Consider the following 230,686-nt stretch of genomic DNA (forward strand, 5'->3'; position numbering starts at 1 on the left):
CGGTATGGTTGTATATGACATGATACAGTACGAACCATTTTACGAACTCTTCTACGCCTGCGGATTCTCCAAAGGCAAATATGAGCGAGTGATCGCCAAGCCAAAGCTGAAGTCCCCGCTGAATAACCATGATCGGTACAACGACAAGAATGCCTAGCACAAACATTCTTGCTACCATGTGGATAGGCTCCGCTTCATAACGATCTCTCAAATATAAATAAGTAAGCAGCGAAACGCCTGGCGCAACAGCCGCAGTCAAAACGGAAAACAACAGCATTCTTCCCCTACTTTCTTACACCCAGCCACGATAGCGTACAGCTTCAGCCATTTTGCGTACACCGGCCATATAAGCAGCAAGACGCATATCGACCTTACGGGTGCGGTGTATTTCATACACTTGGTTGAAGCCCCTTATCATCATAAGCTTCAGCTTATCATCCACTTCTTGTTCATCCCAATAATAGCCTTGATTATTTTGCACCCATTCAAAATAGGACACGATGACGCCACCGCTGCTAGCGAGCACATCCGGAATAAGCAAAATGCCTTTGTCCGACAGGATTCGCGTAGCTTCCAGCGTAGTTGGGCCATTCGCTGCTTCTACTACGATGGTTGCTTTAATGAGATGGGCATTTTGTTCCGTTATTTGATTCTCGATTGCCGCAGGCACAAGCACATCACAATCGAGCTCGAGCAGCTCAGCATTCGTTATTGTGTTCGTAAACAAGTTCGTTACATTGCCAAAGGAATCTCGACGATCGAGCAAATATTCTATATCGAGCCCTTCTTTATTATACAACGCCGCGTTCACATCGGAAATACCAATCACGCGCGCACCGGCCTCATGCATGAATTTGGCAAGATAACTTCCAGCATTACCAAAGCCTTGAATGACGATTCGCGCATCTTTAATGTCTATATTTTTCATGTTCAAAGCCTCATGGATCATCATAACGACCCCTCTGGCTGTAGCTGTCTCTCTTCCTTTGGATCCGCCAAGCACAAGCGGCTTCCCTGTTATAAAGCCTGGAGAATCAAATTCACGAATGCGGCTATACTCGTCCATCATCCAAGCCATAATCTGTGAATTAGTCATCACATCAGGCGCAGGAATATCTTTGCTTGGTCCTACGATTTGGCTGATGGCCCGCACATACCCTCGGCTTAAATTCTCAATTTCTCGGAAAGACATCGTTCTTGGATCGCAAATAACGCCGCCTTTACCACCGCCATAGGGCAGATCAGCAATTCCACATTTTAGACTCATCCAAATGGACAAAGCCTTAACCTCGTTTTCAGTGACGGCTGGATGAAAACGCACACCGCCTTTTGTAGGTCCTACCGCATCATTATGCTGTGCTCGATAACCCGTAAACACTTTTGTTTTGCCATCATCCATCCGAACTGGAATACGGACGGTCAGAAGCCTCATGGGCTCCTTCAATAAATCAATCATATCCTGATCATAGCCAAGCCTGCGCAGCGCTTCTTCAATAACAATCTGAGTAGAATGCAACACATCGTTTGCTTCTTTATCACTCATTCCATTCACCGCCTTTGTCTATATCTAATATGAGCGCCTTTTCCTTCGTATATTCCATTATTATGACATGCTACATGCAAGAAGAGCATCGTACAGACAAAATCAGCCTGCAGATGCTCTATCCGTGTACATTTGATTAAAAACTAAAATGATTACATATTTCCCTTACCGCTGTTTCGGGTATAATCACTTTTCCGTACTCTTCCAGCATGGCATAGGTTACCGATGTTGCTTCACCATACTCAGCGAGCAATGCAATAACAGCGTTATGCCTGGAAGCCTCGATAAGAGCAGGTTCCAGCGCTAATATATATTTGCCATGATAGGAGTACAATCGTCCGTCTTCCGTAAGCGTAGAGCTTAGCAATTGCTTGCAAACCGATATAACATCCTCAAAATCGCGGAAAGAGTACATCACAATATCGCTTTGCTCAAGCGTCACTTCCATCTCGTATATTTCGTCTTCCGTGTCGTCATCTTCAGTTGGCCTATCGCCTGCATGACTGTTCATTTTGCCACGGGTGACAATCACTACCATACCTTGAGCGGGGAGGGCAAACACTTCGACCGCTAATGGGCCGCTGGCATCGAATCCAAGTTCACTATATGCTTGATCCATCATTTCACTGAATAGTTCGTGTACTTTTGGAATTTCGCGCCACATGTCGTCCTTCTGGATCCCCCGTTCCAGCAGGTCGTCGAACGTCAGGAAAATTCGAATCTTATCCTGGCTCAGTCGTTCGATTTTCATGACAGGATCCTCCTCTGCAGCATCTGTTGTAATAGCGTATGAATTTCTAAGTAAGATGTGATCAAATTGACCAAATCATGCTATGTAACTACTTTATCATGTCTTTTCACTGATTGCACTAATAATGAACGAAAAAAAGAATCGTTTGATCGCATTGCATTTCTGCTTTGCGTCCCTACGATTCTGCATGCTTGCTGCTTTACTTAGTGGGAAAAGGCTGACGATTCCGCTTTGATCTTGTCCGCTTCCTTCTTCAATGAGGGATCGCTGTTTACGATAGCCTCAATTTGTCCCCAAGCGGCTTCGGATTTTACGGCGGTATCGTCTGAATGCTTTGGGGAAAGCGCAGACGCATTTTCCTTCACAGATTTACTCATCATTTTCGCAACAGAATTGCGTGCAACATTGGAACAAACGTCAGAAAACGCATGTGCTGCCCATGATACTGCTCCAGGCTTTCTGCGCGAGAGATATACCGTTGCTGCTGCGCCAATTATTCCACCGACTAAAAAGCCACTTAACCTCATGATCTCGAACACCTCTTTCCTAATTCATCTTGCGTATTCAGTTGTTAGTTTGACCGACAAGCAGAAGCGCCATTCCATATAAAATAAGGAAATCATCCTTATCCTTCGATTAGGCAAATATGATACAATGATGTCGTTTCAGCAGCATTTACATCAAAATTATGGAGGGCAAGCATCATGAAGCGTAACCTGCCTATAATCATTCTGCTTCTCGGGTCGCTTCTAACGGCCTGCAGTGCGCAGCAGCAAAACGAGAGCCTGCAGTCTTCAACTGAAGCCACTGAGACAGCAGCCGTACCCGAGACTTCACAAAGCTCAAACAATGCAATAAACGATGAGACAGCCGTAACGAGTGAGGAACCTACACCAACCGCTTCGAGTGAGCAGGAAACCAGCATAACAGCACTATATCGAATGAGCGAAGCCTATCGCTTCGTACCGATTGAGGAGAGTATATCAAGCAAGGTTGTTTTGCTTACTTTCGATGATGGGCCAAAAGATGAAACCGTCTTAACCAGCATGCTTGATACTCTTGATAAACATAAGGCTAAAGCGATTTTTTTCGTAAATGGTTATCGGGTGAAAAAAAATCCCAATTTGTTGAAGCTCATTGATGAACGCGGACAAACAATCGGCAACCACTCTTGGGATCATAACGATTTGAAAAAAGAAGCTAAAGAAGTCGTTGAACAGCAAATCGGCGATGTTCAAACAGATGTCGAAGCTTTAATAGATAAAAAACCATTGTTTTTCCGCCCTCCGTACGGATCTGGCGGTGATACGGTCAAGGAAATTGCAAAAAACCACGGCATGCTTTACATGACGTGGTCAAATGGTTCCCTTGATTGGGATAAAACAGCCAAAAACAAGCCTGAGGTTGTCATTAAAAATGTGCTGGAGCAGCTGCATCCCGGCGCCAACATACTTATGCATGAGCTTCAATGGACTGCCGATGCTCTTGATGAGTTGCTCACCTCACTTGAAAACAAAGGCTACGGATTCATCGATCCAGCCACCATTGAGGTCACTCGCTAAATTTTAAGCCATACCAAAAAAGTCCACCAACTAAACTTACAAACAACAGGAACAATAAATTATAATAAAACTTTGTAACCTTATTCATTTGTGTAGGATGTTTCTTTCGCCGAGGAGGCAGAGCTTCTCCCTGATTGGAATCCGTTCCGATGATGGACGGCTCTGCCGTCTCTTCATGCTGTGCTGAAGCTCTCGAATTTCCAAACTTTTCTTTCCTGCTCATGACTCCCTCCTGAATCTTATAATTAAACCCATGATGAAATCGATCAAAAAGTGTGCAATAATTGGTGCCCAAATCGTACCTGATTCCATATAAATCCAGCCTAAGCCATAGCTAATCGAAAATACGAGTCCGGTGGGAATCCAATGTTTTAAATACCTTACATGAATAGTAGCAAAAATTATGCTTGTCCAATAGGGACCTATGGCATGCTGAATCGCCCCGCGAAAGAGCAATTCCTCACAAATAGCCACAACTAAGGAAATAACTGCAATATGCCAAACCTTCCGCGTCCGAAAAATACGATCATTTACTCCGCCATCATCGCTTGCTTCTTCTGGAACAAAGCGCGAAATAAGCAGGTCAACTATGATAACTGCTGCTGCTAAGCCTGCACCCCAATAAACAAAAGCAAGCTCCTTTGGAGGCGTAAATAAAGCAATCACATTTTGATGCTGAAATAAAACCCATATTAAACCGATAATAAAAGTAAATGCTTGCGTAGCATATAAATTGATTAACAGCATGCGGTCATCTAGCTCATCAACGGACACCTTTCGAATGCGAATATTGCGAATATCAAATTTCTTCATAGCTTCCCGCCTGTCTGGAACGTTCATATTTTCTTTTTCGACCTTTTCACCTATACTGGTAGAACAAATCGACAGAATTATTTTTTTACATAGAAGGAGATAGAGATAGAGATGGAAAAAAAATTAACGACAACCGCAATGTTATTCAGTGTTGGATTTGTATTTCTACTTATTTGTACAGTTGGAGCCTTTTTCTATGGCATTCAAATTGGCACTGAAAAGACTAAAGCCCGCTATGTGAATGAAGCAGATGACGCAAAAACAACAACCGCTTCAGCAACCCCTTACCAGCAACAAGACTTGGTATCGTTCTATCATACTGTATTTCTGCCTTATCGTGAATTTCAAAACGAATGGTTCGCAGCTATGAACAAATTATCGCAAGGAAAGTCATTTGAAGCAACTTCTATGTTTAAAGATTTGGCAAGACTTGCTAGTGCCAAAGCAGATGAAGCAAGCTCGATTGATATGCAAAAATCTCCACTGCTCGGAGAAGCTCAGGTTAGTTACATACGAAGTCTTAAACTATTTAATGAAGCTGCTGTCAACGCAGCGGCTAGTGCAAAGAAATTATCCTTTAATGAATTGATGAAAAATGTCGAACAAGATAAAACCTATCTCTCTGCCGCTCAATTTGCACTAAACGCTCAGCAGCAATATTACTCCGCTATGCTGAAATGGTCAGCAACGGTAGATCTTGATATTCCATCAGAATACAAGGCTCCAGCTCTGCTGGAACTGTCAGCATGGAAAAACTTTAACATTACAATAAAAAACAAAGTAATGGCTGATCAGTTAATGACTCGCAAAAAACTTACTGCCTATTATCCGCAGGATTTAACAAGTCGAGTAGATGAGCTTGTCCAATCTGGACAAGCAACTAAGTTAAAATTGCATTCCGTATCTGCTGTTGTTGATTTGTTGATTAATACGGAAGCCGTTCGTTCAGGTGACTTCAATGAGAGCAAATCAAGGCTTTATCAACAGGCACTTCTACCGCAGCTGCCTTTTTTCTACCCTGAAACAAATTAAATTCCAATTCCTTTGTTAATCATATTGAAACCCTTGTAAAGAGGCTATAGCCGCCATCCCACCGGTAACGTTGTGAAGGCTGCTGTAGCCTTTTTCTTCTAAGTAATTGCAAACCGCTACACTTCGTACGCCATGTGCGCAGATGATATAAATAGGCAGCGTGTCGTCAAGCTCATTCAGACGTACAGGAATCGTGTTCATTGGAATTAATTTTGATGTCTCCAAATGATAAAACTCCCATTCAAACTCTTCTCTTACATCTATGATTTGACTTGCTTCTACTTGTCCATTCCCTAGCAGTTCAAGCAAAAATTGCGGTGTCACATCCTGCCATTTCGTCATGAATAAAGACCTCCAATGTCGTAAATTGTTGCTAATGATGCTTGAATCATAACGAAATTTTCACAATTCAGCAAGTTTGAGGATTGCTTTTGTCCACCACATTGCTTTAAAATAGAAAAGTCTAAGTTCGATGATCAAACTCTCGACCCGCTGCTGCACAACGGTGCCGGGTAGAGGGTTTTTCTGTTCATATTAAGCGAAGCCTAATAGCTTCGCCCCATTTTAGGAGGCATACTTCACATGTTTAAAGTGTTAGTTTCCGATCCAATCAGCGATTTGGGCATTCAGCAGCTTGTTGATGCGTCAGATGTCGCAGTCGACAAAAAACCTGGACTCAGCGAAGACGAATTAGTTGCAATTATTGGTGAATACGATGCGTTGCTAGTACGCAGCCAAACCCGCGTAACAGCAAAAATTATGGAAGCTGGCAAACAGCTTAAAGTAGTTGGCCGTGCAGGTGTTGGCGTCGATAATATTGACCTAGACGCAGCAACTCAGCGCGGTATCATCGTAATCAATGCACCAGATGGCAACACCATTACAACTTGTGAGCATACATTTGCTATGATGATGGCGGTAGCCCGTCATATTCCACAAGCGTACATGAAAACAGTAAATGGAACATGGGATCGCAAATCCTTCCTAGGCGTTGAGCTTCGCGGCAAAACGCTAGGCGTACTCGGTATGGGACGTATCGGCAGCGAAGTTGCCAAACGCGCAAAAGCCTTCGGCATGGATATTTTGGGTTATGACCCGTTTATGACAGAAGAAAGAGCCACAAAAATCGGCGTGAAGCTTGCTAGCGTGGATGAAATTGTTAGAGGTGCAGACTTCATGACTGTACATACACCTTTAACGCCTGAAACTCGCCATATGATCGGCAAAGCTCAATTTGAAGTGATGAAGCCCGGCATGCGTATTGTAAACTGCGCTCGCGGCGGCATCATCGATGAGATTGCTTTGGTTGATGCAGTGGATGCTGGTATTGTCGCTGGCGCCGCATTCGACGTGTTCGAAGTGGAGCCTCCTGCTAATGACCATCCTTTCTTGACACATCCAAAAATTATCGTGACTCCGCATCTTGGCGCTTCGACTGTTGAAGCACAAGAAAATGTTGCGATCGACGTTTCGGAGCAAGTTCTTCATATTCTCCGCAGCGAGCCATTTATCAATGCAGTTAACATGCCTCCGATTCCGGCAAACCTGCAAAGCATTCTTCAGCCGTACTTTACGCTTGGCGAGAAGCTTGGCAACTTTATTGCACAATCTACTGAGGGTGCTGTTACAGAAATCGTGGTTGGTTACGCAGGTGAGCTTGCAGAGGTTGATACGCAGCCACTTACTCGTTATATCGTTCGCGGCGTTCTAGCGCATCACCTTGGCGCAGAGCAGGTTAATGTGGTTAACTCCCTTCACCTTGCGAAAGTGCGCGATGTAAACATCGTCGTTCAAAAATCGCATGCTTCGAAAGACTTTACGAACTTAGTAACTGTATCCCTTCGTACGAAAAAAGAAGAACGTGTTGTTTCCGGCACATTGCTAACTGGTTACGGACCTCGTATTGTTCAAATCGACAAGTTCCCAGTTGATGTGACGCCTGAAGGAAACCTAATTCTAATCTCGCATAACGATAAGCCTGGAATTATCGGACGAGTTGGAACGCTTCTGGGCAACAACGACGTTAACATTGCAACGATGCAAGTAGGTCGTCAGCTTGTTGGCGGCTCCGCAATCATGGTTCTGCGTGTGGATAAAGCGACACCTAAGGAAGTGCTTGAGCAGCTTACAAGCATGCCTGAGCTAAACACAGCCAAAGAAATTACACTTTTTTAAATAAATTTGTTTACTATATAGGAGAAGAGCCTGCCGATTCATTCGGCAGGCTCTTCTTTTGTTTCACGAACAACAAGAATTATCTTCTGCTTTCTACAAAAAAAGCGCCCCCAGCAGGAGCGCTTTGACAACTATTGATGAGCTTCGACAGGAAGTAAGATTGTAAACGATGTGCCTGTGCCCGCACTGCTTTCGACTACAATTCGACCCTGATGAAGATCGATCAGATTTTTTACAATGGCAAGTCCAAGTCCCGTTCCACTTGATGAGCCGCGTTTACGCGCTTTATCTGCCTTATAGAAGCGTTCGAATATAAAAGGCACATCCTCGGTTGGAATCCCCTGCCCCTCGTCTCTGACGCGAAGCTCCACATACTGTCTTCCGTTTACATTTGCATGCTGACCTGAAATAGTAATCGACTTGCCCGATGGCGTATGCCGCAATGCGTTGTCGAGAAGATTAGTCAATACTTGCTCCAATCTATCCTCATCGGCTTCCTTTACAAGCAGCGACTCATTGGGCAGTTCCGCGACCAACCTCACCTCGCGCTCCTTCGCATACACCTGGAATTTCCGATGTACCCGCTTCAAGACATGGGCGAGATCTATCTCTTGGAAGTTCATATCGACATGGCCGGCTTCCATTCTAGCGATATCCAGGAAATCATTTACGAGTCTACCCATTCGCAGTGATTCATCATAAATGACTTGAACCAGCTCCTTGCGATCTTCCTCAGACACGACAATATCATCAAGCAATGCTTCACTATAGCCTTGCAGCATCGATAGCGGCGTCCTGATCTCATGTGAGATATTAGCCACAAAATCTCGTCTCAGCTTCTCAAGCTTATGCTCCTCTGTTACGTTACGGATAACGGCAACAGCCCCGCGAATAACATCCTTCGACTGCAGCGGAGCCATTACAACTGACCACACGCTACTTAGAACATGAACCTTATCGGTAACATCCCTGCCCTCTTCCATCACTCTTTGAAACAACTCGCGGAGCGGCATAGGAACCTCGGAATATGTAGTCGAGCTCTCGGACTCATCCTCTTGCCAAGCAAGCTCTACTCCTGACCACTGATTGATTAGCAAATGACCAACTGGATTCGTAAGTATGACTTTACCTTCCGCGTCGAAGGTAATGACTGAATCTCCCATGCTTCGCAAAATGCTCGCAAGATGGTTTTTCTCATGATTGATGTCATGAATCAGCTTGTTCAGCTGCTCCGTCATATGGTTAAACGTATCTGCAAGCTCGCCGATCTCATCGCTGGAGCGTATATGAACTCGGGTTGTATAATTGCCTTGAGAAATCGATACCGCTGCATCCTTTAATTGAAGCAGCGGCTGTTGAATTTTTTTGGATAAGAAGAAAGCAAAAAATGTTGATAACAAAAATCCGATAATCGCTGTTACAACAAATAGCACTTTCACCTGATGCGTATTGTTTTCTTTAAACCATATGTCAACGTATTGAAGTAAAAATACGCCAACGATGAGCAATACGACAGCAACAAGCAGCATGATTGTCGCCCAGAGCTTTCCAACTACACTGCGGTATAATTTGCCAATCGAACGATGCCACAAGCTCATTTACTTAGGTACCTCTAGCTTATAGCCGACTCCCCATACGGTAGTAATCATGGATGCCGCATCAGGAGACACTTTATTCAATTTCTCGCGCAAACGTTTTACATGGGTGTCGACAGTCCGCAAGTCACCGAAAAACTCATAGTTCCATACATCCTTCAAAAGCTCTTCACGGGAGAACACTTTATCAGGCGATACTGCCAAGTAATGCAGCAGCTCATATTCTTTAGGCGTTAAGCTTACCTCTTGTCCACCAGCTGTTACACGGTGAGCATCATGCTCAATAACCAAATGTGGGAATACGATGTTATTGCTTGAATTAATTTCTTTTGTTAAGAACGCAGTAGCCGAGGATCGTCTCAAGATAGCCTTCACTCGGTAGATAACCTCGCGTGGACTAAAAGGCTTGACGACATAATCGTCCGCTCCAACCTCAAAGCCTTGCACACGGTTCATTTCTTCACCTTTAGCCGTTAGCATAATGACAGGAGTAGCCTTCACTTGACGTAGACGAGAGCACACTTCTACGCCGTCGATTCCTGGCAGCATCACATCAAGCAGAATGAGCGCGTAATCCGTATTTGAAGCTAATCTTAGGGCAGTTTCTCCGTCTTCTGCCTCGTCGATTGTGTAGCCTTCCTTCTCTAAATACATTTTGAGCAAACGACGGATCCGTTCTTCGTCATCTACGACCAAAATACGGCTTGAATAATCAGACATAGGGCAATTCTCCTCTCAATCTAAGTTCTAAACACCAGAATAGGAATGCAAACCTGCAATGACGAGGTTAACCCCAACGAGCGTAAATAGTACAACCACGAAGCCGATTACAGCGAGCCATGCAGAAGGTTTTCCCTGCCAGCCGCGCGATAAACGGAAATGCAAATACGCACTGTAGTACAGCCATGTAATTAAAGCCCAAACCTCTTTCGGGTCCCAGCCCCAGAAACGGCCCCATGCAATATTGGCCCATATCATCGCGAATATTAATGCACCGAGTGTAAAGATCGGAAATCCAATTGCGATGGATCTGTAGCTGATTTCATCCAAATCTTCTGGATCTACGCCATCCATAACAGGATGAATAACCGCTCCGAGCGGCTTTCTGAACACTAAGCGCAGCAAGCCATAAAGCAAGGAGCCTGCAATAATCGTCCATATAACGGTATTAAACTTGCGTCCTGAATTTGCGCCTTCCATCCAAGATGGTGCTTCGAATAATGGCTTGCTCATACCGAGGAATGATTCATATTCGACCACCTGGCTGTTATAAGGTTTAACAATTGGCGGCAGTGTATAATTTACTGTCTCCGAAGTTGTCGACTCTATTCCCTTGGCATCAATAGTAGATGTTTCTTGAATAAATTTCGCTTCATAGCCCATTCCGCGGAACGCGAATACAGCAACGATAAAACCTACAATTAGAATAATCGTATATAAAGAGAACTCGACCCAGAACTGCGATCTTTTTGCTTCTTTTGTTTTGCTTTTGAAATCAACCACTCTTAGCAAATACATGAGGCCAGCAGCAAAACCAACGGCAAAAAATGCTTCGCCTAGAGCGGCAGTCGTTACATGTACTTTTAGCCAGTAGTTGTTCAGAGCCGGTATTAGCGGCTGTACCTCTTGCGGAAACACAGATGCATACGCAACAATAATTACAGTTAGCGGCAATGAGAACATGCCCAGCAGCGGTTTTCTGTAAATACTGAAGACAATCGTAAATGCAATCATGATTGCCATTCCTAGGAAAGTCATGAATTCATACATATTGCTCGTTGGAATTTGACCGCTTCCCGCCCATCTTGTAAAGAAGAAGGTCAAATGCGATGCAAGACCAAGACTCGAAGTAATGAATGCAATTCGTCCCCAACGCTTCTCATGCTGCAAAGGATCACGATTGCTCCATTTCTTACCCGCAATGGCAATGACATAAAACATAAATGCGAAGCAATACAGGAAAAATGCGACAATAAATGCGTCGCTGCTAAAATCGACTAAGCTCACGCGTTGTTCCCTCCGTTATCTAGCGACTTCGGATCTACGGTTATCCCTATTTTTTTAAGGGCTCCCGCTACATCTGAGCGCATACCGTACCAGTTTTTATTCGTATGAGCGCCCAATGAAAGCTCTCCATTGTCCACTCGCAGCCAAATTCGGCGGTGCTGCCAATAGGATCCCATCAGCAAGCCGAGCATGGAGAACACTGCACCAACCCAAACATATGGCAGCGCCCTGTCCATCCTTACGTTCAAGTAAGTGGATGCTTCAGAGAAATCTACATTTTCCATGCCGTCCACTCGAATTTCTATCTTATCCGCAATACCGTGATTAATGGCATCCTGCGAAAATTTAACTTTATCCTTTTGCATTGGGAAATACATATACGGCTCGCCTTTTGGATCAAGCCCCGGACCTTTAACCGTGTATACGAACGCCGGAGCAATCGGCTCACGTGATAAAGTCGTTGGCTCGCCATTGTCGCCGATTGCAAATTCCATGTAATTCGCATATAAATCAAGGGTGTATGGCCCGAGCTTATGCTGCAGCGCTGAATCCTTCATTGGAAGATCGAACGGACCATATTTCTCTCCCGTCGCTTTATCTATGAGAATGGGATGCACAGCGTTCAAGCGAGGCGTCGTATCATAATCAAATTGATACAGCTTTAATCCTTTGTACTTTAGCGGCTCGTTGACGATAATATTATGCCGCTCTACTTCTTTAAGCTCTGGTTTCTTTGTTTGGTCACTGCAGTTGCTAACGCATTCATAAAGAACCGCTTTTGTCTCAAAAAGCTTTGCACGGCTTATTCCTTTAAGCTTGTCCGGCAATTCTTCGTCTTTATAATACTCTACAGTAAACTTTTCGTTTTTTACAAAATAATTCGTATTCGCTATTTGGACCGTATCCCCATCAGGAACCATTATGTAGCTATCCATTTGCCAGCTCGGAATGCTTCTTGCCAATATGGCTAAAAGAAACAAGATAAGGCCGATGTGGTTGATATAGGGTCCCCAGCGGCTAAAACGGTTTTTCTCCGCAAGCAGCGCAGAGCCATCTCGATGAATGCGATAACCTTTGCGTTTCAGCTGCATGCCGAAATTTTCAACCCATTTTTCCTCATCGCCTTCAATCTGATATTTAAATACCGTCTTCTGACGATGGATAAACTGCAGATGCTTACGAATTTGCTGCTTGCTTAGCGCACGATAAAGCGGGAGCACACGATCCAAGCTGCAAATAACAAGTGAGGTGCCAATCATCACAAGCAAGCCAATGAACCACCAGGATTCGTACGTATGCGATAATCCTAGCAAATAATACATTTTGCCAAGAAATCCATAAGTTTCTTCATAATACACGGATGGATCCAAGTTATTTATGAATGTGTTTTCCTGTGGATAAATTGTTCCAAGCATCGCAGTCAAAAAGGTAATGACGATCAAATAAATCGCAATTTTGACTGACGAGAAAAAATTCCATATTTTATCGATATAATTGGGATTGCTTTTTTGCGATCGACGAGCAACACCATCGTAACGCATTTCTAACGGTAAATCGGAAACCGTTTCGTTCAAAAGCGGTTTGCCGCAGCTTTCACATAGCACGGTGCCTATCGAATTTTGATGACCGCACTCACATTTTGTGTTTTCAACCACTAACACAATAATACCTCCTACAGCTGAAGAAGCCGTTCAATCCGTTCATCAATTTCCTCTTCCGTCATGCCTCCTACTTTTATTTCCATAATCGTCCCATTTGGATTAATGAAAAAAGTAGTAGGGTATGACTTTAGACCATAGCTGCGTTCTGTTTTGCGATTTACATCGCGCAGAATCGGATAGTTCAAATCAAAGCGACGGACAAAATTGTTTACGGTCAACGTGTCCTCGCTTAAATTTATAGCCAAAATCACAAGGCCTTGATCCTTCCATTTCGCGTACTGTCGTTCAAACTCCGGCATTTCCTTCACGCACGGTGGACAGAATGTGCCCCAGAAATTAATGACGACAGCTTTCCCCTCATAATCAGACAGTTGTCTAGGATTACCCTCTAAATCAACAAGCTCAAATGCAGGCGGCTTCCCGCCTTCCTTTAAAGGACCTTTGTCATCCGCGTCAAATAAGGTAGATCCAATTGCGTACCCACCTATGATCAAGACGGCAATCAAAATGACAATTTGTACCGTCTTGCGCGATTTTCCCATAATTGTTTTTCACCACCAGCTTCTTTCTATGCAGCCACGAATATTACCATTATAACGAAAAGTCGACGGCAATTACTGCCGCCGTCGATTACTTTTTATGAACTTTATGTGTCTTGCTTTGCGCTATCGCAAGCAATTCTTTAATTTCCTGAGGCGTGAGATGACGATACTTTCCTCTGCCTAGGTTTTCAAGTCCAACCTCGCCAAAACGAATTCTCTTCAGCCTGATCACCTTATGTCCAATAGCTTCAAACATCCGGCGAACCTGGCGGTTCCGGCCTTCAAAAATCGTAATTGTAATCGTTGCTTCATTTCCGTCCGTATCTACATCATGATATTCCACTTCTGCAGGTGCGGTCATTCCATCCTCTAGCTTAATCCCTTTTTGCAATTGCTCCAATGCCGTTCCATGAGGAACGCCCTTAACGGTCGCACGGTATGTTTTGGGAACATGATGACTTGGATGTGTTAACAAATTAGCGAATTCGCCATCATTCGTTAGGATAAGAAGTCCTTCCGTATCATAATCCAATCGACCGACCGGATATACTCGCTCTTTAATACCTGGCAAAAAATCAGAAACCACTTTGCGGCCTTGTGGATCTTTGGCGCTAGTTATGACTCCCTTGGATTTGTTAAGCATGAGATAGAGCTTCTTCTCGCTCCGAATCGGCTTGCCGTTAACCGTAATTGCATCAACCGCTGGATCAGCCTTAACGCCTAGCGTTGTAACCTTCTCACCATTAACTTCAACCATTCCTGCCAAAATCATTTCTTCACATTTGCGACGGGATGCGATTCCCGCTGCTGCTAATATTTTCTGTAAACGTTCCAATGCTTTCACCTCAATCTCCATCATAACGATATGAAGGAGAAAGTACAAGCTTCACTAGCCGAATATGTATAAGCAAATGAAAATTGCTGCGAAAAAACCTACTATATCGGAAAATAAACCAACTTTTAACGCATAACGTGACTTTCTTATTCCAATCGCTCCAAAATATACAGTAAGCACATACAAGGTTGTATCCGTGCTGCCTTGAATCGTGGATGCAATTCTGCCAATCATAGAATCCGGGCCAAAGTTTTGAATGAGGTCAGTCGTGAAGGCTAACGAGCCTGCGCCAGTCAAAGGCCGCAAAATCCCGAGAGGCAGCACCTCGCTTGGAATACCAACCCAATCAAAGAGAGGTCGAACTGTAGAAAGCAGCAATTCCAAGGCTCCAGATGAGCGAAACATACTGATAGCAACCATCATGCCAACCAAATGAGGAATGATATTAATCGCTGTTCCGAAGCCATCCTTGGCCCCTTCAACAAACGTTTCATAGACAGGCACTTTGCGTCTTAAAGCTGCATAAAGCGGAATAAATACGATAATGGCAGGAATCATCCAAGCGGATAAGCTTGTAAAAATATTATACAATTGCCTCACCTCCGGAAGCTGGTAAAGCAGACTTCTTATTCTCAGGTCTAGGCGGTGATGGAGCTATGGGTGGCGGTGATTTTCTTCGATACCAGCGGTCGGCAAGTATTGCAGCCGTAGTAGCAACAAATGTCGCTGCAAGCGTTGTACCGATAATTTCAGCAGGGTTAGCTGAACCATAATTCATTCGAATGGCAATAAGCGTGGTGGGAATGATCGTAATGCTGGATGTATTTAGCGCAAGCAGCGTGCACATGGCTGGAGTTGCTGTAGCAGGATCAGGATTAAGCTTCTGAAGCTCCTGCATCGCTTTTATTCCCATTGGCGTGGCTGCATTTCCTAACCCAAAGAGATTAGCGCTTAAATTACTCATTATATAACCGAGAGCTGGGTGATTGGGAGGAACGTCAGGAAAAAGCTTGCGCACCACAGGCCCGAGCATTCTAGCAAGTGTAAGCAACAGCCCTGCATCCTCCGCTATTCGCATCATGCCAAGCCAAAACACCATGATACTAATTAATCCGAAGCTCACGGTGACACCCGACTTGGCTCCTTCAAAAGCTGCTTGCGTTACCGCATCCATCTTACCTGTTATCGCAGCCACTACAACACTCGCTACGATGAAAAACAACCAAATCCAGTTAACCATTTAGGTCGCCTCCCCCTCTACGCACCTATACTGTTTTGCAATCAATCAGCGTCTCCCGCGCGAATTAATTGCTAATGTTCAAATAATGCATCTAATACTTTGATAAAAGAGCCAAACAACGGCCCGCGCTGATCCAGCTTTTTTGTTTTCTGAAAATCAGCCAGCGATTGTAATGATTTTTGCGATGTCATTGAAAGTTGAAGCCTACTGCTGTTAGGATCATACACAGGAACAGCACCAATTTGCTGCTCGTTTAAATACCATTCCAGAAATCCGCGTTCTCCTAACAAATATCGTGTAGTTCCCGCTTCAAGCAGCACAAGACGTGATTGAACGTTTCCCATTTCCTGCTCTTCCAGCGGGTATTTAAAAGATTGTCCAACAGCATAAGGATAACCAGAAATTTGCTGCCCTTTAACAGCTATCTCTTGAAGCGGATAATGACCAAAACCCCAATCGAGCATTTTTCGGTGATCTGCCCAATCATCGCTGTCATTTATCGTCACTGCAGCAAGCTGTTGACCATTCCTAGTGGCGGAGCTAACTAAGCAGCGCAATGATTTTTTGGTATACCCCGTTTTTACTCCGTCAGCACCTTCGTACATCGTTAGCATTTTATTTTTGTTCGTATAGCTGTACTCCCATTTCTCATGCGGATTGGGCACTTTTTTTACACGCGTGCTTACGATTTCTGCAAATACATCATTTTTCAAAGCATATGCAGTCAGCTTGGCCAAATCATTAGCTGTGGAATAATGCTCATCATCATCCAGCCCATGCGGATTTTTAAATTGCGTATGTTTCAAACCTAGAAAGGTCGCTTTCTCATTCATTAAATGAACAAAACCTTCCTCCGATCCTCCAACATGCTCCGCGATTGCCGTTGCCGCATCGTTGCCGGACCTGAGCATCAGACCATACAACATATGATGCAAACTCATTTCTTCGCCAAGCTGAAGATAAATCGAAGAACCCTCTTTACCAACTGCTCGTTTGCTTGTCTTCACCATATCAGTCAGCTTCCCATGATCTATCGCAACAATAGCTGTCATGATTTTCGTTAAGCTTGCTATTCGCATCGGGGTATCGCCATCACTGCTATACAAAACTCTTCCTGACTCGACATCAATTAGAGCCGATGCTTTGGCATTCGTATACAGCTTGCTTGGATTTGCGCTTATTGGGGGCAATACGCTTGTCCCAACCAATAAAGCAGATAACATTCCAACTGCAATAAATCGTTGCAGTTTTTTGAAATTCATATTCATACTTGCCCCTCCCGCAGCGATAGTAGATAAAGCTTGTGTGTGCGTATTTCAGTATATGCCTGTACATGTGGCTCTAGACGAGAAGTAGCTAACAAAAATGAAAAACTGCCCTCTCGGGCAGTTATGTCATCAGTTGTGTTCGTTTGCTTCTACACGTCCACTGATCACAGTTTGAGACGTATCCGCATATACACCTGTACTCGAAGGTTGCTTCATCATCGATTGCAGCTTATCAAATACATGCGGAGCTGAGTCAATTACCCGCTCAAGCAGATGTGTTTGATTATCGAGCGGAACAATTTTTACCCCATGTGTTCCTACGACCAAAAAAGCAATTGGCGTAATCGACACGCCGCCACCGCTACCGCCGCCGAATGGAAGCGAAACGGAAGCATGCTGTGCATCAGATTGAGAGCCGTTCTTATGATCGGCATCATCTAATCGAATGTCACTGCCTCCTGCTACAAACCCAAAGCCTACTTTGGAGATTGGCATAATAATGCTGCCATCCGGCGTTTGGACAGGGTCGCCTACAATAGTATTGACGTCAACCATCTCTTTAATATTTTCCATTGCGGTTTGCATTAAGCCTTGAATAGGATGTTCTGCCATACCTTGACGCCTCCTTTCAATTTCCTCATCCGAACTAAAAGCTGCAGTCCGGCAAGAATAGCATAACCGAAGCGGATTTGAGCTATGCATGACCATTCCGTTGTAAAAGCAGATCGTTGATAAATAGGCTGAACCATCATTTTCGGCTCCGTTTTGAGTTTAACCATTTGGGACAATACGCCAATGATCGATGTTTTTATAGACCAAACAAATCCAGTCGCCATAGCCGTCCACATTGCGTCACCGGTTCCTACTGATGTGGACCAGTTCCATTCTAAAAGACGGACCTTCGTTAGCGATTTTCTAACCCAACCCGTTAAGTTTTTCGTCATTTGTAACAAATGTTTTGTTCTTTCCATTAGATGCGCTATTTTTTCTGCGTCAATGTCCTCGTTATATTGTTTCCAAGTGTCAACGGCCACATTCTTTTTTGAAACCTGTTCCTTAAGTTGGATGGAGGTTCCTGTGAACTGAATAATCGGCACTTTAAAGCGGTATCTGAGGATTCCAAATAAGGCCTTAATATTCAACTCAAAATCATCGTTTTGATCTATTCTCCTCAGATGGCCTCTTAATTCGACCTGCGAAGTGAGGCAGACGACCAAAATGAGCAAAAAAAAGAGACCGACCGCCGTCATCCAACCGTAGGGGTAACCGAGCATCATGATGCTTCCTCCGTTTCCCTAATATGGGTTGAATATAGTATGACCCGGCGGCCAAATCTCATTCTTTTATTTCTTCAATTGTCATCTGCGTGCCATCTAATCTCTCGAATAGCAGCTGAGTTTGTTCCTCCAAGGCATCATCGATATCAACGCTGCCTGGTTCTGGCAATTCTTTTATGGACGGCAATCCAAAATAATCTAAAAATGATTTCGTTGTTCCGTACAAAATAGGTCTGCCAATCTGCTCGGCGCGGCCAACCTCTTCGATTAAATCCTTTGATACAAGCGATTGAATCGCTCTGTCGCTCTTTACGCCGCGAATTTCTTCAATCGATATTCTTGTTATCGGCTGGCGATATGCGACGATGGACAGCGTTTCTAATGCAGCTTGTGACAGCTGCGATCTCGTAGGTGTGTATGCCATACGCTCAAAATAAGGCGCATGCTCCAAATGCGTCGTCAGCCGATAGGAGGCTGCCACCTCTGCGATTTGAATACCTCGCCCCTCGCGCTCCAAATCGCGCTGCAAATCATAAACCAAATCGGAAGCGAGCTCGGCATCCAGCTCCAAAATATCAGCTAGCTGCCGCTTCGTAAGGCCTTCATCACCTGCCATAAACAGCAGGCCCTCAATAATTGTCTTCAACTTCGGATAATCCAATTTGCGACGACTCTCCTCTCCAATGAATGACGATGTCGTCAAATAACTGATGCTGAAAACAACGAATATGTTTCATTTTCATTAATTCCAGAATGGCTAGAAAAGTAACCACGATTTCATGCCTGTCCATGTTCTCGCGAATAAGCCGTGAAAAACGAACCGTTTCGAATTGCTTGAGCACCTCGACAATGTCCCGTATTCGATCTTTAACGGAAATCTCGTCTCGATGAATGGTAGCAACGACATTACGCCTTGATGCGCGGCGCAGCGCCTTTTGAAAGGCAGTAATCAAATCCGACAAGTGAAGACCCTCCACCGGATTAACAATCTCTTCTTTCAAAAATGGCGTCATATCCTCAGGTTCCCTTGAATAGACAAGGCTGCGCTCGAATTCCTTCTCGCGCAGCTGCTCAGCTATTTGTTTGAATTTCCGGTATTCTACGAGCTTCTGGATGAGCTCATCGCGTGGATCCAATCCGTCATCCGGCCAATCCTCATAGTCTTCTTCAAATACAGGCGGCTTTGGAAGTAGCTGCTTGCTCTTTATCGCCAAAAGGGTTGCCGCCATAACTAAAAATTCACTCGTGACCTCAAGCTCGAGCTCTTTCATCGCATGAAGATAATCCATATATTGAATTGTAATCTCACTGATAGACACCTCATGGATATCGATCTCCGCCTTGTCGATCAAGTGAAGCAGCAGATCCAGCGGCCCCTCAAAAGAATCCAGCTTATAAAGCACTGACACTTACATTTCCTCCCGCCTAGCCTTATCTTCGCTGCTTAGCCTTGCAATTGTTTGGTTAGGTTCGCCATTTCAATTGCGCTTGTAGCAGCCTCATAACCTTTGTTGCCTGCTTTTGTACCTGCACGCTCAATGGCCTGTTCAATCGAATCAACAGTCAATACACCAAAAATAGTCGGAATGCCTGTTTTCAAAGCGATTGCCGCAACACCCTTTGCTGCTTCGTTGCAAACAAAATCGAAATGCGGTGTTGAACCACGAATAACAGCGCCTAGCGTAATGACAGCATCATACTTTCCGCTTTCTGCCATTTTTTGCGCGATTAAAGGAATTTCAAACGCTCCCGGCACCCATGCTACCTCAACATCTGAATCCTGTGCGCCATGACGTTTGAAAGCATCAAGTGCGCCTCCAAGCAGCTTGCTTGAAATAAACTCGTTAAAACGTCCTACTACTACTCCATATTTTAAACCTTCTGATACTAAATGTCCCTCATAAATTCGTGTCATTTGTCATCTTCCTTCCATTATTTTAAATGATGTAGTCAATATCTTCAAAGCTAAGTAAATGACCAAGCTTAGATTTTTTTGTGCGGAGATATCTTTTATTATCTTCCTTTAACTCCATTTGTATAGGAATACGTTCTACAACCTCTAGTCCGTAGCCTTCAAGACCTTTAATTTTCCGAGGATTGTTCGTCATCAACCGCATTTGGCGAACGCCAAGATCCTTCAAAATTTGTGCGCCTATACCATAATCGCGCAAATCCGCCGGAAAGCCAAGCTTTAAATTAGCATCTACCGTATCAAATCCTTCTTCTTGCAGAGCATAAGCCTTCAATTTGTTAATCAGACCAATGCCTCTGCCCTCTTGGCGCATATAAAGCAGAACGCCGCTGCCTGCTTCTTCGATCTGTTTAAGCGCCGCTTCAAGCTGCGGTCCGCAGTCGCAACGATGCGAATGAAATACATCGCCGGTTAAGCATTCAGAGTGCACCCTCACAAGCAAGGGACGTTCAGGATCGATGTCGCCTTTAACGAGTGCGATATGCTCTTTATTATCCACTAAATTTGTATAAGCAATAGCGCGGAAAGTGCCAAAATCAGTTGGCAGCTTCACATCAACTGCTCGCTCAACAAGCTTTTCTTTCTCGTTGCGATATTGAATCAGCTCTTGAATCGTGATGAGCTTCAGATTGTGCTTTTCTTTAAAGACAAGCAAATCTGGCAAACGAGACATCGTGCCGTCTTCATTAATGATTTCACAAATCGCTGCTGCTGGCGCCGAACCGCACATGACCGCCAAATCTATAGCCGCCTCAGTATGTCCAGCACGGCGAAGTACGCCACCAGGTCTTGCAATCAAGGGGAAAATATGACCTGGCCTGCGGAAATCTGCTGCTTTCGTCGTTGGATCAATGAGCGCTTTAACCGTTTCTGAGCGTTCAAATGCGGAAATCCCAGTAGTCGTTCCAATATAATCAACGGAAACGGTAAATGCCGTTCCGTGATAATCGGTATTATGCGTAACCATTGGCGGAAGGTCAAGCTGGTCTGCTCGCTCTTGCGTAATCGGAACACACACAAGACCTCTAGCCTCTGTAATCATAAAATTAATGACCTCAGGCGTCATTGTATCAGCAAGAGCAATAAGGTCGCCCTCATTTTCCCGATCCTCGTCGTCAACGACAATAATCGGCTTGCCAAGCTTAAGATCAGCCAAAGCAGCTTCAACTGAATCAAATGGTTTTTTATCTGTTTGTTCCATATGGGTTTCCCTCCTTTGTGACAACCAAACCTTTATAAGGCTTCTACCTTGCCTTCAAAGGTTATTTTAAAGTTTAATTACAGTTCAATACCAAACCTTAAAGACTTTTCGAACCCACCCAAACCCTCCCTTCCAAGGGAGGGCCCCAAGGACTGCGTCCTCTGGACACCTGCAATTGGACTTACGTAGGCATGACTCAGGTGGCTGTGTGCTAACATTGGTTAAAGATCGCTTTCGTCCCTACGGGACACGCTTACTGTTTGAGCAGCCTAGTTGTTAGTTCAATTAAATAAAAATACTGATTAAAGATCGCTTTCGTCCCTGCGGGACAAGCTTACTGTTTTAGCACTCGAGTTTTCATGACAACCAGACCAGACACTACTGATACTTGACTAACTTATTTACAAAAAACCATTTTCCATAAGAAAAGATGTAGTGAGCTTGGCTTTGGCTGGCAAGGCTTCTGGCTGCTTGAAATGAAGCAGGTGATCGACGTACTTGCCGATGACATCACATTCGATATTAACGGTATCGCCTGCACGCTTATGCTGTAAGGCCGTTTCGCCTAATGTGTGTGGAATAATCGATACGGATAACGTATGTGATGATGTATCCACTACAGTAAGGCTTATGCCATCAATCGTGATCGAGCCTTTTGGAATCACATAACGCAGCATGTCTGCGTCGTCGATATGGATTTTATAAACAACGGCATTAGCATCTGTTTCTCGTGAAGTTATTTTCCCGGTTCCATCAACATGCCCCTGAACGATATGACCGCCAAAACGTCCGCCAGCTTGCATTGCTCTCTCTAAATTCACTTGTTCGCCAGCACGAAGCTGATGAAGATTAGACTTGCGATAAGTCTCAGGCATCACGTCAGCAGCAAAAGATGCACCGTCAAACGACGTTACCGTTAAACAAACGCCATTAACCGAGATGCTATCGCCCAGCTTAACACCATCTGTTACAAGGGATGCTCCGATGACCAGCCTCATCGCTTCGCCTTGCTTCGTGATTCCTTTCATCTTTCCCACTTCTTCCACTAATCCGGTAAACATGGGTTTCCTCCTCAAGGTTCGCTAATGCAGCAAACCTACTTCAAAACAGCATAAATCCTGCGATGATGCCAGAGATTTGTTCAACGCCTTATCCTTAATAAACTGGATATCCTGAGACGCAAATGTCCTCGCCGGCCATTTCTACGCTTACTCGATCTAAGGAAATAGCATCGGCCATTTTTTCGAATCCAGCGAAAGTAAATGTACCTGGTGCATCCAAGCCGCCGATAATCTTAGTCGCATAATACAGCATGATTTTATCAATAAGACCTGCCTCTAACATTGCACCATTTAATTGACCGCCGCCTTCAAGCAAGATTGAGCCGATTTCAAGCTCCCCCAGCTTCTTCATTCCTTCACTGAGATCTACTTTTGCTCCCGTGCCGCAAATGATGACCTCAATCCCTGCTGCTTCAAGCGCTTCACGGTTTTCCGAGCTTGCTTGGCTGGAAGTTAAAACAATCGTTCTAATCGAGCGATCAGTTACAACTCTGGCATTAAGCGGCAGCCTTAGTGCTGAATCTACGATAATACGTATCGGATCAATTGCTGGGACAGATGCTCTCGTATTGAGCAGCGGATCATCTGCAAGGACAGTGCCTATGCCAACCATAATGGCTTCATGCTGATGACGCAGCGTATGAACCTGCTCGCGAGCAACTGCACCAGTAACCCAACGGCTATCGCCTGAATGGGAAGCAATCTTGCCATCAAGCGTACTCGCAGTTTTTAAAGTAACGAATGGGAGGCGGGTCGTAATGTACTTATTAAATTTTTCATTCATTTGCTGCGATCTTTGCTCGAATACGCCAACCGTAACGTCGATCCCCTCTTCACGAAGCCTTGCAATGCCTCGGCCGGACACTGCTGGATTGGGATCGCCGCTTGCGACTACAACCCTTGCAGCCTTCGCATCAATGATACGTTCACAGCATGGCGGCGTCTTTCCAAAATGGCTGCATGGCTCTAACGTTACATAAACGGTTGCTCCTTCAGCCGCATCTCCCGCCATCTGAAGCGCATGAACTTCAGCATGACCGGTTCCTCGCTTTAGATGCGTGCCAATGCCGACAATCGCACCATCCTTTACGACGACGCAGCCGACAACAGGATTAATGCCGGTTTGACCCGAAGCTTTTGCAGCCATATCTAACGCTAATCCCATATAATATTCATCATTTAAAATGTCCATATACAAAAAACACCCCCATCGGCATACGATCCGACAGGGGTGATGAAAGATAAAACGAGAACTACGACAAAACCGATCGATGTTGTCGGCTTTGAGAGCCGTCGCTATCTTACGTCGCAAAATTGCGAAATCGGTTTGTAAAGTACACTAAATAAACTAACCTAATATGTATGTGAAATAAAACACATACAAATAAGCAGTAAATTGTAGCTGTCGAAGCATCCCCTTCTCCCATCCAGACTGTACTGTCGGTCCCGGAGTTTCACCAGGTCCACCGTTTTAATCGTATTCTATCCAAATGATCTTGGATAAAATGCCGTTTAAACCGGGTCACGGACTGACGAGAGGCACAGAAATTCGGTTATCCGATATTCTGTGCCTTCCCGATCACCGCCGGTTAGGAATTTCACCTACCCCGAAGGATTGCTGCACTTACAATATTATAGTTAGTATCTTAACATTAAATCGTTTCGACTTCAACCTTTTCCATTTTGTCTCCGCCTTTGAAAGCATCAACAAACTCCATACCTTTTGAAACCTTGCCAAAAACAGTATGTCCGCCATCCAAATGCGGTTGTGGTGCATAACCGATATAGAATTGGCTGCCGCCTGTATTGCGACCAGCATGCGCCATTGCTAGTGAACCGCGCTCATGCTTATTAGGGTTGATTTCACAATCGATTTGGTATCCAGGACCGCCTGTACCTGTTCCGTTTGGACATCCGCCTTGAGCGACGAAACCTGGGATAACACGGTGGAAAGTAAGACCGTTGTAAAAACCTTCGTTAGCAAGCTTTTCAAAGTTTGCTACTGTGTTCGGCGCGTCTTGATCGAATAGATCGATAAGAACCTCTCCGCCGTTTGCTAGTGTGATTTTTGCTTGTTTAGCCATTGCTGCATCTACCTTTCTTTTATCCGAATAAGACTACGTTACCAATTTCGCTCTTATTTCGCAAGCGATGATTTTTGAAGTCTTGCCGGAATGACGTCATTGCAAACGATATTTTCAAGCGATTCACGCTTAACAGCAAGGTCTGCCTGACCATCTTTAACGAAAACGACAGCCGGACGACGAATGCGGTTATAGTTGCTCGCCATTGCATAATTATAAGCACCCGTACAGAAAACAGCAAGTAAGTCGCCATTTTTTGCTTTAGGCAATTCCAAATCCCAAATGAGCATGTCGCCACTCTCGCAGCATTTGCCCGCGATGGAAACCGTTTCTTCAGCAGCTTCATTCGCACGATTAGCGAGTACTGCTTCATATTTGGATTGGTATAGCGCTGGGCGAGGGTTGTCCGTCATACCACCGTCTACTGCAATGTATTTACGTACACCAGGGATATTTTTGCTTGTACCTACTGTATACAAAGTTGTTCCTGCATCGCCAACCATACTGCGGCCCGGCTCTACCCAAATCTCAGGCAATGGGAACTCGGCATCTGTAAACTTCGAAATGATAGCGCCAGTAATTGCCGCAACATATTCACTGATTGGCAATGGTGTGTCGCCATCAACATAACGAATACCAAAGCCGCCGCCAAGATTGATTACTTTAAACGTTAGGTTAAGCTCATTACGAATCTCAACCGCGAAATCAGCAACCTTGTCCACAGCCATACGGAAACCTTCAACTTCGAAAATTTGTGATCCAATATGGGAATGAACGCCCAAAACAATCAGGTTAGGCAAAGCAATCGCTTCTTGAATCGCTTGTTTCGCCGCGCCATTGCCAAGGTCGAAACCAAATTTCGAATCCGTTTGTCCAGTAGAAATATAGTCATGCGTATGTGCTTCAACGCCAGGCGTAATACGAAGTAGAATGTTTACTTTCTTGCCTTTATCGCCAGCAAGAGCATTCAGAAGCTGAAGCTCCATGAAATTGTCAACTACAAAGCAGCCGATACCAGCATCAAGCGCCATGTTGATTTCCTCAGGCGTTTTGTTGTTGCCGTGGAAATGGATACGTTCAGCAGGGAAGCCTGCTTGCATTGCTGTGTAAAGCTCACCGTCGGATACAACATCCAGCGACAGCCCTTCTTGCTCAGCAATCGCACACATTGCCATTACACTAAACGCTTTGCTTGCGTATGCGACTTGAAATCTAAGTCCTGATGCTTTGAAGGCTTCTACATACTCGCTTGCGCGCTTACGAACAAGAGCCTCATCCACAATATATAGTGGCGTACCAAACTGTGCAGCCAAATCAGCCACATCACAGCCGCCAATTTCCAAATGTCCTTTTTCGTTAATATTACTAGTTCCATGCAGGTACATAATTTCCCCTCAGCTTTCTTCTATCTGCATGCAGATAGAACGGATAGAATTTGCATTAATAGGTTTAGTATAACGCAATCTACCCGGACTACGAAATGGATAAATCCACATTTCATTTGCATTTTATGAATCTACTCTGTATTTGGCATCTTATCGCTCTGCTGAGGCCGCAAAATATTTGGGCGCTGCCTGTTGTACAGGACTGGCTGACGGATGATAATGCTCCAAAGCGCTCCGAGGTCAAACGGTATAATGGGCCACATATACGGACGATTGAATGAGCGCTCCACGATCAGCATTAGCAAAATAGCCGTCGTCGCAATGACGAAACCCGGCACACTGAAGGCGGCCACCGATATAATTAACACGAGCCTTACGATTCGATTCGCTAGTCCAAGCTCATAACTTGGTGTTGCGAACATCCCAATCGCTGAAATCGCCATATACAAAATAACTTCATTAACAAAGACGCCGGTCTTAACGGCAATATCACCAATGAGAATCGCAGCAACTAACGACATAGCCGTTGCGAGAGATGTAGGCGTATGAACAGAAGCCATACGCAGCAAATCCACGCCTATCTCAGCTAACAGAAATTGTACGACTAATGGCAGTTTGCCGGTCTTACTCGGCCCAATAAACTCAAGAGCAACAGGCTTCATTTCCGGATGCATGACGAACAGCAGCCATAACGGCAGCATGAACAACGATGCCAAAATACCTATAAATCTCACCCAGCGCAGATAGGTGCCAATAAATGGTGTTTGTCGATTCTCCTCTGCATGCTGCATTAGATCGGTATAAGTAGTCGGCAGCGTCATAACACTTGGCGAAGTATCAACGAATACAGCTACAGCACCCTCCAGCAGATGTGCAGCTACCGTATCGGGTCTCTCTGAATATCGAACAAGCGGGAAGGGATTCCAGCCCCTTTTTACAGTAGACTCCTCCAGTTGCTTGTCCGCAAGCGGCAAGCCGTCTATTTTAACCATAGCGATTTTGTCTTTGACGGACTTAAGCAGCTCCTTGTCCACAATATCGTCGATATAAGCGATACAAACGTCCGTTTGTGTCCGATCGCCCACCCGCACAATTTCATATCGAAGCTGGGGATCACGCAGCCGTCTGCGAACAAGTGAAATGTTGACCATCAACGTTTCTACGAAGCCATCTCTGCTGCCGCGTACAACCTTCTCAAGCGAAGGCTCCTCTGGTCCTCTTGCGGGGAAAGCCTTCGCATCGATCATAAGAACACTGGATTCACCATCAATAAACAATGCGGTTACACCGGATAACACGCACGTCAGCATGTTATTCCAATCGTCTTCCTTTATGACCTGCGCCGCAGGAACATATAAATCAAGGAAGGAATGAAAGGCATCCGCAGATAAATCCTCGGGTTGGAGATACGTTAATCGCTTGAGCACATCTGACAGCAGCGTATCCTTAACCAAACCATTCAACGACAACATTGCTGTGCGCTTCTCGCCAAACGTCATCTCTCTCACAACAACGTCAAAGCTTACTTTATAACCGATCTCATTTTCCAATCTTATCAGAACTTCATCCAAATCGCTCGGAATCGGAGTTATGTCCTTATTGCCGTTCTTATTGGAAACAGCTGTGCTGACATTGTTTTTTTTATTACCACTACCGAATGATGTTTTGTTTCGAGCAACTCCCGATTCCTCTTTCTGTTGATCCTCATTGACTTCTAAAAACGGAGGTCTTCCATTTTGATCATTATCGTTGTCATGAAAATTTTCATTGTCATTCATGTTAGCTCACCCCATCCTTACTGTATCACCATTGAAATACTAACCAATCGAATAATGAGCCCAACGTTTTGCCTAGAACCATTGCCATGACGAGACTAACCATATAAGCAGATAAATTCATTCTTTTGGCCAAAATCGGGAGCACATTCATTACCTCAGTCAAGGCTGCTGCGAGCATCCCCACAAACATGCCATCAATCAGCCCTGTCGCACTTAAAAACAGACCCGACGGCAGTGAAAGCTTCCAGCTCATAAAATCAGCAAAGGTCCAGTACAGCGAACCGGATATGACGGCGGTCTCAAACCACACTGACATCCGGTAAGCATTAGCAACTTGAGCAAGTCGCGGAATGAGATCAAGGACAATTAGCAATGCTACCAACCCACTGCCTACAGCAAGACCCCCTGCCAAGCCTAGCAGAGCAATAAAAATATTAGCAGCGGCACTAATCATGCTTGTCCCCCTGCGTTTGATCGTAATCCGATTTTTTACGCATTTCGTCGGCGATGACATAGGCATTTACATTTTCTTGATACATATAGAGCTCAACCTCAAGCGGGTTAGGCTCCTCATTGAATCGTTTACGGAATAAATGGTTGAAAAACAATACCATCCCAAGTCCAATGCCCAGAGAATAAGGGATTTGAAACCATAGGGGATGCTCCGTGCGCTTCCCCGTTATCAGCTCGACAATTCGGATATGAACCTCCTTCATACTGACATCCGTATGAAAATTCATAATCGCAAGGCCCGCTCCAAAGAACAGCAGCAGCCACGAAAAAATAAGCACTGCAATACGCGGTTTTACTGGCTTCTCCGCCACCATAACGAGCACTTGAGGGTCACCGTAGGCTTCTACAGTTAAATCCGGCTCAAGCTCTCTTATCGCTTTGACGATTTGAAGCAAGTCTATAACGACGCGATTGCCATCCGCCTTCTTGTGCTCGTAAAGAACAAGCCCCTTCAAGCGGTTCTCAAGCAAGTCATCCTTTGCGAGCAGCCTCGCTGCTTGGCCTAAGGAAATGCGTTGATTCGGTTTCATGTATATCCGTTTTTTCAGACGCAGATAGAGGACCGAATGGTTTGGTTTTGCCATTTGTCAACTTCCCTTCTGCTGATACGTTGGTGTATGTTCCCCTTTTAGTATGATAAAAGGACGATTCGGATACTCATGCAATTTGAGGTAAAAAATAGAAAAAAACCAAACCGCCTTAAAGGGCGATTTGGTCTCGGATGGACTGCAATATTTTTTTCTCAAGCCGTGATACCTGTACCTGTGATATACCAAGCCTGCTCGCTACTTCGGATTGCGTTTTGTCACGGTAATACCGCAAGTATACAATCAATCGTTCACGCTCGCTTAGACCTTCGATGGCTTCCACAAGCGCAAGCTTGTCAAACCACCGATCCTGAGATTCATCGGCTATTTGATCCATCAGCGTGATAGGGTCCCCGTCATTTTCAAACACAGTTTCGTGTATCGAAGTTGGCGGCTTATTCGCTTCTTGAGCGAATACAACATCCTCTGGGGTAATGCCCAGCCGCTCCGCAACCTCGCTAATGGTGGGCAATCGACCTAACGTTTTGGAAAGCTCATCCTTCATTTTGCGCACCTTATTGGCGGTTTCCTTAAGGGATCTGCTAACTTTCAACGTACCATCATCGCGTAAAAATCGCTGAATTTCCCCAATGATCATGGGAACTGCATAAGTTGAAAACTTAACATCATAAGACAAATCAAATTTGTCTACTGATTTAAGCAATCCTATGCAGCCGATTTGGAACAAATCATCGGGCTCATAACCACGATTGATGAACCGCTGCACGACTGACCAAACTAGCCGAATATTACACTGTACGAGTGTATCTCTTGCAAGCGTATCGCCGGACTGACTTAACGCAATAAGCCGCTTCACTTCCGCGTCATCCAAGTATGGCTGGGCCGTCTGCTTTAGATTGACATCCATGAGGTTCAACCCCTATACGCTAATTGTAGAGCGCTTTTTTCGATTCAATTCGTTTAAGCATTGCTACGCGTGTGCCGCCGTCTACCTGACTTGAAACCTCAAAACGATCCATAAAATTTTCCATAATCGTGAAGCCCATTCCAGAGCGCTCAAGCTCAGGCTTCGACGTATAAAGCGGTTGACGAGCAAGCTCCAAATCTTCAATTCCGCGACCGTTATCCGACACCGTTAAGGAAACCGAATCTCCTTCAATTCTTGCCTCTATTTTGACCTGACAAGTAGGATCGTTCTCGTAGCCATGTATAATCGCATTCGTTACAGCCTCGGACACAGCCGTTTTCAAATCATTCAGCTCCTCGAGCGTCGGATCCAGCTGTGACACAAATGCCGCTACCGCGATTCGTGCAAAGGCTTCGTTTTCCGATCGAGCGCTGAAGGAAAGCGTCATTTCATTGGAACCGTTCATGACACCACCTCCAAACTAGAAATTGCGGTACGTTCGTTTTCATGAATCGTCAGAATTTTGAACAGACCCGACATTTCGAATAGGCGATGAACATTAGGATTCACATCGCAGACGACCATTTTGCCACCCTTGCTCTTCACCTGCTTGTATCGGCCCAATATGACGCCTAGACCGGAGCTGTCCATGAACTGCAGCTCCTTCAAGCTAAGAATGACATGCTCGCTGTTACCGCGAAGTAGAGCCTCTTCCATCTTAAAGCGTACGACATCGGCAGTATGATGATCCAACTCGCCCCGAAGCCTTACGATCAGCACATTGCGGTATTGCTCCAATTCTGCTTGCAGACTCATTATGCTGTTCATCTCCTCTAGGTTTTTTCAAACACAAGCAAACGTCTTTGGCGTCTTTCGGACGCTAAAGCAGCTTTGACGGTGAACCATAAGGCAAGTATAAGAAAACGATATACCTGCTTATCTATTAAGAAAGAATAGGTCATACCTATACCTCTCCTAACCTTTCACCGTGAAACGTGGACTGATCTGCGGTGAGTCAGGTTCAGCCGTTTACACTTGCCGAGATAGAACTAGCAATTCTCCAAAATGCTTCACGATTCCTGCATGCCGACAAAACTAGAAGCATACCGCTAACAGCTGACAAAAAACGAGTCGCTTTCAGACATAAAGTTTATGTGTTTGTTACGCAAATAGACCAGAGAAGGAACGCTTCAACAATTTCCACCAGCCTGCCCGTTCAACAGACAAGGGAGCATCCACATCAAATTCTTTGAGCACTTGATCGCCTTGATAGACAACAAGCTTGCCAATCGGTTGACCGATTTGAACTGGCGCTTTGAGCGGACCCACAATTTTCAGCTCATAACGGATATCTTTTGTTGGACTGCCCTTTTTAAGCAGAACGCTGTACGCATGCTTAGCGACAAGCGGAAGTTCCGCGGCAGTGCCCTTCTCGATTTTCAGCGTCCCCATCGACTCGCCTTCTTTAATAATCGAGTGATTCATATACTGCGCGAACGTGTAATCAAACATTTGCGAAACTTCAGCATTTCTGGTTTTCGTATCCGGCTCTCCCATTACAACGGCAATGACGCGCATGTCATCCCGCCTTGCTGTAGCCGAGAGGCAATATTTGGCTTCACTCGTGAAGCCTGTCTTCAAACCATCAGCGCCACTATAAAAACGTACTAGTTTATTCGTATTTACGAGCCAGAAAGGCTTCGCGGACGTCTTTCTTAAGTAATCCTGATAAAGCCCTGTATATTTGGTTACTTCCGAATGCTTTAACAGCTCCCGAGACATCACCGCAATATCATGCGCCGATGAGAAATGATTGGCTACAGGCAGGCCGTTTGGGTTAGAAAACTGTGTATCGTTCATGCCAAGCTGCTGGGCCCGCTCATTCATCATCGTTACGAATTGCTGCTCTGTACCCGCAAGCTTCTCAGCCATAGCCACGGATGCATCATTGCCTGATGCGAGCGCTATGCCCTTAATCATATCGTCTACGGTCATTTCTTCTCCCGGCTCAAGAAAGATTTGTGAGCCGCCCATAGAAGCTGCGTATTCGCTCGTTTGTACCTTGTCTGTTAGTTTAATCTTGCCGTCATCAAGTGCCTCCATAATAAGCAGCAGCGTCATTATTTTGGTGATACTTGCAGGCGGTAGCTTATCATGGCTATTTTTTTCATAAATAACCGTCCCGCTATCCGCATCCATAAGGATGGCAGAACGTGCTGAAGGTGCTAAATTAGCGTTAGAGGCCTGACTTTGCGGCGCAGGGGTCGGACCGGGAGCTGGTGTTGGCTCCACAGCAGCAAAAGCGGCTGTCGGCAGCACAAGCGCGAATGCAAGAATGATTATACAGAGCCTCATAGTACGATTTACCAACTAAATCTCCTCCTGTTCAAGTTTTGTGAAGCAAAACTCGCTTCGTAAGTATTCGCTTAGTTTTGTGAAGCAAAACTCACTTCGTAAGCATTCGCTTAGTTTTGTGAAGCAAAACTCACTTCGTAAGCATTCGCTTAGTTTTGAAAAGCAAAACTTGCTTCGTAAGCATTCGCTTAGTTTTGTGAAGCAAAACTTACTTCGTAAGTGTTCTAAGCTGCGCAATTCGCTTATATTTCTCTTTTTAGTGTTGACTCTTAAGTTGGAAATTATTCCATCAGCTAGAGTTAATTGAAACGCAAAAAAATCCGCCCCCAAATTGCGGAGCGGATTTCATAATAAAATATTTAATTATACCTAGTAATGCCTTCTGCTGTTATTACGGATAATAGCAATGGACGAGACAGCGGCTTCTCCGAAGATATCGTATATGCTTGCTTAACTCGCTCAGCAACTGCAAGTGTGGATTCATTTGATTCACGGACATGAAGCAGGGCAAGCGTATCACCAGCATTTACTGGATCTCCAAACTTCTTGCGAAGTGTGACTCCAACGGCATAATCAATTGAAGCGTCGTATGTCGCCCTTCCTGCACCAAGCAGCATAGCGGCTATCCCCAGCTGTTCGGCTTCAATCGCGTTGACAAAACCAGAGTCCGATGCTTTCACTTCTACAATGAAAGGCGCTTGCGGAAGCTTCGTTGGATCATCAACAATTGAAGCGTCCCCACCCTGTGCAGTAATAAATGCTTTGAACTTATCTAAAGCAGCTCCGCTTGTGATCTGATCACGCAGCAGCTGCTTCGCAGGCTCCACAGAATCGGATTTCCCGCCTAAGATAACCATATGTGCCCCAAGCGTTAAACAAAGCTCTGTAAGATCCTCGGGGCCATTTCCTTTGAGCGTTTCAATTGATTCTTGTACTTCTAAAGCATTTCCAATCGCAAAGCCAAGCGGCTGATCCATATCACTTATAAAAGCAGCCGTATTCCGTCCGACCTCTGTTCCGATATCTACCATCGCTTGCGCTAATTGCTCAGAATGCTCTAGCGTTTTCATAAATGCTCCACTGCCTGTTTTGACATCAAGCACGATGGCATTAGCGCCTGCAGCAATTTTTTTGCTCATTACTGAGCTTGCGATAAGTGGAATGGACTCTACTGTAGCGGTAACATCACGAAGGGCATATAGCTTCTTATCCGCTGGCGCAAGATTTCCGCTCTGCCCTATGACGGATAAACCAATATCGTTCACCTGTGTCATAAATTTCTCGCGTGAGAGCTCCGTACGAAAGCCTTCAATGGATTCCAGCTTATCAATCGTGCCGCCAGTGTGGCCTAAGCCTCGACCGGACATTTTGGCAACAGGAATGCCTACGGATGCGACTAATGGCGCAAGGATCAAAGTTGTTTTATCCCCCACGCCTCCTGTGCTATGTTTATCGACTTTAATTCCGCTAATAGGACCAAGATCGACCTGATCGCCTGAATTAGCCATTGCAAGCGTTAAAGCTGCTGTTTCTCTAGGCGTCATCCCTTGAAAAAAAACAGCCATCGCCCATGCTGACAGCTGATAATCCGGGATATCGCCACGAGAATAACCATCAATTAAAAAAGTTAACTCCGAAGCGGTCAGCTCGCCGCCATCTCTTTTCTTCTGTATAAGATCTACCGACCGCATTTGTCCCTCTCCATTCACCATTACGTTGTTGATCCGTTATAAAGCGCGTCGCTCCCTCTGCACCTGGACAATAATCTCATCTAAAGTCTGGCTTAGTACAAGCACGTCCAAGTGCTGAAGGCTTTCATTCAATAGAGCTGCTTCTATCATTTTTTTACGCAACTGCTCCATCTGCGTGAGAACTTGCTTGTCCATGTCATTGTCCACTCCATCTTTCTTTGGTCATGGACATTATACGACGAAACGTAAAAAAAACACTGTCATATTGAGTCGACGAATATATTACAATTGTGTTACGAATTTGTTACATTTTCGCAATCAATGCATTAACTAGACCCAAAAATTGGGACTTGACACGTTCAGTCGTTTCCATAACTTCTCCATGCGACAGCGGCTGATCCAAAATACCCGCTGCCATATTGCTAATACACGATATTCCGATGACCTCAATCTCTGAATGACGCGCTGCAATAACTTCGGCAACAGTCGACATTCCGACAGCATCAGCTCCAAGAACCCGCAGCATTCGAATTTCTGCTGGTGTCTCATAAGTTGGTCCAAGCAAACCTGCATACACACCTTCACGAAGTGTAAAGCCTTGCTCTTTTGCAATATCTCTTGCAACAGCACGCAGACGCTTGCTGTATGCCTCCGACATATCTGGAAACCTTACGCCAAGCTCGTTGTCGTTTGGTCCGATTAACGGATTTTTGCCAGTCATATTCAAATGGTCTGAAATCAACATTAGGTTGCCTGCTTCATAATCCATATTGACTCCGCCAGCTGCATTGGTAACAAGCAATGTTTTCACACCTAGCGCCTTCATGACACGTACAGGAAATGCCGTTAGTTCCGGACCATAACCTTCATACATATGAAAACGACCGCGCATCAGCAATACCGTTCTGCCCGAAAGTGTACCAATGAGCAGCTCGCCCGCATGTCCTTCAACAGTGGAAATCGGGAAATGAGGAATATCATGATATTGAATCGTAATCGCATTTTCCAAATAGTCTCCAAGCACACCAAGTCCCGAACCCATAATTAAACCAATTTCCGGTCTTTGCTCTGTTTGAGCCTCGATATATTGTGCTGCTTCCTTAATGTTTGCTGCTGTTAGTCCTGCCGAAGTAATTGTTGTCATTCTATTTCCTCCTAAAAGTATGTTCATAAAACGATTTGTACCCAATTGTAAAAATAATTACTTTTGTTCCCGTGTAATAAGCTCAGACAGGAAGCTGGTTCCGTTAGGTGGTGCTGCAACACCAAAATTATCGGCTATTGTTGCTCCAAGATCAGAGAACGTAGAACGTACTTGGAGAGGCCCTGGCTCGTTAAAAGCAGGACTCACGAGCAATATTGGTACGTATTCACGAGTATGGTCTGTACCTGGATGTACGGGATCATTGCCATGGTCCGCAGTCACGATAAGCAAGTCTCGCTCGCCAAGCTGTTTCTCAAGCAAAGGAATTGCTACGTCGAACTCTTCCAAAGCTGAGGCGTAACCAATTGGATCGCGGCGATGGCCATAAAGCGAGTCGAAATCTACAAGGTTCGTGAACAGAAGGCCTTTAAAAGGCTGCTTCAGTTGTTCGATCGTTTTGTCGATGCCGTCCGCATTGCTTTTTGTCGGAGTAGAAGCTGTAATGCCTTCTCCGTCAAAAATATCATTGATTTTCCCAATTGCAATGGAATCGAAACCAGCGTCCTTCAACGCATTCAATACTGTTGGCTGTGGAGGCTTCACCGCGTAATCATGACGATTAGGCGTTCGTTTAAAAGCGCCTGGCTCGCCAATATAAGGTCTTGCGATGACGCGCCCTACTGTGAAGCGCTCGTCCATTGTCAGCTCTCTTGCTATTTCACAAGCGCGGTAGAGCTCCTCCAGCGGAATGATGTCTTCATGCGCAGCAATTTGAAATACACTATCAGCTGATGTATAAACAATCCATGCGCCAGTTTCCATTTGCTCGGCACCCAGTTCATCGAGTATGTCTGTACCGCTTGCTGGTTTGTTTCCAATGACTTTACGGCCTGTTCGCTCCTCGAATGGGGTAAGCAGCTCAGGAGGAAAACCATCCGGAAACGTTTGAAATGGCACTGTCATTTCTAGCCCCATAAGCTCCCAGTGACCAGTCATCGTATCCTTGCCAACGGACACCTCAGCCATTTTACCATAATATGCTGCGGGAGCTTCTGAAGATGGACTCCAATCATGGATGCTAGCTATTCTATCAAGCCCCCATCTTCTAAGATTCGGAAGCTGCGTTGACGGTGCTTTTTCTATGATATGGCCTAGCGTATGTGAGCCAAGATCACCGAATGCCTCAGCATCTGGCAGTTCACCTATTCCAACGCTATCCAAAACGATTACTGTTATTCGATCAAATCTCATATGTATGACTACCTCCTCTGTAATTGGGATTTATCGATGTCGACCTTTGTTAAGCACGCGGATGAGCTCGAGAATAAACTTCTTTCATTCGCTCTTTGGACACTTGGGTATACTTGAGCGTAGATGATATATCCGCATGTCCTAGCAGTTCCTGAACAGAACGAATATCCGCTCCGTTATCGAGTAAATGTGCTGCTACGGAATGTCTAAGCGTATGTGGCGTAATCTCTTCTTCAATCCCAGCTTCCTTCGCGTACTTCTTTATCGTCTTCCAAAATCCTTGTCTTGTCAAACGTGTTCCTAAATGATTTAGAAACAACGCCGATTCAGACGCTCTTTCTGTCAGCAATTCATCACGGCCATATTGCAAATAGTCTACAATTGCCTCGGAAGCTAATTTTCCGAAAGGAACAAGCCGTTCCTTTTGGCCTGTACCCATACATTGAATAAATTCTAGCTGCATATTAACATGCTCAATATTAAGCGAGACAAGCTCTGACACTCTTATTCCTGTTGCATAAATGAGCTCCAGCATGGCTTTGTCACGTTTGCCGGCTGCACTTGAGCAATTCGGCGTCTCAAGAAGCTTATTCGTCACAGAGACGCTTAATATGCTTGGCGGCTTCTTCTCCTGCTTTGGGGCCTCCATATAGATAGACGGATTACTTTGAATAACGTCCTCTGCGAGAAGGAAATGAAAAAATGCTCGTACTGACACGATGTGCCTGGATAACGTAGCGGCTTTCCTGCCCTGTTCCTTCAAGTGGAGCATATACCTCGACATGTGATGCCGCTTCACAGCTGTAAGCTCGATCAAGCCTTGCTGGTCAATATAAGCTATAAACTGATTCAAATCCCGCTCATATGAAGAAAGCGTATTTGCTGACAAACCTCGTTCTACCTGCAAATGTTGAATGTAGCGATTTAAATGAGCCTTCATTGGACTTCCTTTCACATAAGACACCATTCTAACATGCTTTTCTACAAAAATATTCAACATTCGACTCTATTAATCCTGCTTGAGATCGTTTATCTGCACAACCTTAACAATCCTTTACTCCCCATACCAATAAAACCAGCGAAGCCGATCGGCAGCATCTTTACTGTCTGGAGAATTAGGGTCCGTCACAAAAACCTTCATGGCATGCCCTTTAGGCTCACGATAAGGATGGATAGGTGAAATCGCGTCGGCAAGCCAGCGATAGCCCCCTGTGACGACAAAAAGCAAAACTACAAAAACAAAAATAAAGAAAATACGGCTCGTCCATCTCCGTATCGAGAAAACCATGTAAACCAGCCTCCTTCATTAGCCGATACGTTGTCACTTGTCCATCCGTATCACCATATGAGGAGGCAGGTTCTATTATGTCAATCATCCTTCAATTGCTCGTAAGGAACGTTATTCAACAAATTTTCTAATGGCACATAAGGCTGATTGGTCGCTGTAGCAACCGGCTTATACGTTACTTTACCTGCATGAGTATTCACGCCTTTTTGCAGCGGCAAGCTTTTTTGAACAGCGTTCATTCCATTATTCGCCAAATCAAGCGCATAGGAGCTCGTTACGTTCGTTAAAGCGATAGTCGACGTCCGCGGCACTGCGCCTGGTATATTAGCAACGGCATAATGAACGACCCCGTGCTTCATATAGATTGGATCTTTATGCGTTGTCGGCCGGTCTACCGTTGCAATCGATCCGCCTTGGTCGACTGCTACATCGACGATTACTGCACCTTTTTTCATACTTTGCACCATCGGTTCTGTTACCAAATGTGGTGCGCGTGCACCTGGAATAAGAACTGCCCCTATAAGCAAATCTGCTTTAGCAACAGCTTCTGCAATATGATACGGACTCGACATCAGCGTATGAATTCTTCCGCCAAAAATATCATCCAAATATCTCATACGGTCGGCACTTTTCTCCAAAATAACTACATTTGCACCCATTCCCAGCGCAATTTTCGCCGCATTCGTCCCTACGATTCCGCCACCAATAATGACGACCTCTGCCGGTGGAACGCCTGGAACCCCGCCGAGCAGCACCCCTCTTCCACCGTTAAACGCTTCTAAAAACTGCGCACCTACCTGCACTGACATTCTGCCTGCCACTTCACTCATCGGCGTAAGCAGCGGCAGGCTGCCGTTTGCAAGTTGTATCGTCTCATAAGCGATACCAGTCACTCCACTGTCCACGAGCGCTTTCGTTAAGTCAGGGGCTGCGGCCAAATGCAAGTACGTAAACAGCAACAAGCCTTCGCGAAAATAACCGAACTCCTCTGAAAGAGGCTCTTTCACCTTCATAATCATTTCCGCACGCATCCATACCTCTGCTGCGCTCGCAACGATCTCAGCACCTTCACGCTCGTAATCGCTGTCTTCAAAACCACTGCCGCTGCCGGCTCCTGTTTCTACAAGCACTTTATGCCCAGCTCCTGACAACATCGTAACGCCAGCGGGAGTTAAGGCAACACGGTACTCGCTTTGTTTAATTTCTTTTGGTACGCCTACAATCATGCCCATTTCCTCCTTTAAAGCTTTGTGATTGTTGATGCTTAAATAACCGCTTTCTATGTTGTATGAGAGTTCGGCAAGGAATGATCGTCCTTTCCGTGAACTTCACAGCAAAATATATGTAGAACATAAGCTTCATTTCTATACTTTGTTATATTTCGAAAAATATGTGTCAAAGTGACAAGTACCCATACCGAAATACATCCTATCCCATAGACTGAAAAAGGAATTGCTTGATTAGGGGGTTCTAGGTCCATTGTCAAAATTAAAAGGTATATTTAAAAGCTGTATTTCTTGTAAATCGTCTCAAAACACCAATCGGAAACTAATAACACTCCAATCAGCTAAATCCTATAAACGCTGTCTTCGGCACCTCAAACAACTCGGAATTACCCCGTTCAAAACCGTCTCAAGAAGCCGAATCATCGGTTGTCATTTTCATAAAAACTCGTCTTTACAGTCACTCTTGAATCTTCCGCAAGTTAAGCTTGTCGAAAAAGATTTCAAAATCCGCGCTCATGGCCTTCAGAATAATAATACTAGGAAACACAGCTATGCAATGCCCCTGCTCACGCCAGCTACAATACCCGCAATTTTGCCATGGAATGTTATTCGAGTAAAAGCACCTGAAGCATGGGCTAGAACACGGGGAAAATCCATTAATGTCGCTATCCTCGACACAGGAATCGCCAATCATCCCGACTTGAATATCGCTGGCGGGATTAACACAATCAACGGCGGTTCTTACGCTGACGATAATGGTCATGGCACCCATGTCGCAGGCATCGTCGCAGCAGCGGGTAGAGCAGGCAAATCATTGGGTACCGCTCCTGAGGTGAATTTATATGCAGTTAAAGCGCTGAATGAGGACGGAGAAGGATTTGTTTCGGATATTATTGAGGGAATCAATTGGTGTGTCAAAAATCGCATGAATGTCATAAATATGAGCTTTGGCGTGCTCGGCTCAGGAAGCAGCGATACGCTGCATAACGCGATAAAACGTGCAGCAAAGCAAGGTATCCTAATTGTTGCATCAGCCGGCAATGAAGGTCGTTCAAGCGGAGTAATCGACGAACCAGCTTCTTTTAAAGAGACAATAGCGGTAGCGGCTACGACAATAACAAATAAAATAGCTACTTTCAGCAGCAGAGGCAGCGGGATCTCCGTTTCAGCCCCCGGCGAAAACATATTATCCACATGGCTTGGCGGCAAATACGAGAAGCTCTCCGGCACTAGTATGGCTTCACCTCATGTTGCAGGCGGAGCAGCCTTGCTGCTTGCAGGAAAACCTGGAATTAGTCCCTACGCGGTAAAAACAAGGCTGCAAAAAAAAGCGCTGAAGCTGAACAATTATAGTTCGCTTGCACAAGGTGCTGGATTAATGCAGCTTGATCATATTTTTTAAGCATAATAGAATGCCAAAACGGCTTGCCGTCCAGTTATGCTGGGCAGCCAAGCCGTTTATGATTGATTCTCATTTGGGTTTGCAAGGTCGTTTTTCTCTTTGCATCGATGACATATGCCTTGAAAATCAAGGCGATGATCGAGCACAAAAAATCCGTATTCCTGCTCTAGCCTCTCTTCTAAAGGCAAAAGCCAGTCTTCCTTGATTTCATCCATAGTTCCACATTGTACACATATGAGGTGATGGTGGTGATGTTTATTGCTGTCCGTACGAAGATCGTACCGCGCTACCCCGTCGCCAAAATTCAATTTTTCGACAACATGCATTTCACTAAGCAATTCCAATGTCCGATAAACCGTTGCAAGTCCGATTTCTGGAGCTTTATCCTTAACTAGCATAAATACATCTTCAGCGCTAAGATGGTCATCTTCATTTTCAAGTAAAACTCGTACCGTTGCTTCGCGCTGCGGGGTTAATTTGTAGCCCTGCGACTGCAACTGTTGTTTAATCTTATCAATCCGGGCTTCCATGATTTCCCCCCTACCACATGACTGCGCCTTTTTCAGGAAAGGTTTCCTCTCATTATAGGGGCTAACATGCCGTAAAGTCAAACATTTTGGTGTCAGATTGTGGCGCTAACGGACGCGAGAAGGGGCGAAACCCAACTGATTAATGTTGGTGAAATATACGCCTCTAACAATGCTGCTCCTGCAAAAAGAAATAGCATCAGCACGGCTGTTGATGTAAACGAGCCCAACTCAGGCGCAAGTTCCCCCTTTTGCCGGAGGAGCCTATTTTTGATAACGAACATGGAGAAGGATATTGCAGCAGCACTCATGATAACCATTGCCGGTATTGCAATAATATTCTGAGGCGCGATGGAGACCAGCGAGAACAGTACTCCCTTCCATGCATATTGATTGATCAGCGTCCCTACCGAAAAGCCAACTAATGCCCCTTTCAAGAAATTAAGCGCGAGCACTCCCGGTATGCCAATCACCGTAATTCCGAGCAGCCATAGTACAAGCAGCCACTTGCTATGGAAAAAAAACCGATCCCAAAACGAATCCGCAGCTCCAGAACCGATGCCCTGATTGATCAGTTGAACATATTGATCTACATCTTGAGCTAGATCCTGCTGCTGCTCCAGCGTCAGTGCATTGACCATCAATGCGCCGAAGATGACACCTACGATAAAAAGAACCGACACAAAAACGTATAACGACAATTGATTTTTAGCCATGGTCACCGGACCTTTCGGAGTTGTTTGACCCCGCCCTAAAATTAGGGCCTTACTTTTAGATAAACTGCACCTATAGATAGGACACATCTTACAGTTAGTCTACAACCTTGATAAAGGACACTACCTACATTACGGACTTCTAACACACTACATAAAGGCTTTTCGAACCCACCCAAACCCTCCCTTCCAAGGGAGGGTCCCAAGGGTTGCACCCTCTGGACACCCGCAACTCAACTAACGTTGGCGACTACTCTGTGTGGATATGCTTGGCTTACTGTGGAGCGCTTTCGTCCCTGCGGGACACGCTGGAAGCTTGTGATTTCATTGCATGCTGCTCAATTCTCGTTTTGAACTATTTCAAAGCTTTTAAAGCCTTCTAACATTTTTAAATCCTTTTAAATCAAGTTAAAGAATAGCAGTAATGACTTTTTAGCATCGGCTTCTTAAGTTAAAAGCTTTTCGAACCCACCCAAACCTTCCCTTCCAAGGGAGGGCCCTAAGGGTTGCACACTCTGGACACCCGCAACTCGACTAACGTTGGCGATACTCTGTGCGGACATGCTTGGCTTACTGCGGAGCGCTTTCGTCCCTGTGGGACACGAAAGCTTGTTCTTGTGATTGCATGCTACTAAATTCTCGTTTTGAGCTACTTCAAAGCTTTTAAACCTTTAAAAAGATTAGTGGCAATGATTTGTCACTTAGTTTTTTATTTAGACTTTAGTCAGAACCCTTACAAACACACCCTTTCAGGGAGAGCCTCAAGCTGCTCCCGCAGGACACCAGTAACTCGACAAACGTTGGCGGTACTCTGTGATGGAACATATGGTTTAAGGTGGAGCGCTTTCGTCCTTACTAGACACACTTGGAGATTGTCAGTTTCATTAGTTAGTTATTTAGTTTAGTTACAAACATATAGCCATATAGTAGAAAATTTAAAGGAATTCCAAGATTATTGAAAACCAAGATTCAATTTTTGGATTTTTTTTATAATTTGCACTGATTATAACTATATAAATTTATGCTTCTAAAAATTAGATCGATCAATGAATAGATTAGTTTAAAACAATAAAAATCCACCGCTCTAGATGCTAACGGACATAAAATACCTTATTAAGCTATTTTCCACCTTTTTTCCGATCTTACGGACATAGGATCTCTTATTTAGGTTTGAAAGCTTCGATTATGCTCCTTTTCATCCAAATAACGGAACTCATGTCCGTTAGTAATCTGTTTTGGTCGATTTCTTCTCAAATAACGGCTTTCATGTCCGTTAAGAGCGCATTTCACGACGCAAAAGCTACCTTGATATGCACAATTAATCTTGTAAGGCTAAATACGAGATGTACGTCTCCAAAAGTAAGAGAACCACCGCAAACCAAAAAATTAACACTAAAAACAAATATAAGAGCTGTTAAATACAAAAAAAAACAATAAGCCAAAATTAGAAATATACAGCTTACGGTTCTAGAGTTCTGTTGTTCTATGGTTCTTGAGTTCTTGAGTTCTTGAGTTCTTGAGTTCTTGAGTTCTTGAGTTCTTGAGTTCTACAGTTTCACAGTGTTACAGAGTTACAGAGTTACAGAGTTACAGAGTTACAATTGTGCAAATTTACAGATTTAAAGATCTAAAGTTCTACAGATCTACTGTCCCAAAATTCCAGTGAATCACTGCTCTTTAGCTCTACATCTCTACAGTTACACAACTCTACATTCCTATAAATTTAAAAAAATCACTAAATTACCCAAGGGGTTGTCTTACTTTTCATTATATGAGGGGTTTGAGAGAGGTATGACGGGTATGTTGTGGGAAGACAGGGTCGGTTAGAACCGACCTGTCAAAGTGTATAGTTTCCAAGCGTAGACGGCTAGGATCGTTTTGGCGTCGCTAATACGGCCTTCTTGGATATAGGCTTCAGCTTGCTCGAGAGTGATGGCTTCAACCTTCAAGTCTTCATCGTCGTCCGGGTTTATTACGCCCTGCTCCACTTTATCAGTGAAATAAATATATAGCTTCTCATCTGCAAACCCTGGTGATGTATAGAAAGCGCTTAGGAGAGTCAAATCATCAGAGCGGTAACCCGTCTCTTCTTCAAGCTCACGAGCTGCTGCTGTCATCGGGTCTTCGCCTGGATCAAGCTTGCCAGCAGGAATCTCGATTTGGAATTTTTCCAGCGGCTTGCGAAATTGCTCCACTACAAGCAGCTTTCCATCCAAAAGCGCCATAACTGCTGCTGCTCCCGGGTGTTTGACGATTTCTCTAGTTGCGGTTCTGCCGTCTGCAAGTGTGACGGTATCAACCTGCAGCGTAATCATTTTACCTTCAAAAATAGGTTCTGTCTTAATCGTTTCCTCACGCCACAACTCAGCTCTTTGCTGCTCTTCCACTCGTATTCGCTCCTTAAAATTGAATTTGATTCTTTCGCATAACTTGTCCTGCCTCTGCATAACTATCATTATATCAAATCGACAGGGGAGATTAATATGAAACAATATGTTGCACTCAATCACTTACGCTTAGTAGGAAAAGGCTGGGAAATAAAACATCAGCTGCGCAAGCTTTCTGCTTCATCCTTATCAAGAACACCAATGTCCGAATATACAAATGTCATCAGCGTACGCCGTGTTCCTTTGGAAAAAACGAATTAATCATGTCACGGACGCATGCATTTAGACAAAAACCCTCCTTCCGCGATCAGCCAAAACTGAGCCGCAGGATCGAAGGGCTTTCTGTCATTTTACGGCAAGGCCAATCGAAGCTATCGCTTCTTAAGACCTCTGCTAATTCTATTTTGCTTCAGACGCTTGTTTAATAATTTCAACGACAAGCTCAGTCGTTTTCACCAAATCATCAACCTTGATCTGTTCTTTAGTCGTATGAATATGCTCATAGCCAACAGCTAGATTGACTGTAGGAATGCCTAAGCCGTTAAAAATATTTGCATCGCTTCCCCCGCCAGAATGGAATGTACGCGGCGTACGGCCGATTGCTGTGATTGCTTTTTTGGCGAGCTGTACTACTGGATCTTCATCATCGTATTGATAAGCAGGGTAAATGATTTCACTTTCGAGCTCTCCCCGTGCACCAAACTCTTCTGCAGCACTCTCAACCGCTTTTCGCATCGCAACAATCTGATTGTCCAGCTTATGCTGTACAATGCTTCTCGCCTCAGCATACAGCGTCACAAAATCACACACAATATTTGTAGCGCCGCCGCCTTCGAATCGGCCGATATTCGCCGTTGTTTCTTTATCTATACGTCCAAGCGGCATTCTTGCAATTGCTTTTGCAGCAACTTGAATGGCACTGATCCCATCCTCAGGATTAACGCCAGCATGTGCTGAACGACCATACATTTTGATCGTAACTTTCGCCTGTGTCGGCGCTGCTACTGCTATATCACCAACTGCGCCATTCGAATCAAGCGCATATCCAAACTTAGCTTCCAGCTTCGATGCATCAAGTGAGCGTGCGCCAAGTAGACCTGATTCTTCTCCTACCGTAATGACGAATTGAATACGCCCATGTGGAATGGACTGCTCCTTAACAACACGGATTGCTTCAAAAATGGCAGAAATGCCTGCTTTATCATCAGCGCCAAGAATCGTTGTTCCATCACTTCTTATATAACCATCAGCGTCAAGCTGCGGCTTGATGCCAACACCAGGTGTTACTGTGTCCATATGGCATGTAAAAAAAATCGTTGGTGCTGATGCTGATGATCCCTCTGCTTCCCATATTGCAAATAGATTCCCTGCGCCATGCCCGGTCTTAGCTGCTGCATCATCTTCGCTAATTTGCAAGCCAAGCGCTTCGAACTTTTGCTTTAGCACACGGCTTATTTCCTGCTCGTGTTTTGTTTCGCTATCTATCTTCACCAATTCCATAAATTCATTCACTAAACGATCTTTTGTAATCATTAACGTTTCCTCCGTCCATAACTTTCGTATACAATAGAGTAAATGACAAGCTCATAGCAAGCTATGACGTTCCAAATCAAGAAAGGGGTTTTTCATATGCGCAGACAGCGATTGATTCGAATTGTTGCCATCGTTCTCGTATCGGCATTAGTTTTATCATCCTTGCTAGCTGGTCTTGGATCACTATTTCTTTACTAGATCCAATTCACATCTGAATTCTTTCACAAAATGAGGGAGCAATTGGTTCGCCGCTTCCTCAACCGATAAATAAAGCCCTGTTAAATCATTAAAGGATGTTACGCCGAACTGCTGGATACCACAAGGAATAATCCCACTAAATCCTTCTTCGGCAATGCCAGATTTAATATTAAGAGCGAATCCATGACTCGTAATAAAGCCCCGCTGATGGCGGGCTTTATTAAATTTTACGCCTATGGCCGCTATTTTCAGATCACCGACCCATACTCCTGTATATTCCGGCTTTCTGCCCGCTTCTATACCATACTCGCTCAGCCAATTAATAATGACCTGCTCAAGGCTCCGCAAATAGGCATGCAAATTAAGACCTACTGCATCTAGATAAAGAAGTGGATAGCCGACTAGCTGGCCAGGGCCATGATAAGTAATATCCCCGCCGCGGTCGATTTGATAAAAAGCGATACCTCGTTCCTTAAGCTCTGCCTCATCTAGCAGAAGGTGCTCAGGATGTTTGTCAGAACCCATCGTATACGTAGGCGGATGCTGAAGAAGGAGCAGCGACTGATTGCGCTCCTCCTTATCAATTTGCTTTATATATGTTTTTTGCAGCTCCCACGCTTCCGCGTAATCGAGCATGCCTATATATTGGGCATCCAGCCGTCTCAAGCTTTTTGCGTTATCCGCTTCAGCCATGATCGTGCTCCCCTTTTCTAATACAATTTGCTTTCTAGATTAAAGCTCTCTAGATTATCCTTCACACGCTGTAAGAAACGACCACAAATAACGCCGTCCAAAATCCGATGATCAAGTGACAAACATAAGTTAGCCATTGAACGAACAGCGATCATATCATTTATGACAACGGGACGCTTCACAATGGATTCAAACGTTAGAATGGCAGCCTGCGGATAGTTAATAATCGGATATGACAAAATGGAACCGAAGGAACCTGTATTGTTAACAGTAAACGTTCCGCCCTGCATATCAGACAGCGTCAGTTTACCTTCTCTCGTTTTACGAGCAAGCTCTTCAATTTCTTTGGCAAGACCGGCTACGTTTTTGTGATCAGCATTCTTGATAACAGGTGTAAGGACAGAATCCTCTGTACCAACCGCCAGCGCGATGTTGATATCCCGCTTCACAATGATTTTATCAACAGCCCACATGGAATTCATGATTGGCACATCTTTTATTGCATTAACGACAGCTTTGAGCAGGAATGCCAAATACGTCAAATTAATGCCTTCGCGCTTCATGAAATCATCCTTAAGCTTATTGCGCAGAAGAACAAGATTCGTTACATCTACTTCAATCATAGTCCATGCATGCGGTATTTCACTTACGCTTTGTCTCATGTTGCGAGCAATCGTATTCCGAATTGGCGTTACATCAATGAAGCTATCACCACGACCAGCTCCCGATGCTCCTTCCACTTCGATTTTTGGAAACCTAGGCGTTTCCGTCAAATGCAGACCAGAAGAACGAACCTGCGCAGCAGCATCTACAGTTCGGGCTGCAGGAACAGCAGCATTCCCGCTAGAAGCTTGATTTCCTCCACCAGCTGCTACATAGGCAAGAACGTCTTTACGTGTGATACGTCCGCCTAAGCCGGTTCCTGGAACATCGGTAAGACGAATGGAGTGTTCAGCCGCCAGCTGCTGTACAGCCGGTGAGAAACGATTGCGCATTGGAGCGTCTTGCAAATCTATTTCACTTACTTGTGTAGCAGTTGCCTCTCTTGGTGCAGCCGTCTGGGATTCCGCAGCCCCGATTCCGGCATCCTCAGCAGAACCTTCTGTTTCAATTATGCAGATTGGAGTGCCGACTGGAACGGTCTCCCCCTTGCCAACAAGGATACGAACAAGCTTGCCGGCTACAGTGGAAGGCAGTTCTGCATTCACTTTATCTGTAATAATCTCGCAGACAGGCTCGTAAACATCAACCCAATCGCCAGGCTGCTTCAGCCATTTATCGATGGTAGCTGATACAAGTGATTCTGCTAGTTGAGGCACGACGATTTCCGTCATAGTTTTCATAATTCACATCTCCCTACTGGCCGAGGCGTAAACGGCTACCGCCGTCCTTCGGCGGCGCAGCATACGTTTCGCGGTGACATATAAGCTTAGTACTTTAGACTTCTTATATTTTAATAAAGCGCTAGCTGTCGCATTGCTTCTTTAACTTTATCTTTGTTGAGCATAAAAAACTTCTCGCCCGGCGGGTTGATAGGCATCGCTGGCACGTCTGGTCCACAAAGTCTCATAATCGGAGCATCAAGCTCATAAAGCAGCTCTTCTGCGATGATCGCTGAAACCTCAGCACCTACACCGCCAGTCTTATTGTCCTCATGGATAATAAGCACCTTGCCTGTTTTTCTCACCGCTTCAAGAATGCCTTCTTTGTCCAGAGGCTGAAGCGTCCGTAGATCGAGAATATGAGCGCTAATGCCCTCAGTCGCTAGATCTGCTGCCGCCTGCTCGACAAAATGAAGAGGCAGACTATAACCGATAACCGTAATGTCATCGCCTTCGCGAAGAACATTCGCTTTGCCAATAGGAACAATATAGTCCTCTTCTGGAACTTCATCCATAATGAGCTTGTAGCATTTTTTATTCTCAAAAAACAATACAGGGTCCGGATCACGCACAGCTGCTTTTAGAAGCCCTTTCGCATCGTATGCACGGTATGGAGCAACAATTTTCAGACCAGGTGTACCGAAAAATACCGACTCCGTACATTGTGAATGGTACAGTCCTCCAAAAACACCGCCGCCAATAGGAGCGCGAATTACGAGCGGGCAAGTCCAATCATTGTTCGAGCGATAACGGATTTTGGCCGCTTCGCTAATAATTTGATTGGTAGCCGGAAACATAAAATCTGAATACTGCATTTCAGCAATGGGCTTCATGCCATACATCGCTGCGCCGATTGCAACACCTGCAATGGCTGACTCTGCAAGCGGAGTATCAAGTACACGATCCTCGCCAAATTGCTCCAACAATCCTTTGGTCGTTGTAAAGACGCCGCCTTTGAGACCAACATCCTCACCCAGAACGAAGACATCTTCGTCTCGTTCCATTTCTTCCTTCATCCCTTGGCGAATTGCATCAATATATTCAATAACTGCCATTATTCCGTACCTCCTTGATCAGCATCATCCGCATACACGTGCAGCAATGTAGATTCCGGCGTCGGGAACGGCGCTTTATCGCCATATTCAGTAGCCTCGTCAAGCATCTTGCGAATTTTGGCTTGAAGCTCAGTTTCAAGCTCCTCGGACCATATCTCGCAATCAATCAGATATTGCTTATATTTTGGGATGCCATCTTTCGCACGGTTGGAATCAACTTCTTCCTTCGTACGATAAGCGAGATCGTTATCTGAAGTAGAGTGTGGTGAAATACGGTACATCATTGCTTCAATCAAGGTTGGACCTTCGCCTGCAATTGCGCGCTCACGCGCCTCTTTCACAACACGGTACATCTCAAGTGCATCGTTACCGTCAACCTGATATCCAGGGAAGCCATAACCAAGTGCACGATCGGCAACTGTACCTGCTAATTGCTTGTGAATCGGAACTGAGATTGCATATTGGTTATTTTCGCACATGAAAATAACAGGCAGCTTATGTACTCCAGCAAAGTTGCAGCCCTCATGGAAATCGCCTTGATTGCTCGAACCTTCACCAAATGTAACAAAGCTAACAAGAGGCTTGTTTTTCATTTTTGCCGCAAGTGCTATGCCTACTGCATGAGGAACCTGCGTTGTTACTGGACTTGAGCCCGTGACGATTCGCAGCTTCTTCGAGCCAAAGTGGCCAGGCATCTGGCGTCCGCCGCTATTTGGATCTTCCGCTTTGGCGAAAACCGACAGCAACAAATCACGCAGTGTCATACCAACAGAGAGCACGAAGCCATAGTCCCGATAATAAGGTAAAAAATAATCTGTTTCTCGATTAAGTGCATACGCCGCAGCAACCTGTGCTACCTCTTGTCCTACACCTGATACGTGAAAATTGATTTTCCCTGCACGCTGCAGCAGCAGCATACGCTCATCAAATTTGCGAGCAGTCACCATCGTTGCGTACATATCAATTGCTTGCTCATCGCTAAGCCCTAATTCCAAATGACGAACATTTTGCCCAGTAGAAGCAGATTGGGTCATAAGGTGTTCCTCCTTTTGCGCGCTATTATAACCTGGTACTAAGACTTGATCATATATATTATAACTCCAATTGAACCAAAAAGAAAACAGTCTTCATTAGAACGATATCGCTCTATCATCTACGGCGAGCATCGCTTCTCCCAGCGCCTCTGAAAGCGTCGGATGAGGATGGATCATTTGGCCAACTTCCCAAGGTGTTGCGTTCAGAATTCCAGCGAGTGCTGCTTCTGATATTAGATCCGTTGCATGAGCACCAATCATATGAACACCAACAATATCGTTGGTCTTCCGATCAGCGATTACCTTGACGAATCCTTCTTTCTCTCCTAAAACAATAGCCTTGCCAATCGCTTGAAACGGAATTTTACCCGTCTTGATGTCATGCCCTTTCGCGCGTGCTCCATCCTCTGTCAAGCCGTAAGAAGCAATTTCCGGACGGGAATAGATGCACCTTGGTATCAAATGAGCTTCAATCGCAACGGGTTTCTCACCGCAAATATGCTCGGCTGCAATTATACCCTCATGCGCAGCAGCATGAGCGAGCTGAACACCGCCAATAACATCGCCAATGGCATAAATATGCGGCTCGCTCGTTTGACCGAACGCATTGACCTCGATCACACCGCCCGATGTGCGAACATCGGTATTTTCAAGGCCCATGTTTTCCACATTCGCTTGGCGTCCTACGGATACCAATAGCTTTTCTGCAGTCAATATGACATCACCGTCTTGCGTAGCTGCAACGATAGACACTTCACCGTTTTCGCCTTTGTATTGATCGGTCTGCAGTTGAACGCCAGTCAGAACACGTACACCACGTCCACGCAGCACTCTTGTCAGCTCAGCTGAAACCTCTGTATCTTCACCAGGCAAAAGGCGAGAGCCCGCTTCTACCAAAATAACTTGTACGCCAAAATCATGCAGAAGTGAAGCCCATTCAACACCGATAACCCCGCCGCCGACAATAATAACGGATTTTGGTAGTTTGTCCATAACTAACGCTTCATCACTGGTCATTATATATTCGCCGTCTGGTGTTAAACCTGGCAATGTACGAGGACGAGATCCTGTAGCAATAATGAGATTAGTGGATACAACCGATTCCATTTCACCGTCCGGTAGCTCAACGGCTAATGAGCCACTTTTTGGAGAGAAGATTGAAGGACCGATGACTCTGCCCTTGCCTTGAATAATTTGAATGCCATTCTTTTTCATTAGGCTTTGAAGTCCACGATAGAGCTGCTCTACGGTTTGATCCTTACGTTCTTGTACTTTGCCATAGTTGAGCGATATCGCCCCATCAGCTACTTGGATGCCAAATGAGCTTGCTTCAAGCAGTGTTGAATATACCTCAGCGCTTCGAAGCAGCGATTTACTCGGAATACATCCTTTATGTAAGCATGTGCCGCCAAGCTTGTCCATTTCGATAATGGCAACCGATTTTCCTAATTGTGCAGCACGAATGGCTGCTGTATAACCGCCAGGCCCGCCTCCGAGCACTGCTACATCTACCTGTATAGCCATAAAATCATTCCCTTCTAATAACCATAACTATATACTTTTTTTGCCTATTCATATAACTCTCAAAGATGCCCATTCGCATTGTAACATGTCATCCATCCCTATTGTACCTGTTTTTAATGACGAAAACATCGTCGTTTTACGAAATAGACACTCTACACGTAAAAAGGTATGATAGAGCTAACTGTATATTTTGACCGATAAGGAGACACTGTATTTATGAAATTAGTTGCTGCTCGCTTTATTGCTATCCTCATGCTCGTTATTCCAGGCTTACTTGCTTGCTTCGGTTTTCTGAAAATGAAAGATTCGTTATTCGTGTATTTCTCTGAATTCGGAAATGAAACCATTACGCCAGATTTTGAATGGCTCAAATTTTTACTTGGATTTATAATGTTCGCTGCAGGTGCAGGTTTTATCGCGGGCTGGACTTTTTTTCGCGACCGCAAACGGAACTACGTTGCTCCTAGGTTCAAGCAGAAACGTCCTCGTCCGCCAAAGCCACAAAGCTAGTTTTATACAACAATCATAATTAAAACCGCTCATGTTCGGATCGTTTTGATCCTAGCTTGGCGGTTTTTTTGTATGATGAATTCGTAAAAAACTAGGTATAATCCACGTAATCAAGCATTTGCGCATACGCTTTTGGAACCATATACGAAGCTGCCAGCTCCGTCTTATCAGACATAAGAAACATTCTAACGAGCGAGCTGCTCGTTTGCATGTAATGCGTGTATGGAGATAAATAAATCGTATCCGCCAACGTAGTATTACGAATATATTGCTCAAGCTGCAGTTCATATTCTAGGTCAGTTGCATTTCTAATTCCCCGTATGACCACGTTAATATCATGCTCATTTATATAGTCAGCCACAATGCCTTCATAAGGAATAATATGGATTTTATCATCCTTTGGCACAGATAAAGCGACAAGCTCCGTACGCTGCTCAATCGTAAAATGATGTTTTTTTGATCGATTATTGGCGACTATAATATGAACCTCACTAAATAATTGAAAGGCTCTCTCTATAACGGACACATGCCCAAGTGTAATCGGGTCAAAACTTCCTGCGTAAACGGCTCTCATCCTGTCACCTCTCCTTGGATATTTTACATAGCGATGATGCTTTCCAAAAAAAATTACAATACTCCGCATTTCAATTTATGATCTCATCATACAACAACACTATTATGAAATTAACCAAAAGAAATGAGGTGCAATCATGAAAATTGTATTCGATGTTACCGTAGATGGAAAAGTAAAAGAGACAATCCAGCCACAAACGCAGCGCCTTAAAGAAATTCATAGCTTTATAAAAGCAGAATCGCATGGTTTAATCAAGAAATATGGCAGCAACGTTTATTTAAACCGCAGAGTTGTTTACAACTGAGGCATCCTTGATGGCCTTTTTTTTTTGAAAAAAATCCATTTTATATTCAATTTTCAACTCCTCCAACCTCGATACCTACTTAACGCACATCCATACCTGTTTTTGATTAAGCAGATCAATTGTAGGACATCCTCAGCATATAGAAAACTTTTCACCATTCGCCAATAAACATTTTGAATCAGCAAATTCGAATCATGTGCTGCATTCCCTTCCAAATAGGGCAAATTTGTTTGCACTTCTAAGGGATGGTACACTACTTGGATATGTTTAAATAAATGGAGGTTGTCACCTATGAGTCGACGGAAATTGCATGACAGACTCAAGTTAAAAAAAATCGAAACCCAGCATGGCGAGCAGTTCAACAATTTATTGCGCTATGTTTTTCAAGTGACCAATCGCGATTTACAAACCTTTGGCTGGGAAAACAGAGAGATTGCAAAGGCCAAACTTCCCGTACTTCAGTATGCCGATGTTCAAGGGTGGTTTGATGGCGATAAACTTATATCTCAGCTTGCTGTATATCCCTTTCAGGTAAACATCTACGGACATATTTATGAAATGGGTGGACTGACAGGTGTCGGAACCTATCCCGAATATGCCAATTTGGGCTTGATGAATAAGCTCATGCTGCTTGCCTTAAGTAAAATGCGTGAGCGGAAACAATCGATCTCTTACTTATACCCCTACTCAATTCCTTATTACAGACGTAAAGGCTGGGAGATCATTTCCGATAAAATTTCTTTTGAGGTTCCGGACACCCAACTGCCTAAGCTGAAAAACGTGCCTGGTCATGTAGAACGTGTAACCATTGAACATCCGGACATCAAAACAATATATGAGCAATTTGCCCGCTTGCACCATGGTGCAATGCTGCGAAACGAGCTCGCTTGGGAAGAATATTTGCGCTGGGATTTAGATGATATGACTGTAGCGATCTATTACGACAATAACGACGCACCTATGGGGTATTTGCTGTATTGGATTGCCGAAGAGATCTTTCACATGAAAGAAATGATCTATATTAACGAAGAGGCACGCACTGGATTATGGAACTTTGTCAGTGCCCATTTCTCAATGATTACGCTTGTAAAAGGGGATATCTATCAGGATGAGCCTCTTGCATTTATATTGGACGACGGGGATATTAAAGAAACCATTGCTCCTTATTACATGGCACGAATTGTAGATATCGTATTGTTCATCGAGCAATATCCATTCGAATCGCAGGAAAAGGAAAGCCGACTCGTTATCAATCTCCATGATCCTATGCTTGAATGGAATCAAGGAACCTTCACCCTAACGGTAGACACAAACGGAAAAGGCCATATGACACATGGCGGCATCGCACCATCGGTAGTTATCGACATTCCCGCTTTAACAACGATGCTAATGGGTTACAAGCGGCCAACCTATCTTGCACGAATTGGCCGTATGCAAGCCGATGACGCGTCCATTCGTAAACTGGAGCAATTGATTAATCAGGAACGTCCGTATTTCTCTGATTATTTCTGAGAACAGGATTTGTAATTTTAAATAAGCACCTATTTTCCTGAGGAAATGAGGTGCTTATTTTTTTCCTTTTACCCGTTATGATAGCTTTTTATGCGATACGACTTACGATGCACCATTACCAACCGTAACGAACCCCATAAACCTTATTTGACTTCATTTCCTCAATATCTTAATGTAACGAACTCTAGCATTCTTATTTCTTTAATTTGGTATCTTTTCTTGATCAAAAGTGACTAATAGCGTTGCTATGATTCGTTAAAATCTTTAAACATCTATTTCCGTAAACATAAGCTCTTTATGGTTCGTTAGAATCTACACAACGGGAAACCTGACAGTTTGAGCCCAACTTACACAATAAATCCTTATTAATTCGTCATTCTCTCTTACGATCACCAACAAGCCAAAAACTAGTTTACTAAAACCTTTATCAATAATTTACGTATAATCTCCTTGACTGCATAACTCACATCATGTTCTATTTAGCTTTTTAAAATAACCCCTTAATATAAGATCATTCTTTAATACTCCAAATTTTTAATATAATAACAATTTAATATTTATTATAAATTTTGTCATGTAGCCCCACAAAAAAATCCACTCCTCTTATGGGGTTTAAAGCCCAATAAAGCAGTGGATTCAAATCATATCGAACTTAAAATGACCTAGTTGAAAGGTATGATGTCACACAATAACTAGATTACGGATAGTTATTAAAAACGAGTTTTCCTTTAACGATTCTCCCTTCTACGTTCAGCTAACTTTATGCTCAATCCTCAGCTTATCAGCCACCATCGCGATAAACTCGCTATTAGTAGGCTTTGATTTGCTGATGTTGATCGTATAGCCAAACAAGTGAGAGATGCTGTCGATGTTGCCGCGAGTCCAAGCCACTTCAATGGCATGGCGGATAGCGCGTTCAACGCGAGATGGCGTTGTTTTGAATTTCTCAGCAATGGCAGGATAAAGTGTTTTTGTGATGGCACCAAGAATTTCGATATTGTTATAAACCATCGTTATCGCTTCACGCAAGTACTGGTAACCTTTAATATGAGCAGGTACTCCGATTTCATGAATGATGCTCGTAATGTTGGCATCGAGGTTTTTCCCTTTAGGGATAGGAACGACGTTGGATTTCATTGAAGAGGAGCTAGTTGTGAAGCTGCCAGTTGACGAGTAAGTTGGGTTCCCAACAAGCTGACGAATACGATTAGCTAAAATATCCATGTCAAACGGCTTCAAAATATAATAGGAAGCACCAAGCTGTACCGCTTTTTGAGTAATGTTCTCTTGGCCGAAAGCAGTCAGCATAATGATCTTGGGCATAGGAGATAGGTTAATTTCTTTCAACCGTTCAAGTACACCTAGTCCATCCAAATGAGGCATAATAATATCAAGGATAAGCACATCAGGAACTTTTCTTGCTTCCTCCAGATGTCTTAAAACCTCTTCTCCATTATACGCGACTCCACTCACACTCATATCACTTTGTTCGGATATGTATTCCGATAACAAGTTAGTAAATTCCCGGTTGTCATCTGCTAATAATACTTCGATCTTATGCAAGTTGTGGTCCTCCCTTAAATGATATTCATGATTTCGCTCACTAGTTGTCTAATCTAAAGTTTTCGACATGTGGAGTTCAATTCCTTCTGTCGAAAATTATTTTTCTTTATTTTTTTACGGGGATTCGATATAATAAAAAATTTATTACATGTACCGATGATGTTCGTTCTTCTTCGACAAATTTCATTGCTCATTTACGCATTGACGCGGTTTTTAGATAAATGAATTTAATTAAAAATAACGCCCGCCTAAGCTGCTGTTCAGCTCAAGTGGGCGTTATTTTCTAATAGCAAGCCATTATGCAGCTTCGCCGATATGTCCGTTTGCCGACTTCAGCAGTACTCCTGCATCCTGCAGCATCCATTCGATAAAGCAGCCATATCCTGAAGAGGGATCATTAACGAATACATGAGTGACAGCTCCAACTAATTTGCCATCTTGAATGATCGGACTACCCGACATCCCTTGAACGATACCCCCGGTTTTGCTTAACAATCTTTTGTCCGTTATCTTAATAACCAAACCTTTTGTTGCTGGACCAGATTGCTTTGATACATGCACGATTTCAATATCAAAGCGCTCAACCTTCTGTCCATTCACAACAGTCAAAATTTGCGCTGGCCCTTCCTTAACATCTTCAGCAAATGCGACAGGAACAGATTTATCACTGTAACTGTGAGTAGGAACTTCATTCATTTTGCCGAAAATGCCAAACGGAGTGTTACGCTCAACATTGCCTAATATTTTGCTTTCTTTCACAAAATGCGCTCTTTTTTCTCCCGGCTCGCCATTTTGGCTTTTGTTAATGGACGTAACGCTGGACTGTAAAATCTGGCCTTCGCCAACATCAATCGGAGTTTGTGTGTCCATATCCGTGATAACATGGCCTAATGCTCCATAAACACCCTGATCTGGGGCATAAAACGTTAATGTACCTACACCTGCTGCTGAATCACGGATATATAAACCTAACCGCCATGCCTTATCTTCCGCATCAAATACTGGATTTAAAAGCGTCTTGCCTAATTGCCCATCTCGCTTATAGGTTACTTCAAGCGGCTTCTTCTCATTGCCAGCCTTCTCACTTAGCTCCGCAATCCTGTTTACTTGATTAATGCTTGTACCATCAATCTTCACAATTAAATCGCCTAAACGCAGTCCTGCGGCCTCACCAGGGGATTGTTTCATGCCGTTGCTGCCAGCTACCTGATGATGTCCTACAACTAAAATGCCCGATGATTTAACTTTGACTCCAATCGTTTGACCGCCTGGAATGACACGGAGATCAGGTACAACATTAACCTTTACAGTCTTGAATGGAATTTTACCAAATAATTTCACTTTCATTTTCGTTTGACCGCTTTGACTCGACTGCAGTGACAGTGGTTCATTCAAATTTACGGATAAAGAATGACTGGTTGATCCGTTAATCTGAAGCATTTGAGGGTCGACCGTTACTTCAGCATGAACGGGCACTCCATATTGTAAACGTTTCAGTTGCCCGGAGAATAAACGAAGTTCATTCGGGATTGCGGCAAAATGTTGAAACGGGGTGGAGCTTCCGATCATGCAAATGAAGAAAACGAGAACCAGGCCAAACCATCGCTTCCTTTGACTGGAGTTCAATGATTTCACGCTCCCTGTATTTCCATCGCATGACGAAGAAGGATAAGTCGCCAATGGCGTACCTTTAAGTTACCCTCACCCGTTCGTTTTATGTCCACAAAAACATTCCCTAATTGGCTTCCATTACGCTCCTTTCTGTCTATGTGCCAAATCAAGCATTTCTTGTGCATGATTCCGTGTTTTTTCCGTTACTTCCACTCCGCCAAGCATACGTGCAAGCTCCTCGATGCGTACAGCTTCAAGCAGTTCCGATACAGATGTAGATGTACGCGAACCAATGACTTGTTTTCTTATTTCATAATGATGATCTGCCATGCAAGCAACCTGAGGCAAGTGGGTTATAGAGAATACTTGGCACTTCGATGCAAGCTGTGACATTTTCTCTGCGATAGCCTGAGCAGCACGTCCGCTGACGCCTGTATCAACCTCATCAAAAATAAGTACAGGAACTTGATCAATTTCTGCGAAAATGCTCTTAAGGGCGAGCATAATTCGCGACATTTCTCCCCCAGAAGCAATCTTGCTTAACTGCTTCAACGGCTCTCCTGGGTTTGTAGAAAGCATAAAGATCGCTTCATCCATACCATTGCTATGCAAGCGAATCTGCTTTGTTTCACCCGCTCCTCCGACTGTCGTATCGATTTGCACACGAAACTTAGCAGCTGGCATTTGAAGCTGTCCTAGCTCATTCTCAATCGCTTCAGACAGCTTTGTCGCTGCATGCTCCCGAAGCTGCGACAATTCCTGTGCCAAAATCAGCGCTTGATCATAAAGCTTCATTTCCTCTGCTTTAAGCTCTTCAAGAAGTTGATCACGGTTCTCGATCTTGTCACGATCCACAATTGTCCTCTCTAAATAAGTAAGTATATCGGGTATTGTTTCCCCGTATTTGCGCTTCATACTATTTATTAAATCAAGTCTGTCTTCAACCTGCGAGAGCTGATCAGGATCAGACTCAATGCCATCACGATAATCACGAAGCTGGAATGCAGCATCTTCAGCTTGATAAAAGGCAGATTGAAGCTGTTCAAGAAGTGGATTTAGTTTCGCTGCATCATAAGTTTGAATATCTATCAGCTTAGCTACTGCTTTGCTAACCATATCAAGCCCTTTGCCTCCATACAAAAGCGAATAGGCCTCCGATACGGCGTCCATTCTCTTCCCTGCATACAATAGCTTGCGCCTCTGCTCTGTTAGAAGCTCATCTTCCAACGGCTTAAGCTGTGCATTCGTAATTTCTTCAATTTGAAAACGATATAAATCAAGCATTTGCACATTGTGTCTAGTCGAATTTTCCAGCTCGCGCAATGATGCTCTTGCCTGCTGCAGCTGTGAAAATATGGTCCGATATATCTGCTTCCGTTCAATTAGCAAATCTCCAGCAAATAGATCTAGCCACTCTAAATGCTGTTCTGTTCGTAGAAGTGATTGATGCTCATGCTGACCATGAATATTGACAAGGCATTCGCCAATTTCCCTTAGCATCGTCATTGTAACGAGCTGCCCATTCACACGGCTGCTGCTCTTACCATTTGCAGACAGCTCTCTTCGTATTACTAACATCTCTTCACAGGATGCATGTACACCAAGTTTGTTCAGAACGATCCATACAGGATGATTTTGTGGAAGGTCAAATAAAGCTTCCATTTCAGCTTTATCACAACCATACCGTACCATGTCTGCGGAGCCTCTACCGCCGACCAGCAAGCTTAGCGCATCAATAAGAATCGATTTACCTGCTCCTGTCTCTCCTGTCAATACATGAAATCCATGATGAAATGTAACGTTTACTTCTTCAATTACCGCTAAATTCCTTATCGACAACTCACGCAGCATGGTTCTGATATCCTCCTTAGTTCAATAGCTCAAGTAATCGTTCTACTACTTCATTGCTTTGCTTCTTGGTTCTGCAAATCATCAAGATCGTATCGTCTCCGCAGATAGTACCCATTACTTCAGTCCACTCCATATTATCAACCAATGCACAAATGGTATTTGCTGTCCCTGGCAAACATTTCATAACAACAAGATTATCTGTAAAGTCAATATGTACAAAATGGTCAAGCAAAGCCCGCTTCAGCTTATGAATTGGATTTTGCTTCTGATGCTCTTGCGGAATGGAATACTTATATTTACCTTCACCTGCAGGCACTTTAATTAGCATTAATTCCTTCATATCGCGTGATACGGTCGCTTGCGTTACTTGCATACCTGTCGTACGAAGCGCTTCTACAAGCTCCTCTTGTGTTTCAATCACACTATTGCTAATAATTTCTTTGATTCGATATTGACGAAGCCCCTTCATAAAAAACCTCCATGAGTTATTGGTCTGCGATGTGAAACGTGACTTTGCGAATCAACTTCTCCCTTGCGTCCACGAATAAAATTCCGTCGCATTCGGGCAAAAGCAGCGAATACACAAGCAAACGATCTCTTACACCGCTCGGCGACCAGTCAATTGGCATCCGGTCACGAGCAGTTTTCACTATATACGTGCAATTATTCATTTCCGCAATATAATCAATGTATAACCGGCTTCCCTTTCCAAGCGGAACATCATCAAGCTTGATTGGAATCGGAACTAAATGTTTTCCTGAAGTTACTTCGTACCCAGCTTGCTCCAGCAACAATATATTTTCATCATCTACTGAAAGAGTACCGCCCTTGCCGAGCGTAAGCCGACTAACGCTTGCAGGCTCATGCAGCCAGCGGTGAAACACTCTGAACAGCCACAATACGAACAAACATCCAGCGACCAGCATGATCGCCCAATCACCATAGGTTCCCATCAGCATCCCCCATTCGCAAATGGATTGTATACTTATTCGTTCGCTATGCTGGGGGCATTTTCCTGTTTATGTCGATTGCCGAACGTTTGTTTGCTTTTCTATAGTTTAACAAATGGAGCACTATGCTGTAAAGTAAAAAAGATGCCGGCAGTTATGACTCTGCCAGGCACCTTTCTCATTTATTTATTCGTTGTAAAGGTTTCATTTGCTTGTTTCACTAGCTCCGCTAATGCGTTGTCATCGGGTACAGCTGAATTTGGTTCAGCAGACCAATGCCAATAAGCTAAAAATTCAATATTGCCTTCTCCACCCGTAATTGGAGAGAACGTAATATCCTGCAATGAAAAACCAATCTCAGCTGCTCCAGTCAAAACGGTGCGAAGTACGTCTCTGTGCACGCCAGAGTCACGTACAACTCCAGATTTACCTACTTTCTCACGCCCAGCCTCGAATTGCGGCTTAATTAAAGCTACAATACCGGAACCAACCGTTAATAACGTAGATAAAGCAGGCAATATATGTTTTAACGAAATAAAGGATACGTCAATTGTTGCAAATGTTGGCGGTGGCCCAACTAAATCAGCTGGCTGCGTATAACGAAAATTAGTTCGCTCCATAACGTGAACGCGTTCATCTTGTCTTAGCGACCAATCAAGTTGGTTATATCCAACATCAATAGCATATACATATGATGCCCCATTTTGTAATGCGCAGTCGGTAAAGCCACCGGTTGATGCACCGATATCGAGCATAACGCGTTCGCGCAAATCAATATTAAACACTCGAATCGCTTTTTCCAGCTTTAGCCCGCCTCGGCTAACATAAGGATGAAGCGCGCCCTTTACCTTAATGTCTGCCGAACGTGCCACCTTCATACCGCTTTTGTCAACAGGCTCGTCATTTACTAGCACAAGACCCGCCATCAAAGCCGCTTTTGCCTTTTCTCTACTTTCATAAAAGCCGCGCTCAACAAGCAATACGTCTATTCGTTCTTTAGCTGTTGTTGTTGTCATCTTTCACCCTCAGACGTTACTGTTTGCCAGTAACTCGTTTCATGCGCCTTGGCTGCATCGTTTTTAATTCAGTTGCAACTCTCTCAGCCGTTAAACCAATTTCTTTGCGTTGTTCTTTAATTGATCCGTGTTCAACGAATACATCAGGTACCCCAATGATCCGAATAGTTAAGCCGTAAATGCCTTTGAGTGAGAAGAACTCAAGAACTGAGCTGCCAAAACCGCCAAGCTCTGCATTTTCCTCAAGCACAATCATATGCCTTCCTTCTGCAGCAAACGATAATAGCATCTTTTCATCAAGCGGCTTAATAAACCGAGCATTTACAATTTGAACATTGATGCCTTCACGCTTGAGAAGGTCTGCAGCTTCTTCAGCAACCTGCAGCATCGGTCCAATGGCCATAATGACGGTGGAGTCGCCTTCGCGAACGGTTTCCCACTTGCCTATAGGCAAAACTTGCGGATCTGCTTCCATCTCTACGCCTAATCCTGCAATGCGCGGATAACGAACAGCTATTGGTCCATCATTATATTCTACGGCGGTCTTGAGCATTCGTCTTAGCTCATTCTCATCCTTAGGCATCATAATGACCAAATTTGGTATATGTCTTAAGAATGAAATATCATAAACACCATGATGTGTTTCACCATCCGGGCCAACGAATCCAGCACGGTCTATGGCAAATATAACATTCAGGTTCTGACGGCAAATATCATGAACGACTTGATCATATGCTCGCTGCAAGAAAGTCGAATACACTGCAAACACAGGTTTCATGCCTTCAATCGCTAAAGCAGCAGACATGGTAGCTGCATGTTGTTCTGCTATGCCCACATCGATCATTCGATTCGGAAATCTTGCTGCGAATGGCAGCAAACCAGAACCGCCCGGCATTGCTGGAGTAACAGCAACGATGCGCTCATCCTTCTCAGCAAGCTCAATTAGCATCTGACCAAAAACGTCAGTATATACTGGCGGGCCAACTGCTTTGACAACTTGGCCTGATTCAATTTTGTATGGCGTGATGCCATGCCATTTGAACGAATCTGCTTCGGCAGGAGAATAACCCTTGCCTTTCACAGTCAATACATGGACTAAAACAGGTCCTGGCATTGCATCCGCTTGACGCATAATATCAATCACTTGCTCGATATCATGTCCGTCTACTGGACCCAGGTAAGTAAATCCAAATTGCTCGAACAATATGCCACTAACGAGCAAATATTTTAAGCTGTCTTTGAAACGTTCAGCTGTCTTAGCAAGCTTCCCGCCGATTGCCGGGATTTTGTTGAGCAGCTGTTGAAGCTCATCCTTAGCTTTATGATAATGACGATCTGTACGGATTTTCCCTAAATAGTGATGCAATGCACCCACATTTGGAGCAATGGACATCTCATTATCGTTCAAGACAACGATTAAGTTCTTGTTCTCGTGTCCGATATGATTAAGCGCTTCTAAGGCCATACCGCCAGTTAAAGCACCGTCGCCTATAACTGCAACTACACGATTGCTCTCACCCTTAAGATCACGAGCAAGCGCCATACCCATAGCGGCAGACAATGATGTACTGCTATGTCCAGCTTCCCAAACATCATGTTCGCTTTCTGAACGTTTGACGAAACCGCATAAACCTTTATATTGACGCAGCGTATCAAACCGATCCATACGACCGGTTAAAATTTTATGAACGTAGGATTGATGACCTACATCAAAAATAAACTTATCTTCTGGACTATTAAATAAATAATGCATGGCTAGGGTCAGCTCAACGACTCCTAAGTTAGGAGCGAGATGACCACCCGTAACGGAAAGCTTCTCAATAAGGAACTGACGGATTTCAGCGGCCAGTTGCTCTAGCTGAGCGGTTGTCAAAGCTTTCAAATCTTGAGGTCCGTTAATCTGGTCAAGCAGCACGTTACTTTCCTCGCTTTCGCGGACAGCATTTATTGCTGTCCCATGTACATCTACATTTTTCCTATTATAGCATACCGAGCTTTTTTTCCCAACCAAAATGGAAAAAGCATCACATACTCAATGATCGCGCCCAACAAGATAATCTGCAATTTCAAGCAGTCGATCTGGAGCTATGAACTCCGCTTCCAGCACTGCAGACTTCGCTTCCTGGGTAAGCCGTTCAACTTGAGCTTTGCTTTCTTCTATTCCGATAAGGAACGGATAGGTTACTTTATTTTGCTGAACATCACTATTCGTCTTCTTACCCAGCTTTATCTCGTCCCCAATCAAATCCAAAATATCATCCTGAATTTGAAAAGCAAGACCGATGTTGCGTCCGTAAATCGCGAGCAGTTCAAGCTGCTTTTCTGTTGCTCCGCCAATACGGCCGCCAGCCATAACCGAGAAGGCAATAAGATCACTTGTTTTATGAAGATGAATATACTCTAGTTCATGAATTGACGTGATGCCTTGCTCACCTAGCATATCGGCAACTTGACCGCCTACCATCCCGGGAGCTCCTGCTAATTTAGCCAAATCTTCCACAATGGCAAGCGCAACATCTGCTGCGACACCGCCTTGACGAGCTGCTTGTGGAATTAAATGAAAGGCGTGCGTCAGAAGCGCATCCCCGGCTAATATCGCCATTGCTTCACCAAAAACCTTGTGGTTGGTTGGCTTGCCTCTTCGGAAATCATCATCATCCATAGCTGGCAAATCATCATGCACTAACGAATAGGTGTGTATAAACTCTACGGCACAAGCAACAGGCATAGCAGCATTCAATGTTTCTGGCTTATTGAAAACAGCTTCTGCGGCTGCAATAACGAGTGCTGGTCTTAAGCGTTTCCCACCTGCTTCAAGGGAATAAAGCATTGCGTCCCTCAGTCGTAGGGGAACATCCCATGAGCTTGGTAACGATTGTTTTAGCGAAGCTTCAATAAGCTCCGTGGTTTGCGATAAATATGCTTTTATTGCTGCCCTCTCGCTCAAGCTTATTCCCCTTTATTCTCGATTGCATCTGCAAACGTTTTTTTCTGGAAGCCTTGCTCTGTTTCAATCAATAGCTCGATTTTTTGCTCAACTTGCTCAAGTTTACCCCCGCAAAGCTGCGAAAGCTTCATTCCTTCTTGGAATAACTCAATCGCTGTCTCAAGAGGAACATCGCCATTCTCAAGCTTAGATACAATAGAATCTAGTCGTTCCATTGCTTGCTCAAAAGTGAGCTCACTTTGATTCGTTGCTGCCATCCATTTGATCTCCTCTCAATGAACCTACATGACAATCTAGCTGACCGTCTGCTACTTTCACCTTTACGATGTCGCCTACTTTCACATCGCGAATCGATTTGATTAATCGTTGCTCTTGCTCATCATACACAAGGCTGTAACCTCTAGACATAACTTTTAAAGGACTTAAGGCATCAAGCTGCTTCATAGAGGTATAAAGCTTGTTTTTCCTGTCTTTAACAGAATTATTCATTGCACTCTCTAGCTGCTTCGTCGCTGTCTGCCACCGTTTGGCTGCGAAAGCTACCCGCTCGCCAGGATGATGGGCAGAAAGTGTAGCTTGCTGCCTTGCCAATCTTATATGACTACGTTCTGTAATTCGTTTTGTTCGCTGAACGAGCTGCTCTGACAATCGATCGAGCCGTTCTGCCTGTTCAAGCAGATACCTGCGCGGATGCAAGAAAAAAGGTGAACGCCTTATGCGCTGCAGCTTCTCCTTCTCATCACTTACACGGTAACGAATTCCTTGTACTAGACGCTGCTGCTGGCGATTCAGCTGCTGCTTCAATTCGGAAATGCTCGGAACAGCGAGCTCTGCCGCAGCTGTAGGTGTGGCGGCACGCAAATCAGCGACAAAATCAGCAATCGTGAAATCTGTTTCATGGCCTACCGCACTAATTATCGGAATCTGCGAGTTCGATATGCTTCGAGCAACGGATTCTTCATTGAAAGCCCAGAGCTCTTCTAATGATCCGCCGCCGCGCCCTACAATTAATACGTCGGCTTCGCCGAAACGGTTCATTGCTTCGATCGCTTTTACAATAGCAGGTGCTGCCCCAGTCCCTTGAACGAGCACAGGATAAACATATATCGGTATTAATGGGTAACGGCGCTGCAAAGTAATAATAATATCACGTACAGCTGCACCCGTTGGCGATGTGATAACTCCAATAGCCTTTGGAAAAAGCGGAATCGCCAGTTTGCGCGACTCTGCGAAGAGCCCTTCATTGCTCAGCTTGCTCTTAAGCTGTTCAAACGCTAGATACAAGCTCCCAATACCGTCAGGCTGCATCGAATTAACATAAAATTGATAATTGCCGTCGCGCTCATAAACCGTTATATTCCCTCTAGCAATTACCTTTGTACCTTCCTTAGGTATAAACGGAAGCCGCTGGTTATGGGATGCGAACATTATGGATTTGATCCGGCTGTCGCTATCTTTCAGCGTAAAATACATATGTCCGCTTGAATGATGTGTAAAATTGGAAATTTCACCGCGCAGCCAAATATCGCCAAGCAGTGTATCCGACTCCATTTTCATGCGAATATACCGATTAAGCTCTTTTATGGAATAAATTCGAGGCTGATCAGCCATGCCCGCCATCACTCCTTAATTCCGTTAGCCCTTTTTGCTGCTGTAATCGTATTTTTCATTAAGAGCGTAATCGTCATCGGACCAACTCCGCCTGGTACTGGTGTAATGAAGCCGGCTGTATCCAAACAATCGTCAAAATCAACATCACCCGCGAGCTTGCCGCTCTCCAAACGGTTAATGCCGACATCAATAACAATTGCCCCTGGCTTAACAAATTTACTGTCAATAGCTTTTGCCTTCCCGATGGCAACAACAAGAATATCTGCTTGTTTAGCGATTTCCTCCATGTTTGCTGTACGAGAATGACAGATCGTAACTGTAGCATTCTCACGAAGCAGCAGCATGGCAACTGGCTTGCCCACAATATTGCTTCTTCCGATAACAACGGCATGTTTCCCCGAAATATCGACGCCGCTGCGCTTAATAAGCTCAATTACTCCTGCAGGCGTACAAGGCAGCAGGCTGTCGTCGCCAATAACCAAATTCCCAACACTTTCCGGATGAAAGCCGTCAACATCTTTTTCAACGGCAATCGCATCAATAACAGCCTTCTCGTTAATATGCTTCGGAAGAGGCAGTTGAACTAGAATCCCGTTGATCGTAGACTGATTGTTCAAACGTTCAATAACAGCAAGTAAATCCTCTTCACTTGTGTCTGCGTCTAAACGATGTACCTCTGAATAAAAACCAAGCTGCTGGCAAGCTTTTTCCTTAGAGCCAACGTAAACTTTTGAGGCAGGATCTTCGCCTACGAGTACGACTGCCAAACCTGGGATAATTCCCTTTTCTTTCAAGGCTGCAGTTTCCGTAATCATCTCCTCACGGATAAGGTCGGATATTTTCTTTCCTTCAATGATTTGTGCACACATAGCTCCAGTCTCCTTTTACATCGATGAATGTTTGATTAATTTCATATCCATTATGATTTTAATTCTTCGATTTCCAAAAGCAATTTTCCAAGTACGCCGTTTACAAACTTGCCGGATTCCTCTGTGCCAAAATGCTTGGCAAGCTCAATCGCTTCATTGATCGTTGCTTTCGGCGGAACATCATCGCGGAATACCATCTCGTACGTAGCAAGCCTTAGAACCTGGCGATCTACGCGGGATAAACGATCAATATGCCAACCTGTCAAAAATTGCTGAAGCATACCGTCAATGGCTTGCTTATGCTCCATTACGCCAGCTACAATCTCACGTGCGAACGCATCTGTGCTGCCAATCTCAGCAGGATCGGCACCCATTTCATTATCTAAACTCATTTCTTCCACAAGCATGTCCACTGCCTCTGAAGCCGTAACTTCATTCATTTCCATCTGGTATAAGCTTGAAATCGCTATTTCTCGTGCTAATCTACGTTTCATGTGACCTCCGCGGCAGTTTCATGCCGATAAAATGGTTTTATTCTTGTAAACTCAATTGTTCAAGCCAATATTTCAAAAAAAACCTATGATCTCCTCCCTGCCCCGAATAAGCGGCTTTCCGAAATCCGGAGTACGGAGGAGACCACAGGATCATTTAAACGGTCGAAATCTTTCCAACAACGAATACCAAAGCCGCTGCCATGGAAAAATAGGTCCGTCGCTTGTTTCCTTTTGTAAGCCGATCCAATAACCGATTGAGACAAGCAGCCCTACAAAAAGCATGTCCCAAAAACCGACAAACAAATATAGCAATCCGAAAAACAGCCCTATCGCTGCGCCAATCATACGCTTCTGATAGATGTTCCAGAATTCCCTCCACATGAGCAAACTCACCTCTATTCCACGCGACTCTTAAATGTCCCCGTTTGAATGATGTTCGCAACATATACCGCAACGTTCGTTACGGGTATACCGGCAATATCCTCTACATGCTCTTTCACCGTACGTTGAATCTCTTCCGTAAGCACCGGTATGGAGCTTTCTCCATCTACTACAGCGCGTATTACGATATCAAGTCCAGCATCCGTTGCCCGAATGCGCGCACGCAAGTCCTTAACGCCGCGCTGGCGCGATGCTGCTTTCAATGTCAAATTTTCAATGGTTTCAAGAGAGATGCGTATATCTCCGAAATCAGTCCTTTGATCAATTGACGGAGCAGTAGCTGATCCGCGATAAAGAGATACGACAAAAAACCTTAGGCTAAGAATGAATAGGATGACTCCGACAACTGCGAGCGTAATTTGAATGGAGTCGATACGATATAAATCGCCTATTAAATCGTTTAATAAATCTCGCGATATCCAGCCAAATCCTATGGATAGCAGAAAAACGGATAAACATCCAATCACGATGCTATACAAAAACAAAAGCAGCTTGTCCACGACCTTAATCATGCGTAGCGCCTCCTCCTGCCAAGCCGAATGAAAACCCCCTTGCGCCGAGCGGCATGCCCATTCACGAGGGGGTTGTACGGGATTTAATTAAAACATCTTTATTTATTTAACTCGGTGCAGCACTTCTTCTTCTTCCGGTTTATCAGGCGTCTTGAAATGTACATCGTGAATATGTACGTTCACTTCAACAACGTGGAGTCCCGTCATCATCTCGATAGAACGTTTCACATTACGTTGAATTTCCGAAGCGATCTCCGGAATACGGTTGCCGTACTCAACGATAATGGATACATCTACCGCAGCTTCACGCTGACCCACTTCAACTTTAACACCTTTGGATAAATTTTTGCGTCCAAGAAGCTCTACGATGCCTCCTGCAAATCCGCCGCTCATTCCAGCGACTCCATCCACTTCAATCGTAGCTAATCCAGCGATAACTTCGATGACTTCAGGTGCAATTTGAATCGTGCCAATGTCCGTTTTCTCATACTCCGCAGCTATCGTACTCATGATGGCTGTACACCTCCTTAAAGTTGCGCGTACTCGGCGTCAAGGCCAAGCAATAAACCGCATCTTGTTAATATACTATAACATTCGGTAAGAAATATGACAAACGATACTACTTGTTCACATCTTTGTCGTATCTTCATTCAGGAGCGTTAATATCGTGCTCCTCAAGAAACTTAATGTCGAAGTTTCCGCTTACGAATTTCGGGTGATTCAGCAGCTTCAAATGGAAAGGAATGGTTGTCCGAATGCCATCAATAGCGAATTCAGACAATGCCCGTTTCATTCTTGCAATGGCTTCTTCGCGGGTTGAGCCCCAAACGATAAGCTTAGCAATCATCGAATCGTAATGCGGTGAAATCGTATAGCCAGGGTAAACTGCGCTATCCACACGTACACCCGCGCCGCCTGGCGGCAAGTAAAAGGGAATCAGGCCAGGAGAAGGCATAAAGTTCCTTTCGGAATCCTCTGCGTTAATCCGGCACTCGATGGACCAGCCAGTAATTTTCAGATCACTTTGTGAGAACGAAAGTGGATTGCCTTCTGCTACAGAAATCATTTCTTTAATTAAATCCACGTTAGTGATCATCTCCGTTACGGGATGCTCAACTTGGATACGCGTATTCATTTCCATAAAGTAGAACTTCTCATCAGGGCCAAGTAGAAACTCTAATGTTCCTGCACCTGAGTAATTTACAGCTAAAGCTGCGCGAACAGCTGCTTGTCCCATCTTATCCCGCAGTTCAGGAGTAAGAACAGAACAAGGCGCCTCTTCGACGAGCTTCTGGCGTCTGCGCTGCACAGAGCAATCACGTTCGAATAAATGAACAGCATTGCCATGCTTGTCAGCCATAATTTGAATTTCAACGTGCTTCATGCCCGTCAAATATTTTTCCAGATAAACGCCCGCATTTCCGAAAGCCTTTTGAGCTTCCTGCTGTGCAGTCGTAATTTGCGCTACTAGCGTTGTCTCGTCATCCGCAATTCGGATGCCTTTGCCTCCGCCGCCCGCTGTTGCTTTAATAATAACGGGGTAGCCGATTTCGCGAGCGACACGAATAGCTTCATCCATATTCTCAACAAGACCGTCAGAACCCGGAATAATTGGCACATCAGCCGTTCTCATCGTCAGCTTTGCAACCGCTTTGTCGCCCATTTTATTAATGGCTTCCGGCGATGGCCCGATGAAGGTGATATTGCATGATTCGCATATTTCAGCAAAGTCAGCGTTTTCAGCTAGAAAACCATAACCCGGATGGATAGCATCACACTCGGTTATTGTAGCTACGCTCATAATATTCGTTAAGTTTAAATAGCTGTCTTTAGATGCCGTAGGCCCGATACAATAAGCTTCATCGGCTAACCGTACATGAAGCGAATCACGATCCGCTTCGGAATAAACGGCAACAGTGCTAATACCTAATTCGCGGCAAGCGCGAATGATACGTACAGCAATCTCACCGCGGTTTGCAATTAATATTTTGTGAAATTTCACGTAGGAACCCCTTTCAAACGACAGTTTCCCTGTTCGGACGTCAACTCACTACATTATTCAGGCTTTACAAGGAATAGTGGCTGGCCGTACTCAACGAGCTGACCATTAGAAACCAAAATTTCTACGATTTCGCCTTTAACTTCTGCTTCAAGTTCATTCATCAGCTTCATAGCTTCCAAAATACATACGACGCTCTTATCATTTACGCGATCGCCTACTTTTACGAAAGCTCCCGCTTCCGGAGTAGGAGAACTATAGAACGTTCCTACCATTGGAGATACGATTTGATGCAAATGATCCGTTGAAGGACGAGCTGGTGCCGTTTCTTGTACGGCTTGAGGCTGCGCTGCTGGTGCGGCTGGCTGAGCTTGTAAAGGTGCAGGCGCGTATGTATGCGTAATTGGGGCCGCTTGCACATTCACCACTTCTGTTTTGCCAGGCTTGCGGATGAGCAGGCGAGTCCCTTCGTTTTCAATTTCCAGCTCATGAACGGAAGTTTGATCAACCAATTTGATCAACTCTTTGATCTCGCTCAATTTGAACATGAATATTTTCACTCCTTAAATTTGCGATAGCAAGATTGCTTCCATAGCTTGTACACCTAAATGGTGTCCATGCCATTATAACCAATTCTTTCACATAACGTTTAACATTATATCATAAACAAGCCTGAACACGAATCATTTTTTGTATATTCGAGCATGACAGCCAAAAAAAAGGTCTTGCCCCTTCCAGCTAATATGCCGAAGGGACAAGGCCTTTTCTTGATGGTAGAGCTATTGAGGCTGCTTAACCGATACATATTGTACGGATACTTGATCAGCATCGACATCAAGCGTGCTCATGACCAGCTTAATAATGTCTGCTGCTTGCTTTTTCTCAAGCTTATCGCTTGAAACCACTACATTGTATTTATCGCTTTGCTCGTCGATAACTACATTTTCGTATTGTTTCAGCAGCTCTGCTTCAATGCCCGTGAGCTTCGTGTGCTTCTCCTCCAGCATGTCAAGCTCAGCTATAGCGGCTGATGCTTCCTCCGGTTTTTTAAGCGTATCATTAACTGCTGCCATCACCCGATTATCTACCTCGTTGTATTTCATTTCCCGTTTGGCTAACAATTCACTAAATACGCCGCCTGCTGCTAATCCTTGCGCATCAATCTGTTTCAAAGTTTCTTTATCAGCTTCGCTCAAAACCGCTCCATCAACTGGCTTCTCTACCTCGTTTACAACGATACCATTGCCGCTTGTTGCTGCTTCTGTCGCATTTTGCGCCGCTTGCTCTGTTTGCGAGCCATCCGTCAACACATCAGGCGTATCCACATCTTGCGTGAATAAATAATAAGCTGATAATACCACCATTAAACTGAGCATTGATACAAGCCATACCGTTTGTCTTTTCGTGTTCATGAGAACACCCTCCCCATCCATTCAATTTGGTTTTATTGTTTGCTTGGTACAACAGAAATTCGATTAACCGGTACGTTGATGCCCTTCTCCACCGCATTGGTAATGAGACGTCTGACTGTTACGTTTTCAGCACCTTTGGCAACTATGAGAATACCGCGTATGCGCGGGTTAATCGTTTTGGTGATAATTGGCTTTTGGTCTCCGGACACTTCGTACAATACGACCTGTCCGTCTTTTGTGATTGATGTAATATGCCGCTTGCCGCCATTCGGATCATTCTCATCCGTAATTTGCTGCGATTCTTGTGTATTTCGTTCTAAGATGCTTTCTTCTGTAGAATCGAGAGTTACAAGCACATCAACCGTTCCAACGCCTACAATTTTCTCTAATATTTCCTTCAGCCTTACTTCTAGGGAATTTTCGAGAGTGGCGAATACTGAACTTCCAGAGGTGACCGAATTGCCCCAAGCTGCCTCCGACTGAGGCGGCGGATTAGGTTCTTGCACAGAGGGCTCAACTCCTTTATAGGGTAAAAATGAATTTAGAATCATTAGCGCTGCACCAATCCCCCCTATGATTAGTAAAATTCGCAGTGTCCGCACTCGCTTTGGACCGCCAGGACCGCCGCCAACCGCTGATTCTATGCCATCAAGCCATTTGGCCACCGCGCCTTACCCCCTCTCCAACTTTGAACCTCTCACTTCGCCTTTTGTTGATCCGCAGGTTGCCTTACGATGATTTGATCCTCAGAAAGCCCCCACCCCTTCGAAATCAAGCTGTATATTGCAGCTGAAGTCGCTGGATCAGCTCTTGACCAATTCCCTTCCGTCTTTTCCGTTTCCGTAGATGCTTCCAGAGCAGCTTGATCATCTATACCGCTTGGAACTTTGCTCCCACCTTCAATAGGCGCTATTTCAACATCTACAACAACGGGCTGTACTGCTTCCACGGAAGCCTCTTCCTTAAACGGGCTTTTTTTGTTATCTGCTGCTTTGAGTGTCACGGTTACTTCACTAATATAGGGAGTTGCTTTGCCGGAAACGGTAGTCCATTTCAATACAGCATCAACCTCTGCTATAGGAGCTTTTGTCCGCTCGACCAGCTCATTTCGAATGGAAGCTTCCAATGTTCGTTCCGTTAATTTTGCAGCCTCCAGGCTGCGCTTATCGCTCATCGCCTGAGCATCTCGCTTAATTTGGTTTAGTCCGCTCATTTGCGATTCAACCTTCATAGCAGATTTGCTCCAATTGTCCATTCCTTCATCCAGCTTGGCTCCAATGTCGCTTTGTATAAGTTTCAATATGGGTGAGAGTATCGTCAGAAGGATGAACAAGCCGACTACTAGCCGAGCGTAGCGCTGCATTGCTTTGTTCGGGAGCAGAAGTTCGACGAACACTGCCAGAAGAATGACTGCAATAATATCTCTCAGCCAGTCGCTTAACCAAGCAACCACAGCTCTCGTCCCCTTCCTTACCTGACCATCATCGCCGCATTGCCTGCAGTCAAAATGATCGTAACCGCAAGAAAAAACATAAGACTGACAGCAGCCAAAGCCGCAAATACGTAAATCATCGTCTTGCCGATCGTCTCTAGGCAGGTGACGATCGGTGATTCTCCCAGCGGCTGCATGACAGCAGCAGCAATGTTATAAATGAGCGCTAGCGTCAAAATTTTGATTGCAGGAAATGCGCTGATGAAGAGCAGAATAATGACACCTGCTAAGCCAATTGCATTTTTCGCAAGCATGGAAGCAGAGATGACTGTATCCGCCGCATCGGAAAACATTCTCCCTACAACAGGGACGAAATTTCCTGTTACGAACTTAGCCGTTCGCAGTGTAACGCCATCTGTAACCGCTCCTGTCGCCCCTTGTACTGAGATGACACCTAGAAAAACTGTCAGCAGCACTCCCATTACGCCTACTCCAATGTTTCGCAGCAGATTAGCTAGTTGGGTAACCTTGAATTTTTCTGATAAAGCACTTGCTATATGAAGCACGGCCGAAAAGAACAATAATGGAAACACTAGCGTGTAAATGAGTGTTCCTACGGCATGAATCATGAAAATGATCAATGGATGTAAAACCGATACGGTGACTACGTTGCCCATTGAAGCAAGCAGCGTTAGCAGCAGCGGGACCATCGCAAGCATAAATTGAATCATGCTTTCAATTGCTCCTTTTGCATAACCCATTGCGACATGGAAACTATTTACCGCGATAATGATAAGCACCATGTACGTAATAGAGTAGGCTACCTTGCTGACCGCGTTTCGTTCAAAAGCATTTTGCAGCGTTTCGAGCACCATACTGAATACCGTCAGCATCACTATTGTCACAAGGAGCTTGCCATTATAAAGCACCTCATGCCACAAATACTTCAGCAGGCCGCTCAGCATATCCGTTAGCTTTAGGCCATCACCTCCTGGAAGAATCATCTCCATGAAACTTGGAATATTCTGCTCTGGGAAAAAACCGCCATATTCGCTTCGGAGATTGTTCCAGTAAGACTCAACAGCACCCGTTTCCAATCCGCCAATCTGCTGGGTTGTCAGCTCCTTTGCAAGCTCATCCGCGTTAGCTTGATTATCCAAAACCGGCGCTGCGCTCTCACCGCTAATGGCATAGGTAACTGTCGGAGCGATTGATAAAATGATCATGGATACAAAGATGAACAGCAACAGCTTGGCCCGTTCACGTGCAGGAGTCAGCTTCATCATTCGCTTCAACCCCCATCCGGCAGCAGCCCGATTACTGTCTCGACAATGACGCTGATAATAGGGACAGCCATAACAAGAATAAACACTTTGCCGGCAAATTCGATTTTTGAGGCAATTCCTTCTTGCCCTGCATCTCTGACGATCTGTGCTCCAAACTCAGCAATATATGCGATTCCGATTATTTTCAAGATCGTCTTCAAGTAAATGGAAGGGATACCTGATCGATTAGCCAGATCCTCAAGCACGGAAATGACAATTTCGATTTTGCCAATCAAATACAGGAATATAAACAATCCCGTAAACGCGGCGAGCAAAAAGGAGAACATCGGTTTTTGCTCTCGAACGACAATAATGAGTACCGAAGCCATCAGACCAAGACCAACGATTTGAATCATTTCCATTTGGCTCACCTGCTTGCAATCACTTCTAAAATGATGACGTCTACTGGAACAAAAAAATCGATTTAATTTCTTGGAATAATTCATTAAGCATTCGAACAACCATAAACAAAACGACAACAAACCCGATTAGCGTTACCCAGTGCGCCATATCTTCTTTTCCCATTTGCTTCAGCACCGAATGTATCATGGCGATAACAATTCCGATTCCAGCAATTTGGAAAATGGCGCTCACATCCATATTCATCAATGCGGCACCCCACTACACCATCAAAATGACGACCAGAACGGCGATCAAAATTCCGAGACTTTTCCACATTTTCTCGTAACGCCCCTGATCGTCTCTCGCAGCGTCCTCCTCAGCCTTCAGCTGCAATAACGCAAGATGTATATGCTTCATTTGATCTTCCTTATCGCTTATGCCAAGCGTCGTTCCTAAACGTATAAGTACGGCTTGTTCGTTTTTTCGCATCGATGTTGCATCCCATTGTGACTTTATCGCTTGCTCCCAGCTATCGCTGAAGGTAAAGCTTTCGGTTTCCCAAACCCCGTTTGCTGCCTTGCGAAATATGGTTGCTAGCGGCTCCGGAGTAGCAGAAGCTGTCCTCTCCAGTGCTTCTGGCAATGGAGTATGACCATAACCGATTTCTGTCTCCAGCCTTTGCAGTGCATGTGCCAGCTGTCTTAGCTGCCTTGGACGTTCGGCGAATTTCGCTGCTTGCTGGAAGCCTATCATCGTGCCTGCAAACAGGACCAAAACCGCACCTAACAGCTTTATCACGGGTCACCAGCTCGGAATCGACCAGAGAAGGAGGGTGCAGTATCTGCAAGCTGCCGATTAGGCGTCTTTGGCTCGCGTGCAGGAGATCGTTCGGCGACTGCCTCAGCAGGAACGACGCGGTGCATGATACCTTGATCTGTGCGCTTCAGCTCCACCACGTAGGTGAACGCTCCTTCTTCCAGCAGCTTCAGCAGCACCGGTCTGCCTCTAGCATCCTGCAAATCGTAGGCGTGCGCGGTTGCGACTACACTAATTCCCGCGTGGCTTGCTTCTCGGATGGCTTCCGCATCCTCAGGCCGTCCAATCTCATCAATAATCATAACCTCTGGCGACATTGAGCGAAGCAGCATCATCATGCCTTCTGCCTTCGGACAAGCGTCCATAACATCGGTTCTAGGGCCAACATCAAATGTTGGAATACCGCGAACACAGGCTGCAATCTCTGAACGCTCATCTACAATTCCTACCTTTCGGCCCTGCCATCCACTTGCTTCTAGGCTTGGCCATAACCCATAGCTGACTGATCTCGCAATGTCACGTACGAGTGTTGTTTTACCTTGCTGCGGTGGAGCTAGAATGAGAGTGGAATGCAGCGTTTTTCTCGTCCGATCGATTAGTTTGGGCAGGAGAAGCGCACTCGCTCCGATCACTTCTCTAGCAACTCGAATATTGAATGCGCCAATATCGCGGATACCCCTCACAACGCCGCTGTCGAGTATCGTCCTGCCCGCTAGTCCAATGCGATGTCCGCCTGAAACCGTTATAAAGCCCCTTCTCAGTTCCTCCTCCATCGCATACAAGGAATAGTTGGTAATGCGTTCGAGCAGCTTGCGACATGTGTCTGCCGAAGGCTTGTATGCTCCGTCGGCAGCCTGACGCAGCGTCCCGTCAATCATCATAAATCGAGACTGTCCGCGGAACCCTATTTCTAGCGGTCGTCCCTCTCGAATCCGAATTTCCTCCAGCTGCTCCTGCATTTGTTCAGGAAGGCGCTCCAGCAGCGTCTTCAGCTCCAAAGGCAATAAATGTGATACGCGTGCCAGCATATGATTATCACTCCCGGATGTTTGTCCTTCGTAGTTCCTATTTGTATGCTTGTATTGCGAAAATATGTCTGCCCCATTTCATAAATGCTAGAGTTGAAATCTATTATTTTTTCAAAATACCGATCATCAAGCAAATAACGCCCGCTCCTACCCAAAGAAACTTGCCTGGCGACAGCTTATCGGACATCCCGACGAGCCCCACCGTTGTTGTAGCTATCAGAATAAGCGGGCCTACTAAAGCAAGTGATGAGTTTACTACTAGCGCCTTGTCAATTTGGTTTAAACGAAGCATAAGCAGTGCTGCGCAAATCTCAATTGTTCCAGACGTCAGCCGCAGTGAAGCCATCGTTAATACAATTTTATTTAGCATGAATGGATAACCTCCCTTCAATGAACCGACTATTCCTTAATCATATGCTGGCTTGTCTGTCTTTCATGCCGGGCACAGGCACGTTGTTAGGCGCATATCATAAAGAATTGAGTTTGAGAAAGGCGGAATAACAACGATGCAAGTGCAGGTTATATCCAGTGTGAACGAAGCGAGCTCGGCAAGATTTCATCATAAAACGGCAATTATTATCGATGTTTTGCGAGCTACAAGCACAATTGTTACCGCTATTGCTGCGGGAGCTTCATGCATCATTCCTGCTGAAACGGTAATGGAAGCGCGAGCACTTCAGCGACCGGGAGATTTGCTTGGAGGAGAACGCTTTTGCCGGAAAATCGCGGGTTTTGATGTTGGCAATTCGCCAGAGGAATACACCGAGCAGGCCGTCGCTGGCAAACGAATTATTTTGACGACTACGAACGGAACAAGGGCAATCCATAAATCAATGAGGGCGGATCATGTGTTGACCGCATCGCTTCTAAATGCGGAGGCTTGCGCTCGAGCAGCGATCGAGCTGCGGAGAGATGTCGTTATTTTGTGCGCCGGGAGTCACGATGAATTTGCTATTGAGGATGGCTTGTGTGCCGGCCTTGTACTTGATAGACTTCAAGGCTTAAGCCACTTCGCTATAGAGATGGATGACTTTGGCTGTGCGATGCTCGCTTTGTACCGAAATCGCTCCACTCAAGTGAAAGAAACGATCATGAACGGAATGACCGGAAAAAAACTGATAAAGCTAGGAATGAAAAAAGACATAGAGGCATGCTCCGCTATCGATATCTATCAAGAAGTACCTAGACTGAACGGTGATCAATTAACGAGGAATGGTTGAAATTCCAAGTTAATAAAAACAAGAAAAAGCGTGCTCCCTAACAAGGAAGCACGCTTTTGTTATTTCTATTAGATTAACGGCGATCCTGAGGGCCGCCTACAAATGCCTGCTCTTCTGTATCAAGACCATACGCTGTATGAAGTGCACGTACAACTTCGCTGAGCGGCTCTGCATTAATAACGCAAGAACATTTAATTTCAGATGTGCTTACCATCTTAATGCTTACACCTAGTGAAGATATGGTTGCGAACATTTTCGCTGCTACGCCTGGATTGCTGACCATGCCAGCACCTACGATCGATATTTTAACTAGATCGGATTCCGATGTCGTTTCACGGAAAGGGACAGTTCCGCGAATTCCCTCGATAACGGAAATCGCTTTATCTTTATCATCGCCTGAAAGCGTGAAGGAGAAATCGGCTTTGCCGTCCTGAACACCGCTTTGTACGATAATGTCCACATCGATGCCGTTGTTTGCTAATGCGCCGAACACATTTGCAAGCACGCCAGGAACATCCTCAACTCCCATAATGCTGATTCTTGCTACATTTTTGTCAAACGCGATGCCGCGAACGACCACGCCTTGCTCCATGACCGCTTCCTCCTTCACACTTGTACCTTCGTTTTGAGTAAAGCTTGAACGCACAACTAGCTTTACATTGTTATGCTTAGCGTATTCCACCGCACGCGGATGCAATACAGCAGCGCCTAAATTAGCTAGCTCTAGCATCTCATCATAAGAGATTTCATTTAGCTTGCGCGCATTTTTGACTACACGAGGATCCGTTGAGTAAATTCCGTCAACATCGGTATAAATCTCGCAAACGTCTGCTTTCATCGCAGCAGCCATTGCAACTGCAGTCGTATCAGAACCGCCGCGGCCGAGTGTTGTAATTTCTCCCTCTTCCGTCATCCCCTGAAAACCTGCAATAATAGCTACATTACCCTCTTCAAGCGCTTTGAACACGCGCTCTGGATGGATATTAGTCATCTTCGCTTTACCATGCACCGCTTCTGTACGAATGCCTGCTTGCCAGCCCGTGAAGGAAACGGCCTTTGCACCAAGCTGATGTACGGTCATCGATAACAAGGCTATCGAAATTTGCTCTCCAACTGTTAAAAGCATATCCATTTCCCGCGCCGGCGGATTTGGATTTAGCTGTTTCGACTGATCGATTAAATCGTCTGTCGTATCTCCCATGGCAGAAACAACAACAACGATATCGTTGCCTTCTTGCTGCCTCTCAATAATACGTTTTGCTACACGCTGCATCCGCTCCGGCGTTCCAACGGAGCTGCCGCCAAACTTCATCACGATTAACGACAAAGCCGATTCACTCCTAAACCTGACATATACATACAAGTCAATATTATATCACATTGCGCTTACCTATGGGTATATTCTCTTACAAAAAAACCGTCCGAAATCCTTCGGACGGTTTTAAATATAAGAATTTATAAGCTAGCACTCTTATAAACGGCTTATATTTCTCCGCTAAACGAAAGCTAAGCCTCCAAGGATGGCTTTAGCCGTTTACACTTGTCAAGCTGCTTACTAAGCGCGCGAGATGTATTTGCCTTCACGAGTATCGATCAGCAAAACGTCGCCTTCGTTAATGAACAGTGGAACTTGAACGTTAAGGCCAGTTTCAACCTTAGCTGTTTTTGTTGCGCCTTGCGCTGTGTTGCCCTTCACGCCCGGCTCTGTTTCAATAACTTTCAGCTCTACGCTGTTTTGCATTTGAATACCAAGGATTTCACCTTGATAGCTCGAAATGTTAACGTTCATGTTTTCTTTCAGGAAGTTAAGCTCCCACTCAAGCTGTTTCTTGTCCAAGTTAAATTGGTCAAACGTCTCGTTATCCATGAATGTATACTCCGAACCGGAGTTATACAAATATTGCACTTCACGGTTTTCGATGATCGCGCGGCCAATGCTCTCGCCTGCACGGAACGTTTTCTCAACAACGTTGCCGTTGCGAAGGTTTTTCAGCTTAGAGCGTACGAATGCAGCGCCTTTACCAGGTTTTACGTGCTGAAAGTCTAGAACTGTAAAAATATCGGAGTCTACTTGCACGGTCAAGCCTGTTTTAAAATCGTTTACTGAAATCATTGCTGATTCCCTCCTGAATGAATAGTCCTTAACCCAGAGTGATTAAATCCTTCGGGGATGAGGTTAATATTTTAATACCGGTTTCCGTAATAACGATGTCATCCTCAATGCGTACGCCGCCGAAGCTTGGTACGTAAATGCCGGGTTCTACCGTAACCGTCATGCCGGGGGTTAAAATCGTTTCACTGAATTTGGACAACCTAGGGGCCTCATGAATTTCCATGCCCAGACCGTGTCCGGTACCATGTCCAAATAGATCGCCATAACCGTATTTCGTAATGATGTCGCGAGTTAGCGCATCCGCTTCACGACCGGTCATGCCTGGCTTAATATGCTCAAGTGCATGCAACTGCGCTTCAAGCACGATATTGTAAATCTCGAGATGCTTAGCTGTCGGAGTGCCGACCACGACTGTCCGTGTCAAATCGGAGCAATAACCGTTGTAATAAGCGCCGAAATCAAGCTTTACAAACTCATTATTCCCAATAATGCGATCGCTAGCTACTCCATGCGGCAACGCAGAGCGCTCGCCTGAGGCTACGATCGTATCGAAGGAAGAAGAAGTCGCGCCATGGCTGCGCATATAAACTTCCATTTCAAGTGCGATATCCGTTTCACGAACTCCTGGGCGAATGAGCTTCAAAATGTGATTGAATGTGCTGTCCGCAAGATCGGCAGCTTCCTGCATAATTTGAAGTTCTGCCTCGTCCTTAATGTAACGAAGCTGTTCCACTAATCCTGAGGCAGGCTCAAGCGTGATACCGTCTAATGTTTTCGACCAAGCAGTAAATTCACTGTATACGACATGGTCTTGTTCAAAAGCCAGCTTCGACAGCTTATGTTGTCTTAGCAGCTCAAGCACATCCGCAAGCGGATTCGAACCATGCTCAACAATTTGAAAATTGACCGCCTGCTGCGGTGCTTGTGTGCGGTAGCGGAAATCCGTCAGCAAATAGCTTTCGCTTAGCGTAATCAACACCATGCCTGACGAACCAGTGAATCCGCTTATGTAGCGACGGTTATACTCGCTTCCAATTAGTATCGCTTCAAAGCGATGTTCTTCCATCAGCTGCCGAAGTCGTTTTACTCTATCGTTTGCCATAACCGCTTCACCCTCTCTTAACTTATTACTGTTTGTTCAAGTGACGCACGAGCGCAGTTAGACCAAGCTCATAGCTATCAGACCCGAAGCCGGCAATTTGACCGACTGCAATCGCAGCAACGACGGACGTATGACGGAACGCTTCTCTCTTGTGAATGTTCGACATATGCACCTCGATAATCGGCAAATCAACGGTGCTAAGCGCATCGCGAAGCGCGTAGCTGTAATGGGTCCAAGCACCAGGATTGATGACAATGCCGTCTGCCTTGCCGTACGCACTATGTATTCGATCAATCATATCGCCCTCATGATTCGTTTGGAAAAATTCAACGGAGACGCCAAGCGCCTCAGCTTTATCCTTCAAGAGCGATTCGATGTCTGCAAGTGTTTCTGTCCCGTATACGCCAGGCTCACGAATGCCGAGCATATTTAAGTTCGGTCCGTTTAAAACAACAATTTTGTGCATGAATGCACCTCCCAAGCAACCGAATCCATCATAGGTTCAAAGATCATTAGCCATTTTACCACAAATGTCTGCCGCTTGAGAAGTAGAACTCGCTACTGTGCTTTCGCAGGCTCCCTCGATGCTTCATCCGTGAACTCAAAAGCAATCGAATAACCAATGAATACACCCCATAAAAGAAAGACACACAACTCTGTGTAAAGCGTATTCCAGCCCGCTTTCGTGATGCCTGGCATAACGCCAAGCAGTGGTCCCGCCGCAATAAACAAAATCGCCCACCAAACCAATCCGTACACGATACCTGGCCAAGGTCCTCGCAGCTTCCCAAGTATAACTATATATAGAAAGGCAGCCACTATAGAAAAAATAATAAACGCTCCAACACTTACGACTTCTCCCCATCCCGTTTTTAGAAAAGAAGCTTTAAAAAAAGGATCTGCCACAAATCCGGGAAGCACCTTCGTAAAATTCATCTCAAAGAACATCCAGCGTACAACGCCCCATATTAAGCCAGCAAAAAAACCGATTTTGATTGCGTAAAGCCACGGGTTTGTTACATGATCCTGTTTATCATATTGGTTTCGTTGTTTACTGTTAGCCATTACGCTAAGCCTCCACTCTGATTTCCATAGTTGTCCGAATTAGTATGTGAAATAATAGCGATGGATAACCATACTTTACCGTCAACTTGCCTATCCCTTCCTTTATGTATGCTGGCGTTGGCAATTGACTGATAGATCAAGTACAATAGACATACAAAGATAAGGTACATTCGTCGCAACAGCTAAGACGATATTCCAATCAAGGAAGGTGACACGCACTTGCCGCAAGACTCCCGAAGCATATATGGCGGACAAGCGGTTATTGAAGGCGTTATGTTTGCTGGCAAACACGTTAACGTAACAGCTGTCCGACGCAAAAATGATGAAATCGTATTTTATGAAGTACCTCGCACAACGAAGAATTGGATTCAAGCATTGAAAAAAATCCCTCTCGTTCGAGGCGTTGTCGGTATTCTTGAATCAAGCGCCAAAGGCTCCCAGCATTTGAACTTTTCTATGGAAGCCTACGCTGAGGATGAAGCCGGTGAGGGTAAAGAAACAGACAGCAATCAACAACCTGCTGCAGTAAAGGAAGAAAAAAAGCAAGGCTGGAGTCTCAGCATGATTGTTGGCGTAGCTGTCGCTGGCGTGCTTTCCTTTATTTTCGGCAAACTTATTTTCACTGCTGCACCCGCAGCGCTCGAGGAACTTCTTTTCTCAGGGGTATTTGAAAATAAGATCGGTCATAACTTATTAGAAGGACTTATCAAAATTATTTTGCTGCTTTCTTATTTGTATTTCATTTCCATGACACCGTTAATTAAGCGGTTGTTCCAATATCATGGAGCTGAGCATAAAGTAATTAGTACTTATGAAGCTGGTGAAGAGCTTACGGTTCAAAATGTACAGAAGTACAGCCGCCTTCACTACCGCTGCGGTTCAAGCTTTATCGTGTTCACCGTTATTGTAGGTGTTGTTGTCTACTCGTTGCCGTTCTTTACTTGGGACACAATATGGGAACGCGTCTACATCCGTATCTTACTGCTTCCACTCGTTCTTGGCCTCTCCTACGAGGTGCTTCGCTGGACAAATGCTTTGCGTGAAATTCCAGTGCTGCGCTACCTCGGATATCCGGGACTATGGCTGCAGCTTCTAACGACTAAAGAACCGCGTGATGAGCAAGTTGCAGTATCCATTGCATCCTTCAAACGCATGCTTGAACTAGACAAACAAATGAAATAATTTCTATTGAAAAAGGAAAGGCGGAATTACAATGAGCAGAATACCAAGCAAATGGAATGTTTGGTCCATATCGTTTTTGGCGCTGCTGTTGATCGGTCTCGTTTACAGCGTTATCCAAAGCCCAATAACCTTTCTTATTCCCATTGTGGTGCTTGGCGGCATTTTCTTGCTATATAAATATCCGCCTTCTTTCTTAAGAGGTTACAATACGCGGCAAGGAGGAGTACATGTCACACAAAGACGTGCTCCTGCAAGCAAAACGAGAACGAACAAAAACCGCTCCAAGACCGTGCCGTTTCGTGTCATTGAAGGCGGCAAGGAAGATGACGATACACCTAAATATCATTAAATCAAACAAAAGGCCCGAGGCATAATTGCCTCGGGCCTTTTTGCTTTCTCGTTCGTATCGATATGTATTACTCGCTGTCCATTTCCGCACGCACGGCGCGAAGCTCGTCCATACGCTGAGAATCTCTTCGGAAATATTCAACTAAAGTTTCAATACAGGTTATAGAGTCCCAGCTAAGATGATGCTCGATTCCTTCAACATCCTGATAAATATTCTCGTCCTGTACGCCAATCGTCGTTAGGAATGACTCTAACAATTGATGCCGATCAACAAGCCTTTTGCCCATTTTTTTCCCTTTATTGGTCAGGACCAGTCCGCGATACTTCTCATAGATCAAATAATTATCTTTATCAAGCTTTTGAATCATCTTGGTGACCGATGAAGGATGCACCTCTAGTCCTTCTGCAATGTCCGAGACACGCGCATAACCTTTTTCATCAATCAACTTATAAATTCTTTCCAAGTAGTCTTCCATGCTCGGTGTCGGCACTGAAGAACCCCCTAACCATACTTCTTCACCTATTTCACAGGCGTTACTTATTGTATCATACACTGTTCATTGTGTTCACTGCAACCCAAGCCCATCTCCAAAATAGATAAAGAAGCTCAAATAACACTTGAACTTACCAGTTTCAGCTTCGCTCATCCTTCACACAATAAGATGATGTTGACTGTGATGAATCTACAGGAGGAATGAGCTATGAGCACTGCAATTATTGATCGTCCTAAACCAGATCGCTCCACCCTCTCCTTTGTTCCCGAGCTTGTTTATTTTGAACCATCTGCGCTCGATTATCCTAAAGGGCAGCGTATTTTTGAATGGGTTAAAAAAGAAGGCATTCCTTACCGGATGACAACCTCACATAACCGGATTACAAATTTACCTGGCGATACCGAGCTTGAACAGTACAAAATCGCCAAAAGAACGCTTGTCGTTGGCATACGCAAAACCTTGAAATTTGATACTTCGAAGCCTTCAGCGGAATACGCCATTCCGATAGCAACCGGTTGTATGGCTCATTGTCATTATTGTTATTTGCAAACAACCTTAGGAGCAAAACCTTATATTCGTGTATATGTCAATATAGACGATATTCTAGAGGCAGCTGAGGGGTACATCGACGAGAGAAAACCGGAAATTACCCGCTTTGAAGCCGCATGTACATCCGATCCCGTCGGACTGGAGCCCATTACAGGCAGCCTTCGCGAGCTTATTGATTTTATGGGGGAACAAGAACATGGACGGCTTCGGTTTGTGACCAAGTTTCACCATGTGGATTCCCTTCTTGATGCAAAGCACAATGGACATACCCGTATCCGATTTAGCGTAAATGCCAAATATGTAATCAAGCATTTCGAGCCCGCTACATCAAGTTTTGATCAACGCATTGAGGCAGCCGCAAAGGTCGCTAGAGCAGGTTATCCAATGGGCTTTATAATTGCCCCTATTATTTGGCATGAAGGCTGGGAGGAAGGCTATGGCGAGCTTATAGCCTCACTTGCAGACAAACTCCCGCAGGATGTGACCAAAGACCTTACATTTGAACTCATTCAGCATCGTTTTACAAAAACGGCAAAAGCAGTTATTGAAAAGCGGTATCCGCGGACGAAGCTTGAGATGGATATTGAAAAACGCAAATATAAATGGGGTCGCTGGGGACAAGGAAAATACGTCTATCCCGATGAACAAGCAAATGCGCTCCGCATGTATTTATCGGAGCGCATCTTTGAACATTTTCCTGAAGCAAAAATTGAATATTTTACGTAAGAGATCAGTATCTGCTTAAAATTTCAACCATTCCGGCGTAATCATGTTAAGCCAGATCGTGATTTTGGTCATTTGATCGGTAAACAATAATACACCCATCAAAATCATAACAGCTCCGCCAACCTTCATTACGCTAGCTGAATATTTCAGTATCCATCTTGCCGTACCAAGGAAAAAGGCAAGTACAAAAAAAGGAATCGCAAAGCCTAATGAGTAAGCAGTCGTTAGCTGAAACCATGTGCCAGGTTCCGATGCTGCAAGACCTAAAATCGCAGTAAGCGCGGGACCTGTACATGGGGTCCAGCCTGCGGAGAAGCCAATTCCAAAAATAAAGGAGCTGACATAGTTCGCTTTTTTCGGAATAAGATTCATTCTTCGTTCCTTCATCAGGAGCTGCGGCTGAAATAATCCGATTAAGAATAGTCCCATCAAAATAATCAATATCGCTGATAATTGCCTAATCAGATCTCGATATTCGCTAAAAAATTCAGCAAATACATTCGTTCCATAGCCTAATGCATAATACACGGTGCAGAAACCCAAAATGAAAAACAGCGTGTGTGACATCGTTCGCATGCGTTTTTGTTTGGCATGTGAATTGCCCTTCAAATCCGCTACCGATATTCCCGTTATGTATGATAAATACGAAGGATAAAGCGGTAAGCAGCAAGGTGATATGAACGATGCAAAGCCAGCCCCTAAGGCCAGCCAAATGTTAATGTCGGACAAACCCTCTCACTCCAATCCTCATTAACTGCCTGGTCGCATGCCACGGCGGAAAACGAGCAGCAACAGCAGCACAGCAATTAGCAATAATACAATGGTACCGCCTGGTGCCAAATTCCATACACCCGCGATTAGTAAGCCTAATACAACGGCAATCTCGCCAATAATGACGACCGTTATAACGCTTTGACGGAAACTGCGGGCAATAATCAAGCTGCATGCGGCTGGTATAGTCAGCAAGGCCGATACAAGCAGCGCACCTACAATTTTGATAGAAACACTAATAACTAGAGCAGTAAGCACGCTAATCATAACATTATAAAATTTGACGGGCAAGCCGCTCACTGCTGCCGCGTCCTCATCAAACGTAAGAAGGAATAGCTCCTTTACTTGAAGCCTGATCGCAACAAGAACAATCAGTGTAACGACGCCTATTACGTAAAGATCAGTGGTGCTCAAAGTATAAATGCTTCCAAATAAGTAACTATTCACATTGCTGTTGAATCCTTTGCCCATCGTGAATAATAATGATGCGAGCGCGACTCCGCCTGACATGATAATGGCAATGGACAGCTCTGCATATGATTTATATGCTTTCCGAAGCTTCTCAATAGCAAATGAGGCAATAATCGCAAACACAAATCCCATAGCAATTGGATACACGCCAATCAAGAAACCTAGCGCTACTCCAGCAATAGATACATGCGATAAAGTATCTCCAATCATTGAAAGCCTTCGCAGCACAAGAAATAAGCCGATTAGCGGAGCCGTTACCCCGATTAGAAGTCCGCCAATAAGAGCCCTTTGAAAAAATTCACTAGTTACGATCTCCAACCAAAACAACCTCTTTCCTGCTCTCCATTTGTTCCCTTAGCCCTTTCAGGCTGTGTGCAAGATCATTTTCTACACAATCCTGCGTTTCGTGCGAATGTTTAATATGAAACTTGAGCTTCCCGTTTCCACTGGCTGGCTCTTGTCCTAAATACGAGCGAATCATGTCAAGGTCATGAGAAACCATTAGAAATGTAATGTTATGATGTTGATGCATATGCTTGATCATGTGAAAGAAGCTTTCCTGTGTCTCCGTATCTATCCCCACAGTCGGCTCATCTAGAATAAGCAGCGATGGGTTGTTAATGAGCGCTCTGGCAAGAAATACACGCTGCTGCTGTCCGCCCGACAACTGCCCGATACGTTTATCCTTTATATCCTCAATCCCCATTGCTTGCAAAGCATCATCACATTTTTGATAATCCATTTTGCTTAGTTTCTTAAACAGCTTGCTTCGCCCATAAAGGCCTGACAAGACGACCTCCCGAACAGTAGCTGGGAACAACGGATTTAATGTGTTTTTCTGCGGGACATATCCGATGCGCTCCCACTGCTTAAATTTGTCTACTTTCTCACCAAACAAACGGATCGTTCCGCTCGTTGGCTTTATCAATCCAACGATCATTCGCAGCAGCGTCGTTTTTCCAGCGCCATTCGTGCCGATTAATCCGATAAAGTCCCGTTCTTTCACCGCGAAGCTTAGCTTTGATATAACTGTCTGCTGTTGATAAGAGAAGGAGACGTCCTCCAATGAAATAACCTCTTGGTGACAGCTTGCATCCGCATTTGTCATTCGATTTGATTGCGCCATAATTTATCTCCTCACAGCAATGCGGAGCATAAATCAGCTCCGCAGGTTTGCCTTTTGCTCTATTGTAATGCTTGCACAAGATTTTGCAAGTTTCGTTCCATTAGGGTTAAGTACGTGTCTCCCGCTTTTTCTTGATCCGGCGTTAGGCCTTCGAGCGGATTAAGCACCATTGTCTCAACGTCCGCTTCGCCTGCAAGCGTTTTGGCAAGTTGATCTGAAACTAATTCTTCGAAAAAGATATATTTTACATCGTTTGCTTTAACAAACTTCGCAATTTTGAGCAAATCCTGTGCACGCGGCTCAGCGTCAGGGCTAAGTCCCATGATTGAAATTTGCTTCAATCCGTAATCACGAGCTAAGTAACCAAACGCTTGATGCGAGGTAACGATGTTTTTGTTCGATGTTTGTGCAAGCTTTGCCGTGTAATCCGCATCGATTGCTTCGAGCTTTCCTTTTAGTACCTCGTAGTTTTTCTCATAATCTGCTTGGTTTGCGCTATCGGCTTCAATTAAGCTATTTTTCACATTCTCGGCTAATGTAAGGGCTGATTTTGGACTAACCCAAGTGTGCGGGTCCAAGCCGCCATGTTCATGCGCTTCTTCATCAGCATGTTCTTCTTCATGTTCATGATCATGCTCATCTTCATTACCCTCAATTAATGGAATGCCTTTGCTGATTTCTTTGGTCACGACTTTACTGTCTTTGGACAGGCCTTTCAGAAATCCGTCAACCCAGCCTTCTAGTCCCGCTCCATGGTACAGAAACAGCTGCGCCTTCGACGCTGTATCAAGATCGCGGCTCTTTGGTGTCCAATCATGCGGCTCTACTCCTGATGCTACTAGATTAACCGCTTTGACATGATCTCCGCCAATTTCCGATGCTAGAAAATATAATGGATAGAAGCTGGTAACGACACTAACTTGTTTCCCCTCTGCTTGACCAGTTCCCGTGCTGCCGTTCGCTGGTTGGTTTGATGAGCCTGAATTATTCGTATTATTGCCGCAAGCCGCTGCAAAAAGCAGCATTGCTGATAAAAGAAAACTAAGCGCCATAGGTCTTGTCAATGATTTCAGTCTATTCATTTTGATTTCTCTCCATTCATCTTTCTCTCTTGTTCGTAATCGTTATGATTACGTTTTGTATTATACGATGACCTGAAATAGACTGTCAACCTAATTTCTTAGCAAAAGCTAGTAGAAGTTTCCTACCGATCATGACTCACAGCTGCAATTTAATCATATAGATTATCTTTATTGACCAAAATGATATGAATTATGATTGATGCTAATTTTTGAAGAGCAGCAAAACATAAAGGCACCCCAGAAGTTAAACAACCTCAGGGGTGCCTCCGTATATGAACAAATGAACTTACTTCACAACAGCGCCGTTTGGCATATTGTCAGGAACCGTTGCAAGTGTAAGCTGATCGCCATGTGATGCTGCAAGAATCATTCCTTGCGACATTTCGCCGCGCAGCTTAACCGGCTTCAAGTTTGTAACGCAAATAACTTTGCGTCCAACCATTTGCTCCGGTGTGTAAAACTTAGCAATGCCGGAAACAACCTGGCGCTGCTCATACCCAAGATCCAATTGAAGCTTCAGCAGTTTATCTGCTTTGAGAACTGGCTCTGCAGAAATAACCTGAGCAACGCGAAGCTCTACCTTTGCAAAGTCATCAATTGCAATTTCATCCTTGCTCTCAGGCGCAGCCTGTGGTGCTTCATCCGCTGCCTTCGCCGCATTCGGCTGCTCAGCTGACTGCTCTGACTGTGTACCGCCGCTCATTGCTGCTGCGATAAAAGCAGACTCCTCTGACGTATCGAGGCGTGGGAACAATGGTGTACCCTTGTTTACTTTCGTTCCGCCCGGCAGCGAACCGAATTGCTTCGTGCTCTCCCATGAAGTTAGTTCACCTTGCTCAAGTCCAAGCTGCTTCCACATTTCCCTTGGAGAATGCGTCAAGAACGGCTGCAGCAGAATCGATACGATTCGCAGCGATTCCGCCAAATGATGCATGACCGATGCTAGCTGTCCATTTTTGGACTCATCTTTAGCAAGCGTCCACGGCTGTGTCTCATCGATATATTTGTTCGTGCGGCTTACAAGCTGCCAAAGGGATGACAACGCCACGGAAAACTCCATATTTTCAAGCGCTGACTCTACCTGAACGATCGTTTCACTCGCAAGCTTCTGCAACGATTCATCAAATTCGGTTACACTGCCTGCAAATGGCGGGATCACACCGTCAAAGTATTTATCGATCATCGCTATCGTTCGGTTAAGCAGATTACCAAGATCGTTCGCCAAATCGAAGTTGATTCGTTCAACGAAATTTTCTGGCGTAAATGTTCCGTCTGCGCCAAACGGCACTTCTCGGAGCAAATAATAACGAAGCGCATCAAGTCCGTAACGATCGATTAGCATTACTGGATCGACAACATTGCCTTTGGATTTTGACATTTTGCCATCCTTCATCAGAAGCCAGCCATGTGCAAACACCTTCTTAGGCAGCGGCAAATCGAGCGCCATCAACATGATTGGCCAATAAATCGTGTGGAATCGAACAATTTCCTTTCCGACCAAATGTACGTCAGCCGGCCAGAAATCACGATATTTCTGATCATCGCCTTCATTTCCGTAGCCTAATGCCGTGATATAGTTGGAAAGCGCATCAATCCACACGTAAATGACATGTTTAGCGTCTCCAGGCACTTTAATACCCCAATCAAACGTTGTACGCGATACAGCCAAATCCTCAAGGCCCGGCTTAATGAAGTTGTTGATCATCTCATTCTTGCGTGATTCCGGTTGAATGAAATCTGGATTGTCTTCATAATATTTGAGCAAACGATCAGCATAATTGCTCATGCGGAAGAAGTAGCTTTCTTCTTTTACAAGCTCAACCGCACGTCCGCAGTCTGGGCATTTGCCGTCAACCAACTGACGCTCGAGGAAAAACGACTCACAAGGCGTACAGTACCAGCCTTCATACGTGCCTTTATAAATATCGTCCTGTTTAAGCAGCTGAGCAAAAATTTTCTCAACAACAACCTTATGACGATCCTCCGTCGTACGAATGAAATCATCATTGGAGATTTCCAGCTTCGCCCACAGATCTTTAATGCCTACAACGATATCATCAACAAATTGCTGCGGGGTTTGGTCCTTTTCCTTTGCTTTGCGTTCAATTTTCTGTCCATGCTCATCTGTACCCGTCAAATACCATACATCATAGCCGCGCAGACGTTTATAACGTGCCATTGCGTCACCAGCCACCGTCGTGTAGGCATGTCCAATGTGAAGCTTATCGCTCGGATAATAAATCGGCGTTGTAATATAAAACGTATTTTTTTTCGTCATTTTTACTCCTCCTATTGCATTAGTCTAAAAAAACGCAAAAAACTCCCGTCCATCATGGGACGAGAGTTTGAACTCACGCGGTACCACCCAAATTTCAATCCGGAAATGAGCGGTTAAACCGCCACTTCAAGAAAGCTTCGTGTGCCGCCTGCATGGCGGCTTGCGCCGTTAACGCCAGCTTCGCGTCGCTCCCTTACCCAGCGCTGCCGCTGAAGCTCGAAAGCGAATCCTCCCGGACCATTTTCCAATGGAGTCCCTTACCGGCTTGCACCATGTTTCCCGGCTCTCTGAAAAGGTTCTGCTATTGTACTTATCCATTCCTCGGACATATAAATAAAACCAAAACTTATTTTACCACTTATAAATCAAAATATACCCAAATAGAGCCCTCTCTGTCAAGGAGCATCTATGTTGCTGTCTTTTGCAGGCGGAACGGGATCATAACCACCAGCATTAAAGGGATGGCACCTGGCAATTCGCTTCATAGCAAGCCACGAGCCCTTAGCCGCTCCATGCTTCTCGATCGCTTCGAGCGCATACATCGAACAGGTCGGATAGAAACGGCAAGATGGCGGGGTCAAAGGTGAAATCACTTTGCGATAAAAGAGGATCGGAGCTTGAGTCACTCTTTTCATTACCCGTTTCTCTGACATTAGGCCTCGCTAACTGCTGACTCGTCTTGTATGCAGTCTTTGCAATATCCGAACACCTCGAATTTGTGTTTCACAACTCGGAAATCATCAGGAACATTCGTTTGCTCCATTGGGCAGAAGGTAATGGGATAAGTCATCCCGCACTGCAGGCAAATCATATGATGATGATGTTCATTCTCTCTGCAATGCAGCTTGAACTTACCGCCATCCTCAAAAATAACCTGCTCCAGCACACCGAGTTCTTCCATCACTCGCAAATTGCGATATACGGTATCAAAGCTTAATCCCGTATACGATTTCCCCATATATTCATAGACTTCCTTCGGAGCCAAATAACCCTGTGTCTCAGAAAAAAGCTTTGCGAGCGTTTTCCTTTGATCCGTTATTCTCAATCCTTGACTAGACATGCGTCGTATAATGTCTTCCATCGTATGCATATGTCGAACCTCCGGACTAAAAATTGTATATCTCCATAATGACGAACAAACTTAAAACGGCTAAAGCCGCCTATGGAGGCTTAGCATTCGTTTCGCGGAGAATTATATAAGTCCATTATAAGCAATAAAACTTATAAAGTCTTATATTTAAAAAAAGCTCTCGTCAATGAGAGCCTCCATTTAACCATTTAATCTCATGTTGATCATAAAGCTAGCTGACATCGCTACAAATAACAAGATACTAATAATGCCGACGAGCTTCCGCCTAGTATTGAGCTTATTAATTAACGCGGAATCATTGGAGAGCCGTTTCGATTCCGAGTACGAGCGATGCATAAACATATAACTGATAATGGAAACGACGAACAGCATGTTAATAAAAAACCATATAATTGTCCAGGTCAAGCCCTTACCTCCGGTCGTGATCAGCTATAAAAAATTATAGATACCACTTATTTAATATGTACATGAAGACTACAAAACTCACGACCGCTCCTGCAAAACTAAACCAGCCTGTACGAAATTTTTGCTGAAACATCCGCAGGATACCAAAGCTCAGCAAACCGAAAATAAGCATTAAAAAAACGATTCCAAGTATGAATAACGAAGCAGAAACACTGCTTACATCGACTAAGGACACTGAACACACTCCCTTTTTACTAATATGTACATGTTCATTAGACATTATAAGGGATAGCGAAGCCTTTAGCCAGCTGTAATACCTGTCGATTTCGTGACAAAAAGAGCACATCTCATCTAGATTTGTGCCCTTCCTGTTCCTCCATACGTTAACTACCAGCGAATAATCGCTTCATGATAGGTACGATTGGTTGGCCTCTTCTGAAGCTTCACGTGCATAAAATTGTCTTTCACTAATGTTTTGCACACCTTTGGCTTCACAAACTTAGGCAGCTTGATCGTCTCCGGCTTACCGCTCGGCAGTCCATCCAGGCGCAGTCGATCTTCCCTTACGAACAACCGCAGCTGCTCTTTATCAAAGCCTTCCGGCAATGTAATCTTCACATTCAAAAAATGACGTGTTTCAGAAAAGGCGGCTGAGCCTCCTCCAATCATAACACCAGCCGCTTCGGGCAGTGCTTTGGTCATCATTTTACGCACATATTGCTCTACCCAAGCCGGTTCGCGCAGCAGCTCAAAGCCTTTCGGCATCTGCTGCTTCTCCATCCACCGTTCCATATCATCCCATTTAGATGCCACAGCAAACACCCGCCTTCCAGCACTTCTACCAGCATATGCGCCTTGAGCGTTTCAGGATACTTTCTGGATAGTAACCTCTGGGCGAATGCCGCATAAGCTATACCATAAACAATCCATTTATCAAAAATCATCTATACAAAGGGAGGATGCTCATGCCAGCTGTCGTAGGTTTTGTCAAAATTGTTAGCGTTGGCTCCGGCTCCATTATTCAATTTGGAGACGCCCTGGAAGTGTCGCCAAATAGCACTTCCAAGACGTATGCGGGATCAGGATCATTCCTAACAGGAAGCTTAACGAACTCAAATAACGCTGTCAGCGCAACAAACACCCTTGATCCGGATGTGCAAGATAGCTCGAATAATGATGTGAGTGCAATATGAGCCTGACCATTCATCAGCAAATTACAATTCATCAGCTACGTGTCGACAGCATATCGAACAGCTCCGTCCTGCAGGTCGGCAGTGCCGGATCCATACGTTCATTGTCACAACTCTATAATTCGGGCGGGTTCACTGAGCCTGCTCCAGAGTTATCCTCAGATAATCCGCTTTCCTTCGTCCCACTGCCTAACCCTACTTAAGCGGAAATTAGAACTCATTACGAGTAGGAGGTGCAAGTATCATGCAGCAAAACAATCCACTTTCCCCGTGGCAAATATGGTCACTTGATGTACAAAATAAGCTTAACGAGCATTGTGAGCGGCTGGATGCACTTGAAGCAAAGGTCAACGCTTTATGTGAACAAGTAAAGCAGCTCGAAGCGCGCCCTACTTACCATATAGACGGCATACAATATCATTTTGATCAATTGAAAGTTGAGAAGCTGGACGGCACACTGAATATCGGGATGACCGCGCCAGGCATCGGAGATGATTCTATCCCTGGAAGCATTGAACAGATGACCGTATCAAATACGCCCGCTTTCCCAACTGCAGCCTCACCTACACCGCCGCAAAATGGGCTATACAATGATATTTATGCTGGGATGACTCGCTATTTGGATATGGAAGCTCAGCAAAAGCTGCTTTCCTACGAAAACGAGCTTCAAATTCCACTAGATCCTTATCATCGGCAAATTATTATAAATGATGTCCGCAAACAAGTGCCTGCTCGCATTCAGTACTATATGCAAAAAACAGATCGAGGCAGCGATACTCAACCAGCCGCGATTGATAACAATGCAGTCACAGCTACCGTTCTGTCCAAAACAAAAAGGGATGCCGACGCTGCATTGCTCGCATATATGCGAGAGCTGCAAAACAACTCCCCATCTACCGGAGGAATGTCATAATGCTGTATTTTAAAGTCGTTAATCATCTGCTTAGTGTTGGTCAAATTGAAGTGCTCGGCGTATCCAGTGCATCGATGCTGCAAGTTGGAGACACCGATAACGTAAACTTATATTCGATGTTCGATACACCGCCTGAATCTGTCATCGTTGGACCGATTGCTCCGTTTCCGCTTCCGGAAGAAGAATCTAGCGGCACTTTCGGGGGAAGCTAGGTGGGATCATGAATCGAATCAATGATCAATCTATCAATACCTTTCATGTTCGAACCGCAACTGTTGGGTTCTTGCGTATAATATCCGTTGGTCAGGCAGGTATTGTACAGCTTGGTGATCGCGCTGTGACGAGCGCCAAGCTTCGAGCACTAGCAGTGCAGCGGAAAGAAGATCATCTGATTTCAGGTGAAGTTTTTTTTGAATCCTATGAGATTTTTTCACGCCCGCTGCCCGTTATCAGTGATCCGGAATTTGATAATGCTGGTGGTATTGAGCTGTTTCGAACCAATTGTGCGCCGAATATTACAGTCGGATACATACAAGTCATTGCATCCGGCTCAGCAGCGAGCATTCAGATCGGCAACGGAGTGACTCTGAACGGAGAATCACGAATCAAGCATATTCGGCAGTACCCCCGTCAAAATTCCGCTCTCTCTCAAGGTTGAGCAAATAAAGTCCGCTATGGCACTGTATCCCTGCGGACTTTTTCTTGTCTTTTTTTATGCCAATTGAAAAATATGCACAAGCAGCAATCCGAGCCCGGCTAGCAGCACAGAACCAATGAATCCCGCAATAAATGGTTTTTTTCCAAGCTTCTTAAATACGACAAAATCGACGCCGAGACCAAGTCCTGCCATTGCCATTGCAATAAGAAAATAAGCGGCGACAATCAGATTCGCAGTAGCTGCGGCAGGAATTATGCCTAACGTATTAACTCCGCTCATGGCAAGAAATCCAACGATAAACCATGGAATCGGCAATTGCTTTAAGCTCATTTTTTGTGCTTTATTGGCTTTGCGGCCATTCCAAATTCCAATAATAATCGCAACTGGGACAAGCAGCGCTACGCGAGTCATCTTTACAATAACAGCCAAATCAATCGCTTCTTGTCCTCCAGGTGCCGCGGCAGCAATAACATGCGCAATTTCATGCAATGTTGCACCCGAGAAGATGCCATAACCTGCGTTGCTTAAATCAAGCACGGGGTACAATACGGTATAGGCTAGAGTAAAGAGCGTTCCTAAAATAGCAACCGTTGTCGCACTCACTGCTGTTTCATTTGGACTTGCCTTCAATTGTGGAGCTATCGCTACAACAGCTGCTGCACCGCAAATAGCTGTACCGCAGGCTGTGAGAAGGCCTAAATTTTTATCTATTTTCATCCATTTGCTTATTCCATAAACAACAAATATCGTAAATACAATGTTAATAACGGCAAGCACAAATACCTTTGGCCCTGCATGTAAAATATCAAGTAGATTCAGGCGAAGCCCCAGCAAAATAATTCCGAATCGCAGCAGCTTTTTGCTTGAAAACGTTATGCCGCTCATCGCTTGCACTGGCAAGCCTATCCATGCACGACAGGCTATCCCTAATAAAATAGCGACAACCAGCTGACCCATAACGTTAAAAAAAGGAAGCATCGCGATTCCTTTCGCTGCTATTGCAATACCCATCGTATACGCTAATCCTTGTATAAAACCAAAACCATTATTCGAATGACGAATTAAAACATTTTTTATAATCATCGATTTCACCTCTGCATCTTGTGTTTAGCAAGTGTTCCTGTTGCATTCACTATAAGGCTCGGAGCAGACAAAGTGAAATACCTATTCCCTATCTTTATCATCAGGAATCCTAATGATTAAATTGCCATTCATTCGTTTTTTCCTTATAGTTACGTTATATTCAAGAAAATCGTAATCAATAATGAGGGATAATGATGATCATTGAGGCACTTCGAGTATTCGTTACCGTAACCGAGCAAAGTCATTTTTCAAGAGCTGCAGATCTATTGAATATTTCTCAGCCGGGGGTAAGCCTGCATATTCGAAATTTAGAAAATGAACTTGGAGCGAAGCTGCTGCATCGCTCTCCTAAGCAGGTTCGGCTTACCGAAGCTGGTGACATTATGTACCAACGGGCGAAGCAAATTTTATCTTTATATGAGGAAGCGAAGCAGGACATACAGCTTTTACAGGATAAAGTGACGGGCAGCTTGCAGATTGGAGCCAGCTTTACGATTGGTGAATATGTTCTCCCAAGCAGGCTTGCTGAATTTGCTGTTCAATATCCGCTCGTTACTATCCAAACAACAATCGGGAATACGGAGGAAATAGTTCAAGCAGTGAGATCCAATGAACTGGATATTGGTCTCATTGAAGGCGATGCAAGCGCGACAGATTTAGTCGTTACGCCTTACATGAAAGATGAAATGATTTTGATCGCTCCTTCTACACATCCGCTCGCAGCGGAGCGCTTCATTGATGCCGAAATGCTGCAAAACCAAGTATGGGTACTGAGAGAAGTCGGCTCTGGCACTCGCGCTTTTAGCGACCAGTTCATACGTGATGCGCAATTAACCCAAAAACGCTCTTACATTTTTAATAGCAGCCAAAGTGTCAAACAATCTGTTGTATCCGGTTTAGGAATAGCTATGCTGTCACGCTGGGTCGTAAAGAAGGAATTAGAATCGGGAGAATTGATCCAGCTTCGGTTGAGCAAACAGCGTTTCGAACGTGATTTTTCTATTATCCGACATAAAGAAGGAGCAGCTACAATGGCTGTATCCATGCTGCTGCAACGGCTTCTAACCCTTAATGAATAAACAGTTTGAACAAGCCGTCTATTCCTATTAGGCGATCCTCGACTGTGCATGCTGATTAGCGCATATATATTAAGCAACGACAGTTGCAAAGGATGATTGCGCCACATGGATATGAAACGAATCCGCGCAAGGATAGATGCAATGACGGAAGAGCTTATTCACCAGCAGTCGCAGGACGGCGCATGGCGGATGTGCTTCGATTCTGGGACGATGACGGATAGTTATTTAATCATTTTACTGCGCCTGCTAGGCAGAGCAGATGAGCGTTTGATTCACATGCTTGCAGCTCGAATCGCCTCAAAACAAGAGGAAAACGGTGCTTGGAAGGTTTATCCTGACGAATCCGAGGGCAATTTGGACGCAACGTCTGAGGCTTATTTTGCACTGCTTTATGCAGGTTACTACTATGAAGCTGATCCGCGTATGGTAAGGGCTAAGCAATTTATTCTGAAGCGCGGCGGTTTATCCGAGGTTAGATCCTTGCTCACGCAGGTTATGTTTTCCGCAACAGGTCAAGCGGAATGGCCGCGTATGCTGCGCATTCCGCTTGAAGCTTTTTTCTCCGATCTCGGAATCGGCCTTGATCTATTCTCCCTCTCTGGTCACGCGCGTGTCCACCTTGTACCGACTATCATTATGGCGAACAAACAATTTGTACGCAAAACGAGCACAATGCCCGAGCTTTATCAGCTATTTGTTAACGACTCGCGCAAATTTTCAAATGATACGACCTGGATATCTGCGTTGAATGAATTTATATCCAGCTTGCCTTTATCCAGTCTGCTTCCACCCAGCTCCTCAACGTCGTATGAGAAGGCTGAAGCCTTTATGTTCGATAGACTTGAGCCAAACGGAACACTTCTAACCTTCTCTACTGCAACAATATTGATGATTTTATCTTTGCTTTCGCTGGGCTACTCCACGGATTCAACCGCCGTAAATCGATTATTGGCAGGTATTCTTTCAGTCATGTGCGTTGACAGGCCTCATCTTCAAGTCGCATCTGCTGAAGTTTGGGACACCTCCATGCTGACTTACGCGCTGCGTGAAGCAGGAGCCTCTCCAAGCATGCCTGCCCTCGAGAAAGCTGGGGTTTATTTGTTAGCAAGACAGCAGGTTCGTTTAGGAGATTGGACTAGACGTTTGCCGAACACACCTGCAGGAGGCTGGGGATTCTCCAACGTAAATACGCTGTATCCAGACGTTGATGACAGCGCTGCTGTTCTGCGGGCTATTCGGCCTTACACGACCGAAGCAAATGGCTTACACGCCAACTGGCAACGAGGTTTAAACTGGGTGCTGGCGATGCGGAACGAAGATGGCGGCTGGCCTGCGTTCGAACGCGAAGGCAACCAGCTGCCAGCCAGCTTCTTTACTTTTGAAGGCTCCTCTGACATTTCTACCGATCCTTCTACTGTCGACTTAACCGGCCGTGTTCTTGGTTTTCTAGGGGATGAGCTGGACATGACAATCGGCCATCGCTGGCTGGATGATAGTGTGCAATGGGTGCTCTCCCAGCAAATGAGGGATGGCAGCTGGTACGGTCGCTGGGGTATTGCCTATACGCATGGGACAGGTGCTGCAATAAAAGGAATGACAGCAGTTGGGGTGCCAGACGACCATCCCGCCATTCAGAAGGGAATCAAGTGGCTGTTATCTATTCAAAATGACGACGGCGGCTGGGGCGAGTCCTGCTTGAGCGACAAAGTAAAGCATTATGTCCCGCTCCATGCTAGCACCCCCTCTCAAACCGCATGGGCGCTCGACGCATTAATCGCCGTTTATGCTAAACCTAATGCCGCAATGGAAAGAGGCGTAGAAGCATTGCTCCAATCGCTTGAGCGGCGAGATTGGACCTACACCTATCCAACAGGAGCAGCTCTTCCAGGCAGCGTTTATGTTCATTATCCGAGCAACAACTATATATGGCCGCTGCTTACGCTGTCGTCGATTTTGAAGAAATATGGCACGTAATACAAAATACAAATACGACTTTCAAATAAAAACAGCCGGCATGCTGCTCGGCTGTTTTTGCGATATGAATTAAACATATTTTTGTTGAAAAGCTGCAATATTTGCGTATTCCTCGGTTAATAAACGAGAAACTCGGATGTAGATCCGCATGAGCTCGGCATAAATTTCAGCGTTTTGTTTATTGGGCAAATGAAAATGCGAACCTCCTACCATATCCGCAACAACGTCCAGCGAATCCACCTCGCCCAAGCTGTATAACCCCAGAATAACCGCGCCAAGACAAGAGCTTTCAATACTCTCAGGCACATGCAATTCTTGATCAAATATGTCAGCCATCATCTGGCGCCAAAGCTCTGACCTCGCAAACCCTCCTGTTGCTTGAATTTGAGTAGGTTTGCCTGTCAATTCTTCAAGTGCCATGAGTACGCTATATAAATTATAAATGACTCCTTCTAACGCTGCGCGAACTAAATGCTCTTTCTTATGATGCAGTCCCAGCCCAAAATATGAACCACGCGCATTCGCATCCCAGAGCGGAGCACGTTCACCAGACAAATAAGGATGGAAAATAAGACCCTCAGAACCCGGTTTCGCCTTCGCGGCGAGCTCCGTTAGCAGCTCATAGGGATCGATACCTCTTTCTTTAGCCGTAATTACTTCTTCCGTACCGATCTGATCGCGAACCCAGCGAAAAATCATTCCCCCGTTATTCACTGGTCCTCCGATAACCCAGTGCTTCTCAGTTAAAGCATAGCAAAAAATACGGCCCTTCGGATCAGTTACAGGCTTGTCCGTTACCGCTCGTATAGCACCGCTCGTACCGATTGTAACGGCAACTACGCCAGGCTTAATCGCATTGACACCCAAATTGGAGAGTACGCCATCACTTGCGCCTACTATAAACGGTGTGTTTGGCTGCAAATTCATCAGCTTCGCATAATGCTCTTCCAACCCCTCCAGCTTATAAGTCGTCGGCACAAGCTCCGAAAGCCGGTCTGCCGTAACGCCAGCAACACGAAGCGCTTCCTCATCCCATTGCAAATTGTTCAAATGGAACAGGCCTGTTGCTGATGCAATCGAATAATCAATGACATAACGTCCGAACAGCTTGAAGAACACGTACTCTTTTATCGAAATAAATTTGTATGTACGATCGAATAACTCCTTATGATCATGACGCAGCCAGGTAAGCTTGGATAACGGAGACATCGGATGAATGGGAGTGCCAGTCCGCAAATAGATTTCATGGCCATTCCATTCATTTTTAATTTTATTCGTCCATTCGATACTCCGATTGTCTGCCCAAGTTATGCATCTTGATATTGGCATCCCTTGTTGATCCACAGCGATCACGCTATGCATGGCCGAACTGAATGAAACACATAAAATATCTTCTTGCTGCACGTTGCTTTTCGCAACAGCTTGACCAATAGTGCCTAACACAGCATTAAAAATTTCATCCGGGTCCTGCTCCGCAATAGCTGGCGAAGGTGAATGCAGCGGATATTCAATACCATGGCTTGCGACTATGACACCTTTGGCTGTAAAGAGTACTGCTTTCGTGCTTGTCGTTCCTATATCAACACCGATAACATATTTTGTACTCATCCTTGTACCTCCGCATACAATTGCCAAATCAAGATCTGGCTTTATAATCGTTTACCCTGTAATTGCTACAATATCGTTATTCAGGCATTTATTCAACTAGTTCCATTATGAGCTAATTACACTGTGTCCGCCAAACTCATTGCGTAGAGCGGCAACGACTTTCCCAGAGAACGTATTCTCCTCAAGGGATCGGTATCTCATCAAAAGCGACATCGCAATAACTGGTGTTGCTGTTTGTAAATCCAGTGCCGTTTCGAGTGTCCATTTGCCTTCTCCCGAAGAGTGCATGATGCCCTTTAAGCCGTCCAATCGCGCATCTTTTGCAAATGCATTTTCCGTTAGCTCCATCAGCCAAGATCTGATAACAGATCCATTGTTCCAAACGCGTGCAACCTTCTCAAAATCAAAGTCATAAGCGCTTTTTTCTAGCAACTCAAACCCTTCTGCAATTGCCTGCATCATTCCATATTCAACACCATTATGGACCATCTTCAGAAAGTGACCGCTGCCGCTTTCCCCTGCATGTAAATATCCGTCCTCGACGCAAATATCACGAAATAGCTGTTCGACTGATTCAAATGCTGCCTTATTGCCACCGATCATCGTACATGCGCCTGATCTTGCACCGGAAGTTCCACCGCTTGTTCCAACATCAAGGAAGTGAATGTTCTTTTCTGCAAGCTGAGCCGCACGTTTAATCGTATCCTTGTAGTTAGAGTTACCGCCATCGATCAAAATATCGCCAGCAGCAAGGAAGGTACTAACCTCCTTGATGACCGCCTCAGTCAGCTCTCCTGCTGGAACCATCAGCCAAATGACACGTGGAGCAGCTAATGATTGTACCAATTCCTCAATCGATTTCTCCCCCTTCGCCCCTTCCTCTTCTGCTTTATGAACCACATCTATATTTACATCATAGACAACCGTCTTATGATTGTGCTCCATTCCATTCAGCATCAAGTTGTAGCCCATTTTACCCAATCCAATAATACCAATTTGCATCTTTATTCATCTCCTAATGGTTTAATAAACATAACTGCTTTGCTAAGGCTGAAAGATCTGGAATGTAGGATCAACTATTCATTTATGTTATACTTTTCATGAAATATGCTGCAACGCGAGGAGAAGCAACGATCATGGTGCAAAACATGTTTGGAAAAATTCGTTCATATTATGCAAGATTCACGGATAAGGAAAAGAAAATCGCGAACTATATTTTAGATAATCCTGGAAAAATCATTCATAGTACCATTAATGAGGTTGCCTTCGATTTGAATGTCGCGGAAGCAACTGTGTTTCGCTTCTGCAAACATATAGGCTATAAAGGGTACCAAGCAATGAAAATTGCACTCGCCTCTGAAATTATGGCACCAACCCAAGCTATTTATGAAGAAATTAATGAGCATGACGATGAGAAAACAATAGCTGAAAAAGTGTTTAAGTCCAATATTCAAACATTGGAAAATACGTATCATATTTTAGACGGCGATGACTTTGCCGAAGCTGTATCCATCATTGCTGCCGCAAACCGTGTTCACTTCTACGGTATTGGCGGTTCCGGCGTCATCGCAATGGATGCGTTCCATAAATTCATTCGATCTGGAAAGCAAGCATTTGCTTATACGGATGCACATTTCCAACTCATGTCAGCAGCCCAGTTGACTAAAGACGATGTCGCAGTCGTCATCTCCCACTCCGGCACGAACAAAGATACGATTCGTATTTTGCACACTGCAAACGCAAATGGCGCAAAAACAATCGCTATTACGGGCTTTCCGAAATCTCCGATCAGCCAGCAGGCTGATGTGTCACTACATACTAGCTCCGATGAAACGGCGTATCGTTCCGAAGCGCTCGCGTCGCGAATCGGCCAGCTTAGCTTAATCGATGCTCTTTATGTCAATGTCATCATTTTAAACAAGGAAAAGGCAAAGACATCGCTTGAGAAAGTACGAGAAGCCATCTCCGATACGCGAATTTAAAAGCATTTCATTTCAAGGAAGAAAGGTGGGCCATTGACTGCAGAGTCATTTGTTCACCTTTCTTTTTGATTCTAAACGAAAATATCTACGACCAGAATTAGACCAAGCGCCACAACGGAAATAATCGTTTCGAGCGCTGTCCATGTGAGAAGCGTTTCTTTTACCGACATTCCGAAGTATTCCTTGATCATCCAAAACCCAGAATCATTGACATGAGACAGGATGAGCGATCCTGCTCCTGTTGCGAGAACAAGTAACTCGAGATTTGCTCCAGGCACGATCGCTGCGATTGGTGCAACAATACCTGCTGCTGTCATCATAGAAACAGTTGCTGATCCAGTCGCGACGCGAATGAGAGCCGCAATCCCCCATCCAAGTAAAATCGGGGATACGTTGGATGATGTCGCTAATTCCGCGATGTACTCACCAATCCCAGAATCAAGTAAAACCCGGTTGAACGCCCCGCCTGCCCCAATAACAAGCAAAATCGTCGCTGTAGGCGCCAAGCAGTCATTTGAAAATTTAAGTACTTTTTCCCTGCTAAGACCACGAAAGAAACCTAAGCTGAAAAAAGAATATACCGTAGCGATCAGCAATGCCGTAACCGGGTCCCCGATGAAGCGCAGTGCTTGGTACAAGGAGCTTTCTTTCGCAAGAAACAGCTCAGCAATTGACGCCGTGAGCATAAGAATGACCGGCACAAGAACGGTAAACACCGTATTGATGAAGCCAGGCAGCTTCTTGTCTAAATCCGCTTCTGAAAGTTGTTCTCCAATTTCCTTCGGTACTGATTTATGAATTCGATTGCCGATCCATTGCCCATACAATGGACCCGCAACGATAGCCGTTGGAAGTCCCACGATGATCGCGTACAAGATCGTTAAACCAACATCAGCGTTAAAAATGCCTACTGCTGCCATTGCTGCTGGATGCGGCGGCACTAGGCCATGAACGACCGAAAGACCAGCGACTAGAGGTACCCCGATTTTGACAAGTGACACACCTGTCTGCCTTGCGATTGTAAATACCAGTGGAATCAATAGCACGAAGCCAACTTGGAAAAATACCGGAATACCAACGATGAAGGCAACAAACATCATCGCCCAATGAACATTTTTTTCACCAAAACGTTTAATTAACGTTTGTGCAATTTTCTCGGCGCCACCAGACTCCGCCATCATTTTGCCAAGCATCGTACCGAGTGCAAGTACGATAGCCAAGAAACCAAGCGTATTGCCCATGCCAGTCTTGATAGAATCAATAATGCCTGTCCCGCCTGTTTCGGTTGTGAACAATGGCATTCCTGTTGCAAGTCCAACACCAATCGCAGTAACGATTAGCGAGACGAACGGATTGAGCTTAGCTACTGTAATAAGAAGCAAAAGCACTACAATAGCAGCTAAAACGATAAGTAATAACATGGTACGCCCTCCTAGGTTGAATTCATATTATGCTGAGCAGCTTTTCAATTATATGAAAAAAAATTTCTCAAATCAATATATAAAAATGAAAAATATTTTATTATTCATTTTGAATATAACGTTATTTATTATGAGTCATATTTGTTATTTCATTCAGTCATTCTTTTTGAACAAAAGTACAACAAAAAAGAACCTGTATGCGGTAATCGCACACAGGTTCTTTTTTTTTAAAATTAACTTCGTGATAAGAAAGTACTATAGCAAACCGTTAGCCTCCGCTTCCAAACGAAGACGTTTATATTTCTCTGCATATTTACTCACGCTGTGTACGACGGTTGCATGCGACCAAGTTAGCGGCGCTACTGATAGAGGCGTTCCGTCGTAAGGATTAAGCTGCTCCGGCAGCAATCCGCTTTGCAGTGCATGATCAGATACCCATTGCAGCGTACTTCGCGGGCTTTCCAGCTCTTGAAGCGTTTTGGCGGAATCAATCTCAAAGTTAGCTACCCATAGCGTACAAATAATCCAAGGGTTTCCAGGAACCTTGTCAATTTCACCTGTTTGCTGGAAATAATAATCGTTCGTGTAACGGGCGATTCCTCCGATATGGGTTTTGACCTGCAGCCCTTCCTTGATGGCATGCATCGTCTGCACGACACGATAATCATCAACGGGAAGAACGCCAAATTCCAGAACGCCAAACAAGCTGCTCTCGAGCGTCATATCCTTCACCCAGCGATTATCCTTCTGAATAAGTCCTCTGGCGAATCGGCCGGTTTCTTCATCCCACAAATTAGTTACAATGCCGTGTTTAATTGTTTCTGCTGTGCTTTTGTAAAGATCGCTGCGCTCGTAATCGCCAAATAGATCTGTGAAAAACGATGCAGCCATTAATCCGCCATATACAGATGCGGCGGTGTACGTCCAGATGCCGTAGCGCTCCTCCCACAAGTCATAGCTCGGTTTCGGCAGTGACAAGGAAGGCTCCATGTATGAGGTCAAAAAAGTAGCAGCCTTGCGAATCAGGTTGCTATATAAGGACTGCGGCAGCTCAATCACTTGATTCCGCGAGTAGTCCTTCCACAATGCGAATAACACGAGTGCGGTTTCATCCTCTTGAATAGGCAATCTTCTGCTGCCCTGCACGATATACGGATGCCAGCTTGAGCCGACTGTTCCATCTGGATTGTATTTGTGATACAAATACCCTTCAGGCGACAAAGCCTGTGCGCAAAAATGGAAAAAAGGAGCTATTACACTCTGATACCCTGCCATAGACATCGCATCTGCAATAAGAGCACCGTCACGCGGCCACATATAGCTGTAATGGTCTCGATTGTATTGCAGGATATCCGTATCATTGGCAGCTAATATAGCGCCTCTCTCATCCACCTGTGTTCTTACGAGAAGCAAGCTTTGTTTGAACATCTTAACCACATCATGCGGCAGATCGCCAAGGTCTGATTCTGCTCGGCGAAGCCAGTGCTTCCAGTAAATAACCATCCGGCTAAGCAGCTTCTCCGGGTGATTCTCCTGAACATACTGGTTCAGCTCTTTGACTTCCTCAAGATTTTGGCCGATTGACATCCAATAATAAATGGTTTTTTCGCTGTTTGGAGCAACGACTGTTCGGAAGCTGATCGTGCTGTCAACGGAACCCTGGGCAATCGAATTGCCCATAAGCACGCCGTCCTCCGCGTCACGCCATGTTCCTTCAGCGGACTGGAACCTCTTGATTCCTGTGGAATACTGCGTCATGCCGCCTTCATCTGAGAAACCGTTGAACATAAAGTAATTATTGCGTTTGTAGTGATACAGCGTGTGATTTTCAGGATAATAAACAGCGGTATCACCAACCTCTGTCCCGTCTATCATCAAGTCCTGATGGAAAAACAATCGTACTTCTTTTGTATCATTCGTTTTATTACGAATGACTACCCGTTTGATATAAATGCATTCCCGCTGATGAATCCCGTCGTTCATATAAAGCTCGATGCCTAAACCATCGTGCTTAGCCGTAATATTCGTAACCAAAGAATCCTCAATATAATCTAGATCAAACTTCCATCCCGGCTCATCCAGCCAGCTAAAGGCACCTTCTACCCATACGCCTAAGCGGCAATATTGTCCGCCTACGTGATTTAACTGCCCTACGAATGGATAATAAATATCCCGAATAAAACAATGTTGATCCAAATTAAGGAGCATCTTTCCGTTGCCGATTACAAGATGACGGGCCATGATTCTTCGTTCTCCTTTCGATGCGCTAAAAGTTGTGAGTAAACGGATATATAGGCTTTGGCAGATCGATTCCAGCTGTAATCCTCGTTGCTGCCATTACTCACGATTTGCTTCCAGACTTCCTGATTACGATAAAGCGCCAGCGCTCTGCGTACGGTATTCATATAGTCGTGCGCATTGTAATTCGTAAAGCTGAAGCCGTTACCTTCGCCAGTATATTCGTTATAGGCTTGTACCGTGTCCTTTAGTCCTCCTGTCTCACGGACAATCGGGACGGAACGATAGCGCAGGGCAAGAAGTTGACTCAAGCCGCAGGGCTCGAATTGCGAAGGCATGGCGAACATGTCCGAGCCTGCATAAATTCGGCGTGCTAGTCTATCATCATAACCGATCCATACAGCAACCTTACCCGGATGACGAGAAGCGGCATCATTGAAAAATTGCTCATATTGCCAATCGCCCGCACCTAATATTACAAATTGCACGTCTTCTTGGAGCAGTTCTTCAAATGTTGCCGTGATTAAATCAAAGCCCTTTTGCTCCACCAATCTTGAAACGATTCCGATAAGCGGTATATCTTCGGACTGCGTAAGCCCTAGCTCACGCTGGAGCTCCACTTTATTTTTTCTTTTGCGATTCAAGGCATTTCGGAAAGGAATGGCAATGGCTTCGTCATTCATCGGATCAAACAGTTCATCATCAATGCCATTCACAATCCCAATTAAATCGCCTGAACGATACCTGAGCAATGAATCCAGCCTCTCGCCGAAATAATCGGTTTGAATTTCTTGAGCATACGTACCGCTCACAGTCGTCAACTTGTCGGCATACACGAGGCCGCCTTTCATACAGCTGCCTGCTCCATGAAATTCCAAGCTGTCCTCCAGAAACATATCATCACCGGCTCCAAGCAAATCTTTCAGGAGATCAATTCCAAATAAACCTTGATATTTTAAGTTGTGAATCGTAAATACGGATTTGGTATACGCCCAGGCCGGATCATAATAATATCTTGTCTTTAGGAGAAACGGAATGAGTCCCGTTTGCCAATCGTGACAATGAACGATATCCGGATGGAATTCCATATACCGTACCGCTTCCATCACAGCAAAGCAGAAGAATACAAACCTTTCCGCATCATCCCCGTAACCATAAAGCCCATCTCTTTTAAAATAAAACTCGTTATCGATTAAATAATAAGTAATGCCGTCAAACTCCGCTCTAAGCAAACCGCAATATTGATTGCGCCAGCCAAACGACACGTTAAAATGAGTAATAAGCTCAAACTGCAAGGTAAGTGCAGCAGGAATTTGTGCATACTTCGGCAATACGACTCTGGTATCAACGCCCCGCTTATTCAGCGCCTTGGGGAGCGCCCCTGCAACGTCGGCGAGACCGCCAGTCTTCGCAAGCGGTACAGCTTCTGAGGTTGCGAACAAAATGTTCATAGGATTCTCCTTTCTCATGGACGCCGCATCAGCAATGCATGAACCCAACTGGAATCTGATTTTATTTTCCGATCGTGGTAAATTGCATTTTTTCGCGGCAAATAAAAGCTTGAATTGGATGACCGTAACGATTGCTTATATTAAATAATTTTCCGTTTTCCTGCTAAGAATGGCGAGCTTGCCGCTCCCCTAATATCACGATCCGCTTCAACGCGAACGTCTTTGTCCAAAATACTGTGCTGTAAAAAGCTATTTTCTCCGATTACGCCATTTTGCATAACGATGCTATTGCTTACGATAGCGCCCTTCTGAACATGTACGCCGCGGAAAATAATGCTGTTCACTACGGTACCTTCAATACGGCAGCCGTTTGCAATTAACGAATTCGTAACTTTGGAATTACCCAAATAACGGGCAGGCGGCTCATCCTTAACCTTCGTAAATATGGAACCCGGCTGATAAAATAGTTCCTTCCAAACATCCGGATCTAATAAATTCATATTATTGCGATAATAGCTGCTAAGCGTATTAACTACACCCAAATATCCCTCATACATGTACCCATATACATTAAGCTGATTCAGCCTAGAGAATATCGCGTGGCGAACCAGATGATCCTGGCCTTGTGCAAGCGAGGTCTCAACTAATTCCATCAGCAGCTCTTTACGCATAACGTACATTTCCATAGAATTGATGTCACTAGACATCCGGCCATAGTGATCTTGAATAGCAGTGATTCTGCCTTCGTCATTCAACTTCACTTTACGAGCTTTGCCCATTAATATATCAGCCTGCTGCTTGCACACAACGGTGATGTCAGCTTCCCGCTCCAAATGAAAATCGATAACCTTCTCGAAATCGATATTGCAAACCATGTGGCTGCGTGTAATGACAACATAGTCGAGTGATGACCGATTAAAATAATCACGCTGTTGATAGAAATGATACAAATCACCACGGCTAATTTCTTGAATGTCGTCAGTTGCTGGCGGGAGCACAAACAATCCGCTTTGACGATGCTGCAAATCCCAATGTTTTCCTGAACCCAAATGATCCATAAGTGAGCGGTATTTCGTATGCGCAAAAACGGCAACCTTGGAGATTCCGGAGTTAACCATACTCGACAGTACAAAATCAATCAATCGATATCTCGCGCCAAAGGGGACAGTAGCAAGGCAGCGGCTTTGTGTTAAATGCTCCAGCTCGTCAGTTTCATGAATTAAATTGATGACGCCCATGACTTTATGCTTCATGAGTGCTCCACCTCCTGCAGCAAATGTTCGTTCGTCACATATTGATCCACTGCTATAACGGTAATGGCATCATCATCTGGGCTTCCAATCGTTACACCCGCTTGAATGACGGCTCCTTCGCCAATAATCGCTCTATAAATGCGTGCGCCTTCACCTATTCTTACATTAGGCATGACGACTGATTCTGTAATAACTGTGTTTTTGGCTGCTTTGACGCCGTAGAACAATACCGAGCGATCAACAACCCCTTCAATCATGCACCCTTCTGTTATTAAAGAAGAAGAAACCTGTGCACTTGCGCCAATATGTTGTGCTGGCTGATTTGGACTTACCGAATAAATGCGCCAATCGGCATCGGCAAGCTCAAGCGGAGGCTCATCAGCAAGTAAATCCATATTCGCTTCCCATAAACTCTCGATTGTACCAACATCTTTCCAATAGCCCTTGAACGGATATGAATGCAGCCGTTTCCCGTCTCTCATCATGGCTGGAATAAGATCCTTGCCAAAATCATGACTGGAGCTGCGGCTTGCTTCGTCATATATCAAATACTTTTGGAGCTCGGACCATGTGAAAATATATACGCCCATGGAAGCGATGTTGCTAGTCGGGTTTTTCGGTTTTTCCTCAAAAGCCGTAATCCGATCCTCATCATCAATGTGCATAACGCCAAAACGGCTTGCTTCTTTCCAATCTACCTCAATCCCGGCAATCGTCACATCTGCTCCTGAACGCTTATGATGCTGAAGCATTAAGTCATAATCCATTTTGTAAATGTGGTCTCCTGAAATGATAAGTACATACTCAGGATTGTAAGGTTCAATAAAGGACATATTTTGATAAATTGCATTTGCCGTGCCTTTATACCATACGCCGCCTTTTTGTTTCATAAATGGCGGCAAAATGGTCATGCCGCCATCGCGGCGGTCAAGTCCCCATGGACTGCCAATGCCAAGATAACGATTGAGCTCCAGCGGTTGATATTGCGTTAGTACGCCCACAGTGTCAATTCCCGAGTGTGCGCAATTGCTTAACGTAAAATCAATTATTCTGTATTTACCGCCAAAATAGACTGCAGGCTTTGCTAAATCCTTTGTTAGCACGCCCAGCCTTTTCCCTTCGCCTCCTGCAAGCAGCATAGCGATCATTTCTTTTCGGCCCATGGACACCAACTCCCTCTCAAATTGTGTTCCCCGGATCTAAGCTGAAGATCTGGAATGTCAGGGGGGGTAAGTGAAGCGTAATGCTTTGATTGTGACCGTGCCAAGCGACGTTTTCACTGGTGTAGCCTTGTTGTGCTTGTGTTACCGTTCCGCCAAATGGCTTCTCATTGCTATTTATTAAAGAGCTGTAGAAACCTGGCTCTGGAACACCAATACGGAACTGTTTATAATCGTTCCTAGAAAAATTAGCAATAACAACGGAGAAATCAGTATTTCCGCGGCGGATAAAGGATATGACAGATTGTGCTGCATTATGAACATCAATCCATTCGAAGCAATCCGCCTGGCTGTCTCTCTCCCATAATGAAGGCTGATCAGTATAGATATGATTAAGAGCTTTCACATAATGGTGCATGCTGCGATGCATATCATATTCGAGCAGCATCCAATCCAGCATGTCGGCGTCCTTCCATTCATCGAACTGCCCCCATTCACTGCCCATAAACAACAGCTTCTTACCAGGATGCGTAATCCAATAGCCGTAGAACAAACGTAATTGTGCGAATTTCTCTTCGTAGCTTCCAGGCATTTTGTTTAACAGAGAACGTTTGCCGTGGACAACTTCATCGTGCGATAGAGGCAATACATAGTTTTCCGAAAAAGCATAAAGGAGTGAAAATGTAATGAGATGGTGATGATGCGAACGTTCAGCCGGATCCAGTGCCATATAACGCAGCATATCGTTCATCCAGCCCATATTCCATTTAAAATTAAATCCGAGGCCGCCTTTGTAGGTTGGTGATGTAACAGCTGGCCATGCGGAAGAATCTTCTGCGAGCATCAAGGTATCGGGGTAATAATGAAACACAGTTTCATTAAGCTTCTTAAGGAAGCGGAGAGCATCTAGGTTGTCTGGGCCGCCTAGGTAGTTGTATGTATGCATTTCCGGCGGTTTGTCCATGTGTAAATTGATCATGCTGGCAACAGCATCAACACGCAACCCATCAATGTGAAATAAATCCATCCAGTAAATGGCATTTGAAATAAGAAAGCTGACAACTTCTTTTTTCTCGAAATCGAAGGCTAGCGTCCCCCAGAGCGGCTTCTCCGCTCGATTGGGATCTGCTCCTTCAAAAATAGGTGTACCGTCAAAAAGACGCAACCCATGATCATCTTTGCAGAAATGACCGGGAACCCAATCCAAAATAACACCGAGTCCATGTTGGTGGCATTTATCTACAAATCGCATCAGCTGCTTCGGAGATCCGTATCGACTCGTCGCTGCATAAAAGCCCGTAATCTGATAGCCCCAAGATTGATCTAGAGGATGCTCAGACAGCGGCATAAGCTCGATATGTGTATAACCCATTTCAGCTGTATACGGGATCAAGTCATCTGCTAATTCCTCGTACGTGTAATAATCCTCTTTGCCTTTAATTTTCCACGAACCTGCATGCACCTCATAAATGAGCAGCGGATTCGTGTATGGAGGAAGCTCGCGCTTCCTCTCCTGCCACTTTTCATCATCCCATTTGTAGCCGTCTAAATCCGATACAATGGATGCCGTTCCTGGCCGCCGCTCTGCAAAAAAAGCGTATGGATCAGCTTTTCTAATGATTTTGCCTTCTATGGTTACAATCTCATACTTGTATAATTCGCCTTCACCAATGCCAGGGACAAACAAGCTGTAAACGCCAGTCGTTCCGATCCTTGCCATTGCATGGCGATTGCCAATCCATTTATTGAATTTGCCAATAACCCTAACCTCAGCTGCGTTTGGTGCCCAAACCGTAAATCGAACACCTTTTTTACCATCCAATTGAACACGGTGTGCACCCATAAAACGGTAGCTGTGGTATGAACTTCCTTCATTGAATAAATAGAGATCTTCCATGGATAATCCGATAGGTGCCGTTTGAACCATTCTTGGTTTCACCCCCTGTTGGATGATTAATTACAAGTACTTTAATCATCTAAACACGAATCACTTTATCCACATTATACATGTTTTTGAAAAAAAACACAGTCGTTTTCATAGATTTCGACAATAATAATTATTCCGTGTCAGATTACGTGACATCAATCTTTTTCAGGACTCAGCGTTCGCTGTATGTAATAATGTTTAGCACAAAAACCTTTCGTTTTTGAGAGTTGAGTACATTTAATCCATTTGCAATTTGTAACTTGTTTCACTCTGCGCGGTCTTACAATGGAAGGATCACCGTGACGCAGCAAACGTTGATGGTGCATTGCACATAAATCTTTGGCTTTGATCGGCTTTGTACAGTTTTCTATGATGCAATGGTTCATATTCTGTCTCCCCTGTGTGTTAGCCTGCTGCTCTTTTTTCCATTTAGGCTGTCTGCTTTCATATTATCGGGAAACTGTATGAGAATAAAGCCTGCTGGCGGAGTGTTACAGGTGATTTTGAATCAACTTATGACTGTTTGCACCATAAAGGTATCGTTTCAGCGATCAAGTTTAATTAATTAAACTTATGAAACACTTTTGAAACATAATACGAAATGCCAAATTCATTGACTTGTTTGTTTAGAACGACTATTTTATACTTTTATTTGATTATAGGATCGTGGAATGGATTTAAGAGGAGTGTTTCGTATTGTCGGTTTACAATCATATTTTTCAAATCATGAATCAGCCTATGCTGCTAATGAGTCAAAATGAAATAGAGGTGCGCATAGAGGACGCGAACCAAGCTTTCCTTAGGTTATGCGGTTATACGTTAAAAGAGCTGCAATCCAAAAAAAGCAGCTATTTGCTTCATAAATATAAGATCAACATTTCAAGGCAAGTGATGAGAAGCGAAGTTATTATTTACACCAAATCGAAACGAAAAATTTCTGTACGCATTGACCTGCAGCCTTTGCCAAGGAGCATTGATAATAAACTCCTTTATGCCTTCATTATATTCGAAGATCTATCACCATACAATTGGATTGAACAGCAAGCAGAAAGAAATAAAGTTTTGATCAGCGGTATTATTGATAGACATCATCATGTGCGTTTTCTAAGAGACAGGCTTGCTCCCTTTCAAATTGAGCCAAACCAGCAAATGCAGGACGAAACGCTGCTGCAATTTATTGCGGAAACCGATCATGGTAAAATTTTAAAAATAATACAAGAGGCTCACCTGCAAAAAAAAGAGCGGAGTATCACGATTAAGACAAGCAAGCTAAGCGGAATCGAGTTTGAGTTGTCCGTTTCGTTTACTCCCATTATTGACGGATTTGGCGACGTGCTTGAGTTTGCATTCGTCATCTGGGATCTGCGTCCTGTCGATGATTGTATCGAAGCTTCGATGAAACTGCGCATATGGATGGCCAAAAGAGATATAACCGTCGGTTATCTATCCTCATCAACCGGTATTTCCATTCAAACCATTTCCAAGCTCCGCAACGGGAAAATATTGAAGCCCCAAAGACTTACAGCAGAGCTGATAGCTTCGGAGCTTCAAGTGGATGTTCATGATATTTGGTCAGAGATTAGAAAATAAGGTTATCTGATGAACGGTGTGAGCTCTCCCGTATGGAAAATATGGAGCTCATGCATCGCTCTCGTACACGCCGTGTAAAACAGTTTTCTTTCGCTTTCGCGTGAATAGATCTCATTGCTAGCATTGCTAATGACAACTGCGTCAAACTCGACGCCCTTGGCTAAATAAGTAGGAATCACAATAATTCCTTTTTCAAACGTAACGGTTTCCTTCTCTACAAGGCGGAGCTTAGGAAAGTATGGCTGCAAAGACGCATGCATGCGTTTGCTTTCTTCCGCCGTTTTACATATGACCGCAATCGATTGATAACCGCCCAGCATCAGCTGATTCATTCGTTCCTGCATTCCCTCTATGAGCTGCATTTCGCTATCTGCTTTAGTGATTGTTGGCTCAGCGCCATCTCGGTTAAAGGCCTCTATCTGATCACCGCCTTCAATCATCCGACTCGTGAATGACACAATCGGCTTCGTCGAGCGATAGCTTCTTGTTAAAATGATCTTCTCCGTCTCCTCCTCGCTATACAGCTCAGATAACGGCTCAAAACCATTACCTGTTACAGCGTGAGCAAATATGGACTGATTGAGATCACCCAGCACGGTCATTTTGCAGTTGGGAAAAATACGTTTTAAATAGTGATATTGAAAAGGTGAATAGTCCTGCGCTTCATCAATAAATAAATGTTTAACCAATGTATTCGTTTGAAATCCTTCAAGCTTTTCTTTTAAATATAAATACGGAGTAGCATCCTCATAATAAATCTCTTTCTGATTGAGTTTTGCAATCGTTTGCTCACTAATTTCATTCCATTTTTCAGGCAATTGATGATCGCTGTTTTTAAATCGCTCCAACATATTCGCATTATCCTCGAATAGTCTCTTATAAATCGCTGGCACATCCAAAAACAATAATTGCTTCACTCGTCTGCGCAGCTTCTTGAATTTTTTCTGCACAATCATCGCGGCTAAATAATCACGTTCGGCGTCAAAATCATCAAATGTGTTTCCTGCAAAATGTTTTTTCCGTTCTAGATCTTCAAACGCCTTCGCATACGCCTCTTGATCCAGAAGCTCGATCTGTTCCTGAACCCAGTCCTGATCCCGTTCTTCGCGGCTTAACCGCGTCAGCTCTTTCAGAATCCATTCCGCCGTAAGGCGTATCCGGTTTCCAATGGAAGACGAACGCTCCAAACTGTAAAACTGCTCCGAAATTGCTGCTGCAGAAATCAATTTTCGTCCCATAAACGTAATTGCTTTAAAAGCTAGCCCCTCTTGACCAAGCTCGGCTGCATAGTGATCAATCAAATGCATGAACGAATTGCTTGATTTATAAGTAATTCCAGCTATTCTCGCATCATAGCCTTGTTCATTAACCGCTGCGAGCGTATATTCCATTTGTGAGAATGGATCCTCTAGGGCAAACGTTTGTCCTAGCCTGTGCTCGAGATATTGCTGATAGGTCGTTTGCTGCATATTTTGCTCGCCAAGCTCAGGCAATACGGTCGCCACATAACTGTTGAACATTGGGTTTGGTGAGAATAAAACGATTTGATTCGCATTTAACCAGCCGCGATACCGATAAAGCAAATAGGCCACTCGTTGAAGCGCGGCTGACGTTTTTCCGCTGCCCGCAGCTCCTTGAACGATAAGAAGCCTTGCGCGTTCGTTGCGAATGATGCGATTTTGCTCGCGCTGAATCGTAGCTACAATGCTTTTCATTTGGGCATCAGACTGCTTGCCTAACACTTCCTGAAGCAGCTCATCCCCGATTGTGACTCCTGTGTCGAACATACTGCGAATTTCAGCATCACGTATAATAAATTGACGCTTAAGCGACATTTCGCCCTTAATCGGGCCGCTTGGCGTTTCGTACTGCACAGGGCCCGGGCCATAATCGTAATAAAGACTCGACACGGGAGCCCGCCAGTCATAGATAAGGTACTCATATCCGCTTTCATCCAGCAAGGAGCCTACACCTAAATAAATCGGCTCTGATTTGGACTGCCCCTCCTCCTGGAGATCAATTCGACCGAAGTATGGAGAATACTCAAGCTTATAAAGTGTTTTTAGCTGTTCCTCAGCATGGCGATGGCTTCGTTCACGCTCTGAGAGTACCTCTGCTTGCTGCTTCATGCTGGCATGCGACTCTGCTGATTCCGCCGCATCCTCAAAATTTAGTGTTACATCATCCCAAAAATTACGTCGGAAATCAACGATATCCTCGCGTATGCCGCCAAGCTGATTGTTGAATTGTTCTATCCGAGTGCGGATGAGATCCGTCACGTCAATGACACGCTGCTCCTCTTGTTCCAATTGTTCGTTAGAATTAGTCACTTTACCACTCCTTAACTATTAGTAAGGTTAACCAAGTCTTTGGCATACCATGTTTTAAAACGTATCATCCATTTTACCATCTTCTGCCGCCTAAATGAAACTACAATCAAAAGTTATTGCTCCGCTCCTAAGAAGCGTTTATAATGACAAAGGCAGAAAAACAACTCAGAAGTCTTATCAGTCAAGCAATTCGCGGTTCGAAAACTCCCGCGTTATCAAAACTAGGAGGTAACAAGCAACATGTTTAATTTATGGTTTGGCGCGATCTTCATGCTCGTGCATTTTTCGTTATTTCTTCTTTCGTATCGTTTTTTTGGCCGGGTAGGCATTTACGCTTGGATAGGAATGGCTACCGTGTTAGCCAACATTCAAGTCGTCAAAACAATCAATATCCATGCCTTCGGCATGATTATTGCTATAACGCTTGGCAATACGATGTACGGAACTATCTACTTGGCGTCAGACCTTCTTAATGAAAAGTATGGCGAAAAAGCGGCCAAAAGAGCCGTTTGGTTCGGATTCTTCACGCTTATTACTTCGACCATTATTATGCAGATGGCGCTTCTTTTTAATCCGTTAAATGAAGAATTTCCTCTGCAGGTTCAAGGTGCTATGGAAACGTTATTCGGACTAATGCCAAGAATTGCACTAGCAAGCTTATGCGCTTATTTTGTGAGCCAATTTTTGGACGTCAAAATTTACTCCACTTTAAAACGTTTATGTCCGGCTCCTAATCAGCTCTGGATTCGTAATAATGGGAGTACTATGGTAAGTCAGCTAGTCGATACGTTCATATTTTGCACCATTGCTTTTGCAGGCGCACCAGGCTATAGCAGCAAGCTTTGGCTCTCTATTTTCTTATCGACTTATGTCATCAAATTTATCGTATCCCTTTGTTCGACACCATTCTTATATGCTGCAAGAAACTTTACCTTTAAAGAAGAAAAGGAAAGTCTTCCGGGCTGATGCCATCTGGACAAGCTCGTAACTTATGATTCATATAAGGTTGTAAAAGCGGGATGCCAACTGCCAGGCATCCCGCTTTCCTATTTGCTCACTATGATGTAAACCCAATATCATCAATCATTACTTTTCCTGGTCCACTTACAAAACGAAACGTAATTCGGCTAATCTCATCCGCTTTTATTGCTAATTCGTCTGAGCTGAATAGCTCAAGCGGCAGCGTGTAGGTTTGAAATATGGGCTCCGAAGATTCTTTGTATTTCTCATCCTTAATGCGCTCCTCCAGCCAAGGAAAAGCCATAAAGGCTGTATACGTTGGCGGCGCCACAGGCATAACTTTATCTAAGCCTAGCTCTATACTCTCGCCTTCAGTCGTCGTAAGCTCAATCTCTATGACCGGCAGCGGCGGCGGTTCAGTGAGTTCTAATGCGTTATTTGCAGCATCTGCTTTGTCTTTATCCTCTACAGCAATCAAATCACGTTCAAGATTTGCCATCGAAAATACTAGATTGCCCTCCGTTATTTCTGCGGCTTGATCAATCGTTTTTGGCGATAATTCCAAAGCATATTCCGCCCCAGGCTCCGACCATTCCAGCTCGATTCCTTTTGTACCTTTGTTTTTGCCATCGCGGTCTTCAGCTGATGCGATGCTCCAATCGATCATTCCAGCAACACTCGCCTTGCCGCCATTCTTCAACGCTGTTTTTTGCTTGCCATCATCATACCTAGCAATCTCTGTAAAATCGGACGATTCAAACCGATTGGTATACGCTGTATTTGGGAGCCAATCAAGTCCAGACCGATAATCTTCAAAAAGCTGCTTATAGCTGTTTTCTCCTAGCAAAGTAGCTTGCAAAAATGCCGATACATACACTTTGGAAACTTGACGCTGATCCTCAGCTGCAAGCAGCTCCTTACGACTCAAAAACAGGCCTCCCGGCGGACGCTCATCCATTCTCCCCCAGTCAGAATTAAATTGACTGTGATTAGCATCCGCGATATAAAGAGCTGCCTTAAACTTATCTGTTGACTCTTGGAACTTCGTTCTGCTGTACTGTCGATCACCGTAAAAATTGTTTACATCCGCATCTCGCGCCCCTTGAAGCGTCAAGTAATTTACATCGGTCAGCTGTGCCGATTTATTATCGACTTGCTTATCTGTTGGTGCGATTGCTACAACAGACTCGATTACAACATCATTTAAGTTTTCTAATGTTTTGTCGTCTTTAAACCAGCGATCCGCATCAGAAGCCATAGCTACTGCTTGGCCGCCGCGGGAATGACCAATTAATGCAACCCTGCTTAAGTCAACTTTTCCGGTAAAAGGATTGCCGAATTCTTGGTTCAACTGTTTAATTTGCTGCAAATGCTTAAGAAGTACCCAAGCGCGTACTTTCATATCATTATTAGGTATACCAGACCAAACGGAATAGTTTAAAAAATTCTCATCTACTGAAATGGCTATTATGCCTTGGCTAGCAAGCAGCTCTCCCAAATAGCCATAACCCCCATCAGAGAAATCCTCCATCAAATGATTGCCATGTACGATAAGTGCAATTGGATATGGTCCTTCACCCTCCGGCATCCAGACACGGCCATTTAAAGGCAGAGCATGCTCGTCAAATCCCCAAAATTTTGTTTTCAGTTTTGACCATTCTGTAATATAAGCTGAAGCATCAACTGCCGTAGATCGAACATCAACCTCTTTGCCAAAAATAACTCTATGCTTATCCAGCCCGCTTCCGTAAGTGAAAGCCTGAAATGCAAACTTCCCATTCTCAGCTGGATCAGGCGCATTTATTGAATTGCGAATGGAATCGCTGTCCAGCGCGACGTCAACCGTTTGAGACATAGCTGCAGTTCCTGGCCAATAAACAAACAGATAGCTGATCGCTGCAACAGAAGCTGCTCCCACCATAACCAAAAATTTGCTCCGTCGCTTTATTTTTAACTTTAAGAGGATACCGAGCAAACAACCCGCAGCAGCCCCTATGATGGTAAAAGCTAACGCAATGATAATCGACATGAGTATACCAAGCTCGGCATAATACAAAATCAGATAAGCCTCTATCGAAGCGTATGTCCATACAGCCGCAAGTCTGCGTGGTATTGGTAAATACAACATTGAATATATAAATGATAGCAAGTTCGCTGCTAGACTCATAGCAACGATATTCAAAATTAAAAAAAGTAAAATATCAATTGTCGTACCAAGTCCAGTCGGCATGCCAAGCGCGGCTGCCGTCATCGCTAGTGACGCAAATAGAGCTGTGCTTCCTATAGCAATTCTCGCTATATAATGATCTCGTTCATTTCTAAGCTCGAATCGGTTTTTTAACCAAGCCATTAATTTTTTCCATCTTTTTGGCTCAGGAGGCTGCTGCAGCTGAAACTGCGGCTCTTGCAATACTAATTCCATAAATCCCCCTCAACAGTAATCCAGTTTCGGCTATTACGCTTCTCGATATGGACAGGCACTCCAAAAAAATCACTCATAAGTGCGGATGTCAGCACCTCAGAAGTGTCATTTGCTGCAAACACCTTCCCCTTCTTAATTAAAAGCGTTTTTGCAAAGCAAGGCAATATCTCTTCCACGTGATGGGTCACGTAAATAATGGTAGGAGCATTCTGCTCTCCTGCCACAGCAGCTATCATTTGAAGCAGCTGCTCGCGTGCAAATACATCAAGGCCTGTACACGGCTCATCCAGTATTAACAGCTTCGGAGAAGCCATCAGCGCCCTTGCGATCAACACTCGCTGCTTCTCTCCTTGTGACAGCGTATTGTATGTTCGCTCCATTAAAGCCGTACAGCCGAGTGTTCTCATTAATTCTTCTGCTTGGATCATGTCAGCAGAATCGGTTTGATCATATAGTCCAATGGTTGCAAATTTGCCGCTAAGAACAATTTTTAGAGCAGTCTCAGAGCCGTATAGCTTTTGCTGCAATGAAGTACTAACCCAGCCAATGCTTTTTCTCAGCTCGCGTAAATCAAATTCACCGAATTTTTTCCCAAGTACCTCCATACTGCCTTCAGATGGCCATATATAGCCGTTAATCATATTCAGCAATGTTGTTTTGCCAGACCCGTTCAGTCCAAGCAAACACCAATGCTCACCTTCGTTTACTTTCCAGCTTATTTGTTCCAAAATTTTATTGTTATTTTGTTCCCACGAAACGTTATGAATGTCAATGATCACGATTAACTCTCCCGTCTGTTGACTTTTAAGTATGCTATAAATTTGACTTGGCATATAATATCGACCATTATAATAATACAACGATTCTCGCTTATGTCGAAACCGTTCCAGCTAATAATCACATATATATAATTGTTATATCAGGAGTGATCTGCGTATGAAAACGAATCAACTAAAGCAATGGGCTCATTTTTTTCTGACTTATAAATTTGCGCTCGATGCTGTAGAAACAAAACTTAACATTCTAAATGAAGAATTTCAATTTATTCATGATTACAATCCGATCGAGCATATGAAGACCAGAATCAAAGCGCCAGAGAGCGTCATGCAGAAGCTTCAGCGCAAAGGACTCCCTATTACTCTTGAGGATGCCAAAGAGCATATTCGGGATATTGCTGGCGTGCGCGTAATCTGTTCCTTCTCTACCGATATTTATCAAATCGTCGACATGATTAGCAAGCAAAGCGACGTGCGCGTCGTTGAGCTCAAGGATTATGTCATCAATCCGAAGCCAAATGGTTATCAGAGCATTCATTTGCTAATTGAAATACCGGTCTTCCTTACCGATCGAACCGAAAATGTGCTTGTAGAAATTCAAATTCGAACGATTGCCATGGATTTCTGGGCAAGTCTCGAGCATAAGATCTATTATAAATTCAATGAGCAAATTCCGCTACATATACAACAGCAGCTCAAAGGCTCTGCCGATATGATTCATCTTCTGGATCGGGAGATGCTTGCTTTGAATGTGGAAGTACAAAAGCACCGTGAGCAAGCTCTAAAATAAAAAAAGCTCCATCCCGATTTACCGGGAAGGAGCTTTTTTTTATTCGGTTAGGTGATCGCGTAATAAAAAGGGACGATAATTAAATTTAACATTAATGCAATTGCTCCGATCGCCATAGACCAACCGCCTAGTCCGCGTGCGCCTTGTCGGTAAGCTATAAAGCCAAGTACAACTGATGTTGCACCAATGAGTACAGGCCATAGAAACCAAGACGCAATTGCAAACACAAGTGATACCCATCCAAGAGCATAACCTCCGGACTCGGCATCTACCCGCTCTTCTCTCTCCTCATAACGGTTTTCTCTGTGCTCTGTATGAACTGCTGGATTGCTGATTGCAAAATCAGCAGCCATTTCTTCATTTACATCAATCAAGCGATCTGTCCCCACAACTGGATGGCTTGTTCGTTCCGATCGATCTCGATCATCCAACAATTGTTTATAATCGTCTTCATATTTACCCATCGACCTTCACTCCTTTGGTTTAAAGGTAAGGCAGCATGTTGACTTTGATTGTTCAGCTTGATCTTGATGAAATAGTCCGAGGTCATCCGCAGCAAATTCTTCTTTAAAATTGGCGCTTGCATGTTGATCGATTTCGATGTTGATTTCACTAGCTCCACAATTATTGCCTTCTTTCCAGAAGTTGCAGTTAGCGACACTACAAGACACGCCTTTTGGCATAAAAAAATCACCTCCACTATCAAGTTTCCCTGACCGGAGGTGATTCATTCTGCCTTATTTTTGTCCTTGCATACGACGCTGAGTCATGTAATCATTTTCGTAATACGCTAATTCATCACGCAGTTCTTCAAAAACCTTGGAAACACTAAGTACGATACCACGAGAATCACGATTCGGTTTAAAGCGGAAACGAATCGCATCTTGGCCAGTATAAGCATAACGGCCATCTTCAGAATAACATTCGTTCTTCGGATAGAAAAACGCGCTTACGCATTGATGGTAAACCTCATACAGCACGCGTTCCGCATAATCTGTATCAAAATTGGGCCGTCTGAGCAATACTCCCAGCTTTTCAACCGAGACTTCAGAAAAGACCAATAAATGTCTCAAATCGGATAAAAGGCCTTTGTAAAAAGTATGTGCTTCTTCTCCATCATCTTCGCCGGTTAATTGGGGCAAGGAATTGTTATTCAGAAACGGTTCCAGTTGGCTTAACGCATCCTTTAGCTTTGTGCGAGTTGATTCCGTTAGTGCTTTGACGTTGGCAGTTGGCATATAGGTAGTTCCCCTTTCATAATCCAAACACACGTAAAAACTACAATCATCACTATCGTACCACAAATTACATTTAAGTGGTACTGGCGATTCACGCTTTCGTTCGCATATTTTAAGCCTTGGAATCCGAACCTATAGATTAGACTTAGCTCTAATTTAGAACGATCAATGGAGGGTTTCAGGCATGCATAGAAAATGGATTGGTGGCCTTACAATTTTAGCCTTAGCTGCTCTACTTATACCAATGACGCCGATATTTGCCCCTAAAGACGTCAAAAAACCGCCGCAAACGTCTAGTTTTTCTGCAAAACGCGAGCATACGCTCAAAATTGCTGCGCTGCAATCCGATATGAAAGCGACAGCGATGCTTTGCTCAACAGAGTGCTCCAAAGATTTTCAGAAGCTAATGAGCTCCAGTATGGGATCAAAAAACGAAGCTGATCAACAAATCAAGCATATGATGCATGAGCATGCGCACATGGCTTATATTAGCTGGATTTCGGGCAATCGCAGCGTTGATCGAGGAGCCCTTCCACAAACAGAGGATCAGAAAGTCAAATCTTATGTTTCTGAAGCAAAATCACAAGTTAGCAAAGGGGCCAAATTTGAATCCCCTTCTTTCACGGCCAAAAATGGAAGCCGTTATATGGTGCTGGGTGTGCCAGACTCCAAGCATAGTGGAATCGGTGTTGTCGGTGTCATCAAACAAGATATTTTGAAATCCGTAGAACATCATCAAATGCGCAACCTTAGACTTGTACCTTACCCGGCTGAAGGAAATTACAAAATCGAATCCGTGAAACCAAACTCAACGATCGATACGACTGTTCGTACTGGCGAGGATAACGGTAATGCCAGTCATTATCATGTTCGTGACGTCGTTGTACATTTCGTTAAGCCTCTTTCGGGCAGTGAGCTTGAACAGGTAAAACGCGATATAAATGCGGAGTGGGTTAAACAAGTCGGAGATACTTTTATTTTCCGCTCAAGAAATATTGAAACGGATCAGCTAATCCGTTATTTCAAGCAAACGTGGAATACCGAATATACAGAACCACATTATTTGTATATGACAAATGAGAGCTCAGCCGCTATCGTTCCAAATGACGCTTTGTACTCAGAGTACCAATGGAATTTGCCATCAATTGAGACGGAAAAGGGCTGGAGTTTATCTAAAGGCAGTGACAAGGTTATTATTGCTGTGCTTGATACCGGCGTGCAAAGCAATCACCCGGATTTGAAGGGAAAGCTTGCTGAAGGCAAAAATATTGTAGATGAAAATGCGGCTCCCGATGATGATGTTGGCCACGGAACCCATGTATCTGGCATCATTGGCGCTACCGTTAACAATAATGAAGGTGTTGCCGGTTTATCATGGTATAACAAAATTATGCCTGTTAAAGTATTGGACAGCAGCGGTGCAGGCTCCACTTATTCCGTCGCTCAAGGTATTATTTGGGCCGTCGATCATGGAGCCAAGGTCATTAATATGAGCTTAGGCAACTATGCGCAGGCAGATTTTCTTCATGACGCGATTAAATACGCTTATGACCATGACGTCGTCATGATTGCAGCCAGCGGCAACGATAATACGGATCGACCGGGTTATCCAGCCGCGTATCCGGAAGTATTCGCTGTTGCGGCTACCAACAGCAGCAAAGAAAAAGCTTCATTTTCCAACTATGGCGATTATATAGACGTTGCAGCACCTGGCGACAGCATTGCGAGCACCTATCCTGGCAGTCAATATGCGGCATTGTCCGGCACATCTATGGCAAGTCCCCATGTCGCGGCATTGGCAGGATTGATTCGTTCCATTAATCCTGAGCTATCCAACGTTGAAGTTATGGAAATTATGAGAAAATCAGCTATTGATTTAGGCGCCAAAGGAAAAGACGATTATTTTGGCTATGGAGAAATCGATGTTGATAAAGCGCTGCAAGCTGCTTCAAAATACGGTGGAGCGCTGCAAACTTATCCCGATCAGGTAAAAAGAAGGCTTGATCGGATTATGAATAAGTACGGGAAGTAATTCAGCAAACACAATAAAGCACCCATCGCATGCGATGGGTGCTCTTTGTTTGTAAGTGTAAGGTCGTGCGGAAAGTTTGTCGTAAGCCGGGTTCTGTACTTCTGGTGGTCCAAACGGGAACGACCCTCCCACGATGAAGCGACAATCATCTATCTAGGCCGTACATTACTATACGGCTCCAGCAACCAACCCGGACGCGCCTCAGGCTAAGGCTGCAGCTTAGGGGCTGCGGCGTCCTCTCGGTCTTGCTCCAGATGGGGTTTACCAGGAACGTAGTCACCTATGCTCCTCGTGGTCTCTTACACCACGGTTCCACCCTTACCTGTTCCGGCTAAAAGCCGGCCATCGGCGGTCCATTTCTGTGGCACTATCCTTCAGCTCGCGCTGACTGGACGTTATCCAGCATCCTGCCCTGCGGAGCCCGGACTTTCCTCTCGCGGCAACAAGGCCGCCAGCGATTGTCTGTCAAACTTTCCGTGGCATCGTTAAGTATACAAGGTATTTCACAAAAGCTCAACCCTCAATGCCATTCCAATCTAACAATAATTTAACTATATAAAAGTAAACGGTTCTGTGTTCAAGGAAGAAGCAACCGCTGTCGTTTCATATTTACTGCTCACAAGCTGTTCATTCAACCAATTTGCAACCTTCTGCTTCATCACTTTTTCAATGTTATGACCAGGGTCGATGATCGTCATTCCTGCAGCCAGCGCATCATGTGCGGTGTGATAATCAATATCTCCAGTGACAAGCACATCAGCGCCGGAAAATACAGCATGGCGTACATACTTGCCACCCGCACCTCCGAGTACAGCGGCTTTGCGAATGACTCGGTCGAGTGCTCCTACGACTCTCACCGCTGGAACATCAAATAATTGCTTCGCTTGTTCTGCAAGCTCACCCAGTGTCTTCGGCTCGGTTAGCTTGCCGACTCTGCCCAGTCCAAACGATCTGCCCTTTAAATCGACTGAATATAAATCATAAGCAACCTCTTCATACGGATGTGCTTTGAGCATAGCTTGGACCGTTTTGCGGTGGACACTGTGAGGCACGATCGTTTCAATCCGAATCTCATCAGCACGCTCCAGCTTTCCTTCCTCGCCAATGAATGGGTTCGTTCCTGGTCCGGGAATAAATGTTCCTGTCCCCTTTATATTGAAGCTGCAGTTGCTGTAGCTACCAATTTTACCTGCCCCTGCCCGCCACATAGCCTCAAGTACTTGCTCGTGATGGCTCTCTGGTACAAATACAACAAGCTTGTACAGCTTATCAGTATGCACTTCCTCCAAACACTGACGGTTATCCGGCACGATACCGATTAAATCAGCGAGCCAATCATTTATTCCGCCATCTGCCACATCAAGATTGGTATGTGAAATATATACGGCAATGTCGTTTTTGATAAGCTTCTCGTATAGGCGCCCTGCCGCAGTTGATGTATCCAGCTTGGCAAGCGGCCGATATATGATCGCATGATGAGCGATAATAAGCTCAGCACCTTGCTCGATCGCTTCATCAACAACAGCATCCGTCACATCCAATGCAACGAGGATCTTCTTAATCGGTTTATTTAATGTGCCAAGCTGCAAGCCGATTTTGTCATTTTCAACCGCATAATGCTTAGGCGCAAGCTGCTCCATTAACTGGATCATGGTTTGTCCATTGGCAAGCATTGTAAAACCTCCTCAATCACGTTCATCTCCGCCTGAAACTGCTCGCGTTTACTCGCTGATTCAGCAAGATCTGATCCACCCAGCTGATCACAAATACGCTCAAGCTTATTCAGCTCATGACGCCATTTTTTAAACAATACAGGTTGCGGCTCACGGAGCAAATACGGACCCATTTGCTTCAAAACACCAAATAGCTTGTCAGCCGCAAGCTTAACCTTCAAGAAGCTGCTATCGTAAAGCTCACTATTGCGCGCTTTAGCATCCGATACACGTATGGCGTGCATCACTTCATAAATTTTTCCGTCTTCTTCGAGAATGCTTTCTGCAGCCAAATACCAATTGTGCTTCAATAGCCATTCGCGTACGACTTCTTCACCTACATTAGGCTGCAGCACAAGCTCTACAACCCCTTCTAGCTTGCCCGCCGCATGACCTGCCTCCAATATATCGCTCATAAGGCTGCCGCCCATACCGGCGATTGTGACCGTGTCAGCCTCACCAGGCTGAAGCACGTTCAGGCCATCGCCTTGCCGGACTGTCAAACGAGCAGTCATTCCAGCAGCAGCACCTTGCTTCTTCGCTGCCTCATAGGGACCGAGGTTCAGCTCTCCTGCGATCGCTGAAGGGCACTTATCGATTTGCAGCAAATATACGGGGAGCATCGCATGATCCGAGCCTATATCAGCTACACGCGAGCCCGCGGTTACGTAATCTGCAATCTTCTGAAGACGCCTTGATAGTTTTAACATTATACAACCCACACCATCCATTGTTTTCGCATTGAAAATAATATTATGCCGCCTATCGCTATTTTGACAATGAGCTGCAGCTGCAACAAAATCGCATCATTTACGAACATGACCGAGTATAGCTCAGGCATAAACCACACGAGCGCGCAGGTTGCAAACAAAACAGCAGATACCGGCTTCGACCAGCGATGTACAAACCAACTGCTCCAACCAAATAAACAAGCGATAGGCAGCCAGTATAGCTGCACCTCATACCATTTCGAATCCAGCATAAATTGTGACAGCAGCCACGCATAAACAAGTATAGCCGCCAACCAGCCACTTAAATGAAGGGCAGGAATGCGAGCCTTTATTCCGTAAACAACCCAAAAGATCGAACAAAAGGCCAACAAGCCTGTTTTCCAGCCCCAATGATCAAAAGCATGCAGATTCAACATATACAATCCCCCGCCTAGAAGGAGGAGCATTCCCGTACTTGTTATTGCCAATCCAGCCGACTCGTTACGGCTGCGAAGTCGCTGTCCCGTAAGTAAAAAAACAGCCACCGCGCCGACCACAACAGCCATTTGCAATAACGGATGAAATTCGTTAAAATAAAGCACAACAAAGGAAATTAAGGTAAAAGTTCCAAATGTAAGTAGCCATTGCATACCTGTTGCTCGTTGTACTGCGGCGATTGCTTTTCCAACTGTATGATGCTGTTCTTTAGTTGTTTGGATCGTATCTTGATCAGCATACAAATTCAGCAGAAAGTCACAATATTGATCTGGCAGCAGCTTGCTTCGGCGCCAATGATCAATTTCTTTCACGATAATTTGCCGACGATCCTGATTCATAAATCTCGCTATCCTTTCGGTCGACTTGTCTTGCCTGCACAAGTCCGTATGTATGAGGTTGGCATTTTAGAAAAAAGACCTCGCTGCACGAGCAGAAAGGTCAATATACTAAACATCAAGTTTTTTTATTCGAGGAAATCTTTCAAACGTTTGCTGCGGCTTGGATGACGCAGTTTGCGAAGTGCTTTGGCTTCAATTTGACGAATACGCTCACGCGTAACACCAAATACTTTGCCAACTTCCTCAAGCGTTCTCGTGCGTCCATCATCAAGACCGAAGCGAAGACGAAGTACATTTTCTTCTCTTTCAGTCAATGTATCGAGCACGTCTTCCAGTTGCTCTTTAAGCAGCTCATACGCAGCAGCATCTGCTGGAGCAAGCGCTTCTTGGTCTTCAATGAAATCACCTAGGTGAGAATCATCTTCTTCCCCGATTGGAGTTTCAAGCGATACCGGTTCTTGTGCGATCTTCATAATCTCGCGTACCTTCTCGGTGCTTAGCTCCATCTCCGCAGCAATTTCCTCCGGTGTCGGTTCGCGTCCAAGTTCTTGGAGCAATTGACGTGATACTCTAATTAGCTTGTTAATCGTTTCCACCATATGAACCGGGATACGAATTGTTCGTGCTTGGTCAGCAATGGCGCGAGTAATCGCTTGACGAATCCACCATGTTGCATACGTACTGAATTTGAAGCCCTTCTGATGGTCAAACTTCTCAACTGCTTTAATAAGTCCCATATTGCCCTCTTGAATCAAATCAAGGAACAACATGCCTCTACCTACATAACGTTTCGCAATACTGACAACAAGCCGCAGGTTCGCTTCCGCAAGTCTACGTTTTGCTTCCTCGTCACCATTCTCGATACGTTGTGCAAGTTCAACCTCATCATCTGCAGAAAGAAGTGGAACCCGACCGATTTCTTTCAAATACATACGTACCGGGTCATTAATTTTTATACCCGGCGGCAAAGCTAGATCATCATCAAAGTTAAAGTCGTCCTGTTCGCGCTCTTGTTCTTCCCCTTGGGCAGCGAGTGGATTTTCTTCGTCATTTTCGTTCAGTACCTCAATCCCAAAATCATCGAGCTGTTCGAAAAATTCATCAATTTGTTCAGGGTCTTGATCGAACGGAGCCAACTTATCCATAATTTCTTTATACGTCAAAGATGACCTCTTTTTGCCTTGCTCAATCAATTGATCCTTCACATGATCCAGTTTTTGTTCGGTATCTAGTTCAGTATGTTGATCATTCGCCATATTCCGACTCCCTCCCCCCTAGAAACGATCTTCCTGTCGTCCTTTGAGCTGTCTCTCTAGGGTTATAATCTCACTTGCTATTTGTGCTGCTGCCAAAAAATCTCCGGTACGCTCAGCACGCACCATTTCTTCTTTCTTGCGTTCAATATCACGATACTGCGGTACTTTAATAATGTCCTGGATATATGCGTCCATCATTGTATCATCGAACGGAAAGTCACCGTCCATCATCAAAATCGATGCAGCTGTACGTTCTAATCGGTCATCATGCAGCGTTGCAATAAAGCGGCTTACATCCGGATCATAGCCTTGAGCAAAATAAGCGTATAAATAAGCAGCAAGAGCTGCGTGATCCTCTACATTAAACGCATCGCCGAGTCGTTCATGAACCGATTGCGCTACCTCTCGATCCCGCATCATAACGTGCAGCAACCTTCGTTCTGCATGCGTGAAAGCAGGCATAAGAGTAGGTGGTCCAGACTTTCGGGGCTTTTCATTCCTACCATTATTCCACGAATTGTCGTTATTATCCCCTTGCGGTTTCTTTTTTTGCAGCTCCTGTCTAATTTGATGACAGTCCTGTTTCAAAGCATCCAGTGAGATTTCGAACTCTCGTGAAATTTCCTTCAGGTAGACCTCGCGTTCTGTTGAAGAATCAAGCTCTGCAACAATTTGTACCGCTTCAAGCAGATAGTTCTTTCTACCTTCTTCTTTTAGCAGTATATGGTTTTTCCTTGAATATATAAGCTTAAATTTTGTCACCGATACCGGCTGATCCATTATCTCTCGCAAGAAATACTCCGGACCATATTCGCTTATATAATCATCGGGATCCTTTCCTTTCGGAAGCATCGCCACCGATACTTTGAGGCCTGCGCTTTCAAGCATCGGAATTGATTTGAATGCTGCTGCTTGTCCTGCATCATCACCGTCATAACATACAATGACTTCTTCGGCTTGTCGTTTTAGAATAGCGCAATGTTCTTCGGTCAAAGCCGTTCCCATCGTGGCAATTCCATTTTTTACGCCAGCGCTCCATGATTTAATGACGTCCATGTAACCTTCAAACAATACAACTTGCTTACTCTTTCGAATAGATGGCCGCGCATAGTGCAGATTGTAAAGTGTTCTGCTTTTCGTAAACAGCATCGTTTCCGAGGTATTCAAGTATTTCGGCTGTCCTTCGCCTATAATGCGACCCGCAAACGCGGTAGCTTTGCCGTCTCGATCCCATATCGGAAACATAATGCGATTTCGAAACCGATCCACATATCCACTCCCGTCAGATTTAGCCGAAAGCAATCCGCCTTTTTCCATCAATGCAAGATCAAACCCACGATTCGTTAAAAACCGGGCCAGCAAGTCCCATTCCTCAGGAGCGTAACCAATCATAAAATGATCAATTAGCTTATCACTAAGTCCGCGATCCCGCAAATATTGCTTTGCCGCTTGTCCTTGCTTCGTGTTATTCAGCACATGATGATATAACTTAATTGTCAGCTCATGCGCCTCAATGATCTTGGCTCGGTCTGCATCATGCGGCGTGGATTTCACTCCATCTGGTGATGCCCAGGTTACAGGCATTCCCGCATCCATCGCCAGCACTCGAACAGCTTCAGGAAACGAATAACCTTCCATTTCCTCAAAAAAACGAATAACGTTGCCGCCCTTACCGCAGCCGTAGCAATGGTAAATTTGGAGCTCCGGCGTCACTGTAAATGAGGGAGTCTTCTCCGAATGGAACGGACATAACCCCTTCATATATTTGCCGTGCTTCGTGAGATGAACATATTTCCCGACCGTCTCTACGATGTCATAATGCTTGCGAACCGCATCAATGACCTCTTCCGGTATTTTATTACCGTATGTCATCGTTCATCACCTTCATCCTAGTAACACGTAAATAATATTCGCTATACGTCATGGTTCTCCTGCTCATTTCGTAAAACTTTTGTCAACTTTTGTTGAAACCGTGCACGATCGTCGTTGTTCATCGCTTTTGGCCCTCTTGTTTTGCCTCCGGTACGGCGACGTTTCGCAAGTTCGTGTCTACGTTCCATCAAATAATCAATGTTCTCATCGGTATATTGTTCTCCGCGAGGAGACAATACGACAGCGCCTTTGCCGATTGCTATGCATGCCAGTCCAAAATCTTGAGTAACGACAATATCTCCACGCACAATATGGTTCACAATGTATAGATCGACAGATTGATTGCTTCGGTCCACCTGTACAATATCTACTCCTGGCTGAGGCTCTAGCCGATGGTCGTGAGAAGCAACCATAAGTACTGCAACAGAAAAGAGTCTTGCCGTTTCACCTATTTCCGTTTTTACCGGACATGCATCCGCATCGACCACAATGGTAGGTTTTTGTTGACGAATAGAAAATCACCGCTCGGTTTCAAATTCTTTTCCTATACTATTATATACGGCATAACTCTAAAAAATCCTTCCGCTTGACATTATGGCAAACGTACATATTCCATAATCAAACTTGCTGTCTCTTCAACGGCTCGATGTGATACGTCAATCACAACGCAGCCTAGCTGCTTCATAATAGTATCGGCATAAAGCAGTTCCTTTTCAATACGATCAGGAGTCGCATAAGATGCATTATTCGGTAAGCCAAGTGCTTTAAGGCGTTCTTTGCGTATTGTATTTAAGTATGGAACACCTATTGTAAGCCCGATTATTTTGCGTTTTGGCAGCTTAAACAATTCGTCTGGCGGCTTTAGCTCTGGGACTAGCGGCACATTAGCAACTTTGAACTTCTGATGCGCGAGGTACATCGATAAAGGCGTTTTTGACGTTCGTGATACGCCAACGAGTACAATATCTGCTTTTAGTACGCCGGATGTATCTCTCGCGTCATCATATTTTACTGCAAATTCTACAGCATCTACCTTTTTGAAATAATTGGCATCAAGCACATGATTAAGACCAGGCTCTTGACGTGATTTCCGCCCAGTCCGCTTCTCCAGCGTCTCGATAAAAGATCCCAAAAGATCGATCGCGGTAACGCTGTATGCCTCTGCAAACTTTTTCATGCTGTCGCGAAGATGCGGAATAACGAGTGTATAGATCACTATTGCATCAACTTGCTGCGCCTGCTCAATAATTCGCAGCAAGCCTGCCTCTTCCGTTACAAAAGGGGCTCTGCGGATATCGGTATGAAGTGGATGAAATTGCGCTATTGCTGCGCGTACAACAAGCTCCCCTGTATCACCAGCTGCATCGGAGACGACATATACGATTACTTCGGGATTAGAACGAGACATGATCTATCATCCTCCTTACGGACTCAATTACCAAACGAGCTTCGAGAAATCTGCGATAATCGCAATATCTTCTGCGATACCAGCAAGCGTTGACAATCGATTCGCACGAACAGCCTCATCAGGTGCCATGACCATAACATTCTCAAAATAGTTATGAATAAACGGCTTCAACGATGATAAAGATTGTACCGCTCTTGAAATATCTCCCTCATCAAGCGCTTGTTTAAACGTTGGACGCTGCGCTAGCCATGTTTGATACAGCTCTGTTTCCACCTGTTCTGCGAACAAAGCTGGATCAACCGCTGCATCAGCAGCTTTGGAACCCAAATTGCTGACACGGTTAAACTGCTCGACAGTTAGCTTAAATTCAGTACGATCGCTGCTTGCAGCAAGCGCTTGAACGACGCTCGCACGCTCGATGGTCGATTTCAGATCTGCAAAACCAGAAGCCATAACGGCGTCTACAACATCATAACGAACGCCTTGCTCGGACAATACGTTCTTAACGCGAAGCGCAAAGAAATCAGAAAGATCTTTGCGGATTTCAGCAGCGTCGCGTTTAAGGCCGCGGTTCTCATGTACAGATAGCGCAGCATCATACAAATCATTTAGCTCCAGCTTCAAGCCGTGTGCCAAAATAATTTGAACGATACCTGCTGCTTGCCTGCGAAGGGCATAAGGATCTTGCGAGCCTGTCGGAATGATGCCGATCGAGAAACAACCAACGATTGTATCGATTTTGTCCGCTAAGCTTACGATTGCTCCTGTTAATTCAGATGGAGCTAGATCTCCGGCAAAACGCGGCTGATAATGTTCATTAATGGCTTTCGCCACTGAAGCTCGCTCTCCTGCTTTAAGAGCATAATCTTCCCCCATAATGCCTTGCAGTTCAGGAAATTCATAAACCATTTGGGATACGAGATCGAATTTGCAAATATCAGCGGAGCGGCTAATGTCGCTGGACGTTTGCTCATCGATCAGCAAATGCTTGCTCAGAAGATCAGCTGTTGCACGAATGCGTCTTACTTTGTCAGCTACTGAGCCCAGTTCTTCGTGATATACGATGTTCTCAAGCTTCGATAGAGCATGTTCTATCGTCAGCTTATGATCTTCTTCATAAAAGAATTTGGCATCCGAAAGCCTTGCGCGCAGTACTTTCTCGTTACCTTTCGATACTAGCTCGATCGACTTAAGATCGCCGTTGCGAACCGTAACGAAAAACGGAAGAAGCTCACCTTCGCTGTTGAATACCGGGAAATACCGTTGATGCTCACGCATCGATGTAATAAGCACTTCCTGCGGAATGTGTAGAAATGCTGGGTCGAAGCCGCCAAACAATACGTTTGGATATTCAACTAAAAAAACAACCTCTTCAAGCAAATCTTCCTTGATTGCAATCTCCCAGCCTTTTTCTTTGGCTAGACGATCGATCTGAGCTACAATCAGCTCTTCACGTTCGCTAACATCAGCAAGAACATGCTGCTCGCGCAGGCGCTGAGCGTATTGAGCAGGTTCTTGTACAGTAGCATCATTGCCAAGGAAACGATGTCCGCGTGTTGTATTGCCAGTTTGTACCCCTGTAATTTCAAAAGGAATCACATCTTGACCAAATAGTGCAACCAACCAGCGGATCGGTCTAACAAACTTTAGCTCATGATTGCCCCAACGCATGTTTTTCGGGAAAGACATCGAAGTAATTAAGCTGAGCAAGCCATCTGGCAGTACCGCTGCTGTGTCTGTACCGATGCTGCTTTTGGTAGCATAAACATATTCAACGCCAGCTAGTTCTTGGAAATACAACTGTTCAGGCTCAACACCTTGGCTTCTAGCAAATCCAAGAGCAGCTTTGCTCCAATTGCCTTGGTCGTCTTGAGCAATTTTACGAGAAGGGCCTTTAGCTTCTTCATTCATATCCGTTTGCTTCTCAGCTACGTCGTTGATTAGAACAGCAATTCGGCGTGGTGTAGCATACACATTTACAGCGCCGTGTTCAATTCTTGAGTCCGAAAGCCACTTCACCATTTTATCCTTTAGCTGGTTCATCGCACCGCGCACGAAACGAGCAGGTACTTCCTCAAGTCCGATTTCAAGCAACAAATCTCTAGTCATGCTGCTCCACTCCTTTCTTCAGCAAAGGGAATCCAAGACGTTCTCTTTCCTCGTAGTATGTCGATGCGCAAGCACGCGCTAAATTTCTTACCCGTGTAATATAGCCCGTTCTTTCCGTTACGCTGATTGCGCCGCGCGCATCGAGCAGGTTAAAGGTGTGCGAGCATTTTAATACGTAATCGTACGCTGGAAACACAAGATGATGCTCCATCGTTTTTTGAGCTTCCTGCTCATACATGTTAAATAAAGAGAACAGCATTGCTGTATCCGATGTCTCGAATGTATATTTGGAATGCTCATACTCTGGTTGTTTGAAGACGTCACCGTATGTTACGCCTTCAACCCATTCCAAATCAAAAACATTCTCTTTTTGTTGAATATAAGAAGCCAAACGCTCCATACCATATGTGATCTCAACAGCGACAGGATTAGCATCAATGCCGCCAACCTGTTGGAAATAGGTGAATTGCGTAATTTCCATGCCGTCCAGCCATACTTCCCAGCCTAAACCCCAAGCGCCAAGAGTTGGCGATTCCCAGTTATCCTCAACGAAACGGATATCATGCTCAAGAGCATCAACGCCTAGCTGCTTCAAGCTTTCCAAATAAAGCTCCTGAATATTGTCAGGCGATGGCTTCAAAATAACTTGGAATTGATGATGCTGGTATAAACGGTTTGGGTTCTCGCCGTATCGACCGTCCGCTGGACGTCTTGATGGTTCCACATAAGCAACATTCCAAGGCTCAGGACCAATCGAGCGTAGAAACGTCATAGGGTTCATCGTTCCTGCACCCTTCTCAACGTCATAAGGCTGTACGAGAATACAATTTTGTTCAGCCCAGAACTGCTGCAAAGTCAAAATCATTTTTTGAAAATTCATAACTGACCCTCTCCTTCTTCCTCTGTTTTGTGTCCGTAAAAGCGAAGCAGGCAAAGGCGTTTATACGCAAAAAACTCCCGTCTCTACGCCTGCTCCCAGACGTAGGGACGAGAGTTGTTATCCCGCGGTTCCACCCTACTTGGTCAGCTCCTTAAGAGCAAACCCTCTTTGCTTGTATACGGCTCCGGAGTGCCTTTTCATCGTTTTGACCGTCTGGGCTTTCACTTTCCCCAGCTCGCTAACCAAGTCGGCTTAAAACGATTACTTTCTCCATCACTGCCCAATATTCATATTGCATTATTTTATGCTTCTTTATGCCAATTGTCAAACATAGTTCCTAGGTATCATAATAAAGCCGCTAATGTGCACGAATCTCATCTGTATTAGCCGTTTTTCCCTCACGTTTGCCGATAATATCTTTCATACCCGTATTCCCCATCATCAAAACACAAACTAATGCTAATCCTGCGGGCACAATAGACCAAACGAACGTGGTTGATACTGAATCTGACAAAGCGGCAACAATCTTCTCCATGACAGGAGCCGGTATATCCGCACGCTTCTCCGGTGATAACAGCTCACGTGCATTTTCCGTCATCGGAGCCGCTCCTTCTCCACCTGCAAAAGCATCAGTCATACCCTTTGTAAAGTGGTTGCGCTGAATAATGCCGAATACCGTAATCCCTACTGTCATGCCTAATGAACGAATGAAGGACATCGTAGATGTGGCGCTTCCTCTTTGCCGCATATCGAATCCATGAATGGAGGACATTCCAAGCACAGAGAATGAGAAGCCGATACCAAATCCAGTTAAGAACATATACACGGACAACATAAACCTTGTTGTTTCCGGCGTAATGGTGGATAGCAAGAAAATACCTATAATAAATATAACAGCTGAGATCATCATGACGCTGCGATAGGACATTTTGTTGACTAATAAACCACCGAGCTGCGCCGCAATAACTGATCCCAAGGTCATAGGCAGTAAAGTTAAACCTGCACTAACCGCTGTTCCGCCGAATACACCTTGGACAAACATCGGGATATATAAAGCTGCTGTAATAAACGCCGCTCCGTAGAGTAAGCCCGCTCCCGTACTTGCTGCAAACAGTCTTTGTTTGAACATATTAAACGAAATAATTGGTTCTGCTGCCTTGGTTTCCACGAAAAGAAATATGCCGAGTAAAACCGCAAAGCCAGCAAATAAACCAATAATTTGCGCTGAATCCCAAGCAAACTCAGTTCCACCGAGCTCGAGTGCAAACATGAGACAGACGATAGAGCCCACAAGTGTCGTTGCTCCCCACCAGTCGATCTTTTGCTTGGAATGAGAAAGCGACTCTTTGTAATAAATAACGATAAAAGCAAGTGCCACAAGACCAATGGGTACATTGATGTAAAAGATCCAGCGCCAATTGATATATTCCGTTAAGTATGCGCCTGCAAGCGGTCCAAACAAGCTTGAGGTACCAAATACAGCACCGAACAATCCACCCATTTTACCGCGTTTCTCTGCTGGAAAAATGTCAAATACGATTGCAAAGGCAATTGGCATCATCGCACCGCCGCCAATACCTTGAATAGCACGGTAAATGGTCAGCTGTGTTATCGATTCAGCCGTTCCGCAAAGAACAGAGCCGATTAGAAATAAAGAGATACCTAAAACGAAAAAACGTTTTCTCCCATACATGTCAGACAATTTCCCGAAAATCGGCATGCCTGCCATCTCTGTTACCAAATATGCAGATGTAACCCACACATATTTGTCCAAGCCGCCAAGATCGGATACAATCGTTGCCATTGCGGTCGATACAATCGTATTATCGATTGATGCGACCAGTATGCCAAGCAAAAGTCCGGCCACGACAAAGCCCAGTCTATTTTGTCCTGTAGACATCAGGTCAACCCCTCCAATTACTATGAATCTCAAACAACCTCATCTATCATAAATCAATTTCTTAGATGATGAAATCATGCAGAGGAATGAGCCTTCCCTCCGTCTTGAGACCGATAACAAACCAAAAGCATCCATTTCAAGAAATGAATTTCTTTACATCAATTTATCGAGCTGATCAAGAAAATTACGCGACTTCAACTGCATTCCTAAATGAGTATCTAACAGCTTACGCATAGCAATTTTAAGCTCTGCTTTTGTTTCAGGCTTCACTTGAATAGAACCAAGTCTTCTCATATCCATCCTGCGGAACAAACGAAGCAGCTTATAAGCGCCCTCCCCTAGCGAAACCGCATGAGGATCTTTGCCAGTACATCGTGAGCATAATATTCCACCCGCATAGGGAGAAAGTTTAAAAGGGCCTACAACGTTTCCGCAGCTTACACATTCATCAAGTGCAGGAGCATAACCAGACAAGTCCAAAATGCGCATTTCATAAAGATGAGAAACGATTTGCGGGTCTTTGCCTTCTTGAAGTGCTGAAAGACATGCTTTTAGCTGTTCAAAATGAAAGCCCGTTGCCTCGTCGTCCTGTATTGAACGATCCGTCAATTCTGCTACGTAAGAGGAATAAGCAGCCAAATCAAGCTTCTCACGCAAAACATGGTGAGATTCAATAATCTCACCATGATTAAGCGTGCCAAGCCCGCTGCTTCGGAAATAAACAAACTCTCCATATGTAAACGGCTGCGCGAGCGAAGAATGTTTGCTTTTCACCTTTTTCGCTCCGCGTATAAGTACACCCGCTTTTCCATTTGTCTTCGTCAGCAGTGTAACAATTTTATTGCCTTCCCCGTAATCCATGCTTCGCAGCACAATTCCCTCGACACGATACAACATAATGCAAACTCTCCCCTGAAAGCAGAAACGTATGTTTACCGTCCCATGGCGGCAAACATACGTTTAGCTGTTAAAAACACAAAAGCTCTATACTTGATCAACCGATTCAAATAATGCCATTGATACGTTAGACAGATGTGTCCTCGAGGTCCAGCTCGGCAAGCTCATCCTGATTTCCTACTAACGCATCGGAGCTGCCTTCTGCTCCGTATTGGTGTATTTCCTTGTATAACATGAAAGACTCGACATCCCCGGTCAACGTAAAATACTTCCACGAAAAATTCCGCATACGTATTCATCCCTTTCCGTCCCCTGAAATGCTGCTTCAGACGTTAATAGGATGCGATAAACTGTTCATGTCTATCCTTAACAAAATACGTCAATTATGCTTATTCGTTCCGGTAACCAAGATCCTTCAGCACACGCTCCTGATTGCGCCAATCCTTCTTCACCTTTACCCAAAGCTCAAGAAAGATGCGTGAGCCAAGGAGCGCTTCGATATCTTTTCGCGCTTGTTTGCCAACTTCCTTCAGCAGATCGCCTTTTTTGCCAATGATGATCCCCTTCTGAGAATCACGCTCTACAAAAATAACAGCGCCGATATAGACGACTCCATTTTCCTTTACGCGCATATCCTCAATGGTCACTGCGATTGAATGCGGAATCTCTTCACGCGTCATATGCAATATTTTCTCGCGAATAAGCTCCGAACAAACAAATTGCTCAGGGTGATCAGTAATTTGATCAGCTGGATAATACTGTGGTCCTTCTGGCAAATAACGAGTCAGCTGTTCAAGCAAGGTTTCCACATTATTGCCCTTAAGCGCTGAAATTGGGATAATTTCCGCAAATTCATGCAATGCATTATATTGGGTAATCATCGGCAGAAGCTGTTCAGGCTCTACTTTATCGATTTTGTTCATTACTAGGAAAACAGGTGTTTTCACTTTTTTCAGCTGTTCAATAATAAAACGGTCACCGCCGCCAAGTCCCTCTGACGCATCGATTAGAAAGAGCGCTGCTTCCACTTCACGAAGTGCGCTTTCCGCGGTTTGCATCATATAATTCCCAAGCTTGGATTGTGGTTTATGAATACCAGGTGTATCAAGAAACACGATTTGTGTGTCATTTGTCGTATAAACACCATGAATTTTATTCCGTGTCGTTTGCGGCTTATCTGACATAATCGCAATTTTTTGACCGATAAGATGGTTCATCAGCGTTGATTTACCAACATTTGGCCTGCCGATTATAGCTACGAAACCGGACCGAAATTTTTTGTTGCTGCGTTCATTTGATGTTTTTTGATTCATATTCTTGTTTAACGCTCCCTATTATCTAATGAAGCCGGCGTGAAGGCACCCGGCAATATGCCTGAAACGGTTGAGATCGTCCATTGACCTTTTAAATTCCCCATAATGACAGGCATTTCTGGCGGACATAGCTCAACTAGAACTTGGCGGCAAACGCCGCATGGCGCGATTGGAGAATCCGTATCGCCAATAACAGCTATTGCTTGGAATTGTCCTGGTCGCTTTCCATCCGCTACTGCGCGATATAATGCGGTACGCTCCGCACAGTTTGTTGGACTGTAAGCTGCGTTCTCTATGTTGCAACCATAATGGACTTGGCCCTCATCGTCAAGCAGTGCTGCTCCAACTTGGAAATTTGAATAAGGAACGTATGCTCTTGACATCGCTTCCTTAGCCGCATTCATTAGCGAAGTATAAGACTCCGACAATCCTTCAAAAACCAACATAAATATCCCGCCATTCCCCGTTTTTTAATCCATTATTAAATGCCATAAGGGCGGCCCAAGTATGAGCAGCCCTATAATTGCAGAAATTGCAGCAGCAACTAACACCGCCCCAGCAGCAACATCCTTAGCAGCTTTAGCTACTGGATGAATATTGGGGCTTGCTAGATCAACCGCCTGTTCAATTGCCGTGTTTATCATTTCAGCACTTATCACGAGGGCGATCGCCATTAAAATAATCGCCCATTCAAGCGGCTTAAGTGATAGCATAAATCCTAAACAGCACACCACTGCGGCGGCAATTGCGTGAAACCGCATATGACTTTGAGTCCGAAGAGCAAAACCTATGCCGGATATTGCAACTGCGAAACTAGATATAACTTTTCGCATTAACGAGTTAAGCCAGCCTGCTGCAAAATCGCTTCTTGCTTAGCGGTCATTTCGGCTTCGGTTTCATCATCCTGATGGTCGTAACCGATCAAATGCAAAAAACCATGTACAAACAAAAAGCCGATTTCGCGTTCCAAGGAATGACCGTACTCCTCGCTTTGAGCAAGAGCCGTATCCACGCTTATTATAATATCGCCAAGCATACCTGATATCGGGTCCTTCTCATCCTCGCTGTCCACTTCAAAAATAATATCAAGCTCATCCACGCCATCTTCTTGCATAGCAAATGACAATACATCGGTTGGACGATCAATTCCGCGATATTCACGATTCAGCTGATGAATTTCCTCATCGTTTGTGAATGTTAAAGACACCTCACCATCGGAAATGCCTTCCGCTTCACCAGCCAATTGCAGCAATTGCTCTATTTTTGTAATCCAATCCTCGGGTATTTCCAGCTTTCCCTGCTCATTGCTCCAACCGAGTTGCAAGCTCATGACAAACGCTCCTTTGTTTTCACATCATCCGGATATTCAATACGTGAATGGAAGATGCCAATTACGCTTTCCTTAAGTGAATGCGCAATTTTGTCCAGCTCCTTCAACGTTAAATCACATTCATTGTATTGATTGTCATCCAGCCTGCTTTTAATAATTTTGTTAATCATTGCTTCTACCTGCTCTACTGTCGGGTTGCGAAGGCTGCGAACCGCTGCTTCCACGCAATCAGCAATGCCAACAACAGCCGCTTCCTTTGACTGTGCCTTCGGACCAGGATACCTAAAATCATCTTCCGTAAACGCAGGTTCGACACCTTGTTCTTCTGCTTGTTTTATCGCTTTGTAATAAAAGAATTTCAGCGATGTTGTTCCATGGTGCTGCTCTGCAATATCGCGAATCGGCTTAGGGATATTATGCCCTTTAAGCATATCGACGCCGTCTCTCGCATGAGCAACAATGATTGATTTGCTTAACTTAGGATCAATCGTATCATGCGGATTTTCAATATTGGATTGGTTTTCGATAAAATAATTCGGCCGCTTCGTCTTTCCAATATCGTGGTAAAACGAGCCAACCCTACATAATAAGCCGTCTGCCCCAATTGCTTCTGCTGCCGCTTCTGACAAATTGCCCACCATTACGCTATGGTGATAGGTACCCGGCGTTTCAGTCAACAGCTTGCGAAGCAGCGGGTGATTGGGATTCGAAAGCTCTACAAGCTTAAGCGCAGATAAAATTCCGAATGTAACTTCAAAGAACGGCATCAGTCCAATGACGAGCACCGCAGTAATCAAACCGCTAGCAAACGCAAAAGCAACAGAATAGATGAAATGAGCCCGTTCCAGCTGCTCAGACAGCAGTAAAATGGATAAAACAGACAAGGAGCCGAATAAGCTCACCATTATTCCGGCCTTCAATATTGTTGATCGCTGACTCGCTCTATGAATCGAGAAGATGGCAGCAAACGAAACGACAATAATGACAAAGCCGTATTGGAAATCAAAAATTTGATGCTGGCTCGTGTTCAATATAATACTGCCCATTATTGCAAATATTATGGAGCTGATCATGGCTAGATGCATATCTAACAGCAAGGTAATCAGCATCGTCCCGAGAGCAGCAGGAGCCAAATAACCCGCATAAGGGGCAGCATCCGTCTGCGTCAACGAAGTAATCTCCATCGTTATAATATTGATCAGAAAGATGAGCCACAACATCAAAAGAGAAGAGTTGTTATATTTGGGCTTAATCCCATTAATACTTCCAGACTGATGCAAATACGCGTAAATGACGACGATAAACATCACAGACATGATTAGCAATCCGAACTGCGGCCAATAAGTCTTACGATCCTGCAGCAGGGAAGAATCAACGAGCAGCTTGTACAATTCAGGCGTAATCGTCTGACCGCGCTTCACGATCAGCTCACCTTCTTTAATTACGACAGGCGGCGTGTTTTGCTTAGCCTGCACTTTAGCCTCGTCCGTCGCTTCCTTATCCAGAAACTTGTTTGGCATGATGGCAAATCTCGCAAGCTCTTGCACAATTTCTCTGCTTGTCCGGCTGGATAGCGAGCTGGCATTAACAAGTTCCGCAACCTGTGTTCGAGCGGTTTCCGCATCACGAAGCTGTTCTACTGTCAGTTTACGCACAATATCCCGAGCTACATCGCGCATCTCGGTTAGCGTTTCTGCTGTTAGATTGGGCATCTTGTAAAAGGTTTCTTCCGGAATGGTGTATTGCTGCTCCTTCGCAATAAGCGCCATTTCCTCAAGCAGCGTGTTGTTATACGTTCCACGGCCCTTATTCAGCTTAACAAAGGTATCAATATACTCCGAATAACGGCCTGGGATTTCATTGCGATAAATATCAATCTTATTTTGCAAGGTTACTTGGTCGTCCTGATTCAGCTGCTCTATTCGAACAAAGATTTGGTCAACTAGCACCTCGTTGCGTAGCGGTACTATCGAATAGATGACATCGACTTTCTCGGCTGCATCCTCTTCCGCTTGTCTAGTCGCCTTCTCGTCTTTAATTTGGAAGGGCGCTTTGATATCCTTCTCGCTTACAGCGCCCTCCTGAATATCATAGGTTTCAGGAACGAGATGCGGAGCTAAGCTGAAATAGAATAGCAGCACAAACATCAACATCAGCACCCAGCGAACGGCTGCACTCTGCTTCCAACCCGCCGTTTTGGACGGCCGCAAGTTCCCTTGTTTTCCGGTCTGGTTTTGGTTCATGCAGCAGACATCCCTTTCTAGGCTTTGTTTTCAGCATCCCAGTTGTAGGCAACAATAATCTTTTGAACGAGCGAATGACGAACGACGTCCTGCTCTGAGAAAAGGATGATGCCAATTTCCTCTATGTCTCTCAGAATCCGCTGAGCTTCAATTAAGCCGGAGTTTTTGCCCCGCGGCAAATCGATTTGCGTAACGTCTCCCGTTATAACCATTTTAGAACTAAATCCTAGTCTTGTTAGAAACATTTTCATTTGCTCAGGCGTCGTATTTTGTGCTTCATCCAAAATAATAAACGCATCGTCAAGCGTTCTGCCGCGCATATAAGCAAGCGGAGCAATTTCAATCATACCGCGCTCAAGCGCTTTGACCGTCTGATCAGGTCCAAGCACATCATGCAGTGCATCATACAAAGGACGAAGATAAGGATCGACCTTCTCCTGCAAATCGCCTGGCAAAAAGCCGAGATTTTCTCCCGCTTCTACGGCAGGTCTCGTAAGAACAATTCTTTTTACCGAGCCTTCCTTCAAAGCAGCGACAGCGAGCACAACGGCCAAATATGTCTTACCTGTTCCGGCTGGACCTATTCCAAACACGATATCCTTCTTGCGGATCGTCTTCACATAATGGCGTTGACCGATCGTCTTTACCCGAATCGGCTTACCACGGAAGGTAGTTGTAATTTCTTTCTTAAACAAGTCCAACAGCTCTTCTGCCTGCATCGATCTGGCGAGCTCAAGTGCATATGCAACATCACGCTCTGATGGCTTATAGCCCCCGCGAACGAGCTGTAAGAGCACATTGTATAGTTGTTCTAACGAATCAACCTCTTCTACAGGACCTGATATGACAATTTCCGCTTCACGCGATGTAATCAAAGACTCTACTTGCGCTTGAATGAGACGTAAAAAATTATCCTGTGGTCCGAATACTCCAAGCCCTTCCGCTGCGTTGCCGAGCGGTATCTTTACTACTTTCGTTTCAATTTGCAACAATCCTCATTCTCCCTGCATATGGACTAGTGGCATTTCCTTAACGATAGATTGCTCGACTTCAAAAAGAACTTTCATATAAACTTTACCATTGTCCGCCTTTTCATGCAAAACAATTTCATCGCGGATGACTGCATCGCTGCCTGTTTTAAGCAGCAATTTGGCTTTAGCCTGCAGAATGCCGACGTTCTTCGCTTCTTCTTCGGTAAGCGTGCGGTCTTCCATACGGGTTTCCATTATGGTCTCCTTCATTCTACCAATTGGAAGAGACCAATTGCGCCAGGAAACCTTCTCCTCATGCTTAATCGATTCGGATTTTCCGAAAGCAGAATCACCGTACCCGCTAAGCTGAAGCGCTCTCGAGCCGATGACTGCAAACCATTTCGTCTCTTTATCTCCAGTATACACCTTAACCTGTTGAACAAGCGGTGAAGAAATTTCAAATTCGTACCAAACAAGCCCACGAACATTGCCCTTGGCAACGACAGTGCGCGAATTCATTTCTCCCCCAATCGTTCCCGAGATCAAAATTTGGTCTTTTTTTACCTTCGTATTTTTTCGAACGACGGGCCGTCCCGCCTCCGCTATAATTTCGGTAACTACAGCATCATCAGATGCGACCAAATGTCGAGGTGTATTCAAGGAAGCCTTATCCGGTATGGTTGATTCAACCACTTGAATAATAACCTTTGTCCCCTTTTTCTCCACACCAACCCAGGTTGAGCCTGGAAGCTTGCGAACAAGCTGCTTGGACAGCACATCAGCATCGGTTAAACGGAAAGACCACTGCATAGGATATAAGCCTTCCTCTTTGGCAGCAGCCCTTATTTGATCCTCCGTCAGCTTGACATTGCCTTGCACTTCGATGCTCCATACGAGCGAGGACAGCATAAAGATAATCGCAAAAAACAACACGATGCCAGCCGCAAACAGCTTTCTGCGCTCTGCTTTGACAAGCAGAAAAGGCAATCCTTTGCGCTTCGTAACATGAACACGACAGCCTGTCTCTTTTAAATACGGACGAAGGCCAAAAAAATCACTGATTGACAGCTCACATTCAAGCAAGCCGCTGCTTGTCCATCTGATGGAAGACAGCTGCAAGCCGCCAGCCAGGGCTCGGTTGACGAGCTGCTCAGGTTGTCCCCCCCGAATATGAATGGTGACCATACCCTTTAACCAATTTGAACCTTGTCCGCTCACGTCCATTCCCCTCCATTACCTCAGCTATTAATATAGAAAATCGCCTTATCTATTTCATGGAATCAATTGAATATTCGTAATTTGTCCCTCAATAAACACTTCTTCTGTCCAAATGGTGCGGATAACTAGAGAGCTTCCCGTAACCTCCAACTGGCCTTTGCTTAGCGCGAGTCTCAATCGCTCACTAGAGAAATGAACAACACCACGATGGTTCTCGATATATAATTGGCAGTCTCCAATCATGGTTAATCGCGGCAAATCAAATACGACATCATGCGGCATATCAAGCAGCTCTGCTGTCATTTTGCGAAATCTCTTTTTTATGTGGCGCATGTACGATTCTTTGCCTCCTTCAAGGTTTGCTAAAAGTAAAGCAAAGGAATGGCGATTTTCATGTACTGTACCAAAATATGCGAACCGCTCGATAATTATGGCTCCAAAATAAAAAAACCGCCTAAGCGCAGCGCTTAGGCGGTTTAAATTTATTTTCGAAAAGGTTTTTTCGAGCGCGGCGGTCCCAATACTTCGGCCCAAATAACTGCTTTCCGCAAGTCATCGGATCGAATGGATGCTGCATTGATGCCCTGGCTTCCATAATTGCGCTGTGCTGCAGCCTGTGCTGTTTCTTTGTTAGCTGCTGCTCTTTGAAGCGCACGCTGCAGAGAAGCTGTTTGCGGCGCTTCTGAGCTCTCTCTGCTAGAACGTGTCGAATTCATATCAGAAGAACGCTCAACGTCAGTTACAGAGCGATAAACCGTTCCTCCAGCTGCCTGCGGCGGTTGCGGTTGCGGGCGCTCTACCTCTCGCTCCTGTTCTCCGGACTGCGGGAACAATGAACGCGGCAGCCCTCCGCCGCCAAAGTCAGGCATTTGACCAGGCTTCTTCTTCGCGCCGGATTTGCCGAATACCGAAGCCAGCGCACCCAATATAACGACTACGATAAATATGTTATTCATCAGAAATTCTATAATCTTCAACTTGCCTTCACCTCCAAGGCTCAGTTACGTTGATCCAACTTGATCCAACCAAATAACTGGGCCATCGACTTTATCGGCCGTCTTTAATGTCTGTAGAACTGTCCTGCTTGCCGATAGAGCTGCGCATATGGGTATCCGCTTCGATGTTTTTCAAGTTCATATAGTCCATAACGCCAATTTTCCCGTTTCTAAGCGCTTCAGCCATGGCAAGTGGAACTTGTGATTCCGACTCTACTACGCGCGCTTCCATCTCAACGACTTTTGCTTTCATTTCCTGTTCGTGAGCAACGGCCATCGCACGGCGCTCCTCGGCTTTTGCTTGAGCGATTTTTTTGTCCGCTTCCGCTTGTTCCGTTTGAAGATGTGCACCAATGTTTTTGCCTACATCAACGTCCGCGATATCGATCGACAATATTTCAAACGCTGTACCTGCGTCAAGCCCTTTGCCAAGCACAGTGCGAGAGATCATGTCCGGGTTTTCCAAAACGTCTTTATGTGAGCCAGCAGAACCTACAGTCGTTACAATCCCTTCACCAACACGAGCAATAATTGTTTCTTCACCAGCACCACCGACTAGGCGTTCAATGTTGGCACGAACCGTAACACGAGCTTTTACTTTCACTTCAATACCATCCTTCGCAACCGCAGCTACGATTGGTGTTTCAATGACGCGCGGATTAACGCTCATTTGTACGGCTTGTAGTACATCACGACCAGCCAAATCGATAGCCGCCGCACGTTCGAATATAAGTGGAATGTTCGCACGTTGCGCTGCAATCAGCGCATTGACAACCCGATCGACGTTACCGCCTGCCAAGAAGTGACTCTCAAGCTGGTTTATGTTAAGTCCCAGCCCTGCTTTTGTTGCCTTAATTAACGGGTTGACGATTCTGCTTGGTACGACGCGGCGAAGACGCATGGCAACAAGCGTAATAATTCCAACTCTAACGCCCGATGCTAATGCAGATACCCACAGCATAATCGGGAAAAAGCTTAAGAATACGGACAGTACGATAATAACAACGACAGCCAAAATTAAAAAAGATACGATAGGATCCATTTGTTCCAACCTCCATTTGTATATTCGTTTTCTCTATTTTGTTACTTCTTTGACAACGACCCAAGTACCTTCCGCTTTAATGACTGTCACCGTTCGGTTCGTATCGATAAACTCACCAGAGGTAACGACATCAATTCGCTTGTCATTCATAACAATTGTTCCTGCTGGTCTAAGCGGAGTAATTGTTGTCCCTTGCAATCCGAGCAGTGAATCCTTTATATCCGCAGAAACAAAACCTTGCTCCGTTGTCAGCTTCTCGCGCAATATAAATTTGTTCCAAATACCTCTGGATTTGTTCATTCTAATAAAAATAACGATTAGAATGGTGGCAACAACTAACGCAATGACGATCGATATAAAAGCCGTCATTGGGTCTGAAGCAGCGGTAACGACTCCTGCTACCAACGCAGCACTGCCGAGCAAGCCCAAAATCCCAAAGCTTGGTACAAACACTTCGATTATGAGCAAGGCTATTCCAATTACAAACAGCACGACCGACTCCATTCCAGCAAATCCAGCAACATAGTGGCCAAAGAAATAAAGGGCAAACGATAATATTCCGACAACGCCCGGTACTCCAAAGCCTGGAATGATCATTTCAATAACGATACCTGCAATGCCAAGTATGAGCAAAATCGTCATAACGATTGGATTGAGCAGCCATCTAGCTACATTTTCCGCAAGTGACGGAACAACCTCAATTTGTGTTCTGCCTTCCAAGCCCAGCCATTTGACTGCTTCATCAACGTTCGCTGCTGTATGCTCAGAGTATCCGACTTTCTCAGCTTCACTTGCTGACAGGGTAAGAATTTCTCCCTTCAGCTTATCTCTGCCAAGCTTGTCTTTCAGCTCCACTGTTGCATTCGGATCCGCCATAGCGACAGCGATATTCTTATCGCGACCCTGTAATCCTGCAGACTCGCTCATTTCAGAGGTCCAATAGGAAATCGTTTTGGGATTATCCTCTAAAGTTCCCGAGCCATTCACCACTGCAGCTGCACCTATCGTGCTGCCTGGCTGCATAATAATATTGTCAGCATTCAAAGCAATATAAGTGCCTGCTGATACTGCTTTCCCCTCAACAAAAGCCGTAGTAGGAATAGCGCTCTCCCTTATAAGATGACCAATTTCCTCTGCGTTTACGACTTTGCCGCCAAGCGTATTAATAACGAGAATCACATGCTCAGCTTTTGCTTCCTCAGCTTCTTTAAAGGCTCTCTCCAAAAAGGATTGAAGCCCCGATTCCACCGTTTGTTTAACGGGAATCACATACACTGCTGGGCCAACTTCATTTGCTGCCTTTGCTTTCTCCCCCGGTGAACCAAATAATGCTGCAAGCGTCACCATTAACACCGCTGCGATCAATGCGATTGGAGTGGCGGACATACTTCTTCGCCATCGATTCATGTGCAAGAAGGTTCCTCCTTTTTTTCGTGTTTGCTTTCTACTACGTTTGACAAATGAAAACGTTTCAGGCAGCCTTCTCCATATCATACCATTTACACTTGAAACGTACAAAAAAACACCCCCGTTAAGGGGTGTTTTGTGAGTCCGTATGTTTAGTTAGTTGAGATGTTGCTGAACGAGCTGATTTACTAGTTTACCGTCAGCGCGTCCTTTTGTTTTAGGCAAAAGGGCACTCATAACTTTTCCCATATCGGCTTTGGAAGAAGCACCGAGTTCATGGATGGTCTGCGTTACTATCTCTTGAATCTCTTCTTCAGTCAGCTGTTCGGGAAGGTATTGACTAATAATTTCAATTTCGACCACAAGACCCGCTACTAAATCATCGCGGCTGGCTTTTTTAAATTCTTGGAGGGAATCTTTACGTTGTTTGATTTCGCGACTCAATATATCAAGCACTTCGTTATCGTCCAATGGACGCTTGAGATCGATTTCCAAGTTTTTCACTGACGCGCGCATCATACGAATAACGGAAAGTTTAAACTTGTCCTGATTCTTCATGGCTTGCTTCATATCATCGGTCAATCTTTCGCTCAGGTTCATTATGGAAGGATCCTCCTAAAACTTTCTCTTGCGCGCAGCCTCAGACTTCTTCTTGCGCTTTACACTTGGCTTTTCATAATGCTTGCGTTTTTTCACCTCAGCTAGAACACCATCTTTAGCGATGGAACGTTTAAAGCGGCGAAGCGCAGCATCAATAGTTTCGTTTTTGCGAACTTTAGTTTCAGACACCAGTTTTCCCTCCCTCCGAAACAGACCGTCCAGAGCTATAACACGGTTTATCAAATTTCATTATATGTCAAACCAAAAGGCAGTGTCAACTTTAGTTATCTACAACCCGAGAAGAAAGTTTCGTTCCCCCCAATACATGGATATGCAGATGATAAACAAGCTGTCCTCCGTCGGCATTAACATTGTTGACCAGTCGATAGCCTGACTCCGCAATTCCTTGTTCCTTTGCGATTTGACGAGCTACCGCGAACATCTCGGCTATAACCTCGTCATCTTCATCGGTAACATCATTCATCGTTGCGATATGCTTCTTAGGAATGATAAGAATATGTACAGGAGCAGCTGGCTGTATATCGTGGAATGCGAGAATTCTGTCATTCTCAAATACCTTCTTCGAAGGTATTGCACCCTCGATTAATTTACAGAAAATACAGTCCATAGGTTTCACCCCCTATTCGCTTTCCTTACCATATCATACCGAAATTTTAGCCGCTCGTCCAATCATTAAAGATAACCCGCAAAAACTTCGAAGACACCCTTCCAAAAAAGCGACAGAATCCATGCTGCTACTTCGAAATCTCAGCTGATTTTTCCTTCATAACAGCCTGCATCTGTTCAACAAGCTGAGCCCATTCAAGCCCGCTGGACAATCGAATAATTGCAATACGGCTCTCACCGATATTTGCATTAAAACCACTCATAATACCTGATATGGTTTCAAACGCACTTTTTAATCCCTGAATGTACGCGGCATCGGTTTCGTTCAGAGCACCATCATAGTGACCAATCGTTTGCAAGCCTTTGTCGACATCAGTTACATAGGCTGAGGTAAGCTCTTTATTGATTTTTTCCGGCTCTGCATTCACGCTTGCTGCTTCTGCAGTAAATTCCACCAAAGCATGGCCGCTCGCAGCTGCTTGACCTGAAAGAAATGCAATGGCATACCGTTCGTCTAAAGTTTTACTTTGAAGCAAAGCATCCAGCTGCGGAAGCATTTTTTCTATATAATCTTTAGAACCAATCGCTGCTTTAAATATTTTTTGGCCTTTTACATAATTGTTTTCTTGTTTATTTTGTAAAAATTGCGAGTACAAAAAAACATTGCCGATTAAGCTGAATACAAGAATAACGAGAGTTATCGGCAGCGCGATAGAGCGTTTGCCCGTTTGCTGTGGTTCCAACTTCACAGCCTCCTTTTAGATTTGGTTTGTTCTCTTAAGGTGAACGGATTGACCCCCGTCAAAGAAAAAGACATGGCTCTCATCCACTTTTCTCCCGAGAACAGATTCGATTGCTTCGGCATACAGCTCCAGCTGGAAACGATGCCGCTCCGCTGCTTCCACCCATTGCTCCTTATAAATTCGATCCGTCTTATAATCGAGCAGTACGACGCCAGCAGCATCCTCGAACAAACAGTCTATTACCCCTTGAATCAATATCGGCTCATCTAGATCTGAATTCGGATAAACACGTTTAGCAGGGAACATGCAGCTGAACGGAACCTCTCTTCGCACCCAGTTAGCGTTTAACAACCGCTGTCCCAGCTCGCTTCGGAAAAAAGCTGCGACGTTCGGCAAATCAATTGCCTCCGATTGCTTTACTGTTAATAAGCGCTGCTCAATCATATGATCAAGCGTTTGTTTAAGCATCGGTTCATCTATTTCTTCTGTGAGGGAGACAAGCTGCATAAGCAAATGATTAACAGAGCCCTTCTCAGCTGCTGTAAGCGACTTTTCCTCCATAAAGGCTGGACGGCGCAGTCGGAACGTATACGATGCTTCTGGAGCAGTTGCAGCTTCTTGAAGATGTGTATTCGCCTGATGCTGATTCAGCTCGTCTAATGGAACCGCATCCTCCTGCTCCTCCGAATACAGCCTCTTCATTTCCGTAACCGATGTTTTGGCAGCGAGTGCCGCCGCTTCTTGATGCGGATAATGCCATTCCAACCGCTCACGCAGCTCATCATCTGCTTCTACATGCTCAAGAAGCGATAGTGAAGTAACCGCTTGAAGCCGCTCTTCCTTGTCCTGGTCCTGCAGCTCCGTCTCTGACGCCGCTGCGGCTTCAGTGCCGAATATAGAAGCTGAAACAACACCAGCATGCCAGTTCGGAGCATTGTAGTCAGCCAGCTGACTGTCATTGATTTGCCTAGCCGCTAGCGGACCTAGCCAATCGATAAACGAGCGTGCTGCAGCAACCCGGAAATCAGACATTTTACCTGAAGCATCGACGGAAGAAAGCCATCGCTTAAGCTTGGCTTCGGCATCCGCTACAGTCGCGACGAGAAACATTTTTTCTTTTGGCCGGGTTAGCGCAACATACAAAATACGCATTTCCTCTGCTAGCATTTCTTTACGCATGGCTCTTCGGATAGCCAAATAAGGAAGTGTAGGATAACTAATGCGAAGAGCAGGATCAACAAAACGAGGCCCGAAACCGAGCTCTTTGTGTTTCAAGAACGCACTTCGCACATCCTGCTGATTGAACAGCTTGCCTAGACCTGCTACGAATACAACCGGAAATTCAAGCCCCTTGCTCTTATGAATGGACATGATGCGAACGACATCCTCTTGTTCGCCGAGCGCTCTTGCAGTACCCAAGTCGCCGCCGCTATCGCGCATACGTTCGATAAATCTTAGAAATCGAAACAAACCGCGGAACGAGGTCGCTTCATACTGCCGAGCCCGGTCATGCAGCGCACGCAAATTCGCTTGACGCTGCGTCCCTCCTGGCAAGCCGCCTACAAAATCGTAATACCCGGTCTCGCGGTAGATTTCCCATAGCAAATTAGCAAGCGAGCCCTGCCTTGCTTCCTCACGCCAGCGATCCAAGCTGTCCAAGAAAAGCGAAAGCTTCCTGCGCGTGTCCTCATCCATAAACAAATCGCCTGCTGCTTGAAGGACCGCATCATAATACGTTGATTTCGCAGATTGGATGCGTATTCTTGCAAGTTCCTCACCGTTTAATGCAAATAATGGCGATCGCAATGCAGCCGCAAGCGGAATATCCTGATACGGATTATCGATAACTCTTAACAAGGAAAGCATCGTCTCGACTTCTGTCGCTTCAAAATAGCCGCTGCTCAGCTCCGCATAAGCAGGAATACCGCTTCCTTGCAGTTCCTCTATGATAATTGGCGCCCACTGCTGAGTCGCCCTTAACAAGATAACGACATCCCGCCATTGCATAGGTCGATTCTCACGCCGTTTGCCATCATAAACCTGGAATCCGCTGTCGATAAGAGATTGCAGCTGCTGAGCGATCCAGCGCGCCTCCAACTGCGCCGCCTTTAGCTCGGAAGCTGATTCGAGGAGCGTTCCATTTTCTCCTTGCTCTCCCTCACCCTGTCCCTCTGATGACTCTGAGTTATCGGCATCAGCTGTCTCTTCGTCATCTGCATCCGCTTTATTCAACACGGCAAACTCAACTTGACAACGATCGGCTGGCACTGGATCTGGGTAGGTAGCGCCACAAACGAGTTCTGCTCGCTCATCGTAATCCATTTCAGCTACCGTCTCGCGCATGATGGCGCGGAAAACCGCATTCACGCCATCAACAACTTCCGATCGACTGCGAAAGTTGCGCGCCAAATCGATGCGCAGAGCGTGGGACTCATCTGTTTCCGATCGCTTGTTCATCTCATGACGAGACAGGTACGATTTATATTTTTGCAAAAACAGCTTCGGTTCAGCAAGGCGGAAGCCGTAAATGCTTTGCTTAACATCGCCAACCATAAACCGGTTGCCAGCACCTGGCCGTTCAATTAACGAAACGATTGCTTCCTGCACCATATTCGTATCTTGATATTCATCAAGCAATATTTCATCGAATTGCTGCTGGAATTCAATCGCTGCAATCGAAGGCAGCATTTGTTCAGGTGTAGAAGACGGATCACGCAAAATACGTAAGCAATAATGCTCCAAATCACCAAAATCGAGCATCCCTTTCGCGCGTTTAGCCGCTTCATAGCCTTGACCAAATTCGATAACAAGCTCGGATAATGCCTTCATCAGAGGAGCAAGCTCCTGAAGCTCTTCCAAAAACTGCTCCGCAGATCTGCCAAATAACTCATCAGAAAGTGAAGTGATCAGCTTCTTTGCTTGATCGCGCAGCTCCTTCGCCTGCTCCTGAAGGGACTTGTCATATTCATCGCCGCGCATCGCCTTCAGCTTGCCGAATTCGATGGACTGAAAAGGTGCTATCCAACATTCCCAGGGCATGGAATGTACCAGTTCCGAGAGACTGCTAATGATTTGCAAATCATCATCAAAGGTAGCCGCATAAGGTGCTGGGCCAGCAGGTTGTCGCGTTAGCTCTAAGGCTTGGTGCAGCAGCGAGCTCGCTCCTTCTAAAGCCATCTCAATATCGCCTATTAAACTGACAACCCACGTACTGTTTTGCAGCGCTGCGACATCCGCCATATTAAAGGCATCTGCGGTTTGCCTAAGCCAATATTCAGGCCATGGATGGCTTTGCGCAAAGTCGAACAATTGTTGAACCAGCCGATACAAAGGCTCATCGCCGCGCTCACCGCCATAACGATCGGCAAGCCTTAGAAAAGCGCCGTTATCGCCAGCCCCTTCATACTTTTGCTCAAATAGCTGATCGAGAACGTCAAGGCGCATTAGCTCACTTTCGGTCTCGTTTGCAATACGAAAGCCAGGATCAAGCCCGATTAACGGATAGTAACGCCTAATGACGTCCATACAAAACGAGTGTAGTGTCGTAATCGATGCTCTATTCATTAGGGCGAGTTGCCTTCGCAAATGCTCCGAATCGGGTTGCTTTTCCAATTCAAGCTCTAAAGCGTTTCGAATCCTATCCTTCATTTCCGCTGCAGCCGCCTTCGTAAAGGTTGCAACGAGCAGACGGTCAACATCGGCGTTCGCTGATATTTTACGGATGATTCGCTCAACGAGAACGGCTGTTTTACCAGAACCCGCTGCAGCAGCTACAAGGATGTTCGAGCCGCTTGTAACGATTGCATCCCATTGATCATCGGTCCATGTACTATTTTCCGGCTTGGGCGAATCCTTTGCAGTGTGCATCATCCATTACTCCCCCTCTAGCTGCTGCCATATATGTTCCTTAGAAGGTTTGCTCAGCTTCCTATACTCATTTCCGTCGAACTGAGCATCAAACTGACAAACCGCTTTATAATCGCAATACTGGCAAGGTGTTTTTGTTCCGATACGATAAGGCTCAATTGAAACATCACCTGACTGTATCGAGCTGCCAATTCGGCTGATTGTATTTCTAACAGAATGGCGAAGCACGTCCCATTGTTCATTCGAGACGACCGAAGAGCTGCTATAAAAGCTTCCATCCCGCTTCAAAGCAACGGGCAGCAGCTCTGAATAGCCAGTGTCCAGCTCATCGTCCATCAGTCTAACGGTTTCCGAATCAGCCGTAACCAGTCCACGCATTTTGAATCGCTTTAAGAGCTGACCGTTTGCTTCAGAAGGGCTAATGCTGTTGGTCAGCGCCAGAATTGGATTATGCACATGAAAATAAAGTACACCGGCCGGAGAAGCAGGTCGACCAAGCCATGCCGATGCATGTGTAACCAGTACATCCAAATAAGTCAGCATCTGCAGGGAAAGCCCATGGGCAACTTCTTCAAGTCTTAGATGCGTCGAGCTCGATTTGTAATCAAGCACGCGCAGCAGCAGACCTTCCTCCGTTTCTGCAGCATCAACACGGTCGATCCTGCCGATAATCTCTATCTCACCGCCCGCCTCAAGCGGAATGCGGAGTGCAGGCAGCTTCCCATCAGGGCCAAAATCGACCTCGGTGCCTACGGGATGGAATTGCGCCCTTCGCGCATGTTCACCCAGCATAAGCGCTGCTTGGCCAACAATTTCCTTCAGCTTGCGAGCGATATATTGAAAACGACTGCTGCTTAACAAGATTTGGGATTGCAACTTAGGAACCAAATCATCGACCGTTTGCGAGACGACCGCCTTAAGCTCCGCTTCCGATGTTTTTCCCCAGCGTCCTCCAAAACTCGTCGCCACCTTACTTAGAGCAGCGTGAAACAATTGACCAACATCAGGGGCATCCAGCCGGTAAAGCTTTCTTTCCCTCAGCTTTAGGCCGTGTATGGCAAAATGCTGAAATGGACACGATACGAACCGTTCCATGCGCGATACGCTAACTTGCAACCTCGCTCCATAAAGCTCTCGTGCTGTATCCTTAGAAAGGAACTGCTCTTGGTTCTCATAAGTTAAGGAGCTTGTCAGCAGCTGAAGCTTCTGCTGCCACTCCGGACGAACCGCGTACCAATTGTATAGATCCCACCAGAAAGGCGCAATAACTGCTCCCTGCTGCCATTTCCTAATAGCTCCGATCAAATAGGACATCGTTCGCTGCGGCTGCGAGACGAACTTTCTTTGCTCGGACAATGGCAAGCTTGGCGATGGCTCTGCTGCGATACTTTGAACGGCTATGCCCGGGAACAACTGACGGACATGCCTTACAATCTCTGAAGGCAGCAAGCTTTTCCCTTCCTCGTCGGCTTGTGCCCAGCTAAGCCATAAATGCTTGCTTGGCGTGGTCAATGCGTTATAGATCATAAATCGCTCATCAAGCAGGCGCCTGCGCACCCCTGGGGCCATTACGATTCCATCATCAGCCAAACGTTCCCGCTCCGATTCAGTAAGAATGCCGTCTTCTTTCACACGCATTGGCATGATGCCGTCATTTGCACCTAGCACGTAACATACATGTATATGCCCCGACCGTGTTCGGTCCATGCTGCCGATCAATACTTGATCAAGCGCTGGCGGTACCGCAGCAAGCTTCAAGCTGTCAAGCCCCGCCTCAATCATGCCGGCGAACAATTCTGGTGTTACGGTCTGTTTTCCAGCCAGTTCAACTAATTGATCCAAAAGCTGCATGACACTGTCCCAAAGCTGCTTGTGGCTTCTTGCTCTTTGTGTTTTCCCTGCTCCAGTATCTTGAATGCTCCAGCGCTCGAGCTTATCTGCTGCTTCGGATTCATCGAGCAAACGATATAAAGCCTCGCACATCCCTTGAACATTTTCGGCCTTATTCAGTGCATCAGAGAAGCGGCGAAGAGGAGGAACAACAACCTCTCTGGCTGCAAGTACGATATTGAATTCACGCTGCGCCTTTTCGCTGATTTTGGTCTCTATATCCTCGTCATCATCAAGTGAAACAGGAACTAACGGATGCCACCGCTTATGGTCAAGCCATTTCCAGCCATCAATGCCTGCAGCGAGCGCATAGTTTTCCAGCATATCGAACCAGTCTCTAGGCAGACTTCCGTCAACCTTGAACAACATCTCCGTCTTAATGCAGCGGAACACCGCATCGTATCGCCAGCCAAACAAGACGGTTTCAAGCGCAGACCGAATAAACTCAATCAATGGATGATGGACGGCCTTCTCCTTCTGATCGACAAAATAAGGAATGCCGTAATCAGCAAAGACAAGTCCGATATAGTCGGTATAATCCTCCGCATTTCGTACCATAACCGCAATTTCCCGCCAGCGCAGCCCTTCTTTACGAGCTCTGCGAACGATATCGCGTGCAACGGCCTCAACCTCGGCACGTCGATTCGCAGCAGCATGCAGCGACAAGCCGCAGCGTGCATCTTCTGCGTCCAATATCGTTTTGTCAGCAATAAGCATCGGTATTCTCTCACTATAATGCTTCTCAAGATGAGCAAGCATTGGACTGCTTTTAAACCGAACAGGAGGAATTTCATCCAGCAATATGGGAGAATCGACCACAACCTCATATTGAGCAGCCAGCTCCATCAGCTTATTGTAGGTTTCGGCTGTTGGATGAAACAGATCCAGTTCATGCGGCAGCTCGCCTATTCCATAAGTTCTATTTAGTGTAAGTGTGACCGTCACCTGAGCGGATGAACCGATCAACGTTCCTAGCGCTTCATATTCCGTTGGCGTAAATCCATAAAATCCATCCACCCATATATGAGCGCCATTCATAGCAGAGGCATTAGCAAAACCATTTTGCAAATAACGCAAATAATCCTCGGCGTCTATATACATGCCCGCGAGTTCCTGCTCCATCTGACTATAAATGAGCTGCAAATCATGCAGCTTGCGCTTTAGCAATGTTGATTGGCCTGCTTCTGCCTTAGAAGCGTCCTGCTTGTCCTGTAAGAGCTCGGAATCTATTCCGTACCTTTTCCACTCTGTTAGAAGCTCTGCAAGCCTATCGATGAATCCAGGCTGTTCCGCACCATTTTGAAACAGCTCAAGCTGCTTTCCGAGCCGATGTACGATCTTGTAGAGAAGCATATGCTTCCCCGTATCGTTAATCGGAACGAGCGCCGTTCCGCCCGTCTCCTGCATGACCCGAAAGGCAAGGCGCCGAAAGCTTAGCGCCTGCGCCCTGATCGTCCCGTTTAATTCACCGCTCTGCAGCAGCGCATATTCGGTTTGAAAAGTAGCCTGTTCCGGTACGAGCATGACGAGCGGCGGTCCGTCCGGTTGATCGCGCAGCTGCTTTCTTATTTCATTCAAGCAATAGGATGTTTTTCCGGCTCCCGAACGCCCGATGACAAAGCGAAGCGACATGTGCAACTCTCCCGTCTATTCGTTTAAATCAATTATTTGCTTCGTACTTCAAATATTGCGAATTTCAAGTAATGTCCTTCATTCACGCCGAGCAGCTGAGGATGATCCTTGCCTGCCGCGCGCCATTCAACCAAACGAAGAAGCTTGCCTGCATCTACAGCCGCTTCTTGGATCGTTTCCAGAAACAACTCAGGACGCATATGATACGAGCAGCTTGCCGTAACTAAATATCCGCCCTCATTCACAAGCTTTAAGCCTTGTAAATTGATATCTTTGTAGCCGCGGCATGCGCCTGCTACTGCGCTCTTCGTTTTTGCAAATGCCGGCGGATCAAGAATAACAACATCCCAGGTCCGCCCCGCTCCGCCTTCCATCTTCTTGGACGTATCTACGCCGCCAAGCGCGCGCTGTTTTCTCTCGTCGAGCCCTTTCACTTGAACGCGCAAATAATCGAAAGCGTCTGCGACAACAAACTCGACCCGATCGGAGTACCCGTTGCGCTCAACGTTGCGCTTTGCGGTTTCGATGGCGTGCTCCGAAACATCCAAGCATGTTACTTTCTTGGCGCCATATTTGCAAGCATGCAGTGTGAAGCTTCCTGTATGGGCAAAACATTCAAGCACCGAAGCACCATCCCAGAAAGGAAAAGTGACCACTTTGCCATTCGCGTTCACCGGCACGAAATCGGATGTACCAGATGATTTACTTACAACGCTTGCCTCGATTTGAACAGAGCCTGATTCCAGTGCTTCACGCTCTACGAGATGAATACCGCTCCGGCCTCCCCAGCCTTTCATAAGCGGAGCAATGGCAGCACGGTTTTCACGTTGATCGAAGAAATAGCCTGTTTTCTGGCCTTCAACAATATCAACCTCAAGCTTCAAGCCGTTTTCCTCAATTTCAATAATGGATGGGCAATCACCGTAAAGCACCCCCGTCCGCTCTTCCAATCCTTCAAGCACTCGAACACCCACATCACTGCGCTCATAGATGCCGACAGGCTGAAATACGTCAATCAACGCCTCAATCAGCGCTTCTCTTCTTACATCCATCCCAAGAGTCAAAAACTGAAGCACCAGCACATTGTTGAAACGGTCAACAACAAGCCCAGGAAGAAAATCCGCTTCCCCGTAAACTAAGCGGCAATCGGCATCCGCAACGAAGCGACGGCGATGCTCTTGACACTGACGAAGGCGATCACGGAAAAAGCTTGCATCCATCGCAGCGATTGGCGTATATGCAACGATTCTTACTGTAATTTGTGATTTTGGATTCCAATAGCCTGTTGCTAAATAACGTCCTTGATGGTTAACAACATCAACCAAATCACCCGGCTTCGCATCACCTTCCAAACGATCAATTTCTGTCGCATAGACCCAAGGATGTCCTTGCTCCAGCCTCTTTTTCCTTGCTTTTAGAAGAAATATTTTTGGATTGCTCACGTTTATCTCGCTTCCCCTCATTGGACTTGCTAGTCATGCTTGTCTTGCTTGCAGCATATGTATATTTACGAATCAAAACTTGAAATAAATAATAAGGAGTCCAAACCATGGTTCAGACTATACTCATTCCAATGCTGCTTGGGTTTTCTGTTTTCATGTGCGGCATGAAGCTGATGGAGCTGGCGCTGCATCGATTAGCCGGTCCGTATTTGACCGGAATCCTAAAACGATCAACCGCAACCCCGATTCACGGACTAGCAATCGGAACGGTCACGACTGCTTTTCTACAAAGCAGCACAGCCGTAACGGTTATTGCCATTGGAATGGTCAATGCCGGCTTGCTTACATTCCCGCGTACATTAGGCATAATACTCGGTACGAATATTGGCACCTGCATAACGACAGAGCTAATCGGTCTAAATTTAAATAAACTGGCCGTTCCCTTGCTCATCCTCTCGATCGGAATGTGGCTGGCAACGGCTTTACTAGGAGAATTACGTCTGTTTCCTGCTGTTCGGAATGCGCGCTGGCTTCCAGCAGTTCGTTCGACCTCTGTCGTGCTGTGCGGCTTCGCTCTGCTCCTTACTGGGATGACGATGATGCAAGGCGTAGGCTCTGCCGTCCAAGACAGCCCCATGTTCAGCTGGTTTCTTGGAAAAGCAAATGAGAGCTTATGGTGGGGGCTCGCAGCGGGTGCGCTTCTTACAGCTGCTGTTCATAGCAGCGCAGCCGTTATTGGTATCATCATGGGTTTCGTATCTATAGGCGCGATGCCTATTGAACTTGGTATCGCCGTCGTTCTCGGCGCAAACATCGGGACTTGTGCGACAGCATTGTTAGCCTCTATAGGCGGGACTAAGGCCGGGCAGTATGTGGCATGGTCGCATGTCATCTTAAACGCTGGAGGCGCATTGCTGTTTATGCCGTTCATCGGCGAGCTTGCGACGATATCGGAATGGATATCCTCGTCTGCAGCAGGGCAAATCGCTCATACGCAAACAATTTTCAATATTCTAAGCTCATTGATCGCTCTGCCATTTTGTTATCTACCCACATTTAGGCGCCTTGATCCCGTTACTTAGCACTAATCCGTTTGCAAACCCAGCAGTTGGAATGCTCCTGCAACGATGCGATGATTGTTATCGTATCCGGATTGCTTTTGACGTCTCCAAGCTTCTCCAGGTTCAAACCAATCGACGCCGCGGATCTCTTCTACTTGTGCATGCAGAGATCCTCCAACTGCCTCAACTAAATAATAATGAACCTCTTTATCGACCATCCCGAAGGCTTCATGCTCATATTTATATTTAATTTGATCAATCGGAGCGATGATCACCCCTTCAAGACCCGTTTCTTCGACGATTTCACGCAAAGCGGTTTGTTCAATCGTTTCGCCGGGCTCCATTTTTCCTTTTGGCAGCGAAACTTTTCCGTAACGATCCTGAATGAGCTGGATTTGCAGCTTTCCTTCCTCGGTGCGGCGATAAACGACACCGCCTGCTGAAATTTCCTTCATGTCCGTTTCCCCCTTGCAGCATTAAACACATTGTATATGCAGCAAAGGATTCCTCCATCTTTTCCACAAAAGGAATCGATAAGCAAAGGAATCCCCGCATTTTGTCAAGCTATAGCTAGGCTCTTATCGCTTCCGGACGCTCCAGCACGAAGGTGTGCTGCTCCATGCCGCTCGCTGCAGCAGGATGATCTTCCATCACGCGAACAAGCTTTGCGCGACATTCGTTGACGCCTGCCTCCGTGATTTTCACTCGGCAAAGCTTGCCGATCAGCGATTCTGTGCCGTCGAATACGACCTGGATATAGTTATCCGTATAGCCCATAACAAGCCCAGTACCCGGGGCACCCTTGTAATCGCGCTCTGGGATAACATCGAGAACATGGCCAACGTACTGCTCTGCGTACGCAAGCTGCATTTTCTCTGACAAATCAATTAGCTTATGCACGCGCTCATTTTTCACTTCTTCATCCACTTGCTCGTCCATTCGAGCAGCAGGCGTACCTGTGCGTTTCGAATAAGGGAACACATGCATTTCAGCAAACTTCAAATCTTCCATGAAGCGGAAGCCCTCTTCGAACATTTCTTCCGTTTCTCCAGGGAAACCGACAATAACATCCGTTGTAATGGCAACGCCAGGCATTGCCTCGTGCAATCTTTTAATTTTTGCAGCGAATTCTGCAGTCGTATATTTACGGCGCATCCGCTTTAATACGGAGTCTTCACCTGCTTGGAGTGGAATATGCAGATGGCGGCACATTTTACTGGAACGGTTCAACACATCAATCATCGCATCGTCGATTTGACTTGCTTCGATCGAACTAATTCGAATGCGCTCTAGTCCCTCTACCTTGTCCAAGTCCCACAGCAGACTTGTTAAATTGTAATTTTCCATATCATCGCCATAGCCGCCAGTGTGAATACCCGTCAGTACAATTTCCTTGTAGCCGGATGCAACGAGCTGTCTAGCTTGCTCTAGCACGCTTTCTGAAGCACGGCTGCGAGATAAACCGCGTGACCATGGAATAATACAAAACGTACAGAAGTTGTTGCAGCCCTCTTGAATTTTCAAGAACGCACGCGTCCGCTCCGAGAAGTCCGGTACATTCAGTTCCTCAAAATCACGAGTCTTCATGATATTGCGGACGGCGTTAACCGGCTGACGATCATCGTGAATTTGATTCACGAACGTCATAATTTTCTCCCGGTCCTGTGTCCCGATGACTAGATCGACGCCTTCAATAGCCATAATCTCTGCTGGAGAGGTCTGAGCGTAACAGCCCGTGACCGCAATGACAGCATCGGGGTTGCGACGAACAGCCCGTCTAATGATTTGACGGCTCTTCTTGTCTCCCGTATTGGTTACCGTACATGTATTAATTAAGTAAACATCAGCAGTCGATTCGAAATCGACCTGTTCATAACCTTCGTTTTTAAATAGCTGCCATATCGCTTCTGTATCATAGAAGTTTACTTTGCAGCCCAGCGTATAAAATGCGACTGTTGGCATAGTTGTTACGCTCCTCCCATTTCTCCGGATTCATATAATAAGCAGGTTAATCCTACGATGCCCGCTGTTTCCGTTCGTAATATTCTTCTGCCTAGTCCAACCAGCACAGCACCAGCTGCTTCTGCCTCGTCCGCTTCACGATCCGTGAAGCCGCCCTCAGAACCAATAATGAGCAGTACTTTCGGCGAGCTCACTTCGCCTGCTTGTTCGGTCCATTCGTTAATCGCTGTGCGAACGCCTCTGCCATGGGCAAGATGTCCTTCACGCTCATAACAAAATAAAACCAAATCGTAATTGGACATAGACTTTATGAGCTCACGCCAGCTATGCAGCGGCTCAATCGCCGGAACACGGTTGCGATGTGCCTGCTCTGCCGCTTCCTTCGCAATTTTACTCCATCGCTCTATGCGCTTTGCTTCCTTCTTTGCATCATATTGAACGACCATGCGCTCGGACTGAAAGGGAACAAATGCATAAGCACCAATCTCTGTTCCTTTCTGTATCACAAGCTCCATTTTGTCGCCCTTAGGCAAGCTCTGAGCTAGCGTTATTGCCCATTTCGGCTCACTATCATTGCCTAGCATCTCAACAATTTCTGCGGTTACGAGTGTTGCAGATGCTTCAAGCACAGCGACAAGCGCCGTGCGCGACTCCCCATCGCTGACAATAAACTTATCGCCTGGCTTCGTGCGCATAACCCTTGCGGCGTGATGCGCATCATCGCCGATTAGGCGGATTTCAGAGTCGCTAAATTGCTCCGCCGCTATGAAATATCGTTGCATGATCTTTTTCCAACCACCCTTAAACAAATTCCATCCTTCATAATAACATGTTTGTCTTCACTAAATCTATCAGAAACCGTTGCCAGCAGCCTGCGAGCAGCCGCCTAGCCTCTATAAGAAAATCTGGTAAACCCACGCAAATGTATTGTTCATTAGATCTGCGCCTAACCCAAGTACAGGATCAAGTGTTACTTTACGAAGCGGCGGAATAAATACGATTAATAAAAAGATAAACATTCCCCACTGCACATTTTGATCCATTTTGTAACGAAGCTTTAGCGGCAACAGATCTGCGATGATCCGGTAGCCGTCAAGCGGAGGAAGCGGAATAAGGTTAAAAATAAACAATAAATAATTATACCAAATAAAATAATCAAAAAATCGATGTACAGCAGCATCCACACCGACAGATGCTCCGCTTAAAATATCTGAAGCCAAAATCGCAACATAAATAAAAATGCTTATCGTACCCATGAGCAAATTGCTTAACGGTCCTACTGCGGTCACTACAATGCTCATCATTCTCGGACTTTTGAATTTGCTTGGATTTACCGGTACGGGCTTCGCCCATCCAAATCCGGCAATGAGAATCAACAGCGTCCCTAGTACATCCAAATGCACACGCGGGTTTAGGGTTACACGCCCAGCATTATAAGCAGTATCATCACCAAATTTATAAGCGCTGTAAGCATGAGCGAACTCATGCACGGTAAAAGCAATAATTAAAGCCAATACGATAAATGGCAAATCCTCTAGCGGAAATCGCAAAAAGCTTTGCAAGTCCATTAAATCACCTGTGGCTTTCTCGCTACGATTGCAATCCAATCCTCATCGCGGCGCTTCTCAATAATTTCAAATCCATGACGAATTAATCCTTCTTCTACATCGGTTTCTTTATTTTTGTAAATGCCGGAAGCAATATAAATTCCGTTTGGTTTTAATGCCGCATATACATCGTCCACAAACATCAGGATGATTTCTGCCAAAATATTAGCAACAACAAGATCTACAGGCACGGTAACTCTGAAAGCGCCATTCGCAGCCGCTTGTTCACCTCCTGCAGATTCTTCCTTAATTACACCAAGCAAATCGCTAAGCCGCACTTCAACTTTCTCCGAAAGATTGTTAAGCGATACGTTCTCTTTGGCACTGGAAACAGCAACGGGATCAAGGTCAACCGCAAGTACGCTCTTCGCGCCCAGCAGACAAGCTCCAATAGCGAGTATTCCTGATCCTGTGCCGACATCAATGACTTCTTCTCCGCCGCGAATGACAGACTCGAGCGTTTGCAGACACAATGAGGTCGTAGGGTGTGTCCCTGTTCCAAAAGCCATTCCTGGATCCAGCTCGATTATGCGCTCATCCGGACCTGCTTCATACTCTTCCCAAGTTGGCTTAATCGTTAACTTATCAGAAATGCGAATCGGCTTGAAATATTGCTTCCACGCAGTCGCCCAATCCTCATCATCTACAGTTGCAACGATATATTCTACAGTTCCGGGATCAATATCAAACTCACGAAGCTCTTCGACACGAGGTCTAATCGCTGCAACTAGCGCATCGGTATCGGTGTCTTCTCCAAAATAGCCCTTGATGATCGCTTGGCCTTCTGGAATATCGTTAAGCGGCGTTTCGTACCATTGTCCAAATGATGTATCACGCTGTTTGCTGAGTGTACCCGATTCTTCAATGGATACGCCTCCGGCTCCCATCTCATGCAAAAAGTTGGATATCATCTCTTGCGCCTCTTCAGTTGTTGAAATTGTAAGTTCAAACCATTTCATATGTAATATCCTCCAATGCCAATCGTAAACGGCTATCGCCGACCGCGGTCGACTAGACAAACGTTTCGCTTTAAAAACCTAACATCTATTGTACACCAGAGTAGTGCCTTTGCACAAAAAAATGACACAAGAGACCGACTGCTGTATTTATGCTACAATCGTTACGGAATCCGGAAGAGGATATTTACAATTCCAGCAAGCTTTTTATCGTCGGGAGGTTTACTGCAATTATGTCACCTAGAAATATTGAAAAAGATCAACGCTGGTAGAAAGCGGCCAAAAAGAATACAGAGAGTTCGTTGAGCAGGCGCAGCAAATGCCGGTTCCGCCCTATGATAAGCTGTTCTGGTAGTAGGATTAACCGCACATTCTTCCCTGCTTCCATTTCAACTTTTCGGTGGAATGAAGCAGCGTACCGCAATTGCACGCGCATTAGCGACAAATCGCGCTCGAAACGGGAAAAACAATCATTTTCATTACCCATGATGTTGACGAAGCTTTGCTGCTTGGCACAAGAATCATAACGATGCAAGGCGCTCCTGACAGAATTGAACTGGATTTAGCAAATCCGCTAACGAAACGAGCTGAACCATTCACTGCGGTTCGAAAGCATAGCAAGTACAGCGAATGGCGTGACATTCTCGTCCAATCGCTGCGCCCTGCACAGCTGGAGCTTCTAGAAGCAGCTCATATTTAATGGTTCAAACGAATAAAAGGGACTGAAGGCTATACTAGCCCACAGTCCCTTTTATGTTTAAGTAATAATTGTATTTGCGTTGCCGCCCATTTGTTTAATAAGATGAAGCGCGCGTTCGGCGACTTCATCATCTACGGTTGCCGTCAGCAATCCGCTGTCAATCAACCCGTTCACTTCAATTGCACGCAGCGCTTGAAGCTTCCGCATCGTCTCCTGAGCAGCACCCTCACCCTCGAAGGTCGCTTGGATTTCAATATGGCTCATTATGCCTGCTCGTTGCGCTCGTCGGCTGCAGCTGCACGCTGAGCAGCTTTGCGATCTGCTTCGTCAGCAAGCTCTTCAGAAAATTCCACATCTTCGTTTTCGCCTACAGGCAGGTTGCCAAAGTTTGTTTTCTCCAAGCTGTTATTGTTGTTGTTATTGTTTGTCATCGTATTAGTTCCCTCCGGTTGTGTGTTGATGTATGGTTTTCCTACCCGAATAGAGTATGTTAATCCACCCCATTCTATACAGCCGGGGAAAGAAAAAAAAGACGTGCCGGGTTATTCACCGCGGAACGCCTTTTTCATTTTTTCGAATATAGATTCATGATGTTCTTGATCATTCGATACGGAATCGCCGCTTAGCCCGCCAAACTGACGAAGCAGGTCCTTCTGATCATCCGTCAAGCTCGTTGGTGTTACGATAGTAACCTTCACATGCTGATCGCCTTGACCGTATCCACGAAGCTTAGGAACACCCTTGCCTTTGAGTCTGAAGTAAGTGCCTGTTTGTGTGCCAGCTGGCACCTTGAGCTTCACTTTCTCCGTTAACGTAGGAATCTCAATTTCATCGCCAAGAGCTGCTTGCACGAATGTAAGCGGAACTTCGCAATAAATATCATCGCCTTCACGTTCGAAAAACTCATGCGGCTTCACACGGATAACAATATACAAGTCGCCCGCAGGACCGCCGCGAAGACCGCCCTCACCCTCGCCAGACATACGGATTTGAGCTCCGTCATCTACGCCGGCTGGAATACGGATGTTGATTTTGCGTTGACGCTTCACTTTACCCGCGCCATGGCAAGTTGTACATTTATCTTTTATTACGCGGCCTGTGCCGCTGCAATTGGTACAAGCACGGCGGTTGACCATACGGCCAAATGGCGTATTTTGAACAACCTCCTGCTGTCCGCTGCCCTTACAAACCGAACAGCTCTCAGGTTTCGTGCCCGGCTTAGCTCCATCACCATGACAGGTATCGCAAGTTTCTGTTCTAGGAATCGTAATCTCGGTTTCTTTGCCGAATACCGCTTCCTTAAACTCAACTGTCATTGTATATTGCAGGTCGTTTCCGCGCTGCGGTGCATTCGGATCACGACGACCGCCTCCGCCGCCAAAAAACATGTCGAAAATATCGCCGAAGCCTCCGCCGAAATCAGCACCGCCTCCGCCGCCCATACCTTGGTTTGGATCAACATGGCCGAACCGGTCATACGTTGAACGTTTTCCATCGTCACTTAGTACATCGTAAGCTTCTTTAACTTCCTTGAACTTCGTTTCTGCATCTGCAGCTTTATTTACATCGGGATGATATTGACGTGCTAACTGACGGTATGATTTTTTAATATCGTCTGCTGAAGCATCCTTGCCAACACCAAGAACCTCATAATAATCGCGTTTGCTTGCCACCTGTTCTCACCTCCGCTATATATCCTATGATTCCTCTATAAGCACGAAAGGAGGTCAAAGCCAGGTAGCGCCTGTCTTTGACCTCTCGCTCGCTACACTTTATTTATTATCGTCAACCACTTCATAGTCAGCGTCTACTACATTGTCTTTGCCTTTTGCAGCGCCGCCAGCTTCTGGGCCAGCACCTTCAGCTGCTTGTGAAGCTTGCTCATAAAGCTTAACTGAAAGCTGTTGAACGATTTCAGTCAGCTCTTCAGCTGCTGCATTGATTTGCTCAAGATCGTCTGTTGCAAGTGCTGCAACTACTTTTTCTTTTGCAGCATTAGCTTTTTCGATTTCAGAAGCATCAACTTTATCGCCAAGATCTTTAATTGTTTTGTCAACGGAGTAAACCAATTGGTCAGCGCTGTTTTTTGCTTCAACAAGGTCGCGACGTTTGCGATCTTCTTCAGCGTTAAGCTCAGCATCTTTCATCATTTGGTTAATTTCATCATCGCTGAGACCGCTTGAAGATGTAATCGTAATTTTTTGGCTCTTGCCTGTTCCTTTATCAAGAGCAGACACGTTTACGATACCGTTCGCATCGATATCGAAAGTAACTTCGATTTGAGGAACGCCGCGTGGTGCAAGAGGAATATCGTTCAAAGTGAAACGACCAAGCGTTTTGTTGCCTGCCGCCATCGAGCGCTCACCTTGCAAGACGTGAATTTCAACGCCCGGTTGATTGTCCGCATATGTGGAGTACACTTGCGATTTGCTTGTAGGAATCGTAGTGTTACGATCGATCATCTTAGTGAACACGCCGCCAGCTGTTTCAATACCAAGCGACAATGGAGTAACGTCAAGCAATACAACGTCTTTCACATCGCCAGTCAATACGCCCGCTTGTACAGCTGCGCCAAGAGCTACAACCTCATCCGGGTTAACACCTTTATGCGGTTCTTTGCCGATCAATTTTTTAACTGCTTCTTGTACCGCTGGAATACGAGTCGATCCGCCCACGAGTACAACTTTATCGATATCGCTTGGGGACATTCCTGCATCGCTAAGCGCTTGACGAGTAGGTCCAAGCGTACGCTCTACAAGGGAAGCTGCAAGCTCTTCAAATTTCGCGCGAGTAAGGCTAAGCTCCAAATGCTGAGGAACGCCGTCAACCATTGTAATGAACGGAAGAGAGATAGCTGAAGTCAATACGCCGGAAAGTTCTTTTTTCGCTTTCTCAGCAGCATCTTTCAAACGTTGAACAGCTGATTTATCTTTGGAGAGATCAATGCCTTGCTCTTTCTTGAATTCAGCAACAAGGTGATCGATGACAACTTGGTCAAAGTCATCTCCGCCTAGTTTGTTGTCGCCGCTTGTTGCTTTAACTTCGAAGAAGCCATCGCCAAGCTCAAGAATGGAAACGTCAAATGTACCGCCGCCAAGGTCATAAACAAGAATCGTTTGATCTTCTGTTTTCTCAAGGCCGTATGCTAGTGCTGCAGCTGTTGGCTCGTTGACAATACGAAGAACTTCAAGACCAGCAATTTTACCAGCATCTTTAGTCGCTTGACGTTGGCTGTCATTGAAATAAGCAGGAACCGTAATAACGGCTTGCGTTACCGTTTGACCCAAGTAAGCTTCAGCATCAGCTTTCAATTTTTGCAAAATGATTGCAGAAATCTCTTGTGGTGTGTAATCTTTATCGTCAATTTTTTCTTTGTGGTTCGTACCAATGTGGCGTTTAATCGAGCTGATTGTACGATCAGGGTTTGTGATCGCTTGACGTTTTGCCGTTTCACCAACAACACGCTCGCCGTCTTTCTTGAAACCTACTACGGAAGGAGTTGTGCGGTTGCCTTCCGGGTTAGGAATAACAACTGCTTCTCCGCCCTCCATTACTGCTACGCAAGAGTTTGTTGTACCAAGGTCAATACCAATTACTTTACTCATAGCTATAGTTCCTCCTACAATTTTTATATTTTATCCTAATAACAGCTTGCTCTGTCTCATTTATTGAGAAAAAGTTTTACCGTTTAACTGCTTACTTTAACCATCGCTGGACGCAATACCTTGTCTTTCAAGATATAGCCCTTCTGAACTTCCTCAACAATGATACCCTCTTCATGCTCATCGGAATCTACAGTCATAATCGCTTGATGGAATTCAGGGTTAAAAGGCTCGCCAACTACGTTCATAGCTTTAAGGCCTTCCTGCTCAAGTGTTGACTCGAGCTGACGGAAAATCATGTCTACACCCTTCGCAAGTGATTCAAAATCACCGTTAACAGATGCGGCTGCTACAGCGCGCTCAAAATTATCTACAACCGGAAGCAGTTGACCGATCAGCTTCATCGATGCGTACTGTCCGAGTTCTTCTTTTTCTTTCATTGTACGACGGCGGAAGTTATCGAAATCCGCTTGTGCGCGCAAGAAGCGCTGCTCTTTCTCCTCAGCCAGCTTCACAAGCTCCGCATAACGCGAATCTTCTTCCACAGCCTCGTTTACAGTATCCTCGCTTGCTTGATCTGATTGCTCAGCAGATACCACTTCTTCTACAGCCTCGGCTGCCTCATTATGTTGTTCTTTCGTACTCATGCAATCACCTCCTAAAAAAGTTTACGAAGTAAACTTGGCAAAATATCATTAATTACTTATACCAGCGGCCAAGAAGAACCGCCATATCCTTGGATATAATATCCAATAAGCTAATGACTTTGCCGTATTCCATTCGCGTTGGTCCTAGAATGCCGATCGTTCCCAGCGATTGGCCATCAATGGCATAGGTTGCTGTGATAAGACTGCAATCGCTAATTGCCTTATGGTCATTTTCTGTCCCGATACGTACTTGTATACCTGACGGAAGGCCGGAAAACATTTTCATTATGGCTGGTGTCTCATCAAGCAAATCCAAAATTGTTTTTACTTTGTCTACATCCTTGAATTCAGGCTGTGTCAGCATATTGGTTGTTCCGCCTAAGAAGATTCGGTGCTCATCCTCATTCTGCAATGCATGATCCAGTACCTGCAGCAGCTGTTCATAGTGATCAACATGCCTTTCAAGCTCTTGCCCAACTTCAGTGTAAAGCTTCGACCTTAGACGAATCAGCGGAACGCCAACCAATCTTGTGTTTAAAATGTTAACGACCTTTTCCATATCGTCCATTTTCAGGCCGTCAGGAATTGAAATCGTCCGATTTTCAACATGTCCAGTGTTCGTCACAATAATAGCAACTGCTGATGTTTGATCAAGCGGCACAAGGCCAAAATGCTTAAGCGATGTGCTGAACATTTCAGGTCCAAGCAAAATAGATGTGTAATTGGTTAAATTGGAGAGAATCATCGCCGTTTGTTGAATAACCTGCTCCATTTGATTCATTTTGTCCGTTACGAACGAGCGAACCACACCAATGTCTTTCTCATCCACTTCGCTAAGCTTTATTAAATGGTCGACATAATAACGGTAACCTTTCGTTGATGGAACACGCCCTGCTGACGTGTGCGGCTGCTCTAAGAAGCCTAGTTCCTCCAAATCCGCCATTTCATTGCGAATGGTTGCCGGACTAAAGCCAACGTCGCCGCGCTTCGAAATACTGCGTGAGCCTACTGGTTCAGCCGAGCGAATATAATCATCCACAATTGCATGTAAAATCATCCGTTGTCTCTCCGTCAGCATTCGAATTCCCCCTACGTAAATGTCAAATCCGTTATTTCGATGTACCTTCGTTAGCACTCAATCCGATCGAGTGCTAATCATTACTACAAAAATACCAAACCAGCTTGTCGATTGTCAAGTCAGTTCGGCATTTTTCATGCGCCTAATTCAATTTAAACATCTTATAAACGATTTAATGACACAAGGAAACTCCGCTGTGGCTTAAAGAAAAGCCGCTGTGCCAGCAATATATGTTGGCACAACGGCTTATTCTACAAACAATTACACTTTATGAACTCTTCCTGCTTCATCTGTTGCAAACTTTTCTCTTCTCACGCGATTTTCACCTTGGTATAGCTCTACAATACGATAAGGTGAAACGGAGTCATCTATAATAACTTTCCAGCCATTTGTATTTAGCAAAGCGAACAGTTCATCGTAACCCATTGCTTTAAAACCATAAAACCCGCTAAATCCTGCCCATTTCTTCAAAAGCACTGTCGTTACATGCTTTAGCTTATCCTCTACTGCTACGATTTGATCTTTTTTTTGGCTCATTTTTATTTCTCCTCTATATGACAATAAACATCTACCTTGACTATATACCAAAACGCGCAGCATTACTATCAACGAGTTCGGACAAACTAACATATTAGTTGAATGAAACAAAAAAACCACTTTCCCAATAGTCCTAATGCAAGCACTAAAGGAGAGTGGTTATTTTCAACAAAAGAAGATGCGTTCGGAAAATGTGCTTTAATTCAGCATTCTCAGAACAGCTATTTCATCGCAAGCAAGCTGCTTTGGACAGTTGATGCAATCCTTCCAAACCTTTTCCGGGAAAATTTCCTTATCAACGACCTTGAAGCCATTTTTCTCAAAAAAGGACACGGCATAAGTTAAAGCCATCACCTTCGGAATTTGCTGCTCTCTAGCCTGCTCGATCAACGCTTCTACCAGCTTGCTGCCGATCCCTACGCCCTTGTAGCCATCCGACATGCCAAGCGAGCGAATCTCAACCAATTCTTTCCCTAGCCGCAGCAGTGAACCGCAGCCGACAACTTCTTCCCCAATTTCCGCGACGACGAATGTATCTATCATATATTCGAGCGCTTCCCGAGTGCGAGGCAGCATAATGCCTTGCTCTGCATAACCTTTAATTAATTCAAACAATGTCTCGATATCATTAGACGTTGCTTTTCGACATACGACCTGTACTGCCTGCATTTGTGCATTCGCCTCCACCCGGTGCAAGATCAAAATCAATATGAATAAATATACACCACAACGAATTTTTTCTCAAGAGTATTTTAGCCGTTATATCCGATAAAAGCACCAAAAACTTCGTTCCCGAGAAGCACACCTTTGTCAGTCAACCGGTAAATGATATCGTCTTCTGTTTGCTCAGCTTCCAGCAGGCCATCCTTCATTAATTTATGAATAACATCACCGAACTTGTCCTCCAGCTTCTGGCCTTCAAATTGGTTCGAGAAGCGTGATGCCGGAACTCCGCTTAGCAGCCTGAGCCCAACCATCATTAAATCCTCCATCGCTTCAGCTTCAGTAACTTCAAACGTTTCAAGGCGCGGAAGCTTGCTTGATGCCGCATCGATATACGGTGTAATCCCTTTTAAATTAACATGACGCATGCGATTCACATAACCATGCGCGCCCGCTCCGAGGCCGTAATACGGCTCATTGCGCCAGTAGGTGGAATTATGGCGGCTCTCATAACCTGGTTCGGCGAAATTGCTAATCTCATAGTGGCCGTATCCATTTTTTTTCAACATGTCCATTAGCAAAATAAACATATTAAACTCCTCTTCCTCTGGAGGCAAAGGCAGCTCGTTGCGCTCATAGAGCTTATGGAACAACGTATTTTCTTCTACTTTTAGACTGTAGATGGAGTAATGGGGCAATCCCAGCTCCATCGCTTTGTTCACACTGTCTCTTAACAGCTCAACCGTTTGACCTGGCAGGCCAAACATCAAATCGATGGATAAGTTGGTAAATCCAACTTTGCGTGCATTCTCGATACTGCGATATACATCATCTACGCTATGAATGCGGCCAATACGCTCCAGCAATCCATTATCAAAGGATTGAACCCCGAAGCTGATCCTGTTCACGCCGCCTTCCTTCATAGCTGTCAGCTTGTCTATGTCCGTTGTGCCTGGATTCGCTTCCATCGTAAATTCCACATCTGGAGCAAGCGGGAAATAAGTGCGTACTGCTTTTAGAAATCTTTCCATTTGCGGAGGAGTCAGTACGGTAGGCGTACCTCCACCAACAAAAACAGTATCAATTTCTACTGGCGGCCATTCAGCAACTGTACGCTGCATTTCTTGCTCAAGCGCATCGAGATACTGATCAACAGGCTGTCCCTTTAGTACATAGGAAGTGAAATCGCAATAATGACATTTATTCGTGCAAAAAGGGATGTGTATATATAAAGCACGTGGTGATTGCGTAATGTTCATCGTTAACATTCTCCTTCAAGCGTAAACGGCTGGCACTGCATTAGAGCGGCAGGCTCACGTCCCGCGTTGAAATATAAGTCGGTAAATACAGTTCACTTAAAATAGAAAAAAGGGAGAGCTGCGCCCTCCCTCATCCTCGTACGTTTTAATCCTCGCCGATTTTGAGTACCGCCATGAACGCTTCCTGCGGCACCTCTACACTACCTACTTGTTTCATCCGCTTCTTGCCTTCCTTCTGCTTCTCAAGCAGCTTCCGCTTCCGGCTAATGTCACCGCCGTAGCATTTGGCAAGAACGTTTTTACGCATTGCTTTTACTGTCTCACGCGATATGATTTTGTTGCCGATAGATGCTTGAATCGGCACCTCGAACATTTGACGCGGAATAAGTTCCTTCAACTTTTCACAAATAACCTTGCCGCGTTGGTAAGCACGATCGCGGTGGACAATGACAGACAAAGCATCAACCTGTTCATTGTTAAGCATGATGTCCATTTTGACCAGATTGGATCTGCGGTAGCCAGATATCTCGTAATCAAACGATGCATAACCCTTCGTGCTTGATTTCAACTGATCGAAGAAATCATACACAATTTCTGACAAAGGCAATTGATACGTGAGCGTTACACGATTCAAATCCAAATATTCCATATTCACGAATTCGCCCCGCTTGTTCTGGCAAAGCTCCATGATTGCGCCGACATAGTCATTTGGTACAATGATAGCAGCTTTAACGAAAGGCTCTTCTACGAAGTCAAGCTTGCCTGCTTCAGGATAGTTCGATGGATTATCAATCTCCATCGTTTCGCCATTTGTCAGTGTAATTTTGTAAATTACGCTCGGTGCTGTCGTAATAAGCGGGATGTTGAATTCCCGTTCAATCCGTTCTTGAATAATTTCCATATGAAGCAAGCCAAGAAATCCGCAGCGGTAGCCAAAGCCCAAAGCAGTTGATGATTCCGGCTCATATTTGAGTGATGCATCGTTAAGCTCCAGCTTCTCAAGCGCATCACGCAAATCATTATAGTCCTGTGTCTCGATTGGATAGAGTCCGCAGAATACCATCGGGTTAATCTGACGATAGCCTGGCAGACGTTCAGGTGCAGGTTTCTTCGCATCCGTAATTGTATCACCGACACGCGTGTCCTTCACGTTCTTGATGCCCGCAACGACAAAACCAACATCGCCAACTGCAAGCTCCTTCACGATCGCCATGTTCGGCATGAATGCCCCAACCTCGATGACCTCGAATTCTGCTCCCGTTGCCATAAACTTAATTTTATTGCCTGCTTTGATGCTTCCATCCATAACTCGTACATAAACGATTACGCCTTTGTAGGGATCATAATGGGAGTCAAAAATAAGCGCTTTAAGCGGCTGATCTGGATCTCCTACTGGTGAAGGCATTTTCGTAACAACCTGCTCCAGTATTTCCTTAATGCCGATTCCCGCTTTTGCGGAAGCAAGTACCGCGTCGCTGGCGTCTAATCCAATGACATCTTCGATTTCCTGCTTTACCCGTTCAGGCTCCGCACTTGGCAAATCGATCTTGTTAATAACAGGTACGATCTCCAAATTGTTGTCTAACGCCAAGTATACGTTAGCCAGCGTTTGCGCTTCAATGCCTTGCGCAGCATCAACAACGAGCAATGCACCTTCACAAGCAGCGAGACTGCGTGAAACCTCGTATGTAAAGTCGACGTGTCCAGGCGTGTCAATCAGATTGAGTATATACTCGATCCCGTCATCTGCCTTATATGCCAAGCGTACCGCTTGCAGCTTGATGGTAATTCCGCGTTCCCGCTCCAAATCCATTTTGTCAAGAACCTGCTCTTGCATCTCGCGAGATGTCAAAGCGCCGGTAAATTCTAAGATCCGGTCAGCAAGCGTAGACTTTCCGTGGTCTATATGCGCGATAATGGAAAAATTCCTAATTCTCTTTTGTCGGTCACGTACGTCAGTCATGCCTAACCCCCACAATTTCCAATAATGCTAATCATTCCTCCTATTATATCAGTTAAGGGGAAGACCAGCAATGTTCATTATCACTTCGTCAGCCCATCGAATATAGATACGACCATTCGAATGCCTTCACTTGACATATTTTGCAGCAAACCAGAGGTTGAATCTGCGATCTTATTTACTGCTGGCTGGTCACTCTTAAGCGGAAGACCAGGCATCCTTTCATTTTCGGCAGGAAAGGTTTCGGCCGTTTCTCCTATAGTTTCGTCATCATATGCAGCAAGTCGCTTTAGTTCTTTAAGCTCCTGCTCAAGCTGGGCAATCTTTTGCTGCTGTTCCTTCTGAAAATCATTAACTGGCTGCACATTCTGCTCTGTCTGCGGAATCTCTGTGTACCCGCTTGAGCCTTCTATAGGTCCATATATACGCTCGATGCCCGAAGAGGACATATCAATGCCATACATGATGATTATCGCCAAAGCACCACCCAGCACCGTCCATTTTAGCGCATTTCGTTTCACTTATTCTTCGCCCCCTCCTACTTTTTTGTTGATGCCTTCTCGTCTGCCCAGTAAATTTCGGAAATAACTGCTGCCAGCGCATCCGCTGTTCGATAGGACTCTTCGAGGGTGTTGTCTACGCCCCCTACTTCTATAAGCACATTATCCTCAGCTAGCGATTGATTGTATTCGGCATTGCCTGATGAGGCTGTTTTGCCCCAAATTCCGCGAGAGATGCCTGGATATTTTTTTTCGAGCGCTTCATGGATTTTTGTCGCAAAGGCTTCATTTTTTTCCCAATTGGGATTTTTATGGCCGATAATGAAATAAACCTGCGCGTAGCTTTTGCCTTCAATATCGATGGTCGTTTCTTTCCGCCTTTGCGAGTCACGGTGAAGATCAAAGAAAAACTTCAAATCCTTGCTGCTGGCAATGGCTTCTTTCACCGTCTTCATCGAATATTTATAGGAATAATTCCAATCATAACCTTTAATCGCCGTTGGATAATCAGTGTTCGAGTGCTGTGCACCTACACCCTTCTCCTCCAGCTTCTGGGCAAGTCGTTTGCCAACAAGCGTAATATTTTTTGTACTAGAATTCGGGTCTTTCTTTTTATCTGTCAGCTCAGGGTACCAGGATTCGCGATTATGCGAGTGATAGATAAAAGCCACTTTTTTTCCGCCAGTCGTAGGTTTCGCCGGCTCCCCGTTATCACCTTCGCCAGTTCCTGAAGATGGCTTGTCTGTCTGTACCGGCAGCGGCTCCTCCTCATTTCCTTCTGTCGTCCCATTATTCGATACATCTGTTCCTGCATCCTCATGCAATTCGCCAAGCGGATCATATGTAATCGGTGCATTATCTTCCGGTCCCACCGCTGTATCCGTACCGATGCCCTTGCGAATTAAGTAAGCATCATTAACCCCCATGCCAGGCAGCTCGCCTGCAAGCAGGCTTTTAGGATCGTTAGGGTTAATATCCGTTAAAGCTCTCATAAGAAACGCGCTAATTTGCTTTGATGTAAACGTATCTGTCTCCCGACTGCTTTGAAATGCAGGCATCTCCATCTCTAGCATATCCCCAAAAAAACCGCTCGATACAGCAGCAGCAAAACCTTTCATTGAATTTACAGGCGAAGCTGTCGTTTGCTGATGAGCCATACCCGCTGCTCCTAACAAAATAAAAAATACCATTGAGCAAAATGAGAGCAACGCGAATGTACGTCCCGTTACTAGCAATTGTCTCACTCGTCTACTTTCCTTCCCTATATCAAGCAGCATAATTTTTCTTTTCATTGGTTTTTTACCTCCCGCTTCATAGTGCTAGCCGCATTAGTCACTACTAAACTATGAGAGTGATAGAGTTCATAGAACCAAATCTATGTGGAATAATTAGCGTTGATAGAGTTATAGGGATACAAAATAGCGAATCGCGCAAAAAAAGAAGCTGTCCAAAGGTTATGCCTTTAGAAAGCTTCCTTCTTAATTATACTAGGAATTTAATGCGTATACGCCGCAACATTGCTTGAATCAACCGCTTCGTGCAGCGATGCATTTAGCCCGCTTGCTATAATGTTGGCGATATCCTCTATAAATTCATCAATTTCCTTTGGCGTAACCAGCAGATCATGGCCAAGCGGGCTGAGCACTTCCCTAACGAGCTGCAGCCTCTCGTTTTCTTCCATCTGATTTACCAAACCTAAAATTTGATCCGAGTTTGCGCTTTGTTTCTTAAAATGACTGCTCATCATCTCAAGTGTGTTGTTGACGATGGTCGAAGCATAAACAACGGTAGGCACTCCGATCGCAATGACCGGGACACCTAAAATTTCTTTTGTAAGCCCTTTTCGTTTATTCCCGATGCCAGAGCCCGGATGAATGCCTGTATCTGCAATTTGGATCGTTGTATTCACTCTCTCTAATGCTTTAGATGCCAATGCATCAATAGCAATGACGAGTTCCGGACTCGTCTTCTCAACGATACCTTGAACGATTTCACTGGATTCTATACCCGTTATGCCAAGCACTCCAGGCGCTACCGCACTTACCGCGCGATAACCAGGCGCCACTTGATCAGGCATTAGTTCGAAAAAATGGCGAGTGACCATTACATTCTCAACAACAATTGGACCAAGCGCATCAGGCGTAACATTCCAATTGCCTAAACCTACAATTAGAACTCGCGCTGTTTTACTTATGGATAACCGTTCAAGGAAAGCTTCAAAATGTTTGGCAAACTGTGTCGCCACCCTATCCTGCAGTCCCGTATCCCCTTTTCGCAGCTCCGGAACCTCAATCGTCACATAATGCCCTTGCATTTTGCCAATGGCCTGAGCGCCTTGTTCGTTTTGTACATGCAGCTGCGTAATCGTTATTCCTTCATCTTCAGAAGTTTCGGATTGTATGCCTGGTATAGGCCCGCCGCTTGGCGCCTCTGCCATCTCCTTCGCTTCAAGCGCCAAGTCTGTTCTAACATTATATTTTTGCAAATCAAGTTCGTTCTCCATTGCTCATTCTCCCTTCAAACACCAGTTCTGATGTTATTGTTTGCAGATGGATTATTTTCATACTCGTAGATGAGCCTTCATCCTTACGGAATACAGTTTTTATAAGGAGCTTCCTGCTATTGCTTTTTGAGGAGTGGCATGATAATATACTTTAAGTTGTGTTGTCTAGGTTTATGATGTAGATAAACCGTTGTAAACAGTTTAGGAGGTGAATTCCATGCCAAATATTAAATCCGCGATTAAACGCGTTAAAACAAGTGAAAAGCGTCGTGCTTTGAATGCATCCCAAAAATCCGCACTTCGTTCGGCCGTTAAATCTGCTGACCAAGCTATCGCTGGCACTGATGTAGATGCTGCTAAAGCAGCTCTTATCGCTGCAACGAAAAAGTTGGACAAAGCAGCAACTAAAGGCCTGATTCATAAAAATGCGGCTTCCCGCAAAAAATCTCGTCTTGCTAAACGTCTGAATGCCCTTTCGGCTCAAGCCTAAGCAAGATAACCGCTCTTACGAATGACGTTGTCCATCTGGTCAACTGAAACTCGTTTAGCACAACAAAAAAAGCTTCACTGCTCTTATCGAGCGGTGAAGCTTTTTTGTTTTTCCATGCTGCTTATCAGCTGCTCACATAAAAAAAGGCAATGGAAAGAACGCTATGCGCCCTTCTCCATGCCAAGTGAAAGCAAATACAGCTCTAAACCGAGCGTTTTATCAATTGCTCCGGTTTTCATTTTATAATCGAGATCTGCAAGTGAAGCCAACAGCCTGCCAAGTCTAGCCACTTGAAATTTCCGGCTTTTCTCCGCGGCAAGCTTGACTGCGTATGGATGCAAGCCTAATTGGCCAGCCATTTGCTGAGGGGAATAGTGATGCTGCTCCAGCTCTTTGATTTGCAGCATGATTCTTAATTGCCTAGCGATAAGAGCGGCGATCTTGATTGGTTCTTCACGACGAACCAGCAATTCTCTGTACAGTCGAATAGCCTTGTCCAAACGAAGCTCAGCGATCGCATCCACAAGCGCAAATACGTCCTCCTCAACTGTTGCTGCAGTTAGCATAGATGCCGTCTCTACATCAATGACACCGCCTGTTCCCGCGTGCAAGCACAGCTTGTCCACTTCCTGCGACAATTGCTGCATATTCGCTCCGGCTCGTGATAGGAGCAGCTCAGCCGCATCTGAAGACAAGGTTCTTTGCTGATCTGTTGCCCGCTTAATCATCCATTGCTTAAGCTGAGCCGCGTCGAGTTCAGGGAACGGAACTAAGGAATGACGATCCTTTAACGTTTTTACAAGCTTTCGACGTTCATCCAGCTTCTCTGATTGGACAGAAATAACGATAATGGATGTCTCTGAAGGATACTCCATATACTGTATCAGCTTCTCAGGACGATGCTCAAGCTTTCCGCCTTCCTTGCCCCCAGCACACAGCACAGTCGCATCTCGTATTAAAATCAGCTTCCGCTGCACAAAAAAAGGCGATGTTTCCGCTTCAAGAACCGCTTCTTCAATCGAGGTTTCCGCAGTATCAAATTTAACAATGCCAAGCTCTCGCTCCTCAGCTGTAAACATCGCCTCGGTCAATACGTTAATAAATTGCTGCAGCCGATATCGATCCTTGCCATACAGCACATAAATGGGACGGAAGCGTCCGCCCTTTATTTCTTTTAATGCTTCCTTTGCATCCATACCTTCACCTCGTCACGAGTAAGTACAATTAGACGGCAACAAAGGGATGAGCCATATAAAGCCTCATCCCTTTGCCGAACATCTATATAAACATTCGCAGGCAGGTCCATGGTACCGCCCTGCGGATGGTCATACGACGTTAAGGATTCGTCGCAGACACTATCGCTGCTAACATTATACGCATAAATCGATGTAAATGTGCGTAATAACCCTTAATTTTTGCAGTCCGCAATCTGTGCTCAAACGAGCAGTTTCCAAGTTAATGCCCTGCCTTCTGCTCCGTCAGCGTAGATAAATCGATCACATACTTCTCAATTGCTCCTTGTTCAACATGAACCTCGTAGGTCAGCTTTTTGCTGTCCTCAGACCAGATGAGATTGAGCAGCTCACCATTTTTGCGCGGTGATGTGAAGACGATAGATTTATCGGCAGCAGCAACAACTTTAATTTTAAAATTTTCAGCCGTGCCGCTATAAAGGCCATCGGGTGAAACCGTTGCCGTGCTGTTCGTATTCATACCTAAACCATTCTCGCCTTCGTTTTCAACCAATCCTTCAGAAGGATTCGAAGTTAAGCCTTTGACTGAGCCATCCTCAAATGACCCGCCATCAGGCGCTTTGTCTTCTTCATTGGTTAAAGGATTGATTGCGGTACTCTTGGACGATGGCGCTGAATCGGCATCTTTATCTTTAGTTGCCGTTTCCGTCTTCACTTCTGGGTCTTCAGCACCGTTAGCGCTCGCTCTATAAGACATTTCCACTGGCGTTTCGTTCATCATATCAGCCGCGACGTTATTCGATTGCTTGGCTGAAGATTCTGATGCATTCATATCGCCAATCGAGCCTGAATTATACGTTACGATAAACAGCCCTGCAACGATTCCGGCTGCGATCACACCACTCATAATGCGCATGGACGGCCAGCGGCGTTGACGCTTCGAAAGACGTTTTGTTGCTTCCGTTCTGCTAACCATGGATGGCGGTTCCGCTTCAGCCTGACCAAACAGTTCCATCCGCTCTAATTGAGGCATAATCGCATCGACTAAGCTATAGCTCGGCATAACTTTTGGCAAACTGGTAAGCTCGGCGGACAATAGCTGTAACCGCTCGAACATGGCTGCACAGTCCGGACACTGTCTAGTATGATTCATCAAGACTTCGATTTCGCTTTCATCGAGATCGTTGTCTAGCTGTCTTTGCATTAGTTCCATCACCTCTTGACAATTCATCCCCGGACACCACCTTTCTGATAATCATGGAGTAAAGTCTGCAGCTGTTGCCTAGCTCTGAATAAATAGGATTTCACTGTATTGAGCGGCAAATCGAGCGAATCTGCAATTTCATTGTAAGAGAAATCCTGTAAATACCGAAGGACGACGACCGCACGATGATGCTCAGGAAGCTTGTCGATAGCGGCTTGAATGTCTTTAACAGCGTAAGCAGACATTACCTCGTCCTCCACGTTTTGTTTTTCGTGGAATACCATGTCGTGCTCATCTATTGAGACGGTCGGTTTATTTCTCCGAAACTTGTCAATGCAAATGTTGGTTACAATACGTTGAATCCATGTTTTGAACTGCGCTTTTTCTTCGTACGAGCCTATTTTTGTATAGATGCGAATTAGCGCTTCTTGCGCTGCATCAAGGGCATCCTGTTCATTATTTAATATATAATAGGCTGTCCGATAAACATGCGTTTCAATCTCTCGCAATAGAGTAATTAAAGCGTCGCGATCTCCCGACTGAGCGGCTCTTATAAGCTCCGGCTCCACCACGAAGGATCCCCCTCTCTTGCAACCATTCTGACGAACTGGTTGCGGTAAAAGTTGCAGATAAATTAGAAATATTACTTTATTTTTTTTAGTAAGTTTTAACAAGCAGAGCGATTGTCCCCAAGCGGACCGTCTTGAATGCACGAAGCAGGAAAAAAACCATAAAAAATTTACAGATACTCGCTATGCTGTGAAAGAATCGAAATAAACTCCACATTAAAGGATACCAAATTTCAACTAACTCGTATATAGAAAGAAGTCGAATACCTCTGAAAACGGCTCGACTTCTTTATTCCTAAGTATGAATGATTTTCATATGATATGCGAATTTAGGTACGGAAAGATGAAGGCAGGCTTTCTATCCGCATTTTTTTGATACCCGCCTTACTTAATTTTTGTATACGTAAATAAATCTTGGCTGGTTACAATAAACCGTACCTCGCCATCACGATCTGTTCGCCACAAAGCGGTTCCCGCTTGATTTAATCGAGAAATCACATCTGGACTAGGATGGCCATAGGTGTTTGTCGCTCCAACAGAAGCTACTGCTCCAAGCGTACGCCAATAATCGAGCCACTCTGAGCTTGTTGAAAAACGACTGCCATGATGTGCAACCTTCATAACTGAGACAGTCTTTTCATTTGAATCCATTATATTTTGCTGCCGCTCATTTCGTATAATGGCGCGTTCCGTGGCTGCATTAATATCACCGGTAAACAAGAAGATCGACTGAAAAAGCTGAACACTAAGCACAACACTGGCTTCATTCTGTTCCTCAAGGTGAGCCACCGCTTCCTCTTTTTGCCCCAATGGCCACAAAACGCTTATCTTCGTATTTGCATCTACCTGCTGCTTCATGCCCGCAGACGCGCTGTACATTGGAATTCCCAGTGCAATTGCCTGCTTAATAAGCTGCTGCGCATCATCTGCTTCCTTCAGCGTTCCGTTCCACCAAATGCTGCGTATTGGAAATGTCTCCAAAACCGCTTTTAAACCACGGATATGATCGCTATCCAAATGTGAAATGACGAGGATGTCAATCTCGCGCACGCCTCTTTTCATTAGTAAAGGCACAAGCACCTTTTTCCCAATTTCAAAAGGGTCACTCCGCTCCTTCCACTCTTCTCCCGGCTTGCGGAAGCTCATCGTACCTCCACCATCGATTAAAATATGCTTGCCGCCGGGTGTTCGAATATGTACAGCATCGCCTTGACCAACATCTATAAAACTAACTTCTGCCTGACGGTTAAATAAATCCGGTTCAAAGGCATAAAAAATCATAATCAAAACTAACGCTAACAGCAAATATAGTCTAATCCTTAGCTTTTTACTGTTTTCTTTAACCACTATGTAAGGATGAACCGCTCCAATTGGCGCTGTCTCCTCTATGGTCGCTGCTGCTTCCTCATGTTTCGCAGCGATTTGCATCGTCCAACTGCGCAAAATCCGAAATATAACACCAAATATAATCAGCCAAGCTGCCACCCACCAAAGAGGCGGAGTTGCCCAAATCGTCCTTAGTGAATCCACTTCGGACAGCTGCTCGACGAAAGCAAACGTCCATTCATTCGCGAAATGCGAGAAATAGGCCAGCAGCTTGCCGCCGTCCTCCCAAGGTATCGCAAGCAGGAGCGATACTGCGCCAAGCGGCATAACAACAAAGCTGATGAACGGAACGAGCACAAAATTCGCGAGCATAGACAACACATGAAACTGATTGAAATAATAAATCGTCAGTGGAAAAGATACAATCTGCGCTACGAGCGTAACCGCTGCCAGATCAAGCAGCGATTTTCCTCTGCGCCACCTCGGCATCGCTTGCCGTACAGGCTGGACTCCGACAATTAGACCGATCGTTACAATGAACGACAGCTGAAAGCTGACATCCTCGATAAAATAGGGATCATAAATAAGCATGAGCACAGCAGCAGCAGCTAGCAGATGCAGCCCATCCTTCAGCTTGCCCATCCGGGCTGCCAATAGCCCAAGAACGGACATTAGACCCGCGCGGACTACCGATGGGGACGCGCCGGCAAGCAGCACATACATGGGAACGGATAACATGAGGATGAGCAGCATTCGTTCGCGGCTTATACGTGCGAGGCGCAGCAGTCCGCTAAGCGCATAAAGGAATACAGCAACATGGAGGCCCGAAATCGCTAAAATATGCGTTAAACCAAGCCTTGAAAATTGCTGGAACTGCTCTGGATCGAGGTCCTCGCGAATGCCGAGGACCAGCCCCTTCATGTATCCGGACTGCGAGGACGGATACAGCAGTTCCATCTGCGCGCCAAGCCATGCTCGCGCAATGTCGACGCGGCCGAGCAGCGCGGCCGCGGTCCACTTGGGGCCCGGCGCCGGCTTTACGGCGGCGGTGCCCTTCACTTTGAGCAGCCAGTGGATTCTCTGGCTGCTCAGGTAGCGGCGGTAATCAAATCCGCCGCTATTGGATGCGCCAGCCGGCCGCGTAAGCTCGCCGGCAAGGCGCACTTTGGCGCCGCGCTGCCAAGCCGCGGCGACCCCCTGCTCCGGCTGTTCCATCAGCCGGACATGCACGATCAACCGCTCGCGCAACGGCTGCGCAGCGGCTTCACCTTGAACGTGGATGCTGTGCGCCTCCACGCGAAACATCGCGCGGTCGCCGTCGACCTCCACCGCCGACACAATAACGCCCTCCGCTTCCGCCGCATACGCAGCTCGCGGTCCATCCGCCTCAGCGGCGACAAGCAGTGCTGGCAGCGCAGTCACGTTGCGGGCATCCGCCCATAACCGCTCTCCTGCGGCAAGGCACACTGCCAATGCACAAGCTGCCGCGAGCTGCCACGACGCTTGCTTGCCAAGCACTGCGGCGGTCGCGAGTAATATTCCCGCTCCCGCCGCAAGCCAAACGCCGCTGTTGTTCAATCCAGCAGCAGCCGCGCCCCCAAATACCCAACAAATCGCAAACCAAATTAAAGGACGTCGATTCACCTCTAGCTCCCTCCAATTCACAAAGCCTCATAACAAAAAAAGAACCTCTGTCGCATCAAAAGATGCAATCAGAGGTTCCTCCTCGTTTCTACTATTTCATGAACAACGCTATGATGTTACATCCATATGCGCCTGAGCAGGTGGCTCGTAATGATCCAAACAACGGAAAACAATACCTTTCTGGGCCATCATATTGCTCACCTTTTCACTGTCTTTCGGATAACTGCGATGATAGACGATTTCGATAACACCGCTGTTCGCAAGCATGTTAGCGCATGTCCAGCAAGGTTGGTCGGTTACATAAACGGTTGAGCCTTCGCGATCGGTACGATCGGTGAACAGCAGCAAATTTTGCTCCGCATGTATCGTTCGAATACAGCGTTGTTTCTTGAATGGCTGCTCCTTGCCGTCAACCAGCTTCATCTCAACTTCCTCCGAAATCATGCAGCCTGCCTCGAGACAATCCTGCACGCCCATCGGAGCACCGTTATACGCTGTGCCAAGCAGTTTTTTTCCTTGTACAAGAACAGCTCCAACATGTCTGCGCGGACAACGCGAGCGCGTCGAAACCATATAGGCAATATCCATGAAGTAGGTGTCCCAGTCCTTGCGGTCGGCATCCTTCGTTTGGGTGCTCATAACTCAACTTCCTCTCTCATGCTGCATCTGATGATCTCTGGTTGCATTTATTTATCGTATATTTCTTCGTTAAAGCTGATTCATTATCAAGTGGACACTAAAGCGTTTAGGCTTAGGCTTGGCTGGCAGCAATGGCTTGCTCAATATCCGCCAAAATATCATCAATGCCTTCTGTACCGATCGATAGACGAATCATGCCTGGAGAAACGCCCGCATTAGCTTGCTGTTCCTCAGACAATTGCAGATGTGTTGTGCTTGCTGGATGAATAATTAGCGACTTGGAATCGCCGACATTCGCCAAATGCGAGAATAGCTGAACGGAGTTGATCACTTTCTTGCCCGCTTCTACTCCGCCTTTAATGCCAAATGTCATAATTGCGCCTTTACCCTTCGGCAAATATTTTTGGGCAAGGTCATAGGATGGGTGGCTTGGAAGTCCTGGATAGCTAACCCACTCAACCGCTTCATGGCCTTCCAAATATTCAGCTACCTTTTGCGCATTTGAGCTATGGCGCTCCATACGAAGATGCAGCGTCTCAAGTCCTTGAAGCAATAGGAAGGAGTTGAAAGGTGAAATGGCAGCACCCATATCTCTTAGCAATTGGACGCGCGCTTTAATGATATAAGCGACAGGGCCAACTGCATCGGTGTAAACAACGCCATTGTAGCTTGGATCTGGCTCAGTAAGACCAGGGAATTTGCCGCTGGCTTTCCAGTCAAACTTGCCGCCGTCTACAATGATACCGCCGATTGATGTTCCATGTCCGCCGATAAATTTAGTCGCGGAATGCACTACAATGTCTGCTCCATGTTCAATCGGTCTGCACAAGTATGGGCTCGGGAATGTATTGTCCACGATAAATGGAATGCCATTCTCATGTGCAATTGCAGCAACCGCTTCAAGATCGATAACATCGCCCTTCGGATTTCCGATCGTTTCAGCATATACTGCTTTCGTACGCTCGTTGATTGCTCCGCGGAAGTTTTCCGGATTCGACGGATCAACAAATCTTACAGTGATGCCAAGCTTTGCAAGCGTCATTGAGAATAAGTTGTAAGTACCTCCGTACAGGCTTGTAGCGGAAACGATCTCATCGCCAGCTCCTGCAATATTTAGAATCGCGTATGTAATAGCCGATTGACCAGAAGCAACTGCCAATGCTGCCGGAGCACCCTCTAATTCAGCTACACGTTTCTCAAAAACATCCGATGTCGGGTTCATAATTCGGGAGTAAATATTTCCAAATTCCTGCAATGCAAATAGATTCGCTGCATGATCTGTATCTTTGAATCCGTAAGATGTCGTCTGGTAGATAGGTACTGCGCGCGACAACGTAGTCGGATCGATTTGCTGACCTCCGTGGACGGATAGTGTATCAAGGGAAAGCTTGCGTTGTTCTGACATTTTCTCGACTCCTTCAAATGAGTTAATAGATAATGGCAAACGGAAGTTGTAAATGTCCGCTTCTTTCCATTCTCTCACAATTATGGACGAGCTACAATGCTGTCTTCCAATCCTTTTAATAGTTTTTCTCCAATTCCCTTGACACGGAGTAAATCATTAACGGTCGCAAATTTGCCGTTTCTTTCTCTATCTTCAATAATTGCTTTTGCTTTGGACGGTCCGATTCCTTTCAAATCATCAAGTTCCGCCTCCGTTGCGCGGTTGATATCAAGCTTTGCTGCATCATCCATGCCCGCATTAGCAATCGGTGCTGCTGGTGCAGTGGATACAATCGTATCCTCCTTTAAAACAGCTTTCTCATCCGACTCATTTCGATGATCAACACCCGCAGCTGATGCTTCTTGCTCCTTTTCCGGGATCATTTCAGTATCCTTCTTGTTCTTTACGTCTTCTTCACCCGTATCTACTGTATCAATTGCAGCGACTGCAGATTTCACAGCATCGTTTAAAGGTACCCAATCACCTGTTTCCTTCTGCTTAGGCTCCATAAAAGCAGCGGCCAGCAATATAGCTGCAGCAAGTATTAAAATAGAAGCAAATAAAATAGCTTTGCTAGAAATCGTTCCAGTTAAAAGCTTCACTTCTTCACTCTCCTTTGAAAGCGACGAATTATTTGGTAATTAGTGACATATGAAACAAGTCCTGCGGAATAAGGTAAGAGAGCACACGAAATGAGTACGGCTATTGAAATTTTCACTCGGGATTTGTTCGCATATAACCATTCTCTACAAATTAAAGCAGGTTATGCGCGCGCCAAACCTATAGGAGGGTTCAGCATGAATGTCGGATTTATCGGGACGGGCACAATGGGAAGCCTGCTCATTGAAGCTTTGATCGCATCTGGTGCATTATCACCAAAACAAATTGCCGTCAGCAACCGCACCTTTGCAAAAGCGCAAGCCTTGGCCAACCGTTATTCCGGCATGAGAGCCGAATATACGAATGCTGCGGCTGCCTGCGGCTGCGATATTGTTTTTTTGTGCGTAAAGCCTTTGGAGTTCAAAAAAGTGGTCGATGATTTGAAGGCAACTATTCGACCAAATCAGATTGTCGTATCTATAACGAGTCCTGTCCTTATCTCTCATCTAGAAGGGGAACTCGATTGCAAGGTAGCTAAGGTTATTCCGAGCATTACAAATTATGTATGGAGCGGAGCATCGCTTTGTATTTATGGGGAAACGATTGATGAGAATGATATGGCTCAACTGGAGGACTTATTGTCCCATATTAGTCAGCCGCTGCGAATAGATGAGAATTACACACGCATCGTATCCGACATTTCAAGCTGCGGACCAGCTTTTATGTCTTTCCTGCTTGAGCAATTTGTGGATGCTGCGGTTGAAGAAACGGGTATAAGCCGTGATGAAGCGCTGCGTGTTGCAAGCGCCATGCTGCTCGGAACCGGCTTGCTGCTGACCGAAGGCGGCCTTACACCAGCAGAGGTGCAAGAGAGAGTTGCCGTCCCTGGCGGCATTACAGCCAAAGCGCTAAACCTGCTGCGCCGCGAGACAGAAGGAGTATTCAATCAACTCATCCGTACGACACATGCAAAGTTCGATGAAGATGTGGTCAAGGTTTCGACCGCCTTTATAGGCGAAGAGGTGAACGGTCAATAGCTGTTCTTCAGCTAATGCCCGCTCACCTCTTCTGTTTGTCTTAATTAGCAACGATATTGACTAGCTTGCCTTTTACCGCAATGACTTTACGGATTGTTTTGCCGGCAATCAGTTCTTGTACCTTCTCAAGTTCTTTCGCTATGCTTTCCATTTCAGCAACATCCATATCAGCTGCAATGGAGATGCGATCTGCGATTTTACCATTTACTTGTACGACGATCTCAACCTCTTGATCGACCGTCCAAGCTTCTTCGAACGTCGGGAAAGCTGCATACGTAAGCGAATCCGTGCGTCCCAGCTTCTCCCATAGCTCTTCCGCGATATGCGGCGCAATTGGAGAAATCAATTGAACGAATTGCTCCATTGCTGCTTGCGGAAGCACATCTGTTTTGTAGGCTTCGTTTACAAAAATCATGAGCTGGCTGATTACGGTGTTGAAGCGAAGTCCCTCATAATCATCCGTAATTTTTTTGATTGAACGATGCCATGTGCGCTTGAATGCATCACTCGTTTCGCCATTGCCGATTTTGGCATTCAAGCTGCCATCCTCGTTCACGAACAAACGCCATACACGGTTAAGGAAACGATATGTTCCTTCCACACCATTGGTATTCCAAGGTTTCGTTGCTTCAAGCGGACCCATAAACATTTCGTACATACGAAGCGTATCTGCGCCAAACTCGTTTACGATATCATCTGGATTGATAACATTTCCACGCGATTTGGACATTTTTTCGTTGTTGTTTCCAAGGATCATGCCTTGGTTGACAAGCTTATGGAACGGCTCCTTTGTATCTACAACGCCGATATCATAAAGCACCTTGTGCCAGAAACGAGCGTAAAGCAGATGCAGAACAGCGTGCTCAGCGCCACCGATGTAAAGGTCAACCGGCAGCCATTGCTTTTGCTTCTCTGGCGAACAAAGCTGTTTGTCGTTTTTAGGATCGATGAAGCGCAGGTAGTACCAGCAGCTGCCTGCCCATTGCGGCATCGTGTTCGTTTCACGGCGAGCCTTCATGCCCGTTTCAGGATCGATCGTGTTCACCCATTCCGTAACGCTGGCAAGCGGTGATTCCCCTGTTCCTGAAGGAGTAATAGCATCAACATCAGGCAGCAGAAGCGGAAGCTGATCCTCAGGAACAGTCTTCATCGTACCATCCTCCAAGTGAAGGATCGGAATCGGCTCACCCCAGTAGCGCTGGCGGCTGAACAACCAATCGCGCAGGCGGTAAGTGATTTTCCCTTTTCCTTTGCCCGATGCATCCAGATGCTCTATCATCTTCGCAATCGCTTCTTCATTCGTCAAACCGTTCAAGAAATCGGAATTGACATGAATGCCGTCGCCTGCATAAGCTTCCTTCGTAACATCTCCGCCTTGCACAACCTCAACGATCGGCAAATCAAATTGCTTTGCAAATTCCCAGTCGCGAGCGTCATGACCTGGAACAGCCATAATAGCACCCGTTCCATAACCAGCAAGAACATAATCTGCAATCCAGATTTGTGTTTTCACGCCATTAACGGGATTAATGGCATAAGCTCCTGTGAACACGCCTGACTTGTCTTTCGCCAAATCAGTACGCTCCAAATCACTCTTGCGCGATGCTGCCAGTTGATAAGCTTCAACTGCTTCTTTTTGCTCTGCCGTTACGATTTTTGCAACAAGCTCATGTTCAGGAGCGAGTACGCAATAAGTCGCGCCAAACAATGTATCTGGACGAGTCGTAAATACGACCAATGCGGAATCATGACCGTCAATCTCAAAGGTAACCTCAGCTCCTTTGGATTTTCCAATCCAGTTGCGCTGCATATCCTTAATGCTCTCTGTCCAGTCCAGTTCTTCCAAATCATCCAACAGACGATCCGCGTATTCCGTAATTTTCAAAATCCACTGACGCATAGGCTTGCGAACAACGGGATGATTGCCCCGCTCGCTTAGGCCGTTAATAACCTCTTCATTGGCAAGCACCGTTCCAAGAGCCTCACACCAGTTAACTGATACTTCAGCAACATAAGCGAGTCCTCTGTTGTACAATTGGATAAAAATCCATTGCGTCCATTTATAATATTCAGGATCGGTTGTACTAATCTCGCGATCCCAATCGTATGAGAAGCCAAGTGATTTTATTTGTCTGCGGAAATTATCGATGTTTACAAACGTAATATCGCGCGGATGCTTTCCTGTATCAAGCGCATGCTGCTCAGCAGGCAATCCGAACGCGTCCCAGCCCATTGGATGAAGGACATTATAACCTTTCATTCTTTTGTAGCGAGACACGATATCCGTCGCTGTATAACCTTCTGGATGTCCAACATGCAAGCCAGCTCCAGATGGATATGGAAACATATCTAATGCGTAAAACTTTGGTTTTTCAGCATCCTCTGTCGTTTGAAACGTTTTGTTTTTATCCCAAAATTGCTGCCATTTCGGCTCCACAACAAGCGGGTTATAGCCGTGAAATTGCTGTTCTTGACTCATGTGCTCATATCCTCTCTCAAATAAATGCTGCATGCATAATTGTACAAAAAAACATAAAACCTCTCGCCCCTAGCGAATTATCGCTAGGGACGAGAGGTTGTTCTCCCGTGGTACCACCCTAGTTAGCGAAAGACATGCTTTGCCGATCGCTCACTTGTCGCCCTTATCGCGGGCCAAACGGTGATTTTCGCGTAAACGATGTTTCGTAAACATCGCTTTCGTTAATCGCACAGCTCCAAGGCGAGCTTCATTTCGCTGCAGGTCCGGCTTCCACCATAAATCACCGGCTCTCTAGGCCTGACAAACGAAATTACTGTTCCTCTTCAACGCTCCATATGCATAAAATCGTTAGTTTCGATTATAAAGATCACACGGTTCGGTGTCAAGAGAACGAACTTGAACTTCAAGCGTATACTAATCAATTTGCACAACACATTTATTTTTCTTGTGCTCCTGATATGGTTTTATTCGCTCCAGCTCCGAAGCCTATATATCCAAAAATAACGGCAACGGCTACTAGCATCACTAATGAGACAGTCCAATTATTCGTCAAATCATGAATGAGTCCAAACAACAGCGGTCCGGCAGCGGCAAGCAGATAACCAAGAGACTGCGCCATCCCCGACAACTGAGCCGACTGCCTTGTGCTGCTTGTCCGCAGTACAAAAAACATAACCGCGAGACTAAAGCCGGAACCGCCGGCAATTCCGAGTAAGATCATACAAATCGGAATAAGATCCACATTCCCGCTAAGGAGCCCTAAATATCCTAGGAGCAGCAAGATCGTTGTAAGAATAACAAGCAGCCTTTGGCTTGCCTGCTTTCCCGCAATGACAGGGATAATAAAAGTCGCGGGCAAGCTGACAAATTGCAGCAGTGACAGCATCCATCCCGCATCAACGTGACTCATGCCGCGGTCAGACAAAATTTCAGGCAGCCATGATATGTTGACATAGAAACAAAATGATTGAAGACCCATAAATAATGCTACTTTCCAAGCTAAGCCAGAGCGCAGCAGACCACCGTTCTTCTCGCCATCCGTTGCTGCTTTGTTGTTGTCCTTCTTCGCAAACGAACGAAGTTGCGGTACCCAAGCAATCGTAGCAATTAGAGCGAGCAGTGCCCAGCAGGCCAGCATCCCTTGCCAGCCAAAGGAAATCTTCTCTGTAATGGGAATGCTGAATCCTGAAGCTAGAGCAGCGCCTAAATTCATCACGACCGAATATAAACCAGTCATTAGACCGACGGTGGCCGGAAAATCTCTTTTTATCATGCTCGGAAGCAGTACGTTTGCAACTGCAATCGCCATGCCCAGCAAGATCGTTCCAACAAATAAAGCGGCTATCGCCGGAAGGGATCGAATTACAATCGCGCCAGTTAGCACGACCATTGCAATAAATAATGTGTTTTCCATACTAATGCGCTGTGCAATTCGTGGCGCAAGCGGAGAAATAAGTGCAAATGCTAGCAGCGGCAAGGTCGTCAGCAGCTCAGTGAGCGCACTGGAGATGCCAAACGAACGCTGAATTTCAGATACGATTGGTCCAACCGCTGTTAGTGGCGCTCGCAAATTAGCGGCTATTAGCAATATGCCAAGAAGCAGCAGCCATGAGCTTGTTATTGCAATTGGCGCAGAAGATGTAGATGCTGATGATAAATTTGAATGGCTGATTTTCACGAAATAATCCTTCTTTCTCATGCTGATCAATCTAAGTTGTTTAGTTTCCCATATAAGCGCCTTAAACATTCAACAAAGCGCCTTATACGATTATTACAAATAACGAATAGCAGCTTTTATTTTTTTACTCGATACCAATACTCGTATTGCGGGACATACCCGATTTTATCGTACAGCCGATTAGCTGCTGCGTTATCTTTTACGACGAGCAGATAACCTTCAGTCGCTCCACGTCCCTTGCCCCATTGTAGAAGATGCAGCACTAGCTGCTCGCCAAAACCTTTATTTCGATAGTTAGGATCGGTCACAATATCATAAATACCAATCCAACCATCCTCAATCACCGCATAGCCGCATGCTACCGGTATTCCATTGTCGTGCAGGATTGCGCAGCATTTATCCAGCGGTGACTGTTCTATCATTTTGCGTGTAGTTGACCGCTGTTCATCCGTTAAACGACTAAAAACCGCAACCGCATCCAGCCAGTTCTCCGAAACTTCCTGTTCGAGCCAAATTTCAGCAGCCTTCGGGGATAGAGCGTCAGAAAGATGTATCGTCTTTACAATCGTCCGGTCGATAAGCTCATAACCGCGAGTCGCCAGTTCCTCATCAAGCGAGGTTGGCTGGACGAAGGGTGTTATTTTAAAAACAGAGCGTATTCCCTTGTGTTCATACAGTTCCTCGCAGGAGCTGATTTTTGCATCAAGCTGAAGCGTGCTGCCGTACACAGGATTAATCGAATTGGAACGTTTCGTATAACCTTCTGCAAAACGAAGCAGCCAGCCGTCGTAGACAACCGTTTGCAAAGCTGGCCAGCCATTCAAGCTCATTTCCTCTATGCGAAAATGCAACAGTCGTTTAATCTGCTCCATATGATGCTGATCATGCCATATAAAATCTTTTATATACTGACTCACTTCAAAGGCATGGCCGTCCGCATCTACATATTTAGCTTTGTATTGCTCATCTGCTAACTGTGCTATCGTGTCAATAATCCGCTCACGTATGCTTGCAGCTTCATGAACGAGCTCAGCGACCGAAGTTGACCTGCTGTATATTTTTGCTTGTTCGTTAAACTCATTATAATCCAGATGTTTAACCGTAAGCGGCAGGCCAGCTCGCACCTTTAAGATTGCTTCTTCATAAAAATAAATATCCCAACGTAAAATATGGGCTGTGACGTCTCGAACCGACCACTTTCCTGCGGCAATGCTCTGATTCCAAATACGTTCGTCGTAACGCGCCAAATCGGTTACAAACGTTATCCATTCTTTGAAGGTGTCCAGCAGCTGCATTTTCTCGACAACCATATGCAAATTCCACTCCCCTTAAACTGGCATAATCATCCAAGCTTCCATTTATCATAAAGGATGATTCATTAAGGAGAAAGATTTTTTTTCCATTTTTGAAATAAAAAAAGCCGCCTCATGAGCAGCTAATTGCGATTCTGATCCTCATAACATATCAAATCGTTCAAGCTGTTCCAGCTGATTTTCTCGCTTCAATATTTCACTCTGCATCGGTCCAAGCAAATCAAAATGCGGATACTCTGACCGCGCATGAATATAGCGAGGGTTAAGTCCGTTATCGAGGCACCAGCGCGATAGCTTCTCCATATCGGAGCAGCCTACCTTCGTTACTGTCTTCATGTCTGGAAACCTCGAATCCAGCCAGTAGTGCGTCAGAAATGCAATTTCTCCGCGGGCAACGGCTTCCTTCCATCGCTGCAACTCTTTTCTTTTTATGCCAAAGGCCACAGCACATCGCTCCTTTAACGTTGAACATTCCTTCCTGACTAGATATGGACTCTTTAAGTCAGGATGTTCTTGACTCTCCCTACTTGCCCATCAGCCAGTCTCACTTTAATGCCATGAGGGTGCTTAGGCGAATTCGTCAAAATATCTTTCACTACACCTCGTGTCAGCTTTCCAGTCCGTTGATCCTGCTTCAAAACAATGTCTACCGATAGGCCCGCTTTGATCGCGGAGCGCTCTGTTCCATTCATATTTACCATTCCTCTGCTGCTCTAATGTCGGCTTTTAGCATAGCATAAGCAAAGTAAAGATGCACATTATAAGGACAGCTGTTATACTTAACATCAAAAGATGTAAACGAAATGAGGAAATGTATTAATGTCTAACGCATTTAACGCTTTGGGTATAATTCCCAAGCTAAGCGAATTGCTTCACCATGATGGAATTATCGAGCCGACTCCGGTTCAAAAGCAAGCGATTCCACTTCTGCTCAACGGGCAGGATGTTATTGCACAAGCTCAGACGGGCACAGGCAAAACGATTGCGTTTGCTTTGCCTATTTTGCAACGTATTAATATAGAGAAAGAACAAGTCCAAGCTCTCATATTAACTCCAACGAGGGAACTTGCGATTCAAATTACGAGCGAGCTCAAAAAACTTGTTCCCGCTGTTGGCGTAAGCGTGCTTGCTGCCTATGGCGGCCAAGACGTTGATGCTCAGATTCGCAAGCTGCAGCGCTCGCCCCATATCGTGGTTGCAACACCTGGTCGTCTTATCGATCATATGAAACGTGAAACCGTCAGCCTAGGCAAACTGCAAATGCTTGTTCTCGATGAAGCGGATCAAATGCTTCACATGGGCTTCCTGCCAGATGTAGAAAGCATTATTTCACAAACGCCGAAAGCTCGTCAAACGATGTTGTTCTCAGCTACAATGCCTGATGCTATTCGCAAGCTGGCTGCTGATTATATGAAGACACCTGTCGATATTCGGGTACGCAGTACTAACGTCACACTCGACAGCATTACACAAATCGTCTATGAAACAACGGATAGAAGCAAGCAGCAAACTCTCGTGCATTTGCTTGAGCGTCATCAGCCGTATTTGGCCGTTATTTTTTGCCGGACTAAAGTTCGCGCGAAAAAATTAAACAAGGAACTCCAAGAGATCGGCATCGAATCGGATGAGCTGCACGGCGATCTTACGCAAGCGAAGCGTGAGCAAGTAATGAAGCGCTTCAGAGATGCAAGACTGCAGGTGCTCGTAGCCACTGACGTTGCTGCTCGCGGACTCGATGTTGAAGGGGTTACCCATGTTTACAACTACGACGTTCCACAAGACGGCGAGCTGTATATTCACCGTATTGGCAGAACAGGTCGCGCTGGGCAAGATGGCGCAGCCATTACACTCGCAACTCCTTATGACAAAAACCATTTGATTCTTATTGAACAAAGCATAAATGCTAAGCTTGCACGCCGTGCGATTGACAGCGAAGGCAACGAAACATCTGTACGCGCACAATCCGGCGATCGTCCAGAGAGAACACGCAGTGCAGCTGGCAAAAGCAGTACACGCGGCGGAAGCAGCAAGCCATCCGAGGGTGGACGCCGCGGCGGTCGTGACCGTTCTGCTCAAGGTGATCGCAATGCGAAGCCAGGCGGACGCAGAGGCCAACGCGAGACCGTTCGTCCTAATGCTGGCAAACGTACAGGCAGAACAGCTGAGATTCGCGGTCAAGCTTCCGAAGCAGCTGGCGAGAGCACAGGCTGGTCAGCCAACCGTGGGGACCGATTCGAATCCGCAAGCCCTGCTCGCGGTAATGACCGTTCCCAAAGCCGCAGCAGTTCCACTCGCGGCGGTGATCGTTCCGAAAGTCGCGGAAGTTCAGCTCGCGGTGGCGAACGCTCCGAGAGTCGTGGCGGCTCAGCTCGCGGTGGTGCAAGCCGCACCGGCGGCTTCGGCAGTCCTCGCGGCGCAGAGCATGTAGCAGGCCGTGCCTCGTCCAAGGTGGATAGCCCTTGGGAAGCAGCGCGCAGTGATTTCAAAGCGAAAACACTAAATGAGCACGAAAACGGCCGTGGAACAGGCAAGCGCGGCAAATCATCGTCAGGCGGACGCAGCGGCTCACCTGCCGGCGGTCGCGGCAACAGTCCGCGTGGTGGCGGAAGCTCTTCGAGCAAACCGCGCGGTGGCGGCGGACGCAATCGGTAAACAACTTTAAAAGAAAGAGCGGTCAACACAGGAACTTATTCCCAGTGCTGACCGCTCTTTCTTTTTCTATATCATTCCGTCAGGATCTTACTTCGTTAACCGTTAGATCATACTGATTATTATTGCTAGTCAATGCCGCCTCATAATATCCTCTGCCGCAGCTAGTAGAATTGCATTGGCATTTATACGCGCCGCTGCATCCGCAAACGTAAAATTTAGTTTTCGTAAATCCGGGATAAATATTAGTAAGCTTTTCATAAAAGGTATGAGCATGGTGAGTGAAAATAGCTATAACATTATTTCGCACTTTGGATGGAATCGCATTAAAAAAATGATTCGTTTCTTCCTGGCTTATAACATGTGTTGGATCTACTGTAATTCCGCTTACCTTCAGCGGCCAATGGCAATCAATAATATAATAATAGCTAGGGTCCAAATTTTTAAGCAGGCTTATGCTTGCAAAGCTGAATTTTCCAGGAACATTATCCAGCCATACATATTTCACATTACCGTTCGTACCAGGAAAATTCATCTGTCCAAAAACATTTCCTAAATACTTTACGAATATCCCAAAGAAAAAGGGCTGTTTCAAAAGTTTTCACTTTTGAAACAGCCCTCTTGTTTAATTAGCTCCAAGCGTGCTCATAAAGCGCTCTAGCCACGCCATCCTCGCTATTCGAAAGTGCAACTGCATTAGCTGCCAGCTTCACTTCCTCTGGAGAATTGCCCATTGCTATGCCCATGCCCGCAAATTGAAGCATCGTAATATCATTATGATAATTGCCGATTGCTAGAATTCGGTTGCGATCAATGCCTTTAATTGCTGCAAGCTGCTGCAACGCTTTTCCTTTATTGGCTTCATTATGATGCACATCGATAAAAAAGTCGCCGCTCCGAATCGAATGAAGCTGCTTAGGCCATCCCGACCATTCCGTTTGCACGACATCCATCTGATCCTTCGTTCCAAAAACTGTGAATTTCACAAGGCCGCTAGGCAAGCCCAGGCGGAAATCATGAATCGATGGTTTAGCTTGAAAATGACCATACATCGCTTCCACTTCCGGCGTCATGCTCTCGACCATCATTTCAAACGCAGTATTCAAATCAAAATGAATGCCATTCTCGCGGCAATATTGAATAAAACGCAATAAATGTTCAGGTACCATATCGAATTGGTGAACAACGGAATGGTCGTCCGCATTTATCGTTGCTGCGCCGTTATGAGTAATCACCGTCCCGCTAAGTCCAAGCTCTTTCAGCACAGGAAGAGCGCCTGATGGTCCTCTCCCAGTACATAATACGATTTGAGCTCCGCGATTGGCAGCCTCATGTACCGACTCACGAATAGCTTTCGTCAGCACATGATCATCTGTAAGCAGCGTCCCATCCACATCTAAAGCAATTAAGTCATAATTAAGGCTCATGTCTCCACTCCTATTCCAAGCTCTGTAAGTGCTCTCTCTATCTTTTAATTACATCAAACACCAGATACAAAGTCTAATCAGTTTTCCGTTTATGTGAGCGCAGAAGCTCTAGTTCTTCTTCCGTCAGCTCCCGATAGGAGCCCTCTTCAAGAGTTTCATCAAGCTTAAGCGGGCCCATCGATACTCTTTTCAAGTATACGACCTTTTTGCCGACAGCTTCAAACATTCTTTTCACTTGGTGGAACTTACCTTCCATAATGGTAAGGGAGATACTCGAAAATATTTCATCATCCCGTTGTTCACGACTCTTGATGTGTAACTCAGCCGGCATCGTAACATACCCGTCGTCTAATGCAACGCCAGCCAAAAAAAGCTGCTTGTCTTCTTCGCCAACATCGCCAAGAACCAATGCTTCATAGGTCTTCGCAACATGCTTGCGCGGAGACAACAGTTCATGAGCAAGCTGCCCATCATTCGTCAGCAGCAGCAAGCCAACCGTGTCTTTATCCAGTCGTCCGACTGGAAATGGATCTCGCTGCCGATCGGAGAGCTCAAGTAAATCGATTACCGTGCGTTCACGACTATCTTCTGTAGCAGAAATAACGCCCTGCGGCTTATTCAACATGAAATAAACGACATCACGATACACGACAGGTGCGCCGTCAAAATAAACCTTTGCTGTATCAGGGTCAACGATTAGTCCGCTGTCTTTCACTACTTTATCATCGACAACAACCATGCCGAGCTTCACAGCTCGTTTAATTTCGCTGCGCGTACCCAGTCCCATATGAGCGATTAGCTTGTCAATTCGAATACGTTTACTCATTCTACATCCATCTCCATCCTGCAGGCAGTTCATTTTTGATCATTCCTGCGGCATATTTCCCCCAGCCTATCGGGAAACCGTCTGTGCAAACTAATATATATCCTTTTGAGGCGGCGCCAGCATGCACCGTTAATTCCGATTCATCAACAAACAAGGTTTCCCCTTTGAGATATCGAATCGTCTGCTCATCAGACGAGCTCCAATTAACGGAGCGCACGGCTTCATCTCGCTTTAGCCCCATGGCTAGCGGGTGTGACGGTTCAAATCGACCTCGAATAGCTTCACCTACGTACCAGCCGGCTCTAACCACGCGCAAGCCATCGAGCGATGGCAGTTCGGCAGGCTGAATATATACGCGAGAACCAAAGGCTACTACACGCCCTGGCCAGCTTCGTGCATTTATTGCAAATTGTTCTGCATACTGGTTCCACAGCTCAATTGGACTTGCTTCTTCCGTGAGGTTCATCGCGGCTCCATCACGACCACTCCCTGCCCCTTTCTTGTTTGCAGGGCGCTCCAATCCAGCGCTCTCCCAATCATTTCTCGTTTGCCGTTTAGCTGCGCGGCGCTCATCCCTATGATCTTGTTTCTTTTCTTGTCTTTTCCCGCTGCTTGGCACGACTTCACGTTTTAAGCTTCCGCCAGCAGACTGGACGCTCTGGCGCTTTACAGAAGCAGCAACCGCCGGCTCTTCTTCCATGATGCTTGTCCGCTCCCCGCTGCGTCTAAGGACAGCCGCATAATGACCTTCACCCTCGATTAAATGCGGCCATAGCCTTACCGTTCCTTGAATGGATTGCAGACGCTCTTCATCAAGCTGCGCCATGCCTTCTGCTAAATCCGCTCTGCCTGCCCTCCAGCCATGCTGAGGAGAAATAGCTTCAACAAAAAAATCTTCATGCTCGGCTAAAAACTGAGCCATTTGCTGCTCGTTCTCCTCCGGCGAGAACGTGCATGTCGAATAGACCATTCTCCCCCCAGGTGCCAGCATCGCTGCGGCATGCTGCATAATATCGCGCTGCATTAAGGAGCATTTTTCAATCGAGTGCTTCTCCCATTCTGCGATCATTGAATCATCCTTGCGAAACATGCCCTCGCCGGAGCATGGTGCATCAATGAGAATACGATCGAACCATTGTGGAAAAACAGCGGCAATTGCTGCGGGCTCATCGTTAAGCACGACAGCATTGCGTACGCCGGCAAGCTCTATATTTTTGGCCAAAGCCTTTGTTCTTTCTCTAGCGTTATCATTCGTGACGAGCACTCCGCTTCCTTGCAGCTTCCCTGCAATTTGCGTCGATTTACCTCCTGGAGCCGCGCATAGATCAAGTACGCGTTGACCAGGCTGAACGTCCAGCAGTTCTACCGGAGCCATCGCACTCGGTTCTTGAATATAATAGAGCCCCGCATGATAGTGCGGATGTTTGCCTGGCCGTTCGCCCTCTTTGTAATACAAACCATCCGGTGCCCAAGGTATTTCACGCACCTCTTCGCCCATGTCAGATAGCTTTTTCCATTGCTCGACACCTAGCTTTAATCGATTGATTCGAAGACCGTATACTCTCGGTGCATCATACGAAGACATAAAGCTATCAAACTCATCACCAAGCAGCTTTTCCATTTTTTCTGTGAAATTACGCGGCAAATTGCCGTTCATGCTATTTCCTCCTGCCAAATAAATAGCCTCTCAGCATTCGCCGAGGCATTCGTACACAAAGCTTAAGGATTCATTATACAACGCACGGAATAATGAAGCGCCATTAAAATTGTTGAAAAGTTAGACAAGCTCCGAAACGCTATTCGTTATTCAAAAATTGGTCGCATTCCTTAGCCGATTAATGGAATATACTTCCTTGCGTCTTTTTGACCATCTCGCCCATCTAACCTATGTAGCCTTCATGAAGCAAACAGCAATTATCGTTTAACAATAATACACGGCGAAAAAGCCATAAGGAGATTATTCATATGAAAAAAATAGTAGTAGGTACAGTCGTAGCTTCAGTCATTGCCGGAGCAACCCTTATCGGGTTGATGACGAATTCGGTCAGCGATCGCAGCATCGTTCAAGCCAAGGAAAACGTAAACCAAATAACGCAGCAGCATGTGAAACAGCCCACTGCAAACATTAGCAACGACTCGTTCCGCAACATTGAAGCAGCCAAGCAAAGTTTAGTATTTGAAATTAATGGCGAAGCAAGCCTATTCGAAGGCACCTACCATTTCACAATCAAGCAAGGCGATAAAATCATCATGACTGATTTTGGAACTGCTTCTGTAGGTGGACCGGAATGGGGCAAAGTGAATCAGACCATTATCGTTCCGGTAAATAAGTTGTCACTCGACAACCCGCTCCATATCGAGCTATATGAAATTGATCAAGAGAGCGGCGAACAAGTTCGCAAAATCAACATGCCGCTAACGATGTACGCAAGCAGCAAAAAAGTCGATAACGAATCATTTCGCAACCTGATGATCACTCCTGTATCCGTCGATTATTCCTTAAAGGGCGAGACTTTCAGAGGCACCTATAATTATACCCTAAAACATGGCGAAAAAGTGCTTGCCTCAGGTTTTGGAACAGCCTCTATCGGCGCACCTGACTGGGGCAAGGTTCCGTATGATTGGAACCGTCTGGGAGAGCATAACCAGAGCACGACTATTACTCATAAGGAGGCCGACCGCCATTTCAATTGAAATTGAACTTGTAAAAAAAGCGATAGCCGGCGATGACGAAAGCTTCTCCAAGTTGATCGCGAGTCGGCAGGATCGGCTCTACCGAATCGCCTATACTTATGTTCGCAACAAGGACGATGCTCTCGAAATTGTACAAGAAACCATATATCGCGCCTTTATTTCTGTCAAAAAAGTGCGTGAGCCGCAATACTTTCATACGTGGCTAACAAAGATCGCCGTCAATTATGCGCTTGAATATATTCGAAAAGCGAAAAAAACAGTCTATATCGACAACGATTATGAGGCTGGTTACGCTCCTGAACGAACCGAAGAACAAATCGATCTGCATCAGGCACTCAACAGTCTTGACGAGAAGTCCAAAACGGTGATCATCCTTAGGTATTTTGAAGATTTGCCCTTAAAAGATGTTGCTGAAATTGTCGATATGCCGTTAAGCTCGGTGAAATCGATCGTCTACCGGGCTTTAGCAAAGCTGAATATTCATCTAAACGAGGGGGAAGACGATGAGTAACCGAATGGATTTATTTAAAAAAACATATAATGAAATCGATATTCCCGATCAGCTTGCTTCCATTGCCGATGCAGCTATTCAAAGAGGCAAAATCGAGCGCAAGCGCACGAAACAAGCAAACTCAATCCGCTGGGTGAAACGTGTAGTTGCTGGTGCAGCAGCCCTATTTATTCTTTTTACAATCAGCATTAATACGATACCCACTTTCGCTAGCAGCTTAGAAAAAATACCTGGACTTGGCCAACTCGTGCGTACTTTGCAATTTAACAAAGGAAGCGCAGGTGGCGGTACAATTACGGACTCCACTGCTATTAATGTCATTTCACTCGAGAAAAAAGGCGATCTTGAGCATATTGTCATTCATTTTCAGCAAAACAATAAAGATCAGCAAATGACGAATTCTTTTAGCGTAAACTATAGCCTATATCCTAATACGATGACTTTTTCAATTGGCGGTGTTAGACGCTTCTCAGCCGAGAAGGACTTAGCGGAGCTAAAGAAAAGCAGTTTAATCGCGGACGCATATCCATTAATTTCGCTCGACGACTCGCTGGTTCGCTTTAACATAACATTTAAGAACAATATAAGTTACGAGGTCAAGGAATATAAAGAACCGGCACAAGTAGTTCTTACGATAAAGCGGGACTCTGCAGAAACCGATCTTCCCACCGTTTATTCGCTTCGTACCGCTTCTTCCGCATTCGGAGAAACGCAAGGCATTTACGAAGAAATGTTAGCAGGCCTTGAAGGAGTACGAACGCTTAAAGATCAACAAGGGGGTTACTTTGTCGAAGCTGGATATTATAGCAGTGAAGAAGCCGCTATGGGAAAAATGCAGGAAATAGTTAAAACCTATGGCATCTCTGACCATTCGTTATACATTGAACAGAGAGAAGCCATGCAAGATCCCCAAGCAATTAACGCCAGATCAGACAACCAGTAATATCCAATATTTTATCCATCTATTTCCTTTCATTCTCTAAATCCGAATGTTGTATGACATTGATGTTCAAGCTCTTACATACCAATACGGATTTGTTATATAATATATTTAAGTAAGGACATGCTGTTCTTTCATAGCTTGTCCACTTAAACCTGTTTCGGAGGTAGTTGCTTACATGAAGAAGAAAAAGAAATTGAAAATGATTTACGTCTATATCGGTATCGTTGTTATTTTATTCGGTCTTATTACCGTTTTAAACAACAGTGGCAAGGTAAACGCCGTTTATGACAAGCCCCTCTCCGAGCTGAACCCAGAAACACGCAAGCTGCTTAATGATCCTAACTATCAGAATATCATTTTGCCTGCTGAATTAGACAAGAAAGTAGCCGATAAGGAAGATTTCTTCGTTTACCTATTCGCTTCTGATTGTCCGCATTGCCAAAGAACGACGCCACAGCTTATGCCGCTAGTTGATGAGCTAGGAATTGACCTTCCGCAATTCAACTTAAGAGAATTCCCAAGCTATTTCAACAAATATAATGTGGAATTTACGCCTACACTTGCTTATTTCAAAGATGGCGTTCAAATTGACAAGCTAGAGGGCGGACTTGCTGAAGAAGGAACTACCGGCTACAAACTAGATGATTTTAGAGCGTTTTTCAATAAATATTCGGGGGCTGAAACCAAATGATGAAGCGTCAGCGCCAAACGGCTGAGCAGATTACGGAGGAGCAAAAAAATTCACGCATTCGCAGCATCATGTATGCTTTGCTGCTCGCATTCGCTTTTATTACTTTGCTCACCGCATGCGGCTTAGCGAACGACGACAAGGCAGGCGCTGAGCATCAACACGGTTCAGAAACATGGCAAACAACAGCATCCTATGATGAGCTGCCTGGTTTTTTAGCGGACTATACGCCGCATACGAGCGAGCTATATAAAGGAGTCCATGCTCACGCAGACATTATGAGCGGGATCACTTGTTATTGCGGTTGCTCAGATGGGTTAGCAGTTGAAACCCCGCATGACTCGCTTCTGCGCTGCTACGTTGCCGAACATCCTGCGGACGAGGGCGCTGTCACATGGACCAATCACAGTACCAGCTGCGGCATTTGTAAGAAAGAGATGGAAGAAGTAATCGCCTTAAGCAAGCAAGGCAAGACCAAGGAAGAAATACGTGCAGCCATCGATAAGCTGTACAAACCAAAAAAATCAACAGATTAGTTAACGCTCATCTGCTGTATAAGTTGAAGAAGCTGTCCAGCTAGGTCTACTCCGACCTTTCTGGACAGCTTCTTTTTTTCAAGCATGTAATGCAACTAAGGCTTTATTTACTTATTCTTTCTTATTTGCTCCAATCAACGATTAATTTGGCCATTAATACGAGATCGAGAATATCAATGACCTTGTCGTTGTTCAAATCCCCAGATTTAACTGCATTCCAGTTGCTGTCGCCTTCCTTCGCACCATATGATTTTACGAGGATTGCTAAGTCAACGATGCTTACCTTCTCATCATTGTTGTAATCGCCAGGAATATTAATAACTTCAAGTGCATGCGAATCGCCGGCTATCGGTACTTCTTCCACACTGTCGGATAATACTGCTTTTTTCACTGTAATTTGAGTTGGGCCTGCCAAAGCTCCTGCCTTAGCTTGGAATGTGAGCTTCATCCAATCCCCATTCGCATTCGACTGTGCCTCATTCAAATGGACTGCGATTAATCTTACTTGTCCATCCTTATCCTTCGTTTCTGGGATCAAAAATTTAGTATCATCCATGGATACTGCTGAAACAAAGGTTAACTTGGAAGGATCGTACTCAATCGTAATGTCCTCTGCCATAACGGAACCCACAACGTTTTCTAGACCGTAAGTAAGCGCAATAGAACCACCTACTGTTACTTTCGTTTCACCTTTTAAGCTGGCTTTTTCCGTCTGCTTGTCCTTCACTGTACCTGTAAAATCAATTTCGCTCATGCTCGTAAAGGTGCCTGCTGCATTATAAGTGCTCTTTACAACAAATTTGATATATCTGCCGGAAATCGTTTTGTTAAGCGGTGTAAAGTCTTTATACGTACTGCCTGTCCACGATTTTCCAAAGGTGCCTGTCGCTTTATTGGCTTCATTCGCAAGGAACGCCGCGTCACTTAGATCTGACAAGCGATCAGAAGCGTATACCTCAAAGTCTTTCGGAAATTCCAGCGCAGTTTGATTCATTCTGCTTGTTCTTTGAATGCCGCTCAAGCTGTGGCTATTCTTTGAATCCATAATAACCCAGTGAGGGAAATCTGCCGCGGGAGCCTCCCATTTGGAGTGCCAAATAGTCGCCGAATCACCATCGAGAATATTTGATGCAAATGCATCTTCATTATCCGCATAAGAGCTGAATGATTCGATTGCAAATGCCGATTTCGATAGGAACTGATAAGTCACAGATTCCTTTGCCGCTTCCAAAGCGAGCATAAGATTCACATAAGCTTCATCGATTTCGTTTACTGGGCTTTCAGGAGTAAGCGCCGATGCACTACTTAAAGCAGACCGAAGCTCCATCATCTTGGCAGCGGAATAGGTGACGCCAACAACACTTTCACTGGCAGCATCAAAGGCCGAAGCATCAACCATCAACTTGTTAAGCTGCTCATACGTATAGGCTGGAATGATTTTGTAGGAATCGGATAACGCTTTGATCTCCGTTGCAGTGAGCGTCCGTTTCCAAATTTTCAAATCGTCCATCGTAACATTGGCACCGCCGTTCCCTTTGTTGCCATCCGCGCCAATAATCGTATTAAATGCTGTGTCTACACTGCTCGTGCCAAGTGCAGTCATTTCTTTAGAGGCCTTCTCCACCCCATCGACATACACTTTGCCAACTTGATTTGCTCGGTCGACGGTGACCGTGAGCAAATGCCATTCACTTCCTACACTACCCGCCGAAGTATCCATTCGGTTCGTGCCGTCTGCAATGTTTAACGTCATTGCATTGGCTACAGCAGGTCCGATATACCAACCGACGTTTTTGCCGCTGTTCCAGTTTTTATTCGAAATGACCGTCTGATCTCCAGATAAATTGCCTGTATGCCAGAACGATACCGTAAAGCTGCCACTGCCAAACTTCAGATCGCTGCGGCTGCCCAGATCAATATAATTCGCATTGCCTGCCGGAATGTAAGCTGCTTTATTCGATTTGCCCTGCACGTACGCAACGCTTCCTCGTGATACAGCCGAACCCGTCACGCCGCTCGCATCATCGTTTAAGTTGTCGTCAAACTTCATATCAACGACTAGGTCCTTCCACATCGTTTCAGGGTCAATCGGCGTAAGCTCAGGCAGCGTGCCTTCCGTACGGAATGTATGCTGGATCGCACTAGACTTGTTCCCGTAGCTGTCAACGGCATAAATGACCGCAGTATAGGTCGTTTGCGGATCAAGTCCGTCCAGTGGAATCGTCATCGCATTCGGAATCGGCGTAAAGAAATAGTCGGAGAACACATTAACCGATTTTGCGGTCGTACCCGTCCTTTTGTTCGTAAGCGTCAGCTCGTAATGATGCATGTTTTGGTCATCCTTCGCTTGATTGAAGCTCAGCTTAGGCGTGCCATCCAGACCCGTCACTTTCAGATCCGTCTCAGCAGGAAATTGTGGTGCTACTTTATTGCGATTTGCACTCGTATACTTGAAATTGCTTTTGATCTCTTGAATCGTGTTGCCTTTCAGTTCAATAACCCATTTCTCGCCAGCAATTGTACCGACGCTGTTGAATGGGGGAACCGGTGTCCAATCATCCATAATATCTGCCGGATCTGCATTAAAAGCAATTCTATCTACTTCAATCCGATCCGCATACACTTCAATAAAATCAGCCTGAGATACCGGAAATTCAAAGCGGCTGACCAGTCCTGCATTCGTTACAGCAGAGTAGCCATGCTCTGCTTCAATGTACGACATCGAGCCAAGATTCAGAGCCGTATAATCCTTCTGGAAAATAGAGCGTTCATCGCTGTTGGTCAGATGAGAGTGCCCCGACAACGTAATAACCTGCGGGTAACCCGCCAGATCACTGTTAAGGTTCGGATTGGACGCCTGCTGTCCATCCATTACCGTCCCTGTGATTGGCTGATGAATGCCTACAAAGATCGGCTTATTTTTGTTTAATGGATCAGCTGTAATTTCAGCCAGTCTGCCCTTAAGCCAATTGCGCTGGCCTGTATCCGAGTTGTAGTTGTTTCCGTTCAAGAAGAAAAAATAATAACCGCCGATTTGAGTTTCATAATAGCCGTTGGCTTGTGATGTGAACCAATCCGCTGGATAATGCTCATTCACTTTTGCAACTGTCGCGTCATGATTTCCCATTGCAACATGCATCTTTGTATTGGTCATATTTTTTCTAGCTAGATTCGCTTGGAAAATTTCCCTTACCATTTGATGATCGTTCGGTTTGTCTCCTCCGTTATCGTTGATCATATCACCCACAACCAGGATGGCATCAGGATTTGGGAAGATCGATGCGATAGTATCGAAATAGCTTTCATATCTTGGATCACCTGTCGTGCGTGAGCCTACATGAACGTCTGACATCGCTACAAATTGCAGCAGCGGCTTTTCACTTGTTTTAATCATGTAACCAAACGTTACCGCCTTGCTCGTCACGCCATCCTTTATCGCAATCGCGCTAAGGTTTGTGGTTTTGGCAATCGTGATCGGATTATTGTCAGCTTTTTTGCTTTTCTCGTTAGGCAGCGTTCCGTCAAGTGTGTAGTAAATGCCAGCATCACTTGTTTTAGAGCTTAATACAACCGCTATCGCAGCCTCGTAACGTCCTCCAGCAACAGATGCTTCAGGTGCTTGTACCGCACCATCAGCAGCGCTTGCTGATCGAATGAACCCTTGTGCATTGGAACATAAAACAGCCATAACTATGAAAACCGCTAAACTTCTCCTCCACTTAAAAAACAAATCAATCACTCCTTTTAATTTCTTGTTTCATGTGCATTATATATGTTTTGATTGGTTGCATTGTTAAACAGAAGTCATTTTCACGTTTGTTTATTGTAAATGATGGAATGGCGCCACCTCCCTTGGACAACAAAAAAAGACGACTTCTCACTCTATAATGGAGTGAAAGTCGTCTTCAATGTTCATTTTGCCTAACTATCCTAAATCCAATTCACATGGGTTTTACGCCTGCATTTATGCTAGCTTTGGTTTGCTTTCTTAGCTTTCCCAATAGCCGTTTGAATATCTAGCGAAAGCTGATTAAGCTCATGATAGTCCTCTTTTTCAAATTTCTCGTTAAATTTCATTTGAAATTGAGCAGCTTCTCGAACCCGATTATAAAAATATAAATCTTGTATGCCTTTAAGCACCTTCGAGACCACGTTGGACTGCTCCTCGAACTCGGTCTGCGCATCCAAAATCTCTTTGCGTATGCTGGTCATCTCTGTATCCAGCTGCGATGCGGCTTCAGCCGCTTTCTTCAACCGCTCACGCACATCCTCAGGCAAGCTTTCTTTAAACTTGTAGTTTAATGAATGCTCGATTGTCGCCCAAAAATTCATCGCTAACGTCCGTATTTGAATTTCAGCCAACACGATTTTGTATCCTAGTGCTGTTTGAACCGGATATTCTACAATCATATGGTAGCTTCGGTAGCCGCTGTCTTTGAAATTCGTAATATAATCCTTCTCATATACAAGGGAAAGATCTTTACGTGTACGAATCAAGCCAGCTACTCGGTGAATATCATCCACAAACTGGCACATAATGCGAATACCTGCAATGTCCTCTATACCCGTATCCAATTGATCCGAGGGGACTTTGAGACGCTTGGCCTTTTCCAAAATACTAGAAATTCGCTTAACCCGGCCGGTGACGAATTCTATCGGCGCGTAAGCTTCTCGTATCTTCAGTTCGACCCGCATCGTTTTAAATTTCACTTTAAGTTCTTCAACCGCTTGTTCATAAGGCTGTAAAAAAAGATTCCAGTCTCTACCGTCCATCCGGCCGCCTCCTGTTCTTAAACGTGATCTGCACCAACTGCTTCGGCAATATTGCGGTAGCCATCTTTGCGTAAACATTCCTTCAATCCACTCGTTAGCTCTCGCAGCACTCCAGGCCCTTTATAAATAAGCGCCGTGTAGATTTCCACAAGTGAAGCTCCCGCGCGGATTTTATCGTATGCGTCTTGTGCTGTAAAAATGCCGCCCGAGCCAATAATGGGCAGCTTGCCTCCTGTTTGGCGATATACCGCCCGAATGACCTCCGTTGAACGATCTCGCAGCGGCTTGCCGCTGAGCCCGCCCGCTTCGCCAGCATTCGAATGCTGAAGGCCTTGGCGCGATAATGTTGTGTTTGTTGCAATTATACCTGAAACTCCGCTTTCCATAATAGTCGCAACGGTAAGCTCCAGCTGTTCATCTGTCATGTCAGGCGCAATTTTGACGAGAACAGGTTTTGCTTTTGCTCCTGTTTTCGCCGCTTGCGTGTTTATTTCCTTTTTTACAGCGGCAAGCAAATTTCTCAGTTCTTCACCATGCTGCAAATCACGCAAATCCGGGGTGTTCGGAGAGCTGATATTGACGACAAAAAAGTCGCCGTATGTATACAATTCGCGTATGCAGGTCTGATAGTCCTCATGAGCAAGTTCATTTGGCGTTATCTTGTTTTTACCAATGTTAACCGCTATCGGGATTCTATTTATTTTGCGGCGTGACAGCTTCTCTGCCATTGCCGCTGTGCCATCATTGTTAAAGCCCATCCGATTAATAAGCGCTTCGTCTGATGGGAGGCGGAACAATCGCGGCTGCTCATTGCCGGCTTGTCCTTTTGGCGTTACCGTTCCTACCTCAGCAAAACCAAAACCTATGCTCGAGAAACCGTCCGCGGCTTTGCCGTTCTTATCAAGTCCAGCAGCAAGTCCGACAGGGTGCGGGAATTGCAGTCCGAATAGTTCTGTAGCAAGCTCAGGCGACTTTGCTACGCCATACATCGCATTCATCAGACCATTCAGTCCTGGAACTACACCGCCGGCTGCTAAGCCGTCAATCACAAGATGATGGGCCCTCTCAGGATCCATTCGAAAAAAAATAGGTTTTAAAATTGAAGAATAAATCAACTTACTCACTCCGATCTTAGATGTATGCTCTATCTGACAGTTTATCTTTTTTGCAGCAAAAAGAAAAGAGCCTGCACGCAAGGTGCAAGCTTCCATTGTATTGCGGCTTGTCTAGAAAACGATTACAATGAGATCATATTATTTATTACTATGAAATAGAGAGGTTGATTGACGATGAGTTCACCAAAAAGAAGACCGGCTACAATAAAAGCGAAACCAAAGGATGAAGTAAACAAAAAAGCGCTTGTATGGATTGGTTCAATCGTCGGCGTAGTTGTTGTAGCTGTCGCGCTGCTTCTTATTTTTACTTCGTAAGCGGTCTACGTCAACCATTTATAGATTTTCAAGGGATTGGTTTCGTTTTGGAGCGGCTCCAGCTGAAAACGTTCTGCTGGCTGCTGCACCTTAGACGGAAGCGTCCCATTTTTTATTTTGACAACCGTTCCTAGCGGCACCATATCAAACAACTCCTCCACATCGGCTTTGCCCATCCGGATACAGCCAAGTGATTCGTCCTTGCCAATACTGCCGGGTTCATCCGTTCCATGAATCGCGTACAGCGTATTCGATAATGTCATTCCTCGGCTTCCGAAGTTTCCATCGTCACGCCCATTCGGATTTCTAACCTTTTCACTTATGTAGAAGCTTCCCTCAGGTGTTGCATCGCCTCCGAGGCCCACCTTATAGCTGCGCACAATGATATCCCCTTGAATAACAGCAAGTCGATAACTCGCTTTATCTACCACGACCTCTAGCGGCTGGCTCCACTGTTTATCCAAAATTCCATTTGTGCCTACTATCGGACTCGTTCTTTTTTCGCTTTCCTCTTGCTGCTGATTTCCTGCTGCTTGTTCTTGTTCTTGGATTGAACGGTTTTTTTGTGCTTGCTCGGCTTTCAGCTTTCGCAATACAGCAGGAAACATAGAGCGCATACCGCTGCGTTCCCCGGAAAGAACATTGTTCGGATAAGGTTGAATAAGGTCATCCAGCTTCTCCGGCCACTTTTTATATTTTTTCTCATATTGATAGATGCCGCTTGCAAGCGTCCAGTGCGTCTCTTGCTGCACGCTCCATTCTTTATATTGTGCTGCTGCCGAGCTCGCCTCAGAAGGCTCACACTCGCAGGTAAGGCGGTCATACATCGTTACATCCAGCTTACTGCTTCCGTTTTCCTTTTCTATAGACATGAGCAGTCTAGTGTTCCCTGTCCATTTCCGCCAGCCCTCATCTTCCTCAAGGCGAGCTGCAATGGTATGAAGAGGTGCTTGCTTGCCGGCTGCAATGAGGCTGTTCCATGCGCTTCCGACTGGATTTCGTTCTTTACGCGGTATAAACACAACGCCAATTGGGTTCACTTCAACTAAGGTTATAGGCTCGGGCTGCTCTGGCCTTTCCTTGAATACGGAAGTACTAGCTGGAGCAAACACTGCAACGAGCAGGAACAATAGAGCTAATGCTCCTAATTTGCGAGCTCGTCTTTTTTTCTTTTGCTGCAAATCCCAATCTTTAAGCAGCTGCAATTGATTTTCCGATAACGGATGACTTTCATGCTCGAAGGCATCGTATACTTCACCAGCTTGCAGGAAGCAATAATTCGCTTTGCCCTCCTTGCCAGCGAGCTTGTATTGCTTGCCTAACAAATACCAACCCATTTGGTTATCAGGGTGCTGCTTTACAAATTGCTTCAAATAAAAAATATCTTCCGGAGAGTCCATCCCCCATCCTCCCGACATGTAGTATATATCCTCTATATCGGCAGGCAGGGAGTTTGATTGTAATCCGGCGTCCATTTCTGTTATTGCTGCATATACAAAAAAAGCTCCTCACCGCTGCATAGGCAAGCGAGGAGGAGCTTTTTTATCATCACTCAAAAATTAGTAATTAAAAGGAACGTCTGCAATTTTGATTGAATCTGTCGGACAGCCGTCAGCTGCATCCTGCAAATCATCGAACAAATCTTCAGGAATTTCAGTGTTGCCTGTATTACCGTCAGCTTTATAAATAACTTCTGCAAGACCTTCGTCATCATAATCATAAATGTCAGGAGCAGTCGCTCCGCAAGCTCCACAAGCGATGCACGTATCTTTTTCAACCCAAGTAAACTTACCCATGGAAATCCCCTCCCAAATAAATAAACGGAATAATCTCGTCTCTGTACAGTCAAGCTTCATTCATCAATATATAACAAACTATCGTCCTTTTGCAAGGATGTACCGCGAATTCGTTTATTCCTAATTAAGGTTGAAGGATCATCACCAAGCATTCCTGCCGTTAAAACAGCATCTTCTCCATACTTGTCGCGGAGCTGATCCATCGCTTTAGTCAACGCTTCTTTTCTCGGCTGTTTCTCGTAGCTGAACAAATCAAGCTGCAAGGCAGTTTCGGCAAGCAAAGTGAGGTTCTGGAGCGTTATGCCAAGCAGCCGAATCGGTTCGCCTTCCTTCCAATGCCGGTCATATAGCTTGCAAGCCTCCCTATAGAAATCTTCACTCGATTCCGTAGGTGCTGCAAGGGTGTGGGAGCGGGCAATCGTCGTCATATCCGGCTTGCGAATTGTGATTTGAACCGTGGTTGCGACCATCTTCTGCCTTCGCAGCCTGCGACCTGTCTGATCCGCCAAATTAAGCAGCACCCGGAAAACGTCGTCCCGCGAAGTAATATCGTTCGGAAGAGTGGTCGTATGACCGATCGATTTGTTCCGTTCCCGATTTGGGTTAACTTCAGAATAATCAAGTCCATGGGCAGCTGATTTCATCCAAGAGCCAACTACGCCAAAATGCTTATTCAGCATCGTTTCCTCCGATGCCGCCAACTGGCCAATCGTCCGAATATTCAGCTTGCTTAGCTTATCAGCCGTTTTTTTGCCGATGCCAAACAAATGATCGCACGGCTTATCCCAAAGCACCTTTTGCACATCACGAATCCGCAGCACAGTCAGCCCGTTTGGTTTTTTCATGTCGGATGCCATCTTTGCAAGCAGCTTATTTGGAGCTAAACCAATTGAACAAGGAAGAGACCACTCAGACTTGATCCGCTGCTGCAGCGAGGCCGCAATATCAAGCGGCGAGCCGAACATTTTCGAACCGGTAATGTCCATATAACATTCGTCAATCGATACAGACTCAACGAGCGGCGTATATTGTCTAGCGATTGCCATAAAGCCATGTGAATATTTGCGGTATAATGAAAAGTCCGGTTTGATTAATATAAGCTCAGGACAAAGTGTTAGTGCCTGTCTGACTGTCATTCCCGTCTTTATCCCTCTGCTCCGTGCTGCATAAGAACAAGTGACGAGGATACCCTTTCGCTGCTCAACGCTGCCGGACACTGCAGTTGGTTTGTCCTTATATTTCTCCGGCTCTTCAGCCTCATGTACGGAACAATAAAAAGCATTCATATCTAAATGAATGATTACTCGGCCCTTAGCCGGATAGAACTCATTCGTATTCGTCATAATCGCGCAAAACACCGCCTAACCTAAGCCATAAGCCTACATAAGCTTATCCACCCAAGCATACAATTCCAATAGGGTCAAGTCAACGAAGCAAGCGCGAGCTGACAAAAATTCCTTTTGCCCCCTCTACTTTCAAGGCGACAAGTGTTATAATACTAAATTATGATTTGAAAAGGCATTCAGTGAAGGAGGCGTCCCGTTAATGACAAAAAACATATCTATATTCGATACGACGCTGCGTGACGGTACTCAAGGTGAAGGGATCAGCCTGTCGGCAGATGACAAATTAAAAATTGCCCAGAAGCTCGACACGTTGGGCGTTCATTATATTGAAGGCGGAAATCCTGGAAGCAACAGTAAGGATATTGAGTTTTTTCAGCGGATCAAAGCTTTCAATTTAAGCGCCAAAATTACTGCCTTCGGCAGCACTCGTCGCAAAAACAGTTTGGCAGAGCAGGATGCCAGCCTTGTTCGCATCGTGGAGTCCGGTGTTCCGGCCGCTACGCTTGTAGGCAAGTCATGGGATTTCCATGTACATACAGCCCTGCAAACGACTTTAGAAGAAAATATGTCGATGATTTTTGATTCCATTGCTTTTCTAAAGCAAAATCAAATGGAAGCCTTGTTTGATGCCGAGCATTTTTTCGATGGCTACAAGAACAATCCAGAGTATGCCATTGCTGTTTTGAAGAAAGCACAGGAAGCTGGCGCCAACTGGCTCGTCCTATGCGACACGAACGGCGGCACATTGCCTAGTGAAATCCATGAAATCGTTTCGCGCGTGAAGCAGGAGCTAACGGCTCCTATCGGCATTCATACACATAATGACTGTGAGCTGGCTGTCGCAAACTCTTTAGCAGCAATCGAAGCCGGAGCTCGTCAAGTACAAGGCACGATTAACGGCTACGGCGAGCGCTGCGGGAACGCGAACCTATGCTCCATCATCCCTAACTTACAAATCAAAATGAATTATGACGTTTTGCCAGAGGATAAGCTTCGCACATTGACGAGTACTGCTCGATATATCAGTGAAATTGCGAATGTCCACATGCCTGTTGGTCAAGCTTATGTCGGCAATGCCGCATTCGCTCACAAAGGCGGCATTCATGTCTCCGCTATTATGAAGGATTCCAAAACTTATGAGCATATTCAACCAGAGCTTGTTGGCAACAAGCAGCGTATTCTAGTCTCTGAGCTCGCAGGACAAAGCAATATCATATCTAAGGCGAAAGAGCTTGGACTTGACGTCAACGCAAATAATGAGAAAACCAAGCTCATTATGGATCAAATTAAAGAGCTCGAGCATCAAGGCTATCAATTTGAAGGCGCCGACGCTTCTATGGAGCTGCTGCTTCGTGAAGCATTCGGCAGCGAAGTAAAAGAATTGTTCAAGGTTGAATCCTTCAAAATGCTCGTAGAAAAAACAAACGGCCAAATGATTTCAGAAGCGATTGTAAAAATCAACGTTGGCGGCCAGCAAGTTTATATGGCTGCTGAAGGCAACGGACCTGTCAACGCCCTCGATAACGCCCTGCGCAAGGCGCTGGTGCAGTTTTATCCGGAAATCGTTGATATCCATCTATCCGATTATAAAGTCCGTGTAATCGACGAGAAGGACGCTACAGCAGCTAAGGTGCGTGTTCTTATCGAGTCGACAGGACTAAACAATACGTGGAGCACAGTTGGCGTATCAAACAACGTCATCGAAGCAAGCTGGGAAGCTCTCGTAGACAGCATTCGTTATGCCCTGCTTAACATGGTGAAGGTTGACAGCACGTTAGTCGATCCTCACGATCGCATGGGCCTCGTCAATCATTAAAACAACAAAAAGAGTCGAACAGGCTGTTCACGCCTGCTCGACTCTTTTTTTGTTGTTGCTGCCTACTACATCCATTTCTCAATCATGCGTTCCCACTCCGCATAAGGAATGACGCCATTGATCCGCTCCCTAATGACACCCTCACTGTCAATAAGGAACGTTGTTGGAAACGTATCTACCTTATACTGCTTCGTCACATCGCCCACCCGATCCATTAAGATTGGAAACGTGAACTCATATTCTTTGACAAAGTCTCTAGCTGCCCGTTCTTTATCGAATTTCGTAGCATTAACGCCAACGAGTGAAATTTTTTCCCCGTATTGCTCATGCAGGCGCTGTAGATCCGGCGCTTCCAGCTCACAAGGTCCACACCAAGATGCCCAGAAATTAACGAAAGTCAGTTTATCCTGTTTACCCCCTATTTCATAGGACTTCTCATCAAGATCAGGGAGTTTAAAGGTTGTCGCTTGAAATCCCGCTTTCGGCTTAAAATCAACTGAAGTGGCTGCTATCGCTGCTGAATCAGAGTCATCATTTTTATATTGAAATACAGCTAATCCTGCAAACAGCAACGCAATCGTAAATAGTGCTGCGACACGCTTCATGAGGTTCCATCCTTTTTTTCACATTTTCAAATGCCTATATCGCTTCATGGTATCATGCACCGTATAGAAGCTCAATACACAGGACAAATTAGCCATCAAAACGTCATTTTTAAAGAAATGGTTCTTATCTATTCTCTGACGACTATTATGGGTAAGTTGAGTATTATTCATACCCAGCCTTATCGAAGTTAGCGGACTTAAGCCTATTTCGTTATACTTAATTCATTCGCATTATAAAAAAGGAGGCATTGTGTTGGAAACAAACCAAACGCGTGGCTGCATAACCAAATCGGCATTCGAGCGGCTTATTCAAATATGTGCGGATGCTCAACCTTTAGAGGCATGCGGCATTATGGCAAGCAGCCAATCCTTACATTCCATTGCCGCTGATCAAAATGAAGCCATAATAGATATCGTTATCCCCATAACTAATAATCATAACGATCCCATGCATTCGTTCTCGTTTGACCCGACCGAGTGGACCGCTGCTTATTATGACATGCAAAAAAACCGACAAACGCTTGTCGGCTTATTTCATTCGCATCCGCGTACAAAGGCTATTCCGTCTTCTAGCGACACTGACGGTTTCCTGCCCGCTTCGGAGCTTTCCTATTGGATTGTTTCACTGGAAAACACGAAATCGCCTGACGTTAAGCCCTATCGCCGCTCGGAAGGTTCATTTATTCCACTGCAGCTAGTGCTTGCTTAAGTAGGCATACAGATCGCCGAGTGTCGTAATATTTCGTTCCAAAATACGCGTCAAATAGTTCCGCCACAGCTTTGCTGTCATGATTGAATCCTGCAAAGCATGATGCCGCTCTGTAATTGGAATACAGCAGCTCTCAAGCAAATCATCGAGACTGTATCCTTCCAGATTGGGCTCGAGCCATTTGGCCACCATCATCATGTCCAGCACTCTGTGGTTCAAATTAATCTTTGACGTCCTCCACAATGCCGCGTTCAGAAATTGCTTATCGTGGCCGGAAGCATGAGCGATAAGCAGCCTTCTGCCGACAAACTCCATAAAATCATGAAGCACCTGCATCAAATCAGGAGCATCCTGAACCATTTCATTCGTAATGCCGGTTAGTTCGACTATCGCTTTCGGAATTCTTCGTTTAGGATTCACGAGACTATAAAAGGTTTCACTTTCAACAAGCTCGCCATCTCGAAACAATACAGCGCCAAATGAAATAATTTCATCCCCGTTATTCGGATAAAAGCCTGTTGTCTCCAGATCAAAAACAATGACCTCCAGCTCTCGAAGAGGCATATCGAACATCGACTGCTTGCGCTGCTCTTTGTTGACATTCCGAATAAACGCCATTTGCTGCGCATTTTGCGAGCCTAGCATAGAAGCGATGGCAGGCGTAAATCCTCCCATTTTGTATAGGTTCCACATGCGACCGACGCCTTTTTGTTCCTTCATTTCTCCACCGCCTTACGTAAACCTGCCCATTGTTTGCTTAAAAACCGTTCGTTGCAGCCTCTTGCCAAGACGCAGTCCGCTCTTAAGCTCATCCGTCATTTCCTTCGTAAGCTTATGGCTCGACAGCTTTCCATTGTTGGCATATAAGCCATCAGCATTTTTCTCAGTCGTCATTAGACGGAGCCGGAGAAAAATCCGAAAAGCTTGATCATAAATAGCCCCGTCAGCTGATGACATCTTCCCTGCCTTTACAAGCATTCTAATTCTTTCAAGCGTAGAGGTTTCACGGATGCCTTCTTGTATGGATAATAGCCGAATCGAATTAACCATAGGAATATAGGCGCCATATTTAATATCTAAGCTGCCCGCTTCCTCGCCATACTGCTCCTTTAGCAATTGGCCAAAAAAGCCTAGCAGCACCTTATGCCGAAGCGTATTATCCAGCATCCGCTGCAGGATGATCTGGTGGTTAAGCATATCAATAAAAAACAATTCTTTAAGCTGTTCAACGAGCTTATAATCACCGTAAATACAGCGGCCATCAGCGATAATAAGCAAATAGCGCACTGCCTCCCAAGCTGGCTCCTCAAACCAAGCACCGAGTTTAACGCCCCACTCCGAAATGGACAAACACCAGTCGGAGTTGCTGCTTAGCACATTGCCCTCACAAGGTGGGTAACCTACACTTTGGAGATTGTTTACAATGAGTGCACTTAAATTCAAAAAATAGTTCTTAACTTCTGTTGAATCAGCCACTGGATCCTGATAGACAACTCCGCTGTCTTGATCGCTTGACAAAGTTTGCTCTTGCCGACCGCCGCTGCCGAACAATACATATGCGTAAGGCACGGGGGGAGAACCATTCCCCCTCCGTGCCATTTCCGCTTCTGCGAGGATAATCGAGCGCTGAATCACCGCGTCGTGCACCTCATTTAATTGTTCATTAAATTGTTCGACTGGACGCGTTGGGAGAAGAGCCTCCATATGCTCGTGAACCTGATCCCGCAAGTTTCGCAGCCTATCCACATGATCAGCTGAACCAATCTGCTTAAGCAGCTGCAATCGCACCGGATCACTCATGCGACGCTCTCTCCTTTCGGTCAGTCCATCGCGTATCTTCTATTAGCCTTGAATGTTTTGACCAGCTTTTTTCATTTGCTCAGGATAACCATAAGCTCCATGCTCACTCAGGTCAAGACCGACAATTTCTTGCTCTTCTGTTACGCGGAAGCCCATCACAAGCTTCATAATACCTAGAATAAGGAATGATGCAGCGAGTACGAATGCGCCAACGACTACTACCGATTCGAATTGAACCCAAAGTTGCTTCCAGCTGCCTGTGTCGATCAAGCCGCCTGTACCTACGCCTACTTTATCAGCTAGTTCTTGTGTTGCAAAGATACCGTTGGCAAGCGTACCCCACACACCAGCCGCGCCGTGTACAGATAGAGCATAGATAGGATCATCAACTTTAACTTTCTCGAAAAATTTCACACTGTAGAACACGAGCACGCCAGCTACTAAACCGATTACGACTGCCGCCCAAGGAGCGACGTAAGCACAAGAAGCTGTAATTGCAACTAGACCTGCTAGCGTACCATTCAGCATAGCCGTAATGTCAGCTTTGCCTGTTACTGCCCAAGAGATAAGAAGTGCTGCCACGCCGCCTGCGCCTGCTCCAAGCATCGTGTTGAATGCTACATATCCAAAAAATCCATCGCCAATCGCTACCGTGCTGCCTGCGTTGAACCCAAACCAGCCCACCCATAGAAGCAATACAGAAAGTGCTGTGAATACTTGGTTATGTCCCAAAATCTCATTCGCAGAGCCGTCTTTGTTAAATTTGCCAATACGAGGTTTAAGTAATACAGTCGCTGCAAATGCTGCAAGCGCACCCGTTAAGTGAACAACCGTGGAGCCAGCAAAATCTTGCGCTCCATCTTCAGCGAGCCAGCCGCCGCCCCAGATCCAGTGAGCTACTACAGGGTAGATTATGGCAATGAAGAATACGGTAAATACGATATAAGCTGAAAGTTTAGCTCTTTCTGCAAAACCGCCCCATGCTATGGAAAGCGAAACCGCTGCAAATGCTAATTGGAACAAGAAGAATACAGTACTTGGATAGCTCTCGCCTTCACCAGCTGCTAGGGATGGATCGAAGAAGAAATTACCCCAGCCGATCAATGCGTTAATTCCGCTATCGCCGCCAAATGCGATGCCGTAGCCGAAAGCCCAATAAATAAGTGCTGCCAAACCCGTTGTGAAAATCGTTTTGCCAGCAACGTGACCAGCATTTTTCATCCGTGTTGAGCCTGTTTCAAGAAGAATAAAACCGCCTTGCATGAGAAGAACAAGAATGAATGAGAGCATAACCCATAGAGAGTTGAGACCCATGTTCAACGTTGCTGCGGAAGGATCCTCTGCAAACGCCATTACCGGGAACAATAAGGTGAAGATTCCTAAAGCTAACATCGTTTTCTTAATCATTACGACCACTCCCTAAATGTTATATTTCCTTACACGTTAAGAAAGACTTAATGTCATTATAGTCAGTAGTGCTCAATTTGACAATACGTTTTAACTATTTTTATAAAAAAAATCAAACGTTCGGCATATAATCTAACACGAACGTTAAGAAATGAGGCAAATCAACCCCAAAATCGTCAGTTGAAACTCCTTATTCTTCGCATTTTCACTCTATATAGGTATTGGTTCCTACTTTTTCTAGTTAAAAGCGAAAATCACTATGACTCACACCCGTTTCATGTCACCTAAATTGCGTTATATAGAAGAAACACATGAAAGTGCCCTGTCGAAATTAAAAAATTGACACTAAAATTGTATAGTCATGTAACACGTTTGACTGTATGGTTACTTTCCTATTATCATTAGAGGAACAATAGTTATACGTTTTCCCATAAGATGGTGATTGTGAAATTCACCTCAATAGGTAATGATGTTCTTTTAGACATGACTAGCTAAAACAACAAACCTGTTCTTTGTCGACACATCATCTCAGAATGAGATGAAACATAAGCTTAGTACGCAAGCGGAATCTAGTTTACTTATATTTTGAACGAATGGAGGATTTGAAAATGTATCGTATCGGAGAACTATCCAAGCTTGCGCAAATCAGTGCACGAACCATTGATTATTACACTTCAATCGGTCTAATAGAGCCTGCAGAGCGTTCCGCCAAAAACTATCGCCTCTATTCTGATGAAACTTTGCAGCGTCTGGAACGTATTGAACAGATGAAAAAAGATAAATATACATTAGATGAGATTAAGGCCACAATTGAAAGCTGGAGCAAGATTACACCTGAGGAGCAGGTCTCACGTAAGCTTACGGACTTGCAGTACCATCTAAGCCAGCTCGAGCGTGAAGTGAAGGAGTTAGAGCCTGTTATTAAGAAGCTCAAGCCTCGTCAAGCCAATCACCTCTACACGCGTCTTATGCCGCAAACCGCAGCTTGCATAGAGGCACTCATGCTTCTCATTAACAAAAGCTCCCTCATGTAGCTATACATTTCATCAAAAATTGGAGGAATGACTCAATGGCGTTTATCTATGTTTTAATCGTACTTGCATTTATACTAACAATTTGGGCTCAATTCCGAGTCAAAGGAACGTTTAAAAAATGGACGCAAGTTCAAGCGAACAGTGGTTTAACCGGTTACCAGGCAGCACGAAGAATGCTTGATTCTAACGGACTTCATGATGTACCGATCGAGCCAGTACGCGGTACACTGACCGATCATTACGATCCGATTCACCGAGTTGTACGTTTGTCGGAGCCTGTGTATTATGAAAATTCAATTTCAGCGATTTCAGTCGCTTGTCACGAAGTCGGCCATGCCATACAGCATGCGGAGCATTACCCAATGCTCGTGCTCAGACATCGTATATTCCCAGTCGTGAACTTTGCATCTGGCGTAGCACCATTTTTATTTATTGCCGGTATTCTATTCTCAGCACTCAACCTAATTGGGCTTGGCATCATATTTTTCTCAGTAGCAGTTGCCTTTCAGGTCATTACACTTCCGGTTGAATTTAATGCGAGCAACCGAGCTAGAGACATTATGGTTGCTGAAGGGTTCATAACGAATGATGAGGAGCGCGGGGTTGCAAAGGTGCTTAACGCAGCGGCTTTAACGTATGTAGCAGCGGCTCTCTTGTCCTTGCTGGAGCTTGTCAGATATATCTTAATCTTCGTAGGCAGCAGCCGTCAGGAATAAGCTTACGTGTCTTATAGCTAAACAAAAGAGGAGCAGTTCCCCTTCGGTCTTCATCGACCAACAGGAACTGCTCCTCTTTTATTTATTCTTTTATCTATTTTATCGTGTTCTGGAAATAACGAAGCAGAAAACCGTGAAACACCTTCGCAACTAAAGGCAATTTCTCATTTGAACGCTGGATAAGTCCGATAGTACGAGTCACCTGAGGTTCAATCACCCTAACTTTAGTCGGCTGCAATGGCCCTGTATAGTGAAGCGCCATCTCTGGAAGAAGACTTACGCCCATCCCAGCGGCTACCAAACCGCGAATCGTATCCGTCTCTTCCCCTTCAAAACCAATCTTCGGTGTAAAACCTGCCTCTTGGCAAGCTCCCCATACGATCGGCCTAAGAGAATACCCTTCGCTAAACAACACGAACGTCTCATGCTCCAGCTCTTTCAGTTCAATCGATGCTTTGTCCGATAAACGATGCCCTGGCGGCAATATCGCATATAGCTCCTCTGTCAGCAATACTTGGCCGCAAACGAATTCATGTTCATCCGGGAAAGGAGATATGAACGCCAAGTCAATCTCGCCTTTCACCATATCACGAATAAGCGAAGGATACATCCCCTGCTTAAATTTAAATTTCACATTCGGATGGAGCTTGCGGAAAGCTGCCACAACCTGTGGAATTAATGAGATCCCAAGACTATGCGGGAAGCCCAGTCTAATTTCACCCTTCTCGGGGTCAAGAAATTCATGTATTTCAATGACAGCACGTTCCAGATCAGCCAATATCACTTCAGCCCGCTTTAGAAAAAGCTGACCGACTGGTGTGAGCTGCAAATTTCTACCTTTTTGAACGAACAGTTTTACGCCAAGCTCTTCTTCAAGCTGATGAATCTGCCGGCTTACTGCAGATTGCGCCACATGCAGCTCTTCCGCTGCTTGCGTTACATGCTCTTTTTTCGCTACTTTTACAAAATAATGAAGCTGACGAAGTTCCATACCGGTTCAATTCTCTCCCGTACTTACATAGTTTTTATGAGTATCGCTTTTTCTTTTGAGTCTTTATTCGGTCAAAGAAATGGTAGAGCAAGAAGCCTGCAAGAGCGCCGCCAACATGTGCCCATAAATCCACTTTGGCTACTACAATCGAATAAATAACCCCAAATATTAATATCGTGTACACCGTTTTACGAGAGCTCTCGTCAAGCTGAGCCTTGCGGAACAACGATATGAACAGAAAGGCGCCATACACGCCGTAAATTGCCCCAGAGGCTCCTACACCTATATGACCATTAAGATCGTCTTGCAGCACATTTACGAAAGCGCTCATCGCATTTCCCGCAATTCCACAAAGCAAATAAAATATAATATATCTCGTTTGTTTAAGCAGATACTCTAGCGGCGGTGCAAACACGAGCAATGCAAACATATTGTAGAGCAAATGCTCAAATCCCGCATGCATGAACATGCTTGTTATATAACGCCATGGCTGTTCTAATCCAAATGGATCGTTCACAGGGTCAGTAGCAAAAGCACCATACTGGTATGCATGCAAGGAATCATTAGGATCGCCATTCCATAATACGACAATAAAATAAATAATATTCAATAAAATTAATATTGATGTTACGGGATACATCTTTAAGTAAGAGCGAAAGCTCTCATATCGCAAGAAGATCACGAGTACATCCCCTTTCTCAATCCAACAATTGGACAAGGTTGTTTCATAACGATTATAATAAATCTGGTATTGACCATATCTTTTAGAGGAGGAAATTTACAAATGACACAAGAACGTAATGGAGCTGCCACATTCAAAGGCAACCCGATCACATTAGTAGGTCCAGAACTTAAAGCAGGGGACAAAGCCCCAGATTTCAATCTTAACAAATCACTTGTTGAAAATGTTTCCCTCAAGGACTACTCCGGTAAAATCAAACTAATCAGCGTTGTGCCTTCAATCGACACTGGCGTTTGCGATGCACAAACTCGTCGCTTTAACGAAGCTGCTGGCGAACTAGGCGACAATGTTGTTGTCCTAACTGTCAGCGTTGATCTACCGTTCGCACAAGCACGCTGGTGCGGTGCTGCAGGTATCGACAAAGTTGTGCTGCTGTCTGACTACAAAGCGCATAGCTTTGGTGAATCATATGGCGTATATATTAAAGAACTTGGTTTGGATCAACGTTCGATCTTCGTTATCGATGCTAATGATACGATCCAATATGTTGAATATTTGCCTGAAATGACAGAGCACCCGAATTACGAGCAAGCAATCAACGCTGTAAAAGCACTCGTGTAAATTCAAAACAAAGAAGTTTTTCAGCACTATTGCAAACAAAGCGAGTGAAGGCTACCCTTCCTCGCTTTGTTTATGAATTAATTATTTACTTTAAATGCAGCTAGCTTCTTATCAAGCGTACGATATAAATCCATAATGACTCTGTAATTAGAACCAAGATCCCCTAGTGAGCCGCGGGATGCTGAATAAATATCGACAGCTGATTGGAGCGGATTTACGCTAATAACGGAAACGGTAATGTCCATCGTTCTTCCAAATGCTGTGCGCTTCTCCAGCACAATCTCCCCTACGGATTGCACCTCATGAAGCACCTTATATCCTTGCATTTTCTTAAGAGTCGATATCACTTCTTCCCAAGCCTTATCTTTCGACAGCTTGTAGAAATGAGATTTGAGCATTGGATCCTTAGCCCTGTCGCCCGTCTGTTCATGACTGCGCAGCAGCCCGATCAAGGTCCGCTTCAACAACAACGATCTCCCCCTCCGGCATCTATGTACATTACTCTATATGATACCATGATTTGTCCCATGAAAAAAGAGCTATCACTGGATTTAACCAGCAAATGCTCTTTATTTGAAAATGAGAACCCGCCTATGCCGTCCGACTCACATGTTTCTGAACCCGCTTACGCAGGTGGGTGACCGCAGAACCGCTTTTGAGATCCCCTTTCGGGGGCATGTCAGCTGCGTCTCGATGTTGGTCTCCCGTGAAACAGCCATTGGTTCAAAACAGCGTAAAGCCGTAACGAGCATCGCAGGAGGTATTGCTTATTATAGACTGAACAAAAGAAAAAGTAAACTTTGATGGGCTGTTATTTACTGGAGTCGCTCGAATCTTCTTTAACCAAATCGATACGGTCTAGCTCAGCTGCCTTCTCCGCTTCTTCTTCCTCTGCCAAACGCGCTTTCTCCGCTTGGTCTTGAAGCTTCTGGTAAATCAAGTTGAAGTTCCAGAACGCCAGGTAAGCGATGATGCTGCCCATAAAGAAAGGAATAAGAAAAGTGAATCTAGTACTGAAATACATAACCGCGCCGCTCATAATCGCTGTTGAAAGCGAACGAAAAGGTTTGCCGATCGTAATGAGAACAGCGTTTTTCAGTAATTGAAACGTTTTCATATGATAGTGGACAAGCATAGAGAAAAAATTAAATAACGATACGATTAACAGCAGCAAAAATGCAATGAAAATGTATGAAAGCAAATTCAATTGTTCACGATATACGATAAAGTCAACAACCATAATTGCAAGCAGTATCGTATAAATAATACCGCCTAGCATACTTTGCTTATAATTTTCCTTGTATCCGCGGAAGAACGTTTTGAACAGCGCAACGTCACTCTCTCCCATTACCCATTTGCGCGCAACCGCAAACATAGCTGCTGTTGCTGGAAATAAGGAGAACGGCGCGACGACTGCCATCGCAATAAGAGCGGAATAGATTTGATTGACATCCTGTGACAAAACCAATCCCCATGCAAAAAAAGCGAATGGAATCGAACAGATCAACCACAAAACATTAATAACTGCCAATCTCATGATCCATTCCGAAATTCGGTAAAACCCACCCATTAGCCCCTTTGGTTCCATCGGATCTGCCTCCAGAAAAGTAAGATTACTCCCACTAGACTACAAAGTATAGCGGAATTCGTATATCTGTTTTGTAATAAGACAACCAATAGAATAATAATAAAAAAATCGAGGTCGTCCAGATGCCCGTTAGGGATCACGGACTTCCTCGATTTTTTTGGTTATACAAGGGAAACGATTATTAGTTATTTACATAACCGTCGGAAGAGCTTTTTGGACGACGGTTTTCTGGACGCCCTTCGCTGCTTCTTTTACCAGCGTAGCCGCCGCCACTGCTGCTGCCGCCACGGGACTCATAGCCACCGCGTGAGCTGCCGCCAGTACTGCTGCCGCTGCTGCGTCTGTCATCGCGACCGCGATATCCGCCGCCACCGCTGCCGCCAGTGCTGCTGCTGCGATTGCCGCCGTATGAAGAGGACGAACCGCTGCGGTTGAATGGACGACCGTTTGAACGAATGTCCGGCTTGCGTTTTTTCGCGCGAAGCGGATCTTCCGGTGTCAATTCGATTTCTACGTTTTTCTTCTCGCCAGTCAGCAATTTAATTGCTGCTGAGAGCAAGTGAACGGAATCATATTGCTCAAGCAATTGAATCGAAATCGCTTTGTACTCAGAGAACTCTTCGTTTTGAACGACTTCAAGAAGACGTTCAGCTGTTACGCGTTGTTTGCCTTCAATCGCTTCTGCGATGCTTGGAAGCGGCTTGCGATTCATCTTCTGACGCGTTACTTTCTCGATGAAATGCAAGTGGTCCGTTTCACGAGGTGTAACGAATGACCAAGCTGTACCTTCTTTACCTGCGCGGCCTGTACGACCGATACGGTGAACATAGCTCTCAGGATCTTGCGGAAGGTCAAAGTTGATAACATGCGTTACGCCGGATACATCAAGGCCACGAGCAGCAACGTCAGTCGCTACCAATACATCGATGCTGCCATCACGGAATTTACGCATTACGCTGTCGCGTTGGTTCTGCGACAAGTCGCCGTGCAAACCGTCTGCAGTATATCCACGTTTTTGAAGCGCTTCGCTAAGCTCATCAACCCGACGTTTTGTACGACCGAAAATGATAGCTAGCTCAGGGGATTCCATATCAAGCAAGCGGCTAAGCGCTTCGAACTTCTGGCGCTCATGCACTTCAATATAAGATTGCTCAATAAGTGGAGCTGTGATTTGTTTTGGAATAACTGAAACATGCTCAGGGTTTTTCAGAAATTGCTGTGCAAGCTTCTGAATGTTTGCTGGCATTGTTGCAGAGAACAGCATGGTGTGACGCTCGTCTGGCACTTGCTTAAGGATAGATTGAATATCCTCCATGAAGCCCATATCAAGCATTTCATCTGCTTCATCCAAAATAACGGTTTGTACATCTTCAAGACGGATTGTTTTGCGGTTGATGTGATCAAGCAAACGTCCTGGTGTACCGATAATAATTTGAGGCTTCTTCTTCAATGCACGGATTTGACGACCAATTTCTTGTCCGCCATAAATCGGCAACGAGCGAAGACCTTTGTACCTTGTTAGCTTCCCGATCTCGTCAGCCACTTGAATAGCGAGTTCACGGGTTGGCGTCATTATTAATGCGACAATGCGTTCCTCGCTTGTCGGAATTTTGTTAATGAGCGGAATTCCGAATGCCGCTGTCTTTCCTGTACCCGTTTGTGCTTGGCCAATTAAATCTTGTCCCGCCATAGCAATAGGGATAGCTTTGTCTTGAATCGGGGTAGATTCCTCGAATCCAAGTTCGGTAATTGCTTGTAACACTTTTGGTTCCAAGCCAAATTCAGCAAATGTTTTCAAACTTTTCTCAAACTCCTTTTATCTGCAGCCTACTTAAGAATATCCAAATCATTATAGCACACAATCAATCATGAATACCAGCAAACCAATTTAAGCCATACTAAGCATGCCAAAATAAAGGAATTAAACAAGTCGGTTGCATTGGAGCGATTTTATTGAATCCGCATTCCCTGCGTTACCTTTTTACAATCCCAATGATGACGATAGGCGCCTTCCTTATCGCACTGGGCTTCAATTTTTTTCTAATTCCGCACCAGCTGCTTAGCGGTGGAATATCTGGTATTTCCATGATGGTCGGCTATATTACGGGCGGAAACATCGCCTTGCTTTATTTTATCCTCAATGTGCCGGTGCTATTATGGGGATGGTTTATCGTAGGTCATCGCTTTATTATATGGAGCGTCTACACCGTTGTCGCCTCTACGGTGTTCTTACAGATCATACCCGTCATGAAAATTGCGGATGACCTTATGCTTGGCGCTGTATTCGGCGGGATTATAGTCGGGTTTGGCAGCGGCTTAACACTTCGGTACGGCGGCTCATCAGGCGGTTTCGATATTATTGCCTCGATTGCAACGCGTAAACACGATTGGCCAATAGGCATGATTATATTTTTATTGAATGGCGTAGTCATTGCAGTGTTGATTTTGTTTACGAAGGACTGGAATTTAGCCTTATACTCGCTCGTCGCTATTTTTTCCGCTGGAAAAGTAGTAGATCTCATCCACGTGAGGCATATTAAACTTACGGCCTTCATCATCACGACCAAAACCGAAGAGCTGCTCGCAAAGCTGCTCTTGCACCCGCGCGGAATTACAATAATAAAAACACGCGGTGCATATTCTTCGGGTGATCGCGATATGCTGATGACTGTAAGAACGAAATATGAAATAGCAGAGCTTTGCAAAACGATTACCACCATCGACCCGCGTGCATTCATTAACATCGTAGAAACGGTTGGTGTCATCGGCGATTTTTACAAGCCAAAAGACTAAATCATATACGCAGGTATGGATTTTACACCGTATCCCTATGTTTTTGAAAATGATCCTGATATAATGTTTGTATCCCGTAGTTTGGTTTCTTGCCATATGATTTCCCCTAAACATTAGATATGAAAGGGTGAGGCTCAGGTGGATATGGAAACGGTCAAATTGTCTCAAATTGTAGAGAAGCTAGCCCCAGAGCTCAGTCCTTTTCTTACGAAACGCGAATTGGACATCAGCATTGTGCTGCGTGACGGTCTTGCAGTATTAGAGCCTGCTGACGCAATGGAAATTGTGCAGCACAGTATTTGCAATCAGCAGAGAGAAGCTTTGTTACAATGACAATGCGGGACACACACGGATTATTTATGCGCCAGTCGAGTCACACTCGGCTGGCTTTTGTTTGTTTTGCAGGAAAACGGTGTCGATAATCCCCTATTCGCAAGTCATTATTTCAGCTTTTTAGCAAATTTTCAATATGAGTTTTATGACAATTGTAAAAAAGTTAATGACCCAGACATGCCATCTGCTTTATAATTTGAACAGAATAGCTAACGGGGAGAGAGCAAAATGGACAACATCATTTCAACATTGCTGCTGCTGTACAGCTTGCTCACTGGAAGCGGAGAGCATAACACCGCAGTGAAGCAGCTAGCAATTGCATACTTAAATTCCGCAGCTGGCCAAACCATCATTGATCCGGATGCAGCTGCAAATGGAGGCGAACTCTCAGGGAAAAATCACGATGGACTCATCATAAAAGACCCGCAGCCTGAAACACCGCCGATCAAAGGAATCTATGTAACTGCTCACAGCGCAGGCGGTGCGCGCATGGAATCACTTTTAAAGCTGCTTGACGACACGGACCTCAATAGCATGGTAATCGATATTAAAGATGACAACGGCTACATTACATATCCTACTACAACACCCGAACTGCTAGAGGTTGGCGCTTCGAAGAAGTATATCCGAGATATCAATGAACTTATGCTTACTTTAAAAAAACATAATATTTATCCGATAGCCAGAATTGTAGTCTTCAAGGATACGGTGCTTGCGCGAAAGCAGCCTGAGCTGTCTTTCCTCCAGCAAGACGGAACGATATGGAAAAACAATCGCGGTGAGAGCTTCGTAAATCCTTATCGCAAAGAAGTATGGGATTATAATATTGCTGTCGCCAAGGAAGCAGCAAAGCTTGGCTTTAAGGAAATCCAATTTGACTATGTTCGGTTCCCAGAGGGCTTTGATAACAAATCAGATACACTAACCTTCAGCAAGGCTGATCAGAGCCGCGTGGACACAGTCGCTGGATTTGTCAAATATGCTAGAGAACAGCTGCAGCCGCTCGGTGTTAGGGTTTCGGTAGATATATTTGGTTATGCGGCATCCGTACCGACAGCCGAAGGCATTGGCCAAGATTTTGTGAAAATTTCAAATGATGTGCATGTCATTTCACCTATGGTTTATCCCAGTCACTATAGTACAGGATGGTTTAAACAAAAGGATCCTGACAAAAGCCCATATGAGACTATAAAAGGCGCCATGCTCGATACGCATAAGAAGCTTGATCCGGGTACGGAGGTTAAACCGATTATTCGCCCGTGGATTCAAGATTTCACTGCAAGCTGGTTAGGCGCTGGTCATTTTGTGAAGTATGGCAAAACGGAAGTCGAAGCTCAGATTAGAGCTTTGAAAGAAACTGGCATCAAGGAGTTTCTGCTATGGAATGCCGGAAACAAATACACTCCTAACGTAGATTATAATTAGCTTAAATCATATTTAAACTCAAAAAAGTCCACCTTCGCTTATTAAGCGGCGGTGGACTTTTTTTATATTTATTTTTATTGGGACAAACGAAGTGCCAGCTCGTACATATCCGTGTCAAATGGTTTCTTCGTATTGACAACAAGATCAATATCAGTCGTTACGAGCTCGCCTTTAACAACGCCGCAGCCTTTGCCTGAATCGCCAGCCATTAGCTGTCTAACGGCAAAGTCACCAAGACGGCTTGCTAGAATACGATCGATTGCCGTCGGCGTACCGCCGCGTTGAATATGTCCAAGTACAGTTACACGCGGCTCAATTCCGCTATTAGCAGTAATCTGTCTTGCTACCTCTTCACCTTTGCCCGCACCTTCTGCTACAACAATAATTGAATGACGCTTGCCTTTGGCAAAATTCGTCTTCATACGCTCTGCAACCTCAGTCAGTTCAAAAGGAACCTCTGGTACAAGAATCGTCTCCGCACCGCTTGCTAGACCAGCATGCAGAGCGATATCGCCGCAATGACGTCCCATAACTTCAACGACGGATGAACGCTCATGCGATGACATCGTGTCGCGAATTTTGTTAATCGCATCTACTACGATGCTAACCGCGGTATCAAAGCCTATT

At 45.2% G+C, this 230,686-nt stretch carries 232 protein-coding genes, 2 other RNA genes, 1 riboswitch and 1 other annotated feature (2 of these 236 only partly in view); of the genes, 44 read left to right on the plus strand and 190 right to left on the minus strand.

What is annotated here, in order from left to right; genetic code table 11:
* The 4 genes from prsW to ACIFSR_RS14035 all read right to left on the minus strand — a co-directional run.
* On the minus strand, positions 1-277 hold the beginning of the coding sequence (gene prsW / locus ACIFSR_RS14020; RefSeq protein WP_076271365.1) for a glutamic-type intramembrane protease PrsW. Its footprint begins 419 nt before the window's first position; the window shows 277 of its 696 coding nt (coding positions 1-277); the start codon lies at positions 275-277; the stop codon falls past the left edge of the window.
* A gap of 15 nt (positions 278-292) precedes the next feature.
* On the minus strand, positions 293-1,543 hold the full coding sequence (locus tag ACIFSR_RS14025; protein ID WP_076271366.1) for a Glu/Leu/Phe/Val family dehydrogenase: 1,251 nt from the start codon (positions 1,541-1,543) through the stop codon (positions 293-295).
* Between the two features lie 136 nt (positions 1,544-1,679).
* Positions 1,680-2,294, minus strand: coding sequence for a genetic competence negative regulator (locus ACIFSR_RS14030; RefSeq protein WP_339203296.1), 615 nt, complete (start codon positions 2,292-2,294; stop codon positions 1,680-1,682).
* A 203-nt stretch (positions 2,295-2,497) separates the two neighbouring features.
* A complete protein-coding gene (locus ACIFSR_RS14035; RefSeq protein WP_339203298.1) occupies positions 2,498-2,821 on the minus strand; it encodes a hypothetical protein in 324 nt (107 codons plus the stop codon).
* A gap of 177 nt (positions 2,822-2,998) precedes the next feature.
* Here ACIFSR_RS14035 and ACIFSR_RS14040 point away from each other — a divergent pair, with 177 nt between their 5' ends.
* The gene (locus tag ACIFSR_RS14040) at positions 2,999-3,856 is read left to right on the plus strand and encodes a polysaccharide deacetylase family protein (protein WP_430057896.1); all 858 of its coding nucleotides are present in this window, start codon (positions 2,999-3,001) and stop codon (positions 3,854-3,856) included.
* Here ACIFSR_RS14040 and ACIFSR_RS14045 read toward each other — a convergent pair.
* Positions 3,846-4,079 carry a hypothetical protein gene (locus tag ACIFSR_RS14045; RefSeq protein WP_076271370.1) on the minus strand — a complete coding sequence of 78 codons (234 nt, stop codon included), beginning with the start codon at positions 4,077-4,079 and terminating at the stop codon, positions 3,846-3,848. The two genes, ACIFSR_RS14040 and ACIFSR_RS14045, sit on opposite strands and share 11 nt — an antisense overlap.
* Positions 4,076-4,669 carry a CPBP family intramembrane glutamic endopeptidase gene (locus ACIFSR_RS14050; protein WP_339203301.1) on the minus strand — a complete coding sequence of 198 codons (594 nt, stop codon included), beginning with the start codon at positions 4,667-4,669 and terminating at the stop codon, positions 4,076-4,078. Before ACIFSR_RS14050 ends, ACIFSR_RS14045 begins: the two co-directional genes overlap by 4 nt.
* Positions 4,670-4,780: 111 nt before the next feature.
* Between ACIFSR_RS14050 and ACIFSR_RS14055 the strand changes: the two genes are divergently transcribed.
* The gene (locus ACIFSR_RS14055; RefSeq protein ID WP_430057898.1) at positions 4,781-5,701 is read left to right on the plus strand and encodes a hypothetical protein; all 921 of its coding nucleotides are present in this window, start codon (positions 4,781-4,783) and stop codon (positions 5,699-5,701) included.
* A 15-nt stretch (positions 5,702-5,716) separates the two neighbouring features.
* Here the strand turns inward: ACIFSR_RS14055 and ACIFSR_RS14060 are convergent, their stop codons facing one another.
* On the minus strand, positions 5,717-6,043 hold the full coding sequence (locus ACIFSR_RS14060) for a rhodanese-like domain-containing protein (RefSeq protein ID WP_339203303.1): 327 nt from the start codon (positions 6,041-6,043) through the stop codon (positions 5,717-5,719).
* Between the two features lie 240 nt (positions 6,044-6,283).
* On the opposite strand from ACIFSR_RS14060, the gene serA reads away from it, so the two are divergent.
* Positions 6,284-7,876 (plus strand): phosphoglycerate dehydrogenase, encoded by a 1,593-nt coding sequence (gene serA, locus ACIFSR_RS14065; protein WP_076271374.1) that lies wholly within the window; start codon positions 6,284-6,286, stop codon positions 7,874-7,876.
* 131 nt (positions 7,877-8,007) lie between these two features.
* Here serA and ACIFSR_RS14070 read toward each other — a convergent pair whose 3' ends face one another.
* From ACIFSR_RS14070 to ald, 33 genes are all read right to left on the minus strand, one after another.
* The gene (locus ACIFSR_RS14070) at positions 8,008-9,474 is read right to left on the minus strand and encodes an ATP-binding protein (protein ID WP_430057900.1); all 1,467 of its coding nucleotides are present in this window, start codon (positions 9,472-9,474) and stop codon (positions 8,008-8,010) included.
* Positions 9,475-10,191, minus strand: a complete 717-nt coding sequence (locus ACIFSR_RS14075) for a response regulator transcription factor (protein WP_053376699.1) — start codon at positions 10,189-10,191, stop codon at positions 9,475-9,477.
* 27 nt (positions 10,192-10,218) lie between these two features.
* Positions 10,219-11,478 carry a cytochrome c biogenesis protein CcsA gene (gene ccsA / locus ACIFSR_RS14080; RefSeq protein ID WP_339203306.1) on the minus strand — a complete coding sequence of 420 codons (1,260 nt, stop codon included), beginning with the start codon at positions 11,476-11,478 and terminating at the stop codon, positions 10,219-10,221.
* Complete coding sequence (gene resB, locus ACIFSR_RS14085; RefSeq protein ID WP_430058056.1) at positions 11,475-13,133, minus strand: cytochrome c biogenesis protein ResB; 1,659 nt, start codon at positions 13,131-13,133, stop codon at positions 11,475-11,477. Before resB ends, ccsA begins: the two co-directional genes overlap by 4 nt.
* 17 nt (positions 13,134-13,150) lie before the next feature.
* Positions 13,151-13,681 carry a redoxin domain-containing protein gene (locus tag ACIFSR_RS14090; protein ID WP_339203307.1) on the minus strand — a complete coding sequence of 177 codons (531 nt, stop codon included), beginning with the start codon at positions 13,679-13,681 and terminating at the stop codon, positions 13,151-13,153.
* Between the two features lie 88 nt (positions 13,682-13,769).
* On the minus strand, positions 13,770-14,516 hold the full coding sequence (locus tag ACIFSR_RS14095; protein WP_054026970.1) for a pseudouridine synthase: 747 nt from the start codon (positions 14,514-14,516) through the stop codon (positions 13,770-13,772).
* Positions 14,517-14,570: 54 nt separating this feature from the next.
* The gene (locus ACIFSR_RS14100) at positions 14,571-15,074 is read right to left on the minus strand and encodes a spore maturation protein (RefSeq protein ID WP_179089938.1); all 504 of its coding nucleotides are present in this window, start codon (positions 15,072-15,074) and stop codon (positions 14,571-14,573) included.
* Between the two features lie 25 nt (positions 15,075-15,099).
* Entirely contained in the window at positions 15,100-15,756 is a 657-nt protein-coding gene (locus ACIFSR_RS14105; protein WP_430057902.1) for a nucleoside recognition domain-containing protein, read from the minus strand.
* Between the two features lie 71 nt (positions 15,757-15,827).
* Entirely contained in the window at positions 15,828-17,024 is a 1,197-nt protein-coding gene (locus tag ACIFSR_RS14110) for a D-alanyl-D-alanine carboxypeptidase family protein (RefSeq protein ID WP_430057903.1), read from the minus strand.
* Positions 17,025-17,153: 129 nt separating this feature from the next.
* On the minus strand, positions 17,154-17,636 hold the full coding sequence (gene ytfJ, locus ACIFSR_RS14115) for a GerW family sporulation protein (RefSeq protein WP_339203310.1): 483 nt from the start codon (positions 17,634-17,636) through the stop codon (positions 17,154-17,156).
* Positions 17,609-18,301: a DUF2953 domain-containing protein gene (locus ACIFSR_RS14120; RefSeq protein ID WP_339203312.1), complete on the minus strand. Its 693-nt coding sequence runs from the start codon at positions 18,299-18,301 to the stop codon at positions 17,609-17,611. The genes ytfJ and ACIFSR_RS14120 overlap by 28 nt, the downstream gene beginning before the upstream one ends.
* Positions 18,302-18,359: 58 nt before the next feature.
* On the minus strand, positions 18,360-18,962 hold the full coding sequence (gene scpB, locus ACIFSR_RS14125; protein WP_076271382.1) for an SMC-Scp complex subunit ScpB: 603 nt from the start codon (positions 18,960-18,962) through the stop codon (positions 18,360-18,362).
* Complete coding sequence (locus ACIFSR_RS14130; RefSeq protein WP_339203315.1) at positions 18,931-19,710, minus strand: segregation and condensation protein A; 780 nt, start codon at positions 19,708-19,710, stop codon at positions 18,931-18,933. Before ACIFSR_RS14130 ends, scpB begins: the two co-directional genes overlap by 32 nt.
* Before the next feature lie 35 nt (positions 19,711-19,745).
* The gene (gene ribH, locus ACIFSR_RS14135; protein ID WP_053376708.1) at positions 19,746-20,216 is read right to left on the minus strand and encodes a 6,7-dimethyl-8-ribityllumazine synthase; all 471 of its coding nucleotides are present in this window, start codon (positions 20,214-20,216) and stop codon (positions 19,746-19,748) included.
* A gap of 22 nt (positions 20,217-20,238) precedes the next feature.
* Complete coding sequence (locus tag ACIFSR_RS14140) at positions 20,239-21,474, minus strand: bifunctional 3,4-dihydroxy-2-butanone-4-phosphate synthase/GTP cyclohydrolase II (protein WP_430057906.1); 1,236 nt, start codon at positions 21,472-21,474, stop codon at positions 20,239-20,241.
* Between the two features lie 401 nt (positions 21,475-21,875).
* Complete coding sequence (gene ribE / locus ACIFSR_RS14145; protein WP_430057908.1) at positions 21,876-22,535, minus strand: riboflavin synthase; 660 nt, start codon at positions 22,533-22,535, stop codon at positions 21,876-21,878.
* Positions 22,536-22,629: 94 nt separating this feature from the next.
* Positions 22,630-23,727 carry a bifunctional diaminohydroxyphosphoribosylaminopyrimidine deaminase/5-amino-6-(5-phosphoribosylamino)uracil reductase RibD gene (gene ribD, locus ACIFSR_RS14150; protein WP_339203318.1) on the minus strand — a complete coding sequence of 366 codons (1,098 nt, stop codon included), beginning with the start codon at positions 23,725-23,727 and terminating at the stop codon, positions 22,630-22,632.
* 219 nt (positions 23,728-23,946) lie between these two features.
* Positions 23,947-24,154: riboswitch (FMN riboswitch) on the minus strand.
* A gap of 33 nt (positions 24,155-24,187) precedes the next feature.
* Entirely contained in the window at positions 24,188-24,619 is a 432-nt protein-coding gene (locus tag ACIFSR_RS14155) for a peptidylprolyl isomerase (protein WP_339203319.1), read from the minus strand.
* 53 nt (positions 24,620-24,672) lie between these two features.
* On the minus strand, positions 24,673-26,004 hold the full coding sequence (gene lysA, locus ACIFSR_RS14160) for a diaminopimelate decarboxylase (protein WP_076271388.1): 1,332 nt from the start codon (positions 26,002-26,004) through the stop codon (positions 24,673-24,675).
* 131 nt (positions 26,005-26,135) lie between these two features.
* The gene (locus ACIFSR_RS14165; protein WP_430057910.1) at positions 26,136-27,782 is read right to left on the minus strand and encodes a spore germination protein; all 1,647 of its coding nucleotides are present in this window, start codon (positions 27,780-27,782) and stop codon (positions 26,136-26,138) included.
* Between the two features lie 25 nt (positions 27,783-27,807).
* Entirely contained in the window at positions 27,808-28,236 is a 429-nt protein-coding gene (locus tag ACIFSR_RS14170) for a stage V sporulation protein AB (RefSeq protein ID WP_076271390.1), read from the minus strand.
* Positions 28,229-28,879 (minus strand): stage V sporulation protein AA, encoded by a 651-nt coding sequence (locus ACIFSR_RS14175; RefSeq protein ID WP_339203322.1) that lies wholly within the window; start codon positions 28,877-28,879, stop codon positions 28,229-28,231. Before ACIFSR_RS14175 ends, ACIFSR_RS14170 begins: the two co-directional genes overlap by 8 nt.
* Positions 28,880-28,994: 115 nt before the next feature.
* Positions 28,995-29,750 carry an RNA polymerase sporulation sigma factor SigF gene (gene sigF, locus ACIFSR_RS14180; RefSeq protein WP_054024324.1) on the minus strand — a complete coding sequence of 252 codons (756 nt, stop codon included), beginning with the start codon at positions 29,748-29,750 and terminating at the stop codon, positions 28,995-28,997.
* Between the two features lie 19 nt (positions 29,751-29,769).
* Positions 29,770-30,216, minus strand: a complete 447-nt coding sequence (gene spoIIAB / locus ACIFSR_RS14185; RefSeq protein ID WP_076271392.1) for an anti-sigma F factor — start codon at positions 30,214-30,216, stop codon at positions 29,770-29,772.
* Complete coding sequence (gene spoIIAA / locus ACIFSR_RS14190) at positions 30,213-30,566, minus strand: anti-sigma F factor antagonist (protein WP_076271393.1); 354 nt, start codon at positions 30,564-30,566, stop codon at positions 30,213-30,215. Before spoIIAA ends, spoIIAB begins: the two co-directional genes overlap by 4 nt.
* Before the next feature lie 345 nt (positions 30,567-30,911).
* Positions 30,912-32,105, minus strand: coding sequence for a D-alanyl-D-alanine carboxypeptidase family protein (locus tag ACIFSR_RS14195; RefSeq protein ID WP_430058058.1), 1,194 nt, complete (start codon positions 32,103-32,105; stop codon positions 30,912-30,914).
* A gap of 359 nt (positions 32,106-32,464) precedes the next feature.
* Positions 32,465-33,796, minus strand: a complete 1,332-nt coding sequence (locus tag ACIFSR_RS14200) for a pyrimidine-nucleoside phosphorylase (RefSeq protein ID WP_430057913.1) — start codon at positions 33,794-33,796, stop codon at positions 32,465-32,467.
* Positions 33,797-33,832: 36 nt separating this feature from the next.
* Positions 33,833-33,991 (minus strand): aspartyl-phosphate phosphatase Spo0E family protein, encoded by a 159-nt coding sequence (locus tag ACIFSR_RS14205; RefSeq protein WP_083682665.1) that lies wholly within the window; start codon positions 33,989-33,991, stop codon positions 33,833-33,835.
* 109 nt (positions 33,992-34,100) lie between these two features.
* Positions 34,101-34,940 (minus strand): purine-nucleoside phosphorylase, encoded by an 840-nt coding sequence (locus tag ACIFSR_RS14210; RefSeq protein WP_076271395.1) that lies wholly within the window; start codon positions 34,938-34,940, stop codon positions 34,101-34,103.
* 57 nt (positions 34,941-34,997) lie between these two features.
* Complete coding sequence (deoB, locus tag ACIFSR_RS14215) at positions 34,998-36,191, minus strand: phosphopentomutase (protein ID WP_430057915.1); 1,194 nt, start codon at positions 36,189-36,191, stop codon at positions 34,998-35,000.
* 49 nt (positions 36,192-36,240) lie between these two features.
* A complete protein-coding gene (gene xerD, locus ACIFSR_RS14220; protein WP_430058060.1) occupies positions 36,241-37,131 on the minus strand; it encodes a site-specific tyrosine recombinase XerD in 891 nt (296 codons plus the stop codon).
* Positions 37,132-37,245: 114 nt separating this feature from the next.
* A complete protein-coding gene (locus ACIFSR_RS14225) occupies positions 37,246-37,479 on the minus strand; it encodes a DUF4227 family protein (protein ID WP_054024318.1) in 234 nt (77 codons plus the stop codon).
* 80 nt (positions 37,480-37,559) lie between these two features.
* Positions 37,560-38,705: an alanine dehydrogenase gene (gene ald / locus ACIFSR_RS14230; RefSeq protein ID WP_430057916.1), complete on the minus strand. Its 1,146-nt coding sequence runs from the start codon at positions 38,703-38,705 to the stop codon at positions 37,560-37,562.
* A gap of 556 nt (positions 38,706-39,261) precedes the next feature.
* Between ald and ACIFSR_RS14235 the strand changes: the two genes are divergently transcribed.
* A complete protein-coding gene (locus tag ACIFSR_RS14235) occupies positions 39,262-40,107 on the plus strand; it encodes a S8 family peptidase (RefSeq protein WP_430057917.1) in 846 nt (281 codons plus the stop codon).
* A gap of 56 nt (positions 40,108-40,163) precedes the next feature.
* Here ACIFSR_RS14235 and ACIFSR_RS14240 read toward each other — a convergent pair whose 3' ends face one another.
* From ACIFSR_RS14240 to ACIFSR_RS14250, 3 genes are all read right to left on the minus strand, one after another.
* Positions 40,164-40,637 (minus strand): Fur family transcriptional regulator, encoded by a 474-nt coding sequence (locus tag ACIFSR_RS14240; protein ID WP_339203330.1) that lies wholly within the window; start codon positions 40,635-40,637, stop codon positions 40,164-40,166.
* A gap of 92 nt (positions 40,638-40,729) precedes the next feature.
* The gene (spoIIM, locus tag ACIFSR_RS14245) at positions 40,730-41,350 is read right to left on the minus strand and encodes a stage II sporulation protein M (protein WP_339203331.1); all 621 of its coding nucleotides are present in this window, start codon (positions 41,348-41,350) and stop codon (positions 40,730-40,732) included.
* A gap of 1,820 nt (positions 41,351-43,170) precedes the next feature.
* Positions 43,171-43,740, minus strand: coding sequence for an NUDIX hydrolase (locus tag ACIFSR_RS14250; RefSeq protein ID WP_430058061.1), 570 nt, complete (start codon positions 43,738-43,740; stop codon positions 43,171-43,173).
* Between the two features lie 90 nt (positions 43,741-43,830).
* Here ACIFSR_RS14250 and mciZ point away from each other — a divergent pair, with 90 nt between their 5' ends.
* The gene (gene mciZ, locus ACIFSR_RS14255) at positions 43,831-43,995 is read left to right on the plus strand and encodes a Z-ring formation inhibitor MciZ (RefSeq protein WP_339203333.1); all 165 of its coding nucleotides are present in this window, start codon (positions 43,831-43,833) and stop codon (positions 43,993-43,995) included.
* Positions 43,996-44,133: 138 nt separating this feature from the next.
* Here mciZ and ACIFSR_RS14260 read toward each other — a convergent pair whose 3' ends face one another.
* On the minus strand, positions 44,134-45,267 hold the full coding sequence (locus tag ACIFSR_RS14260; RefSeq protein WP_430057918.1) for a M20/M25/M40 family metallo-hydrolase: 1,134 nt from the start codon (positions 45,265-45,267) through the stop codon (positions 44,134-44,136).
* Between the two features lie 96 nt (positions 45,268-45,363).
* Between ACIFSR_RS14260 and prli42 the strand changes: the two genes are divergently transcribed.
* Complete coding sequence (gene prli42 / locus ACIFSR_RS14265) at positions 45,364-45,465, plus strand: stressosome-associated protein Prli42 (RefSeq protein ID WP_161807522.1); 102 nt, start codon at positions 45,364-45,366, stop codon at positions 45,463-45,465.
* Here the strand turns inward: prli42 and lipB are convergent.
* From lipB to lpdA, 5 genes are all read right to left on the minus strand, one after another.
* A complete protein-coding gene (lipB, locus tag ACIFSR_RS14270) occupies positions 45,451-46,158 on the minus strand; it encodes a lipoyl(octanoyl) transferase LipB (protein ID WP_430057919.1) in 708 nt (235 codons plus the stop codon). The two genes, prli42 and lipB, sit on opposite strands and share 15 nt — an antisense overlap.
* Before the next feature lie 17 nt (positions 46,159-46,175).
* Entirely contained in the window at positions 46,176-47,501 is a 1,326-nt protein-coding gene (locus ACIFSR_RS14275; protein WP_339203339.1) for a dihydrolipoamide acetyltransferase family protein, read from the minus strand.
* 110 nt (positions 47,502-47,611) lie between these two features.
* The gene (locus tag ACIFSR_RS14280; RefSeq protein WP_076267031.1) at positions 47,612-48,595 is read right to left on the minus strand and encodes an alpha-ketoacid dehydrogenase subunit beta; all 984 of its coding nucleotides are present in this window, start codon (positions 48,593-48,595) and stop codon (positions 47,612-47,614) included.
* Positions 48,595-49,629: a thiamine pyrophosphate-dependent dehydrogenase E1 component subunit alpha gene (locus ACIFSR_RS14285; protein WP_430057921.1), complete on the minus strand. Its 1,035-nt coding sequence runs from the start codon at positions 49,627-49,629 to the stop codon at positions 48,595-48,597. The genes ACIFSR_RS14280 and ACIFSR_RS14285 overlap by 1 nt, the downstream gene beginning before the upstream one ends.
* Positions 49,630-49,725: 96 nt before the next feature.
* The gene (gene lpdA, locus ACIFSR_RS14290) at positions 49,726-51,153 is read right to left on the minus strand and encodes a dihydrolipoyl dehydrogenase (RefSeq protein ID WP_430057922.1); all 1,428 of its coding nucleotides are present in this window, start codon (positions 51,151-51,153) and stop codon (positions 49,726-49,728) included.
* 216 nt (positions 51,154-51,369) lie between these two features.
* Between lpdA and ACIFSR_RS14295 the strand changes: the two genes are divergently transcribed.
* A complete protein-coding gene (locus tag ACIFSR_RS14295; protein WP_430057924.1) occupies positions 51,370-51,663 on the plus strand; it encodes a DUF2627 domain-containing protein in 294 nt (97 codons plus the stop codon).
* Between the two features lie 91 nt (positions 51,664-51,754).
* Here the strand turns inward: ACIFSR_RS14295 and coaD are convergent, their stop codons facing one another.
* Positions 51,755-52,237 (minus strand): pantetheine-phosphate adenylyltransferase, encoded by a 483-nt coding sequence (gene coaD, locus ACIFSR_RS14300; RefSeq protein WP_076267027.1) that lies wholly within the window; start codon positions 52,235-52,237, stop codon positions 51,755-51,757.
* A 136-nt stretch (positions 52,238-52,373) separates the two neighbouring features.
* Here coaD and ACIFSR_RS14305 point away from each other — a divergent pair, with 136 nt between their 5' ends.
* Both ACIFSR_RS14305 and ACIFSR_RS14310 read left to right on the plus strand, forming a co-directional pair.
* Positions 52,374-52,541, plus strand: a complete 168-nt coding sequence (locus ACIFSR_RS14305; RefSeq protein ID WP_144376707.1) for a mechanosensitive ion channel protein MscL — start codon at positions 52,374-52,376, stop codon at positions 52,539-52,541.
* Positions 52,542-52,832: 291 nt separating this feature from the next.
* Entirely contained in the window at positions 52,833-54,053 is a 1,221-nt protein-coding gene (locus tag ACIFSR_RS14310; RefSeq protein ID WP_430057925.1) for a GNAT family N-acetyltransferase, read from the plus strand.
* Positions 54,054-54,803: 750 nt separating this feature from the next.
* Here the strand turns inward: ACIFSR_RS14310 and spo0A are convergent.
* From spo0A to ACIFSR_RS14440, 26 genes are all read right to left on the minus strand, one after another.
* The gene (spo0A, locus tag ACIFSR_RS14315; protein ID WP_076266965.1) at positions 54,804-55,616 is read right to left on the minus strand and encodes a sporulation transcription factor Spo0A; all 813 of its coding nucleotides are present in this window, start codon (positions 55,614-55,616) and stop codon (positions 54,804-54,806) included.
* A gap of 297 nt (positions 55,617-55,913) precedes the next feature.
* A complete protein-coding gene (spoIVB, locus tag ACIFSR_RS14320) occupies positions 55,914-57,242 on the minus strand; it encodes a SpoIVB peptidase (protein ID WP_076266964.1) in 1,329 nt (442 codons plus the stop codon).
* A gap of 123 nt (positions 57,243-57,365) precedes the next feature.
* Positions 57,366-59,078 (minus strand): DNA repair protein RecN, encoded by a 1,713-nt coding sequence (gene recN / locus ACIFSR_RS14325; RefSeq protein ID WP_339203349.1) that lies wholly within the window; start codon positions 59,076-59,078, stop codon positions 57,366-57,368.
* A gap of 16 nt (positions 59,079-59,094) precedes the next feature.
* A complete protein-coding gene (ahrC, locus tag ACIFSR_RS14330) occupies positions 59,095-59,547 on the minus strand; it encodes a transcriptional regulator AhrC/ArgR (RefSeq protein ID WP_076266962.1) in 453 nt (150 codons plus the stop codon).
* A gap of 16 nt (positions 59,548-59,563) precedes the next feature.
* Positions 59,564-60,031, minus strand: a complete 468-nt coding sequence (locus ACIFSR_RS14335; protein ID WP_339203351.1) for a hypothetical protein — start codon at positions 60,029-60,031, stop codon at positions 59,564-59,566.
* 179 nt (positions 60,032-60,210) lie between these two features.
* Positions 60,211-61,044, minus strand: a complete 834-nt coding sequence (locus ACIFSR_RS14340) for a TlyA family RNA methyltransferase (protein WP_339203352.1) — start codon at positions 61,042-61,044, stop codon at positions 60,211-60,213.
* Between the two features lie 16 nt (positions 61,045-61,060).
* Positions 61,061-62,959: a 1-deoxy-D-xylulose-5-phosphate synthase gene (gene dxs, locus ACIFSR_RS14345; RefSeq protein ID WP_076267073.1), complete on the minus strand. Its 1,899-nt coding sequence runs from the start codon at positions 62,957-62,959 to the stop codon at positions 61,061-61,063.
* 117 nt (positions 62,960-63,076) lie between these two features.
* Positions 63,077-63,991 (minus strand): polyprenyl synthetase family protein, encoded by a 915-nt coding sequence (locus ACIFSR_RS14350; protein ID WP_430057929.1) that lies wholly within the window; start codon positions 63,989-63,991, stop codon positions 63,077-63,079.
* 2 nt (positions 63,992-63,993) lie between these two features.
* Positions 63,994-64,248, minus strand: a complete 255-nt coding sequence (gene xseB / locus ACIFSR_RS14355) for an exodeoxyribonuclease VII small subunit (RefSeq protein WP_076266958.1) — start codon at positions 64,246-64,248, stop codon at positions 63,994-63,996.
* Entirely contained in the window at positions 64,226-65,602 is a 1,377-nt protein-coding gene (xseA, locus tag ACIFSR_RS14360; protein WP_430057930.1) for an exodeoxyribonuclease VII large subunit, read from the minus strand. The genes xseB and xseA overlap by 23 nt, the downstream gene beginning before the upstream one ends.
* A gap of 8 nt (positions 65,603-65,610) precedes the next feature.
* Positions 65,611-66,471, minus strand: a complete 861-nt coding sequence (gene folD, locus ACIFSR_RS14365) for a bifunctional methylenetetrahydrofolate dehydrogenase/methenyltetrahydrofolate cyclohydrolase FolD (protein ID WP_076266956.1) — start codon at positions 66,469-66,471, stop codon at positions 65,611-65,613.
* Between the two features lie 50 nt (positions 66,472-66,521).
* Complete coding sequence (gene nusB / locus ACIFSR_RS14370; protein ID WP_339203358.1) at positions 66,522-66,965, minus strand: transcription antitermination factor NusB; 444 nt, start codon at positions 66,963-66,965, stop codon at positions 66,522-66,524.
* Between the two features lie 150 nt (positions 66,966-67,115).
* Positions 67,116-67,346 (minus strand): DUF2273 domain-containing protein, encoded by a 231-nt coding sequence (locus ACIFSR_RS14375; protein ID WP_076266955.1) that lies wholly within the window; start codon positions 67,344-67,346, stop codon positions 67,116-67,118.
* A 14-nt stretch (positions 67,347-67,360) separates the two neighbouring features.
* Positions 67,361-67,918 (minus strand): alkaline shock response membrane anchor protein AmaP, encoded by a 558-nt coding sequence (gene amaP / locus ACIFSR_RS14380; protein WP_076266954.1) that lies wholly within the window; start codon positions 67,916-67,918, stop codon positions 67,361-67,363.
* A gap of 102 nt (positions 67,919-68,020) precedes the next feature.
* Positions 68,021-68,428, minus strand: coding sequence for an Asp23/Gls24 family envelope stress response protein (locus ACIFSR_RS14385; protein ID WP_076266953.1), 408 nt, complete (start codon positions 68,426-68,428; stop codon positions 68,021-68,023).
* A 136-nt stretch (positions 68,429-68,564) separates the two neighbouring features.
* On the minus strand, positions 68,565-69,920 hold the full coding sequence (accC, locus tag ACIFSR_RS14390; protein ID WP_076266952.1) for an acetyl-CoA carboxylase biotin carboxylase subunit: 1,356 nt from the start codon (positions 69,918-69,920) through the stop codon (positions 68,565-68,567).
* A 53-nt stretch (positions 69,921-69,973) separates the two neighbouring features.
* On the minus strand, positions 69,974-70,465 hold the full coding sequence (gene accB, locus ACIFSR_RS14395) for an acetyl-CoA carboxylase biotin carboxyl carrier protein (protein ID WP_076266951.1): 492 nt from the start codon (positions 70,463-70,465) through the stop codon (positions 69,974-69,976).
* 231 nt (positions 70,466-70,696) lie between these two features.
* Positions 70,697-71,329 carry a SpoIIIAH-like family protein gene (locus tag ACIFSR_RS14400; protein ID WP_339203361.1) on the minus strand — a complete coding sequence of 211 codons (633 nt, stop codon included), beginning with the start codon at positions 71,327-71,329 and terminating at the stop codon, positions 70,697-70,699.
* Between the two features lie 32 nt (positions 71,330-71,361).
* A complete protein-coding gene (gene spoIIIAG, locus ACIFSR_RS14405) occupies positions 71,362-71,994 on the minus strand; it encodes a stage III sporulation protein AG (protein ID WP_076266949.1) in 633 nt (210 codons plus the stop codon).
* A 32-nt stretch (positions 71,995-72,026) separates the two neighbouring features.
* Positions 72,027-72,782: a stage III sporulation protein AF gene (spoIIIAF, locus tag ACIFSR_RS14410; RefSeq protein WP_430057933.1), complete on the minus strand. Its 756-nt coding sequence runs from the start codon at positions 72,780-72,782 to the stop codon at positions 72,027-72,029.
* A gap of 17 nt (positions 72,783-72,799) precedes the next feature.
* Positions 72,800-74,044 (minus strand): stage III sporulation protein AE, encoded by a 1,245-nt coding sequence (gene spoIIIAE / locus ACIFSR_RS14415; RefSeq protein WP_430058063.1) that lies wholly within the window; start codon positions 74,042-74,044, stop codon positions 72,800-72,802.
* An 8-nt stretch (positions 74,045-74,052) separates the two neighbouring features.
* A complete protein-coding gene (gene spoIIIAD / locus ACIFSR_RS14420; protein WP_054024281.1) occupies positions 74,053-74,448 on the minus strand; it encodes a stage III sporulation protein AD in 396 nt (131 codons plus the stop codon).
* Between the two features lie 40 nt (positions 74,449-74,488).
* The gene (gene spoIIIAC, locus ACIFSR_RS14425) at positions 74,489-74,692 is read right to left on the minus strand and encodes a stage III sporulation protein AC (RefSeq protein ID WP_054024280.1); all 204 of its coding nucleotides are present in this window, start codon (positions 74,690-74,692) and stop codon (positions 74,489-74,491) included.
* Positions 74,693-74,707: 15 nt separating this feature from the next.
* A complete protein-coding gene (gene spoIIIAB, locus ACIFSR_RS14430; RefSeq protein WP_076266947.1) occupies positions 74,708-75,226 on the minus strand; it encodes a stage III sporulation protein SpoIIIAB in 519 nt (172 codons plus the stop codon).
* Entirely contained in the window at positions 75,223-76,272 is a 1,050-nt protein-coding gene (gene spoIIIAA, locus ACIFSR_RS14435; protein ID WP_430057935.1) for a stage III sporulation protein AA, read from the minus strand. Before spoIIIAA ends, spoIIIAB begins: the two co-directional genes overlap by 4 nt.
* Before the next feature lie 103 nt (positions 76,273-76,375).
* Entirely contained in the window at positions 76,376-76,642 is a 267-nt protein-coding gene (locus ACIFSR_RS14440) for a YqhV family protein (protein WP_076266945.1), read from the minus strand.
* Positions 76,643-76,778: 136 nt separating this feature from the next.
* Here ACIFSR_RS14440 and ACIFSR_RS14445 point away from each other — a divergent pair, with 136 nt between their 5' ends.
* Positions 76,779-77,492 carry a 2-phosphosulfolactate phosphatase gene (locus tag ACIFSR_RS14445; protein WP_339203367.1) on the plus strand — a complete coding sequence of 238 codons (714 nt, stop codon included), beginning with the start codon at positions 76,779-76,781 and terminating at the stop codon, positions 77,490-77,492.
* A gap of 73 nt (positions 77,493-77,565) precedes the next feature.
* On the opposite strand, the gene ACIFSR_RS14450 is transcribed toward ACIFSR_RS14445, so the two are convergent.
* The 5 genes from ACIFSR_RS14450 to ACIFSR_RS14470 form a co-directional block, all read right to left on the minus strand.
* The gene (locus ACIFSR_RS14450; RefSeq protein ID WP_430057937.1) at positions 77,566-78,819 is read right to left on the minus strand and encodes an aspartate kinase; all 1,254 of its coding nucleotides are present in this window, start codon (positions 78,817-78,819) and stop codon (positions 77,566-77,568) included.
* A gap of 228 nt (positions 78,820-79,047) precedes the next feature.
* Positions 79,048-79,605: an elongation factor P gene (gene efp / locus ACIFSR_RS14455; RefSeq protein WP_076266942.1), complete on the minus strand. Its 558-nt coding sequence runs from the start codon at positions 79,603-79,605 to the stop codon at positions 79,048-79,050.
* A 28-nt stretch (positions 79,606-79,633) separates the two neighbouring features.
* Positions 79,634-80,707 carry a M24 family metallopeptidase gene (locus ACIFSR_RS14460; RefSeq protein WP_430057938.1) on the minus strand — a complete coding sequence of 358 codons (1,074 nt, stop codon included), beginning with the start codon at positions 80,705-80,707 and terminating at the stop codon, positions 79,634-79,636.
* 25 nt (positions 80,708-80,732) lie between these two features.
* Positions 80,733-81,173 (minus strand): type II 3-dehydroquinate dehydratase, encoded by a 441-nt coding sequence (aroQ, locus tag ACIFSR_RS14465; RefSeq protein ID WP_430057940.1) that lies wholly within the window; start codon positions 81,171-81,173, stop codon positions 80,733-80,735.
* Between the two features lie 92 nt (positions 81,174-81,265).
* A complete protein-coding gene (locus tag ACIFSR_RS14470) occupies positions 81,266-81,772 on the minus strand; it encodes a YqhR family membrane protein (RefSeq protein ID WP_430057942.1) in 507 nt (168 codons plus the stop codon).
* Positions 81,773-81,991: 219 nt separating this feature from the next.
* On the opposite strand from ACIFSR_RS14470, the gene ACIFSR_RS14475 reads away from it, so the two are divergent.
* Both ACIFSR_RS14475 and ACIFSR_RS14480 read left to right on the plus strand, forming a co-directional pair.
* Positions 81,992-82,954, plus strand: a complete 963-nt coding sequence (locus tag ACIFSR_RS14475) for a DUF1385 domain-containing protein (RefSeq protein ID WP_339203375.1) — start codon at positions 81,992-81,994, stop codon at positions 82,952-82,954.
* A gap of 31 nt (positions 82,955-82,985) precedes the next feature.
* Positions 82,986-83,303: a hypothetical protein gene (locus ACIFSR_RS14480; protein ID WP_339203376.1), complete on the plus strand. Its 318-nt coding sequence runs from the start codon at positions 82,986-82,988 to the stop codon at positions 83,301-83,303.
* A gap of 67 nt (positions 83,304-83,370) precedes the next feature.
* On the opposite strand, the gene mntR is transcribed toward ACIFSR_RS14480, so the two are convergent.
* The gene (gene mntR / locus ACIFSR_RS14485) at positions 83,371-83,793 is read right to left on the minus strand and encodes a transcriptional regulator MntR (RefSeq protein WP_053376766.1); all 423 of its coding nucleotides are present in this window, start codon (positions 83,791-83,793) and stop codon (positions 83,371-83,373) included.
* Between the two features lie 210 nt (positions 83,794-84,003).
* On the opposite strand from mntR, the gene splB reads away from it, so the two are divergent.
* A complete protein-coding gene (splB, locus tag ACIFSR_RS14490; protein WP_430057944.1) occupies positions 84,004-85,071 on the plus strand; it encodes a spore photoproduct lyase in 1,068 nt (355 codons plus the stop codon).
* A gap of 15 nt (positions 85,072-85,086) precedes the next feature.
* On the opposite strand, the gene ACIFSR_RS14495 is transcribed toward splB, so the two are convergent.
* The 10 genes from ACIFSR_RS14495 to ACIFSR_RS14540 form a co-directional block, all read right to left on the minus strand.
* Complete coding sequence (locus ACIFSR_RS14495) at positions 85,087-85,800, minus strand: cytochrome c biogenesis CcdA family protein (RefSeq protein ID WP_339203380.1); 714 nt, start codon at positions 85,798-85,800, stop codon at positions 85,087-85,089.
* A gap of 21 nt (positions 85,801-85,821) precedes the next feature.
* Positions 85,822-86,631 (minus strand): metal ABC transporter permease, encoded by an 810-nt coding sequence (locus ACIFSR_RS14500; RefSeq protein WP_339203381.1) that lies wholly within the window; start codon positions 86,629-86,631, stop codon positions 85,822-85,824.
* On the minus strand, positions 86,615-87,421 hold the full coding sequence (locus tag ACIFSR_RS14505) for a metal ABC transporter ATP-binding protein (RefSeq protein ID WP_076267071.1): 807 nt from the start codon (positions 87,419-87,421) through the stop codon (positions 86,615-86,617). Before ACIFSR_RS14505 ends, ACIFSR_RS14500 begins: the two co-directional genes overlap by 17 nt.
* 77 nt (positions 87,422-87,498) lie before the next feature.
* Positions 87,499-88,521, minus strand: a complete 1,023-nt coding sequence (locus tag ACIFSR_RS14510; protein ID WP_430057946.1) for a metal ABC transporter solute-binding protein, Zn/Mn family — start codon at positions 88,519-88,521, stop codon at positions 87,499-87,501.
* A 286-nt stretch (positions 88,522-88,807) separates the two neighbouring features.
* Complete coding sequence (gene metG, locus ACIFSR_RS14515) at positions 88,808-90,799, minus strand: methionine--tRNA ligase (protein WP_339203385.1); 1,992 nt, start codon at positions 90,797-90,799, stop codon at positions 88,808-88,810.
* 113 nt (positions 90,800-90,912) lie between these two features.
* Positions 90,913-91,047 (minus strand): hypothetical protein, encoded by a 135-nt coding sequence (locus ACIFSR_RS14520; protein WP_430057948.1) that lies wholly within the window; start codon positions 91,045-91,047, stop codon positions 90,913-90,915.
* Between the two features lie 147 nt (positions 91,048-91,194).
* On the minus strand, positions 91,195-91,434 hold the full coding sequence (gene yidD / locus ACIFSR_RS14525) for a membrane protein insertion efficiency factor YidD (protein WP_339203387.1): 240 nt from the start codon (positions 91,432-91,434) through the stop codon (positions 91,195-91,197).
* Between the two features lie 17 nt (positions 91,435-91,451).
* Positions 91,452-91,889 carry a Fur family transcriptional regulator gene (locus ACIFSR_RS14530; RefSeq protein WP_076266931.1) on the minus strand — a complete coding sequence of 146 codons (438 nt, stop codon included), beginning with the start codon at positions 91,887-91,889 and terminating at the stop codon, positions 91,452-91,454.
* A gap of 180 nt (positions 91,890-92,069) precedes the next feature.
* Positions 92,070-92,294 (minus strand): hypothetical protein, encoded by a 225-nt coding sequence (locus tag ACIFSR_RS14535; protein WP_076266930.1) that lies wholly within the window; start codon positions 92,292-92,294, stop codon positions 92,070-92,072.
* A 387-nt stretch (positions 92,295-92,681) separates the two neighbouring features.
* Complete coding sequence (locus tag ACIFSR_RS14540) at positions 92,682-93,107, minus strand: Hsp20/alpha crystallin family protein (RefSeq protein WP_076266928.1); 426 nt, start codon at positions 93,105-93,107, stop codon at positions 92,682-92,684.
* A gap of 152 nt (positions 93,108-93,259) precedes the next feature.
* On the opposite strand from ACIFSR_RS14540, the gene ACIFSR_RS14545 reads away from it, so the two are divergent.
* Genes ACIFSR_RS14545 through ACIFSR_RS14565 form a run of 5 tightly spaced genes read left to right on the plus strand, consistent with a single transcriptional unit; the run spans position 93,260 to position 95,055 of the window.
* Positions 93,260-93,487: a spore germination protein gene (locus ACIFSR_RS14545; protein WP_054024261.1), complete on the plus strand. Its 228-nt coding sequence runs from the start codon at positions 93,260-93,262 to the stop codon at positions 93,485-93,487.
* Entirely contained in the window at positions 93,484-93,687 is a 204-nt protein-coding gene (locus ACIFSR_RS14550; RefSeq protein WP_339203389.1) for a spore germination protein GerPB, read from the plus strand. Before ACIFSR_RS14545 ends, ACIFSR_RS14550 begins: the two co-directional genes overlap by 4 nt.
* A gap of 41 nt (positions 93,688-93,728) precedes the next feature.
* Positions 93,729-94,397: a spore germination protein GerPC gene (gerPC, locus tag ACIFSR_RS14555; protein ID WP_430057950.1), complete on the plus strand. Its 669-nt coding sequence runs from the start codon at positions 93,729-93,731 to the stop codon at positions 94,395-94,397.
* A complete protein-coding gene (locus ACIFSR_RS14560) occupies positions 94,397-94,609 on the plus strand; it encodes a spore gernimation protein GerPD (RefSeq protein ID WP_144376705.1) in 213 nt (70 codons plus the stop codon). The genes gerPC and ACIFSR_RS14560 overlap by 1 nt, the downstream gene beginning before the upstream one ends.
* A gap of 8 nt (positions 94,610-94,617) precedes the next feature.
* Positions 94,618-95,055 (plus strand): spore germination protein GerPE, encoded by a 438-nt coding sequence (locus tag ACIFSR_RS14565; protein ID WP_430057952.1) that lies wholly within the window; start codon positions 94,618-94,620, stop codon positions 95,053-95,055.
* 54 nt (positions 95,056-95,109) lie between these two features.
* On the opposite strand, the gene ACIFSR_RS14570 is transcribed toward ACIFSR_RS14565, so the two are convergent.
* Positions 95,110-96,132, minus strand: a complete 1,023-nt coding sequence (locus ACIFSR_RS14570; RefSeq protein WP_430058065.1) for a YeiH family protein — start codon at positions 96,130-96,132, stop codon at positions 95,110-95,112.
* A 200-nt stretch (positions 96,133-96,332) separates the two neighbouring features.
* On the opposite strand from ACIFSR_RS14570, the gene ACIFSR_RS14575 reads away from it, so the two are divergent.
* Together ACIFSR_RS14575 and ACIFSR_RS14580 are read left to right on the plus strand one after the other, a co-directional pair.
* Positions 96,333-97,217, plus strand: coding sequence for a LysR substrate-binding domain-containing protein (locus tag ACIFSR_RS14575; protein ID WP_430058066.1), 885 nt, complete (start codon positions 96,333-96,335; stop codon positions 97,215-97,217).
* A 105-nt stretch (positions 97,218-97,322) separates the two neighbouring features.
* Positions 97,323-99,191, plus strand: a complete 1,869-nt coding sequence (locus ACIFSR_RS14580; RefSeq protein ID WP_430057954.1) for a squalene cyclase — start codon at positions 97,323-97,325, stop codon at positions 99,189-99,191.
* 69 nt (positions 99,192-99,260) lie between these two features.
* On the opposite strand, the gene gntK is transcribed toward ACIFSR_RS14580, so the two are convergent.
* Positions 99,261-100,799 (minus strand): gluconokinase, encoded by a 1,539-nt coding sequence (gene gntK, locus ACIFSR_RS14585; RefSeq protein ID WP_430057956.1) that lies wholly within the window; start codon positions 100,797-100,799, stop codon positions 99,261-99,263.
* 105 nt (positions 100,800-100,904) lie between these two features.
* Positions 100,905-101,801, minus strand: a complete 897-nt coding sequence (gene gnd / locus ACIFSR_RS14590) for a phosphogluconate dehydrogenase (NAD(+)-dependent, decarboxylating) (RefSeq protein ID WP_430057958.1) — start codon at positions 101,799-101,801, stop codon at positions 100,905-100,907.
* Between the two features lie 134 nt (positions 101,802-101,935).
* Between gnd and ACIFSR_RS14595 the strand changes: the two genes are divergently transcribed.
* Entirely contained in the window at positions 101,936-102,781 is an 846-nt protein-coding gene (locus tag ACIFSR_RS14595; protein ID WP_430057959.1) for a MurR/RpiR family transcriptional regulator, read from the plus strand.
* 71 nt (positions 102,782-102,852) lie between these two features.
* Here ACIFSR_RS14595 and ACIFSR_RS14600 read toward each other — a convergent pair whose 3' ends face one another.
* The 6 genes from ACIFSR_RS14600 to glgB all read right to left on the minus strand — a co-directional run bounded on the left by ACIFSR_RS14600 (position 102,853) and on the right by glgB (position 112,231).
* A complete protein-coding gene (locus ACIFSR_RS14600) occupies positions 102,853-104,202 on the minus strand; it encodes a GntP family permease (protein WP_430057961.1) in 1,350 nt (449 codons plus the stop codon).
* Positions 104,203-104,457: 255 nt separating this feature from the next.
* The gene (locus ACIFSR_RS14605; protein WP_339203406.1) at positions 104,458-106,443 is read right to left on the minus strand and encodes a glycoside hydrolase family 15 protein; all 1,986 of its coding nucleotides are present in this window, start codon (positions 106,441-106,443) and stop codon (positions 104,458-104,460) included.
* Positions 106,425-107,891: a glycogen synthase GlgA gene (glgA, locus tag ACIFSR_RS14610; protein WP_430057963.1), complete on the minus strand. Its 1,467-nt coding sequence runs from the start codon at positions 107,889-107,891 to the stop codon at positions 106,425-106,427. Before glgA ends, ACIFSR_RS14605 begins: the two co-directional genes overlap by 19 nt.
* 140 nt (positions 107,892-108,031) lie before the next feature.
* A complete protein-coding gene (glgD, locus tag ACIFSR_RS14615) occupies positions 108,032-109,144 on the minus strand; it encodes a glucose-1-phosphate adenylyltransferase subunit GlgD (protein ID WP_076266918.1) in 1,113 nt (370 codons plus the stop codon).
* Positions 109,141-110,307 (minus strand): glucose-1-phosphate adenylyltransferase, encoded by a 1,167-nt coding sequence (locus ACIFSR_RS14620; protein WP_076266917.1) that lies wholly within the window; start codon positions 110,305-110,307, stop codon positions 109,141-109,143. The genes glgD and ACIFSR_RS14620 overlap by 4 nt, the downstream gene beginning before the upstream one ends.
* 16 nt (positions 110,308-110,323) lie before the next feature.
* Positions 110,324-112,231, minus strand: coding sequence for a 1,4-alpha-glucan branching protein GlgB (gene glgB / locus ACIFSR_RS14625; RefSeq protein WP_430057965.1), 1,908 nt, complete (start codon positions 112,229-112,231; stop codon positions 110,324-110,326).
* Between the two features lie 696 nt (positions 112,232-112,927).
* Between glgB and ACIFSR_RS14630 the strand changes: the two genes are divergently transcribed.
* A complete protein-coding gene (locus ACIFSR_RS14630; RefSeq protein WP_339203412.1) occupies positions 112,928-113,821 on the plus strand; it encodes a helix-turn-helix domain-containing protein in 894 nt (297 codons plus the stop codon).
* A gap of 2 nt (positions 113,822-113,823) precedes the next feature.
* Here ACIFSR_RS14630 and helD read toward each other — a convergent pair whose 3' ends face one another.
* Positions 113,824-116,151 carry an RNA polymerase recycling motor HelD gene (helD, locus tag ACIFSR_RS14635; RefSeq protein WP_430057967.1) on the minus strand — a complete coding sequence of 776 codons (2,328 nt, stop codon included), beginning with the start codon at positions 116,149-116,151 and terminating at the stop codon, positions 113,824-113,826.
* A 240-nt stretch (positions 116,152-116,391) separates the two neighbouring features.
* Between helD and ACIFSR_RS14640 the strand changes: the two genes are divergently transcribed.
* Positions 116,392-117,117, plus strand: coding sequence for a queuosine precursor transporter (locus tag ACIFSR_RS14640; protein ID WP_430057969.1), 726 nt, complete (start codon positions 116,392-116,394; stop codon positions 117,115-117,117).
* Between the two features lie 91 nt (positions 117,118-117,208).
* Here ACIFSR_RS14640 and ACIFSR_RS14645 read toward each other — a convergent pair whose 3' ends face one another.
* Together ACIFSR_RS14645 and ACIFSR_RS14650 are read right to left on the minus strand one after the other, a co-directional pair.
* Entirely contained in the window at positions 117,209-119,533 is a 2,325-nt protein-coding gene (locus ACIFSR_RS14645; protein ID WP_430057971.1) for a chlorophyllase/cutinase-like alpha/beta fold protein, read from the minus strand.
* Complete coding sequence (locus tag ACIFSR_RS14650; protein ID WP_430057973.1) at positions 119,524-120,312, minus strand: ABC transporter ATP-binding protein; 789 nt, start codon at positions 120,310-120,312, stop codon at positions 119,524-119,526. Before ACIFSR_RS14650 ends, ACIFSR_RS14645 begins: the two co-directional genes overlap by 10 nt.
* Positions 120,313-120,469: 157 nt before the next feature.
* Here ACIFSR_RS14650 and ACIFSR_RS14655 point away from each other — a divergent pair, with 157 nt between their 5' ends.
* The gene (locus tag ACIFSR_RS14655; RefSeq protein WP_076266910.1) at positions 120,470-121,099 is read left to right on the plus strand and encodes a GTP pyrophosphokinase; all 630 of its coding nucleotides are present in this window, start codon (positions 120,470-120,472) and stop codon (positions 121,097-121,099) included.
* Positions 121,100-121,146: 47 nt separating this feature from the next.
* On the opposite strand, the gene ACIFSR_RS14660 is transcribed toward ACIFSR_RS14655, so the two are convergent.
* The 3 genes from ACIFSR_RS14660 to ACIFSR_RS14670 are packed head-to-tail and all read right to left on the minus strand — an operon-like array spanning position 121,147 to position 122,337.
* Positions 121,147-121,563, minus strand: a complete 417-nt coding sequence (locus tag ACIFSR_RS14660) for a hypothetical protein (RefSeq protein ID WP_339203421.1) — start codon at positions 121,561-121,563, stop codon at positions 121,147-121,149.
* Between the two features lie 6 nt (positions 121,564-121,569).
* Positions 121,570-121,782 (minus strand): DUF1540 domain-containing protein, encoded by a 213-nt coding sequence (locus tag ACIFSR_RS14665; protein ID WP_430057975.1) that lies wholly within the window; start codon positions 121,780-121,782, stop codon positions 121,570-121,572.
* A 54-nt stretch (positions 121,783-121,836) separates the two neighbouring features.
* Positions 121,837-122,337, minus strand: coding sequence for a YpuI family protein (locus ACIFSR_RS14670; protein ID WP_076266908.1), 501 nt, complete (start codon positions 122,335-122,337; stop codon positions 121,837-121,839).
* A gap of 184 nt (positions 122,338-122,521) precedes the next feature.
* Between ACIFSR_RS14670 and ACIFSR_RS14675 the strand changes: the two genes are divergently transcribed.
* Entirely contained in the window at positions 122,522-124,369 is a 1,848-nt protein-coding gene (locus ACIFSR_RS14675) for a S8 family peptidase (RefSeq protein ID WP_430057977.1), read from the plus strand.
* Positions 124,370-124,436: 67 nt separating this feature from the next.
* Here the strand turns inward: ACIFSR_RS14675 and rnpB are convergent.
* The 31 genes from rnpB to ACIFSR_RS14830 all read right to left on the minus strand — a co-directional run bounded on the left by rnpB (position 124,437) and on the right by ACIFSR_RS14830 (position 159,269).
* Positions 124,437-124,843: RNase P RNA component class A (gene rnpB, locus ACIFSR_RS14680), an RNA gene on the minus strand.
* A gap of 77 nt (positions 124,844-124,920) precedes the next feature.
* Entirely contained in the window at positions 124,921-126,042 is a 1,122-nt protein-coding gene (locus tag ACIFSR_RS14685; RefSeq protein WP_430057979.1) for a Nif3-like dinuclear metal center hexameric protein, read from the minus strand.
* A complete protein-coding gene (locus ACIFSR_RS14690) occupies positions 126,018-126,791 on the minus strand; it encodes a tRNA (adenine(22)-N(1))-methyltransferase (protein WP_430057981.1) in 774 nt (257 codons plus the stop codon). Before ACIFSR_RS14690 ends, ACIFSR_RS14685 begins: the two co-directional genes overlap by 25 nt.
* Positions 126,791-127,627, minus strand: coding sequence for a hypothetical protein (locus tag ACIFSR_RS14695; RefSeq protein WP_339203430.1), 837 nt, complete (start codon positions 127,625-127,627; stop codon positions 126,791-126,793). Before ACIFSR_RS14695 ends, ACIFSR_RS14690 begins: the two co-directional genes overlap by 1 nt.
* A 125-nt stretch (positions 127,628-127,752) precedes the next feature.
* Positions 127,753-128,883 carry an RNA polymerase sigma factor RpoD gene (gene rpoD, locus ACIFSR_RS14700; RefSeq protein WP_053376806.1) on the minus strand — a complete coding sequence of 377 codons (1,131 nt, stop codon included), beginning with the start codon at positions 128,881-128,883 and terminating at the stop codon, positions 127,753-127,755.
* Positions 128,884-128,901: 18 nt separating this feature from the next.
* Positions 128,902-130,755 carry a DNA primase gene (gene dnaG, locus ACIFSR_RS14705; protein WP_076266903.1) on the minus strand — a complete coding sequence of 618 codons (1,854 nt, stop codon included), beginning with the start codon at positions 130,753-130,755 and terminating at the stop codon, positions 128,902-128,904.
* 41 nt (positions 130,756-130,796) lie between these two features.
* Positions 130,797-131,246 carry a YaiI/YqxD family protein gene (locus ACIFSR_RS14710; protein WP_339209682.1) on the minus strand — a complete coding sequence of 150 codons (450 nt, stop codon included), beginning with the start codon at positions 131,244-131,246 and terminating at the stop codon, positions 130,797-130,799.
* Between the two features lie 101 nt (positions 131,247-131,347).
* Positions 131,348-132,163, minus strand: coding sequence for a pyruvate, water dikinase regulatory protein (locus tag ACIFSR_RS14715; protein ID WP_076266901.1), 816 nt, complete (start codon positions 132,161-132,163; stop codon positions 131,348-131,350).
* 27 nt (positions 132,164-132,190) lie between these two features.
* Positions 132,191-134,272 carry a glycine--tRNA ligase subunit beta gene (gene glyS / locus ACIFSR_RS14720; protein WP_430057984.1) on the minus strand — a complete coding sequence of 694 codons (2,082 nt, stop codon included), beginning with the start codon at positions 134,270-134,272 and terminating at the stop codon, positions 132,191-132,193.
* On the minus strand, positions 134,265-135,152 hold the full coding sequence (glyQ, locus tag ACIFSR_RS14725) for a glycine--tRNA ligase subunit alpha (RefSeq protein ID WP_430057986.1): 888 nt from the start codon (positions 135,150-135,152) through the stop codon (positions 134,265-134,267). The genes glyS and glyQ overlap by 8 nt, the downstream gene beginning before the upstream one ends.
* A 358-nt stretch (positions 135,153-135,510) precedes the next feature.
* Entirely contained in the window at positions 135,511-137,052 is a 1,542-nt protein-coding gene (locus ACIFSR_RS14730; protein WP_430057988.1) for an MDR family MFS transporter, read from the minus strand.
* Between the two features lie 153 nt (positions 137,053-137,205).
* Positions 137,206-137,949: a DNA repair protein RecO gene (gene recO / locus ACIFSR_RS14735; protein WP_076266897.1), complete on the minus strand. Its 744-nt coding sequence runs from the start codon at positions 137,947-137,949 to the stop codon at positions 137,206-137,208.
* 127 nt (positions 137,950-138,076) lie between these two features.
* Positions 138,077-138,238, minus strand: a complete 162-nt coding sequence (locus ACIFSR_RS14740) for a YqzL family protein (RefSeq protein ID WP_076266896.1) — start codon at positions 138,236-138,238, stop codon at positions 138,077-138,079.
* A 100-nt stretch (positions 138,239-138,338) separates the two neighbouring features.
* The gene (gene era, locus ACIFSR_RS14745) at positions 138,339-139,262 is read right to left on the minus strand and encodes a GTPase Era (RefSeq protein WP_054024225.1); all 924 of its coding nucleotides are present in this window, start codon (positions 139,260-139,262) and stop codon (positions 138,339-138,341) included.
* Positions 139,263-139,270: 8 nt separating this feature from the next.
* Complete coding sequence (cdd, locus tag ACIFSR_RS14750) at positions 139,271-139,708, minus strand: cytidine deaminase (protein WP_339203439.1); 438 nt, start codon at positions 139,706-139,708, stop codon at positions 139,271-139,273.
* A 24-nt stretch (positions 139,709-139,732) separates the two neighbouring features.
* Positions 139,733-140,095 carry a diacylglycerol kinase family protein gene (locus tag ACIFSR_RS14755; protein ID WP_076266894.1) on the minus strand — a complete coding sequence of 121 codons (363 nt, stop codon included), beginning with the start codon at positions 140,093-140,095 and terminating at the stop codon, positions 139,733-139,735.
* Positions 140,095-140,592 (minus strand): rRNA maturation RNase YbeY, encoded by a 498-nt coding sequence (ybeY, locus tag ACIFSR_RS14760; RefSeq protein WP_430057991.1) that lies wholly within the window; start codon positions 140,590-140,592, stop codon positions 140,095-140,097. Before ybeY ends, ACIFSR_RS14755 begins: the two co-directional genes overlap by 1 nt.
* A complete protein-coding gene (locus ACIFSR_RS14765) occupies positions 140,589-142,835 on the minus strand; it encodes an HD family phosphohydrolase (protein WP_339203443.1) in 2,247 nt (748 codons plus the stop codon). The genes ybeY and ACIFSR_RS14765 overlap by 4 nt, the downstream gene beginning before the upstream one ends.
* A 17-nt stretch (positions 142,836-142,852) precedes the next feature.
* A complete protein-coding gene (locus tag ACIFSR_RS14770; RefSeq protein WP_430058068.1) occupies positions 142,853-143,824 on the minus strand; it encodes a PhoH family protein in 972 nt (323 codons plus the stop codon).
* A 6-nt stretch (positions 143,825-143,830) separates the two neighbouring features.
* On the minus strand, positions 143,831-145,024 hold the full coding sequence (gene yqfD / locus ACIFSR_RS14775) for a sporulation protein YqfD (RefSeq protein WP_430057993.1): 1,194 nt from the start codon (positions 145,022-145,024) through the stop codon (positions 143,831-143,833).
* A 54-nt stretch (positions 145,025-145,078) separates the two neighbouring features.
* Positions 145,079-145,357 carry a sporulation protein YqfC gene (yqfC, locus tag ACIFSR_RS14780; protein ID WP_076266890.1) on the minus strand — a complete coding sequence of 93 codons (279 nt, stop codon included), beginning with the start codon at positions 145,355-145,357 and terminating at the stop codon, positions 145,079-145,081.
* Between the two features lie 149 nt (positions 145,358-145,506).
* Positions 145,507-146,001: a hypothetical protein gene (locus tag ACIFSR_RS14785; protein WP_339203445.1), complete on the minus strand. Its 495-nt coding sequence runs from the start codon at positions 145,999-146,001 to the stop codon at positions 145,507-145,509.
* A 70-nt stretch (positions 146,002-146,071) separates the two neighbouring features.
* Entirely contained in the window at positions 146,072-147,061 is a 990-nt protein-coding gene (floA, locus tag ACIFSR_RS14790) for a flotillin-like protein FloA (RefSeq protein ID WP_339203447.1), read from the minus strand.
* A gap of 33 nt (positions 147,062-147,094) precedes the next feature.
* Positions 147,095-148,468 carry an NfeD family protein gene (locus ACIFSR_RS14795; protein ID WP_339203449.1) on the minus strand — a complete coding sequence of 458 codons (1,374 nt, stop codon included), beginning with the start codon at positions 148,466-148,468 and terminating at the stop codon, positions 147,095-147,097.
* A gap of 156 nt (positions 148,469-148,624) precedes the next feature.
* Positions 148,625-149,068 carry a GatB/YqeY domain-containing protein gene (locus ACIFSR_RS14800; RefSeq protein WP_076266886.1) on the minus strand — a complete coding sequence of 148 codons (444 nt, stop codon included), beginning with the start codon at positions 149,066-149,068 and terminating at the stop codon, positions 148,625-148,627.
* Between the two features lie 15 nt (positions 149,069-149,083).
* Positions 149,084-149,257, minus strand: coding sequence for a 30S ribosomal protein S21 (gene rpsU, locus ACIFSR_RS14805; protein WP_005547957.1), 174 nt, complete (start codon positions 149,255-149,257; stop codon positions 149,084-149,086).
* 91 nt (positions 149,258-149,348) lie between these two features.
* The gene (locus tag ACIFSR_RS14810; protein ID WP_430057996.1) at positions 149,349-149,696 is read right to left on the minus strand and encodes a histidine triad nucleotide-binding protein; all 348 of its coding nucleotides are present in this window, start codon (positions 149,694-149,696) and stop codon (positions 149,349-149,351) included.
* A gap of 127 nt (positions 149,697-149,823) precedes the next feature.
* Positions 149,824-150,438, minus strand: coding sequence for a hypothetical protein (locus ACIFSR_RS14815; RefSeq protein WP_339203451.1), 615 nt, complete (start codon positions 150,436-150,438; stop codon positions 149,824-149,826).
* 15 nt (positions 150,439-150,453) lie between these two features.
* Complete coding sequence (gene addA / locus ACIFSR_RS14820) at positions 150,454-154,308, minus strand: helicase-exonuclease AddAB subunit AddA (RefSeq protein WP_430057997.1); 3,855 nt, start codon at positions 154,306-154,308, stop codon at positions 150,454-150,456.
* A 3-nt stretch (positions 154,309-154,311) separates the two neighbouring features.
* Complete coding sequence (gene addB, locus ACIFSR_RS14825) at positions 154,312-157,827, minus strand: helicase-exonuclease AddAB subunit AddB (RefSeq protein WP_430057999.1); 3,516 nt, start codon at positions 157,825-157,827, stop codon at positions 154,312-154,314.
* 32 nt (positions 157,828-157,859) lie between these two features.
* Positions 157,860-159,269 carry a class I SAM-dependent rRNA methyltransferase gene (locus tag ACIFSR_RS14830; RefSeq protein WP_339203457.1) on the minus strand — a complete coding sequence of 470 codons (1,410 nt, stop codon included), beginning with the start codon at positions 159,267-159,269 and terminating at the stop codon, positions 157,860-157,862.
* Between the two features lie 107 nt (positions 159,270-159,376).
* Here ACIFSR_RS14830 and ACIFSR_RS14835 point away from each other — a divergent pair, with 107 nt between their 5' ends.
* Entirely contained in the window at positions 159,377-160,351 is a 975-nt protein-coding gene (locus ACIFSR_RS14835; protein ID WP_339203459.1) for a Na/Pi cotransporter family protein, read from the plus strand.
* Positions 160,352-160,353: 2 nt separating this feature from the next.
* On the opposite strand, the gene ACIFSR_RS14840 is transcribed toward ACIFSR_RS14835, so the two are convergent.
* From ACIFSR_RS14840 to ACIFSR_RS14865, 6 genes are all read right to left on the minus strand, one after another.
* Positions 160,354-160,785 carry an NUDIX hydrolase gene (locus ACIFSR_RS14840; protein ID WP_076266880.1) on the minus strand — a complete coding sequence of 144 codons (432 nt, stop codon included), beginning with the start codon at positions 160,783-160,785 and terminating at the stop codon, positions 160,354-160,356.
* A gap of 115 nt (positions 160,786-160,900) precedes the next feature.
* Positions 160,901-162,292 (minus strand): tRNA (N(6)-L-threonylcarbamoyladenosine(37)-C(2))-methylthiotransferase MtaB, encoded by a 1,392-nt coding sequence (mtaB, locus tag ACIFSR_RS14845; protein WP_339203461.1) that lies wholly within the window; start codon positions 162,290-162,292, stop codon positions 160,901-160,903.
* A 5-nt stretch (positions 162,293-162,297) separates the two neighbouring features.
* Positions 162,298-163,074, minus strand: coding sequence for an RsmE family RNA methyltransferase (locus ACIFSR_RS14850; protein ID WP_339203463.1), 777 nt, complete (start codon positions 163,072-163,074; stop codon positions 162,298-162,300).
* A 111-nt stretch (positions 163,075-163,185) separates the two neighbouring features.
* Positions 163,186-163,860 (minus strand): site-2 protease family protein, encoded by a 675-nt coding sequence (locus tag ACIFSR_RS14855; protein WP_076266879.1) that lies wholly within the window; start codon positions 163,858-163,860, stop codon positions 163,186-163,188.
* Positions 163,860-164,858, minus strand: a complete 999-nt coding sequence (prmA, locus tag ACIFSR_RS14860) for a 50S ribosomal protein L11 methyltransferase (RefSeq protein ID WP_339203467.1) — start codon at positions 164,856-164,858, stop codon at positions 163,860-163,862. Before prmA ends, ACIFSR_RS14855 begins: the two co-directional genes overlap by 1 nt.
* Positions 164,859-165,114: 256 nt before the next feature.
* The gene (locus ACIFSR_RS14865; RefSeq protein ID WP_430058003.1) at positions 165,115-165,390 is read right to left on the minus strand and encodes a hypothetical protein; all 276 of its coding nucleotides are present in this window, start codon (positions 165,388-165,390) and stop codon (positions 165,115-165,117) included.
* On the opposite strand from ACIFSR_RS14865, the gene ACIFSR_RS14870 reads away from it, so the two are divergent.
* Positions 165,385-165,555, plus strand: a complete 171-nt coding sequence (locus ACIFSR_RS14870) for a hypothetical protein (protein ID WP_339203469.1) — start codon at positions 165,385-165,387, stop codon at positions 165,553-165,555. The two genes, ACIFSR_RS14865 and ACIFSR_RS14870, sit on opposite strands and share 6 nt — an antisense overlap.
* A 57-nt stretch (positions 165,556-165,612) precedes the next feature.
* Here the strand turns inward: ACIFSR_RS14870 and ACIFSR_RS14875 are convergent, their stop codons facing one another.
* From ACIFSR_RS14875 to gpr, 13 genes are all read right to left on the minus strand, one after another.
* Entirely contained in the window at positions 165,613-165,819 is a 207-nt protein-coding gene (locus tag ACIFSR_RS14875) for a hypothetical protein (RefSeq protein ID WP_339203471.1), read from the minus strand.
* Complete coding sequence (locus ACIFSR_RS14880; RefSeq protein ID WP_076266875.1) at positions 165,819-165,986, minus strand: YfhD family protein; 168 nt, start codon at positions 165,984-165,986, stop codon at positions 165,819-165,821. Before ACIFSR_RS14880 ends, ACIFSR_RS14875 begins: the two co-directional genes overlap by 1 nt.
* 111 nt (positions 165,987-166,097) lie before the next feature.
* Positions 166,098-167,228, minus strand: coding sequence for a molecular chaperone DnaJ (dnaJ, locus tag ACIFSR_RS14885; RefSeq protein ID WP_076266874.1), 1,131 nt, complete (start codon positions 167,226-167,228; stop codon positions 166,098-166,100).
* A gap of 99 nt (positions 167,229-167,327) precedes the next feature.
* On the minus strand, positions 167,328-169,160 hold the full coding sequence (gene dnaK / locus ACIFSR_RS14890) for a molecular chaperone DnaK (RefSeq protein ID WP_339203473.1): 1,833 nt from the start codon (positions 169,158-169,160) through the stop codon (positions 167,328-167,330).
* 83 nt (positions 169,161-169,243) lie between these two features.
* Positions 169,244-169,804, minus strand: coding sequence for a nucleotide exchange factor GrpE (gene grpE, locus ACIFSR_RS14895; RefSeq protein WP_339203475.1), 561 nt, complete (start codon positions 169,802-169,804; stop codon positions 169,244-169,246).
* Between the two features lie 52 nt (positions 169,805-169,856).
* Positions 169,857-170,882, minus strand: coding sequence for a heat-inducible transcriptional repressor HrcA (gene hrcA / locus ACIFSR_RS14900; RefSeq protein ID WP_076266871.1), 1,026 nt, complete (start codon positions 170,880-170,882; stop codon positions 169,857-169,859).
* A gap of 261 nt (positions 170,883-171,143) precedes the next feature.
* Positions 171,144-171,419, minus strand: coding sequence for a hypothetical protein (locus ACIFSR_RS14905; RefSeq protein WP_076266870.1), 276 nt, complete (start codon positions 171,417-171,419; stop codon positions 171,144-171,146).
* Positions 171,420-171,617: 198 nt separating this feature from the next.
* Complete coding sequence (locus ACIFSR_RS14910; protein WP_076266869.1) at positions 171,618-172,088, minus strand: N-acetyltransferase; 471 nt, start codon at positions 172,086-172,088, stop codon at positions 171,618-171,620.
* A gap of 83 nt (positions 172,089-172,171) precedes the next feature.
* Positions 172,172-173,341, minus strand: coding sequence for a radical SAM family heme chaperone HemW (hemW, locus tag ACIFSR_RS14915; protein ID WP_430058006.1), 1,170 nt, complete (start codon positions 173,339-173,341; stop codon positions 172,172-172,174).
* A 145-nt stretch (positions 173,342-173,486) separates the two neighbouring features.
* Positions 173,487-175,304, minus strand: a complete 1,818-nt coding sequence (gene lepA / locus ACIFSR_RS14920; protein ID WP_339203481.1) for a translation elongation factor 4 — start codon at positions 175,302-175,304, stop codon at positions 173,487-173,489.
* A gap of 80 nt (positions 175,305-175,384) precedes the next feature.
* The gene (locus ACIFSR_RS14925) at positions 175,385-175,822 is read right to left on the minus strand and encodes a hypothetical protein (protein ID WP_339203482.1); all 438 of its coding nucleotides are present in this window, start codon (positions 175,820-175,822) and stop codon (positions 175,385-175,387) included.
* A gap of 17 nt (positions 175,823-175,839) precedes the next feature.
* Positions 175,840-177,093, minus strand: coding sequence for a stage II sporulation protein P (gene spoIIP / locus ACIFSR_RS14930; RefSeq protein WP_430058008.1), 1,254 nt, complete (start codon positions 177,091-177,093; stop codon positions 175,840-175,842).
* Between the two features lie 203 nt (positions 177,094-177,296).
* Positions 177,297-178,304: a GPR endopeptidase gene (gene gpr, locus ACIFSR_RS14935; RefSeq protein WP_339203486.1), complete on the minus strand. Its 1,008-nt coding sequence runs from the start codon at positions 178,302-178,304 to the stop codon at positions 177,297-177,299.
* Between the two features lie 217 nt (positions 178,305-178,521).
* Here gpr and rpsT point away from each other — a divergent pair, with 217 nt between their 5' ends.
* Positions 178,522-178,794 carry a 30S ribosomal protein S20 gene (gene rpsT, locus ACIFSR_RS14940; RefSeq protein WP_053376847.1) on the plus strand — a complete coding sequence of 91 codons (273 nt, stop codon included), beginning with the start codon at positions 178,522-178,524 and terminating at the stop codon, positions 178,792-178,794.
* A 161-nt stretch (positions 178,795-178,955) separates the two neighbouring features.
* Here rpsT and holA read toward each other — a convergent pair whose 3' ends face one another.
* The 7 genes from holA to ACIFSR_RS14975 form a co-directional block, all read right to left on the minus strand.
* A complete protein-coding gene (gene holA, locus ACIFSR_RS14945; RefSeq protein WP_339203489.1) occupies positions 178,956-179,990 on the minus strand; it encodes a DNA polymerase III subunit delta in 1,035 nt (344 codons plus the stop codon).
* A 259-nt stretch (positions 179,991-180,249) separates the two neighbouring features.
* Positions 180,250-181,218: an anti-sigma factor family protein gene (locus ACIFSR_RS14950; RefSeq protein ID WP_430058010.1), complete on the minus strand. Its 969-nt coding sequence runs from the start codon at positions 181,216-181,218 to the stop codon at positions 180,250-180,252.
* A complete protein-coding gene (locus tag ACIFSR_RS14955; protein ID WP_053376850.1) occupies positions 181,215-181,763 on the minus strand; it encodes an RNA polymerase sigma factor in 549 nt (182 codons plus the stop codon). The genes ACIFSR_RS14950 and ACIFSR_RS14955 overlap by 4 nt, the downstream gene beginning before the upstream one ends.
* Before the next feature lie 381 nt (positions 181,764-182,144).
* The gene (locus ACIFSR_RS14960) at positions 182,145-184,730 is read right to left on the minus strand and encodes a DNA internalization-related competence protein ComEC/Rec2 (protein ID WP_430058012.1); all 2,586 of its coding nucleotides are present in this window, start codon (positions 184,728-184,730) and stop codon (positions 182,145-182,147) included.
* Positions 184,731-184,838: 108 nt separating this feature from the next.
* On the minus strand, positions 184,839-185,369 hold the full coding sequence (locus ACIFSR_RS14965) for a deoxycytidylate deaminase (protein ID WP_076266860.1): 531 nt from the start codon (positions 185,367-185,369) through the stop codon (positions 184,839-184,841).
* Positions 185,370-185,481: 112 nt separating this feature from the next.
* Entirely contained in the window at positions 185,482-186,774 is a 1,293-nt protein-coding gene (locus ACIFSR_RS14970; protein ID WP_076266859.1) for a homocysteine synthase, read from the minus strand.
* 80 nt (positions 186,775-186,854) lie between these two features.
* Entirely contained in the window at positions 186,855-187,415 is a 561-nt protein-coding gene (locus ACIFSR_RS14975; protein ID WP_430058014.1) for a ComEA family DNA-binding protein, read from the minus strand.
* A 195-nt stretch (positions 187,416-187,610) separates the two neighbouring features.
* On the opposite strand from ACIFSR_RS14975, the gene comER reads away from it, so the two are divergent.
* Complete coding sequence (gene comER / locus ACIFSR_RS14980; RefSeq protein ID WP_339209683.1) at positions 187,611-188,450, plus strand: late competence protein ComER; 840 nt, start codon at positions 187,611-187,613, stop codon at positions 188,448-188,450.
* Between the two features lie 40 nt (positions 188,451-188,490).
* Here the strand turns inward: comER and leuS are convergent, their stop codons facing one another.
* The 5 genes from leuS to ACIFSR_RS15005 all read right to left on the minus strand — a co-directional run bounded on the left by leuS (position 188,491) and on the right by ACIFSR_RS15005 (position 194,612).
* Positions 188,491-190,929 carry a leucine--tRNA ligase gene (leuS, locus tag ACIFSR_RS14985; protein WP_430058016.1) on the minus strand — a complete coding sequence of 813 codons (2,439 nt, stop codon included), beginning with the start codon at positions 190,927-190,929 and terminating at the stop codon, positions 188,491-188,493.
* An 82-nt stretch (positions 190,930-191,011) separates the two neighbouring features.
* Positions 191,012-191,265, minus strand: a binding site (T-box leader).
* A 100-nt stretch (positions 191,266-191,365) separates the two neighbouring features.
* Complete coding sequence (locus ACIFSR_RS14990; protein WP_430058070.1) at positions 191,366-192,556, minus strand: CynX/NimT family MFS transporter; 1,191 nt, start codon at positions 192,554-192,556, stop codon at positions 191,366-191,368.
* Between the two features lie 167 nt (positions 192,557-192,723).
* Entirely contained in the window at positions 192,724-193,917 is a 1,194-nt protein-coding gene (locus ACIFSR_RS14995; RefSeq protein WP_430058017.1) for a GNAT family N-acetyltransferase, read from the minus strand.
* A gap of 144 nt (positions 193,918-194,061) precedes the next feature.
* Entirely contained in the window at positions 194,062-194,364 is a 303-nt protein-coding gene (locus tag ACIFSR_RS15000; RefSeq protein ID WP_339203500.1) for a hypothetical protein, read from the minus strand.
* Positions 194,365-194,417: 53 nt separating this feature from the next.
* Entirely contained in the window at positions 194,418-194,612 is a 195-nt protein-coding gene (locus ACIFSR_RS15005; RefSeq protein ID WP_076266853.1) for a YwbE family protein, read from the minus strand.
* Positions 194,613-194,739: 127 nt separating this feature from the next.
* On the opposite strand from ACIFSR_RS15005, the gene ACIFSR_RS15010 reads away from it, so the two are divergent.
* Positions 194,740-196,572, plus strand: coding sequence for a DEAD/DEAH box helicase (locus tag ACIFSR_RS15010; protein WP_339203503.1), 1,833 nt, complete (start codon positions 194,740-194,742; stop codon positions 196,570-196,572).
* 79 nt (positions 196,573-196,651) lie between these two features.
* On the opposite strand, the gene ACIFSR_RS15015 is transcribed toward ACIFSR_RS15010, so the two are convergent.
* The 4 genes from ACIFSR_RS15015 to ACIFSR_RS15030 all read right to left on the minus strand — a co-directional run bounded on the left by ACIFSR_RS15015 (position 196,652) and on the right by ACIFSR_RS15030 (position 200,479).
* Positions 196,652-197,104, minus strand: coding sequence for a hypothetical protein (locus ACIFSR_RS15015; protein WP_339203505.1), 453 nt, complete (start codon positions 197,102-197,104; stop codon positions 196,652-196,654).
* A gap of 94 nt (positions 197,105-197,198) precedes the next feature.
* Positions 197,199-197,996, minus strand: coding sequence for a Cof-type HAD-IIB family hydrolase (locus ACIFSR_RS15020; RefSeq protein ID WP_430058019.1), 798 nt, complete (start codon positions 197,994-197,996; stop codon positions 197,199-197,201).
* Positions 197,997-198,069: 73 nt separating this feature from the next.
* Complete coding sequence (locus ACIFSR_RS15025) at positions 198,070-198,822, minus strand: 16S rRNA pseudouridine(516) synthase (RefSeq protein WP_339203509.1); 753 nt, start codon at positions 198,820-198,822, stop codon at positions 198,070-198,072.
* A 1-nt stretch (position 198,823) separates the two neighbouring features.
* Positions 198,824-200,479 carry an RsmB/NOP family class I SAM-dependent RNA methyltransferase gene (locus ACIFSR_RS15030; RefSeq protein ID WP_430058021.1) on the minus strand — a complete coding sequence of 552 codons (1,656 nt, stop codon included), beginning with the start codon at positions 200,477-200,479 and terminating at the stop codon, positions 198,824-198,826.
* Positions 200,480-200,787: 308 nt separating this feature from the next.
* Between ACIFSR_RS15030 and ACIFSR_RS15035 the strand changes: the two genes are divergently transcribed.
* From ACIFSR_RS15035 to ACIFSR_RS15055, 5 genes are all read left to right on the plus strand, one after another.
* Positions 200,788-201,516: a Gmad2 immunoglobulin-like domain-containing protein gene (locus ACIFSR_RS15035; RefSeq protein WP_430058023.1), complete on the plus strand. Its 729-nt coding sequence runs from the start codon at positions 200,788-200,790 to the stop codon at positions 201,514-201,516.
* Positions 201,440-202,027 (plus strand): sigma-70 family RNA polymerase sigma factor, encoded by a 588-nt coding sequence (locus ACIFSR_RS15040; protein WP_430058025.1) that lies wholly within the window; start codon positions 201,440-201,442, stop codon positions 202,025-202,027. The genes ACIFSR_RS15035 and ACIFSR_RS15040 overlap by 77 nt, the downstream gene beginning before the upstream one ends.
* Complete coding sequence (locus ACIFSR_RS15045) at positions 202,020-202,970, plus strand: DUF4179 domain-containing protein (protein WP_430058026.1); 951 nt, start codon at positions 202,020-202,022, stop codon at positions 202,968-202,970. The genes ACIFSR_RS15040 and ACIFSR_RS15045 overlap by 8 nt, the downstream gene beginning before the upstream one ends.
* A 175-nt stretch (positions 202,971-203,145) precedes the next feature.
* Entirely contained in the window at positions 203,146-203,661 is a 516-nt protein-coding gene (locus ACIFSR_RS15050) for a thioredoxin family protein (protein ID WP_076266845.1), read from the plus strand.
* On the plus strand, positions 203,658-204,194 hold the full coding sequence (locus ACIFSR_RS15055; protein ID WP_339203518.1) for a PCYCGC motif-containing (lipo)protein: 537 nt from the start codon (positions 203,658-203,660) through the stop codon (positions 204,192-204,194). Before ACIFSR_RS15050 ends, ACIFSR_RS15055 begins: the two co-directional genes overlap by 4 nt.
* A gap of 121 nt (positions 204,195-204,315) precedes the next feature.
* Here ACIFSR_RS15055 and ACIFSR_RS15060 read toward each other — a convergent pair whose 3' ends face one another.
* From ACIFSR_RS15060 to ACIFSR_RS15070, 3 genes are all read right to left on the minus strand, one after another.
* Complete coding sequence (locus ACIFSR_RS15060; RefSeq protein ID WP_430058028.1) at positions 204,316-207,924, minus strand: LamG-like jellyroll fold domain-containing protein; 3,609 nt, start codon at positions 207,922-207,924, stop codon at positions 204,316-204,318.
* A 239-nt stretch (positions 207,925-208,163) separates the two neighbouring features.
* Positions 208,164-208,967, minus strand: a complete 804-nt coding sequence (locus ACIFSR_RS15065) for a GTP pyrophosphokinase (protein WP_076266843.1) — start codon at positions 208,965-208,967, stop codon at positions 208,164-208,166.
* A 17-nt stretch (positions 208,968-208,984) separates the two neighbouring features.
* Positions 208,985-210,082 carry a quinone-dependent dihydroorotate dehydrogenase gene (locus ACIFSR_RS15070; RefSeq protein ID WP_339209684.1) on the minus strand — a complete coding sequence of 366 codons (1,098 nt, stop codon included), beginning with the start codon at positions 210,080-210,082 and terminating at the stop codon, positions 208,985-208,987.
* 174 nt (positions 210,083-210,256) lie between these two features.
* Here ACIFSR_RS15070 and ACIFSR_RS15075 point away from each other — a divergent pair, with 174 nt between their 5' ends.
* Entirely contained in the window at positions 210,257-210,397 is a 141-nt protein-coding gene (locus ACIFSR_RS15075; protein WP_179089760.1) for a hypothetical protein, read from the plus strand.
* A gap of 5 nt (positions 210,398-210,402) precedes the next feature.
* Here the strand turns inward: ACIFSR_RS15075 and ACIFSR_RS15080 are convergent, their stop codons facing one another.
* The 3 genes from ACIFSR_RS15080 to ACIFSR_RS15090 all read right to left on the minus strand — a co-directional run bounded on the left by ACIFSR_RS15080 (position 210,403) and on the right by ACIFSR_RS15090 (position 213,536).
* On the minus strand, positions 210,403-211,797 hold the full coding sequence (locus tag ACIFSR_RS15080; protein ID WP_430058029.1) for a L,D-transpeptidase: 1,395 nt from the start codon (positions 211,795-211,797) through the stop codon (positions 210,403-210,405).
* Between the two features lie 159 nt (positions 211,798-211,956).
* Entirely contained in the window at positions 211,957-212,193 is a 237-nt protein-coding gene (locus ACIFSR_RS15085; protein ID WP_053376893.1) for a ferredoxin, read from the minus strand.
* 56 nt (positions 212,194-212,249) lie between these two features.
* On the minus strand, positions 212,250-213,536 hold the full coding sequence (locus ACIFSR_RS15090) for a DNA polymerase IV (protein WP_430058031.1): 1,287 nt from the start codon (positions 213,534-213,536) through the stop codon (positions 212,250-212,252).
* Between the two features lie 202 nt (positions 213,537-213,738).
* On the opposite strand from ACIFSR_RS15090, the gene cimA reads away from it, so the two are divergent.
* A complete protein-coding gene (gene cimA / locus ACIFSR_RS15095) occupies positions 213,739-215,355 on the plus strand; it encodes a citramalate synthase (RefSeq protein ID WP_076266839.1) in 1,617 nt (538 codons plus the stop codon).
* A 65-nt stretch (positions 215,356-215,420) separates the two neighbouring features.
* On the opposite strand, the gene ACIFSR_RS15100 is transcribed toward cimA, so the two are convergent.
* Positions 215,421-215,960, minus strand: a complete 540-nt coding sequence (locus ACIFSR_RS15100) for a TlpA family protein disulfide reductase (RefSeq protein ID WP_076266838.1) — start codon at positions 215,958-215,960, stop codon at positions 215,421-215,423.
* A gap of 253 nt (positions 215,961-216,213) precedes the next feature.
* Here ACIFSR_RS15100 and ACIFSR_RS15105 point away from each other — a divergent pair, with 253 nt between their 5' ends.
* Positions 216,214-216,669 carry a M67 family metallopeptidase gene (locus ACIFSR_RS15105; protein ID WP_430058034.1) on the plus strand — a complete coding sequence of 152 codons (456 nt, stop codon included), beginning with the start codon at positions 216,214-216,216 and terminating at the stop codon, positions 216,667-216,669.
* On the opposite strand, the gene ACIFSR_RS15110 is transcribed toward ACIFSR_RS15105, so the two are convergent.
* The 3 genes from ACIFSR_RS15110 to ACIFSR_RS15120 are packed head-to-tail and all read right to left on the minus strand — an operon-like array spanning position 216,655 to position 219,876.
* Positions 216,655-217,389, minus strand: coding sequence for a 3'-5' exonuclease (locus ACIFSR_RS15110; RefSeq protein ID WP_076266836.1), 735 nt, complete (start codon positions 217,387-217,389; stop codon positions 216,655-216,657). The genes ACIFSR_RS15105 and ACIFSR_RS15110 overlap by 15 nt on opposite strands.
* Positions 217,390-217,401: 12 nt before the next feature.
* Positions 217,402-218,469 (minus strand): DUF294 nucleotidyltransferase-like domain-containing protein, encoded by a 1,068-nt coding sequence (locus ACIFSR_RS15115; RefSeq protein ID WP_076266835.1) that lies wholly within the window; start codon positions 218,467-218,469, stop codon positions 217,402-217,404.
* A gap of 42 nt (positions 218,470-218,511) precedes the next feature.
* Entirely contained in the window at positions 218,512-219,876 is a 1,365-nt protein-coding gene (locus tag ACIFSR_RS15120) for an ammonium transporter (RefSeq protein WP_430058036.1), read from the minus strand.
* Between the two features lie 608 nt (positions 219,877-220,484).
* On the opposite strand from ACIFSR_RS15120, the gene ACIFSR_RS15125 reads away from it, so the two are divergent.
* Together ACIFSR_RS15125 and ACIFSR_RS15130 are read left to right on the plus strand one after the other, a co-directional pair.
* Positions 220,485-220,910, plus strand: a complete 426-nt coding sequence (locus ACIFSR_RS15125) for a MerR family transcriptional regulator (protein WP_372238962.1) — start codon at positions 220,485-220,487, stop codon at positions 220,908-220,910.
* A 35-nt stretch (positions 220,911-220,945) separates the two neighbouring features.
* The gene (locus tag ACIFSR_RS15130; RefSeq protein WP_430058038.1) at positions 220,946-221,626 is read left to right on the plus strand and encodes a zinc metallopeptidase; all 681 of its coding nucleotides are present in this window, start codon (positions 220,946-220,948) and stop codon (positions 221,624-221,626) included.
* Between the two features lie 94 nt (positions 221,627-221,720).
* On the opposite strand, the gene ACIFSR_RS15135 is transcribed toward ACIFSR_RS15130, so the two are convergent.
* Positions 221,721-222,617 (minus strand): LysR family transcriptional regulator, encoded by an 897-nt coding sequence (locus tag ACIFSR_RS15135; protein WP_339203529.1) that lies wholly within the window; start codon positions 222,615-222,617, stop codon positions 221,721-221,723.
* Between the two features lie 34 nt (positions 222,618-222,651).
* On the minus strand, positions 222,652-223,299 hold the full coding sequence (locus ACIFSR_RS15140; RefSeq protein ID WP_339203530.1) for a rhomboid family intramembrane serine protease: 648 nt from the start codon (positions 223,297-223,299) through the stop codon (positions 222,652-222,654).
* Between the two features lie 102 nt (positions 223,300-223,401).
* On the opposite strand from ACIFSR_RS15140, the gene tpx reads away from it, so the two are divergent.
* A complete protein-coding gene (gene tpx / locus ACIFSR_RS15145) occupies positions 223,402-223,920 on the plus strand; it encodes a thiol peroxidase (protein WP_076266829.1) in 519 nt (172 codons plus the stop codon).
* A gap of 77 nt (positions 223,921-223,997) precedes the next feature.
* Here the strand turns inward: tpx and ACIFSR_RS15150 are convergent, their stop codons facing one another.
* The 4 genes from ACIFSR_RS15150 to ACIFSR_RS15165 all read right to left on the minus strand — a co-directional run bounded on the left by ACIFSR_RS15150 (position 223,998) and on the right by ACIFSR_RS15165 (position 227,306).
* A complete protein-coding gene (locus ACIFSR_RS15150; protein WP_083681704.1) occupies positions 223,998-224,387 on the minus strand; it encodes a DUF1499 domain-containing protein in 390 nt (129 codons plus the stop codon).
* Positions 224,388-224,500: 113 nt separating this feature from the next.
* Positions 224,501-224,683, minus strand: a non-coding RNA gene (gene ssrS / locus ACIFSR_RS15155) — 6S RNA.
* 48 nt (positions 224,684-224,731) lie between these two features.
* A complete protein-coding gene (locus ACIFSR_RS15160) occupies positions 224,732-225,508 on the minus strand; it encodes a YesL family protein (RefSeq protein WP_430058041.1) in 777 nt (258 codons plus the stop codon).
* 181 nt (positions 225,509-225,689) lie between these two features.
* Positions 225,690-227,306: a DEAD/DEAH box helicase gene (locus ACIFSR_RS15165; protein ID WP_339203532.1), complete on the minus strand. Its 1,617-nt coding sequence runs from the start codon at positions 227,304-227,306 to the stop codon at positions 225,690-225,692.
* A 194-nt stretch (positions 227,307-227,500) separates the two neighbouring features.
* Here ACIFSR_RS15165 and ACIFSR_RS15170 point away from each other — a divergent pair, with 194 nt between their 5' ends.
* The 3 genes from ACIFSR_RS15170 to ACIFSR_RS15180 all read left to right on the plus strand — a co-directional run bounded on the left by ACIFSR_RS15170 (position 227,501) and on the right by ACIFSR_RS15180 (position 230,059).
* On the plus strand, positions 227,501-228,301 hold the full coding sequence (locus ACIFSR_RS15170) for a YitT family protein (RefSeq protein WP_339209686.1): 801 nt from the start codon (positions 227,501-227,503) through the stop codon (positions 228,299-228,301).
* A 144-nt stretch (positions 228,302-228,445) separates the two neighbouring features.
* Positions 228,446-228,634: a hypothetical protein gene (locus tag ACIFSR_RS15175; RefSeq protein ID WP_076267060.1), complete on the plus strand. Its 189-nt coding sequence runs from the start codon at positions 228,446-228,448 to the stop codon at positions 228,632-228,634.
* A gap of 228 nt (positions 228,635-228,862) precedes the next feature.
* Positions 228,863-230,059, plus strand: coding sequence for a putative glycoside hydrolase (locus ACIFSR_RS15180; protein ID WP_339203534.1), 1,197 nt, complete (start codon positions 228,863-228,865; stop codon positions 230,057-230,059).
* 74 nt (positions 230,060-230,133) lie between these two features.
* On the opposite strand, the gene pfkA is transcribed toward ACIFSR_RS15180, so the two are convergent.
* Positions 230,134-230,686, minus strand: the 3' portion of a protein-coding gene (gene pfkA, locus ACIFSR_RS15185) for a 6-phosphofructokinase (protein ID WP_076266824.1). The gene runs 416 nt beyond the window's last position; only the last 553 of its 969 coding nucleotides appear in the window; the start codon falls outside the window, past its right edge; its stop codon occupies positions 230,134-230,136.

The organism is Paenibacillus sp. NRS-1760 (genome assembly GCF_050467785.1).
GTDB lineage: Bacteria > Bacillota > Bacilli > Paenibacillales > Paenibacillaceae > Pristimantibacillus.

Bases quoted from the DNA above. Each gene is read 5' to 3' on its own strand.
- spoIIIAC (WP_054024280.1), bottom strand. From the start codon at position 74,692: ATGAATATGGATGTGAGCGCCATTTTCCAAATTGCTGGAATCGGAATT.
- mtaB (WP_339203461.1), bottom strand. From the start codon at position 162,292: ATGCCAACAGTCGCATTTTATACGCTGGGCTGCAAAGTAAACTTCTAT.
- leuS (WP_430058016.1), bottom strand. From the start codon at position 190,929: ATGAGTCAAGAACAGCAATTTCACGGCTATAACCCGCTTGTTGTGGAG.
- cimA (WP_076266839.1), top strand. From the start codon at position 213,739: ATGACAAAAAACATATCTATATTCGATACGACGCTGCGTGACGGTACT.
- gpr (WP_339203486.1), bottom strand. From the start codon at position 178,304: ATGGAGAACGAACTTGATTTGCAAAAATATAATGTTAGAACAGACTTG.
- deoB (WP_430057915.1), bottom strand. From the start codon at position 36,191: ATGAGATTTGATCGAATAACAGTAATCGTTTTGGATAGCGTTGGAATA.
- folD (WP_076266956.1), bottom strand. From the start codon at position 66,471: ATGTGTGCACAAATCATTGAAGGAAAGAAAATATCCGACCTTATCCGT.
- ACIFSR_RS14655 (WP_076266910.1), top strand. From the start codon at position 120,470: ATGAAAACGAATCAACTAAAGCAATGGGCTCATTTTTTTCTGACTTAT.
- xseB (WP_076266958.1), bottom strand. From the start codon at position 64,248: ATGGCAGCAACGAATCAAAGTGAGCTCACTTTTGAGCAAGCAATGGAA.
- ACIFSR_RS14235 (WP_430057917.1), top strand. From the start codon at position 39,262: ATGCCCCTGCTCACGCCAGCTACAATACCCGCAATTTTGCCATGGAAT.
- ACIFSR_RS14905 (WP_076266870.1), bottom strand. From the start codon at position 171,419: ATGAGCCAAAAAAAAGATCAAATCGTAGCAGTAGAGGATAAGCTAAAG.
- ald (WP_430057916.1), bottom strand. From the start codon at position 38,705: ATGATTGTAGGCGTACCAAAAGAAATTAAACAAAGCGAGTACCGTGTT.
- ACIFSR_RS14470 (WP_430057942.1), bottom strand. From the start codon at position 81,772: ATGGCTAACAGTAAACAACGAAACCAATATGATAAACAGGATCATGTA.
- ACIFSR_RS14505 (WP_076267071.1), bottom strand. From the start codon at position 87,421: ATGACAAATGCGGATGCAAGCTGTCACCAAGAGGTTATTTCATTGGAG.
- ACIFSR_RS14675 (WP_430057977.1), top strand. From the start codon at position 122,522: ATGCATAGAAAATGGATTGGTGGCCTTACAATTTTAGCCTTAGCTGCT.
- ACIFSR_RS14715 (WP_076266901.1), bottom strand. From the start codon at position 132,163: ATGTCTCGTTCTAATCCCGAAGTAATCGTATATGTCGTCTCCGATGCA.
- ACIFSR_RS15020 (WP_430058019.1), bottom strand. From the start codon at position 197,996: ATGAGCCTTAATTATGACTTAATTGCTTTAGATGTGGATGGGACGCTG.
- metG (WP_339203385.1), bottom strand. From the start codon at position 90,799: ATGACGAAAAAAAATACGTTTTATATTACAACGCCGATTTATTATCCG.
- glgD (WP_076266918.1), bottom strand. From the start codon at position 109,144: ATGAAGCATAAAGTCATGGGCGTCATCAATTTAATTCATGAAACTGAC.
- glgB (WP_430057965.1), bottom strand. From the start codon at position 112,231: ATGGTTCAAACGGCACCTATCGGATTATCCATGGAAGATCTCTATTTA.
- ACIFSR_RS14605 (WP_339203406.1), bottom strand. From the start codon at position 106,443: ATGGCCCGTCATCTTGTAATCGGCAACGGAAAGATGCTCCTTAATTTG.
- ACIFSR_RS15135 (WP_339203529.1), bottom strand. From the start codon at position 222,617: ATGGAACTTCGTCAGCTTCATTATTTTGTAAAAGTAGCGAAAAAAGAG.
- ACIFSR_RS15125 (WP_372238962.1), top strand. From the start codon at position 220,485: ATGTATCGTATCGGAGAACTATCCAAGCTTGCGCAAATCAGTGCACGA.
- spoIIIAE (WP_430058063.1), bottom strand. From the start codon at position 74,044: ATGAAGCTGACTCCTGCACGTGAACGGGCCAAGCTGTTGCTGTTCATC.
- ACIFSR_RS14120 (WP_339203312.1), bottom strand. From the start codon at position 18,301: ATGATGCTCGGTTACCCCTACGGTTGGATGACGGCGGTCGGTCTCTTT.
- ACIFSR_RS14030 (WP_339203296.1), bottom strand. From the start codon at position 2,294: ATGAAAATCGAACGACTGAGCCAGGATAAGATTCGAATTTTCCTGACG.
- ACIFSR_RS14835 (WP_339203459.1), top strand. From the start codon at position 159,377: ATGGTTCAGACTATACTCATTCCAATGCTGCTTGGGTTTTCTGTTTTC.
- ACIFSR_RS14440 (WP_076266945.1), bottom strand. From the start codon at position 76,642: ATGCTAAATAAAATTGTATTAACGATGGCTTCACTGCGGCTGACGTCT.
- holA (WP_339203489.1), bottom strand. From the start codon at position 179,990: ATGGATGCAAAGGAAGCATTAAAAGAAATAAAGGGCGGACGCTTCCGT.
- ACIFSR_RS15035 (WP_430058023.1), top strand. From the start codon at position 200,788: ATGAAAAAAATAGTAGTAGGTACAGTCGTAGCTTCAGTCATTGCCGGA.
- ACIFSR_RS15090 (WP_430058031.1), bottom strand. From the start codon at position 213,536: ATGACGAATACGAATGAGTTCTATCCGGCTAAGGGCCGAGTAATCATT.
- ACIFSR_RS14595 (WP_430057959.1), top strand. From the start codon at position 101,936: ATGGTGCAAAACATGTTTGGAAAAATTCGTTCATATTATGCAAGATTC.
- grpE (WP_339203475.1), bottom strand. From the start codon at position 169,804: ATGAGTACGAAAGAACAACATAATGAGGCAGCCGAGGCTGTAGAAGAA.
- ACIFSR_RS14025 (WP_076271366.1), bottom strand. From the start codon at position 1,543: ATGAGTGATAAAGAAGCAAACGATGTGTTGCATTCTACTCAGATTGTT.
- ACIFSR_RS14045 (WP_076271370.1), bottom strand. From the start codon at position 4,079: ATGAGCAGGAAAGAAAAGTTTGGAAATTCGAGAGCTTCAGCACAGCAT.
- ACIFSR_RS14060 (WP_339203303.1), bottom strand. From the start codon at position 6,043: ATGACGAAATGGCAGGATGTGACACCGCAATTTTTGCTTGAACTGCTA.
- spoIIM (WP_339203331.1), bottom strand. From the start codon at position 41,350: ATGGCTAAAAATCAATTGTCGTTATACGTTTTTGTGTCGGTTCTTTTT.
- ACIFSR_RS15120 (WP_430058036.1), bottom strand. From the start codon at position 219,876: ATGATTAAGAAAACGATGTTAGCTTTAGGAATCTTCACCTTATTGTTC.
- ACIFSR_RS15100 (WP_076266838.1), bottom strand. From the start codon at position 215,960: ATGAAGCGTGTCGCAGCACTATTTACGATTGCGTTGCTGTTTGCAGGA.
- ACIFSR_RS14155 (WP_339203319.1), bottom strand. From the start codon at position 24,619: ATGGCTAAACAAGCAAAAATCACACTAGCAAACGGCGGAGAGGTTCTT.
- ACIFSR_RS14305 (WP_144376707.1), top strand. From the start codon at position 52,374: ATGAAAATTGTATTCGATGTTACCGTAGATGGAAAAGTAAAAGAGACA.
- dnaK (WP_339203473.1), bottom strand. From the start codon at position 169,160: ATGAGTAAAGTAATTGGTATTGACCTTGGTACAACAAACTCTTGCGTA.
- ACIFSR_RS15085 (WP_053376893.1), bottom strand. From the start codon at position 212,193: ATGGGTAAGTTTACTTGGGTTGAAAAAGATACGTGCATCGCTTGTGGA.
- ACIFSR_RS15045 (WP_430058026.1), top strand. From the start codon at position 202,020: ATGAGTAACCGAATGGATTTATTTAAAAAAACATATAATGAAATCGAT.
- ACIFSR_RS15170 (WP_339209686.1), top strand. From the start codon at position 227,501: ATGATGACGATAGGCGCCTTCCTTATCGCACTGGGCTTCAATTTTTTT.
- spoIIAB (WP_076271392.1), bottom strand. From the start codon at position 30,216: ATGAACGGTTCCAATGAAATGACGCTTTCCTTCAGCGCTCGATCGGAA.
- addB (WP_430057999.1), bottom strand. From the start codon at position 157,827: ATGTCGCTTCGCTTTGTCATCGGGCGTTCGGGAGCCGGAAAAACATCC.
- prmA (WP_339203467.1), bottom strand. From the start codon at position 164,858: ATGAAATGGTTTGAACTTACAATTTCAACAACTGAAGAGGCGCAAGAG.
- floA (WP_339203447.1), bottom strand. From the start codon at position 147,061: ATGGATCCTATCGTATCTTTTTTAATTTTGGCTGTCGTTGTTATTATC.
- ACIFSR_RS14075 (WP_053376699.1), bottom strand. From the start codon at position 10,191: ATGTCTGATTATTCAAGCCGTATTTTGGTCGTAGATGACGAAGAACGG.
- ACIFSR_RS14280 (WP_076267031.1), bottom strand. From the start codon at position 48,595: ATGGCAGTTATTGAATATATTGATGCAATTCGCCAAGGGATGAAGGAA.
- ACIFSR_RS14445 (WP_339203367.1), top strand. From the start codon at position 76,779: ATGCAAGTGCAGGTTATATCCAGTGTGAACGAAGCGAGCTCGGCAAGA.
- ACIFSR_RS14660 (WP_339203421.1), bottom strand. From the start codon at position 121,563: ATGGGTAAATATGAAGACGATTATAAACAATTGTTGGATGATCGAGAT.
- ACIFSR_RS14870 (WP_339203469.1), top strand. From the start codon at position 165,385: ATGCAAGGCGCTCCTGACAGAATTGAACTGGATTTAGCAAATCCGCTA.
- gerPC (WP_430057950.1), top strand. From the start codon at position 93,729: ATGCAGCAAAACAATCCACTTTCCCCGTGGCAAATATGGTCACTTGAT.
- ACIFSR_RS14685 (WP_430057979.1), bottom strand. From the start codon at position 126,042: ATGCTTGCCAATGGACAAACCATGATCCAGTTAATGGAGCAGCTTGCG.
- ACIFSR_RS14310 (WP_430057925.1), top strand. From the start codon at position 52,833: ATGAGTCGACGGAAATTGCATGACAGACTCAAGTTAAAAAAAATCGAA.
- ACIFSR_RS14070 (WP_430057900.1), bottom strand. From the start codon at position 9,474: ATGAGCTTGTGGCATCGTTCGATTGGCAAATTATACCGCAGTGTAGTT.
- ACIFSR_RS15130 (WP_430058038.1), top strand. From the start codon at position 220,946: ATGGCGTTTATCTATGTTTTAATCGTACTTGCATTTATACTAACAATT.
- ACIFSR_RS14210 (WP_076271395.1), bottom strand. From the start codon at position 34,940: ATGACAACAATTACTTCGGCAGGACTAACAGCAGCAAACATTAAGGAA.
- ytfJ (WP_339203310.1), bottom strand. From the start codon at position 17,636: ATGGCAGAACATCCTATTCAAGGCTTAATGCAAACCGCAATGGAAAAT.
- serA (WP_076271374.1), top strand. From the start codon at position 6,284: ATGTTTAAAGTGTTAGTTTCCGATCCAATCAGCGATTTGGGCATTCAG.
- ACIFSR_RS15025 (WP_339203509.1), bottom strand. From the start codon at position 198,822: ATGAGTAAACGTATTCGAATTGACAAGCTAATCGCTCATATGGGACTG.
- ACIFSR_RS15115 (WP_076266835.1), bottom strand. From the start codon at position 218,469: ATGAGTGATCCGGTGCGATTGCAGCTGCTTAAGCAGATTGGTTCAGCT.
- ACIFSR_RS14225 (WP_054024318.1), bottom strand. From the start codon at position 37,479: ATGGTTTTCTCGATACGGAGATGGACGAGCCGTATTTTCTTTATTTTT.
- ACIFSR_RS14810 (WP_430057996.1), bottom strand. From the start codon at position 149,696: ATGGACTGTATTTTCTGTAAATTAATCGAGGGTGCAATACCTTCGAAG.
- ACIFSR_RS14385 (WP_076266953.1), bottom strand. From the start codon at position 68,428: ATGAGTACGATAGCTGCGGAGTATGAGAAAACGGACATTGGCACGATT.
- ACIFSR_RS15175 (WP_076267060.1), top strand. From the start codon at position 228,446: ATGGAAACGGTCAAATTGTCTCAAATTGTAGAGAAGCTAGCCCCAGAG.
- ACIFSR_RS15015 (WP_339203505.1), bottom strand. From the start codon at position 197,104: ATGAATTTTCCTGGTACGAACGGTAATGTGAAATATGTATGGCTGGAT.
- lpdA (WP_430057922.1), bottom strand. From the start codon at position 51,153: ATGGCTATACAGGTAGATGTAGCAGTGCTCGGAGGCGGGCCTGGCGGT.
- accB (WP_076266951.1), bottom strand. From the start codon at position 70,465: ATGTTCAAATTGAGCGAGATCAAAGAGTTGATCAAATTGGTTGATCAA.
- gnd (WP_430057958.1), bottom strand. From the start codon at position 101,801: ATGCAAATTGGTATTATTGGATTGGGTAAAATGGGCTACAACTTGATG.
- ACIFSR_RS14260 (WP_430057918.1), bottom strand. From the start codon at position 45,267: ATGATTACAAAAGATCGTTTAGTGAATGAATTTATGGAATTGGTGAAG.
- ACIFSR_RS15055 (WP_339203518.1), top strand. From the start codon at position 203,658: ATGATGAAGCGTCAGCGCCAAACGGCTGAGCAGATTACGGAGGAGCAA.
- ACIFSR_RS14055 (WP_430057898.1), top strand. From the start codon at position 4,781: ATGGAAAAAAAATTAACGACAACCGCAATGTTATTCAGTGTTGGATTT.
- mciZ (WP_339203333.1), top strand. From the start codon at position 43,831: ATGAAACAATATGTTGCACTCAATCACTTACGCTTAGTAGGAAAAGGC.
- ACIFSR_RS15030 (WP_430058021.1), bottom strand. From the start codon at position 200,479: ATGAACGGCAATTTGCCGCGTAATTTCACAGAAAAAATGGAAAAGCTG.
- xseA (WP_430057930.1), bottom strand. From the start codon at position 65,602: ATGGCTGATCAGCCTCGAATTTATTCCATAAAAGAGCTTAATCGGTAT.
- ACIFSR_RS14035 (WP_339203298.1), bottom strand. From the start codon at position 2,821: ATGAGGTTAAGTGGCTTTTTAGTCGGTGGAATAATTGGCGCAGCAGCA.
- splB (WP_430057944.1), top strand. From the start codon at position 84,004: ATGAGCACTGCAATTATTGATCGTCCTAAACCAGATCGCTCCACCCTC.
- ACIFSR_RS14460 (WP_430057938.1), bottom strand. From the start codon at position 80,707: ATGGCAAACGATAGAGTAAAACGACTTCGGCAGCTGATGGAAGAACAT.
- ACIFSR_RS14600 (WP_430057961.1), bottom strand. From the start codon at position 104,202: ATGTTATTACTTATCGTTTTAGCTGCTATTGTAGTGCTTTTGCTTCTT.
- ACIFSR_RS14950 (WP_430058010.1), bottom strand. From the start codon at position 181,218: ATGAATTGTCAAGAGGTGATGGAACTAATGCAAAGACAGCTAGACAAC.
- spoIIP (WP_430058008.1), bottom strand. From the start codon at position 177,093: ATGAAAAGAAAAATTATGCTGCTTGATATAGGGAAGGAAAGTAGACGA.
- ACIFSR_RS14170 (WP_076271390.1), bottom strand. From the start codon at position 28,236: ATGATTAGTGCCGCTGCTAATATTTTTATTGCTCTGCTAGGCTTGGCA.
- ACIFSR_RS14340 (WP_339203352.1), bottom strand. From the start codon at position 61,044: ATGACAACAACAACAGCTAAAGAACGAATAGACGTATTGCTTGTTGAG.
- ACIFSR_RS15180 (WP_339203534.1), top strand. From the start codon at position 228,863: ATGGACAACATCATTTCAACATTGCTGCTGCTGTACAGCTTGCTCACT.
- ACIFSR_RS14995 (WP_430058017.1), bottom strand. From the start codon at position 193,917: ATGGTTGTCGAGAAAATGCAGCTGCTGGACACCTTCAAAGAATGGATA.
- rpsT (WP_053376847.1), top strand. From the start codon at position 178,522: ATGCCAAATATTAAATCCGCGATTAAACGCGTTAAAACAAGTGAAAAG.
- ACIFSR_RS14375 (WP_076266955.1), bottom strand. From the start codon at position 67,346: ATGTGGAGGGAATTCTGGAACATCTATCAGAAGCGTATGATTGGCGCA.
- ACIFSR_RS14800 (WP_076266886.1), bottom strand. From the start codon at position 149,068: ATGAACCTGAGCGAAAGATTGACCGATGATATGAAGCAAGCCATGAAG.
- gntK (WP_430057956.1), bottom strand. From the start codon at position 100,799: ATGAGTACAAAATATGTTATCGGTGTTGATATAGGAACGACAAGCACG.
- recO (WP_076266897.1), bottom strand. From the start codon at position 137,949: ATGTTGTATCGTGTCGAGGGAATTGTGCTGCGAAGCATGGATTACGGG.
- ACIFSR_RS15080 (WP_430058029.1), bottom strand. From the start codon at position 211,797: ATGGACTCTCCGGAAGATATTTTTTATTTGAAGCAATTTGTAAAGCAG.
- cdd (WP_339203439.1), bottom strand. From the start codon at position 139,708: ATGTTGGTTTTTGAAGGATTGTCGGAGTCTTATACTTCGCTAATGAAT.
- ACIFSR_RS14695 (WP_339203430.1), bottom strand. From the start codon at position 127,627: ATGAATCAGGATCGTCGGCAAATTATCGTGAAAGAAATTGATCATTGG.
- ybeY (WP_430057991.1), bottom strand. From the start codon at position 140,592: ATGAGCTTGCAACTCGGTTGGAGCAATGAGCAGGGAAAGCTGGAAATA.
- ACIFSR_RS14850 (WP_339203463.1), bottom strand. From the start codon at position 163,074: ATGCAACGATATTTCATAGCGGCGGAGCAATTTAGCGACTCTGAAATC.
- yqfC (WP_076266890.1), bottom strand. From the start codon at position 145,357: ATGCGCCACATAAAAAAGAGATTTCGCAAAATGACAGCAGAGCTGCTT.
- lipB (WP_430057919.1), bottom strand. From the start codon at position 46,158: ATGGCTGAAGCGGATAACGCAAAAAGCTTGAGACGGCTGGATGCCCAA.
- spoIIIAD (WP_054024281.1), bottom strand. From the start codon at position 74,448: ATGGAAATGATTCAAATCGTTGGTCTTGGTCTGATGGCTTCGGTACTC.
- ACIFSR_RS14965 (WP_076266860.1), bottom strand. From the start codon at position 185,369: ATGAGCACCCAAACGAAGGATGCCGACCGCAAGGACTGGGACACCTAC.
- ACIFSR_RS14795 (WP_339203449.1), bottom strand. From the start codon at position 148,468: ATGAATCGATGGCGAAGAAGTATGTCCGCCACTCCAATCGCATTGATC.
- ACIFSR_RS14645 (WP_430057971.1), bottom strand. From the start codon at position 119,533: ATGGAATTAGTATTGCAAGAGCCGCAGTTTCAGCTGCAGCAGCCTCCT.
- ACIFSR_RS14295 (WP_430057924.1), top strand. From the start codon at position 51,370: ATGAAATTAGTTGCTGCTCGCTTTATTGCTATCCTCATGCTCGTTATT.
- era (WP_054024225.1), bottom strand. From the start codon at position 139,262: ATGAATCAAAAAACATCAAATGAACGCAGCAACAAAAAATTTCGGTCC.
- ribH (WP_053376708.1), bottom strand. From the start codon at position 20,216: ATGACACGAATTTATGAGGGACATTTAGTATCAGAAGGTTTAAAATAT.
- lysA (WP_076271388.1), bottom strand. From the start codon at position 26,004: ATGTACCTGCATGGAACTAGTAATATTAACGAAAAAGGACATTTGGAA.
- ACIFSR_RS14195 (WP_430058058.1), bottom strand. From the start codon at position 32,105: ATGAGGCTCTGTATAATCATTCTTGCATTCGCGCTTGTGCTGCCGACA.
- ACIFSR_RS14640 (WP_430057969.1), top strand. From the start codon at position 116,392: ATGTTTAATTTATGGTTTGGCGCGATCTTCATGCTCGTGCATTTTTCG.
- dnaG (WP_076266903.1), bottom strand. From the start codon at position 130,755: ATGACATACGGTAATAAAATACCGGAAGAGGTCATTGATGCGGTTCGC.
- spoIIIAA (WP_430057935.1), bottom strand. From the start codon at position 76,272: ATGCTGGCACGCGTATCACATTTATTGCCTTTGGAGCTGAAGACGCTG.
- ACIFSR_RS14140 (WP_430057906.1), bottom strand. From the start codon at position 21,474: ATGGAACAAACAGATAAAAAACCATTTGATTCAGTTGAAGCTGCTTTG.
- ACIFSR_RS14665 (WP_430057975.1), bottom strand. From the start codon at position 121,782: ATGCCAAAAGGCGTGTCTTGTAGTGTCGCTAACTGCAACTTCTGGAAA.
- addA (WP_430057997.1), bottom strand. From the start codon at position 154,308: ATGATGCACACTGCAAAGGATTCGCCCAAGCCGGAAAATAGTACATGG.
- aroQ (WP_430057940.1), bottom strand. From the start codon at position 81,173: ATGCACAAAATTGTTGTTTTAAACGGACCGAACTTAAATATGCTCGGC.
- ACIFSR_RS14690 (WP_430057981.1), bottom strand. From the start codon at position 126,791: ATGTTAAAACTATCAAGGCGTCTTCAGAAGATTGCAGATTACGTAACC.
- sigF (WP_054024324.1), bottom strand. From the start codon at position 29,750: ATGGATGTCAATCTAAAGCAGACGGCCCAGCCATACTTGGATGACGCG.
- ACIFSR_RS14565 (WP_430057952.1), top strand. From the start codon at position 94,618: ATGAATCGAATCAATGATCAATCTATCAATACCTTTCATGTTCGAACC.
- ACIFSR_RS14730 (WP_430057988.1), bottom strand. From the start codon at position 137,052: ATGTCTACAGGACAAAATAGACTGGGCTTTGTCGTGGCCGGACTTTTG.
- recN (WP_339203349.1), bottom strand. From the start codon at position 59,078: ATGCTGCGTGAGTTGTCGATAAGGAATTTAGCGGTAATTGAAGAAGTA.
- prli42 (WP_161807522.1), top strand. From the start codon at position 45,364: ATGCGCAGACAGCGATTGATTCGAATTGTTGCCATCGTTCTCGTATCG.
- ACIFSR_RS14090 (WP_339203307.1), bottom strand. From the start codon at position 13,681: ATGGGAAAATCGCGCAAGACGGTACAAATTGTCATTTTGATTGCCGTC.
- ACIFSR_RS14970 (WP_076266859.1), bottom strand. From the start codon at position 186,774: ATGTCAGAACAACGCAAGCTTTCCCTTGATACACTATCCGTCCACGGA.
- coaD (WP_076267027.1), bottom strand. From the start codon at position 52,237: ATGAGAGCCGTTTACGCAGGAAGTTTTGACCCGATTACACTTGGGCAT.
- ACIFSR_RS14620 (WP_076266917.1), bottom strand. From the start codon at position 110,307: ATGGGCCGAAAAGAAATGATCGCTATGCTGCTTGCAGGAGGCGAAGGG.
- ACIFSR_RS14560 (WP_144376705.1), top strand. From the start codon at position 94,397: ATGCTGTATTTTAAAGTCGTTAATCATCTGCTTAGTGTTGGTCAAATT.
- ACIFSR_RS15160 (WP_430058041.1), bottom strand. From the start codon at position 225,508: ATGGAACCAAAGGGGCTAATGGGTGGGTTTTACCGAATTTCGGAATGG.
- ACIFSR_RS14105 (WP_430057902.1), bottom strand. From the start codon at position 15,756: ATGGTTAACTGGATTTGGTTGTTTTTCATCGTAGCGAGTGTTGTAGTG.
- ACIFSR_RS14205 (WP_083682665.1), bottom strand. From the start codon at position 33,991: ATGGACAAGCAAGTTCTCACGCAGATGGAGCAGTTGCGTAAAAAAATG.
- rpoD (WP_053376806.1), bottom strand. From the start codon at position 128,883: ATGGCGAATGATCAACATACTGAACTAGATACCGAACAAAAACTGGAT.
- ACIFSR_RS14530 (WP_076266931.1), bottom strand. From the start codon at position 91,889: ATGCATACGATGGAAGACATTATACGACGCATGTCTAGTCAAGGATTG.
- ACIFSR_RS14880 (WP_076266875.1), bottom strand. From the start codon at position 165,986: ATGACAAACAATAACAACAACAATAACAGCTTGGAGAAAACAAACTTT.
- xerD (WP_430058060.1), bottom strand. From the start codon at position 37,131: ATGAAGGCTCATTTAAATCGCTACATTCAACATTTGCAGGTAGAACGA.
- ribD (WP_339203318.1), bottom strand. From the start codon at position 23,727: ATGGACATTTTAAATGATGAATATTATATGGGATTAGCGTTAGATATG.
- hemW (WP_430058006.1), bottom strand. From the start codon at position 173,341: ATGAACATTACGCAATCACCACGTGCTTTATATATACACATCCCTTTT.
- ACIFSR_RS15065 (WP_076266843.1), bottom strand. From the start codon at position 208,967: ATGGACGGTAGAGACTGGAATCTTTTTTTACAGCCTTATGAACAAGCG.
- ACIFSR_RS15110 (WP_076266836.1), bottom strand. From the start codon at position 217,389: ATGAAGGAACAAAAAGGCGTCGGTCGCATGTGGAACCTATACAAAATG.
- glgA (WP_430057963.1), bottom strand. From the start codon at position 107,891: ATGAACATTTTGTTCGCAACCTCAGAAGCTGTACCGCTTGCGAAGACT.
- ACIFSR_RS14165 (WP_430057910.1), bottom strand. From the start codon at position 27,782: ATGAATGACAATGAAAATTTTCATGACAACGATAATGATCAAAATGGA.
- ACIFSR_RS15050 (WP_076266845.1), top strand. From the start codon at position 203,146: ATGAAGAAGAAAAAGAAATTGAAAATGATTTACGTCTATATCGGTATC.
- comER (WP_339209683.1), top strand. From the start codon at position 187,611: ATGAATGTCGGATTTATCGGGACGGGCACAATGGGAAGCCTGCTCATT.
- ACIFSR_RS14740 (WP_076266896.1), bottom strand. From the start codon at position 138,238: ATGCGGAATTTTTCGTGGAAGTATTTTACGTTGACCGGGGATGTCGAG.
- glyS (WP_430057984.1), bottom strand. From the start codon at position 134,272: ATGACTAGAGATTTGTTGCTTGAAATCGGACTTGAGGAAGTACCTGCT.
- ACIFSR_RS14480 (WP_339203376.1), top strand. From the start codon at position 82,986: ATGAGCAGAATACCAAGCAAATGGAATGTTTGGTCCATATCGTTTTTG.
- tpx (WP_076266829.1), top strand. From the start codon at position 223,402: ATGACACAAGAACGTAATGGAGCTGCCACATTCAAAGGCAACCCGATC.
- ACIFSR_RS14580 (WP_430057954.1), top strand. From the start codon at position 97,323: ATGGATATGAAACGAATCCGCGCAAGGATAGATGCAATGACGGAAGAG.
- ACIFSR_RS14855 (WP_076266879.1), bottom strand. From the start codon at position 163,860: ATGGACTTGCAAAGCTTTTTGCGATTTCCGCTAGAGGATTTGCCATTT.
- ACIFSR_RS14875 (WP_339203471.1), bottom strand. From the start codon at position 165,819: ATGAGCCATATTGAAATCCAAGCGACCTTCGAGGGTGAGGGTGCTGCT.
- efp (WP_076266942.1), bottom strand. From the start codon at position 79,605: ATGATTTCAGTAAACGATTTTAAAACAGGCTTGACCGTGCAAGTAGAC.
- ACIFSR_RS14545 (WP_054024261.1), top strand. From the start codon at position 93,260: ATGCCAGCTGTCGTAGGTTTTGTCAAAATTGTTAGCGTTGGCTCCGGC.
- ACIFSR_RS14050 (WP_339203301.1), bottom strand. From the start codon at position 4,669: ATGAAGAAATTTGATATTCGCAATATTCGCATTCGAAAGGTGTCCGTT.
- ribE (WP_430057908.1), bottom strand. From the start codon at position 22,535: ATGTTTACCGGATTAGTGGAAGAAGTGGGAAAGATGAAAGGAATCACG.
- ACIFSR_RS14110 (WP_430057903.1), bottom strand. From the start codon at position 17,024: ATGAATATGAATTTCAAAAAACTGCAACGATTTATTGCAGTTGGAATG.
- ACIFSR_RS14200 (WP_430057913.1), bottom strand. From the start codon at position 33,796: ATGCGGTCGGTAGATCTTATACAGAAGAAAAGAGATGGCGGCGAGCTG.
- ACIFSR_RS14510 (WP_430057946.1), bottom strand. From the start codon at position 88,521: ATGAATAGACTGAAATCATTGACAAGACCTATGGCGCTTAGTTTTCTT.
- ACIFSR_RS14840 (WP_076266880.1), bottom strand. From the start codon at position 160,785: ATGAAGGAAATTTCAGCAGGCGGTGTCGTTTATCGCCGCACCGAGGAA.
- spoIIAA (WP_076271393.1), bottom strand. From the start codon at position 30,566: ATGAGTCTGCAAGCAGAATTGGAGCAATACCGCAATGTGCTGATCGTA.
- ahrC (WP_076266962.1), bottom strand. From the start codon at position 59,547: ATGAAGGGGCTTCGTCAATATCGAATCAAAGAAATTATTAGCAATAGT.
- ACIFSR_RS14575 (WP_430058066.1), top strand. From the start codon at position 96,333: ATGATCATTGAGGCACTTCGAGTATTCGTTACCGTAACCGAGCAAAGT.
- amaP (WP_076266954.1), bottom strand. From the start codon at position 67,918: ATGATTAAGGTCGTGGACAAGCTGCTTTTGTTTTTGTATAGCATCGTG.
- ACIFSR_RS14175 (WP_339203322.1), bottom strand. From the start codon at position 28,879: ATGGCAAAACCAAACCATTCGGTCCTCTATCTGCGTCTGAAAAAACGG.
- nusB (WP_339203358.1), bottom strand. From the start codon at position 66,965: ATGAAACGTAGATTAGCACGAGAAATAGCGATTTCAAGCTTATACCAG.
- ACIFSR_RS14400 (WP_339203361.1), bottom strand. From the start codon at position 71,329: ATGAACACGAAAAGACAAACGGTATGGCTTGTATCAATGCTCAGTTTA.
- ACIFSR_RS14275 (WP_339203339.1), bottom strand. From the start codon at position 47,501: ATGAAAACTATGACGGAAATCGTCGTGCCTCAACTAGCAGAATCACTT.
- ACIFSR_RS14100 (WP_179089938.1), bottom strand. From the start codon at position 15,074: ATGATTCCTGCCATTATCGTATTTATTCCGCTTTATGCAGCTTTAAGA.
- ACIFSR_RS14910 (WP_076266869.1), bottom strand. From the start codon at position 172,088: ATGCAGGCAGTACAGGTCGTATGTCGAAAAGCAACGTCTAATGATATC.
- ACIFSR_RS14240 (WP_339203330.1), bottom strand. From the start codon at position 40,637: ATGGAAGCCCGGATTGATAAGATTAAACAACAGTTGCAGTCGCAGGGC.
- ACIFSR_RS14765 (WP_339203443.1), bottom strand. From the start codon at position 142,835: ATGAACCAAAACCAGACCGGAAAACAAGGGAACTTGCGGCCGTCCAAA.
- hrcA (WP_076266871.1), bottom strand. From the start codon at position 170,882: ATGCTGACGGAGAGACAACGGATGATTTTACATGCAATTGTGGATGAT.
- ACIFSR_RS15010 (WP_339203503.1), top strand. From the start codon at position 194,740: ATGTCTAACGCATTTAACGCTTTGGGTATAATTCCCAAGCTAAGCGAA.
- ACIFSR_RS14550 (WP_339203389.1), top strand. From the start codon at position 93,484: ATGAGCCTGACCATTCATCAGCAAATTACAATTCATCAGCTACGTGTC.
- ACIFSR_RS14285 (WP_430057921.1), bottom strand. From the start codon at position 49,629: ATGACCCAATCTGCTTCTACTGGGCAAAATGTTCGTCATTTGGAATTA.
- ACIFSR_RS15075 (WP_179089760.1), top strand. From the start codon at position 210,257: ATGAGTTCACCAAAAAGAAGACCGGCTACAATAAAAGCGAAACCAAAG.
- glyQ (WP_430057986.1), bottom strand. From the start codon at position 135,152: ATGAATTTTCAAAAAATGATTTTGACTTTGCAGCAGTTCTGGGCTGAA.
- ACIFSR_RS14755 (WP_076266894.1), bottom strand. From the start codon at position 140,095: ATGCGAAAAGTTATATCTAGTTTCGCAGTTGCAATATCCGGCATAGGT.
- ACIFSR_RS14040 (WP_430057896.1), top strand. From the start codon at position 2,999: ATGAAGCGTAACCTGCCTATAATCATTCTGCTTCTCGGGTCGCTTCTA.
- yidD (WP_339203387.1), bottom strand. From the start codon at position 91,434: ATGAAAAGAGTGACTCAAGCTCCGATCCTCTTTTATCGCAAAGTGATT.
- ACIFSR_RS14335 (WP_339203351.1), bottom strand. From the start codon at position 60,031: ATGGGAACCTATGGTGATTGGGCGATCATGCTGGTCGCTGGATGTTTG.
- ACIFSR_RS15040 (WP_430058025.1), top strand. From the start codon at position 201,440: ATGATTGGAACCGTCTGGGAGAGCATAACCAGAGCACGACTATTACTC.
- lepA (WP_339203481.1), bottom strand. From the start codon at position 175,304: ATGACTGACGTACGTGACCGACAAAAGAGAATTAGGAATTTTTCCATT.
- ACIFSR_RS14670 (WP_076266908.1), bottom strand. From the start codon at position 122,337: ATGCCAACTGCCAACGTCAAAGCACTAACGGAATCAACTCGCACAAAG.
- ACIFSR_RS15005 (WP_076266853.1), bottom strand. From the start codon at position 194,612: ATGAATGGAACAGAGCGCTCCGCGATCAAAGCGGGCCTATCGGTAGAC.